Here is a 227754-nt window from a genome sequence, read left to right as displayed (position 1 = left end):
CGCGACAACATCGAGATGATGCTGCACTTCAAGCGCGTCGAGCGGCCGGCCGCCGGCGTCTATGGCGGCCTGTGCGTCGCGCCCTATCACTACCGCCATTTCGACGAGCTGATGGCCGACATCGGCACGAAGAACCAGAAGCGCGGCGGACTTGCCGGCCGCTTCCAGCCGCCGGACGCGGACGCCTATGCCAAATTCCTGGCGACGGCGCCGGATTATCGGGCTGCATAAGAAATCCGGCTGAGCGGGATTTGCGTCTCGCCAGCCCTCACCTCTGTTGCTTACGATCTCCCTGGCCAGCGAATCGACGGGAACCGGCCATGGGATTGAGACGTCTCGCAGTCTTTGCGGCTGTTGCCTTCTTCATCATGGGCCCTGCCCTCGCGCAGAAGGTCGCGCTCACGCCACAGCAATCGGAGGCGGTCGCCGCCTATGACCGGGCGCTCGGCGAGTTCAAATCGATCCTTGCCGAGCGGCGGCGCCAGATCGACGCCAAGGAGCCGCTGCCGAACCTGCCGGGACAGGCGCTGTATCTGGCGCGCGTCGCCGTGATCAGCACCTACAAGGATCTCACTGACGCCGTGCCGTCGCGGATCGGCCGGCCCAACAAGTTCGAGATTCCCCCGGCCTATTTCGATGCCGATATCGAGCCGCTGATCGACGAATATTCGAAATTGTTCGACACCATGGAGGCGCCGCCTGCGGGCGCGCAGAACTCGGCGACGCCATTCAAGGACGTCGTCGACCTCGCCGTTGCGATCGCGCGCGCCAAGGGGCTCGCGCCCGAGCACGCCGACGCCGCGGGACGCATCAGCCTCGGGCTGTTCTTTGCCGAGACCAACGGCAAGCAGAATGTCCGCAATGCGCGCTCAAACACCTACATGGGCAGCTTCCAGACCGGCCCCTCCGAAGACTGCAACGGCCGGCGGAAATGGGAGAAGATCAAGGGCGACGTCGCTGCGATCGACCCGGGCTTGAGCGCGCGCGACGACAGGGAGGAGGCCCGCGCTCGCGGCACCGACCACCGCTTCAACCACTGGACCAACGTGCGCAACGGCCTGATGAACGCGCACGCCGACCTGTTCCGGGAAATCCCGAGCATCGCGAAGACGCTGCCCGACCCGATCGACCAGATGAAGCTGTTTCAACTGATCCAGATCGTTCCCACCCCGACGCGGTCCGCGCTGAGATCGGGCGATCTCCTGAACTACCGGGTGTCCAGCCCCAGGATCATGAGGTACCTGCGCAACAACAGCATTTTCGCGTTCGGACAGGCCGACCGGGCGCGAACTTCGGCAAGTTATCGCGAGATCTTCGCCGCGATGTGGCTGTTCAACCGCAAGTTCGAGAAGGCGATGGCGAAGTATGCGGAGATCAAGGGGCGGTAGGTCGCGCGCGAGCGGTAGCGCTTCTTATTGGGGTGCGTGCGAACTCGAACCAGACGATCATTCTCGCGTGAAAAGGGCGACCGGGTCACCGGTCGCCCTTTTCTTCATCCTTCAAATCGCGGAATCAATGGTGACAATCCGCGGCCGTACCCGGGGGTCCTCAGTAGCGCGTCAAGCCCGGTCCGCCGAAGCGATAGTTGATGCGCGCAGTCACGATATCCACGTCCTGACCGATGCTGTTGGTCGTGGCAACACCTCCAGGCGCAGCCGCAAAGCTCAGCGTCCGACGATCGAGGAAAATGTGATCGTACTCCACGCCGACCGACCAATTGGGAGCGAAGCCGAACTCCACGCCTGCGCCGACGGTAGCTCCCCAACGCGTATCGCTGCTGCTGTTGATCAACGCACTGGTCGCCGTGAAAGTGTGGGTGTAGCGATTATCCACCACGGCCGCACCGCCCTTCGCATAGAGCAGCACGTTGTTCCAGGCCCACCCGACCTGGCCGGTGAAAAGACCGAAGGCGCGCACCTGAGAATTGATGGTGAGGTCACCCGGCACGAACACGAAGGCAGGCGATGACACCCGCGATCCGTTCAAGTCGGCCCAATCCCCTTGCGCCTCCAGTCCGAACACCCAGGACGCCGACTGCCAGCGATATCCGATCTGACCGCCAGCGACGGCACCGTCTGCGTTGTGACATCCCTGGCCCGCCGTAAAGGCTGCGCCTGCGAAGCTCACAAAGTCCCAGCAGTTGCGGGTGGTGCCCCATCCGCCGTTGCCGCCGATGTAGAAGCCGCTCCAATCGTAAACCGACGCCACAGCGGGCGGCGGCGCTTTGACGTACGGCCTTGCCGCCATATCAGCGGCCTGCGCATGGGTACTCAACGCCAGTGCCGCCACTGCGACACCGGCTAACATTGTTTTTTTCATCTGTAGTCCCCTTGGGCTGAAATGCCGTAACAACTAGACACCATTGAGCGGTGCTTCGCTGTAACCGTGAAAACACGGGTATGCTGGACGTTCAGCCAGGAGAGTTCCTCCCGCTTCCGAACGTTCAAGACGAAAAGCCCAAAGAAATCAATGAAAGCACGGCGCCGACGTGCGAACATTGCGGAACTCAACCTGATTAAAGCGGTGCTACCTGTCTTTCCGCACGGAAAAACGGTTCTTTCGCTTTTCGAACGCGAGGTACTTTTCAATCGTGGCCTGAAGTTCACCGGCCAATTCCAACCGCCGCTCAGGCGTGTTGAGGCCGCGCTGAAGTTCGAGCACCCGGCCGGCCATTTCCTGACAGATCTTCGCAAGCGTTTGGTTCATGGACAGCTTCCTCGGTGACACTAACGAGAGGAAGTCGGTCTTGGATCACATCCAATCCGAGCCCAGGAGAATTCGCGCCCGAGCGAAGCGATCCTGCGGATAGCAGTAAAAGGCAAGTCGACCGAGATCAAGCGTCTCACTCCGCCGGCCTATTTCGACGCCGAGATCGAACCGCCGAAAGGCGGTTGCAACTGCTACCGTAAATTGTAGTCTCTCGCGCTCACTAGCGGCACGGACCATGCACATCCTCATCCTCGGTGGCAGCCAGTTTCTCGGCCGGGCGATCGCAAGCCATGCTTGCGCTGCCGGTCACGAGGTGACCTGCGCCGCCCGCGGCGTTGCGGGGCCCATCGCGGCGGGCGCGCGCTTGATCCGGGTCGACCGCGATGTGGCCGACGGTCTCGCGCCGCTCGCGGGCGAGACCTTCGACGCAGTGGTTGATGTCGCGCGTCATCCCGGCCAGGTCCGCCGCGCGGTCGCGGCGCTGAAGCGGCCGGGCGTGCATTGGAGCTTCATCTCCACAATCAGCGTGTATGCGGACAACCGGATACCAGGACAACGCGCGGATACGGCGCCGCTGCGCGAGCCTGCGGCAGGGGATCCGGAGCACAGCACGGATGCCATTTACGGCGCCGCCAAGGTCGCCTGCGAACAGGCGATCGGCAACGATGCCTTCATCTGCCGCGCCGGCCTGATCGCCGGGCCGGAGGATCCGACGGGCCGCTTTGCCTATTGGTCCGCACGGCTTGCGCGCGGCGGCGAGGTGCTGGCGCCGGGATCGCCTGACGATGCCGTCCAGTTCATCGACGTGCGCGATCTCGCGCGATGGATCGTGCATGCCGCGGAAATTCACCTCACCGGCATCTATGACGGGATCGGGCCAATTCGCACGCGCGGCGAACTGCTGGCCGATTGCGGGGCGGCGCTGAACGCGTCCTGCACCTTCACTTGGATCGACCGTGCGTTTCTCGAGGCCCACGACGTGCGACGCTGGGCGGGCCCGCGATCATTGCCGCTGTGGCTGCCCCTGCCCGACTTCGCCGGCTTCATGACGCGCGACACCACGCCGGCCCGCGAGGCCGGCCTGATCTCGCGACCGCCGGGAGACACCGCACGCGATACGCTCCATTGGCTTCGCGACAGCGACGGCCCGGTTGTCGGGCTTACCGCCGATGAAGAACGCGCGGTGCTCTCAGCGTGGCACGCGCGCGAGGCAGCTGCGACCGGGACTTAGCCCAATCGTGGAAAACAGGCTGACGGACGCTACTCCGTCCTGATCGGCGAATCCTTCAGGCCGTTATCATCATAGGCCCTGCGCAGCGTGCCGTTGCTCGTCGCGTCCGTCATGAACGTCGTGACGAACGCCAGCGCCCGGTTGTGGCCGAGCGGCACGGCGACGGCGGTCACGGTCTTCTTGAACGTCTCGTCCAGCACGCGCGTGCCCGGAATCTTCTGCGCCATCTTGTTGAGCTGGTCGCGCGACAATGCGAAGGCGTCGATCTCGCCGCTCCTGAGCAGGCCGAAAATCTCGTCATAGGTCTGATAGCCCGTGACCTTGGCATGCTTCAGATGCGCGATCGCGCCGCGCATGGTCGTGGTGGCGTTGACGGCGGCGACCTTGGTGCCGGGTCGGTCCAGCGTGGCGAAATTGGTGACCGCCGAGCCGGGCTTGATGATGTAGGTGGCGTCCGCGACCTCGTAGACCGGGCCGAACAGCATCCTGGTCTCGCGCTCGGGATCTTTGGGCAGCCAGGTGACGTCCCACGTCCCTGTCGACGCAGCGTCGGTGATCTGCCCGGAATTCTGGTGCACGACATATTCGACGTGGACGCCGAGCTGCGCGGCCATCGCCTTGCCGAGATCGACCGGGACGCCGGCATAGCCGGCTTCGGTCCTGGTCGACCAGAACGCGCCGCCTGCGGGGCTGATGGCGATCGCCACCCGCAGCTTGCCGGTCGGCGCGATCTCGTCCTTCAAGCCGTCTGCTAGCGCGGGCATGTTCATGGTCTCCTCACTCTTTCTTCCCTCCGACCGCTCCGTTTGGCTCGCACGGCCTTTGATACAATTCCGGTCGATCACGCCGCCGATGAAGAGCGGTTTGTCGTGATAAACTTCTCAAAGGCCACATCGCTCGTTGCAGGGCAAGGCCGGTGACTGCCATGGCTATGGTGTTCCACGGCCAATCGTTTATTGCTAGCCTGCCGCACCGACAGACAGCAATCGGGGGCTACCGAATGACCGCGCCGAATCCCGCCACTCCCGCGCGCCGCAATGAAGCGTGGAGGCATATCGGGCGGGTCCTTTCCGCTGCGGCGTCCATGGCCGTGCTCGCCGGCTGCGAGGACAAGAACGCGTATGTCGCCCCGCCGCCGCCCAAGGTGGACGTCGCAACGCCCGTGCAGCGTCCGGTGACGCGCTACATCGAGGCCACCGGCAACACCGCGCCGATCAAGAGCGTCGATCTGGTGGCGCGGGTGCAGGGCTTCTTGCAATCGATCGACTACCAGGACGGCACTTTCGTGAAACAGGGTACCCAGCTGTTCACGATCGAGCCGGAAACCTACAAGCTCAAGCTCGAACAGGCGCAAGCGGCGGAGATCGGCGCGCAGGCTTCGGTGCGGCAGACCGACGCCGACTACAAGCGACAGGCCGAGCTGGTGCAGCGCCAGGCGGTCTCGCAAGCCACGCTCGACAACTCCACGTCCGCGCGCGACAACGCCCAGGCCAATCTGCAGCAGGCGCAGGTCAACACCAGGCTGGCCCAGGTCAACTACGGCTACACCAAGGTGACGGCGCCGTTCGACGGCATCGTCAGCGCCCACATGGTCTCGGTCGGTGAGCTCGTCGGCGTCTCCTCGCCGACCCAGCTCGCGACCATCGTCGCGATGGACCCGATCTATGTGAACTTCACCATCAACGAGCAGGACGTGCTGCGCATCCGCGCAGAAGCGGCCCGCCGGGGATATACCCCCGCCAACCTCAAGCAATTTCCGATCCAGATCGGCCTCCAGACCGAGAGCGGCTATCCCCACGAAGGTCATCTCGACTACGTCTCGCCGACCCTCAATCAATCCACCGGCACGCTGGCGGTGCGCGGCCTCATCGCCAACGACAAGCGCTTGCTGCTGCCCGGCTATTTCGTCCGCGTCCGCGTGCCATTCGAGCAGGAGAAGAGCTCTCTGCTCGTCCCCGACGCCGCGCTGGGCAGCGACCAGGGCGGCCGCTATCTGCTGGTGGTCAACGGCGACAATGTCGTCGAGCAGCGCAAGGTGCAGATCGGGCCGGTCGACAACGGACTGCGCGTGATCGAAAGCGGCCTGAAGCCGGACGATCGCGTGGTGATCGCGGGATTGCTGCGGGTGATCCCGGGCCAGAAGATCGATCCGCAGGTGACGAAGATCGAGCAGCCGCAGGCCTCGAGCAAGTAAGGGGCCAGCCATGATCTCAAAATTCTTCATCGAGCGGCCGGTCCTCTCGAACGTCATCGCGCTGTTGATGATCCTGATCGGCGGCGTCGCGCTGTTCAACCTCGCCGTCGCGCAATATCCCGACGTGGTGCCGCCGACCGTGCAGGTCACCACGCGCTATCCCGGCGCCAGCGCCAAGACCGTGATCGACACCGTGGCGCTGCCGATCGAGCAGCAGGTCAACGGTGTCGAGGACATGCTCTATATGCAGTCCTACAGCGGCTCCGACGGCACCTACACGCTGACGGTGACCTTCAAGATCGGCACCGACCTCAACTTCGCGCAGGTGCTGGTGCAGAACCGCGTCTCCAGCGCGCTGTCGCAATTGCCGCAAGCGGTGCAGAACCAGGGCGTCACCGTGCAGAAGCGGTCGACCTCGATCCTTCTGTTCGTGACGCTGACCTCGCCGGATTCGCGCTACGACAGCCTCTACTTGAGCAACTACGCCACCATCAACATCCGCGACGAGCTCTCCCGCCTGCCCGGCGTCGGCAACGTCACCGTGTTCGGCGCCGGCCAGTATTCGATGCGGGTCTGGCTCGATCCCAACAAGCTGCAGGTCCGTGGCCTCGTGCCGCAGGATGTCATCCAGGCGATCCAGCAGCAGAGCCAGCAGGTCGCCGCCGGCCAGGTCGGCGCGCCGCCGACACCGCCGGGACAGGCGTTCCAGTACACGCTCAACGTCAACGGACGACTCGACGACACCAGCCAGTTCGAGAACATCATCGTCAAATCAGGCTCAAGCGGCGACGTCACGCGCGTGCGCGATGTCGGCTGGGTCGAGTTGGGGGCGCAGACCTACAGCCAGATCTTCTCGCTCAACAAGCAGCCGGCCGTCGGCATCGGCGTGTTTCAGTCGCCCGGCGCCAACGCGCTGCAGGTCGAGAAGGCCGTCGAGAGGAAGATGGCCGAGCTCGCCAAACGGTTTCCGGAAGGCATCAAATACGACACGCCGTTCGACACCACCAAGTTCGTCGAGGCCTCGGTGCACGAGGTCTACATGACCCTGATCGAGGCCGGCCTGCTGGTGCTGGTCGTGATTCTGGTGTTCCTGCAGGACTGGCGCGCGATGCTGGTGCCGGCCACCACCGTGCCTGTCACCATCATCGGCGCCTTCGCCGCGATGGCGGCGCTCGGCTTCACCATCAACATGTCGACGCTGTTTGCGATCGTGCTGGCGATCGGCATCGTGGTCGACGACGCCATCGTCGTGGTCGAAGGCGCCGCGCACAACATCGAGCAGGGCATGAACGGCCACGACGCCGCGATCAAGGCGATGGACCAGCTGTTCGCGCCGATCGTCGGTATCACCCTGGTGCTGATCTCGGTGTTCCTGCCGGCCTCTTTCCTTGCCGGCCTCACCGGACGGATCTATTCGCAATTCGCGCTGGTGATCGCGGCGACCGCGCTGCTGTCCGCCATCAACGCGGCGACCTTGAAGCCGACGCAATGCGCGCTGTGGCTGCGGCCGGCGGTGCCGCCGGAGCGGCGCAATTTCTTCTACCGCGGCTTCAACGCGGTCTATGACCGGGTCGAGCGCGGCTATACCAGGCTGATCACCTTCCTCGTCAAGCACGCCACAATCTCGGTCGCGGTCGCGCTGCTGGTCATCGGCGCCAGCGGCTACGGTCTGTCGCGGGTGCCGACCGGCTTCCTGCCGATCGAAGACCAGGGCTATCTGATCGCCGCCGTCCAGCTACCCGACGGCGCCGCGCTGGAGCGGACGCAGAACGTGCTCGATCGCGCCAGCGAGATCATCAAGGATACGCCCGGCGTGGCGCAGGTCATCACCATCGCCGGCATCTCGGCGCTCGACAACAGCGCCAGCCTCGCCAATGCCGGGGTCGCCTACATCATCCTGAAGGATTGGGACGCCCGCAAAGGGCCCGGCGAGGATCTGCGCTCGCTGGTCTACGGCCTCAACGATAAGCTCGCGACCATCATGGAAGCCCGCACCATCGTGCTGCCGCCGCCCCCGATCCAGGGCATCGGCAACGCCGCCGGCTTCTCGATGCAGGTCGAGCTGCGCGACGGCAACAGCGACTTCGCCAAGCTTCAGGCGATCACCGCCGCGATGGTCAGCAACGGCCAGAGCCAAAGCGCACTGCAGCGCGTGCAGTCCTCGTTCCGCTCCTCGGTGCCGCAGTTCAATGTCGAGATCGACCGGGTCAAGACCCAGACGCTCCATGTCACCACCGATCAGGTGTTCGCGGCGCTGTCGACCTATCTCGGCTCGTCCTATGTCAACCAGTTCAACAAGTTCGGCCGCGTGTTCCAGGTCTACACCCAGGCTGATCCCGCCTTCCGCGTCACCGAGCGCGACATCGCCAACATGATGGTGCGCAACTCCAACGGCGACATGATCCCGATCGGCACCGTCGCCAAGATCACGCCGGCCACCGGCCCGTCGCTGATCAGCCTCTACAACCTCTATCCCTCCTCGACCGTGATCGGCCTGCCGGCACAGGGCTACTCCTCCGGCCAATCGCTGAAGCTGATGGAGGAGATCGCGGACAAGACGCTGCCGCCCGGCACCGGCTACGAATGGACCGCGATGTCGTATCAGGAGAAGGCGGTCAGCAACCAGATCTACTGGGTGTTTGGCCTTGCCATGCTGCTGGTTTATCTGGTGCTCGCCGGCCAGTACGAGAGCTGGTACGCGCCGATCTCGGTGATCCTCGCGGTGCCGCTGTCGCTGCTCGGGCCGATGCTGATCCTCAGCGCCCTGAAGATCGACAACAATCTCTATTGCCAGATCGGCCTGATCCTGCTGATCGCGCTGTCGGCCAAGAACGCGATCCTGATCGTCGAGGTCGGGCTCGAGCTGCACGGCCGCGACGGCAAGCCGGTGCTGGAAGCCGCGATCGAAGCGGCCCGCGCCCGCTTCCGTCCGATTCTGATGACGTCGTTCGCCTTCATCCTCGGCGTGGTGCCGCTGGTGCTCGCCACCGGCGCCGGCGCCAGCGCGCGCAAGTCGATCGGCATCACCGTGTTCTCGGGCATGCTGGCATCGACCTGTCTCGCCGTGCTGTTCGTGCCGGCCTTCTTCGTCGTGGTGCAGCGCTTCGAGAACTGGCGGGCGAGCAGGAAGACGCCGAAAGTGGTGGAAGCGAAGCCGTAGAGGTTGGTTAGATGAGCGGCGCCGCGAGCTCGGTGTAACCTCTCCCGCCTGCGGGAGAGGTCGGCGCATCCGGGCGATGCGAAGCATCGTCCCGCGCGCCGGATGAGGGTTTTCTCCTCTGGGGGAGTGTCCCGATGCGGAGACAGCCCTCTCCCCTGCCCTCGCCCGCAAGCGGGAGAGGGAGCGCACCGACCATCCGTTACGCCTTCTCCACCGGAGCGCGCCGGGCCTCGCCGCTCGACACCAGCAGCACGGAGACCTTCGACTGCCGCAGCACGGCATCGGCGACGCCGCCGAAGGAGAGGTGGTCGGTCTGGATGCGGTCGACGCCCATGACGACGAGATCGACGTCGGTGGTGTCGATCTCGCGCAGGATCGCGACTTCTGGCGCACGGTTCACCCGCAGCGTGGTGGTGAAGTCGACGTCGTAGCGTGCGGCGAGATCGCTGGCCTCCTTGAGGATGCCGGCCTCCTGGCCGAGGCCGCGGGAGGTGCCGCGCTGCGCGCCCTTGTCGCGCGTGGTCGCGACGTAGATCACCCGGAGCGAGCCCGATCCTCCTTGCGCCAGCGCGACCGCGACCTCGGCGCCGCGCTTGGAGATGGCGCTGCCCGAGACCGGAATGAGGATGTTGAGCCCGTCGGGATTCGGCTGCTTCAGGTGCTTGCCCTTGGCCGCGGCGATCGCGAGCGGTCCCTCGAACGTCGCGGCGATGTCCTCGATCTTGCGGTCGAAGCGATCCTTGGTCGCGGCGACCTTGTCTATGCCGACGACGAGCAGATCAAAGCCCTTGCGCGCCTCCTCGGTGATGGTCTCGCCGAGCTCGGCACGCCTTGCGCGGGTGACGACATCGATGCTGCCGGCCTCGTTCTCGCTGCTGGCGGATACGGCCGCCTTCTTCACCACGGCTTCGTGGCTCTTCTCCTCCTCGCGGCCCTTCTCCTGCTCCTTGGCGCTTCGGCCGATATGCAGCACGGTGATCGGCAGGCCGCGCATGCCGGCGATCAGGCCCGCGAGGTGGGCGGCAAAGGTGGCGTTGATGCTTTCGTCCACCGCCAGCAGGGGCCGCTCGAGATTGGCGAGGAAGCCGCGCTTCTCGAACTCCTCCCGCTCCAGCCGTTCCTTCTCCTCCTTGTTCATCGGCAGCCTCGCCAGCGCTGCGCGCAGCATCGGGGGCATCGCCATCGTGGTCACGATCGCCATGGTCACGATCATCGTGAACAGGTTCTGGCTGAGCACGCCGATCGACAGGCCGATGGTGGCGATGATCACCTCGGTCGAGCCGCGCGCGTTCATGCCGCTCGCCAGCGCCAGCGATTCCCGCTTGCTGAGGCCGCCCAATGCGCCGCCGACAAAGGCGCCGCCGAACTTGCCGACGCTGGCGATCAGGACCAGGAGGCCGGTGAGCATCAGCAGACCGGGATCGCGCAGCACCGAGAGATCGGCGGCGAGGCCGGCGAGGCCGAAGAACACCGGCATGAAGAAGCTGGAGATCAGGCCGCGCAGGCGCTCGTCGATCTGCCGCGTCAGGATCGGGGATTCCCCGACCAGGATGCCGGCGACGAAGGCACCCAGCACGGTGTGGACGCCGATGGCATGCGTGATCATCGCCATCACGCACATCAGCAGCAGGATCACCGAGATGACCGCCGCGGCGCTGACGAGGTTGTCGTTGGCCCAGCGGATCAGCTGAAACACCAGGCGGCGGCCGATCGTGAAGCTGACCGCGAGGAACAGCAGCGTCCCCAGCACCGCCTTCGCCACCGAGGCGATGTCCAGCGTGCCGTGCGAAGCCAGGCTGAAGATGACGGCGATGATGATCCAGCCGATGGTGTCGTCGATGACGGCAGTCGCGACGATGATCTGGCCGACATTGCGGCGCATGAAGTTCATCTCGCGCACGACCACGGCGACGATCTTGACCGAGGAGATCGACAGCGCCGTGCCCATGAACAGCGAGGCCACCAGGCGCTGTTCCGGATTGGGCAGCAGCGCATCGGGCAGGAACTCGCCGAGCGCGAAGCCGCAGGCAAAGGGCACGACGATGCCGGCGATCGAGATCGCGACCGCCGCCCTTCCGACCTTCCGGACCAGCTTGAGGTCGGTCTCCATGCCGGTGAGCAGCAAAAGCAGCAGGATGCCCACTTGCGCGATGCCGTCGAGCATCGCCTTCTGCTCGGGCGACTTGGGGAAGAGCGCGGCTTGCGCCTCCGGCCAGATCCAGCCGAACAGCGACGGCCCGAGAATGATGCCGGCGAGCAGTTCGCCGATCACCGAGGGCTGGCCGATCCGCTGCATGATCTCGCCGAGGCCGCGGCCGACCGCGATCAGCAGCACGATCTGCGCCACCAGCAGGAATTCGGACGGGCCGGCCGCTTTGCCCGCTTCAGCGCCGGCCGCAATGGTGGTGAGGACGAGCGCCGCCGGGACAAGGCCGGCCGATCGGAGCAGGCGCGAGAGCATGCAGATGATTTCCCCCTTCACCCCCGGCGTCGGGGCCATGGAGATAGAACCCGCAGCAGGTGGAGCCGGTTCCAGAGGCGTGAGGCGGCCGGCGAGGGCAAAATGTTCGAAAACAACCCCATGCACAGTAGGGATGGGGTTGAAAAGGCTCGGGAAAATTTCGGCCTTGCCGAAGCGGTTTGCGCCGTCGGGCAAAACAGAGGCAGAGTTACATGATCGGCGGCGTGAGTGACGGGCTGCTCCGTTCCCTGTCATTCCGGGGCGTCGCGCAGCGACGAGCCCGGAATCCATTTCTCCGCAGTCGGTGCCGCCCGATGGATTCCGGGTTCGCGCTAACGCGCGCCCCGGAATGACGATGTGGAGACAGTTGCCCGCCTCACAAAGACCTCACACCGCCTGCGGGGTCCGGATCTCGCGCGGCAGGATGATGGCGGCTGCGATCGCGAGCAGGCAGAGGCCGGCGAAGGCGTGCAGCATGGTGACGAAGCCGCCCTGCTCGTAGAGCCAGGCGACGAGGCCGACCGAGGCGCCGGCCGCGGTGAAGCCGATGAAGTAACGCACGGCATAGGCGCGCGAGCGCCATTCCTCGCTGGTGTATTTGCCGACCATGGCGTCGTTGACCGTGACCTGCCCGAACGCCCCCATGACGATGCCGATCGAGACCAGGATCAGCGGCAGGTTCTCCAGGCTCGCGGCCAGATACAGGAACGGCGCCAGCATGAAGGACAGCGGCAATGCCACCGTCTTCAGCGAATAGCGGTCGAGCAGCCGGCCGATCGTGTACTGCGTCATGGCGCCGAACACGTAGACGCAGGCGGCGATGGCCCCGAGCAGCGCCGGGCTCTTGGTCAAGTCCGCGAGGCGCTCGGCGAACAATTTTGGCAGCGCCACGGTGACGGCGTTGAACGTCGTGGAGATCGCGATCACCACGATCAGCAGCGACAGGATCACGCGCCACATGTCCTGCCTGGCGACGCGGGCCTGCGCCGCCGCCTGTTTCGAGCCCTTGCGGTCCTCGTGCACGACCATGATCGCAAAGGCGATGCCGATCAGGATCGTGACCGTGCCGGGAATGATGAAAGCGAAGCGCCAGCCGAGATATTGGCCGATCACGCCGGTGACGAGCGCCGAGGACGCCACGCCGAGATTGCCCCAGACGCCGTTGATGCCCATCTCGCGGCCGAGCCGATCGGCATAGGACACGATCATGGCGGTGCCGACGGGATGATAGATCGAGGCAAAGATGCCGATCGCCAGCAGCGCGGCGCCGAGCTGCGCCGGGGTCTGCACGAAGCCGACTGCGACCATGGACGCCCCGATGCCGACGAAGAAGATCAGCATCATGTGGCGGCGGCTCCAGCGGTCGCCGAGCCAGCCGGTGAGCAGCGAGCCCGCGCCGAACGCCACAAAGCCAGGTGTCGCGTAGGGCAAAAGTTCCGAATAGGCCATGCCGAGCGCCGGGCCCATGATGATGACGGCGGCGGCGAAGATCAGCATCGAATAATGGTCGATGAAATGGCCTGCGTTGACGAAACTGATGACCCGACTGGGGCTGTTCATTCCCGAATCCTCTCCTGCTCCGAAATGAGTTATATGTCCTCCCCATGACGGGATGCCGCCAATGACTGTCTTTGAAACGCCAATTTTGGAAACGCCAGTCCTGCGGGAGGTCCGCAGCAATCATCGGTCCCCCGCGGGCGTGCACCTGGTCGCGCGCGACTATCCCAGGGGCATGCGGATCGATCCGCATTTGCACCGCGAGGCGCAGCTGATCTATGCGGCCAGGGGCACCATGCAGGTGACGACGCCCGGGGGGCGCTGGCTGGTGCCGCCGGACCGGGCGGTGTGGGTCCCGGCCGGGCTCGAGCACGCCATCGACCTGCTCGCCGACATCGAGATGCGCACGCTGTATTTCGACCTCGCCTGGCTGAAGCGCGAGGAGCGCTACGACGGCCTTACCAGGGAATTCGTGGTGCGGGTGTCGCCGCTGCTCAACCAGGCCATCCTGGCGCTGTTCGACGCGCGCAATACCGAGGAACGTACCGAGCTGCTGGTGCGCCTGGTGATGCTGGAATTGCACCAGGCCGAGGATTCCACGACGTTCGTGCCGCTGCCGCGCGAAGTGCGCTGCCGGCGCGCCGCGCTGATCGTGCTCGACGATCCCACCGCCCTGCACGACATCGACACGCTGGCGCGGGCGGTCGGAACCTCGGCGCGGACGCTGTCGCGGCTGTTCTCGACGGAGACGCAGCTCAGCTTCAAGAGCTGGTGCCAGCGCGCGCGGATCGCCGCGGCAATCCAGCGGCTGTCGACCGATGCCAGCGTGTCGGTGAAGCAGCTCGCGACCCAGCTCGGCTATGCCAGCGTGCCGGCATTCTCGGCCGCGTTCCGGCAGGTGACGGGACGGACGCCGACGGAGTTTGCGGGGAAGGCGTGAGGTGGCCACACAACGAGACTCGTAGGGTGGGCAAAGGCGCCCTTGCGCCGTGCCCACCACCTCCCTCGGCAATAGCGAAAGACGTGGGCACGCTTCGCTTTGCCCACCCTACGGCAGCGTCTCGAGTGACATTGTCCGCATTCACTTCATGCCGGCATTCTCCAAACGCACGGCCCGACTAAAGTTGCCGCATTCCTCCGCTTGATTGTGATCGGCTTCCACCCAAATCCCGTGTAAGCTTCCGCAACGCAAAAACCTGATACGAAAGCCCCTATGGCCAATGCCTTCTTCTCCGACCTGCTCGCCACCATCTCCGAGCGCGGCCGCACGCTGCTTCGTCGCGGCGAATCCGCCGACACCGGACGGGATGCCGACGGGTTGCTCGAGCTGTGCGATGCGCTGCTGTCGGGCCGGGGCGAAGCGTCGGGTATCGCCATCGCGCGCGAGGTGCTCGACATCTACCGCGAGCTCGATGCGGCGGGACGGCGCGCCTTCTTCGAAGGCCTGGTGCGCGATTTCGGCCCGGACCGGGAGCGCCTGTCCAGGGCGATCGAGACATGGCGCGCCGCGCCGAGCGACGAAGACGCGAGCTCGCTGCATTTCGCCTCGGAGCCGCGGCGGCAGGAGCTGATCCGAAGGCTCAACCGCGCGCCCGGCGGCACCGGCGACCTCGTCGCCATGCGCGCCGATCTGCTCGACATGATGAACGGGCACACCGATCTCGCCGCGCTCGACCGCGACGTCTCGCATCTTCTTTCTTCGTGGTTCAACAGGGGGTTTCTCGTGCTGCGCAGGATCGACTGGTCGACGCCGGCCAACATCCTCGAAAAGATCATCCGTTACGAAGCCGTGCACGAGATCTCGGACTGGGACGATCTGCGCCGGCGCATCGATCCGGTCGACCGCCGCTGCTACGCCTTCTTCCACCCCGCGATGGTGGACGAGCCCCTGATCTTCGTCGAGGTGGCGCTGACCGAGACGATGCCGGGCGCGATCGCGCCGCTGCTTGCGGTCGACCGCCAGCATCTGCCGATCGAGCGCGCGCGCACCGCCGTGTTCTATTCGATCTCCAATACCCAGCGCGGCCTCGGCGGCATCTCCTTCGGCAGCTTCCTGATCAAGCAGGTGGTGGAGGAGCTGCGGCGCGAGACGCCGAAGCTCGACACCTTCGTGACGCTGTCGCCGGTGCCCGGCTTCATGGCATGGGTGAAGCAGGACAAGGACCTGCCGCTGTCGGACGAGGACCGCGAGGTGCTGAAGCGCCTCGGCGATCCCAAATGGTTCGAGAACCCCGAGACGACGTCGCTGCTCCGCGCCGTGATCGAGCCGCTGGCCGCGCATTATTTCCTCAAGGCGCGCACGCCGAAGGGCAAGCTGATCGATTCCGTCGCCCGCTTCCATCTCGGCAACGGCGCCCGGCTCGAACGCATCAACTGGCTGGGCGACCTCTCACCGAAGGGGCTGCGCGAATCCGCCGGCGTGATGGTCAACTACCTCTACCGCCTCGACGACATCGAGAAGAACCACGAAGCCTACGCCAATGACGGCGAGGTGGTGGCGTCGAGCGCGGTGAAGAAGCTGCTGAAGAGCGAAGGGCGAAGGCTGCTGGACATGCGGTTGTCGTAGGGCCGCATACCCGCTGTCATCGTCCGCGAAGGCGGACGATCCAGTATTCCAGAGACCTAAATCGAAGAGCTCGCTTGCGCCACATCCGCCGCGGCGTACTGGATGCCCCGCCTTCGCGGGGCATGACAGCTGAGGGCTTGGCGGGGTTGTGGCATCACATCCGGTCGTCGTCCCGGACAAGCATAGCGCAGATCCGGGACCCATAGCCACAGGGAGATGTGGTTACGGGGACTCGGAGTGACCAGCTCGCGGCATAACTCCTCCCTGGGGTTATGGGTCCCCGCGTTCGCGGGGACGACACTGAGTGATTGGTGCGAGCTTCATTCCCAAGCGCCGCAGCGCCGCCCCCTACTCCGCCAGCGCCTTCATCTCCTTGTAGAGATCGGATTTGCCTTCGAAGCCGATGCCCGGCAAATCCGGCATGGTGATGTGGCCGTTCTCGACGCGGACGCCGTCCGGGAAGCCGCCATAGGGCTGGAACAGGTCGGGATAGCTCTCGTTGCCGCCGAGGCCCAAGCCTGCGGCGATGTTGAGCGACATCTGGTGGCCGCCGTGGGGGATGCAGCGGCTGGGCGACCAACCGTGGGTGTTCAGGACTTCCAGCGTGCGCTGGTATTCGCACAGGCCATAGGACAGCGCGCAGTCGAATTGCAACCAGTCGCGGTCCGGACGCATGCCGCCGTAGCGGATCAGGTTGCGGGCGTCCTGGTGGCTGAAGAGATTCTCGCCCGTCGCCATCGGGCCGGGATAGAATTCGGCCAGCGCGGCCTGCAGCGCATAGTCGAGGGGATCGCCTGCTTCCTCGTACCAGAACAGCGGATAGTCGCGCAGCATCTTGGCGTAGGCGATGCCGGTCTCCAGGTTGAAGCGGCCGTTGGCGTCGACGGCGAGCTGCGCGTCCTTGCCGATCTCTTCCAGCACGGCCTCGATGCGCTTGCGGTCCTCGCCGATATCGGCACCGCCGATCTTCATCTTCACGACGTTGTAGCCGCGATCGAGATAGCCGCGCATCTCGCCGCGCAGCATCGATAGGCCCTTGCCCGGATAGTAATAGCCGCCGGCGGCGTAGACGAAGACGCGCGGATTGGCAGTGAGGCCGTGGCGTTCGGCGAGCAGGCGGAACAGCGGCTTGCCCGCGATCTTCGCCACCGCGTCCCACACCGCCATGTCGATGGTGCCGACCGCGACCGAGCGCTCGCCATGGCCGCCCGGCTTCTCGTTGGTCATCATCGCGGCCCAGACCCTGTCGGGGTCGAGATTGCCGCCGGCTTCATCGAGCAACGATCTGGGATCGGCCTCCAGGATGCGCGGCGCAAAGCGCTCGCGGATCAGGCCGCCCTGGCCGTAGCGGCCATTGGAGTTGAAGCCGTAGCCGACGACGCGCTTGCCGTCGCGCACCACATCGGTGACGACGGCAACGAGGCTCGTCGTCATCTTGGTGAAGTCGATATAGGCGTTGCGGATCGGGGACGAGATCGGCTTGGTGATCTCGCGGACGTCGACGATGCGGACGGACATGGGATGGCCTTTCACTTTCGTCATTGCGAGGAGCGAAGCGACGAAGCAATCCAGACTGCCTCAACGGCGAGATCCTGGATTGCTTCGCTTCGCTCGCAATGACGTGGAGAGAGCGCGGCGCGCGCTCCGAAACTACTTCTTATCCCTGAAATACGGCTCCACCGGCCCGTGCACCTTGATGGTCAGCGGGTTGCCGTGGCGGTCCTTGGCGTTGCCGGCGGTGACGCGGACCCAGCCTTCGCTGATGCAGTACTCCTCGACATTGGTCTTCTCGATGCCCTTGAAGCGGATGCCGACGTCGCGCGACAGGATGTCCGCGTTGTAATAGGGGCTGTTCGGATCGACCGACAGGCGGTCCGGAAATTCGTCGCTCATGATTGTCTCGCTCACAACAGTGTTTCGATTTGGCTGCGCAATGCTTCGGGCCGGGCGGTCGGCGCGTAGCGCGCGACCACGCGGCCGTCACGGTCCACCAGGAATTTGGTGAAATTCCATTTGATGGATGCCCCCAACAGGCCCGATTGCTGACGTTTCAGGTACGCATACAGAGGGTGCGCATTTGCGCCGTTGACGTCGACCTTCTCGAACAGCGGGAAGGTGACGGCGTAATTGGCCAAGCAGAACGCCTGGATCTCGCTCGCCTGGCCCGGCTCCTGCGCACCGAACTGGTTGCAGGGAAAGCCGAGCACGGAGAAGCCGCGCGGCGAGAGATCGCGGTGCAGATCCTCCAGGCCGCGATATTGCGGCGTGAAGCCGCATTTGCTCGCGGTGTTGACGATCAGCAGCACCTGTCCCGCGAAACGCCTCATGGGCACCTCCTCGCCGGCAAGGGAGTTGGCCTTGAAGTCGTAGATGGCGGACATCGCTAGCCCACGGGGTCGATCGGCGACGGCGGCACGCCGCCGGCCTCGATCGCTTCGCCGGCGAGCAGACAGAGATCCTCGCGATAGCGGCCGGACACGACGTGCACGCCGACCGGCGCCTTGCCGACCAGGCCCGTGGAGACCACGAGGCCCGGCAAGCCCATGAAGGGGATGGCGATCTGCGGCAGCTGCGCTTCCCAGACCCGCTTAAAGGATTCGTCGTCCTTGCGGTCGAGGTGATCCGGGAACGGCAGCTCGCCCGAGACCGGCGTCAGCAGCACGGCATACTTTTCGAAGAACAGCATCCACTCGCGCGTCAGGGTGGCGCGGCGCGTCAGCGCCTTGGCGTAATTGGCTTGGTCCATCGGCGTCACCCTGGCGCGGTTGCCGCGCAGGCACGCCAGCGCGCCGGGGTCGCCCTCGCGCTCGGCCATCTCGAGCTGCGCCTCGTAGCCGTCGCCGAGCCAGAGCTTGATCTGCCACTCCACCGCCTCGCGCATCGGCGGCGTATCCTCGATCACGTCGACGGTCCAACCGGCGCGCTCCAGCCGCTTGCCGGCATCGCTCACCGCCGCCTTCACCTCCGCCGTGGTGGCAAGGCCGCCGGGATTGAGGCAAAGCGCGGCGCGCTTGTCCCGCGCGGGGCCTTGCAGCGGCACCGGCACGAACCAGGGATCGCGGATGTCGCGGGCAGCCATGGCTTCGAGCGAAATCCTGAGGTCGTTGACGGTGCGCGCCAGCGGACCCGACACCGCCATGATCTGCGGCCCGATCGGGCGCTCCGGCAGCGCGGGGTTGAAGGCGGGGATGCGGCCGAGGGTCGGACGCAGGCCGTGCACGCCGCAGGCATAGGCGGGATAGCGGATCGAGCCCGCAATGTCGGTGCCGTGGGCGATGTGGCCGATGCCGGCCGCGACCGCGGAACCGGCGCCGCCGGAGGAGCCGCCCGGCGTCAGCGATGCATCGCGCGGGTTCTTGGTGTCGCCATGAATCAGATTGGTGGTGAACCAGCGATAGGAGAAGGCCGGGCAATTGGTGCGGCCGAGCAGAATGGCGCCGGCCTTGCGGAAATTGGCGACGACGGGATTGTCCTCGCGCGCGATCACATCGCGCTGCAGCTTCAGGCCGTTGGTGGTGGCAAAGCCTTCCTGATCGACATTGGCCTTGATGGTGACGGGCACGCCGGCGAGCACGCCGACGTCCTCGCCTCGCGCGATGGCGGCATCGACGGCGTCGGCCTGCTTGAGCACGTCGTCCGGCCGGTGGTCGATCACCGCGTTGAGCTGGGGATTGACGGCGTCGAGCCGGGCAAGACCGGCCGTGGCCGCCTCCCTGGCGGAGACTTTCCTGGATTTGACGAGGGTGGCGAGGTCGGCGGCCGACAGGCGCCAGAGATCTTGCATGGCTTGCTCCGTGTATCCGGCGTCTTTTAGCGCCGGGAACGCAGCAAAGCCATGCGGATTTCGCAGGGGTAGAGGGCGGCGAGGCTTGGATTGCTGCATCCGTCGTCATTGCGAGCGAAGCGAAGCAATCCAGAATCCCTCCGCGGAGGCAGTCTGGATTGCTTCGTCGCAGGGGCTCCTCGCAATGACGGGGAGAGAGAGGGGCTAATGCCGCGTCGCGGACGGATCCGGCAGGTCCAGCAGCGCCTCGGTGAAGGGAAACTCCAGCACGACCTCGCCGTCGGTGTCGGTCACCTCGATCACCGCCTCGAGCAGGGCCCGCTGGGTGCCTTCCGACTTCACCACCTCCAGGATCATCTGGCGGGCGACCTCCCAGGCGCGGTCGGGGTTGCGCAGATCCTCGCCGTCAGGATCCACGATCAATTCGTCGCCGATACGGGTGTTGAAGAAATATCTGGGCATGCCTGATCCAATGGGGTCGCCTGCAGATGATTGGAAGCCGTTCTTACTCACAACTCGTTTATCCCGACAGGGATCACGACCTATCGGCGGTTTTTGCGAATGTCCATTGCGGATCTTTACGGCGGCAATGCGCTCGCTTTGCAGTGCAGCAATTCGGCAGGCCTACTACCTAGGTCCGGGAAAATTTCACTAGCGAACTTCTCCGCCCGCATTAACTTAGCCAGTGGGCGGATACGTCCGAATTCGCAGAAATGGAGAGCCAAAATGGCATGGAAAGCCCCGAAGATCGTCGAAGTGCCCTGTGGCATGGAAATCAACATGTATGTGAGCGCCACCCGCAAGTAAGCCGGTTGGCGAACTCGCGTTCTGCGGCGGTGGATCTTGTGTCGGCGCTTGCGTCGGCCTGAGATCCACCGCGCGTGTTCCCTTCCAGGAGACGGATCATGCTTCGCGTCGTCGTCCTGGGCGCCGCAGCCGGCGGCGGAGTTCCCCAGTGGAATTGCGGCTGCGAAGGCTGCCGGGCGGCTCGCAAAGGCGGGCCTGAGCTGCACCGGACGCAGGCCTCGGTCGCCTTCAGCGGCGACGGCGAGAACTGGTTCCTGATCAACGCCTCCCCCGACCTGCGCCAGCAATTGAATGCCACGCCGCAACTGCACCCCAAGGCCGGAGCGCTACGCCACAGCCCGATTGCGGGCGTGATCCTGACCAACAGCGAAGTGGATGCGGTGGCGGGCCTGCTCTCGATGCGCGAGAGCTCGCCGTTCACCATCTATGCGCATGACAAAGTGCTGGCGATCCTCGCCAGCAACAGCATCTTCAACGTGCTGAACGAGAAGCACGTGCGGCGCCAGCCGATTTCCATCCGCGAGCCGTTCGAGCCGCGCCTCACGGACGGCGCACGTTCCGGACTGGAAGTGCTGCCCTTCGCGGTCTCGGGCAAGTCGGCCTGGTACCTGGAAGGCAAGGCGCATCCCGGCGGGAGCAGCGGCGACGGCGATACGCTGGGCCTGAAAATCACCGACAAGGCGACCGGGAAATATTTCTACTTCATCGCAGCCTGTGCCGACGTGACCGACGCGCTCAAGGCCGAGATCGACGGCGCCTCACTGGTGTTCTTCGACGGCACGGTCTGGCGGGACGACGAGATGATCAGGGCCGGCCTCGGCCACAAGACCGGCAAGAGCATGGGACATGTCGCCATGTCCGGCGACGACGGCGCGATCGCGCGCCTGGCCGATCTCGATATCGACAGGAAGATATTTCTGCATATCAATAACTCGAACCCGGCGCTGCTGCCTGCCTCGCCCGAGCGCAAGCAAGCTGAAGCGGCGGGCTGGCAGATACCGGCGGATGGAACGGAGATCGTGCTGTGACTACGGCATCAATGACTGGAATGACTGCGCTCTCGATCGGCAGGGATATCAGGCTCAACTCGGCCGAGGAGCTCGAGGCGACGTTGCGCCACATCGGCGCGACCCGCTATCACAGCCTGCATCCGTTCCATAAGCTGCTGCACGGCGGCAAGCTGAACAAGGGCCAGGTGCAGGCCTGGGCGCTCAACCGCTATTATTACCAGAGCACGATCCCGATCAAGGACGCGGTGGTGATCTCGCGCTTCCGCGACCGCGCCACCCGCCTGGAATGGCGCCACCGCATCGAGGACCATGATGGCGATGTCGGCGCCGAAGGCGGCATCGAGCGCTGGATCAAGCTGACCGAGGGTCTCGGCCTCGACACCGCCTACGTGGAATCCACCGAAGGCATCTTGCCGGCGACGCGCTTCGCGGTCGAGGCCTACGTGCATTATTGCCGCGAGAAGAGCCCGCTGGAGGCGATCGCCTCCTCGCTGACCGAGCTGTTCGCGCCGAGCATCCACGAAGAGCGCATCGCCGGCATGCTGCAGCACTACGATTTCGTCAATCCCGACACCATGAGCTACTTCAAGCGCCGCCTGACGCAGGCGCCGCGCGATGCCAATTTCGCGCTCGACTACGTCAAGAGGCACGCCACGACGCCGGAGCAGCGCGCACAGGTGTGCAACGCGCTGATCTTCAAGACCAACGTGCTGTGGGTGCAGCTGGACGCGCTCCAGCACGCCTATGTCGAGGGCCACATTCCGCCGGGCGCGTTCGTGCCCAAAGCGGGCTGAGACGAAGATTGATGGCCGGGCCGCGTCACATCAGCGTCAGCGAGGCAAGCCGCCCCGTGCTGCCGCGGCATGCCAAGCTGAAATATGACGAGACCCGAAAGGTCTGGGTGATCCTGGCCCCGGAACGCGTGCTGGCGCCGGACGAGATCGCGGTCGAGGTGCTGCAGCTCTGCGACGGCAAGCGCAGCGTCGGCGACGTCTCCGACCAGCTGGCGGCGAAATACGCAGCTCCCCGCGAGGCGATCCTGGCCGACGTCATCGTCATGCTGCAGGATCTCGCCGACAAGGGCTTTCTCACCGAGATCAGGGAGAAGACGTCATGAGCGACGTGACCATCCCATCCAGCGACAGCCTGGCGGTGCTGGAGAAGCAGCGCTCGACGGCGGAGACCTTCGGCATCCCGCTCGCGGTGCTGCTCGAGATCACGCATCGCTGCCCGCTGCAATGTCCCTATTGCTCCAATCCGGTCGAGCTGGACCGCTCGGGCAAGGAGCTGACCACCGAGGAATGGAAGAAGGTCTTGAGCGAGCTCGCCGAGATCGGCGTGCTCCAGGTGCACTTCTCCGGCGGCGAGCCGACCGCGCGGAAGGATCTCGTCGAGCTGGTGAAGCACGCCAGCGAGGTCGGGCTCTACACCAATCTGATCACCTCGGCCGTGCTGCTGACGCGCGAGCGTCTGAGCGAGCTTGCCGATGCCGGGCTCTGCCATGTGCAGATCTCCTTCCAGGGCATCGAGGAAGGCCTCGCCGACCGCGTCGCCGGCTACAAGGGCGGCCATCGCAAGAAGCTCGAGGTCGCAAAATGGACGCGCGAGCTCGATTTGCCGCTCACCGTCAACGCGGTGATGCACCGGCAGAATTTGCACCAGCTGCCTGACATCATCCAGATGTCGCTCGATCTCGACGCCGACCGGCTGGAGGTCGCCAATGTGCAATATTACGGCTGGGCGCTGAAGAACCGCGCCGCCTTGATGCCGACCGTGGCGCAGCTGGACGAATGCACTGAAATCGTCGAGGCGGCGCGCGAGCGGCTGAAGGGTCGGCTGACGATCGACTATGTCGTTCCCGATTACTACGCGCTGCGGCCGAAGAAATGCATGGGCGGTTGGGGCCGGCAGTTCTTCAACATCTCGCCCGCCGGCAAGGTGCTGCCCTGCCACGCCGCCGAGAGCATCACCGGGCTCGAGTTCGAGTCGGTGCGCTCCAATCATTCGATCGCCTGGATCTGGCAGAATTCCGAGGCCTTCAACCGCTATCGCGGCACCGGCTGGATGAAGGAGCCGTGCAAGTCCTGCGAGTTCCGCGAGATCGATTTCGGCGGCTGCCGCTGCCAGGCCTTTGCGCTGACCGGGGACGCCGCCAACACCGATCCCGCCTGCGCGCTGTCGCCCCTGCACGAGACCATCTTCAAGCAGGCGGAAGCCGAGGCCGAGGGCGAGACCAGCCGCTTCCTCTATCGCAACTTCGCCGGCGGCACCCTGGAATCCGAGAATGGGACCTGACGCCGACGCAGGCACGGCGGCGCGACGCGCCGATCCCTTTGCGCCGCTGACTTCCGAAATGCTCGACGTCGGCGACGGCCATGAGCTCTACGTCGAGAGCGTCGGCCGCGCCGACGGAATCCCAGCGATCTACCTGCACGGCGGACCCGGCAGCGGCTGCCAGCCGGACCATCGCCGGCTGTTCGACCCTGATCGTTTCTGCGCCGTGCTGTTCGACCAGCGCGGCTGCGGCCGCAGCAGGCCGAAGGGATCGCGCGCGCACAACACCACGGCGCACCTGATCGCGGACATGGAGAGGATCCGCGAGAAATTCGGCATCGCGCGCTGGATGGTCGTCGGCGGCTCCTGGGGCGCCACGCTGGCGCTGGCTTATGCAGAGGCGCATCCCGAGCGCGTCTCCGGCATTGCCCTGCGCGCGACGTTCCTCGGCACGCGGGCCGAGGTCGAGACGGCCTTCACCTTGCGCCTGTCCCAGTTTTATCCTGCGCTCTACGAGGATTTCCTGAGCGTTCTGCCGCCTGACGAGCGCGAGCAACCGGTGGACGCCTATTGGCGCCGCATCCTCGATGCCGATCCGGCCGTGCACGGCCCTGCGGCGCGGGCCTGGCACGACACCGAGCGCGCGCTGTCCGAGCACAAGGCAGCCAAAACGCGGCTCGACCTCGCCTCGCTGAACGTCTGGCGCACGCTGCCGGCAACGCCGTTCATGGAGGCGCATTATTTCGTCAACAATTCCTTCATGAGCGAAGACCAGCTGTTGCGGAACGCGCATCGGCTCACCGGCATTCCCGGCATGATCGTGCAGGGCCGCTACGATCTGCTCTGTCCGCCGCAGACCTCACAGGCCCTTGCGAAAGTATGGCCCGGTTCCGAGCTTCGCATCGTGGAAGAAGCCGGACATTCGCTCTATGATGGCGGCGTGAGGGATGCGGTCATGAAGTCGATCGCGGACCTCGCATCGAAGATCGGGCGATGAGAGGACAAGAAGAATGCCGCTCGCCGGAAAGGGCATGCTGCTGACGTCGATGAACATCGACGCTGCGGACGAGGCCGATTTCAACCGCTGGTACGATCGCGAGCATCTGGAAGAGCGCGTCGCGATCGAGGGTTTCCTGGAAGCGCGGCGCTATGTCGCGCATGCCGCCAACCGCAAATATCTCTCGCTGTACTCGACCGAAACGGTCGGCGTGCTCGACAGCCCCGCCTACCGGGCGCGGCTCGCCGACCAGACCGAATGGTCGCGGCGGTCCATGGCGCACTTCAAGGACATGCTGCGCGTGGTCGCCCGCATCACGATCAGCAAGGGTACCGGCCGCGGCGCGTCGCTCGGCCTGGTGCGGCTGCGACCGACGCCGGACAATGCCGCGGCATGGCGTGATGCGCTGCAAGATAAACTGACGCCGGACAAGCGCGACGGCATCATCTCGATGCATCTGCTCGAAAGCGAGCCCGAACTGTCGGGTGCAAAAGCAGGAATTCCGGCGACAAATAACGAGGGCGCGCGCGACTGGTTCGTGCTGATCGACGGCACGCAAATCGGCGCGGTCTCCGCCGTGATCGCCGAGCGCTTTACCGGCCCGGCGGCGGCGCCCTTCCCGCTTCCCGTTTCGGTCGGCACCTACTGCCTGATGTGGGATCTCGCGAAGAGCGACATTACGCGCGGCTGACGCGCTCGCACGCACCGCAACATGTTGCATCGCACGCATGTTGCACGCGCCGTCAATGCTGTGCGCGCGCAGCTCCCATGAAAGCGTGGGCGCGCGCAAATTTGCCGTTGTACTTCGGAACGGTTCTAATAAGCTAACCTAATGACGTCATTCAGAAACCAGATCGACGCGCGTTAAGCGTTCGCCAAGCTCAAAAAAGGCCGCGGGGTCTTTGAGCCTGCGCGGACAGGGTAGGAATGAAACCGACCGATATTGCGGCCCCCGACTACTTTCACAAAGTGGTCGATTGCCAATGGGCCTGTCCTGCGCACACCCCGGTTCCCGAATATATCCGACTGATCGCCCAGGGCCGTTACAGCGACGCCTACATGATCAATTGGAAATCGAACGTGTTTCCCGGAATCCTGGGACGCACCTGCGATCGTCCATGCGAACCGGCGTGCCGGCGCGGGCGCGTCGAGGAAAATCCGGTCGCGATCTGCCGCCTCAAGCGCGTCGCCGCCGACTTCAAGGACGACATCAGGCAGCGCCTGCCGCGGCCATCGCCGAAGAACGGCAAGCGCGTCGCGCTGGTCGGCGGCGGGCCCGCGTCGCTGACGGTGGCGCGCGATCTGGCGCCGCTCGGCTATCACTGCACCGTGTTCGATGCCGATCCGGAAGCCGGCGGCATGATGCGCACGCAGATCCCGAAATTCCGCCTGCCCAATTCCGTGATCGACGAGGAGACCGGCTACATCCTGGGCCTCGGCGTCGAGTTCAAAGGCGGTCGCCGCATCGAGAGCATGAAGGCGCTGCTCGCGGAGAAGTACGACGCGATCTTCGTCGGCTCCGGGGCGCCGCGCGGCCGCGAGCTCGACATCCCCGGCCGGAAGGAAGCAGCCAGCAACATCCATATCGGCATCGAATGGCTGGCCTCGGTCTCGTTCGGCCATACCGACAAGATCGGCAAGCGCGTGGTCGTGCTCGGCGGCGGTAACACCGCGATGGATTGCTGCCGCACCGCGCGCCGGCTTGGCGGCGAGGACGTCAAGGTGATCGTCCGCTCCGGATTCGAGGAAATGAAGGCCTCGCCCTGGGAGAAGGAGGATGCGCTCCACGAGGACATTCCGATCCTCAATTTCATGGTCCCCGTCGCCTTCATCCATGACAACGGCAAGCTCACCGGCATCACCTTCCAGAAGGTGAAGGCCGAGTACGATGCCAAGGGCCGCCGCAACCTCGTCCCCTCGGGCGAGCCGGACCAGACCATCGCGTGCGACGACGTACTGGTCGCCGTCGGCCAGGAGAACGCCTTCCCCTGGATCGAGCAGGATTGCGGCATCGAGTTCGACAAATGGCACATGCCCAAGGTCGACCCGAAGACCTTCGTCTCGACCAATCCAAGAGTGTTCTTCGGCGGCGACGCCGCGTTCGGGCCGAAGAACATCATCTGGGCGGTCGCGCACGGCCATGACGCCGCGCTGTCGATCCACAAGATGCTCTCGGGCGAGGACATCACCGAGCGTCCGCTGCCCGACGTGCAGGTCTCGTCGCAGAAGATGGGCATCCACGAATGGAGCTATGACAACGACATCTCGGTCGACAAGCGCTACAAGGTGCCGCATCGCGATAAGGTGATCGCGCTGAAGGACATCCGCGCCGAGGTCGAGCTCGGCTACGACGTCAAGCTCGCGCTCGGCGAAGCGCATCGCTGCCTGAACTGCGACGTGCAGACGGTGTTCTCCACCTCGCTCTGCATCGAGTGCGACGCCTGCGTCGACATCTGCCCGATGGATTGCATCACCTTCACGGGTAACGGCGAGGAAAGCGACCTGCGCCAGCGCCTGAAGGCGCCATCACTCCATCCCGACCAGGATCTCTACGTCTCCAGCGACCTCAAGACCGGGCGGGTGATGGTCAAGGACGAGGACGTCTGCCTGCATTGCGGGCTGTGCGCCGAGCGCTGTCCCACCGGAGCCTGGGACATGCAGAAATATTTCATCGAGATGACCCACGCAGGTTCGACATGTCCGACAAAAAGCCGATCAGCAGCGTAAACGACTTCGTCGTCCGCTTCGCCAACGTCAACGGCTCGGGCTCGGCCAGCGCCAACGAGATGTTCGCGCGCGCGATCCTGCGCCACGGCGTTCCGGTCTCGCCCCGCAACATCTTCCCCTCCAACATCCAGGGCCTGCCGACTTGGTACGAGGTGCGGGTGACCGAAGACGGCCATCTCGGCGCCCGCGGCGGCGTCGACATGATGGTGGCGATGAACCCGCAGACCTGGGACAAGGACGTCGCGGGCATCGAGCCCGGCGGCTACCTGTTCTACGATTCCACCAAGCCGATGCCGTCGACCAAGTTCCGCGACGATATCACCGTGATCGGCGTGCCGCTCACCGCGATCACCAACTCGACCTACACCGATCCGCGCCAGCGCCAGCTGTTCAAGAACATCATCTATCTGGGCGCGCTCTCGGCCCTGCTCGACATGGATCCGAAGCTGATCGAGCAGTTGATCGGCGAGCAGTACAAGGGCAAGGAGAAGCTGCTCTCCTCCAACGTCCACGCACTGCATCTCGGTCGCGACTGGGCGCTGCAGAACCTGAAATGCCCGATCGGGCTTCGCGTCAAGAAATCCGACAAGGTCGGCGACCGCATCTTCATCGAAGGCAACAGCGCCGCCGCGCTCGGCGCGGTCTATGGCGGCGCCACCGTGTGCGCCTGGTATCCGATCACGCCGTCCTCGTCGGTGGCCGAGGCCTTTACCGCCCATTGCAAGAAGTACCGCCACGACCCTGAAACGGGCAAGGCGAAATACGCGATCGTGCAGGGCGAGGACGAGCTGGCCTCGATCGGCATCGTGATCGGCGCGTCCTGGAACGGCGCCCGTGCCTTCACCGCGACCTCAGGTCCCGGCATCTCGCTGATGACCGAGTTCATCGGCCTGTCGTATTTTGCCGAGATCCCGGCCGTGATCATGAACATCCAGCGCGCCGGCCCCTCGACAGGCATGCCGACCCGCACCCAGCAATGCGACATCATCGCCTGCGCCTATGCTTCGCACGGTGACACCAAGCACGTGCTGCTGTTCCCGGAAGACCCCGCCGAAGCGTTCGAGTTCGCAGCCGCCGCCTTCGATCTCGCCGAGCGGCTGCAGACCACGATCTTCCTGATGCTCGACCTCGACATCGGCATGAACCACCGGCTCTCTCGCCCGCTGAAGTGGGACGATGCCAAGCAGTATGACCGCGGCAAGGTGATGACCGCGGAGATGCTGGATGAGGGCCGCGACTTCGGCCGCTATCTCGACGTCGACGGCGACGGCATTCCCTATCGCACCTATCCCGGCACGCACCCGACCAAGGGCTCTTATTTCACCCGCGGCACCTCGCGCGACCGCTATGCGCGCTATTCCGAGGAGGGCTCGGTCTACGCCGACAACATGCAGCGCCTGATGCGCAAGTTCGAGACCGCGCAGGACCTGGTGCCGCGGCCGCTGCAGGCCAATGCGGAACGGCCGACCAAATATGGCGTGATCTATTTCGGCTCGACCTCGCCGGCCATGGACGAGGCGATCGGCCTGCTGGAAGCACGCGGACATCAGCTCGACCGGCTGCGCATCCGCGCCTTCCCGTTCCACTCGAGCGTCGCGAGCTTCCTCGCCGAGCACGACTTCGTCTACGTGGTCGAGCAGAACCGCGACAGCCAGCTGCGCCAGCTCATCGTCAACGAGAACGGCATCGATCCCGTTCGCCTCGTGCCGATCGTGCATTACGACGGCACCCCGATCACCGCCCGCTTCATCGCCAAAGCCATCGGCGACCACCAGGATCACCTCAAGGTGACCCCGCTCCGCAAGGCCGTGTCATGACCTACATCGCCAAACCGAAATTCCATCATCCGGGGCTGAAGCCGAACGAGCTCGGCTACACGCGCCGCGATTACGAGGGCAAGATCTCGACGCTGTGCGCCGGCTGCGGCCATGACTCGATCACGGCTTCGATCATCGAGGCCTGCTACGAGCTGTCGATCGAGCCGCACCGGGTGGCGAAAATCTCCGGCATCGGCTGCTCCTCGAAGACGCCGGATTATTTCCTCGGCAATTCGCACGGCTTCAACTCCGTGCACGGCCGCATGCCCTCGGTGCTCACAGGCGCCAACCTCGCCAACCGCGATTTGATCTATCTCGGCGTTTCCGGCGACGGCGATTCCGCCTCGATCGGCTTCGGCCAATTCGCGCATTCGATCCGGCGCGGCGTCAACATGACCTATATCGTCGAGAACAACGGCGTCTACGGCCTGACCAAGGGCCAGTTCTCCGCGACCGCCGATCGCGGCTCGAAGAGCAAGAAGGGCGTCACCAACACCGACAACGCCATCGACCTCGTCGCCATCGCGCTGCAGTTAGGGGCTACCTTCGTCGCGCGTTCCTTCTCCGGCGACAAGACCCAGCTGGTGCCGCTGATCGCGGCCGCGATCCGCCACAAGGGCGCCTCCTTCATCGACGTCATCAGCCCCTGCATCGCCTTCAACAACCACGCCGGCTCGACCAAGAGTTTCGACTATGTCCGCGAGCACAACGACGCGGTGAACCGGCTCGACGTGCTGGTCGGCCGCGACCCGATCGCGGTCGACTACGCGCCCGGGACGGTGCAGGTGGTCGAGCAGCACGACGGCAGCAAGATCGCCCTGCGCAAGATCGACGCGGACTACGATCCGCATGACCGGCTGGGCGCCCAGACCTTCCTCGCGCGGCACGCCGCCAAGGGACAGATCGTCACCGGGCTTCTGTATGTCGACCCCGAGGCGGAAGACCTGCACGAGCACCTCAACACGGTCGAGACCCCGCTCAACGCGCTGGAAGCGGACACGCTGTGCCCGGGCTCAGCGGTGCTGGACAAGATCAACGCCAGCCTGCGGTGATCATTTGCTCCGCGCTGAAGCCGACGGCCTGACGCGGATCGTAATCTTCTCCGACACGATCGGCGGTGCAAACGGATAGTGCTTGGCATCGCCGAGCACCAGCTGGAGCGTGTGCGTGCCCGGCGCAAGCTCAAGCATGGTTTCGGTCTGCCCTGCGCCGAAATGCAGGTGCGACTTGTCTTGCGGGATCGGCTCATTCGGATCGATAGGGTTTTTGACGTCGACCAGCAGATGATGATGGCCGGCGTTCTGGTAGTCGTCGCCAGCATGCGTCACGCCCATGTTACGCAAGCCGAACCGGACCCAGAAGCCACCGCGAACCTTCTGCCCGTCATGCGGCGTGATGAAATAGAGCTTGGCGTCCTTGGGCGCAGCCTTGCCTTGCGAACAGGCCGAGCCCGGTAGCAACGCGATCGCGACTACCAGCGCGACACAGGCAATGATCTTCATCAAACTTACTCCAGCACTTACGGACTGAGTGCGACACGGAATCCATGTGTGGGGTAACGGACATTGGTGTCGTAACCATCGCGGTTTGACGGCCGCACATATCTCGAATCGTTCTTCCAGGAACCCGAGCGGAGAACATGAGAGCTGCAGTCGCCGCTGCTCCATGCCGAGCCGTCACCCGGCGCGCCCTGATAGGTCTTATGCCAGCAGTCCTCGACCCACTGATCGATGCCGCCGCCCATGTCATAGAGCCCGAATGGATTGGGTTTGAAGCTGCCGACCTTGGCCGGCTGCTCGGCCGCAAGATCACCGCAATCCTTGCACCCGGCCATGCCCGGCTGGAGCTTGTCGCCCCACCAGTATCTCGTCTGCGTTCCGCCGCGCGCCGCATATTCCCATTCGGCTTCGCTCGGAAGGCGGTAAGGCTTCTTCGTCGTCTGCGCGAGCCAGGCGGCATATTGTTGCGCGTCGGCCCAGCTCACATTGCTGACGGGAGCATCGTCCTTGCCGGGCGCCGTGAATCCGCACGCCCTGGCGGCGGCGCATTCGTTCCACTCCTGCACCGTCACCGGATATTTCCCGATCGAGAACGGCTTGATCGCGACCTGGTGGACAGGCCGTTCGGTCGGGTCGTCATTGCTCCCCATCGCGAAGCTTCCGCCGCGAATGGCGATCATCTCGGGTTCGCGAGGCGGCGTCGCCGATGGGCTGGGCGCCGGCGACGGCGAGGGAGGGGCAGAAGCCAATGATGGGGAGGGTTGTGGCGTCTGCGTCGCTGCCTCTTGCGGCGACGCGGCCGGGGCAACGGTGGGCGTGGCGGCCTGCTCGTTGATCCTGCCGGGCTGCGCCAGCAAATACCAGAGCACGCCGGTCGCGATAATCAGCAGCGTGATGGCCAAAAGGAAAATAAGGGTATTTTCGCGCCGGCCGCGCGTGCTGCCGACCGCATCTGCATCCGGCAGCACGCGATAGACACGCACCGGGTCGGTGATGTTCTTGACTTTGCGGTCTCCGAGCGACTCATAGCCGCACACCACCTTGTGCTTGATCTGCTCGTAGATCGCGCCTGAGATATAGACCTGACCGGGCTGCGCAATGCCTTCGATACGGCTGGCAATATTGACGCCGTCGCCGTAGATATCGTCCGGCTCTACGATCACGTCGCCGAGATTGACGCCGATCCGGTATTCGAGGCGCGAATGCTTTGGAAGCGAGGCATTGCGGCCGATGAGGTTCTGCTGGATCACGATGCTGCAGCGAACGGCCTCAACAGGGCTATCGAAAATCGCGATGAAGCCATCGCCCGTCGTCTTCACCAGACTTCCATGGTGCTCGATGATGCTGGGCTGGATGATATCGCGCTCGATCCGCTTGACGCGGACATGCGTCCCCTCCTCGTCCGCTTGCATGATGCGGCTGTAGGAAGCGATGTCACCGACAATGATCGCGGCGAGACGGCGAGGCATGGAGCCGTGTGGCGGCGGCTCATCCTGATTGCCGGATCTGAAGTTGCGAATTTCGCCCATGCGGGGGACTCCACAAGCTTACAAGGCAGCCCCAGCTTACGACCGCCAAAGGCGGTCGTCTGTGAAGGCTACCACATTGACGAACCGAGACAATGTCGCCGCCATCGCCGACATCGAGTTCCGGAGAAATCAAGGAGCGCACCAGTTGAACCTTCTTAATCCCATCAATGACTAAGGCCCGGCGTGAGACGACGGCCCCGAGTTCGTGCGGGGATAGTCGCAGGGGTGACCGTGCCGAAGGCTTGAACGCCGTGCGCTGGCGCCGCGACTAATGGCAGGCCTGCGCCGCCCTGCCGCGGCGGGCCATAGCCGCCAGGCGCCCGGTGCGATCATGAAGCTTGCTCTTATCCTTCCGCTTGCCCTTGCCGCATTCATCGGCGCCGCCCAGGCCGAGGAAGGCGACGACATCCGCGAGGCCAGCAAGGCTGAATCCGAGGGCTTCAATGCGCGCATGTATGCGGGCAAGCCGGGCGACAAGGCCTATGCCTGCTTCGTCCGCCGCTACGACACCGACCATCTGGCGCGGCATCCCAAGCAGAAGGTCGCCGCGATGAAGCTGCTGATCTCGGCGGAACTGGACAAGGAGGACAAGGAACTGCACCATTCCTTCCGCCTCGGCTTCGGGTACCGTCACCGCAGCGGCAATTTCGACTCCAGCGGCTCGTGTAACCACGCCGTGTTCACCAGGAATGGCAGCGAGGTGCGCCTCGGCTGCGGCGTCGATTGCGACGGCGGCGGCATCGGCGTTGCGCTCTCCAAGGACGACAAGGCGGCGATCGTGCGGCTCGAGCGGGTACGCGTCTGGCAAAACAACAAGCCGGACGATGAGGCCGAACATGCGCTGGTCGGCGGCGCCGACGACAGGATCTTCCGGCTCGATCGCACCGAGACAAGCGAATGCGCTTCGCTGGTGACCGACCGCAAGGAGCTCGCCGCGCTGCGCCACAAGTGATACTGTCCGGCATCGTCGCTTTCGGGGAGGCCGCCATGAATCGCCGCAACATCTTGTGGAGCGCCGTCTCGGCACTTGGCGCCGCGTTCGGCGCCTCACGTGCGCAAGCGGCCACCGATGCCGGCCCGGGCAACAAGCTCAAGGTGGTCTATCACCTCAGCGACGCCGAGAAGGTGAATTTCGTGCTGGGCAACATCCAGAACCATATCGACGGCGTCGGCGGCCCCGAACATGTCACGATCGCACTGGTGATCCACGGACCGGCGCTGAAGGCGTTTCATTCGGCGCAAGCCAATCCCGACATCAGCAGGCGCGTCAGTGATTTCTCCAAGGACGGCGTCGAGCTCGCCGCCTGCGGCAACACGATGAAGGCGCAGAACGTCACGCTGGCGGATTTGTTGCCCGGCTTCGTCAACCTGGAGAAGGGCGGCGTGGTTCGCATCGCCGAGCTGCAATCGCAGGGCTATTTGTATCTGCGGCCTTAGGAGTGCGCGCGGGACTGAAGTTCCCCGCATTGCGAACGCAGCGACTTGTCCGCCGAAGACTTGGCGAAGGCGGAAGCAATCCAGATTTTTCTCCGCGGAGACAGACTGGATTGCTTCGTCGCAAGGGCTCCTCGCAATGACGCGGAGAGGGCTGCGCCAGCCATCGCCGCAGCCTCCCATCGTACTTGACTACCCATAACTCACCAGTTATAGATCAATCCATAACCTCCCAGTTATGGATCGCCATGTCCCCCGCCCCCGATATCCTGTTCAGGACGCTCGCCGACCCTACGAGGCGGGCGATCTTCGAGCGTCTGTGCCGCGAGGGCGAGCAGACGGTCGGGGCGCTGACGGTGCGATCCGGGGTGTCGCAGCCGGCGGTATCGAAGCATCTCGGCGCGCTGAAGCAGGCTGGCCTCGTGCGCGACCGCCATGAGGGACGCCAGACCCACTACAGCGCGCAGCCCGGCGCGCTCAATCCGCTGATCGACTGGACCAGCCAGATGTCGTCCTTCTGGCAGCGGCGGCTCGACGCGCTCGACGATCTCCTGAAGAGGATGGACCAATGACCGAAGCCTCACGCCAGACGCGCTCAGTGGTGGTCGAGCGCGAATTTGCCTATCCCGCCGAGCGGCTCTGGCGCGCGCTGACGCAGCCGCACCTGATCGAGGAATGGCTGATGAAGAACGACTTCAAGCCTGATGTCGGCCATCGCTTCAACCTGCGCGGCGAATGGGGCGGCGTGCTGGACTGCGAGGTGCTCACCATCGAGCCGCAGAAGACCCTCGCCTATACCTGGAATTTCTCGCATGAGGACGCCGCCTTTGACCTCAAGAGCGTCGTGACCTTCACGCTGACGCCGACCAGCGCGGGCACGCATCTGCGCGTCGAGCAGGCGGGATTCAGCCCGACGCAGAAGCAGGCCTTCGGCGGCGCGCATGCCGGCTGGAAGCAGTTTTTGGCCAAGCTGGACGAGGTGCTGGCGCGCGGGGACTAGCTCGTCCGCCGTGTCCATTTCCAAACATTCGCAAGGGAGGATCCGATGAGCACGCAGATGTGGATTCGGCAAATTCATCGTTGGCTGTCGATGGCTTTCACGCTGGCCGTCGTCGTCAACATCGTCGCGATGGTCATGCAGCTCCAGGCCGTGTGGATCGGGATCCTGGCACTCGTGCCGCTGATTCCGTTGCTCGCGACCGGGCTGTATCTGTTCGCGCTGCCCTATCTCGGCCGCAGCAACGCGTGAGGCGGGAGGATGAAGAAGTCCGTGACTGCTAAGAAGACCGGCGCGACGGAAGCGAACGGGCTTTCGCCCGCCAAGCTGATCGACGGCAGGATCAAGGAGCTGGGCGACTGGCGCGGGGACATGCTGAAGCGGATCCGTGCCCTGATCAAGGAAGCCGACCCTGACGTGGTGGAAGCGTGGAAATGGCGCGGCGTTCCCGTGTGGGAGCACGACGGCATCATCTGCACCGGCGAGACTTACAAGCAAGTGGTGAAGCTGACCTTTGCCAAGGGCGCGGCACTCGACGACCCCTCAGGCCTGTTCAATTCCAGCCTCGACGGCAACGTGCGGCGCGCGATCGACATTCGCGACGGCGAGACAATCAACGAGAAGGCGCTGAAGGCGCTGATCCGCGCGGCGGTGGAGCTGAATGCAGCGAAGAAGAAGCCGGGGAAAATGTCTACCTAGGTGCGATGTATCGGCGTGAGCTCCTGAGCCGCCGCGGGCTCAACCTCTCCCGCTTGCGGGAGAGGTCGGCGCGTAGCGCCGGGAGAGGGTTCTCTCCTCTGGGGGAGTCCCACTGCGGAAATACCCTCTCCCCAGCCCTCCCCCGCACGCGGGGGAGGGGGCGCACCGTCATCGGCGCGCGAGCTGACGCTCAACCCAAGTGAGCGCTTGGCAACAGCGAAGCCGCCGTCACGCCACAGCGGCGGGGATCGGGCGCGGGCTCACGACGTATTCGCGCAGGACCTTGTCGTTGGAATCGACCTCGATCAGCGCGACGTCGTAGGTCCAGAGATCGGCGAGGTGCTGCAGCACGCGCTTGGCATCGGTCTCGTTGAGCTGCGCGCCCTTGATGACGTGGTGATGCAGGATCAGGCGGCGGTCGCCGGAGAGATCGACGTCGACCACCTCGATATTGGCGTCGATGTAGCCGACATCATGCTGCCGTGCCAGCTCGCGGCGGACACGGCGGAAGCCGCGCTCGTCGTGGATGGCGTCGACCCTGATGCCGGCACGCTCCTCGGGATCGTCGTGCAGGTGGAACATGCGGAAGTGCCGCATCAATTTGGGGCTCAGGAACTGAGCGATGAAGCTTTCGTCGCGATAGTTGGCCCAGACGTCGCGCAGCACGCCCATCACGTCGTTCTTGCCGGCGATGTCGGGGAACCATTCGCGGTCCTCGTCCTCCGGCCTGGTGACGATACGCTCGATGTCCTGCATCACGGCGAAGCCCAGCGCGTAAGGGTTGAAGCCGGAGAAGCGCGGATCGTCGAACTCGGGCTGGAACACCACATTGGTGTGCGAGCCCAGGAATTCGAGGAAATTGCCGTCGGTGATGCGGCCCTGCTGGTGCAGCTGGGTCATGATGCGATAGTGGACGTAAGTCGCCGTCCCCTCGTTCATCACCTTGGTCTGGCTCTGCGGATAAAAATATTGCGCGATGTGGCGGACGATGCGCAGCAGCTCGCGCTGCCACGGCGCCAGCCGCGGCGCGCTCTTCTCCAGGAAGTAGAGCAAATTCTCCTGCGGCAAACCGAGCAGCTTGCGGCGGCGCTCGATGCTGAGCGCAGAGCGGGTCTTGCTCTTGCCGGCCGGCACGGTGCGCCAGAGGTCGTTGAAGACCTCTTCCTCGTGCTGACGGCGGCGCCCGGCCCGCTTCTCCTCGGCGCGCAGATCGAGCTTCTTCTTGCCGGGATAGCGGTCGATGCCGTGCGACATCAGCGCGTGCGCGGCGTCCAGGGTGCGTTCGACCTCGATACGGCCGTAACGCTCTTCGCACTGCATGACGTAGTTCTTGGCGAAGTCGAGATAGTCCAGGATGCCGTCGGCGTCGGTCCACTGCTTGAACAGATAATTGTTCTTGAAGAAGTGGTTGTGGCCGAAGGCGGCGTGCGCGATCACCAGGGTCTGCATCGTCGCCGTGTTCTCCTCCATCAGATAGGAGATACAGGGCGAGGAGTTGATCACGATCTCGTAGGCGAGGCCCATCAGACCCTTGCGGTAGGACGCCTCGTGGAAGGCGAAATGCTTGCCGAACGACCAGTGCTTGTAGAACAGGGGCATGCCGACCGACGAATAGGCGTCCAGCATCTGCTCGGCGGTGATGACCTCGATCTGGTTCGGATAGACGTCGAGCCCGAGATCCTTCAGCGCCACCTCCTCGCAGGCATCGGTGATGCGCTGCAAGGTGTGGAAGTCCCAATCGGCGCCTTCGAACAATCGTTCCGTCATGGAGCGGCCTTCTCCCGGGACGTTTCGCGGCGCTGGAACAGATCGTGGAACACCGGAAAGATCTCGCTGCGCTCCGAGACCTTGCGCATCGAAAGCGGCGCGCCGCTGTTGCGCAGGCGCTCATAGAGGCTCCAGAGCGAGGAGTCGGAGAGATCGAAGGCGCTGCCGCCGGACTCCCCGACCTCGAGATAGGCAAAGAACTGGCAGACCGGCAGGATCTTGTCGGTCAGCAGCATGCCGGTGAGCTCGCCGTCGGAATAGGAATTGTCGCCGTCGGAAGCCTGCGCGGCGTAGATATTCCAGTCCGACGGGTTGAAGCGCTCGCGCACGATCTCGTGCATGGCCTGCAGGGCGCTGGAGACCAGCGTGCCGCCGGAGGCCGGGCCGTAGAAGAAGGTCTGCTCGTCGACCTCCTCGGCGCGGTCGGTGTGACGAATGAAGACGATCTCGACGTGCTTGTAGCGGCGCTTCAGGAACACGTAGAGCAGCATGTAGAAGCGCTTGGCGAGATCCTTCATGTGCTCGGACATCGAGCCCGAGACGTCCATCAGGCAGAACATCACCGCCTGGGCCACCGGCCGCGGCACCGTCTCGAAGCGGCGGTAGCGGATGTCGAGCGGGTCGATGAAGGGAATGCGCTTGGATTTCGCCTTGAGCTTTTCGAGCTGCGCGAGCAGCACCTCACGCTCGTCCTCGTCGGTGCAGGCCGCGATCGCAGCTTCCAGCTCTTCGATCTCGTCCTTGCGCGGACGCTTGAGCGCGATGCGGCGCGCCAGCGCGAGCTTCACCGTCCGGCTCACCGAGATGTTGGCGGGCGAGCCCGACGTGGTGTAGCCGGCACGCTGGATGCCCTCGCTCTCGGTCTGTGCGATCTTGCGCTTGGCAAGATCCGGCAGCTCGAGATCGTCCAGGAACAGATCGACGAATTCGTCACGGGACAGCACGAAGCGGAACGCGTCCTCGCTGTCGTCCTCGCCCGGGCCGGAATCCTTGGCGCGGCCCTGGCCGGAGCGCTGGAGATAGTCGCCCTCGATGAACTTCTTGTTGCCGGGCAGCACCATGTCGCGCGTGCCGCCCTCGCGGCGGAAGCGCGGCTCGTGCATGCCGTCGAGGGGGATCGTGACCTCGCCCCCCTCCAGGACGTCCTTGATGTCGCGCTCCTGCGAGGTCTTCTTGACGGCGCCCTGCACCAGCGATTTGGCCCGACGCAAGAACCGCTGGCGGTTCTCAAGACTCTTGCCGCCTGGATTCAGGCGCCTGTCAATAATGTGAATGGGCACTTTACCATTCGCCTCCCATCCGCCTCAACCGGCCTGCTTCACGCGCATGTACCATTCGACGAGCCGGCGAACCTGACGCTCGGTGTAGCCACGCTCCACCATGCGTGCGACGAATTCGCCATGCTTCTTCTCCGTCTCGCCGTCCTTCTTCGACCCGAAGGAGATGACCGGAAGCAGGTCCTCGACTTGGGAGAATATCCTCTTTTCGATCACGTCGCGAATCTTCTCGTAGGAGGTCCAGGTCGGATTCTTGCCGCCGTTCTGGGCCCGCGACCGTAACGAGAATTTGACGACCTCGTTGCGGAAGTCCTTGGGGTTGGCGATGCCCGCCGGCTTCTCGATTTTCGTCAGCTCCTGGTTCAAAAGCTCGCGATCGAGCAGCTGGCCGGTGTCGGGATCCTTGAAGTCCTGGTCCTCGATCCAGGCGTCGGCATAGTCGACGTAGCGATCGAACAGGTTCTGACCGTAATCCGAGTAGGATTCCAGATAGGCCTTCTGGATCTCGTTGCCGATGAACTCGGCATAGCGCGGCGCCAGATCCGCCTTGATGAATTCGAGATAGCGCTTCTCGACCTCCTCCGGCAGTTGCTCCCTGCGGATCGCCTGCTCCAGCGCGTACATCAGATGCACGGCGTCGGCTGCAACCTCCTGCGGGTCGTGGTTGAAGGTCGCAGCGAGGATCTTGAAGGCGAAGCGGGTGGAAACGCCGTCCATGCCCTCGTCGACGCCGGCGGCGTCGCGATATTCCTGAACGCTGCGCGCCTTCGGGTCGGATTCCTTCAGGCTCTCGCCGTCGTAGACCCGCATCTTGCCGAACAGGGTGGAATTCTCGTGCTTGCGCAGGCGCGACATCACCGAGAACCGCGCCAGCGTCTCCAGCGTCGAGGGTGCGCAAGGCGCCGCGGCGAGCTCGGAGCCCTGGATCAGCTTCTCGTAGATCTTCTGCTCTTCGGTGACGCGCAGGCAGTACGGCACCTTGATGACGCAGATGCGGTCGATGAAGGCCTCGTTGTTCTTGTTCGCCTTGAAGCTCGCCCATTCAGCTTCGTTGGAGTGCGCCAGGATCACGCCGGTGAACGGGATCGCGCCGATATTCTCGGTGCCGATGTAATTGCCTTCCTGCGTCGCGGTGAGCAGCGGGTGCAGCATCTTGATCGGCGCCTTGAACATCTCGACGAACTCGAGCACGCCCTGGTTGGCGCGGTTGAGGCCGCCGGAATAGCTGTAGGCGTCGGGATCGTTCTGGGCGTAGGTCTCGAGCTTTCGGATGTCGACCTTGCCGACCAGCGAGGAGATGTCCTGGTTGTTCTCGTCGCCGGGCTCGGTCTTGGCGATCGCGATCTGGCGCAGCCGCGACGGCTGGATCTTGGCGACCCGGAACTGGGAGATGTCGCCGCCGAACGCTTCCAGCCGCTTGTAGCACCACGGGCTCATCAACCCGGTGAGACGCCGGCGCGGAATGCCGTATTTCTCTTCCAGCATCGGGCCGAGCTGATCGGGATCGAACAGGCTGAGCGGGCTCTCGAACACCGGCGAGAGTTCATCGCCGGCCTTGAGCACGTAGATCGGATGCACTTCCATCAGCGACTTCAGCCGCTCGGCGAGCGAAGACTTGCCGCCGCCGACCGGCCCGAGCAAATAGAGGATCTGCTTGCGTTCCTCCAGGCCCTGCGCCGCATGGCGGAAGAAACCAACGATGCGCTCGATGGTTTCTTCCATGCCGTAGAAGCCGGCGAAGGCCGGATAGGTCCGGATTGTGCGGTTCAAAAAAATACGGCCAAGGCGTGGGTCCTTGGCCGTGTCAATCGTTTGAGGTTCACCGATCGCCGCTAGCAATCGTTCGGCCGCGTTCGCGTATTTCATGGGATCGCTTCGACACGATTCCAGATATTCCGCCATCGACATGTCGTGCTGGCTTCTCGCCTCGAACGACCGAGCGAAAGCGTTGAATAGAGAATCGTTGTACATGATCCCTCTCCGCGTGAGTTCCGCTACAAGCTGAAACGAAAGCAGTTACCGGACCGTTCCTCAGGCCGTTTCGAATCAGCGTGAGCACATGACGATCATTGGACACCCGGGTGCCGACACGACGCAACGCACAACGTAGGCACTCGTTGAGTTACGAACAGGCACCTGCCCGTATTTTGTGCGAATCTCCGTCTATATTGGCTCATTTCCAGAAAATGTCACTCGGTCGCAACATCCGGGCCTTACCGGGGATCCGTTCATCCGGCGTTGCAGCATGGCGAGCCGCCAGCGGCGATCTTATGACGCTCGTAGGGCGAAGCCTTGAGCGCAGCTTTGAGAGCCGCGTTCATCTCCTGCTGCAATGCGGTGCACAGCGTGCGCGTCGCCACGCAGCACTGTATCAAGTCGACTGCCAAGTCGTCCAACCGGATGGACGCTCCGATCGTTCTGCGCGGATCAAGTTGAGGATACGGCGGGATGGCCGCTTCAAGTCGAGCGTCGGCGTCAGCGCGATCATCTGGTGCCCGCGGCGCCGTTCAGCAGAAACTTCGGCAAGCGAATTCAGGGCGAACCGACGTTGCTCGACTGGCCTCGGCCGAGCTTTCGGCCGACGACTTTTTACGCAACAGGGCTACTGCCGCCGGGATCGCCATGATCGCGGCGGAGTTACACCGGAGGGTAGGACGCCTGTACCCTTGATTGGTTCCCTCCCGGGAGCATGTAAGCTAGAGGATAGCGCGGCAGGACTGGCGCGGAAACCCCTCGCCCGCAGGCTTGGAGATAAATAAGCATCATGAATCCCGTCAAAGAACTGGAAAAGCACGGACAAGCGGTCTGGCTGGACTTCCTGGCCCGTGGCTTCATCGCCAAGGGCGACCTGAAGCGGCTGATCGACACCGACGGCGTCAAGGGCGTCACCTCCAATCCCTCGATCTTCGAGAAGGCGATCGGCAGCTCGGACGAATACGATGCCCCGATCGGCAAGGCGCTGAAGCGCGGCGACCGGACCGTGGCCGATTTGTTCGAGACTGTGGCGGTCGAGGACATCCAGAACGCCGCCGACGTGCTCCGCCCGGTCTATGACCGCCTCAAGGGAGGCGACGGCTATGTCAGCCTCGAGGTCTCGCCCTATCTCGCCATGGACACATCGGGCACGGTCGCCGAAGCGCGGCGGCTGTGGAAGGACGTCGGCCGCAAGAACCTGATGGTGAAGGTGCCGGCGACGCCCGAGGGCTTGCCGGCGATCGAGACGCTGATCGGCGACGGCATCAGCATCAACATCACGCTGCTGTTCTCCAGGGCGGTCTATCTTCAGGTGGCCGAAGCCTACATCGCCGGCCTCGAAAAATACGTCGCCGGCGGCGGCGACCCTGCGCATGTCGCGAGCGTGGCGAGCTTTTTCGTCAGCCGCATCGATTCCGTGGTCGACAAGCAGCTCGACGACAAGATCGCCCGCGCCAACGACCCGTCCGAGAAGGAGCGGCTCGCAGTGCTGAAGGGCAAGGTCGCGATCGCCAATGCCAAGGTCGCCTACCAGGACTACAAGCGCCTGTTCGCAGGTCCCCGCTGGGACAAGCTCGCCGCCAAGGGCGCCAAGCCGCAGCGCATGCTGTGGGCCTCGACCGGCACCAAGAACAAGGATTACAGCGACGTCCTCTATGTCGAGGAGCTGATCGGCCCGGACACTATCAACACGGTGCCCCCGGCGACGCTGGACGCATTCCGCGACCACGGCAAGCCGCGCGACAGCCTGGAAGAGAACGTCGATGACGCCAGGCGCGTGCTGGAAGAGCTGGAGCGCTCCGGCATCTCGCTCGACGCCATCACCGAGGAGCTGGTCAAGGACGGCGTCAAGCTGTTCGCGGACGCCGCCGACAAGCTCTACGGCGCGGTCGCCCACAAGCGCGCCACCGTGCTCGCCCCCGCGCTCGATCGGCAGCTTCTCTCGCTCGGCGATGGCCTCGGCAAGGCCGTGGCCAAGAGCATGGAAGAATGGCGCGCCTCCGCCAAGATCCGCCGGCTGTGGCAGCGCGACAAGTCGGTCTGGACCGGCACTGATGAGGACAAATGGCTCGGCTGGCTCGACAGCCCTGCCAAGGCCGACGTCGCCGATTACGAGGATTATGCGGGCCGCGTGAAGGGGCAGAAATTCTCCGACGCCGTCGTGCTCGGCATGGGCGGATCGAGCCTCGGCCCCGAGGTGCTGGCCGAGACCTTCGGCAAGAAGCCCGGCTTCCCGAAGCTGCATGTGCTTGACTCCACCGATCCGGCCGAGGTGCGCGCCATGGAGGCGAAGATCGACATCGCCAACACCGTGTTCATCGTCTCGAGCAAGTCCGGCGGCACCACCGAGCCGAACGCGATGAAGGATTATTTCCATCAGCAGGTTGCCAAGGCGGTGGGTGCGAAGGTGAAGACCGGCCATCGCTTCATCGCGGTGACCGATCCCGGCTCGTCGCTGGAGAAGGCGGCGAAGAAGCTGAACTATGCCCGCATCTTTCACGGCGAGCCGTCGATCGGCGGCCGCTATTCGGTGCTGTCGCCGTTCGGCCTGGTGCCGGCGGCAACCGCCGGTATCGACGTCAAGACCTTCGTCAAGCATGCGCTCTCGATGGCCCGCTCCTGCGGGCCGGACGTGCCGCCGAGCGAAAACCCGGGCGTGCAGCTCGGCCTTGCCATGGGCCTGGCCGGCCTCGAGGGTCGCGACAAGGTGACGATCCTGGCCTCGAAGAAGATCGCCGATTTCGGCGCCTGGGCGGAGCAGCTGATCGCGGAATCGACCGGCAAGGAAGGCAAGGGCCTGATCCCGATCGAGGGCGAGCCGCTGGGCGATCCCAGCGTCTACGGCAACGACCGCTTCTTCATCGACATCCGCGTCGAGGGCGAAGCGGACGCCGCACACGATTCCAAGCTCGCCGCCATCGAAGCGGCCGGCCATCCCGTGGTGCGCATCGTCATGAAGTCGATCGACCATCTCGGCCAGGAGTTCTTCCGCTTCGAGATGGCAACGGCTGTGGCGGGCTCGATCCTCGGCATCAACCCGTTCGACCAGCCCGACGTGGAAGCGGCCAAGATCAAGACCCGTGAGCTCACCGCTGCGTTCGAGAAGACCGGCGCGCTGCCGGAAGAGCAGCCGGTGATCAGCACCGATGAGGCCGATCTCTACACCGACGAGGCCAACGCCACGGCGCTGCGCGCCGCCGGCGCCAACGGCGACCTCACCTCCTGGCTGAAGGCGCATCTGTCACGATCCAGCGACGGCGACTATGTCGCGCTGCTCGGCTACATCGCGCGCGACAAGGCGACGATCGACGCGCTGCAGGCGATGCGGCTAGAGGTGCGCGAGAAGCGGCATGTTGCGACCTGCGCCGAATTCGGGCCGCGCTTCCTGCACTCGACCGGACAGGCCTACAAGGGCGGACCCGACAGCGGCGTGTTCCTCCAGATCACGGCCGATGATGCCAAGGATCTCAAGGTGCCCGGCCAGAAGGCAAGCTTCGGCGTGATCAAGGCGGCCCAGGCGCGCGGCGATTTCGACGTGCTGACCGAACGCGGCCGGCGCGCGCTGCGCGTGCACCTGAAGGGCGGACTCACGAAGGGCCTCGCCGCGCTCAATGCGGCGCTCAACGACGCGCTGAACTAAGGAATATTGCCAATGCAACTCGGCATGATCGGCCTCGGCCGAATGGGCGGCAACATCGTTCGCCGCCTGATGCGCCAGGGACATTCGACCGTGGTCTACGACAAGGACGCCAAGGCGGTCGCGGGTCTCGCCGCCGACGGCGCGGTCGGCTCGGCAACGCTCGAAGAGTTCGTTTCGAAACTGGAGCGGCCGCGGACGGCCTGGGTGATGCTGCCTGCGGGGCACATCACCGAGACGACGATCGAGACGATCGCAGGCGTGATGCAGGCAGGCGACGTCATCATCGACGGCGGCAACACCTTCTGGCAGGACGACGTCCGCCGCGGCAAGGCGCTGAAGGAGCGCGGCATCCACTATGTCGATGTCGGCACCTCGGGCGGCGTCTGGGGCCTCGACCGCGGCTATTGCATGATGATCGGCGGCGAGAAGACCGTGGTCGACCGGCTCGATCCGATCTTCGCTGCGCTCGCGCCCGGCGCGGGTGACATTCCGCGCACCGAAGGGCGCGAGGGCCGCGATCCCCGCATCGAGCAGGGCTATATCCATGCCGGCCCCGTCGGCGCCGGCCATTTCGTCAAGATGATCCACAACGGCATCGAATACGGCCTGATGCAGGCCTATGCCGAAGGCTTCGACATCCTCAAGAACGCCAACATCGAGGCCCTGCCGGCGGATCACCGCTACGATTTCGATCTGGCCGACATCGCGGAAGTGTGGCGGCGCGGCAGCGTGATTCCGTCCTGGCTGCTCGATCTCACCGCCACGGCACTCGCCGACAGCCCGCAGCTCTCGGAATATTCCGGCTACGTCGAGGATTCCGGCGAAGGCCGCTGGACCGTGAATGCCGCAATCGACGAGGCGGTGCCGGCCGAAGTCCTGACCGCGGCGCTTTACACACGTTTCCGTTCCCGCCGGGAACACACCTTCGCCGAGAAAATTCTCTCCGCGATGCGCGCGGGGTTCGGCGGCCACAAGGAGCCGAAGCAACCGGGCACCAAGCCGAAATAAGACGTAACAAGCGAAGGCTCATCATTCGTGACAAAAGACCCGCAGCCCAAGCGCAAGCCGGAAAATTGCGCCTTCGTCATCTTTGGCGTGACCGGCGACCTCACCCACCGGCTGGTGATGCCGTCGCTCTACAATCTCGCCGCCGAGAACCTGTTGCCGGAAAAGTTCTGCGTCGTCGGCGTCGGCCGCAAGAATCAGTCCGATGACGAGCTGCGCCACAGCCTGATGAAGGGCTTGCGCGAATTCGCGACGCGACCGGTCGACGACGACGTCGCGACACAGTTGCTGCAATGCGTCACCTTCGTCGAGGCCGATCCGAAGGACCCGCCGTCGTTCGACCGCCTGCGCGAGCATCTGGACTCGCTGGAGTGCTCGCAAGGCACCGGCGGCAACCGCCTGTTCTACCTTGCCACCCCGCCGGCCGCGTTCGCGCCGACCGCGCGCGAGCTCGGTCGCACCGGTCTGACGAAGGAGAACGGCGCCTGGCGGCGGCTGGTGATCGAGAAGCCGTTTGGCACCGACCTCGCTTCGGCGCGCGCGCTCAACGCCGAGCTCCTGAAGATCATGGAGGAGCACCAGATCTACCGGATCGATCATTATCTCGGCAAGGAGACGGTGCAGAACATCCTGGTGCTGCGCTTTGCCAACGGCATGTTCGAGCCGATCTGGAATCGCAACCACATCGACCACATCCAGATCACGGTGGAGGAGAAGCTCGGCGTCGGCCATCGCGGCGGCTTCTACGATTCGACCGGCGCGCTCCGCGACATGGTGCCGAACCATCTTTTCCAGCTGATGTCGCTGGTCGCGATGGAGCCGCCGGCGCGTTTCGATGCGCATTCCGTGCGCTCCGAGAAGGCCGAGGTGCTCACCTCGATTCAGCAGCCGAGCCGGGAAGAAGCCTTGAGGAATTCGGTGCGTGCGCAATACCTCGCAGGGCAGATCGGCGACGAGGAGATTCCGGACTATCGCAAGACCGAAGAGGTCAAGCCCGGCAGCACCACCGAGACCTATGTCGCGCTGAAGCTGATGATCGACAATTGGCGCTGGGCCGGCGTGCCCTTCTATCTGCGCACCGGCAAGGCGCTGGCGCACAAGCGCACGGAAGTTGCGATCAAGTTCAAGCAGGCGCCGCTGTCGATGTTCTCGGGGACGGCGATCGACCGCCTGTCGCAGAATTTCCTCACCATCGGCATCGCGCCGACCGAGACCATCGAGCTGCAGTTCAACGCCAAGATTCCGGGGCCGAGCGTCACCATCGACGGTGTCGAGATGAAGTTTCGCTATGGCGACTATTTCCGGGCCGATCCCTCGACCGGCTATGAGACGCTGATCTACGACTGCATGATCGGCGACAACATCCTGTTCCAGCGCGCCGATGGCATCGAGGCCGGATGGCAGGCCGTGCAGCCGTTCCTGGACGCCTGGAAAAGCGCGGGCACCAACGGCATCGAGACCTATGAAGCCGGCAGCGACGGGCCGAAATGCGCCGACGAGCTGCTGCGGCGCGACGGGCGAAGCTGGCGGAAGTTTTCGTGATGGCGGCGGCGGCCCTGCCGAAGCTGATCGTGGAGGCGGACGCCGAGGCCCTCGCCCGCGCCGCGGCCGAGCGGGTGATGGCACGGATCGCGGCCAATCCCGGCCGCATCGCGATCTGCCTGACCGGCGGCTCCAGCCCGAAGAAGCTCTATCAATTGCTCGGCAGCGAGGCCTGGCGCGGCAAGATCCCGTGGCAGCGCGTGCACTGGTTCATCGGTGACGAGCGCTTCGTCCCCGCGAGCGATCCCCTCAACAACATGGCGGTCGCGCGCGCGACGTTCCTCGATCGCAATGCAGCCTCGAGCCACATTCACCCGATTCCGACCGCGACCGAGACTCCTGAGCAGAGCGCCGAGGCCTATGCGCGCGAGCTGCAAGCCTTCTACGGCTCCGACCGCCTCGATCCCTCGCGCCCGCTGTTCGATTTGGTCCTGATGGGCGCGGGACCGGACGGCCACACCGCTTCGCTGTTTCCCGGCTTCCCCGAAATCGAGGAGACCGAGCGCTGGGTCGTTGGGGTGCCCAGGGCCAATGTCGCGCCTTTCGTGCCGCGGGTCTCGCTCACCCTGCCCGCTTTGGCGTCCTGCCGCGAAATGTTGTTCGAGATTGCCGGGCACGACAAGCAACCGATCTTGACGCGCCTCCTCAATGGCGAGACCTTGCCGGCCTTGCGCGCGCGCTCGGCTGGCGAGACCGTCTGGCTGGTCGACAGGGCCGCGCTTCCGGAGGGCATTCGTGGGCCGCGTTGAAGCACCTTGTGCGTTGATCGTGATGGGCGTGTCGGGGTCGGGCAAGAGCACGATCGCCGAAGCGCTCGGCCAGCGGCTCGGCTGGCGCTTCGAGGACGGCGACAGCTTCCATCCCGCCAGCAATGTCGAGAAGATGCGGGCCGGCCACCCGCTCACCGACGAGGACCGCTGGCCCTGGCTCAATGCCATCGCCGACGAGATCGGGCGGGTCTGCGGACGCGGCGAGCACATCATCATCGCTTGCTCGGCGCTGAAGCACGCCTACCGTGACGTGCTGCTGCGCGGGCGCGACGATGTCCGCTTCGTCTTCCTGAAAGGCACCAGGGAGCTGATCGCCGCACGGCTCGCGCACCGCAAAGGCCACTTCATGCCACCCGGGCTGCTGACGAGCCAATTCGAGACGCTGGAGCCGCCGGAGGCGAGCGAGCACGTCATCACCGTTTCGATCGACGAAACCGTCGAGGCGATCGTGGACGGCATCGTCCGGCAACTGAAACTGGGCGGCACGAACCGCTGAGGCGCGAGCAACGTTAGGTCCTGTCATGACGCAAATCTCACTCGTGGTGTCCGACGTCGACGGCACGCTGCTGACCAAGGACAAGACGCTGACGGACCGCGCGAGGAGCGCGGTGCAGCGGTTGCACAGAGCCGGCATCGGCTTCACCATCACCTCTAGCCGTCCCGCGATCGGCATGCGCTTCCTGATCGAGCCGCTGGCGCTCTGGCTTCCGGTCGGCCCATTCAACGGCTCCTCGATCGTCGATCCCGAGATGCGGCCGGTCGAGCAGCATCTGATCCCGGCCGGCGCCGCCGAGCGCGCCTTGCAGATCCTTCGCGAGTTCGGCGCCGACATCTGGCTGTTCACCACCGACGAATGGCTGATCGACAACCCGAGCGGACAATACGTTGCGCATGAGCGGCACACGATCCGCTCGGACCCGACCATCGTGACGGATTTTTCGCCCTACCTCGCAAGCGCCTGCAAGATCGTCGGCGCCAGCGCCGATGCTGCCCGCCTCGAATCTTGCGAGAAGGCGATGCAGCAGGCGCTCGGCAGCGAAGCCAACGCGGTGCGTTCACAGACCTATTATCTCGACGTCACCCCGCCCGGCTTCGACAAGGGCACGTTCGTCGCGGCGATGGCCAGGCGCCTCGGCATCGCGACCGCTGCCGTCGCCACCATCGGCGACATGCAGAACGATCTTGCGATGTTCGCCGTCAGCGGCACCTCGATCGCGATGGGCAACGCCGCTGACAACGTCAAGGACCAGGCCACGCACGTCACCTCGACCAACGAGCAGGACGGCTTTGCGGAGGCCATGGAGATGATCCTGAAGCGGAACGGGGTGGGCTGAGCCTGAGCCAACGATTGGGAGAGGGCCGATTGGTCCAGCCGCGGGCTCGCTGTAACCTCTCCCGCTTGCGGGAGAGGTCGCCGCGGAGCGGCGGGTGAGGGCTCTCTCCTCTTGGGGGTTCTCGCCCAGCGGAGACACCCCCACCCCAGCTCTCCCCCGCAAGCGGGAGAGGGAGCGCACCTTCGTCGTGGAGGCAATCCGACCCACTCCTGTCACGCGGTCGTCCAAGTCGCTACTTCGACCGCTGCATCGCCGGCTTCTCGCTCTTCTGCCTTGCCGCCGACAGATTTTGCGCGGTGTTGATCAGCGCGATGTGGGTCAGCGCCTGCGGGAAATTTCCGGTCTGGCGCCGGGCGTCTGAATCGTATTCTTCGGCCAAGAGGCCGACGTCGTTGGCGATGCCGGCTACGCGGTCGAGCAAGCTTTGCGCCTTGTCGAGATCGCCCGCCAGCACATGGGCATCGGCCAGCCACAATGTGCAGGCCAGGAATGCGCCTTCCAGCAGCGGCTGCCCCGCAGGCAGCTCGCGCGGATCGTGCCGCAGCACGAAGCCGTCGCGCATCAGGCGTTTCTCGACCGCCGCAATGGTGCCGCGGATGCGCGGATCTTCCGCCGGCAGAAAACCGACACACGGCAGCAGCAGCACGCTCGCATCGAGCAGTTTCGAGCCATAAGATTCGACGAAGGCGTTCTCCTCCGCGTCAAATCCCCTGCTGCAGACGTCGCGATGAATCGCCTCGCGCAAGGTGCGCCAGTGCAGCAGCGGCGCCTTGAAGCCGAAGGTCTCGGCGCTCTTGATGCCGCGATCGAAGGCGACCCAGGTCATCACCTTGGAGAAGACATAGTGCTTGGGCTCGCCGCGACGCTCCCAGATGCCGTGATCCGGCCGGTCCCAGACCTTGGCGAGATGGTTGAGCACGGCGCATTCCAGCGCCCATGTCGTTTCATCGTCGAGCTTGAGCTTGGCCATGCGGGACTGGTGGAAGGCGTCGATCAACTCGCCGTAGACGTCGAGCTGGAGCTGCGCATGCGCGGCGTTGCCGACGCGCACCGGCTTTGCGCCCTCGTAGCCGTCGAGCCAGCCGGCCTCCCATTCCAGGAGCCGACGCTGGCCCCAGATGCCGTACATGATCTGCATGTTCGCCGGCGAGCCGGCGGCGGCGCGCAACAGCCAATTGTGCCAGGCCAGGGCTTCCTCGGTGTAGCCCGAGTTCATCAGCGCCAGCAGGGTGAAGGTGGCATCGCGCAGCCAGCAGAAGCGGTAATCCCAGTTCCTGGTGCCGCCAAGCTTCTCCGGCAACGACGTGGTCGGCGCCGCGACGATGCCGCCGGTCGGGGCGAAGGTCAGCGCCTTGAGCGTGATCAGCGAGCGCATGATGAGATCGCGATACTCGCCGTCGCGGGTGCAATGGCTGCACCAATCCCGCCAGAACGTCTCGGTCTCCTGGAGCGCAATTTCCGGATCGATCGGCGCGGGCGGCGGCAGATGCGAGGGGCCATAGGTCAGCACGAAGGGTACGGTCGCGCCCGCGCTCACCTCGAAGTCGGAGACCGTGGTCAAATCCTCGCCGCGGGTCTCGACCGGCGTGCGCAGCACCGTCATGTCCTGGCCGGCGATGGCCATCAGGGAATGGTCGATCCGCCGCACCCAGGGAATATCGGCGCCGAAGCCGAAACGGATGACGAGCTCCATCCGCATCTTCACCGTGCCCTTGATGCCGCGCACCAGCCGCACGACGTCGGACGCCTTGCCGCGCGGCGGCATGAAGTCGACCAGCGCAATGGTGCCGCTCTTCGTCTCGAAACACGTTTCGAGGATGAGAGTATCGCCGAGATAGCGTCGCGATGTCCTGATGACGTCGCCGCTCGGTGCGATCAGCCAGCGGCCGTTCTTGTGAGTGCCGAGGATGGCGGCAAAGCAGGCGTCGGAATCGAAGGCGGGCCAGCACAGCCAATCGATCGAGCCGTTGCGCCCGACCAGCGCCGCGGTTTCGCAATCGCCGATCAGCGCGTAGTCCTCGATCCTCTGAGACAATGTCGTGCGAGCCTGAGACGCCCCGGCCGATCAACTCCCGCCGTTCAACGAACGTTCCCGCGTTGCCGCTCGCAAGGCCGTGAGGTCGACCTTCGAGGCGATCTTGTCGAGTGCGACGGGAAGGCGCTGTCGCCAGTTCGGGTGCTCGTCGATCGTGCCGGGAATGTTGGGCTGGTCGATCACGCCGAGCAAATCCTCCATCGACACCGCGAGCAGCCGCGACGGCGTGCGCGACAGGAAGGCGAGCACCGAATAGAGGTCGTTGGCCTTGATGCCGTTCTGGCGCAGGATCTCGTCGAGCCTGCCAAGCGCATCCCAGCGCGCCTGGTCGTTCTCGCCGGGATCGAGCCCGAGCGAGCGCTTCATCTTGAGGTCGCCGAAGGAGCGCCAGCCGGCATAGGTCGACAGGTCATGCGTGTTCAGCGTGACGAGCGCATTGGGCCGGTAATGCTCGACGTTGCGGAAGCGGCCGGTCTCGTCGCGCTCGAACATCATGACGAGGTAGGACCAGATTCCGAAATCCTGCATCATCTCGCGGAAACCTTCCGGCACGGTGCCGAGATCCTCGCCGATCACGATGCATTTGTGGGCCGCGCTCTCACTGGCCACGACGCCGAGCAGCGCCTCGAACGGCATCTGCACATAGGCGCCGTTGTCTGGCTTGAAGCCGCGCGGCACGAGATAGAGCCGCTTCAGGCCGAGCACGTGATCGAGCCTGATCGCGCCGGCATGGCGCATCGAGGCCGCCAGCATGTCGGCGAACGGCACGAAGGATTGCGCCTCCAGGCCGCCGGCGTTGAAGCCCGCAAGGCCCCAGTCCTGGCCGATGGTGTTGAGCACGTCGGGCGGGGCGCCGACGGCGAGATGGCGGGAGATCGCCATCTGCTCGTTCCAGGCATCGAAGCCGTTGGACTGCACGCCGACCGCGACGTCGAGATAGAGCCCGACGCGCATGCCGAGCTGGCTGGCGAGCTCCTTGGCGGCATGCAGCTGGCTGTCCGCGGTCCATTGCACGAATTCGACGAATTCGACCTCGCGCTTGTCGGGTCCATCGCGCAGTTCGGCGCACTTGGCCTCGTCCGGTTGCCGCCATTCCGCCGGCCATTCCCACCACGGAGCGGCGAAGCGATGGCGCAACACCTCGAAGCAGGCGAAGCGGGACAGCAACGGCGCGCGGGCGGCGCGGAAGGCGTCGAACGCCTTGCGGCGCGCTTGGCTCGCGCTCGCGACAAAGCTGTTGAACGCGGCGCGCAGGGCGAGCCATTTCAACGCCGCCATGTCGGCGTAAGGCACGCGATCGCCTTGGCGCAGACGAGCAGCGGTCGCCGCCGCGTCGGGCACGAGGTCCGGCGAGAATTCGGGAATGGCCTCGACGTCGATATAGAGCGGATTGAGGAACAGCCGGCTGTTCGGCGAATACGGACTGCAGTCGGACGGCTGGTCGTCGAACAGAACGTGCAGCGGATTGAGCCCGACGCCGTCGGCGCCGAGCTGCTGGGCGAGCCGGACCAGATCGCCGAGGTCGGTGAAGTCGCCGATGCCCCAATTGCGGTCCGAACGGACGCTGTAGAGCTGCACGGCGAGCAGCCAGCCGCGGTCGAAATCGCCGCCGAAGGCCCGCTCGGGCGCCACGATCATCGGCACCTCTTCGGTCACGCCTTCGGCATCGGTCAGCGTCAACCGGTGATAGCCCAGCGGCAGCCCGGCGGGCCAGGCGATCACGGGCTCGCGTGTCTCGCCTTGGGCCGTCGATTTGCCGTTTGCGGCCAATTTCCATTGCAGCGGCGGTGCGCCGATGGCGGCCAATTCCGTGCGCGGATGTCCGAGCGCGCGGACCACGACCGGCCCGTTGACGAAGCGGTAAACCCGCTTTTCCGGCAGGGCGTCGAGGATGGACTTCAGGGCCACGGGGTCGGTGACCCGCAGCTTCCCAAGCGCATCAATGAATTCGGATTGAACGCCCTTGATCCGGGCTTGAGCTAAAAGATCCATACGGCACGCAGCTTGCAGGCCATTCTTCGGCCGGGGGCATCGATTTTAACGAGGCAGCGGAAGACGTTAGTCTGGGTCAACTCACAAACCATGCCTGCCGTTCCCAGGGGGAACTAATGACACACAAGCGGCTTTCTATATAGGGTATCAAGCGTAGGTTCCCGACAAGGGAAACGGGCCCCTGCTCTCTTGTCACCTGCTTTCTTGTCAATGGCATCACCGTGAACAAGACAATTCAAACTGTCGAGAGTGCCGCAGCCGGCAGCGCTTTCCTCATCGAAGACGTCTATCCCGCGATCGATGGCGGCCGCTTCGCCGTGAAGCGGATCGCGGGCGATCGCGTCGAGGTGTGGGCCGATGTCTACCGCGACGGCGACGCCGTGATCGGGGCCGCGCTGCTCTGGCGCCCCGAGCAAGACCGGGATTGGCGGCGCGAGCCGATGATCCAGCACGGCAATGACCGCTGGTCCGGCGCTTTCACACCGGTGGAGCCCGGCCGATATTTCTATGCGATCGAGGCCTGGACCGACGAGTTCGCCACCTGGTCCCACGGGATCGCGCGCAAGCAGCGAACGGGCGCCGATGTCAATCTCGACGCGCTCGAGGGTGCCAGCCTGCTGACCAAGGCCCACGGCGCGCCGCAGGCCGCGGCGGCAATCATCATACGACAATGCGAGGATTATCTTCAGACCGGCGATGTCACCTCGCTGCTGGCGAGCGAGCTCGGCGATGCCATGGCCGAGAGCCAGTCCCGGCCCGACCTGACCCGCTCACAATCCTTCCCGCTCGTCGTCGACCGCGACAGAGCGCGGTTCGGCGCCTGGTATCAGATGATGCCGCGCAGCCAGAGCCGGATTCCCGGCCGGCACGGCACGCTCCGCGACTGCATTGCCCGCGTGCCCGATATCGCGGCGATGGGATTCGACGTGCTCTATTTCACGCCGATCCACCCGATCGGCCGCAGCCGCCGCAAAGGCCGCAACAATGCGCCGGTGGCGCGTGAAGGCGACCCCGGCTCGCCCTATGCGATCGGCGCCGCCGAGGGCGGCCACGACGCGCTGCATCCCGAGCTCGGCACCATCGAGGACTTCCGCGCGCTGGTCGCGACCTGTCTCGAATACGGCCTCGAGCTGGCGCTCGACTTCGCCGTGCAATGCTCGCCGGACCATCCCTGGCTGACGCAGCATCCGGAATGGTTCAAATGGCGGCCGGACCGCTCGGTGCGGACGGCGGAGGGCTCCTATTCGGACATCGTGATTCCCGATTTCGCCTCGGTCGACCGCGTCGGCCTGTGGAACGCCTTTCGCGATGCCATGCTGTTCTGGATCGACCACGGCGTCACCATCTTCGCCATCGACAATCACGACACCGCGCCGCTTGCGTTCTGGGACTGGCTGATCGGTGACATCCGCCGTCGGCATCCCGAGGTCATCCTGTTCTCCAAGACGTTTGCGCGGCCCAAGCTGATGAAGGGACTCGCCAAGCTCGGCTTTGCGCAATCCTTCACCTATTTCCCCTGGCGCACCTCGCGGTGGGAGCTGGAGCAATATCTCGGCGAGCTGACGCGCCATCCCGAGCGCGACTTCTATCGTCCGAACCTGTTCGTCAACACGCCCGACCTGCTGCCCTATCATCTCCAGAGCGGAGAAGCCTGGGCGTTCAAGTCGCGCGTTGCGCTGGCGGCCACGTTGTCGGGCAGCTACGGCGTTTACAGCGGGTTCGAGCTGCTCGAGCACGAAGCGATTCCCGGCCGTGAGGAATATCTGGATTCCGAGAAGTACCAGATCAAGCAGCGCGACTGGGATCAGCCCGGCAACATCAAGTCCTACCTTGCCGACCTCAACCGCGTCCGCAACGACAATTCCGCGCTCCAGCAAACGGCGAATCTGCGTTTTCTGGGCGTCGACGACGGCGAGGCCATCGCCTTCGTCAAGGAGGCGGCCGAGCCCGCCAACACCGTCGTGATCGTGATCGCACTCTCCGGCCGGTCGCGGGAATGCTGGCTGCCGCTCGGCGACGTCACGGTTGACGCCGGCGGGCAGCGTCACCATGTGACGACACTCGAAAACCTCCTCAGCGGCGAACGGTCCCGCATCGAATGGGGCGGGATCAGGTTGCGTATCGATCCTGACCGCGATCCGGCGCTCTTGTTCCGCTGCCTGGCGTAAGGGGCACGCCATGAATGTTCTGTCTTCCGTCGACACCAAGAAAGCCGAGGCTGCCGAGATCGTGGACGAGCTCTGGTACAAGGACGCCATCATCTATCAGCTGCACGTCAAGGCGTTCGCCGACAGCAACAATGACGGCATCGGCGACTTCGCCGGACTGACCGAGAAGCTGCCCTATCTGCAGGAGCTCGGCGTCACCGCGCTGTGGCTGTTGCCGTTCTATCCCTCGCCCGGCCGCGACGACGGCTACGACATCGCCGATTACGGCTCGGTCAATCCCGATTTCGGGACCATGAAGGACTTCAAGCGCTTCATCCAGGAGGCGCAGAAGCGCGGCTTGCGCGTCATCACCGAGCTCGTGGTCAACCACACCTCGGACCAGCACAAATGGTTCAAGCGCGCGCGCCGCAGCCATCCCGGCTCGAGCGCCCGCAACTGGTATGTCTGGAGCGACACCGACCAGAAATACCAGGGCACGCGCATCATCTTCACCGACACCGAGAAGTCGAACTGGACCTGGGACCACGAGGCCGGCGCGTTCTACTGGCACCGCTTCTTCTCGCACCAGCCCGACCTCAATTTCGACAATCCGCGCGTGGTCAGCGCGCTCATCCAGGTGATGAAGCGCTGGCTGGATGCCGGCGTCGACGGCTTCCGGTTGGATGCTATTCCCTACCTCTGCGAACGCGACGGCACCAACAACGAGAACCTCCCCGAGACGCACGCCATCATCAAGCGCCTGCGCCAGGAGCTCGATTCCTACTCCAAGGGCAAGCTGCTGCTGGCCGAGGCCAATCAATGGCCGGAGGACGTGCAGGAATATTTCGGCCGCGGCGACGAATGCCACATGGCCTATCACTTCCCGCTGATGCCGCGCATCTACATGGCGATCGCGCAGGAGGACCGTTTCCCGATCACCGACATCCTGCGCCAGACGCCGGACATTCCGGCGAGCTGCCAATGGGCGCTGTTCCTGCGCAATCATGACGAGCTGACGCTGGAGATGGTGACCGACGTCGAGCGCGACTATCTCTGGACCACCTACGCCAACGATCCCCGCGCCCGCATCAATGTCGGCATCCGCCGGCGCCTCGCGCCGCTGATGGACAACGACCGCCGCAAGATCGAACTTATGAACTCGCTGCTGCTGTCCTTCCCCGGCACGCCGATCATCTATTACGGCGACGAGATCGGGATGGGCGACAACATCTATCTCGGCGACCGCAACGGCGTGCGCACGCCGATGCAGTGGAGCCCGGACCGCAATGGCGGCTTCTCGCGCTGCGACCCGGCACGCCTCTACGCGCCGCTGATCATGGATCCCGTCTACGGCTATGAGTCCGTCAACGTGGAAGCGCAGTCGCGCAGCCTGTCGTCGCTGCTCAGCGCCACCAAGCGGCTGATCTCGGTCCGCAAGTCGACGCTCGCCTTCGGCCGCGGCACCATGACCTTCATCCGCCCGGCCAACCGCGCCGTGCTGGCCTATGTCCGGCAATATCGCGACGAGGTGATCCTCTGCGTCGCCAATTTGTCGCGCGCCGCGCAAGCCACCGAGCTCGACCTGTCGCCGTGGAAGGACCGCATCCCGCAGGAGATGCTCGGCCGCACCCGCTTCCCGGCGATCGGGGAGCTCCCCTACATGATCACGCTGGGACCCTACGGCTTCTACTGGTTCCAGCTTCAGGAGCGCGACAAGTCCGAGCCGGTGACGCCGCGCGCGGTGCCGGAATTCGAGACGCTGGTGGTGCCGGTGAATTCGAACTGGGTGTCGCTGGCCCGCGAGCGCGGGGTGTTCGAGCGCGACGTGCTGCCCGGATTCCTGTCGCGCACGAGGTGGTATCCCGAGCACAATCCCAAGAAGATCAAGACCACGCTGACCTCGGCCGTGCCGTTCTGCGATATCGGCGACAACAGGCCCTGGATCGCGTTCTTCGAGAGGACGGACCAGGACGCCGGCTCGCGCTACGTGCTGCCGATGCAGATCGAATGGGTGCGCTTCGACCGCGAGCGCTTCAACCCGAAGGCGCTGGCCGCCGTGCGCCAGGGCGCGCGCGAAGGCACGCTGCTGGACGTCGCGACCGACCAGATCTTCATCGGCCTGTTCCTGCGCAATCTGTCGCAGAATCTGGTCGTGGAGGAGAACAATCTGCGGCTCGAGTTCAAGGCGACCAGCCGGTTCGCCGACTATACCATCAAGGAGCCCGAGCGCATCCGCGCGATCGAGCAGTCGAACAGCACCGCGCTGGTCGACAACCAATACGTCGCCAAGATCTACCGCCGGCTCGAGGGCGGCGTCAGCCCCGAGATCGAGATCGGGCATTATCTCACCGAGGTCGCGCGCTTCGCCAACACGCCGGCGCTGCTCGGAAGCGTCGAGCTGGTCGAAGGTGACCAGCGCAGCGCGCTCGGCGTGCTGCATGCCTATGTCGAGAACCAGGGCGACGGCTGGACTGTGACCACGGGCTATCTCGATCGCTATATCGACGATCAACGCGTCGTCCCGATAGGCGAGGCGCTGCGCGAGACCCAGGAGCAGGCGCTTTATCTGCACTTCGTCGCGCAGATCGGCCGGCGGCTCGGCGAACTGCATGTCGCCCTGGCCGCAGCAGAGCCGGTCGATCTCGCTCCGGAGCCGATCGACTCCGCTTACGTCAAGCGGCTCGTATCCGACCTCAAGGCGCGCGCCGAGCGGGTCTTCGACAGGCTGGCCGAAAGCCGCGAGGGCCTGCGGGAGGCGGACCGGCCGCTGGTTGATCGGCTTACGGAGGCGCGTACGCTCCTCTCCGACCATCTGAGCGGGCTCTTGCCATCCGAGATCGGTGGGTTGAACATCCGTCATCATGGCGACTTCCGGCTCGGGCAAACTCTGATCGTGAAGGACGATATCTTCATCATCGACTTCGACGGCGATCCGCGCGTGCCCCTGGCTGCCAAGCGGCGCAAGGCGCCTGCCGCCCGCGATGTCGCTGGCCTGATCCATTCGATTCATGTTTCGGTCAATGCCGCCCTCAATCACGCACCGACCGGTGCCTCCGAGGAGCACGACCGGCTCGCGGCCGCGCTCGACGAATGGCGCGAGCGTGCCACTGCAACCTTCCTGTCCGCCTACCGCGAAGCCATGAGCGATCAGCGGCTGTGGCCGGCAGATGCGCAATCCAGCGAGGGACTGCTGCGGTTCTTCCTGCTTGATCAAGCCTTCAATGACGTAGAGTACGAGCTGTCCCACCGGCCTGAGGGGCTGCATGCGCCGCTGACCGGACTGCTTCGCATTCTGTCCAAGACCGAGAGCGAAGCCCATGCCTAAACTTCCTGCCGAGGCCTATGCCATCATCGAGGGCCGCCATTCCGACCCCTTCCACTATCTCGGGCTGCATCCAGAGGGTGGCAAAAGCGTGGTGCGCGCGTTTCTGCCCGAGGCTTCCAACGTCGAGGCGGTCGGCGACCATGGCGAGATCGCGCCGCTCGACCGCGTGCACGATGCCGGGCTGTTCATCGGCGCCCTTCCCAACGGCTCGAAGCACTACCAGTTGCGCGCGAAATTCGGCAACAGCGTCGTCGAATTCGAGGATGCCTACCGCTTTCCTCCGATCCTGACCGATTTCGACCTCTATCTGCTCGGCGAGGGCACCCACCAGCGGCTCTATGACAAGCTCGGCGCCCATCCGATGCGGCTCGAGGGCATCGACGGCATCGGCTTCGTGGTGCTGGCGCCGAATGCACGGCGCGTTTCCGTGGTCGGCGATTTCAATTTCTGGGACGGGCGGCGCCATCCGATGCGGGTGCGCGGCGCCGGCTATTGGGAATTGTTCATCCCGCACGCCAAGGCTGGCGATCACTACAAGTTCGAGATCATCGGGCCGCATGGCCACCTGCTGCCGCTGAAATCCGATCCGATGGCGTTTGCCAGCGAAGTCCGTCCGAAGACGGCCTCCATCGTGTTCGACGAAGCCCATCTGCCGCGGCCGCGGCCGGCACCGGACGGCATCAACGCGCTGTCGGCGCCGATGTCGATCTACGAGGTCCATCTCGGCTCGTGGCGGCGCAAGAACGGCGATGAATGGCTGACCTATCGCGAGCTGGCCGAACAGCTGCCGGCCTACGCCCGCGACATGGGCTTCACCCATCTCGAATTCCTGCCCGTGAGCGAGCATCCGTTCGACGGCTCGTGGGGTTATCAGCCGACCGGCCTCTATGCGCCGACCAGCCGCTTCGGGAGCCCTGAGGATTTCGCCGCCCTGGTCGATGCCTGCCACCGCGAGGGCGTCGGCGTGCTGCTCGACTGGGTGCCGGGTCACTTCCCCGACGATCCGCACGGGCTCGGCAGTTTCGACGGCACCGCGCTGTACGAGCACGCCAACCCGCTCCAGGGCCGCCACCTCGACTGGGGCACGCTGATCTACAATTACGGCCGCACCGAAGTGACCAACTTCCTGGTGTCGAACGCGCTGTTCTGGATGGAGCGCTATGCCATCGACGGGCTGCGTGTCGATGCCGTCGCGTCCATGCTCTATCTCGACTACAGCCGGCCCCCCGGCGCGTGGATCCCGAACCAGTATGGCGGCCGCGAAAATATCGAGGCGATCAACTTCCTGCGCCGCTTCAACACCGAGGTCTTCGCCCGCTTCCCGCAGGCGACCACGGCTGCGGAGGAATCCACCGCCTGGCCGCAGGTCTCGCGTCCGGTCGAATTCGGCGGGCTCGGCTTCGGCTACAAGTGGAACATGGGCTGGATGCACGACACGCTGAACTACATCAGCAAGGATCCGATCCACCGCAAATACCATCACGACGAGATCCTGTTCGGCCTGCACTACGCCTTCTCGGAGAACTTCATCCTGCCGCTCTCACATGACGAGGTCGTGCACGGCAAGCGATCGATCCTCGGCCGCATGCCCGGCGACGAGTGGCAGCGCTTTGCGAATCTGCGCGCCTATTACAGCTTCATGTTCGGCCATCCCGGCAAGAAGCTCCTGTTCATGGGCGCGGAGATCGCGCAGAGCCGCGAATGGAATCACGACCAGTCGCTCGACTGGCACCTGCTCGAATACAAGTACCATTCCGGCACCCAGGCGCTGATCCGCGACCTCAACCGCCTCTATCGCGCGGTGCCGGCGCTACACCAGATGGATTGCGACCAGGCCGGCTTCGAATGGCTGATCACGGATGACGCGAACCGCAACGTGTTCGCCTGGCTGCGCAAGGGGTTTGACGAGCACGCGCGCTGTCTCGTGATCGTCAACTTCTCGCCGAACGTCTATCAGAACTATCGCGTTCGCGTGCCGTTTGCCGGAAAGTGGAAGGAAGTGCTCAACTCGGATTCGGCCCATTATGGCGGCAGCAATGTCGGCAATATCGGCGAAGTCCATGCCGAGGGCGGCGAGCTCCGCCTCACCATTCCGCCGCTCGCCGCGATCTTCCTTGTTCCGGAAAGCTGACACATGCGCCTGACTGCCGGATCGCCCGCACGCCTCGGCGCAAGCTGGGACGGACGCGGCACCAATTTCGCGCTGTTCTCCGCGAACGCGCAGAAGGTCGAGCTCTGCCTGTTCGACACGCAAGGCCGCCGCGAGCTCGAGCGCATCGAACTGCCCGAGAAGACCGAGGACGTCTGGCACGGCTATCTCAACGACGTCTCGCCCGGCCAGCTCTACGGCTATCGCGTGCACGGCCCCTACGAGCCCGAACACGGCCATCGCTTCAATGCCAACAAGCTGCTGCTCGATCCCTATGCCAAGCGGCTCGCCGGACGCCTGGTCTGGAGCGATGCGCATTTTGCCTACCGCACCGGAAGCCCGCGCGAGGACCTCTCCTTCGACCGGCGCGACAATGCGCGCGGCATGCCCAAGGCCGTGGTGGTCGACGAGACCTTCAACTGGGGCCGCCGCGAGATCCGTCCCAACATCCCCTGGGAAGACACGATCATCTACGAGGCCCACGTCAAGGGGCTGACGCAGAAGCGCGACGACGTGCCGCCGAATTTGCGCGGCACCTATGGCGGCCTGTCCTCGCCGGCGATGATCGAGCATCTGAAGAAGCTCGGCGTCACCACGGTCGAGCTGCTGCCGGTGCACAGCTTCGTCGACGACCGCATCCTGGTGGAGAAGAAGCTCGCCAATTACTGGGGCTACAACACGCTGTCCTTCTTCGCGCCCGAGCCGCGCTACGCCCAGGACAATGCACTCGATTCCTTCCGCACCACCGTGGCGCGCCTGCACGATGCCGGCATCGAGGTGATGCTCGACGTGGTCTACAATCACACCGCCGAGGGCAATCACCTCGGCCCGACGCTGTGCTATCGCGGCATCGACAACGCCTCCTATTACTGGCTGAACCGCGAGAACCCGCGCTATTACGACGACTTCACCGGCTGCGGCTCGTCGGTGAACCTGACCCACCCGCGCGTGCTGCAGATGGTGATGGATTCGCTGCGCTACTGGGTCGAAGTCTGCCATGTCGACGGTTTCCGCTTCGACCTCGCCACCACCCTGGCGCGCGGGCCCAACGGCTTCGATCGCGGCATTTCGTTCTTGACCGCAATTCGCCAGGATCCGGTGCTGGCGACCGTCAAGCTCGTCGCCGAGCCCTGGGACCTCGGCCTCGGCGGCTACCAGGTCGGCGCATTCCCGTCACAATGGTCGGAATGGAATGATCGCTATCGCAGCGCCATGCGCCGCTACTGGAGCGGTGAAGGCAGCCTGATCGGCGACATCTCGAGCCGGATGACGGCCTCGTCCGACCTGTTCAACCATGACGGACGGCGGCCGCGCGCCAGCATCAACCACATCACCGTGCACGACGGCTTCACCCTCGCCGACCTCTTCAGCTACAACGAGAAGCACAACGAGGCCAACGGCGAGGACAACCGCGACGGCTCCAACGACAACCACAGCAACAATTGCGGTGTCGAGGGGCCGACCGACGATCCTCAGATTCTCGGCCTGCGCCGCCAGCTTCGCAAGAACGTGCTGGCCTGCCTGATGCTGGCGCAGGGCGTTCCGCTGATCCTCGCCGGCGACGAGGTCGGCAATTCGCAATCGGGCAACAACAACGCCTATTGCCAGGACAACGAGATCGGCTGGGTTGGATGGGACAATCTCGGCAAGGAGGATGACGACATGGTCGATTTCGTCGCCCATCTCGCCGAGATCCGCCGCCGGTTCTCGCAGCTTCGCAGCCACCGCTGGCTCGACGGCCGCCCCGCGGACGGCGTATCCTACGGCGCGTTGTGGCTGACGCCTGCCGGCGACGAGATGACGGAGAGCGACTGGAAATTCCCGGAGGGAAGATTCCTGTCCTACGTCATGGGCCCGATGGAACCGGGTGGAGCCGCGATCTTTATCGTACTGAACGCTGCCCCCGAAGAGATCGCATTCAAATTGCCAAAAATGACCGAATACAAGAGCTGGCAGCAGATCCTGAACACGACCGATGCCAAGCTGAATACGATCGACTTCCCGCCCGGAAGCGACAGCAAGGCGCCGCCGCGTTCCGTGCTCGCCTTCGCGGGGGCGCTATGAGGCCATCCTTCGGGGCGAAGCCGACGAAGGACGGCGTGTCGTTCCGCCTGTGGGCGCCTGCCGCGCGCCGCGTCGATCTCCTGCTCGATCGACGACACGCGATGCAGCGCCGCCAGGAGGGCTGGTACGTGGCCGACATTACCGGCCTCACCGCCGGCACCCCCTACAACTTCAGGATCGACGACGCGGTCGACGTGCCCGATCCGGCGTCGGCTTTCCAGCCCGAAGACGTGTTCGGCCCGAGCGAGGTGATCGACCACGACGCCTTCTCCTGGCGTGCGCGCGATTGGCGCGGCCGTCCCTGGGAAGAGACGGTGCTGATCGAGACCCATGTCGGCACCTTCACCTCCGAAGGCACCTACCGCGCCATGATCGACAAGCTCGACCACCTCGCCGCAACCGGCATCACCGCGCTGGAATTGATGCCGCTGGCGGATTTCGCCGGACGCCGCGGCTGGGGCTATGACGGCGTGCTGTGGTATGCGCCCGACAGCGCCTATGGCCGCCCCGAAGACCTGAAGACGCTGATCGACGAGGCGCATCTGCGCGGCCTGATGGTGTTCCTCGACGTCGTCTACAATCATTTCGGTCCCGAGGGGAATTACCTCGGCCGCTATGCGCCGGCCTTCTTCACCGATGCGCACACGCCGTGGGGCAGCGCGATCGATTATCGCGTGCCGCAGGTGCGCGCCTTCGCGGTCGAGAATGCGCTGTGCTGGCTCAGCGACTACCGTTTCGACGGCCTGAGGCTGGATGCGGCCAATCACATCATGGCGATGCCCGGCGAGCAGTCGATGCTGCAGGATCTCAGCGTCGCCGCCGGCGAGCTCGCCAAGGCGACGGGACGCCACATCCATCTCGTGCTGGAGAACGGCGACAATCGCGCCAGCCTGCTCGACGCCGCACAGGAGCCGCCGAACGGCAAATATCGCGCGCAGTGGAACGACGATTATCACCACGTCTGGCACGTGATGCTGACCGGCGAGCTCGCCGGATATTACGCGGACTATCAGACGCCGCGCCTCGATCTGGCGCGCGCGCTGGCGTCCGGCTTCGTCTACCAGGGCGAGGTCTCCGAGTTCTGGGGCAAGAAGCCGCGCGGCGAGCCGAGCGGTGAGCTGCCGCCGGCGACCTTCGTCAACTTCCTGCAAAACCACGACCAGATCGGCAACCGCCCGCTCGGCGACCGGCTCGAAAGCCTGGCATCGCCGCAGCAGATCGAAGCCGCGCTCGCGGTGACCCTGCTGGCGCCGATGGTGCCGATGCTGTTTCAGGGCGAGGAATGGGGCTCGACGGTGCCCTTCCCGTTCTTCTGCGATTTCCAGGGCGGGCTCGCCGACGCCGTCCGCCAGGGGCGCAAGCGGGAATATGCGTGGGCCTACGAGACATTCGGCGACGAAGTGCCCGACCCGCTCGATCCGGCGACGCTGCAATCGGCGGTGCTCGACTGGACCGACCGCACGCCGCAGCAGGACGCGCGGCTGGCGCTGGTCCGCGAGCTGCTCGCCCTGCGCCGCAAGCAGATCATGCCGCGGCTAAAGGGGGCGAGCTTCGGCGCGGCCGAGGCGGCGGACAACGGCCTGCTCACTGCGCATTGGCGCATGGGCGCCGGCACGACGCTGCGGCTCCTCGCCAATCTCTCGGACAAGGATATCGCGCGTCCTGAAGCTGCCACGGGCACGCCGATCTGGGGAGAGGCAGCGGGCGACCGGCTACCTCCCTGGTCGGTGATCTGGCATCTCGGAGGTTAGCATGCCTCCTGCCATTCCCCTTGCGACCTACCGGCTCCAGCTCACCGCGGATTTCGGCTTCGACAAGGCCGCCGCCATCGTGCCTTACCTCAAGGCACTGGGGATCACCCATCTCTACGCCTCGCCGGTGATGAAGGCGCGCAAGGGCTCGACCCACGGCTACGACACTGTCGATCACGGCCAGTTCAATCCGGAGCTCGGCGGTGAGGCCGGATTCGTGCGACTGAGCGAGGCACTCAGGACGCACGACCTCGGACTCATCATCGACTTCGTGCCGAACCATGTCGGCGTGCATTTCGCCGATAATCCGTGGTGGCTCGACGTGCTGGAATGGGGCCAGGCCTCGCCCCACGCGGTGTCCTTCGACATCGACTGGGACCTGCTGCCCTACCGCGCCCGCGGCGGCGTGCTGCTGCCGATCCTCGGCAAGTCCTACGGCGAAGCGCTGGAAAGCGGAGAGATCGAGCTGCGCTACGATCCGGATCAGGGCGGCTTCTCCGCCTGGTATTTCGAGCATCGCTTGCCGATCGCGCCCGAGCGCTATGGCGAGATGCTGCGTATGATCGTCAAGGACGCAGATGCCGCGGAGACGGAGGCCGGCAAACGCCTGCTCTCGCTCACGGCGCGCTACACCGGGCTGCGCCGCCCCAACCGCAAGGAAGCGCCTGCCTTCAAAGCCGAGCTCAAGGGGATCGCGGGCGCCGCCGAGATCATCGCGCGCGGTCTTGCCGCTTATCGTGCCGCCAAGGATCGCCCCGCGCAGACGCTGGCGCTGCATCACCTGCTGGAGCGCCAGCACTACAAGCTCGGGCACTGGCGGCTCGCCTCCAGCGACATCAATTATCGCCGCTTCTTCGACGTCAACGGACTCGCCGGCCTGCGCGTCGAGGACGCGAGCACATTTGCCGCCACGCACCGGCTGGTGAAGCAGCTGATCGCCGAGGGCAAGCTGCAGGGCATCCGGCTCGACCACATCGACGGCCTGCGCGACCCCGCGCAATATTGCCAGCGGCTGCGCCGCCTGGTGCGCGACGCGCAGGGCAACACCAAACCGTTCTACACGGTGATCGAAAAAATCCTGTGCGAGCACGAACGCCTGCCGCACTTCGCCGGCGTTCAGGGCACCACCGGCTATGAATGGATGAACGTGATTTCCCAGGTCCTGGTCGACACCAAGGGCATGGCGGCGCTGGATGAGACCTGGCGGCAGATCAGCAACCGTTCACCACGGCTTGCGCCTTATGTGAAGGACGCCAAGCGGCGCGTGCTGGAGACGCTGCTCACCAGTGAATTCACCGTGCTGACGCGCCTGCTCGCACGTATCGCCAACGGGCACTACTCCACCCGCGATTTCTCCGCCGACAGCCTGCGGCAGGCGCTGGAGCTCTATGTGCTGCATTTCCCGGTGTACCGCACCTATCTAACCAACAGCGGCCCGACCGCGCCCGACCGCAAGCTGATCGACGACACCATCGCCCGCGCCCGCGCGGAATGGTTCGCCGCGGACGAAGGCATCTTCGATTTCCTGCGCGACGCCCTGACCATGGACCTGCTCAAGCCCGGGCGCCCTCCGCACAGCGCCCCGCGCGTGCGCCGCTTCGCGCTGAAGGTGCAGCAATTCACCGGTCCGATGATGGCGAAATCGCTGGAGGACACCGCGTTCTATCAATTCCACCGGCTGCTCGCGCTCAACGAGGTCGGTGGCGATCCCGCCAGCAACGGTCTTGCGATTTCCGCTTTCCACCAGACCATGCAGGCCCGCGCCAGGGAATGGCCGCTGGGAATGACGGCCACCGCCACGCACGACACCAAGCGCGGCGAGGATGCCCGCACGCGGATCGCGGCGCTCAGCGAAATTCCGGGCGAATGGACCGGTGCGGTTTCGCGCTGGAAGGTGTTGAACGCGCCGCACCTCACGCTCGAGGGCAACTTCCGCGCGCCTTCGGCGACATTCGAGTACATGCTCTACCAGACACTGCTCGGTGCCTGCCCACTCGAAGAGACGATCGACGCCGGCTTCGTCGAGCGCATCCAGGCCTACGCGCTGAAGGCCGCGCGCGAGGGCAAGGAAGAGACCAGCTGGCTCAACCCGCATGAAGCCTATGAGAACGGCATCAAGAGCTTCATCGACAAGATCCTCGACCCCGCATTGTCAGGCGAATTCCTGGAGGCGCTGCAAACGCTGGCCCGCCGGGTCGCACTGCTCGGCATGTTGAATTCGCTGAGCCAGCTCACCCTCAAGGCGACGCTGCCCGGCGTGCCAGACTTCTATCAGGGTACCGAGTTCTGGGACTTGTCACTGGTCGACCCCGACAACCGCCGCCCGGTCGACTTTGGCGCGCGGCACGCGGCGCTGAACGCGCTGGACGAGCCGGATTGGAACGCCCTCATGGCGCGCTGGCCGGACGGCCTGATCAAGCTGGCCTGGACACGGCGTCTTCTCAAGCTGCGCAATGCGCTCGCCGACGTCTTTGCTCAAGGCGATTACCAGCCGCTGGCGGTGCACGGCACGCATGCGGACCATGTCGTCGCCTTCGCCCGTCGTCACGGCCGCAGCGCGGCGATCGTCGTGGTCGGACGTCACTTCGCGCCGCTCACAGAAGCGGGCCGGGACTTGCCAGCGTCGGCGAGCTTTGACGCCACCATCGACCTGACCGGCTACACCGCGCCCGGCCTCGCCGGTAGTGAATTGCCGCTGGCGCAGGCGTTCCAGGACTTTCCCGCGTTCGTCGTCGAAGCCCGCACGGCAAGCGCCGTCAGGCCGGCGCGACCGCGCGGACGCGCCTGAAATTACTTTCCCCCATCCTTGGTCAACAGCAACTGACCACGCTTCTTGATCGTGGCCTGCGCCATCTCGGCAAAGCGCTGCAACAGCCAGGGCAGCACCACCTCGACCCGGACTTGGTCGTCGCCCACGTCGACCTGTCCCGTCGCAATCTGGCCGAGCGCGCGAATGCGGAACGCCATGCTGTCGCCGGCCCAGCGCTCCTCCTCGACCTGCATCACGGGAATGCTGGCTGCGGCGCGGCCGAGCCCGGTCTTGAGCCGGCGCACCGCCTCCTCGCGGCCGAGACGGTGCGGAATTGAAACGACAAGCGGTGCTGACATGGCCCTCCCCCGAATTGACTGAACTCACATAGTCATGCCGACGGCCTGCACAAAGGTTCCATGCAAGTTGATTCGCCCGCCGTGTTTCAATGCGGGAACTTTACAACCTGCGGCAAGTTGCCTTCGCACAACGGGACAGGTTGCAAAGGACCCTTCAAGGAAGGGCTGGAGGAAATTCGCATGTCTATCGGCACGATCATTCTGATCATTCTCATCATCGCCCTGCTCGGCGGCTTCAGCGGCATCGGCGGCGGCCCGTTCTACGGCACCGGCTATTACGGGGGCGGCGGCCTCGGGCTCGTCATCGTCATCCTGCTGATCCTGCTGTTGATGGGCAGAATCTAGCGGCATCCACGATGTCGTAGGGTGGGCAAAGGCGCATGGCGCCGTGCCCACCTCATCGTCGTAGCGAAAACGATCGTGGGCACGCTTCGCATTGCCCACCCTACTTCTTCCCAGCCAACTTCTTGATCGCGGCCTTGATCGACACGGCCGCATCTTCGTAGCCCTCCCACGCCTTCGACCGCGACAGCAGGCCCGGCACGGTCCGCAGCGTATAGCGCTTCGGGTCGAGATCGCTCTTCACCTGCGCCCAGGTCAGCGGCATCGAGACCGTGGCACCAGCGCGCGCCCGCGGCGATAGCGGGGCCACCGCCGTCGACATGCGGTCGTTGCGGAGATAGTCGAGGAAGATCTTTCCCTCGCGCAGCTTCTTCGACATGTTGAGCAGATAGCGCTCGGGGTTGTCGTCGGCCATCCATTGGCAGACGCCCTGCGCAAAGGCCTTCGCTTCCTTCCAGCTTACCTTGTCGCGTGCGCCGTGAAGCAGCGGCACCACCACGTGCAGGCCCTTGCCGCCGGTGGTCTTGCAGAAGCTCTCCATGCCGAGATCGGCGAGCCGCTGCCGCATCTCCTTGGCCGCCTCAACCACGTCGGCGAATTCGACGTCCGGTGCCGGATCGAGATCGAACACGAGCCGGCCCGGCGTGTCATAGGCATAGGGCGCGCAATTCCAGGGATGCAGCTCGACGCCGCCGATCTGCGCAACGGCCGCGAGTCCCTCGATCCGGTCGATCTGCAGATATGGCTTGCGGTCGCCCGAGACGCGCGCGAGCTCCAGAAGGTTGGACGTGCCCTGCATGGCGTGGCGCTGGAAGAAGCATTCGCCCTTGATGCCGTCGGGGGCGCGGATCAGCGAGCAGGGCCGGCCTTTGAGATGCACGATCATCCACGCGCCGACGGCTTCGAGATAGCGCGCGAGATCGAGCTTGGTGACGGGAGCACCCTCGCCGTCGTCAGGCCAGAGCTCCTTGTCCGGCTTGGAGATGATGACGCCCATCACCTCCGCTGTGCCGGCATCCTTGGAGCGCTTGGCCGTCTTTGCGGCTCGCTTGCCGGGTGCAGGTTCGGCAAGCTCCGTATCGACGGGCCTCTCCGCCTCCACCTCCTCGGCCGGCTTGTCCTGCCGCAGGCCCTTGAAAGCGGCCTGGCGGATATTGCCGTCCGCGGTGAAGCCTGCGAACTCGATCTCGGCGACCAGCTCCGGCTTCAGCCAGTGCACCTCGCGCGTCTTCTTGGGGGCATTCTTGCCGCCGAAGGGGCTTTCCTTGGCCGCCATCGCCTTCAACGACGGCATGATGCGCTTGACCTTGTCGGCGCCGAAGCCGGTGCCGACCATGCCGACGAAGGCAAGATGATCGCCGCGCTGCACGCCTGCCATCAGCGAACGGAATTTGCCGTTCGTGGTCTTGTAGCCGCCGATCACCACTTCGTGGCCGGCGCGACATTTCGACTTGACCCAGCTCTCGGTGCGCCCCGAACGATACGGCGCATCCAGCTTCTTCGACACCACGCCTTCGAGCTCGAGCTTGCAAGCCGATTGCAGCACCGCATCGCCGCCGCTCTCGAAATGCTCGACATAGCGGATCTGGTTCGATTTCCGCTTGCGGGCCTCCAGCAGCTGCTTCAGCCGCGCCTTGCGCTCGCCGAGCGGCAGCCGCCGGTAGTCCTGTCCCTCGGCGAACAGCAGGTCGAAGGCAAAGAAGATCAGCTCTTCGGTCTTGCCATCGGACAGCGCAGCCTGCAGCGAGGAGAAATTCGGTGCGCCGTTGTGGTCGAGCGCGACGATCTCGCCATCGATCATCACGTCCGGCAACGCGGCCGCCTCCTTGGCGATGGCGCCGAACTTGCCGGTCCAGTCGAGGCCCTTGCGCGTCTTCAGCGTCGCCTCACTGTCCTCGACCCGGAGCTGCACGCGATAGCCATCGAACTTGATCTCGTGGCACCAGCCCTCTCCGGCCGGCGGCCGCTCGACCAGCGTGCAGAGTTGCGGCGCCACGAAGTCCGGCATCTCAGCGACCTTCTTCGCGCTGCTCGCTGTGGTGGCTTTCTTCTTCGCCGTCCTGGTCTTGGGGGGCTTGGGGGGCTTGCCGGCCTTCAACGCCGTGCGCGGTGCCGGCTTGACGGTGCGGCCCTTCGCATCCTCGGCACGGTTGGACTGCCAGACGGCGTCGGCCTTGCCCTTGGCGCCCTTCGCCAGCATGAACGGCTTTGGCGCGCGACCCTTGCCTTCGGCGATCTGCTCCATCGCGCGGCCGGACGCGACCGACCTGTCCTCGTCGAGAATGTCGTTGTCCTTGCCCTCGCGAACATATTCGTCGCGATGCTTGATCAGAAGCCAGTTGGTGCGCTTCTCGCCCCCGCGGTTGCGCATGCGCACCAGCACCCAGCTGCCGTGCAGCTTGTCGCCATGCAGGGTGAACTTCAGATCGCCCTTCCTAAATCCGGCGTCCGGATCCTCGGCCTCCCAAGTGCCGCGATCCCACAGCATCACCGTGCCGCCGCCGTACTGGCCTTCCGGAATCGTACCTTCGAAATCGCCGTAGTCGAGCGGATGATCCTCCACCTCGACTGCCAGCCGCTTGTCGTGCGGATCGAGCGAGGGGCCCTTCGTTACGGCCCACGACTTGAACACGCCGTCGAATTCGAGCCTGAGGTCGTAGTGCAGCCGGCTCGCATCGTGCTTCTGAATCACGAAACGCCGCTGCTTCGATGGCGCGATCGCGGCCTTGCCCGACGGCTCGGGCGTCTTCTCGAAGTCACGCTTTTGTCGGTAAGTGGAGAGTTTTTGCAGCACGACCGGTCCCGCTTCTCTTTCGGCATCGAGCCTATCACGGCCAAAGTCCCGCCCGGAACCAAAACCCTGTGGGAGGGTTGGGGTTCCAAAACGCCTTGAAAACGCTGGAGAATGGAATGGCCCCGCGCGCCTATTGGAAGGGAACGTTGAAGCTGTCGCTGGTCAGCTGCCCGGTCGTGCTCTATCCCGCGACCACGGCGGCGGAGAAGACGCGGTTTCACCTGATCAACCGCGAGACCGGCAACCGGCTCAAGCAGCAGATGATCGATTCCGAGACTGGCGACGTCGTCGAGAGCGACCAGAAGGGGCGCGGCTACGAGCTGCGCAAGGGCAAATATGTCGAGATCGAGCCGGAGGAGCTCGACGCGGTCCGGATCGAGAGCAACCACACCATCGACATCGAGAGCTTCGTGCCGAGCGAGGAGATCGACCAGCGCTACCTCAATCATCCCTACTACATCGCGCCCGACGGCAAGGCCGCGGTCGACGCCTTCGCGGTGATCCGCGACGCCATGAAGGACCAGGACCGCGTGGCGCTCGCCAAGATCGTGCTCACCAACCGCGAACACGTCATCGCGATCGAGCCGCTCGGCAAGGGCCTGCTCGGCACCACGCTGCGCTTTCCCTACGAGCTGCGCGACGAGGACCAGTTCTTCGACGACATCAAGAGCCCGAAGATCACCAAGGATATGGTCGAGCTCGCCGGCCACATCCTGCACACCAAGGCCGCGCATTTCGATCCCGGCAAGTTCAGGGACGACTACGAGACCGCGCTGAAGGCGCTGGTGAAGCGCAAGGCCAGCGGCAAGAAGATTGAACTGCCCGAGCCCGAGGAGCGGCCGAGCAACGTCGTCAGCCTGATGGACGCGCTGAAGCAGAGCCTGAAGGGACGCGGCGGGAAGAAGACCGCAGCGAAACCTCATGCGCGCCGCGCGACCGGGCGGCAACGCGCGGCGAGAAAGACGCACCGGTCGACGGCGCGGCACAGGAAGGCGGGCTGAGGAGAACCGCTCGCCCAGGGCTCGATATCGTAGGGTGGGCAAAGCGAAGCCTGCCCACCACCTTTGTCGAAATCGAAAGATGGTGGGCACGGCGCTTTGCGCCTTTGCCCACCCTACGGCACTGCGAAAATCAATCCCCCGCCTTGAGCCGGTACCCGATCCCCGTCTCGGTCAGCACGTATTGCGGCCGTTCCGGGTCGGCTTCGATCTTCTGGCGAAGCTGACGGACATAGACGCGCAGATATTGCGCGTCGGTCAGTTCGTCCCACAGCTCTTTCAGCAGGAACCTGTGCGTGAGCACCTTGCCGGCATGCTGCACCAGCACGCGCAACAGATCATACTCCTTCGGCGACAGCTTAACCTCGCGCTCGCCGACCTTGACGATGCGGCGGACCAGATCGACGGAGAGATCGCCGGTGCGGAACACCGGGCGTTCGCCCTTGACCTGGAGCTGGTGGCGCAGCGCGGCGCGCAGGCGCGCCAATAGCTCCTCCATGCCGAACGGCTTGGTCAGATAGTCGTCGGCGCCGAGATCGAGCGCCTGGACCTTGCCGGCTTCGTCGCCCCGGCTCGACAGCACCACGATCGGCACTGCCTCGTTGCGGGTGCGGATGGTGCGCAGCAGTTCGTGTCCCTGAATGTCGGGCAGGCCGAGATCGAGAATGATCAGCGCCGGCGCTTCCTCGAGCTTCTCCAGTGCGACCTTGCCGTTCGACGCCTCCAGGATGTCGTAACCTTGCGTCGTCAGCCCCATCCGCAGCAGTTTACGGATCGGCGGCTCGTCGTCGATGACAAGGACCTTGATCGGCGCAGCGTTCATGCAGCGGTATCCAATGTGCGGCTCTCTGCCGGAACGGGAAGACGGACGGTGAGGACAGCGCCGCGCCGGTCGCTGCGGTTGGCGGCGGAGATCGTGCCGCGCATCGCCTCGACGAAGCCGCGGGAGATGGCGAGGCCGAGCCCGGTGCCGGGGCGGACATGATCGCCCTTCTGCACGCGGTAGAACTTGTCGAACACACTCTCGAGCTCGTCGGGCGGAATCCCGGCCCCCTCGTCCACGATCTCGAGCACGACCTGGGCACCGTCACGCCGGCCGCGGATCGAGATCGTAGTCTCCGGCGGCGAGTATTTGGCGGCGTTGTCGAGCAGGTTGAATAACACCTGCTCGAACAGCACGGCATCGAGCTGGAGCATCGGCAGATCGGCGGCCAGCGCCAGCTCAATCTTGTGGCGGTGGAGAATCTTGCCGGCGCGCCGCAGCGCACTGCCGACGATCTCGCCGAGGTCGTGCAGCGCCGCGTTGGGCACGATGGCGCCGGATTCGAGCTTGGTCATGTCGAGCAGGTTTGCGATGAAGCGGTTGAGCCGCTCGGATTCGTCGATCACGGTGGCCAGCAGGTCGCGCTTCTCGGTGTCGGAGAGGGCACCGGAGAGATCGCGCATGGTGGAGGCCGCCCCCAAAACGGAGGCGAGCGGCGTCTTCAGGTCATGCGAGATCGAGGTCAACAGCGCCGAGCGCAGCCGCTCGGATTCGACGGTGCGCTTGACCCGGTCCATGTCCTCGACCAGCAGCACCCGCTCGATCGCGAGCGCGCCCTGGTCGACCAGCGCATCGAGCAGCCGGCGCTGATCCGGCGTCAAGAGCGGGCCGGTGCGGTCGTTGTCGATGCCGATGACGCCGATCGGACCGCGCCCGGTGCGCATCGGCAGGAACAGCCGCTTTGCACCCGGCAACGTATCGGACCCGCGGCCGGCGGGTCGGTCGTTGCTCCATGCCCAGTTGGCCGCGGCAAGGTCGGCCTGATCGAGCTGGTCTTCCGGCGGATAGCCGGATTTCACCGTGAGCAGCCCGTCCTCCGGCAGCAGCAGCACGACGCGCACCTTCAGCATCAACGCGATCTGATAGGCGCTCGCCCACAAGACATCGTCGAGCGTGGCGGTGCCCGCGAGCTTGCGGCTGAAGGCATAGAGCTGCTCGGTCATCCTGATCCGGCCGATCGCGGCATCGGCCTGCGTGCGCACGCGACCCGCAACGTTCGACACCACGAACGCAATCAGCATGAAAAAGAAGAAGGCTGCGACGTTGGTCGGATCGGTGATGGTGAACGTGTAGACCGGCGGCAGGAAGAAGAAATTGTAGGCCAGCGACCCCGCGACACTCGCGAGCAGTGAGGGCCACAGCCCATAGCGCACGGCCACAGCCACCACTGCGGTGAGGAACATCAGGTCGACGTTCTCGACGCCGACGTACGGCTTGATGCCCATCGCGGCCGCAAGGCCAACCGCCGTGATCCCGAGCGCCTTGACATAGGGGAGCGGATCGAACGGCTCGGATCGCGCCGCGGTCTGCACCGCCGTCTTGGGCGCCGCCTCTCCGGAGAGTTCGTCGCCAGGGATGACGTGAACGCTGATATTGCCGGCACGCCGCACGAGATCATGCACGACGGAACCGCGCGTCATCTCGAACCAGCGCGAACGCGTCGACTTACCGATCACGATCTGGGTGACGTTGTTGCCGTGCGCGAAGTTGATCACGTCGTCGGCGATGCGGCGACCGACGCCAGGGATGGTCAAAGCCTCCCCGCCGAGCGATTCCGCGAGCCGCAGCGTATCGGCAAGCCGGTCGCGCTCCTCGTCGGAAAGCTGGAGCGAGCGCCGCGTCTCGATCGACAGCGCGGTAAACGGCGCATGTAGCCGATCGGCCAGACGCTTGGTGTAGCGCACGAGGCCGGCCGCACGCGGATCGTCGCTGACGCAGACCAGGATGCGCTCCCCCGCGGCCCAGGGCCCGGCAATGGCATTCGCCTGCATGTGGGTGAGCAGCTGCTCGTCGACCCGTTCGGCGGTGCGCCGCAATGCGAGCTCACGGAGCGCCGTGAGGTTGCCCGGCGAGAAATAGTGCTCCAGTGCGCGCTCGGCCTGCTTGGGGACGTAAACCTTGCCCTCCTTCAGCCGCTGGATCAGATCGTCGGGCGTGAGGTCGATCAGCTCGATGGCATCGGCGCGGCCGAAGACCGAGTCCGGCACGGTCTCGCGGACCCGGACATGGGTGATCTGGGCGACGACGTCGTTCAGGCTCTCGATGTGCTGGATGTTGACGGCCGTATAGACGTCGATGCCATGGGACAGCAATTCCTCGACGTCGAGATAGCGCTTGGGATGGCGGCAAAGGGGCGCGTTGGTGTGGGCGAGTTCGTCGACCAGCGCAATCTGCGGCCGGCGCGCGATCACCGCATCGAGATCCATCTCCTCGACGATCTGGCCGCGATAGTCGAGCCGCTTGCGCGGGATCACCTCGAGCCCGCGCACCAGCGCCTCGGTCTCGGCGCGGCCGTGAGTCTCGACGAGGCCGACCACGACGTCGATGCCGGCCTTGCGCCTGGCGTGGGCGCTTTGCAGCATCTCGTAGGTCTTGCCGACGCCGGGCGCGGCGCCGACGAAGATCTTCAGCTTGCCGCCCGCACCCTCCTCCCGGCGCGCAGCTTCCAGCAGCGCCTCGGGAGAGGGACGTTGTTCGGGATCGCGGCGCTCTCTGACCATTTCACCAATATATTCATCTGCGCGCCGCGAGCCTAGACGGCTACTTCGCGGCCATGCGATCGAGCGCGAGATTCAGTGCCAGGACGTTAACCCTGGGTTCGCCGAGCAGGCCGAGCAGACGGCCTTCGGTGTTGGCGGTCACGAGCTGCCTGACCTGATCCTCAGGCATACTCTGCGCCTTGGCCACGTGCGGCACCTGAAATTGCGCCGCTTCCGGCGAGATATCAGGGTCGAGGCCGCTGGCAGAGGTCGTCACCAGGTCGACCGGCACGGCCGCGTTCGGATTCTCGCCCCTGAGCTTGTCCACGTCCTCCCTCAACCTGTCGGCCAGCGCCTTGCTGGTCGGGCCGAGGTTGGAGCCGCCGGAATTGGCGGCATTGTAGGGGGCCGACACCGTCTTGGTCGGATCATTCGGGTCCGGCGCAACCGTCGCCGAGAGGCGGCCGTGGAAATACTTGTCGTCCTTGAACTCCTGCCCGATCAGGGCGGAGCCGATCACCTTGCCGTCCTTCGCGATCAGGCTGCCTTGCGCCTGCACGGGAAACAACGTGCCGGCAATGGCGGTCATCGCGAGCGGATAGGCCAGGCCGGTGATGGCGGTGAGCGCCAGCAAGAGGACGATGGCGGGGCGGATTTCTCTGAACATGTGCTTTCTCCAATTTCTCCCGTCATTGCGAGGAGCGAAGCGACGAAGCAATCCAGGCTGTCAAGCGCGGAGGCACTTCTGGATTGCTTCACTGCGCTCGCAATGACGAATTCAAGCCAGGTGCAATGCGGTCACGACGAGGTCGATCGCCTTGATACCGATGAAGGGGATGACGATGCCGCCAAGCCCGTAGATCAAGAGGTTGCGCCGGAGCAACGCACCGGCGCCGACCGCGCGATAGGCGACGCCCTTCAGCGCGAGCGGGATCAAGCCAATGATGATCAACGCGTTGAAGATGATCGCCGACAGGATGGCGCTCTGCGGGCTCGACAGGTTCATGACGTTGAGCACGCCAAGCTGCGGGTAGAACGCCAGGAACATCGCCGGGATGATCGCGAAATACTTGGCGACGTCGTTGGCGATCGAGAACGTGGTCAGCGCGCCGCGCGTCATCAACAGCTGCTTGCCGATCTCGACCACCTCGATCAGCTTGGTCGGGTTGGAGTCGAGGTCGACCATGTTGCCGGCCTCGCGGGCGGCCTGGGTGCCGGTGTTCATGGCGACGCCGACGTCGGCCTGCGCCAGCGCCGGCGCGTCGTTGGTGCCGTCGCCGCACATCGCGACCAGCTTGCCCTTGGCCTGCTCGTCGCGGATCAGCTTGAGCTTGTCCTCGGGAGTTGCCTGCGCCAGGAAGTCGTCGACGCCGGCTTCCGCGGCGATGGCGGCGGCCGTCATTGGATTGTCGCCGGTGATCATGATGGTGCGGATACCCATGCGGCGCAGCTCGGCGAAGCGCTCGCGAATGCCGCCCTTGACGATGTCCTTGAGCTGGACGATCCCGAGCAGCCTGCCGTCCCTGGCGACGGCCAGCGGCGTGCCGCCGGACTTCGACACGTCATCGGCGATGGCCTGGATCTCGCGGCCGAGCTCGGAAAGCGCGGCAGGCTGCATCGCCCGCGCCATGTTGCCGGAAGCGACCGCGGTCGGAGCGCCGCCGCCGACATAGTTCAGCATGGCATCGACCGCGCCCTTGCGCACCGACGAGCCGCCGGCATCGACGCCGCTCATGCGGGTCTGCGCCGTGAACGGGACGAAGGTGGCACCCAACTCGGCCATGTCGCGGCCGCGGATGCCGCACTTCTCCTTGGCCAGCACGACGATGGAGCGGCCTTCCGGCGTCTCGTCGGCCAGCGAGGCGAGCTGGGCGGCGTCGGCCAGCTCCTGCTCGGTGACACCGCGGACAGGGCGGAAGGCGGTCGCCTGGCGATTGCCGAGCGTGATGGTGCCGGTCTTGTCCAGCAGCAGCGTGTCGACGTCGCCGGCGGCCTCGACCGCGCGGCCCGACATCGCCAGCACGTTGAAGCGGACCAGGCGGTCCATGCCGGCGATGCCGATCGCCGACAGCAGCGCGCCGATCGTGGTCGGAATCAGCGTCACGAACAGCGCGACCAGCACGATCACCGAGATCGAGCCGCCGGCATAGGCGGCATAGCTCGGGATCGTCACGGTGGCGAACACGAAGATGATGGTGAGGCCGGCGAGCAGGATGTTGAGCGCGATCTCGTTCGGCGTCTTCGCCCGCTCGGCGCCCTCCACCAGCTTGATCATGCGGTCGATGAAGGTCGAGCCCTGGGCGGCCGTGATGCGGACGCGGATCCAGTCCGACAGCACCTGCGTGCCGCCGGTCACCGCCGAACGGTCACCGCCGGATTCGCGGATCACGGGTGCCGACTCGCCGGTGATGGCGGCCTCGTTGACGGAGGCGACGCCCTCGATCACCTCGCCGTCCGAGGGGATGGTGTCGCCCGCCTCGACCAGCACGAGATCGCCGACCTTCAGGCTCGTGCCTGATACGAGCTTGTAATCGCGGCCCGCGCCGCTCAGGAGCTTGGCCTGGCTCTCGGTGCGGGTCTTGCGCAGCGCCTCGGCCTGCGCCTTGCCACGGCCTTCGGCCACCGCTTCGGCGAGATTGGCGAACAGCACGGTGAACCACAGCCAGAGGATGATCTGGAAGGTGAATCCGAGATTGTCCCCCCCGGTCAGGAGATCGCGCAGAAAGATCACGGTGGTGAGTGCAGCAACGATCTCGACCACGAACATGACCGGGTTCTTGATCATGGCGCGCGGATCGAGCTTGGCGAAAGCCGCGCCGATCGCCGGCATCACTATCCTGGGATCCAGCATCGCCGACACCGGCATGCGCTTGTTGGGTTTATGGACGGGTTCCATGGAGGTTGCTCCGAAAAAGCTGGATCAGAACAGGTTACCGGCGTTCATCGCGAGGTGCTCGACGATGGGGCCGAGGGCGAGCGCCGGGAAGAACGTCAGGCCGCCCATGATCAGGATGACGCCGACGACGAGACCGACGAACAGGCCTCCGGTGGTCGGGAACGTGCCCATCGACGGCGGGATCGATTTCTTCGCCGCGAGCGATCCTGCGATCGCCATTGCCGGCACGATCATGAAGAAGCGGCCGACGAACATCGCGCTGGCAAGCGTGAGATTGTAGAAGAGGGTGTTGCCGGTGAGGCCCGCGAAAGCCGAGCCGTTGTTGCCCGTCCCCGAGGAGAAGGCGTACAGCACTTCGGTGAAGCCGTGCGGTCCAGCATTCGCCATGGAGGCGACCGCCGCCGGATAGACCACGCCGACGGCGGTCCAACCGAGGATCATCAGCGGCAGGACGAGAATGGCGAGCATCGCCATCTTGACCTCGCGCGCCTCGATCTTCTTGCCGACATATTCCGGCGTGCGGCCGACCATCAGGCCCGCGACGAAGATCGCGAGGACGACGAACAGCAGCATGCCGTACATGCCGGCGCCGACGCCGCCGACAATGATCTCACCGAGCTGCATGTTGATCAGCGGGATCATGCCGCCCAGCGCGGTGAAGCTGTCGTGCATGGCGTTGACGGCACCGCAGGAAGCGGCCGTGGTGATCACGGCAAACAGCGAGGACGCGACGATGCCGAAGCGGACCTCCTTGCCCTCCATGTTGCCGCCGGTCAGGCCCAGCGCGTGCATGGTCGAGGTGCCGTTGGCTTCCGCCCAATAACAGACGCCGACGCCGGCAATGAACAGCACACCCATCACGGCGAGGATCGCCCAGCCCTGGCGCTGGTTGCCGACCATGCGTCCGAATACATTGGTGAGCGCGGCGCCGAGCGCGAAGATCGACAGCATCTGCACGAAATTCGACAGCGCGGTCGGGTTCTCGAAGGGGTGCGCGGCGTTGGCGTTGAAGAAGCCGCCGCCATTGGTGCCCAACATCTTGATCGCGACCTGCGAGGCGACCGGGCCGACCGCGATGGTCTGCTTGGCGCCTTCGAGCGTGGTCGCTTCGACATAGGCCCCGAGCGTCTGCGGCATGCCCTGCGACACCAGGAACAGCGCGTAGACGACGCAGATCGGCAGCAGGATATAAAGGGTGCAACGTGTCACATCGACCCAGAAATTGCCGACGGTGCGCATCGAGGCCCGGGCAAAGCCACGGATCAGCGCGACCGCGAGCACGATGCCGGTCGCCGCCGACAGGAAATTCTGGTGCGTGAGGCCGACCATCTGGGTCAGATAGGACAGCGTGCTCTCGCCGCCGTAGTTCTGCCAGTTGGTGTTGGTGATGAAAGAGATCGCGGTGTTGAACGACAGGTCTTCCGCGACCGCCGACATGTCGGCCGGATTGAACGGCAGCATGGCCTGGAGCCGCATCAGGCCGTAGATGATGAGGAAGCCGCCGACATGAAACAACAGCATGGCGACCGTGTAGGTCAGCCAGTGCTGCTCGCGCTTCTCGTCGACACCGGAAATCCAGTAGATGCCGGCCTCGATCGGGCGCAGCACCGGCGACAGGAACGTCCGCTCGCCGTTGAATACGCGCGTCATGTACCAGCCGAGCGGCTTGGCGAGCGCGACGACGATGACGCAGAAAAGAATGATCTGGAGCCAACCGATCGCAGTCATGGCATTAAACCTTCAGGCTTTGGGTTCGGCGCAACAGTGGCAGGAGCAGCGCGAGCAGCGCCGCGACGAGCACAGCGTCGGCCAGCAGCAATTGAACGAGCAGCAGCACGATTCAGAACCGCTCGGGCCGCAGCAGCGCGTAGGTGAGATAGACCAGGAGGCCGAACGAGACGGCGCCAGCGAGCGCGTAATCGAAGATCATGGTCCGCTCCCTCACAGCCGTTCGCAGGCATAGGTGTAGCCGATCGCGAGGGCGAAGAAGGCGATGGCAAGCGCCAGCATCAGAAGGTCCATCATGGCGATACTCCTCGTTGCGCCTCATGTGCGGCGCAACCGCTTTCCCGGGACTCCGGTGAGCGCAAGGAGGGGTGGGCTTCCACGACCGGCCCGCGCTCTTGACCGTGCTGAGGTGCCACCGCAGGCATAGTTTTTCGAGACGATCGCGACGGCGAAATTATAGGAATCTCATAAAGGCCGGGTGGAGCGATCTGGCGCAATTTCACGGAACCGTGTAGAGCGTTTTCATGAGCACCAGCAACGTCAACGTCGTCGTCCACCCCCTGGTCCAGCACAAGCTCTCCCTGATGCGGGAGAAGGACCGCTCGACCAAGAGCTTTCGCGAGATCCTGAACGAGATCGGGATGCTGCTCGCTTACGAGGTGACGCGCGATTTGCCGCTGGAGCTGGTCGAGATCGAGACGCCGATCGCGCCGATGCGGGCGCCCAAGATCGCCGGCAAGAAGCTCACGCTGGCGCCGATCCTGCGCGCCGGCGTCGGTTTCCTCGACGGCATGCTGGCGCTGATGCCCTCGGCGCGCATCGCCCATATCGGGCTCTACCGCGACCCCGAGACGTTGCAGGCCGTGGAATATTACTTCAAGGCGCCACAGGACCTGTCCGACCGCACCGTGATCCTGATGGACCCGATGCTGGCGACCGGCAACTCCGCCTGCGCCGGCGCCTCCCTGCTCAAGGCCCGCGGCGCCCGCGACATCCGCTTCGTGTGCCTTCTGGCCGCACCCGAGGGCATCGCGCAATTCCAGAGCGAGCATCCCGACGTGCCGATCTGGACCGCCGCGATCGACGAGCGGCTCAACGACCACGGCTACATCGTCCCGGGCCTCGGCGATGCCGGCGACCGGATGTTCGGCACCAAGTAGACAGCTCTACATGATCGCGTTACTCCCGTTGCCATGAGTGCCAATGCGTTTTCGCTGCAATCGCTGATCCGGGCCGAGGCCGCCGCCGATCCCGCCTTCGTATTCGACGGCACGCCGGTCTCGCGCGCGGATTTCGCAAGAAGAGTAGAGCAGACCGCCGCCTGGCTCGCAGCGCAAGGCATCGGCAAGGGGGACGTCGTCGCGGTCTCGCTGGTCAACCGGATCGAATGGATCGCCCTGCTGTTCGCCGCCGCCCGATGCGGTGCGATCGTCGCCGCCGTCAATACGCGCTACCGGAGTGCGGAAGTCGCGCATCTACTTCGCTTGTCCGGCGCCAAGCTGATGGTGGTGGAGGCTGCATTCCGTTCGATCGATTTTGCCGCAATCCTCGCCGGGATCGCCGAACACGAAGTCCCCGCGCTGCAACGACTCGCCGTGGTCGGCGCGGACGCGAACCCGGCGCACTGGCCCTGCGTGCGCTTCGACGCCTTCGAGAGCTTCTATCCGCCCGCGTCGCCGGCCGAGGACGATATTGACCTGCCGGTTCTGCTCTACACCACATCGGGCACCACCAAGGGGCCGAAGCTGGTGGCGCATTCGCAGCGGACGCTGGCGAGCCACGCCGTCTCCGTCGCCAAGGCGCTTCGGCTCGATCCACAGCGTCACGCGCTGCTGGCCATACTGCCGTTCTGCGGCACCTTCGGCATGACCAGCCTGCTCGGCTTCGTCGCGGCCGGTGCAACCATTCATGTGCTCGACGCCTTCGAGGCGGCGCCGGCCTTCGAGATTCTGCGCGAGCAAAGGATCACGCATTCCTTCGGCTCCGACGAGATGTTTCGGCGTATTCTCGCCCTCACCGATGCGCCGCGCCCGTTCCCGCATCTCGAGCTCTGCGGTTTCGCCGCGTTCCAGCCAGGTTGGCGCGAGCTTGCGGCAGAGGCTGAATCCCGTGGCCTGCCGCTGTTCGGCCTCTACGGGTCGAGCGAGGTCCAGGCCCTGTTCGCCATCCCGCAAGCTAGCGATGCCTTCGCCGATCGCATCGAGGGCGGCGGCTGGCCGATGGCACCCGCCGCAAGCGTGCGCGTGCGCGACACCGAGACCGGCGAGCTTGCAGCCAGCGGCATTTCCGGCGAGATCGAGATCAGCGCGCCGTCACGCTTCCTTGGCTATTTCCACAACCCGGACGCAACGCGCGAGGCGATCACCGCGGACGGCTTCTTCCGCACCGGCGACATCGGCCGGCTGCGCGGCGACGGCTCCTTCGTCTACGAGACCCGCGCCGGCGATGCGATGCGGCTCGGCGGCTTCCTGGTCGCCCCCGGCGAGATCGAGGATGAGCTGAAATCCTGCGCCGGCGTGAGTGATGCCCAGGTGGTTGCGGTCGATCTTAAGGGCCAGGCGCGCTGCGTCGCGTTCGTGATTCCGGCAAAGGAGTCGCCGCTGCAAGAGAGGTTGATCGCGCATCTGCGCGAGCGGCTCGCCGGCTACAAGGTCCCGGCGCGGATCTATCTCGTGGACGCCTTTCCGGTCACCGACAGCGCCAATGGCGTGAAGATCCAGCGCGCCAGGCTGCGCGCCATGGCGATGGAGCGAATCGCCGCCGAATAGGCCGCTTGCGCCAAGGCGCGTTCAATACGACTTGGCGAGCCCCAGCACCTTCTCGGCGATGAAGCTGAGCGCGAGCTGCGGGCTGACCGGCGCGATGCGCGGGATCAGGATTTCTCGCAAATATCGCTCGACGTGGAATTCCTTGGCATAGCCGAAGCCGCCATGGGTCATCACGGCCTGCTCGCAGGCCGAGAAACCCGCCTCGCCCGCGAGGTACTTTGCGGCGTTGGCGGCAGCGCCGCACGGCATGCCCTTGTCGTATTGCCAGGCCGCCGACATCACCATCAGCCAGGCCGCCTCGAGCTCGACCCAGTTCACCGCGAGCGGGTGCTGGATGCCCTGGTTCTTGCCAATCGGGCGATTGAACACCACGCGCGTCTTGGCGTACTCGGTCGCACGCGACAGCGCCAGCTTGCCGAGGCCAACCGCCTCCGCCGCGATCAGGATACGCTCCGGGTTCATGCCTTCGAGGATGTACTCGAAGCCTTTGCCTTCCTCGCCGATACGGTCTTCCATCGGGATCTCGAAATCCTCGAAGAACAGCTCGTTGGAATCGACGACCTTGCGGCCCATCTTCTCGATCTCGTGGACCTTGATCCTGCTGCGGTCGAAATCGGTGTAGAACAGGCTGAGGCCGTGGGTCGGCGAGCGCACCTCCTCCAGCGGCGTGGTACGTGCCAGCAGCAGGATCTTGTGTGCGACCTGCGCGGTCGAGATCCACACCTTCTGGCCGTTGACGATGTAGCGGTCGTTCTTGGCCACCGCGCGGGTCTTGAGCTGCGTGGTGTTGAGGCCGGTGTTGGGCTCGGTGACGGCGAAGCAGGCCTTCTCGCGGCCCTCGACCATCGGGGGCAGCATGCGCTTGCGCTGCTCCTCGGTGCCGAACACCACGACGGGATTGAGCCCGAACACGTTGATGTGCACGGCGGATGCCCCGGACATGCCGGCGCCCGATTCCGCAATGGTGCGCATCATGATCGCAGCTTCGGTGATGCCGAGCCCCGAGCCGCCGTAGGCTTCCGGCACGCAGATACCGAGCCAGCCGGCGTCCGCCAAGGCCTTGTGGAAGTCGTGCGGGAAGCCGCCGTCGTGGTCCTTCTTCAGCCAATAGGCATCCGGGAAGCCTTCGCAGATCCTGGCGATGGCATCGCGAATGGCTTCCTGCTGATCGGTAAGCGCGAAATCCATGGGTGTCGGCCTCCTTCTTGGGAGCCGCGACCACGCCATCTCCCCTCTCTTCGCGTTCCCTGCGCAAAGGCCATCGCGACTTGCTGCGCCCCGACGTGCCCTCGCCTGCGTTCTTTAGCTCGAAATCCCGGGTGCAGATACGTGAATTTGTCGATCAACTGTGTCAACCATGCATGGGCTCATGCGGCGTGACGCCAAGAGCGCGCCGTTATTTCGCATGGAGGAAACCGCGATGGCCGGACTTTATTTCGAAGACTTTTCCGTGGGCCAGGAGTTCAGGCATCCGCTGACGCGAACCGTCACGGAGATGGACAACACCATGTTCAGCCTGCTGACGCTCAACCCGCAGCCGCTGCATATCGACGCGCATTTCGCCGAAAAGACCGAGTTCGGCCAGCGCATTTTCAACAGCCTTTACACCCTCGGCATCATGATCGGCATGACGGTCTATGATACGACCATGGGCACAACCGTCGCCAATCTCGGCATGACCGACGTCACGTTTCCAAAACCGGTCTTCCATGGCGACACCCTGCGGGCGACGACGAAGGTGCTTGCGTTGAGGGAATCCAAATCGCGCCCGAGAGCGGGCATCGTCGAGTTCGAGCACCATGCCTTGAACCAGAACGACGAGATCGTCGGCAAATGCCGCCGCATGGCGATGATGCACAAGAGGCCGGTCTGATGCGTTCGATGCTGTTCGTGCCGGGCGATTCCCCGCGCAAATTCGAGAAGGCGAGCGAAGGCAGGGCCGACGCGCTGATCATCGATCTCGAGGATTCCGTCGTCACCGAGAAGAAACCGGAGGCGCGCACCTTGACGCTTGCGATGCTGAAGCGCCGTCCCGGCCCGCACCAGCTCTATGTCCGCGTCAACGCGCTCGACACCGGCATGACGCTGGCCGACCTCGCGGCGGTGCTGCCGGGCAGGCCCGACGGCATCGTGCTGCCGAAATCGCAAGGAGGCGACGACGTGCGCCAGGTCGCGACCTGGCTCGAAGCGCTGGAAGCTGCGGCCGGCACCGCGATCGGCACGACGCGGATCGTCTGCGTCGCGACGGAGACAGCAAGCTCGATCTTCGGCCTCGGCAGCTACAAGGGTTGCTCCCCCCGCCTCGCCGGCCTGATGTGGGGCGCGGAAGACCTCTCGGCGTCGCTCGGCGCCACCGAGAAAGCGTCGGGCGGCGTGTTCCACAGCCCCTATCGCCTCGCGCGGGATCTATGCCTGATGGCGGCGGCCGCGGCCGAGGTCGCCCCGATCGACACCGTCTATACCGACATCGACAACCTCGCCGGCCTCAAGCAGGAGACGCGCGCCGCGCGGCGCGACGGTTTTTCGGCGAAGGCGCTGATCCACCCCAAGCATGTCGACATCGTCAATGCGGCGTTCGCGCCGACGGACGCTGAGCGGACCTGGGCCGAGAAGGTGATCGCGGCGTTTGCCGGCAATCCCAATTCCGGCACGCTGCGGCTCGACGGCCAGATGATCGACAGGCCGCATCTTCGCGCCGCGAAGAAGATCCTCGACCAGCCCTAGGTGTTCAGTCCCGAGGTCAAGTGGATCGGATCGCGACTGAAGCGGCTTGGCTCGCCACCCCATGCTTTACAGATGGCCTCGAATGGTGTGAGGCCGCGAAGGCTTTTGAGCCGCTTGGCGAAGTCGCTGTATCGCAGTTCGGATGGCATGCGTTGTCGTGGCGCTGCCGTGGAGTACCTGTCCCATAATCCCTCCCGGAATACGGGATCAGATTGACTGATTCCCCCACACTCCGGGACTAAACACCTAGGTCGGGGTGCAAGCGGCTGCAACCGAAGGCATCGGCTTGAGAAGACGGTCTCAGTCGAAGCCCTGAACGGGCGGCGTCGAGCTCTGCGCTGGCGCTGCTGGCGCGGCTTGAACCGGCGGCGGGGCCGGATTGGCAGCAGCTCTCATCTGGCCATTGGCATTCATGGCTTGGCGCGTGGGCGGCAGGCTCCTGGTCGCGGCCGCGCGGCGCGGCGGCGGCCGATGTCCTGCCGAGTGCGACCCTCTGATGCCCCAGGAACGGGCGATCGACGGTCCCGCGGTGTAACCGATCAAAGCCCCGGCGACTGCCCCGACCGGTCCCAGCACGACCGCGCCGGATACCGCGCCGAGGGCCGCATCGCCGGCGCGTTCCTGCGCAACCGCGCTCACGGGCACACAGGCCAGCATTGCGACAGCACTGATCAGAGCTTTGGTCATCGGAGCGCCTCCTCACGAGAAACCACTCCTGCTCAAATATGGCCGCACGAGGTTCGATTGCCGGCCAACAGAAGGCAATCGCACGGCGGAACCGGTCGCCGCAGAGCCACCGCCGCCAACCGAAGGTTGTGGCAGCGGCGTGCGAGCTTCGAACATCTTGACAGCGGTTTCGCGCTGAATATTTTTTCGGGCGAGAAAGCACTTTCTCACCCTCGAAAAATCAAAGGATCCAAGGCGACCGTCTGGAGAGACGACGATGCTCGATGAGAATCTGGCCCGCATACGTGCGCACCGCAATAATATTCACCGCTATCGGCGGCTGCTGAAGACGAGGCTGTCGCAGCTGGAGCGCGATTTCATCGAGAGACGCCTGGCAGAAGAGAGGTCGGCGCTCGATGCGCTGACCACGGCGACATTCCCTGTCGGCTTCCGAGCCGCAGGAGTGCCGGCCGAGACGATGGGTGTGGCGCGCTGAATCGGCAGCGGCCGCGGCGGCGTTCACCCCTGCCGCTTGCGGGAGAGGTCGGCGCGTCTGGGCGATGGCAAGCATCGTCCCACGCGCCGGAAGAGGGCTTTCTCCGCTTGGGGATGTCCCATTGAGGAGAGACCCTCTCCCCAGCCCTCTCCCGCAAGCGGGCGAGGGAGTGCACCTCCATCATCGCGGCATCAGCCTCAGCCCATCATGCATTAGCGAACGAGGCGATTGGGGCCTGCAAGCGCACTGCTTGATTGGTTCGCCGGCGCCACGCGCACCGTGGCGGTCAGCGGCGCACCGTTGCGCAGCAGAGTGAGCCTCACCTCCTCCCCGACTCGTGCGAGGCCGATCGTGTTGCGGAGCTGGGCGGCGGTGCGGATCGGGCGCTCGTCGGCTGCGGTGACGATATCGCCCTTGCGCAGGCCGGCCCTTTCCGCGGGCGAGTCCGCAGCGATCTCGGCGACGACGGCGCCTTGATTCAGTCCCTTGTTCATCGACGGATGAATATCCTTCAGCGAGACGCCGATGCGGCCGCGCTCGACGCGGCCGCTGACGATGATCTGCTCCATCACCTTGCGCGCCATGTTGACCGGAATGGCGAAGCCGATGCCGACATTGCCGCCGGCGGGCGAGATGATCGCCGAGTTGATGCCGACCAGCTCGCCGCGCAGGCTCACCAGCGCCCCGCCGGAATTGCCTGGGTTGATCGCAGCATCGGTCTGGATGAAATCCTCATAGCCCTGCTTGCCGAGACCGGTGCGGCCCAGCGCGCTGACGAGGCCGGATGTCACGGTCTGGCCGAGGCCGAAAGGATTGCCGATCGCCAGCACGAAATCGCCGACGTCGAGCCCGTCGCTGTCGCCGAAGGGAAGCGCCTTGAGGCCCGCGGGGCTCTGGATCTGGAGCACGGCAACGTCGGTCGGCGGATCGCGCCCGATCACCTTGGCGGCAAACTGGCGGCCGTCCTTGGTCGTGATCTGGACGGCGGAGGTGCCCTCGACCACGTGATTGTTGGTCAGCACGTAGCCGCGCTCGGCATCGACGATCACGCCGGAGCCGGTCGCGTTGACCTCCTTTTCGACCTGCCGGGGAACGTCGAAGAACTCGCGGAACAGCGGGTCGCGATAGAGCGGGTTGTCCTCGCGGACCCGGCCGTGCACGGAAATATTGACCACGGCGGGTGTCACCCGGCGCACCAGCGGCGCCAGGGTTGGCACCGGGCCGCCGGTTTTCATGTCGGGGATCTGGCCGGCGGCAGGCTGTGACGCCGTCAGCGTCAGCACCAGCATCGCCAGCAAGAGCGGACGCACAGCGTTCATGTTCTTTCCTGCCGCCTTGTATGGAGATCGGAGAGTGGAGTGGCTTCACGCCTCGCGTGAGGCGGCGATCCAGCCTTGCATGGCCAGCAACGGAGCGGCGAAGGCCGCCGAGGCCTGACCGAGCAACACGAGGCCCAGAACGGTCTGCGTGAGCATCATCGGCTTGCCCCCTCTGCGGCGGCCCAGGGCCGCCGCAGCCGCATCGGCACGCCGCCGCCGCGCGGCGGATCGTCATTGTCGTTGTCGCCGTCGAGCTTGCGCAGGGCGGCCAGGATGTCGGCGAGCCGGACCGTATGGCTCATCCCGGGAATCTCGCGCAAGGCGGGACAGGATTCGACCGCGTACATGTCGGACGCCCAGGACGACAGGATGATGCGTTTCTCCGGCGGAGAAAGCTCCGTCGCATTGAGAACGTCGGCAGGCGAATCGTAATGGGCCGCGGGGTGAAACAGCGGATTGAGAGTGCCGGTATTGGTATTGACGTTGGTCATTTCTGGACCTCCCCTCATGCTCCTTTCCAAGGGACGGGCTTGTTGACGATGATGGAGCGGCGGCGATTGCCGCCGCCCCGCCTTCACTTAACGCGTGTTGATCGCGATGCGCTTGACGCCTTCGCGCGCCTTCTCTGATTTTGGCAGCGACACGGTCAGGACGCCGTTCTTGAACGACGCCTCGGCCTTGTCCTCCTCGACGCCGTCGAGCGGGATCTGACGTTCGAAGCTGCCGTAATAGCGCTCGGTGAAGTACTTGCCTTCGCCGTTGCGCTCCGCCTTCTTCTCGCCGCGCAGCGTCAGCACGCCATTGGCGATCTCGACCTGGACGTCCTTCTCGGTGAGGCCGGGAAGCTCGGCCGAGACCGTCAGCGTCTTGTCGGTCTCGCTGAGCTCGACCTTCGGCCAGCCGAAGCGGCCCTCCATCAGCGGCGACAGACTGGTCCCGCCGAAGCCGCGGAAGACGTCGTCGAACAGACGGTTCATCTCGCGATGAAGCGTCAGGAAGGGATCGAAATTGTCGCGCCCGGGCGCAAGCTCCTGTTTGCCTGACCAGGGAATGAGATCACGAAAACCCATGGTTCTCTCCTCCATGCATCGGGGAAGCGCGGCCCACGCATCGCGCGCCGCGCTCCGCCGTCTCGCTTGCTCGAGAGCCTAAGCCGCTTTCTTCTGCTCGATCTGCGAGGCCGCAGGCGCGGCGCCCGAGATCGGAATCCGGCGCGGCTTCATCGCTTCCGGAACCTCGCGGACGAGGTCGATGATCAACAGCCCGTCCTGGAACGAGGCCTTCTTCACCTGGACGTAGTCGGCGAGATTGAACACGCGCCGGAACGGCCGCGCGGCGATGCCCTGGTACAGATATTCCCGCGCAGCGGTCTCGGGCTTCCTGCCCTCGATCGTGAGCGCGTTCTGTTCGGCCGTCACCGTAATGTCGCTGGCGCCGAAGCCCGCCACCGCAAGGCTGATCCGGTAATGGTCCTCACCGGAGCGTTCGATGTTGTAGGGGGGATAATTGTCCTCGGTCGCCTGGCGCAGCGTGCTGTCGACGAGGTCGGCCAGGTGATCGAAGCCGATGGTGGAGCGCCACAGGGGCGCGAAGTCGAAACTGGTCCTCATAACCAAGTCCTCCTGAGAGCAAGATGGATACGAAGGAGCGCAGGACGGGGTTTTCGAACGAGGTCCGAAGACCGGCCCGGCGCCCGCACCGGACCCGATCCGGCATCCGGCACACCGCTCTCGCGGCGAAAAACGACTTAGAAAATCGGACATCCGTTTCAAGGGGCCGATCAGAAAAAAATTCGACCCGGGACGCGTCGCCCCCCCCCCGCATTCCTTCCAAGATTATTCGTTATTGACAAACCAATTCGCTCATATCTAATTTACCTCCAGAACGATCAGCCGCCATGCGGCCAATAAAAGAGAGGAAACAACCATGAGAGGGTATCTCGCCTGCGCCATGCTCGCGGCCATGATTTCGGCTGCCATGACCACAGCGGCGACCGCGCAAGTCTCCGATGACGTGGTGCGGATCGGCGTGCTGACGGATCTGTCGAGCTGGGGCCGCGACAATTCAGGGCCGGGTTCGGTCGAGGCCGCAAAGATGGCCGTGGAGGAATTCGGGTCGACCGTGCTTGGCAAGCCGATCGAGATCATCAGCGCCGACCACCAGATGAAGACCGACGTCGGCGTGCAGATCGCGCGCGGCTGGTTCGACAACGGCAAGGTCGATGCTGTCGTCGACATCCCCAATTCCGGCATCGCGATCGCCGTGCACAACATGGTTCGCGAGCGGGGCAAGGTCGCCCTGCTCTCAGGTCCCGGCGCAAGCTCGCTCACCGACGAGCTGTGCAGCCCCAACACCGTGCACTTCACCTACGACACCTATGCGCTGTCCAAGGTGACGGCCTCTGCCGTGATCAAGGAAGGCGGCAAGTCCTGGTACTTCATCACGGCCGATTATGCCTTCGGCCAGCAGCTCGAGAAGGACGCCACGCGGTTCATCAACGAGATGGGCGGCAAGGTGCTCGGTGGCGTCAAGCATCCGACCAACACCGCAGACTTCTCCTCCTTCGCGCTCCAGGCGCAGAGCTCCAAGTCCGACGTCGTCGCCTTCGCCAATGCCGGCCAGGACACCGACAACGCCATCAAGCAGTCCGGCGAGTTCGGCCTCGTTCAGGGCGGCCAGAAGCTGGTCGGCCTTTTGATGTTCGACACCGACGTGCACGCGATCGGGTTGAAGGCCGCGCAGGGCACCTATATGACCACGGCCTCCTACTGGGCCATGGACGAGGCCACGCGCGCCTGGTCGAAGAAGTTCTACGATCGCACCAAGGTGATGCCGACCATGATCCAGACCGGCGTCTATGGCGCGGTTCTGCATTATCTGAAGGCCATCAAGGCCGCCGGCACCGACGAGTCCGCCAAGGTGATGGCGAAGATGCGCGAGCTGCCGATCGAGGATATCTTCGTCCATGGCGGCAAGTTGCGCGAGGACGGCCGGGTCATCCGGGACATGTATCTCGCCAAGGTGAAGACGCCCGAGCAATCGAAGGAGCCGTGGGACTATCTGGACATCGTCAAGACCGTGAAGGGCGAAGACGCCTTCCGCCCGGTCTCGGAGTCCAAATGTCCGCTGCTGAAGAAGTGAGGTCCAGATGACCGGCAACGAGCCTGACGCAAGCGAAACCTACGAATGCGATGTGCTTGTGGCCGGATCGGGCTGCTCCGGCATGTCGGCCGCGATCACCGCCCGGTCCCGCGGCCTCGACGTGTTGATCGTCGAGAAGGAGCCGCGCTTCGGCGGCACCACCGCCCGCTCCGGCGGCTGGCTCTGGATTCCCGGGACGTCGCTGGCGAAAGCGTACGGCATCGAGGAGACGCCGGAGCAGGCCCGCACCTATCTGCGGCACGAGGCCGGCAACAACTTCGATGCGGCACGCGTCGATGCGTTTCTGGCGGCCGGCCCCGAGGCGGTCGATTTTTTCACCACCAAGACCGCGCTGCGCTTCGACATGCCGCTGGTGTTTCCGGACTATCACGCCGAGGCGCCGGGCGGCGCGCAGGGCGGGCGCTCCATGGTGACGCGTCCGTTCGACGGCCGCGAGCTCGGCGACCTCATCAAGTCGCTGGGCATGCCGCTGCCCGAGCTCACGGTGTTCGGCATGATGCTGGGAAGCGGCAAGGAGATCATCCACTTCATGCGGGTAACGAAGTCGCTGACCTCGGCGCTCTATGTCGCCAAGCGACTGTCGCGGCATCTGATGGACGTGCTGCGCTACGGCCGCGGCATGACCTTGACCAACGGCAATGCGCTCGCCGGGCGCCTCGCCAAATCCGCGCTCGACCTGAAGATCCCGATGTGGCTGTCCTCGCCGGTGCGCGAGCTGACGGTCGAGAACGGCACTGTCACCGGCGCCATCGTGTCGCGCGAGGGACGCGAGGTCCGCGTCCGCGCCCGCCAGGGCGTCGTGCTCGCCTGCGGCGGCTTCCCGCACGATGTGGAGCGGCGCAGAAAGATGTTTCCGCACGCACCGACGGGCAATGAGCATTTTTCGCCGGGGCCCACCGGCAACACCGGCGACGGCTTACGTCTTGCGGAGCGCGCAGGCGGGCATGTCGAGGACCGCCTGCCGAACGCAGCAGCGTGGGTGCCGGTATCGCTGACGACGCGCAAGGACGGCTCGAAGGGCGTGATGCCGCATTTCATCGACCGCGCCAAGCCCGGCGTGATCGCGGTGATGGGCGACGGCAGGCGTTTTGCCAACGAGGGCAATTCCTATCACGACTTCGTCCAGGCCATGGTCAAGGCCGCCAAGCCCGGCGAGGAGATCGCCGCCTTCCTCGTCTGCGATCACAAGACGCTGCGCAAATACGGCCTCGGCTGCGTGCCGCCCTTCCCGATGCCGCTGGGTCATCACCTCAAGACCGGCTACCTGATGCGCGGCGACACGCTGGAGGCGCTGGCGGCCAAGGCCGGCATCGACGCCACATCGTTCGTCGAGACCGTCAGGCAGTTCAACGCCACCGCCCCGCTCGGCCACGATGCCGCCTTCGGCAAGGGCTCGAAAGCCTACAACCGCTACCAGGGCGATGCGCTGCACGGCCCGAATCCCTGCGTCGCACCGATCGAGAACGGGCCGTTCTATGCCATCAAGATGGTGATCGGCGATCTCGGCACCTATGCGGGCATCGTCACCGACGAGAACGCGCGCGCGCTCGACGCCGAAGGCCGGGTCATCCCAGGGCTCTACGCTGCCGGGAACGACATGGCGAGCATCATGGGCGGCAATTATCCCGGGGCCGGCATCACGCTTGGGCCGGCGCTGACCTTCGGCTACATTGCCGGCCGTCATCTCGCCGACAGCGCCGCCAAGCGCGAGGCGGCCTAAGCCAGGCGCACCGGAGGCGCATGAAGAGAGAAAGCCGCGGCATCCAGTCCATCGAGGTCGGCGGAGAGCTGCTCCGCGCGCTCGCAAGGTGCGGCGAGCCGATGATGCTGCGCGATCTCGCGCGCGAGGCCGGCATGGCGCCGGCCAAGGCGCACCCCTATCTCGCCAGCTTCTCGCGCATTGGCCTGATCGAGCAGGACGAGAGCACCGGTCGCTACGAGATCGGCGCGCTGGCGCTGGAGCTCGGCCTGATCAGCCTGCGTCGGCTCTCCGGCGTCCGCATCGCAAGGCCGAGAATCGCCGCGCTCGCCAGCCAGATCGGACATGCCGTCTCTCTCGCCGTCTGGGGCACGCACGGCCCGACCGTGGTCCAACTCGAGGAGCCGGCTCAGCCCGTGCACATCGTGATGCGGGTCGGCTCGGTAATGGCGCTGCTGGAGACCGCGACCGGCCGAGCCTTCGCGGCGTTCCTGCCGGAGCAGACGATCACCGCCGCCCTCGAGAGCGGGCTCGACCGCCACGGCGTCGGCTACAATCCCAAGCGCGCCGTGAAGGGCGCCAAGCTCACCGAGATGCTCGCGGAGGTCCGCAAGCACGGCTTCGCCCGCGCCCTCGGCGATCCCCTGCCCGGCGTCAATGCCTTCTCGGCCCCGGTGTTCGACCATTCCGGTCACGTCGCCCTGGTCATCACCGCGATGGGCCCCGAAGGCACGTTCGATGCGCGCTGGGACAGCCCGATCGCGCATGCGCTGCGCGATTGCGCCGGCGGCATCTCAAAGCGGCTGGGGCACGGGATGACGGTGGCGGCCGAGTGAAGGGCCGACTGGCCGCCTCGCAACGGGTGTCATGCCCCGCCTAGTGCGTAATTGCGCACAGGGGCGGGCATCCAGTACGCCGCGGCCCATCGGTTCTATCACTGCTGTCTCGGAGTACTGGATCGCCCGCCTTCGCGGGCGATGACAGCGAGTGTGGGGCGACTCGTTCCCCTACTTCTCCTTCACCGGCACCGTGTAGTTCAGGACCAGTCTTCCGCCATCCGGATAGATCGTCTGTCCGGTGATGTAGGAGGCATCGTCGCTTGCCAGGAACGCCACCACCGACGCCACCTCGCTCGGCTCGCCGCCGCGGCCGGCTGGCGTGCGCGACATCACGGTCTTGCGGGCGTCATCTGACGTGTAGATCGACGACTTCACCATGTCGGTCAAAATCGTGCCCGGTCCGACCGCGACGACGCGGATGTTGTGCGGGGCGAGTGCAACGGCGGCAACCGACGTCAGCTGCTTCATGCCGCCCTTGGACATCGCATAGGTCGCCAGCGCCGGGATCGCCAGCAGTGCATTCACCGAGGACATGTTGATGATGACGCCGCCACCGCCCTGCGCGATCATTTGCCTCGCCGCGGCCTGTACGCCGAAGAACGCGCCCTTCAAGTTGATGCCAATGATCTCGTCGAATTCCTCTTCGGTGATGTCGAGGATGTCCCGATTGCGGGCGACGCCGGCATTGTTGACCATGATGTCGAGCCGTCCGAACTCCTTCACGGCGGTGGCAACGAGCCGGTCCACATCGGTGCGCTTGGCGACGTTGCCGACCACGGTGCGCAGGGCGTCCGGCCGGCCCAGCTCCGCGGCCGTCGCGGCGAGGCCTTCGGCATCGACGTCGGAGATCACGACCTTGACGCCGTCGTCCAGAAATCTCTTCGCGCAGGCCTTGCCGATGCCGCGCGCCGCGCCGGTGATGGCGGCGACCTTGCCGGATAGTTTCATGGGCTGCTCCAGGACTTGTGACGATCTCGCGGGACGCGGTCACGCAAAGACGCGCGGGCGCAGTCCGGCGTGAAACCAGGTGATCATGGAATAGATGTCGTAGACCGGCAATCCCACCTCGGCCTGAAGCGCTGCGGCGTAAGGCGGCATGTTGGTGCATTCGAGCACGATGGCGCCGACATCGGGATTCTCGGCGACGAGCTGCTTGCCGGCCTCGACCACGTCACGCTCGGCCTGCGCGATGTCCATGTCGTCCTTCTCGGCCTTGATCAGGACGCGAAAGAATTCCTTGCCGTTCTCGGTGCCGACCAGCGGCGTGTCGAGCGGCACGCCGGCGCCTTCGAGATGGGCCGGCGTCAGCGTCGAGCCCGACACGGTGACGAGACCGACGCGCTTGCCCGGCGGCAGGGTCGCCTGCACCCACGGCACCTGCATCAGCGAGGAGGTTGCGACGGGAACGCCAACCGCGGCCGCGATCTCCTTCTGGAACAGCGAGAGGAAGCCGCAATTGGTGGTGATGGCTTCGGCCCCTAACCGCACCAGGTCCTTCGCCGCATCGATGAAGTCGGGCAGCAGGCCGGCCGCACCCTTCAGCACCACCTTCTCGGGCGAAGCCCCGCTCACCACGCGATAAAGCACGGGGAACGGCCAGGTGGTGCCGTTGCCCATGTCGCCGGGAATGCGAGGAAAGCGCGCTTCCAGCATTAAAATGCCGAGCGGCGCGCCGTAGATGGCCTTGCCGCCACGGGCGATGCGGGAGGACGAATGGGCCGTGTTGGTCATGCTGCGACCTCAGAGGAAACGTTCGGGCGCGAAGGGACGAAGCGGAATTTCCGGTTGCTTGCCGCTGAGGAGCTGCGCGACGAGGCGGCCGGTCCGGGCCGAGCCGACCAGGCCGACATGGCCATGACCGAAAGCGTAGACGATATCACGCGAGGCGCGCGCGTAGCCGATGCAGGGTCGCCCATCCGGCATGCTCGGGCGATGGCCGAACCAGGTCTTGATGCGCGAGGCCGGTATATCCCTCGGCAGTTTCGGGAACATGCCGAGAAGATGATCGCGCAAGATCTCGGCGCGCTTCCAGTTCGGCGCGGCCTCGAGGCCGGCGATCTCCACCGTTCCGGCGGCGCGCAAGCCCTTGTTGGTCCAGTTCACCACCATCTTGGCGTCGGACGCCATCATCGAGCTGCGCGGACCCACTTCCGGATTCTCGATCATCACATGATAGCCGCGCTCCGTTTCCAGCGGCAGTGGATCGCCGATCGATGCCGTCAGCTGCTTCGAGCGGGCCCCGGCGGCGACGACGGCAGCATCGCAAGCGATCTCGCCGGTCTCTGTGACGACAGCCACCAGCCTGCCGCCATTCAACTTCAGGCCGGTCGCCTTGGCCCGCGCGTGCTTCGCGCCAATGGCGATCGCATGATTGGCGAGCGCGGCGACATAGGCGCCGGGATCGCGGCAGCGGCCGGCCTCTTCCACCACCACGCCGAAAGTGTAGCGCGGATGCAAATCCGGCTCGCGCTGGCGCATCTCGTCGGCGGAAAGCTCAAGCCATTCGACGCCGACTTTCTTGCGCAGGCGCCAGCCGAGATCGTTGTCGAAATTGCCGCGCGACGGGAACACGTGCATCACGCCGTTGCGCTCGATCAGCTCGGGGACGCCTGCCTCTTCGGCCAGTTTCCGGTGCAGCAGCGGTGCGTCCTTCAAGAGATCGCGCAGCGCGAACGCCGTCGTCTCGACCCGCGCCGCGGTCCAGCCCGAGAGCAGGTATTTGACCAGCCAGGGCAGCGCCTTCGGCAAATAGGACCAGCGGATCGCGAGCGGCCCGAGCGGGTCCATCAGATAGCCCGGCACCTTCCTCCAGATGCCAGGCTCCGCCGGCGGAATCACCGAATGCGACGACAGCCAGCCGGCATTGCCATAGCTCGCGGCCTGTTCGCCGCCGGGCTCGCCCGGATCGATCAGCGTGACGCGGTGCCCCTCGCGCAGCGCCTCGATGGCGCTGACGACCCCGACCGCGCCGGCTCCGATGATCGCGACGTGGCGGCCGGCCGCCATCGCTTTAAGCCTTTACCGCGGGCGTGAAATCCTTGCCGACCGAGATCGCGCGGGGATCGATGATGCAGTGGAGGATCGACGGCTTGCCGGAGGCGAGCGCACGCTCGAACGCCGGCGCGAATTCCTCGGTGCGCTCGACCCGTTCGCCATGGCCGCCGAACGCCTTCGCATACATCGCGAAGTCAGGGTTCTTGAGCTGGGTGCCGACGACGCGGCCGGGATAATCGCGCTCCTGATGCATGCGGATGGTGCCGTATTGCGAATTGTCGACGACGACGACGATCAGGGCTGCGTCATATTGCACGGCGGTCGCGAACTCCTGGCCGTTCATCAGGAAGCAGCCGTCACCGGCAAAGGCGACGACGATTCGATCCGGATATTGCCGCTTGGCGAGCACGCCCGCCGGCACCCCATAGCCCATCGAGCCCGAGGTCGGTGCCAGCTGCGCGGCAAAGCTGTGGAAGCGGTGATGGCGATGGATCCAGCCGGCGTAGTTGCCGGCGCCGTTGCAGACGATGGCGTCCTTCGGCAGCCGGTCGCGCAGCCAGGTCATGACCTGGCCGTACTGGAACGTGCCCGGCAGCTCGCGCGCCTTGTCGGTCCAGGCAAGGTAGTCGGCATGGGCCTTGGCGGCCTCGCCCTTCCAGGCCACTGCGCCCGAGGGCTTCAGCGTCTCGACGGCGGCCGCGAAGGCGGCAGGCGTTGCCTGGATCGCGAGCGCCGGCTGATAGACGCGGCCGAGCTCTTCGGAGCCCGGATGCACATGGACCAGTTTCTGCTTCGGCGATGGAATGTCGAATAGCGTGTAGGACGAGGACGGCATTTCCGACATGCGGCCGCCGATCAGCAGGACGACGTCGGCGTTATCGACACGCGCCTTCAGGCCCGGGCTCGGGCCGATGCCGAGATCGCCGGCATAATGCGAATGATCGGCATCGATCAGTGAGGCCCGGCGGAACGAGGTCGCGACCGGCAGGTCGAAGCGCTCGGCAAAGCGCGCAATGCTCTTGGTCGCTTCATTGGTCCAGCGCGAGCCGCCGAGGATCACCAACGGTGCCTTGGCACCCGCGAGCATGGCGCCGAGCTTTTCGAGATCGGCCGGCGCGGGCCAGCTCACCGCCGGCTCGATGCGCAAGGCATCGGCGACGGCCGCGGTCTCGGTCAGCATGTTCTCCGGCAGCGCGATCACGACGGGACCGGGACGGCCCTGCATGGCGACGCGGAAGGCGCGCGCCACCAGCTCCGGAATGCGGTCGGGACGATCGATCTCGACCGCCCATTTCGCCATGGAGCCGAATACCGCCTTGTAGTCGAGCTCCTGAAACGCCTCGCGCTCGCGCATGCCGGTGTCGACCTGGCCGACGAACAGGATCATCGGTGTCGAATCCTGCATCGCAATGTGCACGCCGTGACTGGCATTGGTGGCGCCGGGGCCGCGGGTGACGAAGCAGATTCCGGGCCGACCCGTGAGCTTGCCATAGGCTTCCGCCATCATGGCCGCGCCGCCCTCGGCCCGGCAGATCACGACGTCGATCGGGCTGTCATGCAGCGCATCGAGCGCCGCCAGATAGCTCTCACCCGGCACGCAGGTGACGCGCTCGACGCCTTGCGCGACGAGCTGATCGATCAGGATCTGCCCGCCGGTGCGGGTGTTGCGGATGGTCATGACGGCTCCCTCAAGGCTCTGGCAATGCGCCATTATTCGGCAACTGCGTAAGACAGGCCGAGAGCGCGCGCAAGGTCGAAAGGCCCTGGTCGCCTGCACAGGCGTCATGCCGATCCGTGCCGTTTGCACGACGGCTCGTTTACGACCTTCGGCCATGCAGGCCCTGCCATCAAGCAACGGCTACCGAGCTTCGACGTCTTCGGTTACGATCCGGCCGAACACATCGTCGAGGACACGGGAATGCAGACCATCGGCCTGATCGGCGGCATGAGCTGGGAGAGCACGGCGCTCTATTACAAGCTGATCAACGAGCGCGTCCGCGATCGCATGGGCAAGCTGCATTCCGCCCCGCTGCTGCTGTATTCCTACGATTTCGAAGAGATCAAGCAGATGCAGTATGCGGGCCGCTGGAGCGAGGCGGCCGCCAGCCTGGCCGAGGTCGCGCGGCGCCTCGAAAGCGCAGGCGCGCGGGCGATCGTGTTGTGCACCAACACGATGCACAAGCTGGCCCCCGAGATCGTCTCCGGCGTGACCATCCCGTTCATCCATCTTGGCGATGCCACGGCGCAGCGGATTCGGGCGAAAGGTTACCGGCGGGTCGGGCTGCTCGGCACCAGGTTCACGATGGAGGAGGACTTCTACATCGACCGGCTGCGCGCGCACGATCTCGACGTGCTGGTTCCTCCCCCCGAGGCGCGCGCCGACGTCAACCGCATCATCTACGACGAGCTGTGCCTCGGAATCGTCGCCGATGCTTCGCGTCGTCGTTATCAGGACGTGATGGCCGCGCTCGTCGCCGCAGGCGCGGAATGCATCATCCTCGGCTGCACCGAGATCACGATGCTGGTCGGCCCCGATGACACGCCGGTCGAGACGTTCGACACCACGGCCATTCATGCCGAGACCGCCGCGGATTTCGCGATCGGATCGTGAACAAGGGCTCGCGACACCTCGTGCAGCCGCGTCCGGCGCGCCGCCAGGGCAACGCCGCCCCTCACCCGTCCTTCTTGCGCGCGCTCGCCAGCAGCACCAGCATGAACGAGGCCGCCGTCATCAGCGTCGAGATCGCGGCGATGGTCGGGTCGATCTCGTCGCGCAGCGCGGTGAACATGCGCTTGGTCAGCGGCTGATACTGGCCGCCCGAGATGAACAGCGCGACGATGGTCTCGTCCATCGCCGAGATGAAGGCGAAGATGCCGCCTGCAACCACGCTGGACTTGATCTGCGGCAGCGTCACCGCAAAGAAGCTGCGGAGGCGGTTCATGCCGAGGCTGCGCGCCACCATCTCCTGCGCCGGATCGAAGCTCTGCAAACCTGCCAGCACCGAGATGACGACGTAAGGCAATCCCAGCATCACATTCGCCAGAACGAGGCCGAGCATGGTCGCGACCAGGCCGACTTTGGCATAGACGAAGAAGATTCCGACCGCGGTGATGATGATCGGCACCACCAGCGGCAGCAGCAGCGCCATGTGGATCACGCGCATGATGCGCAGTTTCGATTGGCTGATGGCGTAGGCGGCGGCGACGCCAAACGGCGTCGCAATCAGGACGGTCAGGGCCGCGACCGTCAGCGTCACCTGCGTCGCCTGCATCCAGGCGGAGCTGGCGAAATATTGCTGGTACCAGCGCAGCGAGAACGACGGCGGCGGAAAGGTCAAAAAGCGCGCGCTGGAGAACGAGATCGGCACGATGATCAGGACGGGGAGGATCAGATAGACCAGCACCAGCGTGCTGAACACGTAGAGGACGATGCGTGCGGGCGAGAGACGGTTCATTTCTGCCCCAACACGCGATCGAGCGAGATGAAGCGGCTGACGAGAACGAAGATCGCGAGCACGCTGAGGAGCAGCACCACCGCAACAGCGCTGGCGGCACCGAACTGGTTGTAGAGCTCGACATTGCGGCTCACCAGCATCGACACCATCACGGTGCGGCCGCCGCCCAGCAATTCCGGCGTGATGTAGAAGCCGAGGCAGAGCACGAACACCATGGTGCAGCCCGCGAGCACGCCCGGCAGCGACAGCGGCAGGAAGACGCGGACGAAGGTCAGCGACGGGCTCGCGCCCAGGCTGGCGCCGGCCTGCATCAGCTCGCTCGGGATCTTTTGCATGGTCGCATAGAGCGGCAGCACCATGAAGGGCAGCAGGATGTGCACCGTCGCGACGACCGTGCCGAAAGTGTTGTGGACCAGCGCGAGCGGCTCGGAGATCCATTCGAGATGGCGCAGGAACTGGTTGATCACGCCGCTGCGCTGAAGCAGCACCAGCCAGGCATAGGCGCGCACCAGCACGCTGGTCCAGAACGGCAGCACGACCAGCGACAGAATGAGGATGCTCCAGCCCTTCGGCAGCGCGTTAGCGAGATAGGCGACGGGATAGCCGAGCAGCAGCGCAATCAGCGTGACCGCGAGGCTGATCTCGAAGGTCAGCGCAAAGCTGCGCCAGTAGATGTCCTCGGTGAAGACGCGGCGATAATTCTCCAGCGTGAAGCCGTCATGGTAGATCGACTGCCAGGCGAGCCAGCCGACCGGCAGCACGATCAGAGCCAGGATCACGAGCAACGCCGGCGACACCAGCGCCAGCATCAGGCCGTGCTCGCGGCGCTGATGCTTCTGCGATGGATCTGAGACTGATGTCGTCAACGTTGCCTCGCCTCACTTCTGCATGAACGACGCCCAGCGCTTCTCGGCGGCTTCGCCGGCGGGCGAGGACCACCAGGCATAGGACATCAGCGCCTGCTTGGCCGCATTGGCCGGCTCGCTCGGCAATTGCGCGGCGCGATCGGGCTTGATCACGCCGGCCTCGAACGCCTTGGGATTGCCCGGGCCGTAATCGATATGAAGCGGCAGATTGGCCTGGTGCACGGGATCGACGGCCTCGTTGAGGAATTTCACCGCGGTGGCAAGATTGGGCGCGCCCTTGAGGATGCAGAGCGAGGTGCTCTGCAGGACGCCCTGGTTGTAGGTGAAGGCGACCTTGGCGCCTTCCTTGGCGACCGCGCTGACACGGCCGTTCCAGGCCATCTCCATGTCGACCTCGCCGTCGTTGAGCAGCTGGGCCGATTGCGCCCCCGAGGTCCACCACACCGTGATGTGCGGCTTGATCTCCTCCAGCTTCTTGAAGGCCCGGTCGACGTCGAGCGGATAGAGCTTGTCGGGCGCGACGCCGTCGGCCATCAGCGCCGCCTCGAGCGTCGCGAACGGATGGTTGCGCAGCGCGCGACGGCCGGGAAACTTCTTCACGTCCCAGAAATCGGCCCAGCTGTTCGGCGTGTCCTTCGGAAATGTCTTCTGGCTGTAGGCCAGCACGCTGGAATAGAACTCGTAAGACACCGAATACGGACTGCGATAGGCCTCCGGCATCGCCGCGCCGTTCGGAATCTTCGAGAAGTCCAGCTTCTCGATCAGCCCCTGCTCGCCGCCGCGCAGGCAGTTGCCGGTGGGGGTGTCGACCACGTCCCAGATCGGCTTGCCGCTGCCGACCTGCGTCTTGATCGCCGGCCAGGCGTCGGGAATCGAATCCTGGTTGATGGTGATGCCGAGCTTCTTGGCGGAGGGATCGAGGATCGCCACCGTCTGCGCCTGCTGATAGGCCCCGCCCTGCGAGACGAAGGTAATCTGCTCGGCCGCACCGGCGGCCGTGCTCAATCCAATTGCGCTCAGCAGCGCGCAGCTCAGTCCAAAACTCTGCTTCATCGTCATCCTCGCCTCCTCCAAAGAGATCTCACCGACCGATCGCATCGAGAAACTGGTACCAGCGGGCGACCATGCGCACCGCGGGTTCGCGCAGCGGGTAGAGCGGAATCGTCTTCATCCGCCGGACGTCGAGCAGGCCGACATCGGGGCTTTCGCCGCGCACGAAAGCGGCGAGATAGCGGCCCATCAGGCTCGACATCGCAACGCCGGCGCCGTTGTAGCCGAGCGAGACCAGCGTGCGATCGTCGAGCCAGCCGATATGAGGCACCGAGTCCAGCGTCATCGCGACCAGGCCCGACCATTGGTAGTCGAGGGGGACGTCGGCGAGATCGGGGAAGATGTCGACCATCGCCTTGCGAAGTGCGTCGAACGCGGCTTGCGAATCCTGCTTGCCGAAGGCGCCGCGGCCGCCGAAAATCACGCGTTGATCGACCATGCGGAACCAGCGCATCATGCGCTTGGTCTCGGTATAGGTGCGTCCCGACGGCATCAGCTTTCCCGCAAGATTGCGCGGCAGCTGCGCGGTCGCGACCATGGCGCTGCGGAACGGGACCAGCGTGCGCTGCAGATGCGCGGTGGCGCCGGTGAGGTCGGAATAGCTGTTGGTGGCGATGATCGCCTGTCTTGCGCGCACGACGCCTTGCGGCGTCTCGGCGACGATGCCGTCCTTCTCACGCCGCAGCCTCACGACGGGCGACTCCTGGAACACCGAGACGCCGCGGCGCGCGACGCCGTCGGCGAGGCCGCGCAGGTAGTTCAGCGGATGGATACCGCCGGAGCCGGGATTGAGCACGCCGCCGACGAAGATGTCCGAGCCGGTCTCCTCGCGCACCCCGTTCTTGTCGAGGATGCGGACCTCGGCAGAGCCCATCTCGCGCGTCATCCAGTTGGCTTCGTCGATCGCGGCCCGGAGCGTCGTCTCGTTATGCGCGGCCTTGACCTGGCCGGTGCGCGTCAGGTTCGCCCTGGTGATGCCGTACTCCGACACCAGCTCCTCGACCATGTCGGTCGATTCATGCGCGATCTCGTACATCCGCTTCGCCATGGCGCGGCCATGCGCAGCGTCGATCTCGCGAAACGACAGGCGGAACTTTGCGGTGATGACCCCGCCATTGCGGCCGCTTGCGCCCCAGCCGGGGCGGTTGGCCTCAAGCACGATTGGCGCGAGGCCGCTCTTGGCCATGTGGTGCGCCGCCGAGAGCCCCGTGTAGCCCGCACCGACGATCACCACATCGGCCTGCTGCTCGCCCGACAGCACGGGAAAATCGCGCGCCGGCGCCGCCGTGGCTTCCCACAGCGAGTTGGCCGACGGCAGCGCGCTCCAGTCCCGTGTCATGCCCGCGCTCACGATGTTACGCCGCAGGCCCAACGGCGGCGTCGGCGAGCGCCTTCAACGTCGGGAAATGGAAGTCCGGCTTGGTCAGCATCTCCACCGCCGGCGTGCCGCCGAAGCCGGCGATGCCCTGGCGACGCTCGATCCAGCACACCTTGTAGCCGAGCTTCCGCGCGATCCCGATGTCGTGGTACTGGCTCTGCGCGACATGCAGGATGTCGGACTGCTTGTAGCCGAACGCGGACTGGCGCCCCCTGTTGTAGGCGAAGAACTCAGGGTTGGGTTTTGCAACGCCGGTGTCGTCGGCACACACGGTGTCGTCGAAGGGATCGCCGAGCGCGTGGGCATAGCAGGACAGCGCGACGCGGTCCGCGTTGGTCATCGCCACCAGCCGGAATTTCGTCCGCAAGCGCTTCAGCGCCTCGACCGAATCCGCGAACGGACCCCAGCGCAGCACGGCAAGCTGGAACATGTCGCAGGCCGCATCGTCGGCGGGCAGTCCGAGCTCGGTGGCGAGATGACGATAGACGTGGAACATCGCCTCGCTGGAGCGCCCATAATGCTTGTCGCGGCCGCGCTTGTAGGGCTCGAAGATCTGGTCGTCGCTGAGCTCGGCCGGCGTCTTGCCCGAGATCCTGCGCACCGCGGAGAGCACGCCGGCCTCGAAATCGATCAAGGTGCCGACGACGTCGAAGGTGAGAACCTTGAAATTGCTGAACGCGGCTTGGGTCGACATGTCAGTTTCTTCTTTCGGTTGTACAAGGCTTGAGGTCAGTCCACCCATTTCAGTCCACTCTCGGCACGACGATGGTGTCCTCGGGGTGAAGGGTGACGGTGAGGCGGCCGCCAAGCGGCGGAATGCGGCTATAGGCCTGGTGATAGCTCGGCTGGCGCAGGCTGAGCGCAACGCCGTTTTCGAGCGCCAGAAAGATGCGCAGGCTCTCGCCCTGATAGACGATGTCGGTGACCGTGCCGGTCAGCCGGTTGCAGGCGGAATCCTGCGCGCCGTCGTCGATCAGGAGCTTTTCGCTGTGCACGGCTAGCATCAGCGCATCGCCATCGGGAATGACGCGGGCGCTGCGCAGCAGCGCATCGCCGAGCGCGACACTGGAGGCATCGACGCGGCGAACCGGGAGCATGGTCGCTTCGCCGATGAAGCTCGCGACGAAGGAATCGGCGGGATGATCGTGCAGGCGCTCGGGCACGTCGATCTGGATCAGCCGGCCGTCCTTCATGACCGCGACGCGGTCGCTCATGGTCAGAGCTTCGCGCTGGTCATGGGTGACATAGATGATGGTGGCCTGGATGCGCCGGTGCAGCGCGCGCAGCTCGATCTGCATGGATTCGCGCAGCTGCTTGTCGAGCGCCGACAGCGGCTCGTCCATCAGGATCAGCCGCGGCTCGAAGATCATGGCGCGCGCCAGCGCCACGCGCTGGCGCTGGCCGCCGGAGAGCTGCGCGATGCCGCGGTCCTCATAGCCGGCGAGCCCGACCATGCCGAGCGCCGCGCGGACCTTGTCGGGCCAGGACGCCTTCGGCAGGCGGCGGGCGCGCAAGGGGAAGGCGACGTTCTCGCCGACGCTCATATGCGGGAACAGCGCGTAGTTCTGGAACACGACGCCGATGTCGCGCTTGTGCGGCGGCATGTAGGTGACGTCGCGGCCGCCGAACAGGATCGTGCCCGCCGACGGCAGGATGAAGCCGCCCAGAATTCCAAGCAGCGTGGTCTTGCCCGAGCCGGAGGGACCGAGCAGCGAGACGAACTCGCCGGCGCCGACATTGAGGGAGACGTCGTCGAGGGCGCGGACGGGGCCATAGGCCTTGCTCGCGGCTCTGATCTCGACGCTTTCCGCTCGTTTATCCAACGATCGACCTCGCCCGTCCCTGCAACGGCGTGCCTCACTGCGCGCCATAAGCCTGCTTTATAGACAGGGAATCCGAGCACTCGGGATCGAAGCGTGCGCCGCACCAAATCCTTGCTCGCCAGCCCCTGTCTTTAGGCTGTGATCGCGATGACAACAGACTTGGCAAAACTCGGCAATTGCCAAATTCTCACGCGGCTCATAACATAGCGTTATGCCTGAGCTTCGCCGCATGCTGCCGTCGAGCAACGCCCTGTTCGTCTTCGACGCCGCGGCGCGCAATGGCAGCTTCACGGCCGCGGCCGCCGAATTGAACGTCACGCAGCCGGCGGTGAGCCGGATGCTCGGCCAGTTCGAGGAGCATCTCGGCGTGCGCCTGTTCGATCGCAAGGCGGGACGCGCGGTGCTCACCGAGGAGGGCGAACTGCTCTATCGCCGCGTGCTCGACGGCTTTCGCAGCATCGAGAGCGGGCTGGTCGAGATCGAGCGGCGCCGCAAGGGCACCGAGACGGTGACGCTGTCGGTCTCGTCGGCCTTCACGACGCATTGGCTGATGCCGCGCATCGACAAGCTGCAGAAGCAGTTTCCGCAAGTCGATCTGCGCTTCCAGCTCATCTCCGGCGCGTTGCGCGGGCCGGTGGAGAATGTCGATCTCGGCATGCGCTTCCGCGATCGCGACGAGCCGCCGTCGGGCGGCACGCTGGTGATGAGGGAAGTCATGCTGCCGATGTGCAGCCCCTCCTATCTCGGCGAAACCGATCCCGCCGAGGGCAACACCATCATCCGCCTTGCCGAGACGCCGGGCGACTGGGCCGCGGATTACGCCTCGCTGCTCACCGGGCGCCGCGGCGCGGCCAAGGCGCTGAGCTTCACCGATTATGCCGTCGTGGTGCAGGCCGCCCTGCTCGGCCAGGGCATCGCGCTCGGCTGGCTGACGGTCGCCTCGCACTGGCTGCTCACCGGCGCGCTGATGCCGGCCTCCGACCGGCTCACCACCACGCGCCGCGTCTGCGAATTCCTGCCGCCGCGCAACCGCCCGATGCGTCCGATCGCAGCCGAGATCCGCGACTGGATCATCGCGCAGATGGCAAGCGAGATCGCCGCGATCGACCGGCTCTATCCGAAGCTGGGGGCAATGGCGGCGTGTTATTAGTGCCCCCTCGCCCCACTTGCGGGGAGAGGCAAAGAAGAACCCGCAGCACCGCTCTACCGATGCTCAATCGCGCGGATGGCGCCGCGCAGCTCGGCGAGACCGCGGAGGCGGCCGATGGCGGTGTAGCCGGGGTTGGTGCGCTTGGTGGCGGCGAGGTCATCGAGCATGCGGTGGCCATGATCGGGACGGAACACGATCCTCTTGTCCGGCGGCCGCCGCGCGTTCTCCTTGAGCAGCGCCTTGAGCACTGCGACCATGTCGACGTCGCCGTCGAGATGATCGGATTCGTAGAACGACAGCCCGTCGGCCTCGCGCTTGGTGGCGCGCAGATGGGCAAAGGCGATGCGCGGACCGAAGCGCTCGGCCATTTCAGGCAGGTTGTTTTCCGCGCGCACGCCGAGCGAGCCGGTGCACAGGCAGATGCCGTTGGCCCTGGACGGCACCGCGTCGAACAACGCCTGATAATCGTCGGCCGAGGAGGCAATGCGCGGCAGGCCGAACAACGGCCGCGGCGGATCGTCCGGATGCAGGGTCAGCGACACCCCGAGCTGCTCGGCGACCGGCGTCACGCGCGCCAGGAACTCGGCAAGATGCTGCCGCAGGATCCTTGGCGTGATGTCGCGATAGCTCTCCAGCCGGTCACGGAATTGCGGGATGGTCATCGGCTCGGTGGTCGAGCCCGGCAGCGCGCTGGCGATCACCATCACGAGATAGTCGATATCGGCCTGGCTCAACTGCTCGAACAGCGCCTTCGCGCGCGCCTGCTGTTCGGGCGAGTACTCCTGCACGGCCGCGGGACGCTTGAGAATATGCAGCTCGAAGGCGGCGAAACGATCCTGGTCGAAGCGCATGGCCCGGGCGCCGTTCGGCAGCTCCCATTCGAGATCGGTGCGGCACCAGTCCACGACAGGCATGAAATTGTAGCAGATGATCTTGATGCCGGCCGCCGCGACGGCCTCGAGGCTCGCGATCCACGCCTCGATGGACCTGGTCGCCTTGGCCCCGAGCCGCTTGACGTCGTCGGGGATCGGAATCGATTCCACCACCGACCAGGTCAGTTGCGATCGCCCGGGCTGGCCGTTCTCGATGAAGTTCTTGCGCTCTTCAACCGCCTTGCGCGTCCAGGCCTCCCCGATCGGCACCTGATGCAGCGCCGAGACGATCTGGCTCGCCCCGGCCTGCCTGACGTCATCGAGCGACACCGGATCATCGGGCCCGTACCAGCGCCATCCCTCCAACATCATCGGTCTCCCCCAATCAGGTCGCGGTCAGCACGACCTTGACGCTCTGCGAGCGGTCGAGCGCCAGCCGCAGCGCATCGGGCGCGGTCGCCAGCGGACGCTCGGCGGTGACCAGCGACAGCACGTCGACGCTGCCGTTTGAGATCAGCTCCACTGCGGTCATGAACTCAAAGCCGAAGCGGAACGAGCCGCGCAGGTCGATCTCCTTGGCCATCACCGCATTCGACGGCGTCGGGATCTGGCCGCCCGGCAGATTGCCGATCTGTACCACGATGCCGCCGCGCCTGACGATGCCGATGGCGCTGGCAAGGCCGGCGGCCGTGCCCGACACCTCGAAGGCGACGTCGTATGGGCGCGAGGCCGCCTGCGCCTTCAGGCCCTCTTCCCCGCCCGAGACATTCTCGACATGCGAAGCGCCAAGCCGGGTTGCAAACGCCAGCGGCGCCGGTGCGATGTCGGCCACCGTGATGTCGGCCATGCCGGCGCGGCGCGCGGCCAGCATGGTCAGAAGCCCGATCGGGCCGGCACCGAAGATGATACCGCGCTTGCCCTCGATCTTGCCGGCGCGCGCGACCGCATGCAGGCAGACTGCGAGCGGCTCGGCCAGCGCGGCCGCCTGGTATGACACGTGGTCCGGGATCTTCACGCACTGCGCGGGGATCGCGTCGAAATAATTGGCAAAGCCGCCCTGCATGTGCGGCGTCTTCGAGGCCGAGCCCATGAAGTAGATGTTCTCGCACAGGTTCGGCCGGCCCTCGCGGCAGGCGACGCAATGGCCGCACCAGCGCGACGGGTTGACGGCGACGCGGTCGCCGACCTTCAGATTGGCGGCAGTGCCTGCGATCTCCACGACCTCGCCCGAGATCTCGTGGCCGAGCACCAGCGGCGACTTCACCACGAAATCGCCGGTCCGGGCATGACGGAAATAGTGCATGTCCGAGCCGCAGATGCCGCCGGCGCCGAAGCGGATGCGCACCATGCCCTCAGTGAGCCTGTCGAGCGGATGCTCGATCATGCGCAGATCTTCCGGACCGAACAGGGTTGCGGCGAGAGCGGTCGAGGTCATTTGGAGAGTCCCATGTATTTTGGCAGCCAGAGGGTCAGTTCGGGAATGAAGGTGATCGCGATCAGCCCCAGCATCAGCGGCACCAGCCAGGGCAGGATCGCCACCGTCGTGCGCTCGACCGAGAGTTTTGCGACACGGGCGAGCACGAACAGCACCATGCCGAGCGGCGGATGCAGCAGGCCGATCATCAGGTTCAGCGTCATGATCAGGCCGAAGTGAATGGGATCGATGCCGAGCTTGAGCACGATCGGCAGCAGGATCGGCACCAGGATGGTGATCGCCGCCGTGGTGTCGATGAAGCAGCCGACGAACAGGATCAGCACGTTGGCGAGCGCCAGGAACACCCATTTGTTCTGGGTGATGCTGAGCATCCAGTCCGACAGCATCTGCGCGGCCTGCGACACCGTGAGCAGCCAGGCGAAGATCGAGGCGGCGGTGACGATGAACAGCACGGAGGCCGTGGTCTCGATCGTGTCGAACGTCGCCTTCGCCACCGTCTGCAGCGTCATGGTGCGGTAGCGGACGAGGCCAAGGAACAGCGACCAGATCACCGCGGCAACGGCAGCCTCCGTCGGCGTGAACCAGCCCAGCGTCATGCCGCCGATCAGGATCACCGGCGCCATCAGCGCCATCACCGCCGAGAAGTCGAAATACCAGTCGATCGCCAGCAGCGTGCCGAGGCCGATGACGACCGCCACGTTGATCGAGAGGCCGGCCATCACCATCAGCCAGATCGCCATCGGGAACGACAGCACGATCAAGATCTCGAGGCCCGCCGAGCCGAGCTGCGGCCAGGAGAACGGCGTGTCGCTGCCCCATTTGTTCTTGTGCGCGAAATAGGTGACGGTGATCATCATGAACAAGGTCAGGACGACGCCCGGAATGACGCCACCGAGAAACAGCGCGCCGATCGAGACGTTCGCCATCATGCCGTAGATCACGAAAGGCAGCGACGGCGGGATGATGGGCCCGAGCGTCGCCGAGGCCGCGGTGACGCCGACCGAGAACTCGGTCGAATAGCCGTGGTCCTTCATCGCCTTGATCTCGATGGTGCCGAGGCCGGCGGCGTCCGCGATCGCGGTCCCGGACATGCCGGAAAAGATCACCGAGCCGATGATGTTGACGTGGCCGAGGCCGCCGCGCATCCACCCCACCAGTGCGACGGCGAACTTGTAGATGCGCCCGGTGACGCCGGCGATGTTCATGAGATTGCCGGCGAGGATGAAGAACGGCACGGCGAGCAGCGGAAAGCTCTCGACGCCGGCGATCATGCGCTGCGCCAGCGTGACGTCGGGCGTCACGCCGCTGACCAGGATGTAGAGCAGCGACGAGGCGGCCATGGCGATCGCCACGGGAACGCCGAGCAGCATCAGAAGGAGAAAGCCTCCGAGCAACAGCAGCATGACGTTATATCTCCGACCCGTCGTAGGCACCGGGGCGTTCGAGGACCGAGTAACCCTGCCGCCAATGTTGCAGCGCCGCCTGCACGGAACGCAGGAACATCAGCACGAAGCCGAGCAGGACGAAGTAATAGACGTAGTTCTTGGGGAAATTGATCGTGGTCATCTGCTCGTCGCCGATGATCTGGATGTAGACCCAGACCAGCTTGATGGCGTAGCCGAAGAAGGCGATCCGGATCAGGTCGATCATCGTCGACAGCGCGCGCCCCACGCGCGGCGGCAGATAGCGGTAGAGAAGGTCGACCTGGATGTGCCGGGACAGCCGCACGCACATCGAAGCGCCGATGAAGACCACACCGATCAGGCAATAAGTCGCGATCTCCTCGGTCCAGGCGTAGCTGTCGTTGAGCACGTAGCGGGTGAAGAACTGGAGGAAGACGGCGAGCGCCATCACCCAGAAGACCGCGAGCGCCACCCAATCCTCGAACGCGTAGATACCGAGATCGACCTTCGGCGTCGCCTCCTCCTCGAAAGTATGGGCGATCTCCTCCGCGGTGATCTGCCGGTGGATTTCGGCGGTGGACATTAGGCTACCTCTCTCCAATCGTCGTTCCAGGGCTCGCGAAGCGAGAACCCGGAACCTCGAGATTCCGGGTTCGGTGCTCGGACCGTGCTCTGCACGGTCCGGCGCGCCGCCCCGGAATGACATCCAGTGCTATTTCACCGCCTGGATCTTTTCCCAATCGGCCTTGCGATAGCCGAAGGTCTCGAACGCGACGTTCTTCAGCACGGTGTCGCGGAACTCGTTCTTGTCGACCTCGGTCACGGTCAGGCCCTTGTCCTTGAAGAAGGCGACCAGCTTGGCCTCGTTCTGCTTGATCTCGCCGGTGGCCTTGGCGGCGGCTTCCTGCGCCACGTCGGTGAAGATCTTCTTGTCTTCGTCGCTGAGCTTCTTCCACAGGGCGCCGGCGACCACGGTGTTGAGGTGATCGACGATGTGGCCGGTCAGCACGATGTGCTTCTGCACCTCGTAGAACTTCTTGGCCTCGATCGTGGTCAGGGGATTCTCCTGCGCCTCGACGGTGCCGTTCTGGAGCGCGAGATAGACTTCGGCGAACGCGATCGGCGCGGTGTTGGCGCCGCAGGCGCGCGGCATCGCCAGATAGGCGGGCACGTCCGGCACACGGATCTTCAGGCCCTTCATGTCGGCGCAGGTCTTGATCGGCTTGTTCGACGAGGTCTGCCGCACCCCGTAATAGGTCACCGCGACGATGTGGTGGCCGCTCTTGTCCTCGTAGCCCTTGACGAGCTCCTTGAAGATATCGCTCTTGGTATAGGCGAGCAGATGATCGGCATCGCGGAACGTGTAGGGATAATAGGTCACGCCGATCGGCGCGAAGCTCTTGGCCGCGAAGCTCGAGCCGGAGATGATGAGGTCGACCGAGCCGAGCGAGAGGCCCTGGTTGATGTCGGTCTCCTTGCCGAGCTGGGAGGCCGGGTAGACGTCGATCTGGTAGCGCCCTTTGGTGCGCTTGCCGATCTCCTGCGCGGCCCAGACCGAGGCGGTGTGGAACGGCTCCGAGGTCTCGTAGACATGGGCCCATTTGAGCTTGGTCTGCGCCATGCTGGCACTGGTCGCAGCCAGCAGCGCAGCGGCGGAAATCATTGCTGCAATCGTCATTTTCTTCAACATCGACTTTTCCTCCATCGTTCAAGTCTGCTTCTTGTTCGCCCGCCCCGGCATGGATGCGGGCCGCACAATCTCATCGCCGCCGCGCGCTGCCGCCCGTGGCGCGCTTTTTCGGTTTTGGTTTTGGCGACTTCGCCGGGGCGCGCGCGCTCCGGTTCTCTCCCGACGACGGCGCGGCCGCGTTCTCGGCACCGAAATTCTGCGCGAAGCGCTCCTGCGATCTCGCCAGGTGGACGCGCATCGCCTCGCGCGCGGCTGGCGGATCATGCGCCGCGATCGCCTCGCGCACGGCGCGATGCTCGTCGAGCGCGGTGCGCCAGGTGCCCGGGTTCTCGAAATAATGCGCAAGCTGCGCGAAATAGGGATTGAGGCGCTGGTCGAACAGCTCGCCGACCACGCGCACCAGCACGGCATTGCCAAGGCTGCCGGCGATCGCGACGTGGAATGCGCGGTCGTGAACCATGGAGGCTTCGCCGGGATGCTCGACCTTCTCCATCGCGAGCAGCGAGGCGTCGATGCGGGCGATGTCGTCCTTCGTCGCTACGCGCGCGGCCTCTTCGGCGATCGCGCTTTCCAGGAATTCGCGGGCGCGCAGCAGCTCGAACGGCCCCTCGATGACCGACGCGGCTGGCGGCGCGGCGATTGCGGCGGGCTCGATCACATAGATGCCGGAGCCGACGCGAATACGCAGCCGCCCCTCGACCTCGAGCGCGATCAGGGCTTCGCGCACCGTGGGCCTGGACACCTTGAGCTGCTCGGCGAGCTCGCGTTCGGTCGGCAAGCGGCTGCCGACCGCGTACTCGCCGCTGTCGATCAGGCTCCGCAATTGATCGGCGACCTGGCGATAGAGCCGTCTCGCCTCCACAGCTTCCAGCGGCACGCTGGTCCTCCCGAAAGGGGTCACGCGGGACTTTCCGCCCGCGGCCCGCCAATTTTGGAAAATTGGCCTTACCAATTGACCAGAGCATTGACCCGGTCCGGGCGCCATGTCAAGCAGCGGCAAAGCTCAAGCAGCGGCAAAGCAAAGGGGAGACGTCCATGCGCCCAGGTTCAGCGCGTCTTGGCGGGGGTCTTGCCAGGGCCAATCTCGACCGGCTGCCGCCGGCCGTCCGCCGCCCGGCCTACGACCTCTCGCGCGTCACGCCCGGCATCGTGCATCTGGGTCTCGGCGCGTTTCATCGCGCGCATCAGGCCGTCGTCATCGACGATTGCCTTGCCACGGGCAGCGCGTCCTGGGGCATTGTCGGGGCGAGCCTGCGCAGCCCGGACACGCGCGACGCCCTCGCCCCGCAGGATCATCTCTACACAATTGCCGTACGCGCCGCGGAGGGCACCGAGCATCGCGTCATCGGCGCGCTGCTCGACAGTGTCGTCGCACGCGAGAAGCCGGCGGCCCTGGTCGAACGGATGGCCGATCCGGCCACGCGCATCGTCTCGCTCACCGTCACCGAGAAGGGCTATTGCCACACGCCGCAGACCGGCGATCTCGACGAGCGGCACCCTGACGTCGTGCATGACCTGAACAATTTGGACGCGCCGCGATCGGCGCCCGGCTTCATCGTCGCGGCGCTGGCGCGGCGGCGCGCGCTCGGAGCCAAGCCCTTCACCGTGCTGTGCTGCGACAATCTCGCCGCCAATGGCCACACCACACAGCGGATCGTGACGCAGTTCGCCGCGCTGCGCTCCAAGGATCTCGGCAAGTGGATCGCGGACAATGCCGCCTTCCCCTCGACCATGGTCGACCGTATCGTTCCTGAAACCACGGCTGCCGACCGGGACGCGGTGTCATCCGCGCTGGGCCTGCGCGACGCCTGGCCCGTCATGACCGAGCCTTTCACGCAATGGGTGGTGGAGGACCGCTTCACGGCCGGCCGGCCCGATCTTGCCGCGGCCGGCGTCGAGCTCGTCAGCGACGTCAAGCCGTTCGAGCTGATGAAGCTGCGGCTGCTCAACGCCAGCCATTCGGCGCTGGCCTATCTCGGCTATCTCGCGGGCTACGAGACCATCGCCGACACCATGCAGGATCCGCATTTCGCGCGTTTGGCCGCGCAGGTGATGGAGCAGGCCGCGGCGACGCTGACGATGCCATCAGGCACGGATCTCGCCGCCTATCGCGCCTCACTGCTGAAGCGCTTCTCCAATCCGGCGCTGCATCACCGCACCTGGCAGATCGCGATGGACGGCTCGCAAAAGCTGCCGCAGCGCCTGCTCGGCACGATGCGTGACCGCCTCGCCAAGAACCTGCCGATCGCAACGCATGCGCTCGCGGTGGCCGGCTGGATGCGCTACGTCAGCGCAACAGACGAGCAGGGCCGCGCCATCGACGTGCGCGATCCGCTTGCCGCCGAGTTCGCACAGCTGGCGCGCGAGGCGGGGCCCGTCGCGGAGCGGCTCGCGCCCGCGCTGCTCGCCGTGGAGAAGGTGTTCGGACCGCTCGGCGCGGAGCCGCGCCTGCGCGAGGCGGTCACCGCGGCCCTCGGCCGTCTCTACCAGGACGGCGCGCGGCGGGCGGTGGAGTCGCTGGTCTCGGCTTGAGCACAAGCGCACAATGCTGCACTGCGGTCCAAATTGAACGCCACGTCGAACGGAAGTCGCGCTTGATTTTTGTCTGTCGTTGCCTCACCCGGGAGTGATGGCAAAAGACAGCAAGATCATCGCCGCCAACGCGGCCTTCTACGCCGCGTTTTCAGCAGGCGATTTCGCCGGCATGGAACGGATGTGGGCGGATGACGACGGCATTTCCTGCATCCATCCCGGCTGGCCCGCCATCGTCGGCCGCGCCACGGTGATCGGAAGCTGGCGCGACATCCTGCAAAATCCAGAGCGGCCGCAGATTGTCTGCGCCGAGCCGCAGGCGATCGTCGACGGCGACAGCGCCCGCGTGCTCTGCATCGAGATCGTCGACGGCACCGCCTTGGCCGCTGCGAACCATTTCCGCCGCGTCGGCGACGATTGGCGCCTGGTGCATCACCAGTCGAGCCCGATCGCGCAGATTGTCGAGCAGGCCGAGGACGATAGGACGAGCCATCGGGTCCACTGAACGGGCAAAAGCGGGCGGGCGCGCTCTAAGTCGCGTGCTCACAGTTCCAGCACGAGTCCCGTTTCACCTTTGACGGTAGACCTCGAAGCGTCGCAGACCGATGACCGCTAAGGGGTCACAAGCGGCGGCCCGGGTCGGCGCGGCACCGCGTCCAGTCTTCTGCCAGCAGCAGGCGTCCAGGTCGGCTTATCAGCTAACCCCGCCGACAACTGAATTATTGGCTTGGCGCCGCGGCAGCAGTCGCCACGTACTTCCCGTAGAATTCGGCGACCCGGCCGCGCCACATGCCGACGAACGCCTCTGACGTCACGTTCTCGACCGATTTCCAGTTGCGCTTGAAGGCGGGGAGGACATTGCCCCAGATCGCGCGTTTGCACCACCGCTCGCCCTTCTCCTTGCCTTCGCTGCTGGCGCACATGGATTTCCAGGCGAGGCGAGCGGGCTTGCTGATGTGCTCAGCGGCACCTTCCCAGCCCTGCTGATGGATCAGGTAAAGATCGCTCATGTCGGGCGTCCGGTGCGTGATCCATCCGAACTGGACGCCTTCAGTCAGGATCTTGTAGGCGGCCGCGACGGCATTATCCCGCGGACTGCGAATCTGCCCGAAGCCGAACTTCCCGAACTCATAGTGGCTGAGCTGAAAAAGCCCGATATAGGACCCGGTGCGTTGATTGGGGTTGAAGCCAGACTCGATCTTGGCGACCGCCATCATGAAATTGAAATCGAGCCCGAACGCGTCGGCGGCGCGCTTGATCTCTTCGGCCGGCGTTCCGACCGGAATGTCCTTGAACGCACGCAAGACGATCTCCGCCGGCTTTTCGGCGGGCGGCAGTTCGGACCAGACATAGTAGACCAGATAACGAAAATCCTGCGTCGATGCCGCTTTCGGAGTCTCAAAGGACGCATCGCGTTCTGGCGGCAGCGGTTGGACGACATCCGGTCCCAACGACGCCAGCTTTGGCGCGGCGGATTCACCGACAAGCTCGGCGTCGGCGCTCAACGGGCTGGAACCTGCTGACGTCTCCGGACCAGGCGCCGCTCTTTCCGACCGAAGCGCCGCCGCAAGTCTGGCGGATGCCTCTGCGTACAAGGCGGGCGTCACCGTGTTCGCAGGCGCCGCCATGCTCGCTGCCGCTTCCGGCATGAGGTCCGGCGCCATCGCGGCCGGTCTGTTACCGGCGGCCAGATAAAGTCCCGCGGATGCGATAACAGCCACGATGCAAAGGGTCTGCGAAGCCTTCATTGCCCGGATGGCTTCTGTACGAAGGCTGTCGGCATGTTCCTGCGGATCTGTGGCTGAGTATTCTTCGTAGAATCTTAAGGTTTAAATGTGGTGAACGAGAGCAGGCTTTCTGCCTCGTGGCTCGATGTATCCCCCTTGCGAGTTCCCGTTTTTTGCCCGGCGACCAGTTCCGACAAATCGTCCAGCACGCACTGCGCCGCGGCAAAATCATCATCCGCAAAGAACATGCTGCGGGTGATGATGACAGGGATATTCGCCCGCGACGCCGCGATCAGCCCGTTGGCGGAATCCTCAACGGCGACGCAGTCGGCCGCGCCCAGCTGCAGCCGCGCCAGCGTTTCGAGATAGACGTCCGGCGCGGGTTTCTTGTGCCTGACGTCGTCGCCGGCGACGATCGCATCGAACTCCGCCGCCCAGCGCGCCCCCAGCGCCTGCGACAGGAGCGCATCGATGTTGCCGTGCGAGGTGGTGGTCGCGATCGCGAGCCGCTGGCGGCGTGCCTTTGAAGCGGCGAGCAGCTCGATCACGCCGGGCCTCAAGCGACAGCAGCCGGTCTCGACCATTTCGGCATAACGCGCCGTCTTGACGCGGTGAAGCGCGGCGATGTCCGCATCCGACAGCGGCGGAGCGGTCGGCAGCCGCGCATGGTAGGCGCGCATGCGCTCCTTACCGCCGGTCACCCGCAGCAGCTCCTTGTAGACGGCGCGGTCCCACTGCCAGTCGAGACCGTGGCGGGCGAAGGCATGGTTGAAGGCCTGCCGATGCAGCTCCTCGGTCTCGGCCAGGGTGCCGTCGACGTCGAAGATCAGCGCGGCCGCGCGCCGGATCAGCTCGCTGGCATTCGCCGGCGCCAAGGCGAGCGCTTCTGCCTGCATGATCGGTGCCTCCCTGTGACAGGCGAACATCGCCCGAGACAGGATGCGAGACAAATCGCAATATCTTTTGCCGGACCCAAAAATCTCTTATGAGCGAAAGGCGCGCGATGGCGCGGACGGGAACTTCGAGCTTTCAGGGAGACCCATGCGCCTCTTCATTCTCGGCCTCGGCTACAGCGCCTTGCATTTCGTCCGCAAGCACGGCGACAACTTCCCGCATCGCGCCGGCACCGTGCGCGATCCGGTGCAGCGGAACGACCTCGCCGGCATCGAGGTCCACGCCTTTTCCGGCAGCCCTCCGTCGCGCGAGACGGTCGAGCAGGTGTGCGACGCCGACGTGCTTCTGGTGTCGATCCCGCCCGGCAGCACCGGCGATCCCGCCATCGCCGCGTTCGGCGACGTGCTGACGGCGGGCCGCCGCAAGATCGTCTATCTCTCGACGATCGGCGTCTATGGCGACCATGGCGGCGGATGGGTCGACGAGAGCACTCCCCCGCAGTCAGCGCTCGACCGTGCGCGCCTGCGGCTTGCCGCCGAGCAGGCCTGGATGGACGTTGCGCACGGCAATGCCGCAATCCTGCGGCTTGCCGGCATCTATGGTCCCGGCCGCAATGCGCTGGCGACGCTGCGCGCGGGAACGGCGCGGTGCATCATCAAGCCCGGACAGGTCTTCAACCGCATCCATGTCGACGATATCGCCAGCGCGATTATGGCCGCCATCCGCCACGAAAGCGGCGGCATCTGGAACGTCTGCGACGACGAGCCTGCGCCGCCGCAGGACGTGGTCGCCTATGCCGCGACGCTGATGGGCGTGGCGCCACCACCGGAAGAGGCGTTCGCGACGGCCGAGATGTCGCCGATGGCCCGCAGCTTCTATGCCAGCAGCGCCCGTGTCTCCAACGCGAAATTGAAGCGCGAGCTCGGCGTCGCGCTGGTCCATCCGACCTATCGGCACGGCCTCGATGCGCTGTGGCGCGCGGGCGAAGCACGATAGGGTTCCGGCATTCCCGGCGCCCCAGTCATGCCCCGCCCGTGCTTGACTTCGCGTCGATGCGGACGTGATCTAGGCCTCGCGTGGGCCACCGCACAACGAGCTCGCCTGGGAGGACGCAATGATCAAGACGATCGCCATGATCGCGACGGCGGCTGCCGTCATCGCCTTCGGCACGGCCAGCGCCGCGCCACTGCCCGAAGCCAATCCCGACGACGTCGGCTTTTCCAAGCCGGGCCTGGCACGCCTCGACAATTTCTTCGCGCGCGAGATCGCCGCCAAGCGCGTGCCCGGCGCCGTCGTCGCCGTCGCGCGGGACGGCAAGCTGGTGCACTACAAGGCCTACGGCCTGCTCGATCCGGACAAGGGCACGCCGATGCCGGTCGATGCGATCTTCGCGCTGGCCTCGATGACCAAGCCGATGGCGGCGGTCGCGGGCCTGACGCTGATGGAGCAGGGACGGCTGCCGCTCCAGGCCAAGCTGTCCAATTACTATCCCGGCTTTGCCGACATGAAGGTCGGCGTGACCGGAGCCGACGGTTCGCTCAAGCTCGAGCCCCAGGCCTCGCCAATCTTCATCCACGATCTCTACCGGCACACGTCGGGCTTGATGTATGGCGGCCGGCCGGACTCGTCGAGCCCGGTGGCGCGGCAATACCCTGACGGCATTGCTCCGGCGATCGAAGGCGACACCCAGGCCTTCATCGACCGCATCACCAAGCTGCCGCTGGCGCAACAGCCCTCGACCGCGTTCGAATACGGCTTTTCGATCGACGTGCTCGGCGCGGTCGTCGAGAAGGTGAGCGAGCAGAAGCTCGGCGACTATCTCGCCGCCAATGTCTGGCAGCCGCTCGGCATGAAGGACGCCACCTTCCACCCGACCGACGCGCAGCGCCCTCGCCTCGCCCGCCCCTTCGCCAACGATCCGCTGACCGGCAAGCCGCAAGCCATCAAGCTGCTGGACACGCCGACCAAGTTCGACTGCGGCGGCGCCTGCGCGTTCGCCACGATCGGCGACTACCTCCGCTTCGGCCAGATGCTGCTCAACGGCGGCGAGCTCGACGGCCAGCGCATCCTTTCCCCGAAGACCGTGCATCACATGACGGCCAACCATCTCGGTCCCGAGATCAAGAACAACGTGGCCAAGGTCGAGCCGCATCGCGCCGGCTTCGGCTTCGGCCTTTCGGTCGCGGTCCGGACCAGCGAGGGGCTGTCAGCGGTCCCCGGCAATCCCGGCGAGTTCACCTGGAACGGAGCCTACGGAACGCAGTTCTTCTGCGATCCCAAGGAGCGTCTCGTCGTTGTGGTCGGAACGGCGGCGCCGGGCGAGCTCCGGAAATACTATCGCGAGCAAGTCCAGGACATCGTCTATGGCGCGATGACGAAGTGAGAGCGAGAAAGCTGCCGGCGACGAAGCCGTAGAGCTCGAACATATTCCCCGCTGCTGCCAATGCCGCACGTGTGCCCAATCACGTGCGAGCCGCCGTCATTTGATTGAAATCTTCAAAGAATTTGAGCTGTGCGATTTACTCGAACTTTCTTTGTGACGTCCTAGTTCCACGGCCGGAAGCTCCAATGGCGAGCTTCTTCCCCACTCGCGTTACGCATCCGGCAACGGACGAACGGCGAAGCGCGACTTCATCTCGTCCACTCAGATTGCGCTCCAATAGGCTCAATTGAATAGAGCTCTATCCGGCTTGGAATTGAAATGAATTTGGCTCGCGAATCGATTGCACTGCTGGAGCAGGCCGCAAGCATCCTGTGGTTCGAAGGCGCCAAGCACGGCCTGCGCGACCGCGAGTGGATGGCGCTGCGGTTCCTCTCCCGCGCCAACCGCTTCTCCCGGACGCCTTCGGCGCTCGCAACTTATGTCGGCACCACGCGCGGCACCGCATCCTTCATCATCGGAGAGCTCGAGCGGCTCGGCTACCTCGAGCGGAAGCGCTCCGCCACCGACAAGCGCTCGGTGATGTTGAGCGTGACGCAGCAGGGCAAGAAACTCCTGGTGCGCGATCCCGTCAACGTTCTGATCGAGGCGATTGCCGGGCTCGACGACGAGGTCAAGATCCGTTTCCGCGACACGTTCCGGCATCTGCTGGACCAGTCGGACACGGCCGAGCAGCGGCACCACACCGACGTCTGCAGGCGATGCATCTTTCTTCGGGAGGACCGCACCGCCTCGGACAGCAAGGCGACGGCCGGGCTCAGCTGCCGCCTGTTCCGCTCGCCGATCGCAGAGGCGGAGGTCGATCTGCTCTGCACCAGCTTCGAGCATCACCGCCAGTAGAAGCCGGCCTCAGCCGGCCTTGTATGCATTATCCCAGTTGCCATCCCCGCGCACTTCGCTTTACATGCCGGCAACTCGCCCGCGGATGACGGCCGGGGCTGAAAAATCGCACAAATTCTCAAAGGGACGGAGCATGGCGCGCAACATATTGATTCTCGGGGCTTCTTACGGCTCCCTGCTGGGCACGAAGCTGCTGATGGCCGGGCACAACGTGACCCTGGTGTGCCGCGCCAAGACCGCGGAGCTCATCAATCGCGAAGGTACCGAGGTGCGCATCAAGTTGCGCGACGAGGCGGTGCACCGGGCAATCTTCTCGCGTGACCTTCCGGGCAAGCTCGACGCGGTGACCCCGCAGAACGTCGATCTCTCCCGCTACGATCTGGTCGGTCTTGCGATGCAGGAGCCGCAATACACCAACCACACCGTGCGCGTCCTCATGGTCAAGATCGCCGCGGCCAAGCTGCCGTGCCTGTCGATCATGAACATGCCGCCGCTGCCCTATCTGAAGCGGATTCCGGCGCTCGCCGACATGGATCTGGAAGAGGCCTATACCAACGCGCAGGTGTGGGAGCGGTTCGAGCCGGGGCTGGTGACGCTGTGCTCGCCCGACCCGCAGGCATTCCGCCCGCCGGAAGAAGCCGCCAACGTGCTGCACGTCGGCCTGCCCACCAACTTCAAGGCGTCGGTCTTTGCCGACGACAAGCACAACAAGGTGCTGCGCGAACTCGAAGCCGACATCGATGCGGTGACGCTCGACGGCCACGACGTTCCGGTGAAGCTGAAAGTATTCGATTCCCTGTTCGTGCCGCTGGCGAAATGGTCGATGCTGCTGACCGGCAATTACCGCTGCATCACGCCGAACGAGCCGCAGTCGATCCGTGACGCCGTGCACGGCGACCTCAAGCGCTCGCAGACGATCTACGAGCATGTCGACGCGATCGCGCGCCGCCTCGGCGCCGATCCGCAGGACCAGGTGCCGTTCGCAAAATATGCCAAGGCCGCCGAGAGCCTGCTCAAGCCGTCATCGGCCGCACGGGCGGTCGCAAGCGGCGCGCCCTTCATCGAACGCGTCGACCTCCTGGTGAAGCTGATCTCGCATCAACTCGGCGTGCCCAACGCCGAGATCGACCGCACGGTCGACACCGTGGACCAGAAGCTGAACGAGAAGATCGTGCAGGGCGGCTCCGGCGCGCAGTAAGCGCGCCTTCGCGAGCGGGGCGTGGCGCTTCAGGCCGTCAGCAAGGATTGAAGCCAAATCAGGCCGGTCACGGCAACCAGCGTGACCGCGCCGATGCGCGTGACCAAATGGGGGTGCCCGAGACGACGGGCGCCACGGCCGAGCGTCGCGCCGAGGGCGATCCACGCGGCGCCGGCGGTGACAATCTGAAGCGCGATCGCGCCGAACCAGGGCAGCAATTCGAGCGGCGCAGCCTCGAGCGGCAGGAGCAGGAAAGCGAACACGAGCGCTTTCGGGTTCAGCAGAGTCGCAAGCAGCACCTGGCCAAACGTCACCGGTGCGCCATCGCGCAGCTCGCGTGTGTTGACCCGCCAGAGCATAAAGGCGAGGCAGAGGATATAGCAGGTCACTGCGACGCGAAGCACGAGCGCCGCGACCGGGATGTCGCCGACGATGGGGCCGAGCGCGAGCCGCAACAGGGCAATCGCGAGCAGATAGCCGCACAACTCCGCAACGAGCAGATGAAGCGAGCGCGCAATGCCGATTCCCGCGCCCGATGTCGCGAGCAGGGTGTTGGTCGGCCCCGGTACGGCGAGCAGGAAATAGGTCGCTACGAGGAAGGTCAGGAAGCTCATGCGCCTGACTACCAGGCTTGCAGTCAGGCTGGTTTGATCTTCATCATCGAATCCGGTCGTCAAAAGCCCGGAATCGGCCCCAAGCTGCCGATATGCCCGCGAACCCTATCGTCCCGCACTTCTACGGCACATCGAATCGGATCGGAACGCCGCCGTGGGCAACGCGAATGATCAAGCCCGTGCCGCTCGACGCGCCGCGATGGGATTGATAAGCCGCTGTCCGCGAATGACGAGGACTTGAGTCGGGGACATGACGGTTGCGATCGAGATGGGGCAGACCACGGCGGGCGCCGTGGCCGCCATGGACCTCGAGGAACTCTTGGCGACCCGCCTCCTCGTGCAGGGCAATTCCGGTTCCGGCAAATCGCATTTGCTGCGGCGGCTGTTGGAACAGAGTGCGCCCTGGGTGCAGCAGGCCATCATCGACCCCGAAGGCGATTTCGTCACGCTGGCCGAGCGCTTCGGCCATCTGGTGATCGAGGCCGAGGATCACACCGAGCGCGGCCTTCAGGTTGCGGGCGAACGCGCGCGGCTGCATCGCGTCTCCACCGTGCTCAATCTCGAAGGTCTCGACGCCGAGAACCAGATGCGGCGCGCCGCCGCGTTTCTCGGCGGCCTGTTCGACGTCGACCGCGACCATTGGTATCCGATGCTCGTGGTCGTGGACGAGGCGCAGCTGTTCGCGCCGGCGGTAGCGGGCGAAGTCTCGGACGAAGCGCGAAAGCTCTCGCTCGGCGCCATGACCAACCTGATGTGCCGAGGCCGCAAGCGTGGGCTCGCCGGCATCATCGCGACGCAACGCTTGGCGAAGCTCGCCAAGAACGTCGCGGCGGAAGCCTCCAATTTCCTGATGGGCCGGACCTTCCTCGACATCGACATGGCGCGCGCCGCCGACCTGCTCGGCATGGAGCGGCGGCAGGCCGAAGCCTTCCGCGATCTCGAGCGCGGACAGTTCATGGCGCTCGGACCTGCACTGTCGCGCCGTCCGCTGCGTCTCAACATCGGCCCGACCGACACCTCTCCACGCAACTCGACGCCGCGCCTGATGCCGCTGCCGGAAGCGACGCTGGAGGATGCGCGCGCCGTGATCCTGGCCGCGCCGCCGCCCGATGCCAGCCGGCCGCAGCGCCGGCCGGCGCCGGATCTGCTGGAGCAGCTTCGTGCCGCGAAGGCCGCCGCCCCGGTGACCCAGCCGGAAGTGGTCGAGGTGCCGGTCAGCGCCGAGGAGCTCGCCGAGCGGCGCGCGCGCGTGGACCGTACGCTGCGGGCCGTGCTCGCCGCGCCCGACGCGGGCTTCCGCGCCATCGGCGTGCTCTACCAGGAGTTCGTGGTCCGCTGCCGCATCGAGGGCCTTGGCTCGGCGGTGCCCGACCTCAACGAGTTTCGCCGCATGCTGACGCATGCACGCGCCGGGCTCGGCGCCGATCTCACCGAGGACGACGCCTGGCAGGACGTGTCGCTGCGCGCGTCGATCTTGCCCGAGGACATGCAGGGCGTGTTCATGATGATCGCACGCGCCGCCAAGGAGGGCTGGCCCTGCCCCGGCGACGCCGCGATCGCGCGGGCCTACGGCTCGCATTCGCTGCGCCGGGCACAGCGGCTGCTCGGCTACATGGAGGAGCAAGGCCTGATCGTGGTCCAGCTCGACGGCGGCGGCCGCCGCATCGTGACGCTGGTGGAGCTGGCCTGGGCCACCGCGCCGGGTGACCCCAACGGCGATGATCTGCCGGTCGAGCCGGTCGCGCGAGCAGCGTCGGCCTGATACGAGATGGTTTGGTGCAACGCGAGCACATCCATTCCGGCTAGACCGCAAGCGCCACTTCGCCCGCCGTCCGGGTCCAGCCCAGGGCCGGCGCGACCTTCTCGGCGACCAGCTCGATCGAGCGCAGGACGTGAGGGTGCGGCGCGTCGACCGAATGCACCTGGAACACGAGATCGGTCACCCGCTCCAGCGTCGCATCGGCCCGCAGCGAGGCGATGACGTGATCGGCATTGCCGACATGAGTGTCGAAGGCCGCGATCATTTCCTCCAGTGTCTCGCCCGGCTTGGCGTGACCGCCCTGCAGGAATTGCGGCAGCGCGCGGCGCAGACCAATGTCGGCGAGCCGCATTGCCTCTCGATGATCGTCGGCGACGAAGACGCTGCGTGAAGCCATGATGCGCGGCTCGGCCCCCTTGGGCAGCGCGTCCAGATAGGCATCGATCACCGGGTTCTGGATCTCGGCGAGGGTCGCGTTTGGCGCCTCCTTGGTTCGCGGCTGGGTGCGCGAGAGCAACAGGCCATCGCCGGCCTTGCCGGCGCGCGCCCCGCCGGCCACCGAGAAGGTCGCCTGCCAGATCCGCTTGTCCAGTTGCGGCCGCTGCGGATAGATCGTGTCGCCGCCCGCGAGCGGTTTGCCGACCAGCGCGGTGCGGACGACCTCGAGATTGCGGGCAAAGATCTCGTTGCGCTGGGCGCTGTCGAGGCCGAAGGCGGCGAACGCCGAGGGATTGCCGCCGGTGCCGACGCCGAGCTCGAAGCGGCCGTTGCAGAGGAGATCGAGCACCGCGGCGTCCTCCGCCACCCGCACCGCATTCTCCAGCGGCAGGGTGACGATGCCGGTGCCGAGGCGGATGCGCGAGGTCTGCGCCGCGACGTAGCCGAGGAAGGTGAAGGGCGACGGCAGACCGCCCTCACGCTCGTGGAAATGATGCTGCGCAATCCACGCGGCATCGAGGCCCGCCTTTTCAGCGTGCACGATCTGCTCGGCCGCGAAGCGATAGCGATCCGCCGGCGGAGCCTCGTCGAGCAGCCGCGTGAAGAATCCCAGGCGTTTCAGGCTTGCAAAGCGTTTCATGCGACCCCTGTCGGACGAGGATGGCCAAGCGCCCGATGATGTCGGTAGCCGCGGCTCGAGACAAGCGGACATTGCGCAAAGCTCAAATGTAAGGCTCATCCGCGAGGCGCATATAGAAGGCAGACCGCCTACCAGCTCGGCAGCACCGCGCCGGGAGTGACCGCGTTAGGGTTGCGGCGCGGCCTTAGGATTTCCCAAGGTTCACATGAGTTCGCACTGGATCGTCGCCTGGTTTCTCAGGTGCCGGTCCAGGTCCCGGCCCTCCACGTCGTCATTTCGTCGCAGGGCAGCCCTGCCGGCATTGCCGCCTCGCGCCCGATGCAACATGATGGTTGCCAGCGACGATTTGTCTTCGAGGTGGAGGGGTCATCTGATGAACGAGAACGAAATCCGGAGTCTGGTCGGACAGGTGCAGCAAGGCACGCTGTCGCGGCGATCGTTCATGCAAAAGGTGGCCGCGCTCGGAATCGCAGCCCCGATCGCGAGCCAGATCCTGGTCTGGCACGACGTCGCGATGGCGGATGCCAGGCTGCCGTACAAGCCGACCAAGGCTGGCGGCGGCGGCCCGCTGAAGCTGCTGTTCTGGCAGGCCCCGACCCTGCTCAATCCGCATTTCGCGATCGGCACCAAGGACCAGATGGCCTCGCGCGTGTTCTTCGAACCGCTCGCCGGCTGGGACAGGGAGGGCAATTTGGTCCCCTGCCTCGCCGCCGAAGTCCCGACCAAGCAGAACGGCGGCCTTGCCGCCGACGGCACGAGCGTGATCTGGAAGCTGAAGCAGGGCGTCAAATGGCATGACGGCAAGCCCTTCACCGCCGACGACGTCGTCTTCACCTGGGTCTATGCCGCCGATCTCGCGACGGCGGCCTACACCACCGGATCCTACAAGGACATCAAGGTCGACAAGATCGACGACCATACGGTCAAGGTGACCTTCAAGGCGCCGACGCCGTTCTGGGCCGACCCGTTCGTCGGCTCGGTCGGCCCGATCCTGCCAAAACATCATTTCGGCGACTATGCCGGCGCAAAGTCGCGCGAGGCGCCGGCCAATCTGAAACCGGTTGGCACCGGCCCCTACAAATTCGTCGAGTTCAAGCCCGGCGACCTGATCCGCGCCGAACGCAATCCCGACTATCACATCAAGAACCAGCCGCATTTCGACACGCTCGAGATCAAGGGCGGCGGCGATGCGGTGTCGGCGGCGCGCGCCGTGCTGCAGACCGGCGAATATGACTTCGCCTGGAACATGCAGGTGGAGGAGGAGGTCCTCAAGCGCATGGAGGCGAGCGGCAAGGGCAAGCTCGACATCACGCCGTCCGGCAACGTCGAGTTCATCATCCTCAACACGACCGACCCGTGGACCGAGGTCGACGGCGAGCGTTCGAACGCCAAGACCAAGCATCCGACGCTGTCCGACCCGGCCGTGCGCCGGGCCATCAACCTGCTGATCGACCGCGATTCGATCCAGAAATACATCTACGGCCGCGGCGGCATCGCCACCGCGAGCTTCGTCAACGCACCCAAGCAGTTCAAGTCGCCCAAGCTGAAATACGAGTTCAGCATCGACAAGGCCAACAAGGTGCTCGACGAGGCCGGCTGGAAAAAAGGCGCGGACGGCATCCGTGAGAAGGACGGCAAGAGGCTCAAATACGTTTTCCAGACCTCGACCAACGCGCCGCGCCAGAAGACTCAGGCCATCATCAAGCAGGCCTGCGACAAGGCCGGCATCGAGATCGAGATCAAGGCGGTCACCGCCTCGGTGTTCTTCTCCTCGGACGTCGGCAACCCCGACACCTACTCGAAATTCTATGCCGACATGGAGATGTACAACACCACGCAGCCGCAGCCCGATCCGGAGCGCTTCCTGAGCCAGTGCGTCTCCTGGGAGATCGCCACCAAGGAGAACAAATGGGCCGGCCGCAACATCTCGCGCTGGTCGGATCCCGAAGCCGACAAGGCCTACAAGGCCGCGCAGAACGAGCTCGATCCGGCCAAGCGCGCCGCGCTGCTGATCAAGGTCGACGAGATCTTCTGCGAGGCGCATGTGTTCCTGCCGCTGCTCTCCCGCAACGTCGTCAACGCCCACGTCAACAACCTCATGATCGACATGTCGGGCTGGGACGTCACGACGTGGAATCTGGCGGCGTGGTATCGGGTGTAGTCCGTTATTCCGGACAAGCTGCAACGCGCATAGCGCGGCGAAGACGCGCGTGAACGCGCTTATGGCGTTGCGGCGCGGTGACATGGGCCCCGGCTCAGCAGCGCGCCGTCGAAATGACGCTGCGCTGCGTCCGGGGCACGAGAGCGGAATGTAGTGCTCGCCGCCCCCACATTGTCATTGCGAAGCAATCCATATTGCCGCCGCTGGCGGCCATCATACTTTTCCCATGGCCATCATACTTTTCCCATTGTGTGCTTCAGGTCACAGGCGAATCATGCGCCGCGGCCTACAAATATCGTGCATGGCCGCAAACAAGGTAACGGCGGTACGCGTAAGGCTGCGGAGGCAATCAACAGCTACGGACTTTTCGAGGCCGCCAGGGCGAGGAGCCCGGCGGCCTTTTCTTCGTTGCAGCGCCGCACTATTGCGACGCAGCACCGAGGACGCAGCACTGAAAATGCGGACACCAGTCAAGTCCGGGCCTGAGGACAAGAGTCCGGTGATCGAGCCCGGATCGGGCTCGCTGCTATCGCTTCGAGGCCGCGTCGGAACCCTTCCGTTCTTCGCGTTCGTCCTCGATCTGCCGTTCCGCTTCGAGCCAGAACTCCAGCTCGCGACCGGCCGGCCGACCAGCCTGCTCCCAAAGCTCGTAGGCGCGCGCGCGCACCTTGCCGCGCCGCATCATGCGCCGGAGCTTTCGCTTCAGCTCCTCGGCAAAGCTTCGGAAGCGCTGCCCGGTGGTTTCGTCCCTGACGAGCGCGGCCGCTCGCGTTGCGAGTTCGATCTGGTGCTCTAGTTTCTTCTGCTCGTCCACCGCCGACACTGCCGTGGGAAAATATTCTGGAGCCCGTGCTGTTCAGACACTGAATGCCCGTCCGGGATGCTCTGTTCCCCGAGCCGCGGGCTCGCATCGCGCGGGAAACGGGCCGCCCCTGTTCAGTGCCACGTCGTGTCCGCTTCGACGATCACCACGCGTATTTCCGGATCTTCGGTCGTGTTGCAGGTGCAGGGCATGCCCTCGCCGCAGCGGCAGCCGCCGAGCTGTTCGCTCCAGGCCCGAAGCGGATGATTTTCGCAGACCCATCCCAGACCCCGGCAGAATGGGCAGATCTTGTCGGTCACAACGTGTCCGGCGTCCGCAACGTATTGGACTTGTCCTCGTTGCGCAGCTCCTGCTCGGCGGCCTGCCAAAACTCGTCGTCGCGGCCTTCAGGCTTGCCGGCCTGCTCCCACAGGCGGTGCGCGCGTTCTCTGATCTCTTGCTCGGTCGGATCGGACATGGTGTCTCCTCTGGTGACGCACGGCCCACCCTGGGGGGCATGGGGGCTTTGGAGGCGGGCCGTGCAGGCCAGCAATCGACGGCGACTCTGGCCCGCCGATTCAAGCGCCGGGCGCGCCCGGAGTTCCTAGTCGCGCCTTGCGGCAAAGACTCCTCGGTTCGATTCTTCAACCGACCGACGGCGCAACATCGGCTTTGATCCAGATTAAACTGGCGCTGCCCTGCCGGGATATCCTGCGAGGCTAATCGAAGGCAGATGAGCGCTCCAGGCTGGCCCATCCTTGCGGGACGATATTCTGACTCCAAGTGGACACAGACAAGCTCATGCCGGACATCGCCACCGTCACGATCAATCCCGCGGTCGATGTGTCGACTTCGGTCGAAAAGATCGTTCCCGTCGCGAAGTTGCGCGGCACCTCGCAGCGGCGCGACCCTGGCGGCGGCGGCATCAATGTCGCGCGCGTGATCAAGCGGCTCGGCGGCCGCGGCGTGCGCGCGATCTATCCGGTGGGCGGCGGGACGGGCGATCTGCTGCGCCGCCTGCTCGACGCGGAGAGCGTTGACAGCCAGACTTTCCCGATCGCGGGGGAGACGCGGGAGGATTTCTTTGTCCACGAGCAGTCAACTGCTTTGCAATACCGCTTCATCCTTCCGGGGCCGACACTCACTGACCGCGAATGGTCGGAGTTCCTGCAGCTGATCGCCTCGCTCGATCCTTTTCCCCGAATTGTGGTCGCGAGCGGCAGCTTGCCGGGCGGAGTGCCCGACGATTTCTATGCGCGCCTGGCGGCGATCACCAAGCGGCGTGGATCCCAGATCATTCTCGATACGTCAGGCGCGGCGCTTGCCGCGGCAGTCGCCGAAGGCGTCGACCTGATCAAGCCAAATTTGCGCGAGATGCGTGAATTGACGGGAACTGAACCTCAGGACGCCGGTGAATGGGTGGCGGCCGCCCGACGCATCGTCGAGACGCGGCAAGCGTCGATCGTCGCGCTGACCATGGGACATCTCGGCGCGGCGCTGGTGACCCGGGACCGCACATGGCAAGCGAAGTCTCTGCCGATCAAGCCGCTGAGCGCCGTCGGGGCCGGTGACAGTTTTCTCGGCGCGCTGGTGCTGCGGCTCGCCTCCGGCACCGATCTGGGCGCCGCCTTCCGCTACGCCATGGCAGCGGGCGCCGCTGCCCTGCTCCATCCCGGCACCGAGCTGTGCCGGACCGCGGATGTCGAACGGCTGGCCGAGCAGGTGGTGATCGAAGAAACCTAGCTGAAGCCGCCATTGATCTTTCGCAACACCGTACACCCCGCCTCCCGCCACATTGCCGGTCAGGATCGCGTCCCGACGGCGCCCTCGACTGCAATGCGGAGCAAAGATATGAGCGGCAACCCCTACGTTCGCTGGTTCGAGGATCTCGGCCTGGACGATGTCGGCATGGTCGGCGGCAAGACCGCCTCGCTCGGCGAGCTCTATTCCATGTTGTCGCGGCGCGGCATCTCGGTGCCGAACGGCTTTGCGCTGACGGCTGCCGCCTATCGCGCCGCCCTCCTGCAGCAAGGCGCCTGGGAAGAGTTGCGCAAGCTGCTTGCGGGTCTCGACAAGCGGCATATCGCTGACCTCGCCCGGCGGGGTGCCGCGGCGCGGGACATCGTGTACGCCGCGACGGACCTCGCCGACCTCAGGCAGAAGGTTGCGGAGGCCTATCGGCAGCTCGAGCAGGAATACGGGCCGAACGTTGCGGTGGCAGTCCGCAGCTCGGCCACCGCCGAGGACCTGCCGAACGCGAGCTTCGCCGGACAGCACGACAGCTTTCTCAACGTCCGCGGCGCGCGCGCGCTGTTCGAGGCCTGCCGCCGCTGCTTTGCCTCGATCTTCACGGACCGCGCGATCTCCTATCGCATCGACAACGGCTTCGATCATTTCAAGGTCGCGCTTTCAGTCGCCGTGATGAAGATGGTCCGGTCGGACCTCGCGTCCAGCGGCGTCATCTTCACGCTCGATACGGAATCCGGGTTTCGCGACGTGGTGTTCGTGACCGGCGCCTACGGGTTGGGCGAGAACATCGTGCAGGGCGCCGTCGAGCCGGACGAGTTCTATGTCCACAAGCCGACCTTCAACGCAGGCTTCCGCGCGGTGCTGTCGCGCCGGATCGGCGCCAAGGACAAGAAGATGATCTATGCGCGGGGTCGCACCACCACGCGCAACGTGCCGACGTCGCGCCGCGAGCGCGAGAGTCTTTGCATTTCGGACGACGATGTCCTCAGCCTTGCCGAGAGCGCGATCGTCATCGAGAATCATTACTCGAACAAGGCGGGACATCCGCGACCGATGGACGTCGAATGGGCCAAGGACGGCACCGACGGCAAGCTCTATATCATCCAGGCCCGGCCCGAGACGGTTGCATCCCGCCGCACGCCCGAGGCGCTGGAGAACTATGTGCTCAAGCCGAATGCCGCGGCGGTGCTCGGCGAAGGCCGCGCCGTCGGCGAGAAGATCGCGGCCGGCAAGGTCCGGCTGATTAGAAAGAAGCAGGATCTGCGCGCCTTCAAGCCGGGCGAGGTCCTGGTCGCGCCGGCCACCAGCCCGGACTGGGAGCCGGTCATGAAGATCGCTGCCGCGATCGTCACCGAGCATGGCGGCCGGACCTGCCATGCCGCCATCGTTGCCCGCGAGCTCGGCGTTCCCGCCGTGGTCGGGATCGAAGGCATCACCAGGAAGGTGAAGACCGGCACCAACGTGACCGTATCCTGTGCCGAGGGCGACATCGGCCATGTCTATGCCGGCCGCCTGCCCTTCGACGTCGAGCGAGTCGCGACCGCGGCACTGAGGAAGCCGCGCACCAAGATCATGGTCAATCTCGGCAATCCAGAGCTCGCCTTCAAGACCGCCATGATGCCGAACGACGGCGTCGGCCTGGCGCGCATGGAATTCATCATCAACCAGCACATCGGCATTCACCCCATGGCGCTGGCAAAGCCGAAGCAGGTGAAATCCGCCAAGGACCGGCGATTGATCGAGCAGATCACCCGGCGCTGGAGGAAGTCCTCGGACTTCTTCGTCGAGCGCCTCTCGGAGGGCGTAGGTACGATCGCGGCCGCGTTCTTCCCGCGTCCGGTCATCGTTCGCCTGTCCGATTTCAAGACCAATGAATATGCCAATCTCACAGCCGGCGCCGATTTCGAGCCGCGGGAGGAGAACCCGATGCTCGGCTTCCGCGGCGCGGCCCGCTACGCCCACCCCGCCTATGCCGCGGGCTTTGCACTGGAATGCGCCGCCTTGCGGCGGGTCCGCAACGACATGGGCCTGACCAACCTGAAGGTCATGATTCCGTTCTGCCGGCGCGTCGAGGAAGCCCGCAATGTCATCCAGACCATGGCCCAGCAGGGGCTGAAGCAGGGCGAGAACGGGCTCGAGATCTACGTGATGTGCGAGATTCCCAACAACGTCATCCTGATCGACCGGTTCGCGGAGCTGTTCGACGGCTTCTCGATCGGCTCGAACGATTTGACCCAGCTCACGCTTGGGGTCGACAGGGATTCCGACATCGTCGCCTTCGACTTCGACGAGCGCGATCCCGGCATGCTGGAAATGCTGAGACTCGCCGTCGACGGCGCCAAGCGCAACCGCCGCCATATCGGCATCTGCGGCGAGGCACCGGCGAACTATCCGGAGATCGCACGGTTTCTGGCCGGGCTTGGGATCGACTCGATCAGCGTCAATCCGTCCAGCATCCTCCGGACCATCGGCGTCGTGTACGAAGCCGAGCAGAATGCCGGCAAAACTGAAGACATGAGCCGAAGCGGCCAGGGAGACGTGCTGGATCACGCGGCTCTCGGACGCTGATGGCTGTGTAGGGAGTTCAGGGATTGGGGCACGACTTCGCAGCCTCGCGACGATTTTCGCCCGAGCTTTGCTTGACCACTTCACCCTCTCGTTCAAGAGGCAAATGCACACGCAGAAGAACCGCACAGCCGTAGGATGGCAAAGGCGCCCTTGCGCCGTGCCCACGATCTGTCCGATGCGGCGATAGGCGCGTGGGCACGCTGCGCTTTGCCCACCCTACGAGATCGCGTTTGTGGCAGATACCTCGACTCATAGACACGCCTTCTCGTTCTCGCGGCTGAATTCGCCCGAGCTTTGCTTCATCTTCGCACCCTTATATCCAAGAGGGCGCAGGGAAGGCCGGGTGCTGACAACGCACCCGCGGTCTGCTGCGCAAAATGCACACGCAGAAGAACCGCACAGCAGCATACAGGTGGTGCCGATCACTCGGCCTTCCCTGCGCGATGGTCGGACGGCTTATGCCGCGCTCTCCCGGGAGCCGAATGTCCTTCTGGCCTCCCTCGCCGTTCGAATTGACGATGCCGTCCGCCCGGTTGGGCTCGCGCACATCTTCGATCCGGCTTGACCGTAGCAACGACGGCCAGGACCACACGGTTTTGCCGTACGCACGGCCCGCCATTTCACCTGCAGTATTCCCAGCCCTGTCGACGAAGCTGCGAAACTTACAGACGAGACGAAGCCTGGCAGCGCCGTTCGTCTACACGCGGCCACGGGCTCACAGGGACTACCCGCCCTGCCCGCACCTCTCATGCCGACGCTGCCGCGTCCACCGCAAGCCCGGCTCGCGATCAAGACGACCTCGAGATCGCCCCTCCTGGTGAGCCGGGATGGCCGACACATACGCCATTTCCGAATTTCGGTAAAGAGGAATATTTTTGCGGCGAGGGGTTGACGGCGTGGCGACACAGGGCATTTGGTGTCGCCCAAAGCACCAACGAAGCATACTCGCCATGTCAGCCTCGCTGGTACGAAATCTGAAATTTTCAGATTTCGTGAAGCTGTCGCAATGATCGCTCCGCGTCAGAAAACGCGCGGGGCACAGCTGGTGCCGTGCCCCGCGTTCAAGGCCACAAGGACGCGCGTTACAGCAATCCGACCTTGTGCATGAGCTGCCGGATCTGAGCTGGATCGGGATCCATCATCATGGGGGCGATTCCATTGGCGACATGGGCCGGACCGCGCGCGACGTGGCTCGAACCGTTCGGCATGGGACCAATGGACTGTGGCGTCATCGCGCCCGCCGGAATCATGCTCGGCGCTTCGACCGGCCGCAATCCAAGCAGGCGACGCAGCGCTGCCAGCGAGGGATCGGTTCCAGACGCAGCGGCGGCAACCGGAGCGATTCCGGTTTCCAGGCCGAGCGCCCGCATCGCGTTCGGCAGTCCCGCGCCGGCACGATTCGGGTCACCGAATTGCAGCGGCGTGGCGGTTTCCTTCAGGATCTGGAACAGCCGCTCGACCCGGCGTGCATCGCGATTCTGGAAGCTGCCTTTGGTGAAGTCCGGATGGTGCGCCAGCACAAGCGCGGCCAGGCCGGTGACATGCGGCGTCGCCATCGAGGTACCGTCCCATGCACCGAAACCATCGGCGGGAAGCGATGAGACGATCGCCACACCCGGCGCACAGACGTCGATCTCCGGCCCGAAGCAGGAGAACTTGGCCGGAAAATATCCATCGCGGCTCTGGAAACCGTCGAGGGCTTGCTGCGAATGGTAGCTATCCTCGGGAAACTCGCCCCACTTGCCCAACGCGGCGACCGCCAGGCAATGCGGCGTCGAAGCCGGAAACTGCACCGGCCCCGAGGAATTCCCCGCAGCAATGATACAGGCCATGCCCCTTTCCTTGGCGCGGACGATTCGTTCCTCGATGATCCGCGAGGGCTCGCCGCCACCGAGGCTCATATTGGCGACGTCGATGCCATGCTCCATGCAATAATCGAGCGCCGAGACGAGATCGCTGAACCGGCCGCCCGGGAAGATGCGGCAGACATGGATTTCCGCCGCGGGAGCGAAGCCGCGGATTCCGCCGCCGGAGCCGATGGGGCCGCCGGCGATGATCCCAGCGCAATGCGAGCCATGGCCGATCGTGTCGACGGTCCAGGCCGCCTTGTCATTGCCGACGATGCTGGTGCCTTCCGTAATGCCGCGCAGGTTGCGATGGGTCGGCGCCAGGCCGGAATCGATGACCGCGATCTTGATACCGGCGCCATCAAAGGACGGCGGAACGCGATCGAGGCCCATGGCGCGCTCACCCCAACCGGTCAATTGCTGGCCGGGGAAGCTTCGCAAGACTGCGCCGAGCGCCCTCACCACGATCCGGTTGACATTGTTGGGAACGAGCTGCGGACGATCGAGCCAGAAGGTCCAGTAGTCGATCTTCGGCTTGACCAGGATCGAGCGGATGGTCTCGGGAGTTTCGCCTTGGAGCGTCACCGTGGCGCGGCCCGTGGCGTCGGTGATGGCCTGTGCCGGCCACATGCTGCCGAACACATAAACCTCGGCGCCGGGCAGCGGGCCGTCCTGGCCCAGGACTTCGATGGTCACAGTGAAGCCGTCGGCCAGCGGCGTCAGCACCCCCGGATTGGGAAGCTGCGGCGTCGTCGGGTCGAGCATGTAGGTCAGCCGCTCGTCACGCTCCACCGCGCAACGCTCTCCCGCCTGGGTCTGCAGCACCCTGGCCTTGTCGGGAGTCATCTTGGCGAGGACCAGCGGACTGAGCGGCACTTGTCCGAGATCTGCGCTCTGAAATCCGAACAGGCGCGGCGCAGGCACCGTCTTCACCACTTCGATGTCGGGGCTGCTGGTGAGCTGCTGGGTCAGAAAATCGATGCTGAAGGTCGCAAGCCCGGGTTGCTGCTGCGGCGCGATCATGAATTGCGCCGGGCGCGGTGCGATCGTTGCGGCCCCCTGCCCGCGTGCCGGTGACGGGCTGTCGCCATGCTCGGGAATCGCGCCGTTGCCGTTTGTCGCCGCTTCGTTCGCACCGTGCTCGCCCTGTGCGGAAGGTCCTGATTTTCCTCTCGTGGCCATCTGCGGCCTCCTTGATGTTTTGCGTGTCCAATGTTTGCCCACAGAAATCAGTCGGCATCGAACGGCTTCAGCGCCGAATCCGGTTCAACCACGAGCGTGGCAAACCTCGATTTCAGGCGGTCGGCCTGTGTCTTCGTCATCGCAAGAATGACGACGTCGGGTGCGACCTGCGCGACTCGCTTCACGTCGGGTTCACGCTGCAAGTGGTCGTTGAGCTCACCGGATTGGACCGGGTCTCCCTGCACGATGAATTGCTGCGACGTGTTTGAATCCGCCATCTGGTTTCCCTTGTCATCTGTGCGTGGAGGGCGGGCGTTCGCCCGCCCTCCGCGCGTTGGGTCTAGTGCATCGTGCCACCGGGCTGGCCGGCGTTGAAGACGCCGAGCTGCCGACCGATATCGAGGCCGGTCTGGGCACCCTGGCCGATCTTCTTCAGCACGCTCCAGAAGCTCTGCAGCTCCATGTCGGAGACCTGCGCCGCAGCCGGCTGCAGGCCGGGCTGGCCGGCGTTGAACACGCCGAGCTGGCGACCGATGTCGAGGCCGGTCTGGGCGCCCTGGCCGATCTTCTTCAGCACGCTCCAGAAGCTCTGCAGCTCCATGTCGGAGACCTGCTCCGGCGCGGGTTGAAATCCGGGCTGGCCGGCGCTGAACACGCCGATCTGCTTGCCGACATCGATGCCGGTCTGCACGCCCTTGCCGATCTTCTTCAGCACGCTCCAGAAGCCCTGCAGCTCCATGTCGGAGACCTGCTCCTGCGCGGGTTGAAGGCCGGGCTGGCCGGCGCTGAACACGCCGATCTGCTTGCCGACATCGAGGCCGGTCTGCACGCCCTTGCCGATCTTCTTCAGCACGCTCCAGAAGCTCTGCAGCTCCATGTCGGAGACCTGCTCCGTTGCGGGTTGAAATCCGGGCTGGCCGGCGTTGAACACGCCGAGCTGCCGACCGATGTCGAGGCCGGTCTGGGCGCCCTTGCCGATCTTCTTCAGCACGCTCCAGAAGCTCTGCAGCTCCATGTCGGAGACCTGCTCCGTCGCGGGTTGCAGGCCAGGCTGGCCGGCGTTGAACACGCCGAGCTGCTTGCCGACATCGAGGCCGGTCTGCACGCCCTGCCCGATCTTCTTCAACACGCTCCAGAAGCTCTGCAACTCGATGTCGGAGACTTGCGCCGCGGCCGGCTGCAGGCCGGGCTGGCCGGCGCTGAACACGCCGAGCTGGTGACCGATATTCACGCCGGTCTGCACGCCCTGGCCGATCTTCTTCAGCACGCTCCAGAAGCTCTGCAGCTCCATGTCGGAGACCTGCACAGAATTTTGCACAGAAGCTTGCGGCGTTTCCGGACCGGCGGAAAACGGCAGGAAACCTCCGCCGATGTTACCTATGGCGCCGCCGATATTCTTTCCCCTCTTGCCGCCGAGCAGATTGCCGATAACGCGTCCGGCCGCACCGCCGAGGATGGAGCCGAATATCCCCTGCGGGTCCAATTGGCCGTAGTCCTCATATCCTTGCTGTGTTCCAGTCATGATCAAAGTCTCCTGATGAAGTGCCTGACCCGCGAGCGACACGCGTTCCCTGAAGGGAGTCGGGATCACTACGCACGATTGTGCGAGCGGCTAAGGCTACGACCAGGATCGTGATGCAGGCGTCACGCCGAGCGTGAAAGTTGCGTCAAAGTTCTTGGCCCGCTGTAATTTGACCGAGGCAGGTCTCAGGGGCGCAGCGTGGAACATGCGGCGGATGTCGCGCTGCAGCTGTTCGGTCTCCTGCTCCGGCACCGCGCGAACGTCCCGCCACAGCACGGAGCGGCAAAGATCGTACTGACGTAGCGCGTCGGTACGGCGACCTTGCTGCGCGTAGCAGCGCATCAAGATGCGATGAACCTGCTCCTGAAGCGGGTCGATCGCGACGATACGCAGCGCGAGCGCGATCGCGATGTCCATGTGCTCGCGCCCGTCCGCGTCCAGCAGGCCCGCAAGCGCCTGCATCGCCTTTGTCCTCAGTCGCTGGCGCTCGGCAGACAGCCAGGCTTCGAACTGGCATGAGGTCGAACTGATGCCCTCGAGAAGGTCTCCCCGATACAGCATCGCCGCGCGAGACAATCGTTCGGGATCTCCATCCGACAGGAGCCGCTCGAATTCCCCGACATCGGTGCTTATGGCGTTCGGGCAGATGCGGATGTCGTCGCGATCGGCCGCGATCACGTCGGAATATTGCGGCAATTCACGCCGCAATGTGAGCAGAGCCTGTCGAAGGCTGGCGCGGGCGCGATCGCCGAACTGACCGTCCCACAACAGGGTCGCGAGCTTGCCGCGAGAAATGGCCCGAGGGGAACTGAGCGCCACATAGCCAAGGAGAGTTGCAGCCTTGCGGCTGGGGATCAACACCGACTCGCCGGAGGCACGCATGACCTCGACACCGCCGAAGAGATTGATCTGGAGCAGCGACATTGTCCTAATCCTTCGGTCATTGTCCTCTGTCCCTCATTCTACTCAGGGGCGAACACTCTTCCTGTGATCATGATCACCAAAGATGCGGACAGCGCCGATTGGCCGCACATCGTCGATCAGGCCGAATGCTCTTATGGCCACCATACAATCTGAGTTAGACAAAGCAACGGAACTCGCTTGGCACCGTGTCAGCAATTTGTGAGACCGCAAAGTTCGGATGTGTGAAGTAGCCCATAGGCAGAATGCGAATTGTAGGGCGGCACATTTGCTCGCATTTGATGTATCGTTCGTGCGGAGCCAGAACGCCGCGAGAGGTCGCATGACGCGACACGCGAATGCCGTGCAATTTGTCCTCACTCGGCGGTCCTCGACGAAGCGAAGTCATCGCGACCGCCTTAGGTCATCCGAACCCAGACGCCGTTGCCCGCAGACGATTTCACCGCGGCATCGATCAACTTCACGCCTGCGAGGCCATCCTCGACCGTCGGAAAGATAACGTCGGGCGGCGGCTCTTCACCGGCCGCGGCCGCGCGGATGGCGCGCGCCGCCTCGGCATAGATCGTCGCGAAGCCCTCGAGGTAGCCCTCGGGGTGCCCCGACGGGATGCGAGTGACCCTCGCCGCCGCGCCCGATGCACCGGCGCCGCCGCGGGTCAGTAGCTGTTTGGGCTTGCCGTAAGGCGTGAACCAGAGCTGGTTCGGATTCTCCTGCGCCCATTCGAGACCGCCCTTGCTGCCGTAGACGCGCAGCTTGAGCCCGTTCTCGTTGCCGACGGCGATTTGGCTCGCCCACAGCATGCCCTTGGCGCCGCCCTTCCACTTGAGGAAGATCTGCACGTCATCGTCGAGCCGCCGGCCCTCGACGAAGGTCGACAATTGGGCGAGCAGCGCGTCGAGCTCGAGCCCGGTGACGAAGCAGGCGAGATTGTAGGCGTGGGTGCCGATGTCGCCGATGCACCCGCCGGCGCCGGACCGGGACGGGTCCGTGCGCCATGCCGCCTGCTTCTGGCCGGTGGCCTCCAATGGCTCGGTCAGCCAATCCTGCAGATACTCGGCCTGGACGAGACGGATCTCGCCGAGATCGCCGTTCGCGACCATGGCGCGGGCCTGCCGGATCATGGGATAGCCGGTGTAATTGTGCGTGACGACGAAGATCCGGCCCGTCTTCCTGACCAGCGCCACCAGTTCCTCGGCCTCGGCAACGGTCGTGGTCAGCGGCTTGTCGCAGATGACGTGGATGCCGGCTCCCAGGAAAGCTTTCGCGACCGGGCTATGCATATGATTGGGCGTCACGATCGCGACCGCCTCGATGCCGTCCGCCCTCGCCGCTTCGGCCTGCGCCATCTCCTCGAACGAGCCATAGGCCCGGCCGTCGGCGATGCCGAGCTCCTTCGCGGAGGTCTTGGCGCGAATTGGATCCGACGACAGCGCGCCGGCCACCAGCTCGAACTGGTCGTCGATGCGCGCGGCAATGCGGTGGACGGCACCGATGAACGCGCCCTGGCCGCCGCCGACCATGCCGAGACGGATGCGGCGATGGCCGCCGGTTTCACCGCTTGCTTCGATCGCCATGTTGCAGCCTTTCGTTCAGGAGATGCCGAGCATCTTGCGGTTGGCGGCCGCATCGGTACCGCTGCCGGCGAAATCGTCGAAGGCCTTCTCCGTCACCTCGATGATGTGGTTGCGGATGAACTCGGCGCCCTCGCGCGCGCCTTGCTCGGGGTGTTTCAGGGCACACTCCCACTCGAGCACCGCCCAGCTGCCGTAATCGTATTGCGTGAGCTTGGAGAAGATTGCGCCGAAATCGACCTGGCCGTCGCCGAGCGAGCGAAAGCGGCCGGCGCGGTCGACCCAGCTCTGGAACCCGCCATAGACGCCCTGGCGGCCGGTCGGATTGAACTCGGCGTCCTTGACGTGAAACGCCTTGATGCGCTGGTGGTAGATGTCGATGTAGTCGAGATAGTCGAGCTGTTGCAGCACGAAGTGCGAGGGATCGTAGAGCAGGTTCGCGCGCGGATGGTTGTTCACCCGTTCGAGGAACATTTCGTAGGAGACACCGTCGTGAAGGTCCTCGCCAGGATGGATCTCGTAGGCGAGATCGACACCCTGCTCGTCGGCATAGTCGAGAATCGGCCGCCAGCGCCTGGCGAGCTCGTCGAAGGCGGTCTCGATCAGGCCGGCGGGACGCTGCGGCCAGGGATAGACGTAGGGCCAGGCCAGCGCGCCGGAGAACGTCGCCTGGGCGCTGAGCCCGAGCCGCCGCGACGCCAGGATGGCGCGCCTGACCTGATCCACCGCCCATTCGGTGCGGGCCTTGGGGTTGCCACGCACCTCCGGCGCGGCGAAGCCGTCGAAGGCCGCATCATAGGCCGGGTGAACGGCGACGAGCTGGCCTTGCAAATGGGTCGACAGCTCGGTGATGGCAAGGCCGTGTCGCGCCGCAATCCCCTTCACCTCGTCGGCATAGCTCTGGGACTCCGAGGCCTTGGTCAGGTCGAACAGCCGCCCGTCCCAGCTCGGAATCTGAATCCCCTTGTAGCCCAGCGAGGCCGCCCATCCGCAGATTGCATCGAGCGAATTGAACGGCGCCGCATCGCCCGCGAACTGAGCGAGAAATATCGCAGGCCCTTTGATCATCCTCATCGCGTGCTTCCTTCCTTGGACATTTTGGGGCGAACGCCTCCACGGTGGGAGCGAGCATCAATTCGGGCGCACTGGGCTGCACGACGATCCGCAACGCCAACATGGCCCACACCTCCCCTCGCGCCGGACCTTCGTCGGGGTCGCTTTTCCGCGCGATTGATCCGAGGATGCCGGCCATCAAGGCAGAGAGCAATAGCGGACTGTGCGACGGGAGCTCCATTCCGCCGCAGCACGGATGATCTTGCGCATCAACAGATGGAGAGCGGCCAGCCCCGCATGAGCGGTAGAGTGAAGCGAAACCCATCGATACCACCCGACGTAAAGCGTGATGGGTTTCGCAAGTGTTCTACCCGTTATCGTGCAGCGCAAGCTCGTTCTATTTCAGCCACGTACGATGTCCAGTCGAACGCGAAGGGGCCGACCGTTGAGATTTTGGCCTCGCTGTCATCTCCGTTCTCGTGCGCAAACTCGGACCAATGCACGACGCCGTCGCTCCGCGACACGAGCGCCGTGATTGCTCCGCACGCGAGATCTCCGCATTCCGGACAAACATACAGAGCTACGCGGTAACTCCCGCCGATCGGAACGGCCGTCAGACGTTGCGCGAGTTCGTCGTTGAAGCGAAGGGAAAGCTCGGGCTCTCGTTGAGGGACCGAAAGACAACCGGCCAAATCGAAGCTGGCAGCACCGGTGACAGCAAAGAGAGATTGCCCGTTGACGACAAAATCGAACGTGTACCGTTCCTTCTTCGCGGGGCTTCCGCCGCCGCTCCGATGAAGCACTGCGAGTTCAAGATGGTCGGACATTTCCAACACGCTGCACCTGATTGCGGATCGATGCAGTGCGAGCGGCGCGGGTCGCCAGCAGCCACGAGAGCGATGCGACGAGCATGATGCAACCGGTCGGCAGGGGGCCGATCGCACTAGATTCTCAGGAATATCAGCTGCTTGGCTGTGCTTGGTAGCGGGGGAGGGACTCGAACCCCCGACCCCAGGATTATGATTCCCGTGCTCTAACCAGCTGAGCTACCCCGCCACAGGGATCGCGGCGGCGAATGAGGCCGATCTCGCGAACGCGCGGCATATAAGGAAGGGGGCGGCGGGAAGTCAAGCAAAGCGGCCGGCTTTTTCAGCCCTCGGCAAGGCTATGACGGGGGAAGCCGCCTTGTGAATACGGCCTCTTTTCAATGAGTTCGTCACGGCCGGGCTCGTCCCGGCCATCCACGCCTTGCTTTGCGTCACCAAGAACGTGGATGCCCGGGACAAGCCCGGGCATGACGGTCGTTAGGGGATGGCAGCGAGGCCTATTTCGGCCGCACGTTCGGGTCGCCGCCCGGGCTGCCCGGAGGCGGGATGACCGGGGTGTTGGCCCCGGTGCTGGGCGCGGGGGCGTGCATGTCGGGATCGACACCCGAGGGCGGGCAGAGCACGCCGTCGGTCTTGGCGAGCTTGTCGCCGAGCGGTTCCCGGGACTGGCCGGTGGTGGTGCCGTCCGGGGTGGTGGCGAGCCGGTCGGATGGGGCACAGCCGGCGGCACGTTGCGGGGATGGCGGCGCGGTCGCTTGCGGCGGCGTCGCCGGGGCGGGCGGAGCCTGCGCGATCGCCGGTGCAGAGGCGGCGATCAGCAGGCTGGCCAGGATGATGTTTGATGTCGTGCGCATGGGGAGGGAACGCGCCGGCCTCGGCGCGTGTTCCCGCGGCATGATCACGATTTGCGGTAGCGGATCAGCGAAAAGTGCCCCATCGGCGGCATGGGGCGGCGCTCGGCCAATGTGATGCCGCCGTGCCTGGCCGCCCAGCCCTCGAGCCGGGCCCACGGGAATTCCGGGCGCCAGCCGAGGCGGCGGGCGATCGGCGCGAAGGCGAGCTCGAACAATTTGCGCGGACCGCTCTCGGCGCCGATGTGGTTGACCAGGATCAGCTCGCCGCCCGGCTTGAGCACCCGCACGAACTCGTCGAGCGTGCCCTCGGGATCGGGCACGGCGGTGATGACGTATTGCGCCACCACCGCGTCGAAGAAGTCTGATGGGAAGGCGAGGTTCTTCGCATCCATCACCGAGAGCACCTCGACGTTGGAGAGCCGAAGCGTGCGCACGCGCGCCTGCGCCTTGCGCAGCATCGGCTCGGAAATGTCGACGCCGCAGATCTTGGTGGTGCGCGAATAATCGGACAGCGACAGCCCGGTGCCAACGCCGACGTCGAGGACGCGGCCGCCGATGCGGTCGGCCTCGGCGATGGTCGACTGCCGTCCGGCGTCGAACACCTTGCCGAACACGAGATCATAGACCGGCGCCCAGCGGCCATAGGCCTTCTCGACCCCGGCCCGCGAGATGTCTGCTGCCATGCCCCCTGCCCTGCCTGATACTCTTAACTACACCGGACGATCATTGGTGAGATCGAAGTCAACCCCGAACTCGGTCTAGTGCCTCTCCCGCTTGCGGGAAAGGTCGACACGCTCGCAAGAGCGTGGCGGGTGAGGGCTTTTTCCGCTCGCGATATATCGCGTGTGGAGAGAGCTCCCTCCCCAACCCTCCCCCGCATCCGCCTTCGCCAAGGCTTCGGCGGACAAGAGCGGGAGAGGGGGCGCACCTTTTCCTTGGCGACAGTCGGGCTCGATCTCATTGCGCTCAGCCGCGCACCGCTTCCGCGAGCGGGCGCGATGTCGCGGTGCCCTGCTTCGCGGCGGCGCTCTGGATGAAGCCGCCGCCGAGCACGCGCGCCTGGCCGCTGGCTGCGTCGTAGAACACGCAGGCCTGGCCGGGCGAGACGCCCTCCTCGCCGGCGACGAGCTCGACCTCGTAATGGCCGCCTGCGCCGCGCAGCCAGGCCGGCTGGGGGCTGCGGGTCGAGCGCACGCGCACGAACAGTTCGAGACCGCCGCCGATGGCGCGGTCGATGTCGCCGTCGCCGATCCAGTTGACGTCGCGAAGTGCGATGCGGTGCATCTTCAGCGCATCGCGCGGGCCGACGACGACGCGGCGGGTCGCGGCCTCCAGCCGCACCACGTACAGCGGCGCGGATGCGGCGATGCCGAGGCCGCGGCGCTGGCCGACGGTGAAATTGGCGATGCCGTTGTGGCGGCCGAGCACGTGTCCATCGAGATCGACGATCTCGCCGGGGTCCATCGCGTTCGGCCGCAGGCGCGTGATGATGTCGGTGTAGCGCCCGGTCGGCACGAAGCAGATGTCCTGGCTGTCGTGCTTGTCGGCGACGCTAAGGCCAAAGCGGCGCGCGAGTTCGCGCGTCTCCGGCTTGGTCATGTCGCCGAGCGGAAAGCGCAGGAAGTCGAGCTGTTCCTGCGTGGTCGCGAACAGGAAATAGCTCTGGTCGCGGTCGGCGTCGGCCGCGCAGACCAGCGCGCGCGAGCCGTCCTCGCGGCGGCGCGAGGCGACATAATGGCCGGTGGCGAGCGCCTGCGCCCCGAGCTCGCGCGCGGTCTTCAGGAGATCGCGGAACTTGACGCTGCGGTTGCACTCGATGCACGGCACCGGCGTCTCGCCGAGCGCGTAGCTATCGGCGAAATTGTCGATGACGGATTCGCGGAAGCGGTCCTCGTAATCGAGCACGTAATGGGGAATGCCGAGCTTGGCGGCGACGTCGCGGGCGTCGTGGATGTCCTGGCCGGCGCAGCAGGCGCCCTTGCGGTGGGTTGCCGCGCCATGGTCGTAGAGCTGCAGCGTGATGCCGACGACGTCGTAGCCTTCCGCCTTCAGAAGCGCAGCCGTCGTCGAGGAATCGACGCCGCCCGACATGGCGACGACGACCCTGGTGTCCTCGGGACGGCCTTCGAGATCCAGACTGTTGAGCATGGGCCTGTTGGGGTTGTGACGGCAGCGCGCGGCGATCCGCGATTTTTTGCCTCTCGCGGGACATCGGCGATCCCCGGGAACTCAAGTTCCCGAAAGGCACGATTGCCCGGTCGAAAGCGGCTGAGAGTAACCTCTTTAATATAGGCGGCATTCCGGTGAAGCAATCACGCGGGCGGCCGGCTTAGGGCAATTCTTGCCGGGGAGGCAGAAATGGCGGGGCTGCGGCGGGTCCGGCAGCAGCGCCTGCAAATCTTTAAGATATTGATTTCATTATATAAATATTCCCGCAGCGGCACTGGCCCGCTCCTTGCTCCCCTGATGCCGCAGATGTTTCCAAGGGGTTGCCTGTGGTCGGTCGTACGTCAGATGTCGCGGCAAGCGTGCAAGTTTCGAGCGCGCAGCAAAAGCCTGCCCGGTCGCAGAGTGCTAAAGAGGCGTCCGCGAACGATTCCTTCGGCTCGCTGGTCGACAGCAACACCCAGGCGGTCAACGCCAACGCGGCCGCGCAGGCCGAGGACAGCGCGCCGCGGCGAAGCGAATCGTCCTCCGCGGACAAGGGCCCGCGCGAGTCCTCATCGACGGATCATCCCTCGCAAACCAAGGCGAGCGACGACACCGATGCGCCGGCGTCCACCAAGGCCGACGAGACGAGCGATACCACCACCGATTCCACCAAGGACGCCGGCAAGATCAAGGACAAGTCCGAGACCTCCGACGCCAAATCGGCCGATGCCTCCGAGGAGACCAAGGGCGACAAGACCGAGGCCGCCGATGGGCTCGCGGCCGCCGTCGATGCCGCGCCGGCCGACGCAGCGCAGGCGGTCCTGCCGGATCCGAACGCGATCGTGGTTGCCGCGCCGGTGGTCCCAACCGATCCGAACGCGGCGGCGAACCAGGCCGCCACCTCCTCGCCGCTGACGATCGCCGCCGCCGGCCTTGCCGCCAGTGCCTCAACCGCGGCGCAGATCGCGGGCAGCACGACCGACACCGCAACGCCGGGCGACAAGAGCGCCAAGACCGCCGGCGCCCAGGTCGATGCCGACACCTCGGCGACGCTGGCCGATGCCGCGACCGGCGCCACTGGCGAGGTTACGGCCGAGGCCAAGCCGAACGGCGGACTGATCCCCGTCCATCCGGGCACGCCGAAGGCCTCGTTCGAGGCCGTCGTCACCGCGCAGGGGCAGTCCGACGTCTCCAATATCGGCCAGGGCACCGGCAACGCCTCCCCGACGCAGGCAACGGGCCCGACGGCCGCCAACGCCGCGCATCCGCAGGACTCGAAGCCGCAGGCAGACGGCGCCGCGACCGAGGCCAAGCCCGGCGCCGCAGACCGGCCGGCCGACGCGATCCCGGCCGCACCGGCCGCCCAGGCCCATGCCAATGCGCACGCCGCCTTCAACACCACTGACGCGAGCGCGCAAGCCGCCTCCGCCATGCAGGCACCGCTGACCAACACGACCTCGACCGCGTCCGCATCGACCGCGACGCTGACCGCGACCGCGGCCAGCTCTGCGGCGGTGCCGATCAACGGCGTGCCGGTCGAGATCGCAGCCGCGATCCGCTCCGGCAAGTCCCGGTTCGACATCAGCCTCGATCCGGCCGAGCTCGGCCGCATCGACGTGCGCATCAATGTCGACCGCGCCGGCAACGTCACCTCGCATCTCACCGTGGAGAAGCCGGAGACGCTGCAGATGCTGCGCCAGGACGCGCCGCAATTGCAGCGCGCGCTCGACGATGCCGGCCTCAAGACCGGCAGCAACGGGCTGTCCTTCAGCCTGCGCGACCAGAATTCGTCGGGCCAGAATTCCGGCCAGAACAACGACAATGGCGGCAATGCCCGCCGGCTGATCATCAGCGAGGACGACACCGCCGCCGCGCCCGTCGGCCGCAGCTATGGCCGCATGTACGGGCCGAGCAGCGGCGTCGATATCAGAGTGTAAGGAGTATTCGACATGACCACCACGACTGGCGCCACGGCCCCCAGCGTCGTCTCCGGGACGACCGAGCTGCCGAAATCCTCCTCGTCGAACACGCTGAGCTCGACCACGGGATCGACGCTCGCCGGCAACTTCCAGACCTTCCTGACGCTGCTGACGACGCAGCTGCAGAACCAGAACCCGCTGGATCCGCTCGACACCAACCAGTTCACCCAGCAGCTGGTGCAGTTCGCCGGCGTCGAGCAGCAGCTCAAGACCAACGATGCACTGGCCCAGCTCGTCGCCCTGCAGCAGACCACGCAGGCAACCCAGGCGCTGGGCTTCGTCGGCAAGACCGCCCTGGTCGACGGCACCACCGCGAGCATGACGAATTCGACGGCCACCTGGCATCTCAACGTGCCGACCGACTCCACGGTCGAGATCTCCATCGCCAATTCGAGCGGCCAGACCGTGTTCAACGGCAAGTACACCGCGGCCGCCGGCAACGACATTCCGTTCACCTGGAACGGCATGGGCAATGACGGCACCCAATGGCCCGACGGCAAGTACACGATCTCGGCCACCGGCAAGGATGTCGCGAACAACAATGTCGGCATCGCCGCGCAGGTGCAGGGCGTGGTGTCGTCGGTCGACCTGACCCAGTCGCCGCCGCTGCTCACCATCGACGGCGCCAGCTACACGCTCAGCCAGGTCAAGAGCATCATCGCGACTGGCAATTAAATGGCGTAGAACGCTCGCCGCCTCACAAGTTGTCATTCCCGCGGACGCGGGGATCCATAACCCCAGGACGAAATTTGGCGAAGATGGGTCGTTAGGAAATCATCTTGGTACTGCGACCCGCGTCTCATCGAGGAATCACGCGGTATGGGTCCCTGCGTTCGCAGGGACGACATCGAGGGGCAGTCTAGCGCCACTGCGCGCCCGCTCATTCGTTAGTAAAGTATTAACAAGACCCCCTCGACCGGCCCGGATGCCACCGTCCCGCCGGCCGACACGGCGTCGTTCCGGCATTTTCAACGAGAATTGTATTGAAGCCTTAGGCTTAGCGGATTTTTAAGCCGCCGGGCGTAGGGTTACGGATGTGAGTTCAGTGGTTGAGAGTTTGTGAGTACGCCATGACAGAACCCCATCGCCCGAGGGTAAAATACGTCATCGGGCCGGACGGCAGTCCGTTGACGATCGCGGATCTGCCTGCACCCGGCACCAAACGCTGGGTCATCCGCCGCAAGGCCGAAGTCGTCGCCGCTGTCCGTGGTGGACTTCTCTCGCTCGAGGAGGCCTGCAGCCGTTATACCCTGACGGTCGACGAATTCCTCTCCTGGCAGTTTTCCATCGACCAGCATGGTCTGGCGGGTCTGCGCACCACCCGTATCCAGCAATATCGCCAGTAGGCAATCCCGGAAATCTGCGGCTTTTGACGAAAATCGGCCTCGCAAAGCGAGGCCGATTTTTTTCATATCGCACTTTGGCGCGACTTTTGTCCGACCTCTTAACCTTCGTTAACCATATCGAAACCATCCCCTAGGCAATAATTGCCCAGTCGGCCCTTCCAGTGAAAGCGGCCGAATCTGTTGGGGCGGTTGCTTGCAAGGTCTTGCGGACTTTCTGAAGAGTATCGGCGCCGCCCGATTCGGGGCGATGATCGCGGTCACCGCCGCGCTCATCGGCTTCTTCGCGTTCGTCATCATGCGCGTCACCACGCCGCAGATGACGACGCTGTTCACCGACCTCAGCGTCGAGGATTCCTCCGGCATCATCAAGGACCTGGAACGCCAGGGCATCCAGTTCGAGATCCGCAACGAGGGCTCCATCATCATGGTGCCCAAGGACAAGGTCACGCGTCTCAGGATGAAGCTCGCCGAAGGCGGCCTGCCCAAGGGCGGCGGCGTCGGCTACGAGGTGTTCGACAAGTCCGACGCGCTCGGCACCACTTCTTTCGTCCAGAACATCAACCACCTTCGCGCGCTGGAAGGCGAGCTCGCCCGCACCATCCGCGCCATCGACCGCATCCAGGCCGCCCGCGTCCACCTGGTGCTGCCGGAGCGCCCGCTGTTCGCACGCGAGGCGCCGGAGCCGTCGGCCTCGATCGTGGTGCGCGTCCGCGGCTCGCTGGAAGCCCAGCAGATCCGCGCCATCCGCCACCTCGTCGCCTCCGCCGTCAACGGCCTGAAGCCGCAGCGGGTCTCGATCGTCGACGAGGCCGGCCAGCTGCTCGCCGACGGCGCGGCGACCGATCCGGAGCAGGCGGTCGGCGACGAGCGCCGCATCAACTTCGAGAAGCGGATGCGCAAGCAGGTCGAGGACATCGTCTCCTCCGTGGTCGGCTCGGGCCGCGCCCGCGTGCAGCTCTCCGCCGATTTCGACTTCAACAAGGTCACCCAGACCTCGGACAAGTACGATCCCGAAGGTCGGGTGCTGCGCTCCAGCCAGACCCGCGAAGAACAGAGCATGACCGCCGACAACAACGGCCAGGTCACCGTCAATAACGAGCTGCCCGGCAACCAGCAGAACAGCGGCCCCACGGCCAAGGACCAGAGCAAGAAGACCGAGGAGACCAACAATTACGAGATCTCCCGCACCACCAAGACCGAGGTGACCGAGGCCGGCCGGGTCAACCGCATCTCGGTCGCGGTGCTGGTCGACGGCATCTATTCCAAGAACGACAAGGGCGAGCTGGCCTATCAGGACCGCAACAAGGAGCAGCTCGACCGCATCGCCGCGCTGGTGCGCTCGGCCATCGGCTTCGACCAGAAGCGCGGCGACCAGGTCGAGGTCGTCAATCTGCGCTTTGCCGATGCGCCCTCCACCGCTCCGATCGGCGAGCCCGGCGGCCTTCTCGGCATGCTGCAGTTCACCAAGGACGACGTCATGTACTTCGTCGAGCTCGGCGTGATGATGCTGCTCGGCCTGGTCGTGCTGTTCCTGGTGATCCGCCCGCTGGTCAAGCGCATCCTCGCCTCCGACGACGTCGCCGCCGCCATCTCCGGCGTCCTCGCTGGTCCCGCGGCTTCGGAAGAGGCGGCACCGGCCAGCGGCCAGGCGATGCTGCCGAGCGGTGCCGCGAGCGCCATCGACGTCGCCACCATCCAGGGCCAGGTCCACGCCCAGTCCGTTCACCGCGTCGGCGAGCTCGCCGAGCGCAACCCCAACGAAACCGTCGCCATCATCCGCCAGTGGCTCACCGAGCCGACCAAGTAACCCACGCCAAGTGCATCAAGAAGTGATCTGACATGGCCGCCAGTTTGCAGAACGCCAACTCCAACGACATCACCAGCGTGATCTCCACGCTCGGCCAGCGTGCCGGCAGCCGCGCCGCCGAAGGCAAGGGCGCGGCACAACTGACCGGCCCCCGCCGCGCCGCGATCCTGATGCTCGCGCTCGGCGAGCAATATGGCGGCAAGATCTGGGGCCTGCTCGACGACGACGAGGTGCGCCAGCTCTCGCTGGAAATGTCGACGCTCGGCACCGTCGAGGTCGACACCGTCGAGGACATGCTGCTCGAATTCGTCTCGCGCATGTCGGCCTCGGGCGCGCTGATGGGCAATTTCGACGCCACCGAGCGCCTGCTGCAGCAATACCTGCCGCCGGAGCGCGTCAACGGCATCATGGACGAGATCCGCGGCCCCGCCGGGCGCAACATGTGGGAGAAGCTCTCCAACGTGCAGGAAGAGGTTCTCGCCAACTATCTCAAGAACGAGTATCCGCAGACCATCGCGGTGGTGCTGTCGAAGCTGAAGCCGGAGCACGCCGCGCGCGTGCTCGGCATCTTCCCCGAGGAGCTCGCGCTCGACGTCGTCAACCGCATGCTGAAGATGGAGGCGGTTCAGAAGGAGGTGATCGAGAGCGTGGAGAAGACGCTGCGCACCGAATTCATGTCCAACCTGTCCCAGACCCGCCGCCGCGACGCCCACGAGGTGATGGCTGAAATCTTCAACAATTTCGATCGCCAGACCGAAACCCGCTTCATCACCTCCCTGGAGGAGGACAACCGGGAATCCGCCGAGCGCATCAAGGCGCTGATGTTCACCTTCGACGACCTCGTCAAGCTCGATTCCGGATCGGCCCAGACCCTGATGCGCAACGTCGACAAGGACAAGCTCGGCGTCGCGCTCAAGAGCGCCAACGAGGACGTCCGCAACTTCTTCTTCGGCAACATGTCCTCGCGCGCGGCCAAGATGCTCCAGGACGACATGGCGGCGATGGGCCCGGTCCGCCTGCGCGACGTCGACGAGGCCCAGGCGCTGCTGGTCAACCTCGCCAAGGACCTCGCCGCCAAGGGCGAGATCATGCTGACCAAGAACCGCGCCGACGACGAACTGGTGTATTGATGGCGGCTCCGGCGAAATTCCTGTTCGATACCGACTTCGCGGCGCCCGAGCGCGCGACGCGCGAGAAGGCTGCGACCGCGGCCGAGATCGCCCAGAAGGTCGCGGAAGCCGAGGCGCGCTCCTATCAGGAAGGCTTCGCCGCCGGCCAGCGCGAAGCCAAGGCCGAGAGCGACCGCCGCGTCGCGCTCGCCATGGAAGAGATCAACATCGGCATTCGCGGCATCGCGGCCGGTATCGGCAACATCGAAACCAAGATGGAGACCGAGGCGGTCGACGTCGCGGTCGCGGTGGCGCGCAAGCTCTGCGCCGACCTCGTCGCCGCCGAGCCGCTCGGCGAGATCGTGGCGCTGGTCAAGGACTGCTTCTCGCATCTGGTCGCGACGCCGCATCTCGTCGTCCGCATCAACGATGCGCTCTACGACGCCGCCCGCGAGAAGATCGAGCGGCTCGCCAAGCAGAGCGGCTTCGAGGGCCGGCTGGTGATCCTGGCCGAGCCGGAGATCGCCACCGGCGACTGCCGGATCGAATGGGCCGATGGCGGCGTCGTGCTGGAGCGCGGCGCCATCGCGGCCAAGATCGACGAAATGGTCGGACGCTATGTCGCGTCCCGCAGGGGGAGTTAACCCATGAGCGACACCGACGGACAGGTCCCGCTGCCCGATCTCAACGGCCCGATGCCGCCCACCGGCACGGACGTCGGCTACAACGAGGACGAATATGCGGCGCGTGCCGCCGCCGACCTCGAGGCCGTGTTCGACGTGCCGGTACAGGTCTCGGCCGTGCTCGGCCGCTCCAAGATGGACGTCAGCGAGCTGTTGAAGCTCGGGCCCGGCACCGTGCTCGAGCTCGACCGCCGCGTCGGCGAAGCCATCGACATCTACGTCAACAACAAGCTGGTCGCCCGCGGCGAAGTCGTCCTGGTCGAGGACAAGCTCGGCGTCACCATGACGGAAATCATCAAGGCCGAACGCGGCTGACACGACACGCAAGGACATGACGCGCGGCAGCGCGACCAGACGGACAGGAGACTGACATGCGGCTTCTCATCGTTGGCACATTGAAGGGCCAGCTCACCACCGCCACCAAGATCGCGATGGAGAACGGCGCCACCGTGACCCATGCCGAGGATCACGAGCAGGCGATGCGGGTGCTGCGCGGCGGCAAGGGCGCCGATCTCCTGCTGGTCGACGTCGCCCTCGACATCCGCGACCTCGTGCTGCGGCTCGAAGCCGAGCACATCCACGCTCCGATCGTCGCCTGCGGCATCACCAACGACGCCCGCGCCGCGGTCGCGGCGATCCATGCCGGCGCCAAGGAATACATCCCGCTGCCGCCCGACCCCGAGCTGATCGCCGCGGTGCTGGCCGCCGTCGCCAACGATTCCCGCGAGCTGGTCTATCGCGACGAGGCGATGGCGAAGGTGATCAAGCTGGCGCAGCAGATCGCGGGCTCCGACGCCTCGGTGATGATCACCGGCGAGTCCGGCACCGGCAAGGAAGTGCTGGCCCGCTACGTCCACACCCGCTCGGCCCGCGCCAAGCGTCCCTTCATCTCGATCAACTGCGCGGCTATTCCCGAGCATCTCCTGGAATCCGAGCTGTTCGGCCACGAGAAGGGCGCCTTCACCGGCGCGATCGCCCGCCGCATCGGCAAGTTCGAGGAGGCCACTGGCGGCACGCTGCTGCTCGACGAAATCTCCGAGATGGACGTCCGCCTGCAATCCAAGCTGCTGCGCGCCATCCAGGAGCGCGTGATCGACCGCGTCGGCGGCACCAAGCCGGTTCCGGTCGACATCCGCATCATCGCGACCTCGAACCGCAACCTCGCGGAAGCGGTGCGCGAAGGCACGTTCCGCGAAGACCTGCTGTTCCGCCTCAACGTCGTGAACCTGAAGATCCCGCCGCTGCGCGAGCGCCCCGCCGACATTCTGGAGCTCGCCCAGCATTTCGTGAAGAAATACGCCGAGGCCAACGGCGTGCCGCTGCGCCCGATCTCGGCGGAAGCCCGCCGCGTGCTCTCGGCCAACCGCTGGCAGGGCAACGTCCGCGAGCTCGAGAACACCATGCACCGCGCGGTACTGATGGCGCAGGGCGACGAGATCGGTGCCGACGCCATCATCACGCCGGACGGCGACCGCCTCGACCTCGCCAAGACGCCCCCCGCCGTGGCCCACGCCACGATGGCCGCCGAGCAAGTGACGCGCGCGCTGGTGGGACGCACCGTGGCCGATGTCGAGCGCGACCTGATCCTGGAGACGCTGAAGCACTGCCTCGGCAACCGGACCCATGCCGCCAACATCCTCGGCATCTCGATCCGCACGCTGCGCAACAAGCTCAACGAATATTCCGACGGCGGCATCCCGATCCCGCCGGCGGGCACCCCCGGCGAATATCCGCGGATGCCGGCGATGGGGGCGTAGGCGGCTTTCTGCGAACATCGAGGATGCGGATGCCCGGGCTTGGTCCCGGGCATTTGTTTCTGCGGCAAGGCCAATATTGGCGCCACACCTTCGGTGTCGTCCCTGCGCACGCAGGGACCCATAACCCCAGGGAGGAGTTTGGCGCGGACTAGTGGTTCGGTACTCCTACCGCCGTTAGCCGATAGATTCCGCGGTATGGGTCCCTGCGTGCGCAGGGACGACGGCGGCGGGCATGGCGGCACCGCGTTCCCCGACTAGGTCCGGCTCGTGCAAAGCACTATAACCCGCCTGAAAAACCACGCGAGGGACCACATGTCTGAAGCTCAAATCACGGACTGGCTGGCGTCGCAGAAGCAGGCGATGATCGATCTGCTTCGCGATGTCGTGAACATCGATTCCGGGTCCTATGACAAGGACGGCGTCGATGCGGTCGGTGCGCGGTTCGAGCGGCATTTTGCCGAGCACGGCATTCCGTGCCGCCGCGAGGCCAACGCCACCTTCGGCGATGCGATCCATGCCGAGGTGGCAAAGCCCGGCAGCAACGAGAAGCCGGTGCTGTTGATGGGGCATCGCGATACCGTGTTCGGCAAGGGCGAGGCCGGGCGCCGTCCCTTCACCATCCGGGATGGCCGCGCCTACGGGCCCGGCGTCGCCGACATGAAATCCGGCCTCGTCATGAACGTGTTCGTCGCAACCGCCTTCCACAAGTTCGGCGGCAACCCGCATCCGATCAAGCTGCTGATCACCTCTGACGAGGAGATCGGCTCGCCCTCGTCGCGGCCCGTGATCGAACGCGAAGGCCGCTCCGCCCGCGCCGTGTTCAATTCCGAGCCGGGCCGCCCCACCGGTAACGTCGTCACGGGACGCAAGGGCGGCATCTTCATGCATCTCGGCATCACCGGCAAGGCTGCGCATTCCGGCGCCAACTTCGCCGCGGGCATCAGCGCGATCGGCGAGCTCGCGCACAAGATCGTGCAGATCCATGCGCTGACCGATCTCGACAAGGGCATCACGCTGAATGTCGGCCTGGTCTCGGGCGGGCAGTCCGTCAACACCACCGCGCCCTACGCCGAAGGTCAGATCGACCTGCGCTATGTCGATCCGGCCGATCGTGCGAAGGTGATGGCAGCGATCGAGCAGATCGTCGCGACCTCCTACGTGCCGGGCACCAGCGCAACGCTGACGATCAAGGGCGAGTTCGTGCCGGTGGTGCAGAGCGCGGAATCCAGGACGCTGTTTGAAAGCTATCAGGCGGCCGCACGGCAGGTCGGCCTCGCCACGCTGCAGGGCGAGTTCTCCGGCGGCTGCGCCGATTCCGGCTTCACCGCCGCGGTCGGCACGCCGACCATCTGCGGCCTCGGCCCGGTCGGCGGCCTCGCGCACACGCCGGAGGAATATCTCGAGGTCGACAGCATCGTGCCGCGCGCGCAGGCGCTCGCGCTGGCGATTTTGCGGGGATGAATGACGGTGCCGTAGGACCTCCTAGCCTTGGTCAAGAGCTTTCGTGCCTTGGTGAACCAGGGTAGCGCGGTGCTCACCGCAGTCCAGGACGCTTCGCGCCGGCTACGCCGGTGCCGATGGCATCCTGGACAGCGGCTGGGGCGCGGGTCCTACGTCGGTGCTCAAGGCACAGGTGGGCAAGGCGGCTCCCGGCGGATCGGCCCGGCCGACCAGCCTACACCAACTGACTGGCCTCCGAACGCCAGAAGGGTACAGGGTGGGCAAAGGCGCACTTGCGCCGTGCCCACCACCGCCCGCGTTGGATGGAAGTCGTGGGCACGCTTCGCTTTGCCCACCCTACGAGACTGGCGATTCTGCAGGAGTGAATGCAGCTGTTGTAGGGTGGGCAAAGCGTAGCGTGCCCACCACCTGTTGCCTTCGAGAAAGATCGTGGGCACGGCGCAAGTGCGCCTTTGCCCACCCTACGAGACCTCGCAGGTGTCACGAATAACTCGGTGCATCCGGCTTGCGGAAGATGTGGATGGGATCGCCGGGGATGATCACGGGCTGGCCCGAGAACATCGCGTAGGCGTAGAGCGCGAGGTAGACGATCGCGAGCGCGCCGACGGCGTAGAAGGCGAAGGTCGCGATGCGCTTCATCGATCCGCTCCATGGCCGGCCCGAAACGGGATGGCTTCTCGCCGCTTCTAGAGCGATGAGACGGAAAAGGCCAGCCCGCGCGCCCGCTTCTGGCGGCGATCAAGCGACGCCGGCCGCGCCTTAATGCAGCCACCTCACCGGCAAGTTCTGCAAGCCCCGGAATGCCCAGCCGCCGATGCGAACGGGCTCGTCGTCGGCGAGCTCCAGCTCCTTTGCCCGCGCGAAAACCGTCGGCAGCGCGACGTCGGCGATCATGGCGCGGGAGGCGAAGGCGCCGGCGCAGAAATGCGGGCCGGCGCCGAACGCGACGCTCTTGGTCACGTCGCGGCGCACGTCGAACTCGTCGGCGCGGTCGAAATGTTTCTCGTCGCGGTTGGCAGAGCCGAACATCAGGAACACGCGCTCGTCGGTTTCGAAGGCGACGTCGCGGATGCTCCAGGGCTTTGCGATGCGGCGCGGCGACATGCCGATCGGAGAGATCCAGCGGGCGTATTCCTCGAACGCCTGTAGCCAGGTCACCTCGCCCTTCAGAACCAGATCGAGCTGCTCGGGATGGGTCAGAAGCGCCCATATCGTGCCCGCGATCGCCTTGCGCGGTTCGTTCTGCCCGCCCGAGATCGCGAGCTTGACGTTGGCGCGCACGCTTTCCATCGGCATGCCCGAGGCAAGGAGAACTCCGAGGATGCTCTGGTCGGGATGCTTGCGCATCACCGGCAGGATGTCGTCGATCGCAGCGTCGATGCCCGACGTCGCGGCATGGCAGCGCGCCTCGACCGCGGGATCGCCGGCATAATTGGCGATGCCCTCGATCATGCCCTGCGACCAGGCGTCCATATCCTCAAAGCCGATATTGGTGAGGCCGGTGATCGACTTCAGGCATTCGCCCGAGTAGGGCAACGCGAAATCGCGCATGAAGTCGACCCGGCCGGGCTCGATCGAAGCGAGGATGCGGTCGGCATGGGCCTGGAACTGCGCGGTCCAGTGCGCCTTGACCGTCTTCGGCGACACCGTCGGGAACATCGCGCGGCGCTCGACCTGGTGCGCTTCGCCGTCCTTTCGCATCATGTTGTGGCCCATCAGCCGGTTCATCAGGCCGGCGGGCTGGTGCGAGGAGAACACGTCGATCTGCTTCTCGGAGATCGAGATGTCGTCGCGGCTGGTGAGCAGCGTCGAGCCGAGCTGCGGCACGAAGGCGATCGGCGCCTCCTTGCGCATCCTTGCCAGCATCGGATAGGGATCGGCCCAGAAGGCGGCAGGATCGATGTCGATGCGTGGCGCCGTGCTCAAGCTTCGCTCCCTTGCTGCATCCCCGACGCTCTGCGCTCACGCCGCGCTTCGGGTCCGGATCAGCTTCTAGCGCGTTCAGGCCCCGCCGTCTGTCCCCAGCGATTGGGACAGGGCGGCGTCACCGGGCGCATCCGTTAGGCAGCCTGTCCGAATGCGACCTTGGCGATCGCATCGCTCAGCACATCGAAGCCGGCCCCGGGCCGGGTGCCCTGCTCGGCGAGATGGCGGCGAAAGGCCCGCGCGCCGGGCACGGCATGAAATGCGCCGACGAAATGCCGGGTGATCGCATGCAGCCGCGTGCCACGCGCGAGCTGCCGCTCGATATAGGGCATCATCGCCTCGAGCGCGGCCTGCATGGACTGATGCGGGGCCGCTTCGCCGAAGATCTCCCGGTCGACGGAGAGCAGCCGCCACGGTTCCTGATAGGCGGCGCGGCCGAGCATCGCGCCATCGACATGCTCGAGATGCGCTTTCGCTTCCTCGATTCCGGGGATGCCGCCGTTGATGATGATGGGCACGTCAGGCATCGCACGCTTGAGCCGATAGACGCGGTCGTAATCGAGCGGCGGGATATCGCGATTCTCCTTCGGCGACAGGCCGTTGAGCCAGGCCTTGCGGGCATGCACGATCAGCGCATCGCAGCCGGAGCCGACCACCGCGCGCGCAAGCGCATCGAGCGCCACTTCGGGATCCTGATCGTCGATCCCGATGCGGCATTTCACCGTGACGGGAATCGCCACCGCACGCTTCATCGCCTCGACGCATCTTGCCACCAGCTCCGGCTCCGCCATCAGGCAGGCGCCGAAGCGGCCGTCCTTCACGCGGTCCGACGGGCAGCCGACGTTGAGGTTGATCTCGTCGTAGCCGAACGCCTCGCCGATCCGCGCAGCCTGCGCCAGCTCGTGCGGATCCGACCCGCCAAGCTGAAGCGCGACCGGATGCTCGACCGCGTCGAACCCAAGCAGCCGCTCGCGGTCGCCATGAATGATGGCGCCGGTCGTCAGCATCTCGGTATAGAGCAGCGCCCGCCGCGTCAGATGGCGGTGGAACACCCGGCAGTGCCGGTCGGTCCAATCCATCATGGGAGCGACGGAGAAACGATAGTCGCTATATTCCAATTACTTACCTGTCATTTCATTAGACTAGAACCGGAACAAAGTGCACACGTGTGCACTTCGAACCAGCCAGAATTGCACACGTTTGTACCGCATTTGATCTCCCGGTGCACACGTAGCTGAGCTCGCCAAGAGGGGGTCCAGCAACGAGGGATTTCGATCAGCTCTTTGTTATGACGGATACGGCTTGACGCGACCACCTGGTCATCATACTGGTCTGACCACAACAAGACCAAACGGGAGCCGTGATGGAGCTCAAGCGGCCCACGGAGGGCGAAAAAGGATTCGAAAAGGTGTTCGCCTTCCTGCGCGAACGCCTGCTCGCGGGCTCGCTCAAGCCGGGCGACCGCCTGATTTCCGAGCGCGAGCTGGCAACCCTGCTCGGCGTCAGCCGCCCGATCGTACGCGAGGCGCTACGCGCCCTCACCGTGCTCGGTATCGTCGAGATCCGGGACCGCATCGGCACCGTGGTGACGCGGCCGGACGTCTCGGTGCTGAACGACTTCTTCACCTTCGCCCTCGCCCAGCAGGCGGACATGCTCGACGACGTCATGCAGGCGCGCGTTGCAATCGAATGTCAGGCAATCCGCCTCGCCTGCGAACGCGCCAACATCGCCGATTTCGAACGGCTGCAGCGCGCCCTCGCCAGGATCGGCGAGACCATCGACGAACCCGACGCCGGAGGCATGGCCGACTTCGAATTCCATCGCACCATCGTGGTCGCCTCCCATTCGGAGACGCTGACAGTCCTGCACGGTTCATTGGCAGGCCTTTTGACGCATTCGCATCGCAGTCGTCGCGAACTGGTGCAGGCCTTCCCGTCGATGAAGAATTATCTGATCGACGACCACCGCCGCATCTTCGAAGCCGTCATCGCGCGTGATCCCGAGCGCGCAGATGCGACGTTGCGCAAGCATTTCGCCATCGGCGACGAATACCGCAGGCGCGCCGTCGTCGGCGACATCGACAAGACCAGCGCCTCACGCTGATCGCTGACGAACAAGAAACTGACCAAGAAGCGGATCGACAACATGGGACGGGACGACAAGGGAAGCGTCGGCTTCATCGGCATCGGCACGATGGGCCGCGAGATGGTGCGCAACCTGCTGAAAGCCGGGCATACGGTGCGCGCCTTCGATCTCGACGAGGCTGCCCTGGCCGACAGCGTCAAGGAAGGCGCGAGGCGTGCCAGCAGCCCTGCGGATGCTGCTGAAGGTGCCGATCTTGTCATCACCATGCTGCCCGACACGCCCCATGTCGAAGCAACCGTTTACGGCGAGGAGGGCCTGCTCAAGTCGCCACCGCCCGGCAAGCTGGTCGTCGATATGAGCACGATCTCGCCGGTGGCGGTCCGCCGCATCCATGCCGACCTAAAGAAGATTGGCGTCGGCTTCGTCGACGCACCGGTCTCGGGCGGGCCGGTCGGCGCCAAGAACGCCGCGCTCTCGATCATGGCTGGCGGCGATGCGGATGCGTTCGCCAAGGCCGAGCCGTTCTTCCGCGCGATGGGCACGACCATCACCCATGTCGGCGCATCCGGCGCCGGACAGACGGTCAAGCTCTGCAATCAGCTGATCTGCGGCATCAACATCCAGGCGATCTGCGAGGCGCTGGCGCTCGGCCGAGCTTCCGGGCTCGACCTCAACCTGCTGCGTCGTGTCCTGCTCGGCGGCTCCGCCGCCTCCTGGATGCTCGACAAGCTCGGCCCTGCGATGATCGCGGGCGATGTCTCCGCCGGCTTCCGGATCGATCTTCAGCTCAAGGACCTCCGCTTGGTGCAGGAGCAAGCCCAGGCGCTGAATGTGCCCCTGCCCGGCACCGCGCTCGTCACCAGCCAATATGTCGACGCGCGCGCCCACGGCGAAGGCAGCAACGGCAACCAGGCGCTGTTCCGCGTCTATGACCGCATGACCAACCAGACCACCGGCTGAAGACACGGCGATGAGCCTGCAACTCGACTTTCCCGCAGTGCTGGAGCGTTGGCCGAGCTTTCTCGCCGGCGCCGTCCTCACGCTGGAGCTTGCGGCGTTCGCGACGGTGCTGGGCGCCCTGCTTGGCATGCTCGCGGCGATCGGGCGCGGCACGCGCAACGCGCTGATTTCAGGCGCCTGCAAGGCCTATGTCGAGACCATCCGCAACACGCCGCTCCTGGTGCAGATCTTTCTGGTCTATTTCGGCCTCGCCAGCCTCGGGCTGAAATTCTCCGCCTTCGCGGTGGCCGTGGCCGCGCTGACGATCAATGTCGGCGCCTACACCGCCGAGATCATGCGCGCCGGCTTCGAGGCGATCCCGCGCGGCCAGATCGAAGCCGCCGAAGGGCTGGCGCTCTCGCGCCTGCAGATCTACTGGCACATCATCCTGCTGCCGGCGATCGAGAAGGTCTATCCCGCGCTGACCAGCCAGTTCGTGCTCTTGATGCTGGCGTCCTCGGTCTGCTCGCAGATCTCGGCCGAGGAGCTCACTGCGGTCGCCAACTACATCCAATCAGACACCTATCGCGCCTTCGAGACCTACATCATCGTTGCCGTGCTCTACGTCATCCTCTCGTTGGTGATGCGCGCCGGCTTCTGGGGCCTCGGCCTCGTGCTGTTCCCGCGCCGGCGCCGGCTCGGCACGCCGCTGTGAGATGACCATGGGCGGACATCTCAACATCAATCATCTCATGTTCCTCGGCCAGGGCGCGCTGTGGACCATTGGCCTGTCGCTGATCGCGCTGGTCGGCGGCGGCATCGTCGGTTTCGTGATCACGCTGGCGCGGATCTCCCCGCTCAAATCGGTCCGGATCGCCAGCGCCATCTATGTCCAGCTCATCCAGGGCACGCCGCTGCTCGTCATCCTGTTCCTCGGCTATTTCGGCCTCGCCGCCATCGGCCTCAAGGTCTCGCCGCTCGTCGCCGCCGGCGCCTCGCTCACGCTCTACGTGGCCGCCTATCTCGGCGAGATCTGGCGCGGCTGCATCGAGTCCGTGCCGAAGCCGCAATGGGAGGCTGCCGAGGGGCTGGCGCTGAGCCGGACCCAGCGCATGATCAAGGTGATCCTGCCGCAGGCGATCCGCATCGCGACGCCGCCGACCGTCGGCTTCACGGTACAGATCATCAAGAACACCTCGCTCGCTTCCGTTGTCGGCTTCGTCGAGCTGATGCGCTCGGGTCAGATCGTCAACAACTCGCTGTTCGAGCCGTTCGCCATCTACGCCATCATCGCCGTCACCTATTTCGCCATGTGCTATCCGCTGTCGCTGCTCAGCCAGAGGCTGGAGCGGCGGATGGGACGCGGCAGGTCCAACCTCGCACCGGCCTGACATGCAGCAGAATGCCCCCTCCTCCGAACCGATCGTGTCGCTCCGCGACGTGCAGAAGAGCTTTGGCGCGCTGCGTGTGCTCGACGGCGTCTCCTTCGCCGTCGCGCGCGGCGAAGTGCTGGCGCTGATCGGCCGCTCCGGCTCCGGCAAGAGCACGGCGCTACGCTGCATCGACCGCTTCGAGAAGGTCGACGGCGGCGAGATCGTCGTTTGCGGGCATCGCGTCGACCGCCCCGACGTGAACTTGCGCGCATTGCGCCAGGACGTCGGCATCGTGTTCCAGAGCTACAACCTGTTTCCCCATCTCACGATCGAGCAGAACATCACGCTCGCGCCTTGCGCGGTTAAGGGCATGGCGACAGCCCAGGCCAGGGACCTCGCACGAAAGGTGCTGGCGCAAGTCGGGCTCGAGGAGAAGTTGCACGCCTATCCCGAGCAGCTCTCGGGCGGCCAACAGCAGCGCGCCGCGATCGCCCGCTCGCTCGCGATGCAGCCCAAGGTGATGCTGTTCGACGAGGTCACCTCCGCGCTCGATCCCGAGCTCACCGGCGAGGTGCTGAAGGTGATCGAGCAGCTCGCGGCGGACGGCATGACCATGGTGATGGTCACCCACGAGATGGGTTTCGCCAAGGGCATCGCCGACCGGATCGTGTTCATGCATCGCGGCAAGGTCCATGAGACCGGACCTGCGTCGATCCTGACGTCGCCGACCACGCCCGAGCTCACGCAATTCGTGGGGACGGGAAACCTAAAATCATAACAGGAGAGGAGAACCAGGGATGACCAACAAGATAGTGCTGGGAACTGCCGCGGCGTTGTGCGGCCTCATCATGATGGCGGCAACGCCGGCATCGGCCGACCTGCTCGACGACATCATGAAGGCGAAGAAGATCCGCATCTCGACGGACCTCGCCATTCCGCCCTCGGGCATGATGGACTCCACCATGAAACCGACAGGCTCCGACGTCGAGGTGGCCCAGCTGCTCGCCAAGGACTGGGGGCTCGAGCTCGAATTCATCCAGACTACCGGTGCAACCCGCATTCCCAACGTCCTGACCGGCAAGGCCGACATCATCATCTCGACCCTGTCGGTGACGCCTGACCGCGCCAAGGTGATCGACTTCACCAAGCGCTATGCGACGCTGCAGTCCGATGTCGGCTGCCTGAAATCCTCGACCGTGAAGGACTGGCCCGACCTGAAGGACAAATCGATCGGCGTCTCACGCGGCACCACGCAGGACACCACCCTGTCCAACATGAAGGATAAGGACCTGAAGATCGCGCGCTATGACGACGACGCCACCATGGTGACGGCAGCGGTCTCGGGCCAAGTCGACTGCGTCGGCTCGTCCGCGACGATCATCAACCAGATCGGCGTGAAGAATCCTTCGCGCGTGTTCGAATCCAGGATTCCGCTGGCGACCTTCGATCTCGCCATCGGCCTGAAGAAGGGCGAGCAGCCCCTGATGGACAAGCTCAACGCCTGGATCACCGAGAACGTCAAGAACGGCAAGCTCAACGCGATCTACAAGAAATTCCACGGGGTCGATCTTCCGGCGGACATGCGTAGCTGAACCACAGGAAAGACATCGTGACAGCCGCACGCGGCTGTCACGATCAATGCAAGATCAAGAAGGACATTACATGCGTCTCGTCATCGGATCCGACCACGCCGGCTGGCCGCTCAAGCAGACGGTCATCGACCACATCCGCAAGCTCGGCCACGAGGTCATCGACGTCGGCTCCTATGACGACAAGCCGGTGGATTTTCCCGATATCGCGCGGGCCGTGGCGGCGAAGGTGACGTCGGGCGAAGCCACGCGCGGCATCATGGTGTGCGGCACCGGCGTCGGCGCCTCGATCGCCGCCAACAAGATGAAGGGCATCCGCGCCGCAGTCTGCCACGACGTCCATTCCGCCCATCAGAGCGTCGAGCATGACGACGTCAACGTCATGTGCATCGGCGCGCAGATCATCGGCGCCTGGCTTGCCGTCGATCTCGTCTCCTCATACCTCTCCGCCGAATTCTCCACCGACGAGGATTTTCGCCGCCGGGTGGAGAAGCTGCGCGTCATGGACGAGCAAGGCTGACGGCTCGCGGGTGCACGGGGCGCACTCGCGGTCACCGCCGATGGCGTCCGCCTGTATGCCCTCGCCCCGCGCATGAGGCTGGCACCGGGAAGCAATTCGGCCCCAGATGCTATTGTTCGTCCTCAGCGCAAATGGCGACACCCTCGACGGCAAGCCGAGCGGAAAAGTCGGCAAAGCCGCCACCCCAGATCCCCCGGATCCTCCCGGTTTGACCGCCCCCTGAGGCGGGCCGAGGACATCCGGGAGTGCTGGACAGCCGAGTCGGTGCGAGCCTATTCTTGGCGGGGGAGGACCTCAAATGCAGATCAGCACGAGGAAGCAGCGCACTTTGTCCGGAGTCATAGGGCTGCTTTCGGCCACGCATGAAACTGGCCGCGAACTGAGAACGGTCATTGGACCGTTGCTGCTGGACCTGCTCGACGCCGATTTCTACGCATCATACGCGTGGAACGCGCAAAAACAGGCCTTCGAGTTGGGCGTCTCCGTCAATCTGGACGCAGCGTGTGTTCAAACGTACGAGCGCTATTTTCAGCACCGCCACAAGGAGCGTCTGCCGCACTGGCTGCTCCGGGGCGTCCATCCCGTCAGCGCGCTCATTTCACACCGCGAGCTGATGCGGACGGAAATCTACAATGAATTCCTTCGCCCCTTCGGGCACTATTACGGCATCAATCTGTTTGCGTTCGATGGTGCCGACAGCATCGGCGATGTCAGAATCTGGCGGCGAAAGGGGCGGCCCGACTTCGGCAATGCGGAGGTCGAACTTCTCAGGTTGATCGAACCCGGGTTCACCCAGGCCTTGAAACGCACCACCCTCTCCGGGACGCCCGCAACACGGGCGAGAGAGCCGGCCAAATTGTCGCCGCGCGAGGCGGCCGTGGCCGAGCTGGCCGCGAAAGGCCTGGCCGACAAACAAATCGCCCAACGTCTCAATGTGAGTTTTGGCACGGTCAGGACCCATCTGGACAACGCCTTTGCAAAGCTGGGGGTTCGCAATCGCACCCAGCTCGCGTCTTTGCTCCACGCCGTGGAGGCATTGCGCCACCCTCGCACGACGCATTGAGGATCTCGCGGTTTCTCCATAGCGCTTTTCGAGCTGCTCGACTTATCGAGGCTGCGTCGCCTCCCCAATCTTGGGGAGATGGTCGGACGACCGCGCCCTGCTATCCTCTCGGCATCTCCGGGAAAAGCAGATGCAGAAACGTAGCGCCCTTTCTAGTCTAGCCAGGACCTCTTTGGCGGCATTGGCCATTCAACTTGCGTTTGCAGGTATTGCAGCAGCGCAAACCAAGATCACTATCGGCGTGCCGCCCGTGCCCGAATTCGTTCTGCCGATGATCGCGGTCGAGAAGGGCTATTTCAAAGACCATGGCATCGACGCGACGATCAGGATCATTCCGGGCGGACAATCGATGCCGGCGGCGCTTCAGTCCGACTCGCTTCAGATCGCGGCGCTGAGCACGGCGTCCCTGATTCAAGTCACCGACAGCGGCCTCGATCTCGTCGTCGTTTCGGGAGGCGCGATCGCTTCGGTCGACGACACCAATTACGGGATCGTCGCTGGTGCAAATTCCGGCATCGAGAAGCCGGAGGATTTCATCGGCAAGAAGATCGGAACTCCGGGCCTGGGGACCTTCTTCCACATCATGGCCCGCGAATGGTTTCGCCGGAAGGGCGTCGACTGGCGCAAGATCACGTTCGTCGAAAGCACGTTTCCGCAACTCGCCGATCTGCTGAAGGCGCGTACGGTGGACGCCGTGCTCTCGACAAATCCCTTCCTGCAGCGCGCCGCTGCGCCCGGGATTGGCGGCAAGGTCTTCCATATCGCCGCCGATCTGCCGGATCGCCTGCCTCCGTTCGTCTATGCCAGCAGCAGAGCCTGGGCCGACGCGCATCGCGAGGCGGCCGCCGGCTTCAAGCTCGCCATGGACAAGGCGGTTGCCTTTGAGCAAGGCGACTTGCCTGCCACCCTCGAGATCTTCGGCAAGTACGTGAAGATGCCGCCGGAGGTGCTGAAGATGCTGACCATCAACAAGCTGGACACGAATGTCACGCCGCAGCAGGTCCAGCTCTGGGCCGACATGATGGAGAAGCAGGACATGCTGCGAAACTTCAAGTCACCTGACGCGCTCTTTCGGAAATGAATCACGTCGGCCCTCTCCTTGCGCCGGCCAAAGCGACCCGCGCAGCCCCTGCCATTGCATTCGACGATATCCGCCTCGATCTCGGCGGCAAGTGCATCATCGAAGGGCTCTCGTTCACGGTCGCGCAGGGCGAATTCGCCTGCGTTGTCGGCTCGTCCGGCTGCGGCAAGACAACGTTGCTGCGACTGGTAACCGGGCTGTTGTCGCCCAGCCGAGGCGAGGTTCGACGCCTCGGCAACGCGGTGCACGGTCCGTCGCGCGAGGTTGCGATCGTGTTTCAGGATTATGGGCGCGCTCTGCTGCCCTGGCGGACGGCGGCCGGAAACGTAGGACTTGCCCTGGAAGCCATGGGCACACCGCGCCAAGAGCGCGCCGAACGCATCGCCACCCTGCTCGACAAGGTCGGCCTCAGCGGTCATGGAGACAAATATCCCGCTCAATTGTCCGGCGGCATGCAGCAACGCGTGCAGATCGCGCGCTGCCTGGCTCAGGAGCCGCGCATTCTTCTGATGGATGAGCCGTTCGGCGCGCTCGACGCACTTACCCGACAGGCCCTCCAGGACGAGATCGCGGGGCTCGTCAACGACAGTGGAGCGACCGCGCTCTTCGTCACGCATGATCTCGACGAGGCGATCTATCTGGGCGATCGCGTGTTTGCGCTCGAAGCCAATCCGGGCCGCCTGGCGGACGTCATCGACGTCGGATTGGCAAGGCCGCGCGATCAGCTGCAGACGCGCGAGCATCCGGAATTCCTTCGGCTTCGTCACGTCCTGTTCGACCATGTCCAGAAGTCGCATTGAGATCCTGCTGCATGCCCTCCCGGCGTGGCTGGTGCCGCTCGGTCTCCTCGGCGGGATCGAGATCGCGATGCGCGCCTCCGGCATTCAGAGCGACGGCCTCGCGTTGCCGACGCAGATTGCAGCCGCTCTGGTCGCCGCCATTGCCGACGGCGAGATCTTCGTCCGCACCGCCGAGACGATCGGCGCGATCGCCATCGGCGTTCCCGCCGGGGGAATGCTGGGTCTGTTACTCGGCGTATGGCTTGGCCTGTCCCCCCGAGCGGCACAGCTCGCTTCATTGTCCATCGAGTTGTTCCGCCCGATCCCGCCGGTTGCCGTCATTCCCCTGATGATGCTGATTTACGGCCTCGGCATCCGGATGGAGGCCGCGATCATTGCCTTTGCATGCTTCTGGCCGATGCTGCTGCTGAGCCGCGACGCGGTGTTGGGCGTCGAGCCGCGCCTGGTCGAAGTGGCCCGGATGCTCGGCATGCCGTATCGCAAACAGATCACGAAGATTGCGCTTCCGGCGGCGCTTCCGAGAATATTCACCGCGGTACGGCTGACGCTGGGCATTGCCCTGATCGTGGCGGTGACAACGGAGATCGCGGCTAACCCGTTCGGGCTCGGCTATGCGATCATTTCGGCCGGGCTGAGCCTGCGTCCCGAGGTGATGTACGCGTTCCTGACTTGGCTTGCTATCCTCGGCTGGTTGCTCAATGCCGGCCTGATCGCGCTGCATCATCGCCTGTTCGGCGCGGCTTACGGAGAGGTTGCATGAGCAACCGGTCTCTGCGAGCCGGCTCGGTTCTCGTGACGTTCTCGATCTTTCTGCTGTGGCAGCTGACGACGGCGAGCGGCCTGGTGCGACCGATCTTCCTGCCTTCGCCCTCATCGACCTTCACCAATCTCTGGCAGGGTCTGACCCGCGGCGATCTCTTTGCTCTCACGGTCTCCACAATGGAGCGGATGATCTATGGCTGGATGCTGGCCTCACTCGGCGGCATCTTGCTCGGCGCCCTGATCGGCTTGTCGCCGCGCGCACGCTACTGGCTGATGCCGACGCTCGAACTGCTGCGTCCGCTCCCGGCTTCAACACTTCTGCCCGTCGGCATCGCCTTGTTCGGGCTTCAACCGGGCATGTTGCTCGGCATCATCGCCTTTGGTGCGGTCTGGCCTGTGCTCTTGCCGACCATTCATGGCTTCAGCGCGATCGATCCGCGCCTGCGCGAGGTCGCCCGGAATCTCGGCATTGGACCGCTCGGCTTCGCCATCAAATTCGGCCTGCCTAACGCGCTACCGGACGCAATCGCGGGAATGCGGCTGTCACTGACCGCGTGCCTGATCATCACGGTAGTCGGCGAAATGATCACGGCACAGGAGGGGCTCGGCGCGACCATCATGATGGCCGCGCGCTCATTTCGCAGCACCGATCTCTATGCCGGGATCATCCTGCTCGGCGTCGTCGGCGCCATCAACAATACCCTGCTCGGCTTCATCGAACGCGCGCTCACGCCCTGGCGCGCCGTTCGCTCATGACATGAGACATCTCCAGGAGGAACCCGCCAATGAACAGGAGCTTTGGCTTCAACCGCGAAACGACAGCCGAAGAGGTCCTTGCCGACATCGACTTGTCCGGCAAGGTCTATCTCGTCACCGGCGCATCGTCGGGTCTCGGCCGGGAAACCGCTCGCGTCCTGGCATCACGCGGCGCAAGCATCATCATGGCGGTGCGCTCACTCGAGAAGGGAGAGGCCGCCGCTGCCGCGATCAAGTCGACCATTCCTGACGCCAAGCTCGATATCCGCCAAGTCGACCTCGCTTCATTGGCGAGCGTGCGGGGGTTTACGGAAGGTGTGGCAGCTGGCTACAGCGGACTCGACGGGATCGTCGCAAATGCAGGTGTGATGGCGATCGACCACGCCCTCACCTCGGACGGATTCGAGATGCAATTCGGGGCCAATCATCTCGGGCATTTCCTGCTCGTCAATCGACTGGCGCCGCTGCTCAAGGCGCGGGCTCCATCGCGGCTGGTCGTCATGACCTCAGGCGCCCATCGGCTGCACAATGTCGACCTCGACGACCCGAACTTCCATCACAAGCCCTACGACCGCTGGGACGCCTACGGTCAATCGAAATCGGCCAATGCTCTGTTCGCCTTGGCCTTCGACGCGCGCCATCGCAACGAAGGCGTTCGTGCGTTCACGGTGGCGCCTGGGATCATCACCGACACCAACCTTCACCACCATCTGACCCAGGACGATTTCGCGCCGCTACGTGCCCGCCAGCCGGAGGTTTCCAACCTTCCGCGCAAAAGTCTGGCCGCCGGAGCCGCGACGATGGTCTGGGCGCTGGTTCATCCCGAGCTGGACGGGCAAGGCGGCCGCTTTCTGGAAGATTGCGGGTTCTCCGAGGTGAACCCGGATCCGCGTCTGCCGAACGGGATCATGCCGTGGGCCCTCGATCACGTCCACGCCGAGGCCGTTTGGGCCTTGTCGGAGCGTCTCGTCGGCGAAAGCTTTCCGGTCGACGCCGCGGCCGGCGGGCGCCCGGCATCCGGTGCTCCGCCGTCCTCCAATGCTGTTGCGAGCGGGCTCTCGGTCAATCGCCAGGCAAGCACGGATCGCCTGGTGGGGCAGGCCCTGGAAATATCGCTCGAAGCCGACGGGAAGGCAGCGCTCGAATTCCTGTCCGATGGAGCGTTGCGGTGGAGCGGGCTACCCGGCCTTGCGCTGGGTCGGAGCGGCCTGTGTCCTGTCGATGTGGTCGAGGCCGCGCCAGACGTGCTTCTCATCGTGGCGATGCTGCCGCCGCGCACCCGTGAGACGATGGCCATCATCCTGGACCTGAGCACTCATCATGCGGTCTTCATTGCATCGCAACTCGCCGACGATCGGCAGCCCTTCGCGAGAAAGACCCGCGTGACCCAGCGGTTCACGAAGGGACGGCTTGGCGGCTCCCCGTCGCGCCCGCAACTCCCTGCCCCCGAGCCGACGCGCGATCTGATCGGAACACGAGCGATCTACCGCTACAGCGAGGACACGGTTTACGAGCACATCTACCTGAACACGCGCTGGTACTCCTATCAGTGCCTGAAGGGCATGCGCAGGGGCGATTGCGGGACGGACGAGGCAAGCTATTGGAAGATTCGCGACGACGTCTATGTCGTCACCTGGCGGGAGATCCTGATCGATCTCGCCGCCGCCTTCGTGTACGACATGAAAGCATGTCGGAGCACCGGCTGCGCCTGGGGAACACCAGGGGGATTGCCGGAGCCCCGGCATATCCTGACCGGAGCCTTCTTTGAGAAGCTGAGTGATGCCGGCTATCCCGGCGACATCGAGCTCGTCTGAGAACGGGCGGCAGGCCGATCAGGAATCCGGCGGGCTTGTTGATACGGCAGGCACAGGCAGGGTCAGCCGGCGAAGAAATCTACCGGATGCGCTGCCGTGTCCTTGCGCCAAGCGCAATCGGCCGCACCGGCGTTGGCGCCGAACGCCGACATCTCCTGTCGCATCAGCGCGAGGAGCGTGGGCGGCCGGTCCGTTGCACCCTCACCGCTCGCCAGGCGCCCAACCCAAGTGTCCGCGTTGACGCCAGGGTACGACGGAACAGCGGCGTCTGCTCTATCACGCGTTGCGTCCGGCTTGCTCGTCGATGCCGGCTCTGCCATGGCATCCATCGCGCGCCGGAACTGTTCGTCGATCGAGAGCGCTTGACTCGCGGACAGGATCTCCAGAGCCGAGGCCAGAGTTGCGGACGAAGTGACGGCGTCAGGGAAGTTGGCGGCGAGCGGTTGCGGCGCCGTCGCCCGCGTCAATGCGGCATCGACATAGTCCAACGTGCGCTCATCTCGGCACGCCGCTGCCACGGAGCACTACCATAGATTACGTCGGCAATCCGGCGCGACCTCATATGCAACTATCGTCGCATCTGGATCGGAACAACCTGACAACGGATTGCACGATCGGTTGCACCTAACGTTGTTTGATGGGGCAAGCGCTCGCCTACGAAATGGACGCAGCCGTTCACGAAGGGCGCCCGCATCAGGCAACCGGAGTGGGCCGTTCTGGCTGCCGATGACGCCGAAGCGGCGACCCGAGTCCAAGCCGGATCTTCGCCACGGCGAGGGCCTGCACGACATGATCGCGAGGGCCGGCCCGTTCTCGACGGCAGCCTCAGTTCAGGCTGCGCGTGAGCAGCCGCAGCACGATCGCAAACAGCTCGCTCTGCGAGGAGATGCCGAGCCGCTGATAGGCGCGCTTGCGATAGGTCAGCGTCGAATGCAGGCTGATGCCGAGCGCCTGCGAGATCGCTTCCGAGCTGAAGCCTGCGAGGATGCGCCGGCAGACCTCCTGCTCGCGCGGCGTGAGACCGGCGAGCGGCGCGCGGGTCGCAAACAGTTCGGCGAGAGACCGCTCGGGCGTCGCCTTCTCCTGAAAATGGCGGGCGACGCTCGCGCTGATCGCCGGTGCGATCGCCTCAAGCCGTTCGCGCTGCGCACCGTTGAAGCGGCCCTGGGCGGCGATGCGATAGAAATTGACGTAGAAGCAGGTGTCGCCGGCCCAGATCGCGGTGGCGCATTTGTCGACGATGCCGGAATCGTGGAAGAAGATCTTGCGGTAGCGCGTACCGTACATGCGCGGCGCGAACGCGGGCAACATGATCGGCCCGCCGCCCTCGCCTTCGAACAGCGCATCGCGATTGGGGTCGGATTCGTGGAATTGACCGGCATAGGCCGCGCCGAGATCGCCGCCGATCGGGATGTTGCCGGCATCGAGCAGGCAGGTCGCGGCGCCAGCGCGATTCAGCGCGAACACCATGCAATGGCCGACACCGGCGTGGCAACGTAGCGTGTCGATCAGAATGTCCGGGAAATCCGGGCGACCGATGGCGAGCACCGCAGGCGTGACATCGCCAGTCGCTTGATTCACGGGCCTCCCGTTGGGCCGCATCGCTTCCTCCGTCAGACGCTGTTTTGCGGAAGGATAGCAGCAACGATGATGCGCCGAAAGCCGGCGGCGCTTCTAGGTCCCGGCTCGGCGCAGCAACGCTTTGCGCGTTGTTGCTGGTCCGGGACATGAGAGCGGGTGTGTTGATCGGCCGTCTCGTGCCTCGGACGCAGCGCAACACCCTAGTGATGCGCTGCCGAGCCGGGGCCCATGTCAGATGCGGAGCTCCCTACCCCACCGCCTTCACCGGAGCGACGTTAATCGCGAGCTTGCCGTAGCGGTCGGTGAAGGCTTGCGTGTCAATCTCTTCCAGCTCGATCTCGCCGCTCATCACGCCCCGTTTCCATTCGGCCTGCGCCGGATCGTTCTGGAACTCCGGCATCACCTCGCGGCCGAACAACTCGAGCGATTCGCAGATGTGCTCATGGCCGTTCTTGCCGGCCTGGTTGAGCAGGATGACCTGGTCGATGTGCGAGGACTGGAAGCGCCTCAGTTTCCTGCGGATCGTCTCCGGCGAGCCGATCAGGCCGCCGCGCAGCGCCGCCTCCTGCGCCTCGGGATTGTCGCGCTTCCACTTGTTGTACTCGTCCCACATGTTGACGGTGTAGGGCGCGGGCCGCTGGCGATTCTGCGAGGCGCCGTAGAAGCGCAGCGCGAATTGGAAGAAGGTGGCGCCGTCGGCGCGCGCCCGCGCCTCCTCGTCGGTCTTGGCACACATGAAGAACGAGACCAGCGCCATGTTCGGGTTGATCTCGTAGTCGGCAAGCTTGTGCAGCCGCTTGGTCATGGCGTTGTAATAGGCGTGCACCCAGGCGTGCGCGGCATCGGCGCTGACGAACTGAAAGCCGAGCGCGCCGAAGCCGTGGCGGCCGGCGCGCTCGATGGTCGGCAGCTGCGAGCATGCCATCCACAGCGGCGGGTGCGGCTTCTGCACCGGCTTGGGCACGACGTTGCGCAAGGGAATGTCGAAGTACTTGCCGTGGTGCTCGCTGCCGGCGTCCTTGAACATCGGAAAGATCGCGGCAACGGCCTCCTCGAACACCTCCTTCTTGGTCTCCATGTCGCGGCCGAACGGCGTCAGCTCGGTGATGGACGCGCTCTCGCCCATGCCGAACTCGCAGCGGCCGCTCGAGAGCAGATCGAGCACGGCAACGCGCTCGGCGATGCGCGCCGGATGGTTGGTGGTGAGCTGGAGGATGCCGTGGCCGAGCCGGATGTTCCTGGTGCGCTGGCTCGCCGCGGCGAGAAAGGATTCCGGCGAGGGCGAGTGCGAATATTCCTCGAGGAAGTGATGCTCGACCACCCAGGCATGGTGGTAACCGAGCCTGTCGGCGAGCTCCATCTGCGTCAGCGCGTTCTGATAGAGGGCGAGCTCATCACCGGCCACCCAGGGCCGCGGCAATTGCAGCTCATAGAAGATGCCGAACTTCATGGCGTCGCTCTCCCGCTACTGTCTTGTTGTTGCGGGCATTGTATTGAGCGAGGCGATCCTGTCCACCATGGCCGTCAATTCCGCGGCGTGGAAGGACAGGGATCGCGCGCCGGAGCGCGGCCTCAGATCAGGTGCAGATGCTCGGTGCCGACCCTGGGCTGGCCAAGCAGGACCGCAAGCGCCGCGATCGCATCCTGGTGCGGCTCCGGCGTTGCCGCGACCGTCCTGAAGTATTCGCCGCAGAAATCGGTCCAGGCCTCGAGGTTGCTGCGGGGAACGCCGATCACGAGGCTCTTGCCGGACTCGATGCAATGGGCAATCAGATCGCGCAGGCCGCCGCCTTCCGCCTCGGCCTTGCCGAACTTGTTGAGAAAGACGATCTCGGCGTCGGCGAGTTGGGCTTCGACCAATTGCGCCGCTTCGAGCAGGCGCGGCGTGGAGAGGCGGCAGGAGGTCGCGCCCGCGCCGAGATCCTCCGAGATCGAGATCGACCGGCCGGTGGCGAGCTCGTGCAGAACCATGTCGCAGCGTGTGCGACCCGGCCGGGGCACGTCCTCCTGGATCAGCCCGGCCAGGCTCTTGCCAGAGCGGCGAAGCTCGGCGACGAGACCTGTGAACCAACGGTTCACGGCGGGACCCGAGTCATAGACCAGGGCTACGCTGAGGGCGGCGGAAGGCCTTGCCGCGCTGTCCGCCGTATCGCGGGTTTGCTGAAGCATGTCCATCACCTCGCCGCCTTCGCCTTGGCGACGTCGGCATCCTGGAGGAAGTCGATCATCCGCTGCATGGGGCTGACCTCGTCGATATGGTCGAGCATGTCGCGATATCCTTCCTGCGCCTTGGGCGGCAGCTTATGCGCGATGCCCTGATGGCAATCGATGCAGGTCTTGCCTTGCGCGAACGCGGTCTGGTGCAGCTTGGAGGCGCGCGGCTCCTGCACTGCATATTCCATGTGGTCGAACTTGTGGCAGTTGCGGCACTCGCGCGAGTCGGTGGTCTTCATGGCGCGCCAGACGTTCTTGGCGAGGTCGATACGGTGCGCGTTGAACTTCTCAGGCGTGTCGATGGTGCCGAGGATCTTGTGCAGCACCTCGTTCGAGGCCTGGATCTTGCGGACCACCTTGTGTCCCCATTCCTTCGGCACGTGGCAATCCGGACAGCTGGCGCGGACACCGGTGCGGTTGGAATAGTGCACGGTGTTGCGGTACTCGAGATAGACGTTCTCCTTCATCTCGTGGCAGGAGATGCAGAACTGCTCGGTGTTCGTCATCTCCATCGCCCAATTGAAGCCGCCCCAGAACAGCACGCCGGCGCCGAATCCGACGACGACGATCAGTCCCCAGGCATAGCGCGCGGTCGGCGAGAAGAACCATCGCCATAGCCGCTTCAGGCGACCCGGCCGCTCGGCTGCCATGGCGGCAGAAGTGCTGGTGTCCTGCATGTCCCCCTCACTTCGCCTGTGTCGCGTTCTTGAAGATGTTGCCGACCAGCGGCTTCGCATCGGCCTGCGGCACGTGGCATTGCTGGCAGAAATAGCGCGTGCCGGCGACCTTATCGAGCCGCACGCCCTGGCGGTCGACGTAGTGCGTCTCGGAGATCTTCGGCGCGTTTATTCGCGTGTTGCCGGGCCAGTCGTGGCAGCCCATGCACGCGTTGTTCTCCGTGGTGATCTGGTAGCCGTCGACCTTGTGAGGAATCAGCGGCGGCTGCTGGCGATAGGCGCGCTCGAAGCCGCTTGCCGGCACCGATTGCTTGGTCACCTCGGGCGGTGGCGACATCTCGGTCAACGGCGCCTCGCGCAGCGCCTTGTGCTGCTTGGCCTCCTGCGCGAGCGGCCCCGACGCCGCGAACGGAATGACAAGCGCGACGGCCACGGCTGCCGCCGCGATCAACGGAATCAGTCGAACAAACGTCATGGGAGGTCCCTTTCAAGGACGGCCGGCTGGGAAGAGACGACGCGCGCCATTGGCGATGGCGCGGTCATGGAGGGGGCAGGACGCACCGCATTGCGGCCGCGCAAACCGAGATGGAAGACCTGCTTGGAGCAGACATCGATGCAGGCGCCGCAGACCGTGCAATCGCCCGCGGTGATGACAGGCGTGGCGCCGCTCCGCTCGCCCCTGAGCGCGGGGCTGATGACGTGCGGCTCCGGACAGACCGCGAAGCAGTCCATGCAGTCGTTGCAGGCGGCGCGGTTATCGGCGGTGACGCGCAGCAGCGCGACCCTGCCGATCTGGCCGTAGAACGCGCCGACCGGGCAGAGATGACCGCACCAGCCGTGCCTGGCGACCAGGAGGTCGAACACGAAGATCGCCGCGGTGCCGCCGGCACCGAACCAGAGGCCGAACACCAGCGCGCGATGCAGCGCCGTCACCGGGTTGATCAGCTCCCAGGCGATCGAGCCCGACAGCACTGATGCCGCGAGCACCGCGCCGACGAAATAGAGCCTGAGCTCCGGGCGGATCTTGGCGGTGAAGGTGATGTTGAGCCGCCGCCGCAGCCAGGCGGCGAGATCGGTCGCCGGATTGATCGGGCAGACCCACGAGCAATAGGTCCGGCCGCCGAACAGGAGATAGGCGGCAAGCACGATGACCGCGCCGATCAGCGACAGACCCTCGGGCCAATGGCGCGCCGCGAGCGACTGCAGCAGGACGAACGGATCGGTCAGCGGCAGCACGCCGAGCATCATGGACGAAGCCAGCGTACCCTTGGCGATCCAGACGCCCAGAAGCGGCCCCGACAGGAACAGCGCGAGGAAGAGCAGCTGGCTGGTCCGGCGCAGCACCAGAAACCGCGAGGCGGCCCACAGCCCCTTCTGCGCCCGCGCTTCGACATAGGGCCTTGTGTTGGCCGTCATGGCGCGCCTCCCTCGGGTCTGCGCACCGGCAGCTTGAGCGGCGCATCGACCAGGGCTCCGCCGGCCCTGGTCTTCTCTTCCCAGCCGCGCTTGTAATGCTCGTCCTGCTTCAGCGCTGCGACCTCGATCGGCAGCACCTTGATCGCGGACTCCGTCAGCACGCAGGACTTCTCGCACTTGCCGCAACCGGTGCAGTGCTCGGCGTGGACGACGGGCTCGAAGATCGCATGCTTGGTCGTGCGCGCATTGTGCGAGACTTCGAGCGTGATCGCCTTGTCGATGACCGGACAGACCCGATAGCAGACGTCGCAACGCAGCCCCTGCAGATTGAGGCAGGTCTCGCGGCTGGTGATCACCGCGACGCCCATCTTGGCCTTGGCGATGTCCGTCAGCGCATGTTGGAGGGCGCCGGTCGGGCAGGCCTTGACGCAGGGGATGGTGTCGCACATTTCGCAAGGAATATTGCGCGCCTGGAAGAACGGCGTGCCCAAGGCGGGGCCGTCGGCCCAGTCCGCAAGCTTGAGGGTGTCGTAGGGGCAGTCGCGGACGCATAGGCCGCAACGGACGCAGGCCGCCAGGAAATCCTTCTCGGGCAACGCTCCCGGAGGCCGCAGCGCCTGTGCGGGCTTGGCCCGCGAGGACACCCCGAACGCCGTCAGCATCGTCGCGGCGACGGCTGCGCCGCCGCCGAAACGCGTCATATCCTGCAGCGCCTTGCGGCGGCGCGGATCGCGCGGAATGCCTGAGCTGGAATCCGACATGGCTCGTCCATCGAGGGTTTAGGCCGACGTCACGCGGCAGGCGCACTTTTTGAAGTCGGTCTCCTTCGAGATCGGACAGGTCGCATCGAGCGTGAGCTGGTTGGCGAGCTGGCTTTCGTCGAAGAACGGGAAGTAGACGAGGCCGCGCGGCGGCTTGTTGCGGCCCTTGGTCTCGACCCGCGTCACCACCTCGCCGCGGCGCGTCTGGATCTTCACCGGCTGTCCGCGCAGCAGCTTGCGCTCGGCGGCGTCATCGGGATGCATGAACAATGTCGCGGCCGGCACCGCGCGGTGCAGCTCCGGCACGCGGCGCGTCATCGAGCCGGAATGCCAGTGCTCCAGCACGCGGCCTGTGCACAGCCACAGATCGAACTCCTTGTCTGGCGTTTCGGCCGCCGGCTCGAACGGACAGAAGATGATGCGCGCCTTCTTGTCCGGCTTGCCGTAGAACGACACGCCTTCGCCCGGCTTGACGTAGGGATCGTAGCCCTCGCGGAAGCGCCAGAGCGTCTCCTTGTTGTTGACGACCGGCCAGCGCAGGCCGCGCGCCTGGTGATACTGCTCGAAGTCCGCCAGATCGTGGCCATGGCCGCGACCGAACTTGGCATACTCCTCGAACAGACCCTTCTGCACATAGAAGCCGAACGCCGCGCTCTCGGAATTCTCAAAGCCCTTCTGACATTCGGTGATCGGGAACTTGTTGACCTCGCCGTTGCCGTAGAGCACGTCGAACAGGGTCTTGCCGCGAACCTCCGGCTTCTTGGCAATCAGGTCTTCCGGCCAGACCTCCTCGATCTTGAAGTATTTCGAGAACTCCATCATCTGCCAGAGATCGGAACGCGCCTCGCCCGGCGCCTTCACCTGCTGACGCCAGAACTGCGTACGCCGCTCGGCATTGCCATAGGCGCCTTCCTTCTCCATCCACATCGCCGTCGGCAGGATGAGGTCCGCGGCCAAGGTGGTCACGGTCGGATAGGGATCGGAGACGACGACGAAGGCGGCCGGATTGCGATAACCGGGATAGCCCTCCTCGTTCATGTTCGGGGCCGTCTGCATGTTGTTGTTGCACTGGACCCAATAGGCGTTCAGCTTGCCGTCCTTCAGCATCCGGTTCTGCAGCACGGCGTGGTAGCCGATGTTGGCGGGGATGGTGCCTTCCGGCACCTGCCACAGCTTCTCGGTCGCTTCGCGATGCTTCGGATTGGTGACGACCATGTCGGCCGGCAGGCGGTGCGAGAATGTGCCGACCTCGCGGGCGGTGCCGCAGGCCGAGGGCTGGCCGGTCAGCGAGAACGGGCCGTTGCCCGGCTCGGAGATCTTGCCCGTCAAGAGGTGCACGTTGTAGATCATGTTGTTGACCCACGTGCCGCGCGCGTGCTGGTTGAAGCCCATCGTCCAGTAGGAGATGATCTTCTTCTTGGGATCGGCATAGAGCTTGGCGAGACGCTCGAGATTCTCCTTCGGCACGCCCGAGGCCTTGTGGGCATAGTCGAGCGTGTAGGGCTCGAGCAGCTTCTTGTATTCCTCGAAGCCGATCTTGTCCTTGAAGCCGGCCGGATCGAGCGCGCCGTCCTTGCCGGCCTTGTGCGAGGCGTTGACCGCCTTCACCTCGAGCGCGTGGGTCGGGCGCAGGCCGTAGCCGATGTCGGTCACGGTCGATGCGAACTCGACGTGCTTCTCGACGAAATCCTTGTTCATCGCCCCGGAATTGACGATGTAGTTCTGGATGTAGTTCAGGATCGCCATGTCGCTCTGCGGCGTGAACACCAGCGGATTGTCGGCGAGCTCGAACGAGCGGTGCTCGAAGGTCGAAAGCACGTGCACCTCGCAACCCTCATGCGTCAGCCGGCGATCGGTGATGCGCGACCACAGGATCGGGTGCATCTCCGCCATGTTCGAGCCCCAGAGCACGAAGGCGTCGGTCTGCTCGATATCGTCGTAGCAGCCCATCGGCTCGTCGATGCCGAAGGTGCGCATGAAGCCCGCGACCGCCGATGCCATGCAGTGACGCGCGTTCGGATCGAGATTGTTGGTGCGGAAGCCGGCCTTGTAGAGCTTGGCGGCGGCGTAGCCTTCCCAGATGGTCCATTGGCCCGACCCGAACATGCCGACGGTCGACGGACCACCCGCCTTCAGCGCCGCCTTCCATTTCTCGGCCATGAGCTTGAAGGCATCGTCCCAGGAGATCGGCGCGAACTCGCCGTTCTTGTCGAACTTGCCGTTTTTCATGCGCAGCATCGGCTGGGTCAGCCGGTCCTCGCCGTACATGATCTTGGACAGAAAGTAGCCCTTGATGCAGTTGAGGCCGCGATTGACCGGCGCATCGGGATCGCCCTGAGTCGCCACGACCTTGCCGTTCTTGGTGCCGACGATCACACCGCAGCCGGTGCCGCAGAAGCGGCACACGCCCTTGTCCCAGCGGATGCCGTCGGTCTTGCCAGGCTGCGCGCTCGCCGTTTGCGGCAGCGTCACGCCGATGGTCGAGGCCGCAGCAACCGCTGCCGCCGCCTTCAGCGCATCGCGGCGCGTCGCACTGGCTTCGTTCCCGTTCGTCAATTTCGTAACCATCGTCGGTCTCTCCGGCTCAACGAATCTCAAATTGCGGAAGCGCGCACATGCGCGCCGGAATTCTGGCAGGCGCCGCCGCAGCACGAAGCTGCTTCGGTCCCGACGGCGCTCTCGTCGTCAGGCGTGTCGAATGCGTGAAAGATCAGCGAGGCGCTGACCACGCCGGGCAGGCGATGCATGGCGGCGATCTGGTCGATCGCCAGCGAGGCCGGCGTATCGATGACGGTCAGCGCGAGCCTGTTGTCGCCGGAGGCGGCTTCCAGCTCGACGCCGGGCAGAGCCAAGATCCGGTCGGTCAGGTCGCGCTCCGCATCCGGTGCCAGATAGACGGCAACGCCGCAGATGTTGGTGGCTTCAGCCATTGTGCACGACCAGGTTTGCAAGTTCGGATACGAGCGAGATGCGATCCCGCGGCGCGAGTGCGATGGCTTCGACCGGGCAGACCGGGACGCAATCGCCGCAGCCGGTGCAGGCCGCAGCATCGATCACGGCGCCCAGCTTCTCGCGCCCGAGGATGCGGATGGCGGAATGCTCACAAGCCTCGACGCAACGGCGACAGACCACGCCATGCCGTTCGACGCAGGCGTTCACGCTGGAGACGGTCGCCACCTGTTCGGGACGCGTCTCGTCCAGGCGCGGCGCATGCGCGTCGCGGCCGGATGCGAAAGGCAGAACGGCAGAGAATAGTGAGCGTCGTGACATTGGTCTCGGCATGTCCGAATCCCTACGGGCAGACCCGTGTTCAGGAATTGTCCAGGAGAATGCGCCCCATCGGGCACACCTCGGTCGACGCCGTTGTCACCGCTGCGGACCATAGGTTCCGGCGGTCCAGATCGCATTGCGCTAGATCAAGGCCGCTGCCTCATGACGCGCAACGACCGATTAACCCGCGCGTCCATCGCGGCGTGAAATTGCGGCGATCGGTCAAGGCGTTTACCCCGCCTTCATGGTTGAGCCGACGAGGCCGGCTGACGCGCGCGCAAGGGCACGACCAGAAGTCGTTGCCGGCCTCGATCTGGTTGCCGCATCCGGCTTGAAAGGGCGGGTCGAATGGTTACGTTGGAGAGCGGCGAATCGCCGCGCGTCGCCCTTTCTCAAGACAGCAATGCCAACTTTCACCCCGCATCAGGATGCCGCGCTCAAAGCCGTCGGCGACTGGCTCAAAGCAAAACCCGGCCGTAGCGGCACCCCGCAGGTATTCCGCCTGTTCGGCTTCGCTGGGACCGGCAAGACGACGCTGGCCCGGCACATCGCCGACGGCGTCGACGGCGATGTGAAATTCGCCGCGTTCACCGGCAAGGCCGCCCTCGTCATGCGCAACAAGGGTTGCGACGACGCCTCCACCATCCACTCGCTGATCTACCGCGCCCGCGAATCTGGCGAAGAGCAGCCGAGCTTCGAATTGTGGGACGACGCGCCCGCCTCGAAGGCGAAGCTGATCGTGATCGACGAATGCTCGATGGTCGACGCAGAATTGGGGCGCGACCTGATGTCGTTCGATTGCCCGCTGCTGGTGCTGGGCGATCCCGCGCAGCTGCCGCCGATCCAGGGCGGCGGCTTTTTCACCAATTCAGAGCCGGACGCGATGCTGACCGAGGTGCACCGCCAGGCCCAGGACGATCCGATCGTGCGGATGTCGATGGACGTCCGCGAAGGCCGCGAGCTCGACATCGGCCGCTATGGCGAGAGCGAGGTGGTCTCGCGCAAGGAGCTGGACCCCGACAGGGTCATGGGCGCCGATCAGGTGCTGGTCGGCCGCAACAACACCCGCCGCGCGTACAACATGCGAGTGCGTCAGCGCCAGAACATCGAGGACGTCTTTCCAGTCGCCGGCGACAAGCTGGTATGCTTGCGCAACAACCGCAAGAAGGGCCTGTTCAACGGCGGCCTGTGGCGGGTGAAGTCGCGCAACACCTCGCGCTCGAAGTCCCGCATTCTCAGCATGCGGTTGTCGCCGGACGAGGATTTCGGCCACAAGGTGACGAAGGTCTCGGTGCGCGCCGATTGCTTCGAGGGCGGCGTCGAGCAGATCGCCTGGGAGCAGCGCAAGCCCTATGACGAGTTCGACTACGGCTATGTGCTCACCGTGCACAAGTCGCAGGGCTCGCAATGGGACGACGTCGTGCTGTTCGACGAGAGCTTTGCTTTTCAGGAGAGCCGCGCCAGGTGGCTGTACACCGGAATCACGCGGGCGGCGAAAAGATTGAGTATCGTGGTGTAAGGCTGCCGTAGGGTGGGCCAAGGCGCAAAGCGCCGTGCCCACCGTCTCTCTCCGCAACAAGAGTTCGTGGGCACGCTTCGCTTTCTCACCCTACGGCACCGAGCGCCATGATGTGATGCCGTTGTCCGGACCGCTCCGGCGCATTCACCAAGCGCTAGGCATTGCGATGTATGACTGCCGTCGGCAGGAGGACTCGCATGGCTGAACGCAGACCCGATTACCTCGATACGCGTGATGATACCTCTAGCGCGAGTCGTCGCGGGTTTCTGAAGTCGGCGGGCATTGCGGCCGGCACGCTCGCCGCATCGATCGCCGCGCCGGGACTTGCGCATTCCGCTCCGCTGCGTGACGTGCCTGCGCGACAGGACAGGCCGGTGCGAGTCTCGAAGCAACGCCTCAACGCGCTGGCGGCGCAATTCTATGCCGTGTTCAACGAGCACGACGTCCTGCCCAAGGATTTCTCCGGGAAGCACGAAGCGCGCTACGACGTCGAGCTGCGGCGCATCACCACCGTGACGCGCGTGCCCGAGACGGGAGAGCGCGTGAAGGTGTCTGCGCTCGTTGCGGTCCCTGCCGGCGTGCACGGGGCATTGCCCGTGTTGTCCTGGCAACATGGCACGATCCTGTCGTTCGATCAGGTTCCTTCGAACCTGCTGCGACTTGCCGACGAAGGCTACCAGCTTCGCGACAACGTCGATTCGCTGGAGACGCTGTTCAACATCCAGCGCTTCGCCGGTAACGGCTATGCCGTCATCGCCGCCGACTACATCGGCAAAGGCCCTCTTCGCAACGGCCGCGGCGAGGCCTATGCGGTGAAAGGCGCCACGGTGCAATGCTGCCTCGACGTGCTCGATGCCGGCCTCATCGAGTTGAAGAGGCTCGGCCTCCGCCAATCCGCGCTGTTTCTGAACGGCTGGTCGCAAGGCGCGCTGAACACGCAATGGCTCAAGCAGGAGATGCAACGCCGCGGCATGAAGGTGACGGCAAGTGCGACCCAGAGCCCGTTCAACAATCTCGCCGAGAGCTTCCACTACTGGGTCAACCCGACGTCCTATATTCCGTCCGCAGAGACGTCCTACCCGATGCCGCCGGCCTGGATCACGCCCTGCCTGGTGGTGCTGCTCGGAAGCTATCGCCAGTATTATGGGCTGAGCGATCTGTTCAAGACCGCCATCAAGCCGCAACACCAGGCGTTCGCGGAGAAATACTGGGCCGACTACAGCCTTGCAGGCGACACGGCCAAGGCCGTGCCGCCGGCTGCAGATTTCCTGGTGGAGGGGTTTTTCGACCGCTTCACCCATGACACCAACAGCAGGTTGCTGCGCCAGCTCGGTCGCAACGGCGCGACTTTCTGGGACTACGATTCCCCGATCCGGTTTTATTACGGATTGGCCGACGAGGCGCTGCATCCGCGACTGGTCAAGCCCGCGATTGCCGCGGGTGGGCGTTTCGCGGCCGGCGTACCGGTGGCCGGCGCAAGCCATCGCGTCACGTTTCTGGCAAGTCTCTATGGCGACGGCACCGTCCTGAACGGGCAATCGACCGCATTCGACTGGTTCAATTCGCTGATGTGAAAGCGGCGCCGCGACGCCGGCTCTCACTTGCCCGCGACGAAGTAAAAATCCTCCCGTCCTGGCGGCGAGCCGTAGGTGAACGGCTGCTGCCCGTGCTTGGTCGCGGCCCAGACATCGTCGCGGATAATGTCAAACAGTTTCCTGATCTCGACGCGAGGCTGCTTGATCTCGCGGGCCAGCGCGGTCGCAAACGGGCTGTTGGCGCTGCCGTCGCCATCCAGCGCGGTCTCGCCGTGCTTGGCGGCGTAAACCACCATGAAGCCGGCACCGGGCTCGATATTGGAAAAGCCCTTGTCGACCAGCTTCAGCGACAATGTGCGCTGCATGGCCGGCGCGAACGGATTGTCGCGGCAGGCATCGAGCACCACGAGACGCATTTTCCGCGCGGCACCGACCGCCGCGATCACCTGCTCGAGGGCGACCGCCTGCGTCTCGGCGTCCTTGTCGGCGGCCAGCTTGGCGTCGACGGGAACGAGATAGTTCACCCCGCCGATCTCGAAGCCGTGGCCGGCGTAATAGACCACGGCCCAGTCGGCCTTCTCCGCCTCGTTGGCGAAGGCCTGCAACGCCTCGAAGAACTTGTCGCGGGTGAGGTCGCTGACCGAGATCACGGTCTGGAAGCCGACCTCGCGCAGCACGCTTGCGATCAGCTTGGAATCGCGCGGCGGATTGGGCAAGGCATGGACGTTCTTGTAGGCACCGTTGCCGATCACCAGCGCCACGCGGCGGCCGGTCGCCGCGGCCGGCGCCTGCAGCGTCAGCGCGGCGAGCCGCTCCTGCGCGATGGCGCGGGCGCGGGCGACGTCGGGCTCGTCGAACTTCGTCAGCGAATAGGCGGCGGCGCGGTAATCAGCGCGCGCCTGCGCGAGATCCTTCTTCCGCTCGTAGATCTGGCCGCGGCCGGAATGCGCGCGGATATTGTTGGGGTTGATCTGGATTGCCATGTTGTAATCCTTCAGCGCGGCATCGAGATCGCCCTTCATCATGCTGACATCGGCGCGGTTGTTGATCGCGTACACGTTTTTCGGCTGCCGCTCGATCAGGCCATTGCAGTCGGCGAAGGCCTGGTTGAACCTGCCCATCATGCCATAGGTGATGCAGCGGTTGCTTGCGATCTGCGGCGCGGACGGGTCGATCTTCTCGGCCTCCGCGAAATCGGCGAGCGCGCCGTCGAAATCCTTCAGCAGCGTGCGCGCGCGGGCGCGATTGGTCCAGGCCAGCAGGAATTTCGGCGTGTACTTGATCGACAGGGTGAAATCGTCGATCGCGCTTTGCAGCGCGCCGCGGCGGGCGTGAATGACGCCCCGGTTGTTGTAAGGCACGCCATAGGCCGGTCGCTTCTGGAGCGCGAGGTTGTAGTCCGCCATAGCGAGGTCGTCCTGGCCCTTGCGCTCATAGGCGAGGCCGCGCAGGTTGAGGGCAACGACGTAGTCGGGATCGAGATCGATCGCGATCGACAGGGTCTCGATCGCGCGGTCGTAATCGCGCTTGTTGATCAGCGTGTTGCCGCGCACGGAGAGCGCGATCGCCTTGTCCTTGCCGCCGAGCCGGTCGGCCTTCAGCAGATTGTCGCAGGCGCTCGCGCGGGCCTGGGCCTCGGCCTGGCGGTCACGGCAGATGGCGAGCTCGTCGGCTTGCGGATCGGCCGCCGCGTTCGACACGCCGGCGGCCAGGATGACGAGGGTCAGGGAAAAGACGCGCCACATGTTGTCAGGCCTGCTCCAGCTCGCGCTTTGGGTTGTCGTTTACGCATGATTTTTGGGAGAACCGCTGCGCACTTTTCCGGAACATGCTTTAGCGCGGAGTTCCCGATCCCGCCAAGGCGGGCGCTCGCCCGGCCCTCCCGTGCGGCTCATTTCACGGACTCGTGTCCGTCCCGTCGTAACAATCGGCGGCGGTGTCCGTACCTCGGATGATGCGGAAAGGCCGCCGGACAATTGTTCGTTCGGTCCCCATCGTCCTAGACTGTCAGACCTTCCGAAGAGGAGCCGCCATGCGCCGACCTGCCATCGCTTCCCTGCTCGCCGCAACTGCCGCCCTGACGCTGGCCTTTGCCATGCCGTCCCGGGCAGCAGAGGATGCGGTCGTGATCCCGGCCCCCGCCATGGATACGGCGCCCGCGAGCGGGATCCAGACCGCCGTTGTCGCCGGCGGCTGCTTCTGGGGGGTCCAGGGCGTCTTCCAGCACACCGCCGGCGTCGTCAACGCGGTCTCCGGCTATGCCGGCGGCACCAAGGCGACAGCCGACTACCAGGCCGTCTCGAGCGGCCGGACCAGCCACGCCGAGTCCGTCGAGATCAAGTACGATCCGAAGAAGATCTCCTACGGCAAGATCCTCCAGATCTTCTTCTCGGTGGTGCACGACCCGACCCAGCTCAACCGCCAGGGCCCTGACGTTGGCCCGCAATATCGCTCGGCGATCTTCACCACCTCGGAGGAGCAGAAGAAGGTGGCGGAGGCCTATATCGCCCAGCTCAACAGCGCCAAGGTGTTCAGGAAGCCGATCGTGACCAAGATCGGCGCGCTGGAGGCGTTCTACCCGGCGGAGGCCTACCACCAGGACTATCTGACCCTGCACCCCAACCAGCCCTATATCGCCTATAACGACCTGCCCAAGGTCGAGAACCTGAAAAAGCTGTTTGCGGATAACTACATTGAAAAGCCGACGCTGGTGAGTGCCAGCAAGGCCACCAACTGATCGCAACATCGTCTCAAGAACGGGAGAGCCATGCCCGACACCAGAACGAAGACCACCGACGACAAGGTCATCAAGAGCGAAGAGCAGTGGCGGCGCGAATTGTCGCCGATGCAGTATGCGGTGCTGCGCGAGAAGGCGACCGAGCGTCCCTTCTCGGGCGAATATGAGCACGACCACCGCGCCGGCACTTACGTCTGCGCCGGCTGCGGCAACGTGCTGTTCGAGTCGGACGCCAAGTTCGATTCTGGCTGCGGCTGGCCGAGCTTCACCCAGCCCGCGGTCGAGAGCCATATCGACGAGGAGCGGGACGTCAGCCACGGCATGATCCGCACCGAGGTGCTCTGCTCGAAATGCAGCGGCCATCTCGGCCACGTCTTCCCCGACGGCCCCGGGCCGACCGGCTTGCGCTATTGCATCAACTCGGCGGCGCTGAAGCTGGAGCCCAAATAATCGGCCTGCGCGCCCGGGTTCCTTCATGGAACCCGACCGCACGATGTGCTTTTCTTCTCTGGCGGTGCGGCCGATCATCGCATTTTGGCGGCCGCCAGGGAGGAAGCCATGTCACTCGGGACCGTTCTGATCATCCTGGTGATCATTTATCTGCTCGGGGGGCTGTCCGGCCGCCTGGGCGGTTACGGCTACGGCCTCGGCCATTCCGGCATGGGGATCGGCGGCGTCGTGCTGGTGGTGCTGGTCGTCCTGCTGCTTCTCGGCAAGCTGTAAGCCATTTAAGACATTGTATTTATTAGCTTTATTCCGGCTGCGGACCTGCCATGCGCGGATTCATCATCTCCTATCGCAGGGGTCGCATTTTTGTCAGATCGGCTTATATTAGGGGACGAAAATGGCATGTGCGGCGGGCTTGCTCGATTGCGGCCCCTGCCCTCCCAAACCCCACGCGCTTAAAGCCCCAGAGAAGATCACGAGGTCTTTGACCATGCGTCCATTGCGTCCGTTCAACTTCAACACCTCCGCCGAACTCTTCCCCGCCGCGATCCGCAAGAAGAAGCGTGCGGGCTTCACCTATCGCCGCTTCGGCACCGCGGCCGAAGCCGTGCAGTTCGCGATGGAGCAGTTGCCGACGGATTCGCTGAACGGCGCCTATCTCCAGGTCGAGGAAGCGCGCTTCGACCAGAACGGCATTCGCTCGCTCTATGAGAGCGAGGCCTTCCCGCTGCCCCGCCGCCCCAAGCCGGCGCCGGCCGCCGAGGCCGACGCCGACGCGGCGTAAGCTTTCGCTGAGCCTTACGATCTGCGCGAAAAGCGCGATGACCTGGAGGTCGTCGCGCTTTTTGCGTTTTGGGCTCTGTCCCTCACTGCCTCGCTTGCGGGGAGGCGAAGGAAAAGGTTCGCCTTACATCCGCGGCTGCTTGTCGAGCCAGCGGCGGAGCAGGCGCACATTGCGCATGTTGGCGCGGAACATGACGTCGAAAGCGTCGCCCGCGAACGGCACCAGGCCGACAACGCCATCGAGCGCGACATTGCCGAGCATGCGCGCGGTGATGTGCCAGGGCGCGCCCAACGCGCGGGCCTCGCGCACCAGCCACAGCGAGATCGCAGTGGTGATGATGTCGCCGACCACGGGAATCAGACCGATCAGCCCGTCGATGCCGTAGCGGATGTTGGTGCCGGGCAGGATGAAGGCGATGTCGAGCAGCTTTGCGATCGCCTCCAGCCGCGCGATCCGCTGCTCGCGCGTCAGATTGCCGAACGGGCTCCCCGAGAACGGATTATCCTTGCCAAACTCGACACGGAACTCGCGAAATCCCTGCTCCAGCGTTTCGGGGCGGATTTCCCGGCCGTCCTGGTCGATGATCGGCCCGCGCCCCTCTGGGCCCGAAAAGGGCGCGCGCGGACCGCTCCCCGAACGGGGCCTGCGCGGCGCGAGAATATCGTCGTCGGACATGGTCATGGTCTCGAAGGAACGCGCCGGCGCGGCGGAAGTTGCTGCGCCGCGCCCGAACGTCGCGCACTCAGGTCGGCGCCGCCACAGCCTGCGGCTCCTTGACGTATCTATGCACGAGCCAGGACGAAATCGCCGCCGGCACGAAGCCGACGAGGCCGTACAGGATGAACTGCACCGCGCCGGAATCCGGCCCGCGCGAGCTGTAGGTCAGCGAGGCCAGCACGAAGGCGAACAGGCCGACCAGCAGCATGCGCAAGACCGGGCCGATCCGCCTGATGTGGACCAGGATGTCGTCCACCGCGCCGATCATCAGCGAGGGCAGCAGGCCGAACAGATAGCTGTATTGCAGGGTCTTGAAGAACACCGCGAACAGCTTGCCGACCTCGCCGAGACTGGTCTGGGTCCAATAGCCGGACTGATAGGTCGTCGTCAGCAGCAGCAGAAACCCGCCGACGAACGGGCCAACCAGCGCAAACACCAGATAGCGTTTCATCAAACACCCTCACACTTCCCGGGCGATTATAGCAGTGCCGCGGGAACCTTGAACAGCGGGGCGCAGGCCTCATCGGGGGAACAAGTGGCAGGGCGACGAGTTCAGACAGGACCTGAATTTGACCCTGACAGATTGGAGTGCCGATGGCCCGCAAAGTTCTCCTGGCGACGATCGCGCTGGCAGCGTTGAACCTGTCCGACGGGCCCGCTTTCGCTCAAGGTCATATGGGTACGCCCCAGGAGCAGAAGGCCTGCTCGCGCGACGCCTCCCGCTTCTGCCGCAAGGATCTCGGCAACGACATGGCGGTCCAAGGCTGCCTGCAAGCCAACCGGGCCAAGCTGTCGAAGTCGTGCAGCAAGGTGTTTCAGAGCCACGGCATGTGAGGACGAACACCATCCCCAGCGAATGGAGAGTGAAGCCATGTTGCACGACGAAGAACTCTCAATCCTGCGGGACATCAGCCAGTCCGTTGCCTTCGCCGACGACCGGCAAGGCAAGATGGGGCAATTGATCGCCGACGGCTACGTGATGAAGGACGGTGACCTGTTCGAGCTCACCGCCAAAGGCGTCACCGCCGTCGAGGAACACGCCGCCGCGCTCGGCGCGAGCGACGTGGAACAAGCGAGCGCATCCTCCGATCGGCTGATCTGATCGCGCGCGACGTGACTCGCGTGCAACAATTGCGAATTCCTTTGCGCTGACCATTGCAGGCTGGTGGCAATGGCGCATACTTCGCTCGGGCGGCGCAGCACTTTTCGATTCGAGCAATCAAGAAATCGAGCGACCACATGCGGGAGCGAGCTCCCGGCGTGAAGGCTGTGACATGCGGCAAATCAAGTCGCGTGCGGCGCCCCAAAACCAAGTGGCTCAAGCCTAAGGATTCGGGGATCCATTCTGCATGACACGCAATCAGACCATCGCTTCGCTGTTTAAGACCACCGCTTCGCTGTTGGCCGTCGCAACCGCCGCCATCGCGCTCCAGACCTCGCCCAGCCTCGCCTTCTCGTCCGAAGCGCAGCAGCTGTGCACGGGCGATGCGATGCGGCTGTGCTCCAGTGAAATCCCGGACATCCCGCGGGTCAGGGCCTGCATGGTGCGGAACAAGGCGCAGGTCAGCTCCGGCTGCCGCGCCGTGATGGACCGCGAGGCGGTCGCCTCGCGCAAACGGGAAGCGGCGGCGCAGTAGCTGCACTCGTCATTCCGGGGCGACGCGTCAGCGTCGAGCCCGGAATCCATCGTGCTGCGCGGCATGCTGGGAAATGGATTCCGGGTTCGCGCTGCGCGCGCCCCGGAATGACGGAAGAGGGATTGGCTCGACCTAATCGCCCCACTGGGCGAAGGCGTCGTTGAAGGCGCGCTCGCCCGGGGCGCCCTTCTCGATGGCGATGATGGCGCGGCGCTGGTTGGCGTAGACCAGCGGCACGTCGAACCACGAACGCTCCTTCAGGAGCTGGACGTTGCGGGCGCGGTCGGCGTCGACGTTGGACAGGCCGACCAGGAAGAAGCCTTCGGTGACCTTGACCGCAAGCCCGGCGAGCGGCGTGCCGCGCGCCTGCTCGTTCGACTTCATCAGGATGCCCGGCACGTTGGAGACGCTGCCGCCCGGAAAGTCCGGCGGCAGGATGAAGGTCAGCTCGGCCGTGTGGCTCGCCGGCAGCGAGGAGTCGGTGTTGCGGCGGAACGACATCGTCATCTTGAACTTGCGGTCGGGGATCTCGATGTCGGCGCGCACGGCGACGTCGGCCTTCTGGTTGCCGGAGGCCTTGATCGGCTCCAGCCGCCACACCACCGAGCCGACATATTGCTTGCCCTTCGGATCGGACGGATCCTCGTCATAGAGCACGACCTTCTGCGCCACCGGCGCGACCGGCTGGTCGCTCGCCGAGGGCTGGCCGACGCGATCGGGAATCTTCGGCTTGGTCTGCGGCTGCGAGGCAGTGCTCGGCGTCTCCACCACCTGGGTCGGCGAGGACTTGAACAGGTTGGTCGCGATCTGGAGCAGCGGCTTGCCCCAGAGGATGCCGGCTCCGACCAGAATCAGCACGATGCCGACGGCGATCGCGCTCTTGAACGGGAAGGCGGAGCCGGTGCGGACGCGCTTCTTGGCGTCGCGCTCGGGCGCGATGCGCGGACGCGGCGAAGGCGGCTGCGGCGCGTAGCGCTCGGCCTCCTCGATCGACTCATCGTAGGAATAGGGCGCGTCCTGCTCGCCGGCGCGGTTTTCCAGGCTCGGCTCGAGCCGGTCGAATTCCGGCGAGGGCGAGGGCACGTTGGCGTAGGTGCGGCGCGCGGCGCGGCTGGCCTGCGCGGCCGCACCGCCGAGATCATTGGCATCGGCCGTGATGTCGCGGAATCCGCGCACGCCCGGGGCGGGCGGCGGCGACGCCGGCGCTCCGAGATCGGGCGGACGGCGGGGACCGGCGCGATCGCGTCCAGCCGCCGGCGGCTCCGGCATCGCTGGCGGCGCGGCCGGTCCGGCTTGGCGCGAGGCGTCGAAACGCGGAGCGCGCGGCGGGCGCTGGGCATCGCCCTGGTCGTCGACATTGGCGGACGGACGGTCGGCCCGCGGCGGCGGAGCCGGGCGCGTCCGCGGCGGAGAGGGCGAGCCCGCAGCCGCGTTGCCTTCAGCGGCTCTCGTGCTGGCGCGGCGAAAGGCGTCCCCACTGCCGCCGCTGCGCCCGCCGCCACCGGGGCGCGAAGCCTCGCGGGCGCGCTGGGCCGCCTCCGATTCGACCTTGCGGACGGCCTCCTCCAGCGACAACCTTTCGCGGGTGATCTCGGATTCGGAGAGCGGCGGCTGCACACTGCGCAGCTGCGCGATCAGCGCCGTGCGCGCCCGCTCATAGAGCGCGCGACGGCTTTCGCCGGGAGCATTGGGGTCCAGGGCGGCAATAGCGCGGGCGATCAGCGGATAGTAATCAGCCATTTCTACTCAACTATACGCGCGTCCTGGTAAGAGATCGTTAAGCCTCAAACGGGTTTTGCACGAGAATAGTATCTTCGCGTTCGGGGCTGGTGGAAAGCAGTGCGACCGGGCACCCCACCAATTCCTCGATCCGCCGGACGTATTTGATGGCCTGGGCCGGCAGATCGGCCCAGGACCGCGCACTCGCGGTCGGCTCCTTCCAGCCTTCGATGGTCTCGTAGATCGGCTCGACCCGGGCCTGGGCACCCTCGCCGGCCGGGAAATGGTCGATCTCCTTGCCGTCGAGTCTGTAGCCGGTGCAGACCTCGATGGTGTCGAAGCCGTCGAGGATGTCGAGCTTGGTCAGCGCGAGGCCGTTGATGCCGCAGGTCCGGACCGCCTGGCGGACCAGCACGGCGTCGAACCAGCCGCAGCGGCGCGGACGGCCGGTATTGGTGCCGAACTCGCGGCCGCGCTCGCCGATCTTTCGGCCGGTCTCGTTGTCCTGCTCGGTCGGGAACGGGCCCTGGCCGACGCGGGTCGTATAGGCCTTGCACAGGCCGAGCACGTAGCCGACCGCGCCCGGCCCGAGGCCGGCACCGGTCGCGGCCTGCGCCGCCACCGTGTTGGACGAGGTGACGTAAGGGTAGGTGCCGTGGTCGACGTCGAGCAGCGCGCCTTGCGCGCCCTCGAACAGCATGCGCTTGCCTTCGCGGCGCCTGATGTCGAGCAGCCGCCACACCGTCTCGGCGTAGGGCAGCAATTGCGGCGCCAGCGCGCTCAATTCCTTCAGGATCTGCTTGCCGTCGAACTCCGGCAGATTGAGGCCGCGGCGGAGCGCATTGTGGTGGGCCAGCAGCCGGTCGATCTTGTGCGGGAGCGTGTCGAGGTCGGCGAGGTCCATCAGGCGGATGGCGCGACGGCCGACCTTGTCCTCATAGGCCGGGCCGATGCCGCGGCGGGTGGTGCCGATCGCGGTCGCCGCATTGGCGGATTCGCGATGCGCGTCGAGCTCGCGGTGCAGCGGCAGGATCAGGGTGACGTTCTCGGCCACCCGCAGGTTGTCCGGAGAGACCGCGACGCCCTGCGAGCGCAGCTTGGTGACCTCGTCGAGGAAGGCAGAGGGGTCGAACACCACGCCATTGCCGATCACCGACAGCTTGCCCTCGCGCAGCACGCCCGAGGGCAGGAGCGCGAGCTTGTAGGTCTTGCCGTTGATGACCAGCGTGTGGCCGGCGTTATGGCCGCCCTGGAAGCGGACGACGATGTCCGCCTGCTCAGACAACCAGTCGACGATCTTGCCCTTCCCTTCGTCGCCCCACTGGGCGCCGACGACGACAACATTGGCCATTCGCGGGTAATCCCTGTTCAATCTGTCTCTAGGAGGCATGATCCTCGCGGAAAACCGGTGCCCACTCTTCCGGGATCATGCCTGCGCCCAGCCCTCTCGGCGGCCGCAGCCGCCCGCACGCAAGGCAGCCCACCGGATAAAGGAAGCAGCTCCTCTAGGCAAGCAAGAACGAGGCTTTTTCGCGACCCGACGCCCGCCCCAAGCCTTTGATATCCCCGAAAAATCCGCCCTGCCGGGACCTCAGGCCCGAATGCGGCCGTCGATCACTTCGATGATCCGGTCGCAGCGCCGCGCCAAGTCCATATTGTGGGTCACCAGAAGGAAACTCGTACCGCTGTCGCGATTGACCTGCCGCATCAGCCTGAACACGGCTTCGGCCGAGCTCGTGTCGAGATTTCCGGTCGGCTCGTCGGCCAGCACGAGATCGGGGTTCATGGCGAGCGCACGAGCCACCGCGACGCGCTGCTGCTGGCCGCCGGACATGTTGTTGGCGAGATTGCCGGCCAACTTCTCCAGCCCGACCTGAGCCAGCAGCTGGTTGGCTCGCGCCTCGACGTCCGCAGACGGGAAGCCGCGGTCCACCAGCATCGGCATCATGACGTTTTCCCGCGCCGTGAACGCCGAGATCAGCAGATGATACTGAAAGACGAAGCCGATCGTCCGCCCGCGCAGGCGGGTGATCTCGGCATCGTCGAGAGCTGCGGTGTCTTGGCTCTTGATCAGCAGGCGGCCCGAGGTCGGCCGGTCGAGCAGCCCGACGATGTTGAGCAGCGTACTCTTGCCCGAACCGGACGGACCTATGAGGGCGAGGAACTCGCCGTGATCGAGCTCGAGGTCGATGTCGTGCAGCACCTCGGTTTCGGTCGGCAGCCCGACATTGTAGCTCTTGCACACGCGCTCGAGACGGAGGATCTGGTCAGCCACGGATCGCCACCACCGGATCGAGTTTGGCGGCCCGTACCGCCGGCGCCATTGCGGCGAGAAGACCGGTGGCGGTGGCCAGCAGCGTCGCATAAACGAACAGGCTGCGCTCCAGGACCAGGGGAAACAGCTCGCTACCGTCGGCCTGACGCGCGACCGAGTGCCAATAGACCAGCGCGAACGCGCCCATCGCCGCCCCGAGCAGCGAACCGACGAAGCCGAGCAGCCCGCCCTGAACCAGGAAGACCCGCAAGATCTGTCCGCGCGTCGTGCCCATCGCACGCAAGATGCCGATATCCTTCGAGCGTTGGATCACCGACACGATCAGCACGGCCGCGATGCCGAATGCGACGGAGAGACCGACGAAGAGGCGAATGAGCGTGTTGGAGTTCTGCTGGGCCTGCACGGCGGCGAAGAACTGCGCATTGGTCTTGATCCAGCTGTCGGCCTCGACCACGTTGGCCGCCTGGATGCGCTGGGCGATTTGCTCAGCCGCATAGATGTCACTGACCGTCAGATCGATGGTGGTGACACCGCCGATCATCCCCAGCAACGATTGTGCGGTCCGCAGGGCGACGTAACATACCCGCTGGTTGACGCCCTTGTTGCCGAGATCGACGAGGCCGGAGATCGTCAGGACGCGGGTTGCTCCGGAGGCGGCGCGGATGTTGAGCTTGTCGCCAACGGTGGCGCCCAGCTCCTTTGCGAGCTCGATGCCGATGATGACGTCCTCGCTGGTGAGTCGCGGCTCGCCGGCGACGATATAGTCCGGCACCTTGACGATCTTGAAATAGGAGTCTGGTTCGACGCCCGACAGGCTGACCGAGCGGCTGGCATCGCCCCGGACCGCAAGCACCGAGCCGAGGATGGTCGGCGCGGCCGTGACGACCTCGGGCATCGCCTGCATCTGGGCTCTGATCTTCGGCCATTGATCGATCGAGAGCACCCGCTGGCTCGGACGCTGCACCACTGCGTCCTCGATCTCGCCTGCTCCGTTACGCAGAGGGCGCGCGATCTGATCGGGCGCGAGCAGCTGGATCTGGGGCTGTGAGGTCAGTACGCGCTTGATGAAATTCGCCTGAAGTCCGGCAAGCATCGCCGACATGAATACGATGACGCCGACGCCGATCGATATGCCGCCAACGATGAAGATGGTCTGGAGCCGGCCCTCGCGCAGGAACCGGACCGCCATGGTCCATTCGATCGGCAGCCAATGGTTCATTGCAGAACGGGCCGGAGACGCTGGCCGGCCAGAACGCCGGAGCTCTGAGGAATCACGACATCGCCGGCGGCGACACCTGCGGTAATCTCGACATGGCTGTTGCCACGCAGCCCGAGCCTGACCGCCCGCTGACTGGCGCGACCGTCCTTGATTCCGAGCACCCAGGGCTTGCTGGACAGCGCGTCATGCACCGAACGCAAGGGCAGGATCAGCGCATCGTCCCGGGCGGCAATCTCGATGTCGACCGAGACCGTCATGTCCTGGCGCAAATAGTCCGGAGGGTCGGCGACGGTCAGCTTCACCTCGACCGAGGCGCGCGAAATGTCGATGCCGGGATTGATATAGCTGATGGTGGAGGCAAACCTCCGGTCCGGATAGGCGTCGGCCGAGGCGAGCGCGTTCTGCCCGAGAGCGATCTTGCCGAGATTGCGCTCATCGATCTGCAGCACGAGCTGCACGTCCCCGTCCGGTGCCAGCACCAGCAGGGTCTTGCCGGGCTGCACCACCGTGCCGCGCTCGACATTGCGCGTGATCAGGACGCCGTCGCGCGGTGCGGTAATCGTTGCATAGCCGAGCCGGGACTCGGCCGTATCGAGATTGGCGCGCGCCTGGTTGGCTTGCGTCTGCGCCATCACGTAATCGCTGCCGCCCGGGCTCGCGGTGTAGACCTGGAATTGCGCGGCACGCATTGCGGCGCGTGCAACGTCCAGCGTCTTCTGGGCATCATCGAGTGCGGCGCGGGTCGCATAGCCGTTGCGTTCGAGCTGGGCGGTGCGGTCATAAGTCTGCTGGGCATTGAGCAGCGTGGCCTGCGCCTGGGCCAATGCCTCCTTGGCGGAGGGCAGCGTCAGTTCCTCGAGTTGTCTGATGCGCGCCTCGGCCTGCGCCACCGCGCCTTCCGACTGGACGACGGCCGCCTTCAATTCGCGCGCCTCCAGCGAGATCAACGGCTGGCCCTTGCTGACCCGTTCGCCTGCCCGAACCAGCACCTCCCGCACGGTGGCGGTGATCTGGCTGCCGATCTCGACCCGGTAAGGCGTTTCGACATGGCCGCTCGCCACCACCGTCTCAACCAGCCGGCCCTGCCTGACCTGATCGACAACGATCGTTGGCCCCAGGAGCATGCGGACGCTCTGCCAGACGCCAAGGCCGAGCAGCACAATCGCGAGGAGGATGAACCATTTGTGAGCGAGGAATCCCGGCCACAGCGCCGCTATGGAGGGCCGGCCCTTCTGCTGCCGCAGGATGATTGTTTGCTCGACCATACCACTGCCATGCGGCTCGCGCGAAAGCCACGCGACCGACGTCTCGCTTCGATTGCTGGCCATGAGAATCCGGCCGATACCGAGACGCTAGCGGGGCGCCGGAAGTCGAGGTTGTTCTAGGTCAAGAGGTTACGCCGAATTTAGGGGCGCGCGTGGGTTCGGCTCCCCGTCGGGCCGGCGGACCAGGTTCCCCGCAATGGAGTGCATGGGCGCGATGCACCAGCCCCATTGATATTCGGGGCATTTCCGTGTCTTTGAGACTGGCCGGGCGACGAAGCGGCCCGCCACCGGGCCGGGCCCCGGTGCATGATTCGGGGGCCATACCCATCACAATGTCCGCCACCGGTCAGACCACGAGCGCGGAAAAGTCCGGTCACAGCTGGATCGCCAACCAGCCTTACCTGCTGCTCAGCATCACCGCCTTGTGCTGGGCCGGCAATGCCATCGTCGGGCGGCTCGCCGCCGGCCACATCCCGCCGGTCACGCTGTCGTTCCTGCGCTGGTTCTTCGCCTTCCTGCTGGTGCTGCCGTTCGCCTGGAAGCACCTGGCCCAGGACTGGCCGGCGATCCGCGGCAAGCTCGGCCTGATGGTCACGCTCTCGATCACCGGCATCGGCGCCTTCAACACCCTGCAATATTGGGCGCTGGAGCACACCCAGGCCCTCAACACTCTGCTGCTGCAGTCGGCCGCGCCGCTGGTCGTGGCGCTGTGGTCGCTGGTCATCCTCGGCATCCGCCTCACCGCGGCGCAGGCGTTCGGCGTGCTGCTGTCGATGTGCGGCGTGCTCACGATCCTGCTGCACGGCGATTTCACCACGCTGTCGAACATCGATTTCAACAAGGGCGACCTCATCTTCATCGTCGCGCTCGTCATCTTCGCGCTGTATTCGGTGCTGACGCTGAAGCGACCGCCGATGCACGGCCTGTCGTTCCTGGCCTTCACCTTCGGGGTCGGCGCCGCCTGCCTCGTTCCGCTGGAGATCTGGGAATTGTCCGCACGGCCCGTGATGAAGCTCGACGGGCCGAACCTGCTGACGCTGTTCTACGTCGCGGTGTTCCCCTCGACGCTCGCCTATCTCTGCTTCAACCGCGGCGTGCGCCTGATCGGCGCCAACCGCGCCGCACCGTTCTTCCACGTCGTGCCGGTATTCGGCTCGATCATGGCGATGGCGTTCCTCGGCGAGCACCCGCAGGCATTCCATTTCATCGGCTTTGCGCTGGTGCTGTCGGGCGTGTTCGTGGCGTCAAGGAAACAGGCGGGGTAGGCGTCGGACTATTTCATCTTGAACTTGCTGTAGGCTTCGCTGGTCGCGATGATGACGTGCTCGGCGCAGCCGTTGACGCGATGCGGATCGGCCTCGCGCTCGTAGGCCTCCGACGTCATCATGTCCAGGAAAGCCGCGACGGTCGGATAATAGACCAGTGCGACGAAATCCCAGCCGTTGCCGGCGTGCGGACCGAGTGCGATCGCCTTGGCCTCGCCCGTCCAGAGCAGCGTGCCGCCGCGCGCCTTGATCATCGGCACCGTGATGGCGCTGTAGCGCAAATAAGCGTCCCAGCCGGACCCGTCGCCGTCGCGCGAGCGCGCGTGGAAACGCATCAGGTTCAGCATCACCACCGGCGCCTGCGGATCGAGCCGCTCCAAGCCTTCGATGTTCAACATGTTGACCGCCAAGGGCACCTCCCCGACCATGCCTGCATTGTAGCATTGCGACCCCGTGACTTGTGCCACGACGCCGATCCGGCGCAAGCTCCTATGCAACGCCAATGACGATCGCTTCGCCCGCGCCAAAGGCCTCCAATCCGGCCGGTTGGCTCAACAACCAGCCTTATCTGCTGCTCAGCCTGAGCTCGCTGTTCTGGGCCGGCAACATCGTGCTCGCGCGTCATGTCGGCGCGCATGTGCCTCCGCTGACGGTGACCACGATCCGCTGGTTCGGCGTGTTCCTGATCCTGCTGCCGTTCGCCTGGCCGCATCTGAAGCGGGACTGGCCTGCCTTGCGCAGCAGCCTGCCCTTGATGCTGTTCCTGTCGCTGGTGGGCTTTGCCTACAACAACGCGATCTCGTACTGGGCGATGCAATATACGGAGGCGCTGAACGCCCTGCTGATCCAGTCGGCAGGTCCGCTGTTCGTGGCGCTGTGGTCGCTGGTGCTGTTCGGCGTGCGGCTGACGGGTGCGCAATTCGCCGGCATCGCGATTTCGCTCGTTGGCGTACTGATCATCATCCTGCGCGGCGATCTCGCTGCGCTGGCCGGCATCAGCTTCAACAGGGGCGACATCATGTTCGCCTCCTCGCTGGTGGCGTTCGGGATCTACTCCGCCTTCATCCCGCGGCGGCCAAAGATCCATCAGCTGTCCTTCCTGTCTTTCACCACCTGCTGCGGGGCGACGATGCTGCTGCCGACGGCGATCTGGGAGGCGGCAAGCGGCCGCGTCCTGCAACTCGACGGGATAACGCTGGCGACGCTGGGCTACGTCCTGATCTTTCCCTCGGCGCTGGCCTATCTGTTCTTCAACCGCGGCGTGGCGCTGATCGGGCCGAACCGGGCTGCGCCGTTCTTCCATCTGGTACCGGTATTCGGCTCGGCGATGGCGATCCTGCTGCTCGGCGAAAAACTGCAGCCGTTCCACCTGATCGGCTACGCCCTGGTGCTCGCCGGCGTCGTGATCGCCTCACGGCAAGGGTCGGCCGTGAAGTAATTCCGCACGGCGGACGAACGACCGAGTGAATTCGCGTCTTTTGATTTTTGCATGAACACGCTAGGTTCCCCATCAACCAAAAAGAGGGAACGTCTCAAGATGATTTCAGGGCTGATTCGAAACTTGCGTGCCGTGGCTGCGGCCGCATTGTGCTTCGCCACAGCATCCACGGCCCAGGCCGACAATTATCCGAGCCGCAACATCACGCTGGTGCTGCCGTTCGCGGCCGGCAGCGGCACGGACACCACGACACGACTGATCTCGCAGCATCTGTCGCAGGCGCTCGGCGTCGGCATCGTGATCGAGAACAAGGCGGGCGCCAACGGCATGCTCGCGGCGACCTATGTCGCGAAGGCCGCCCCCGACGGCTACACGCTGCTGGTGACCACCAACACCACGCATTCGGCCAATCCCTATCTGCTCAAGAGCCTCACCTACGATCCCGTCAAGGACTTCACGCCGATCGCGCGCACCGGCGATCTGCCCTTCATGCTGGTGGTCAATCCGGAGGTGCCGGCCAAGACGGTCGCCGAGCTCGTTGCCTATGGCAAGGCCAACCCGGGCAAGCTGAGCTACGCCTCGGGATCGTCCTCGGCGATCGTCTCGGGCGCGACCTTTGCGCACAATGCCGGGCTCGACCTCCTGCACGTGCCCTACAAGAGCTCGCCGCCGGCGCTCAACGACGTCATGGGCGGGCGCGTCTCGATGATGTTCGTCGACATCCTGACCGGCCTGCCGCACGTCAACGGCAACGCGCTGCGTGCGCTCGCCGTCACCACCAAGGACCGTTCGCCGCTGGTGCCGCATCTGCCCTCGATGCAGGAGGCCGGCGTGCCGGACTTCGACATCTCGTCCTGGCAGGGTTATTTCGGACCGGCCGGCCTGCCCAAGGAGATCGTGACGCGGCTCAACGCGGAAATCAGGAAGATCATCGAGAATCCGGAGATCAAGGCCAAGCTCGCCACGCTCGGCATGGACGCCTTCTCCGGCACGCCGGAACAGCTCGCCTCGTTCGTGAAGGATCAGCTCGTGCTGTGGGACAAGCTGATCACGAACGCGAAGATCGAGAAGCAGTAGGCCGGTCTCGTAGGGTGGGCAAAGCGAAGCGTGCCCACCGAGAGTCGCACCGAACTCAAAAAGAAAAGGTGGGCACGACGCTTCGCGTCTTTGCCCACCCTACGAATTCAGCGCAAGAATTTACGCCGCGCGCACCTTGGCGAGGAAGCCGTCCACCGCGCTGCGTAGCGCGCCGGACTGGGTGTCCAGCTCGCGGGCGTTGGTGAGCACATCGCCTGCCGCCGCGCCGGTCGCTTCCGCGGCCGAGGTGACGCTGCCGATATGCGCGTTGATCTCGCCCGATCCGGCCGCGACCGACTGGATGTTGCGGGCGATCTCGCGGGTGGCCTCGCCCTGCTGCTCGATCGAGGCGGAGATGCCCGCGGTGATCTCGCTCATTTCCGCGATCGTCTGCGTGATGCCGCCGATCGCGACCACCGCATCGCTGGTCGAGGTCTGCATCGCCGCAACCTGGGCCGAGATCTCCTCGGTGGCCTTGGCGGTCTGATTGGCGAGCGCCTTGACCTCGGAGGCGACCACGGCGAAGCCGCGGCCGGACTCGCCGGCGCGTGCCGCCTCGATGGTGGCGTTGAGCGCGAGCAGGTTGGTCTGCGCCGCGATCGAGTGAATGAGCTTGACCACCTCGCCGATTTTCTCGGCGCCGGTGGAGAGCTCCTGCACCGTGGCGTTGGTGCGCTCGGCGTCGCTGACGGCGCGGCTCGCAACTTCGGTCGAGCGCGTCACCTGGCGCGAGATCTCCGCCACCGAGCTTGAGAGCTCCTCGGCGGCGGCCGCGACCGTGCCGACATTGCCGGAGGCCTTCTGCGAGGCAGCGCCGACCGTCGCCGCACGCGAGGAGGCGTCGCTGGCGGTCGCGGTCATCGACTGCGCCGTCGTCTGCATGCCGGCCGCGGCCGAGGAGACCGAGCGGACGATGCCGTTGACGCTGCGTTCGAAGTCGTCGGCCAGCTCTTCCATCGCATGGCGACGTTCCGCCGCGGCGCGCTGCTGCGCGGCCGCCTCGGTCTGCTCGAGCTCGCGAATCTTCTCCGCATTAGTCTTGAAGATCTGGACGGTCGCGGCCATTGCGCCGACCTCGTCGCCGCGACCGACGCCGGGAATGTCGCCTTCGAGCTTGCCGTCGGCGAGGTCCTTCATGCGGGCGCCGAGGACGCTCAGCGGACGGCTGATACTGCGACCGATCAGCCAAGCGACGCCACCAGCCACGACCATGATGCCGAGCAGGGAGAGGCCGAGCAGCCAGGCCACCGGCGCTAGCTTGGCATCGAGGTCGTCGAGATACACTCCGGTGCCGACAAACATATTCCAGCCTGGAATCGCCACAGCGTAGGACAGCTTGCGGGTGACTTGCTTCTCGCCGGGCCGATAATATTCATAGCGCAGCGTGACGTCGCCCTTGGCGGCGATGCCGTCACGCAGCTCGCGCGTCAGCTTGCGGCCGTTGGTCTCGATATCGAGCCGGTTGGAGCCGAACTGCTTCGGGTCGGGCGTCAGGACGGCGACGCCATCCATCGTATAGGCAAATATGTAGCCCGATCCCTTGTCATAGGTCATCGAGGCGCCGCGGCGAACGAACTCCGCGACGGCGGCTTCCTTGGTCAGCTGCCCGGCATCGACCTGCTTCTGCAGACCCAGCGCCATGTTGCGCGACATTTCGACCATGGCCTTGGTCTGCTCGAAACGGGCCTCGAGCAGTTGCTGCTGCATCAAATAGCCCGCCAATGCCCCCGCGACGCACAGGCCGAGCATGGCCACGGCGACGAGGATGCCCAGCTTCGATGCGATCTTCAGATTGCTCAACTTCACCATAGGGCCCCTCGGATGGCGCGGACACACCGCAAATCTCTTGGATTTGAATCAACCTTTAGTAGGACACCCCTTAGCAAGTTACTTACGTGCCTCCGTAGAAGCCCGGACGCGGCCACGAAATCCGGCAACTTATCTCCAAACCAGCAACCGGGGATTGTACGCACACGCTCCGATTTCGCGTAAAAGACGCAAAGGCCGGCCGCGGAGGCGGGTCACAACAAGAACCGACAAACCAAATCGGGAGCAAGAAAATGCCGAAATACAGGGTGGTGACGCCGAAGGGCGCCAGCTTCACGGTCGCCGGCAGCGATTATTCCTACGAGCGCGAGGCGCTCGATCCGATCGATGCCGAGATCGTCGAGGCGCCCGCCGACGAGGCCGGATTCATCGCCGCCGCGAAGAATGCCGACGCGATCTATGCCAAGGGCATCCCCATCACCAAGTCGATCATCGACGCCCTGGACACTTGCAAGGTCATCACGCTCGGCTCGGTCGGCGTCGACAGCGTCGACGTCAAGGCCGCCACCGCCCGCGGAATCCCGGTGACCAACATTCCCGACACCTTCATCGAGGAGGTCGCCGACCACGCCATGATGCTGCTGCTTGCCGGCTTCCGCCGCCTGGTCGAGCAGGACCGCATGGTGCGCGACGGCCGCTGGGCCGAAGGCCGGCCGGCGCTGCTCAAGGTCCCGCGCCTGATGGGTCAGACGCTCGGTTTCGTCTCGTTCGGGCGCGTCGCGCGTGCCGTCGCCAAGCGCGCAGCGCCGTTCGGCCTGCGCATGATGGCCTACGATCCCTTCATCCAGGAAACGCTGATGTACGACCATGGCGTGATCCCCGCGACGCTGAACGAGGTGCTGTCGCAATCCGACTTCGTCTCGATGCATGCTCCGGCAAGGCCCGAGGTGCATCACATGCTGACCGAGAAGCACTTCCGGCAGATGAAGAAGGGCTCGATCTTCATCAACACCGGGCGCGGCGCCACCGTGGACGAGGAGAGCCTGATCAAGGCGCTGCAGGAGGGCTGGATCGCGCACGCCGCGCTCGACGTGCTGGAGAAGGAACCGCCGTCGCACAACAATCCCCTGCTCGGCATGGAGAACGTGACCCTGACCGCCCACGTCGCCTCGGCCTCGGCACGGTTTGACGAGGCGCGCAAGCGCCGGGTGGGCTACGAATTGTCACTGGTGTTGCAGGGCATGTGGCCGGTAAGCTGCGTCAATCCGTCGGTGCTGCAGAATACCACGCTCCGCCGCTGGCAACCCGTCAGCATGGATCGCGGGCCGAACAGCTAGGCGGCCGGCGCAAAGGCGCCAAAGGACCGAAACGACCCTTCACCGGCGGTCAACGCCGGGAAGGGAAACATATAGGGAGGTACTGATGAGGAACGACATCACCCGTCGTGATGCCTTGGCGCTGGGCCTATCCGCTGCAACCTTCGCCGCCACCGGTGCTGCAGCGCAAACATCCACTATCAAGGCTGCCGACGTTCCGACACCCAAGCGCGAGATCGAGAAGGGTGCAACCCTGCGCATGCTGCGCCCGGTGCGCTTCGTCCAGGCCGACGAGGACGTGTTCCGCGCCAATGCGGCGAAGTTCACCAAGGAGACCGGGGTCGAGGTCAAGGTCGACTTCGTCGGCTGGGAGGACATCAACCAGCAGACCGCGGTCACCTCGAACTCCGGCGCCGGCCCCGACATCATCATCGGCTTCTCCGACGCCCCCCACATCTACATCGACAAGCTGGTCGAGCTGACCGACGTCGCCGACTACCTCGGCAAGCGCTATGGCGGCTGGCTGCCGCTGGCGCAGCGCTACGGCAAGAAGAACAAGAGCGACGCCTGGATTGGGTTGCCGTTCGGCGCCACCGCCGGGCCCCTGATCTACCGCAAGTCGATCCTGCAATCGGTCGGCTTCGACAAGGTGCCGGAAGACCACGCCGGGATCCTCGACCTCTGCCAGAAGCTGCACAAGGCCGGCAAGCCGGCCGGCTTCGCGCTGGGCAATGCCAAGGGCGACGGCAACGGCTTTGCGAACTGGGCGCTGTGGTCGCACAATGCCTCCCTGCTCGACGAGGAGGGCAACGTCATTATCAACAGCAAGGAGACGATCGCCGCCCTGAACTGGGTCAAGCAGATCTACCCGACCTTCATCGCCGGCACGACGTCGTGGAACGACGTCAGCAACAACCGCGCCTATTCCTCACAGGAAATTTCCCTGACCGCGAACGGCGTCTCGCTGTATTTCTCGCTGAAGAACGATCCGGCGACCAAGGCAATCGCCGACGACAGCGAGCACCAGCTGCTGCCGAAGGGCCTCGCCAAGGTCTCGCCGATGGCGGGCCTGACACTGAACGCGATGCTGTTCAAGCACAGCCAGTACCCCAATGCGGCGAAGGCCTTCCTGCAATTCATGCTGGAGAAAGACCAATACGAGCCCTGGCTCAATGCCAATTCCGGTTATTGGTCGCAGCCACTGGCCGCCTATGCCGAGGCCGCCGTCTGGAAGGGCGATCCGAAGGTCTCGATCTTCAAGGATACGATGAACAGCACCTATTACGACGGCTACAAGGGGCCGATCTCCACGGCCACGGGCGCGGTGAGTGCCGACTACGTGCTGATTCAGATGTGCTCTGCCGTTGCGACCGGCGCGGCCACGCCGGAGGCCGCGGCCGCGGAAGCCGAGCAGCGCTGCAAGCGGTACTTCCGGCGGCAGAGGTAGCGCGACGACCGAGCCCTCGTCATTGCGCGGAGCACTTGCGACGAAGCAATCCAGACGATCACTCCGAGACAGACTGGATTGCTTCGCTTCGCTCGCAATGACCGATTAGCGACAGCCTAGAACAGGACGCCGACACCGATGTCCGTGACGACACTTTCCTCCTCCGCCCTGGCGCATCGTCAACCCTCCTGGCTGGTGCGGCTGTTCGACTACAAGCCGTTCCTGATCGTGATGTGCCTTGCTCCCGCGATCGGGCTGCTCACGGTGTTCTTGACCTATCCGCTCGGTCTCGGCATCTGGCTCGCCTTCACCGACACCACGATCGGCCGACGCGGCGTCTATGTCGGCCTCGAAAACTTCCAGTATCTGCTCACCGATCCGCTGTGGTGGAATGCCGTGTTCTACAGCGTGGTCTATACCGGGATCGCGACGTTCGGGAAGTTCGCGCTCGGCTTCTGGCTCGCGCTGCTGCTCAACAACCATTTTCCGTTCAAGAGCCTGTTGCGTGCGATCATCCTGCTGCCCTGGATCGTGCCGACCGTGCTGTCGGCGCTGGCGTTCTGGTGGATCTACGATCCGCAATTCTCGATCATCTCCTACCTGCTCGTCGACGTACTGCACTGGCGGTCGAGCAATATCGACTTCCTCGGTTCGCCCTGGCCGGCGCGCTTCTCGCTGATCGCCGCCAACATCTGGCGCGGCATCCCCTTCGTCGCGATCTCGCTGCTGGCGGGCCTGCAGACCATCTCGCCTTCGCTCTACGAGGCCGCGATGCTCGACGGCGCCAGCGCCTGGCAGCGCTTCCGCTACATCACCTTCCCGATGATGATGCCGATCCTCGCCATCGTCATGACCTTCTCCATCATCTTCACCTTCACCGACTTCCAGCTGGTCTACGCCATCACCCGCGGCGGGCCCGGCAACTCCACGCATCTGCTGGCGACGCTGGCCTTCCAGCGCGGCATCGCCGGCGGCGAGCTCGGCGAAGGTGCGGCGATCGCGGTGTCGATGATCCCGTTCCTGGTGTTCGCGACGCTGTTTTCCTATTTCGGCCTGGCGCGCCGCAAATGGCAGCAGGGAGAGGACAATGACTGATACCGTCGCGCAAAACGGCACCGCCGACGCCAAAGCCGCGCCCGACACCATGGCCTGGGATTCCGGCCTGCGGCGGCTGATGATGATCTATCTGCCGCTCGGCTGCTTCGTGCTAATCCTGCTGTTCCCGTTCTACTGGATGGCGATCACCTCGTTCAAGCCGAACGCGGAGCTGATGAACTACAAGGCGCACAATCCGTTCTGGATCTCCTCGCCGACGCTCGCCCACATCAAGCATCTTCTGTTCGACACGGCCTATCCGCACTGGTTGAAGACGACGATGCTGGTCGCGATCGGCTCGACCACGCTGTCCCTGGTCGCATCGACGCTCGCCGCTTATGCCATCGAGCGCCTGCGCTTCCGCGGCAGCCCCTATGTCGGGCTCGGGATCTACCTTGCCTATCTCGTGCCGCCGTCGATCCTGTTCATTCCGCTGGCCACCGTCGTGGTGCAATTCGGCCTGTTCGACAGCCCTCTCGCGTTGATCCTGGTCTATCCGACCTTCCTGGTGCCGTTCTGCACCTGGCTCCTGATCGGCTATTTCAAGTCGATCCCCTATGAGCTCGAGGAGTGCGCGCTGGTCGACGGCGCGACGCGGCTGCAGATCCTGCGCCGGATCACGCTGCCGCTGGCGGTGCCCGGGCTGATCTCGGCCGGCATCTTCTCCTTCACGCTGTCATGGAACGAGTTCATCTATGCGCTCGCCTTCATCCAGAGCGGCGCCAACAAGACCGTGCCGGTTGCCATCCTCACCGAGCTCGTCACCGGCGACGTCTACCAATGGGGCGCGCTGATGGCGGGCTCGCTGCTCGGCTCGTTGCCGGTTGCGATCTTTTACTCGTTGTTCGTGGATTACTACGTGTCGTCGCTGACCGGGGCGGTGAAGGAGTAGCCTCGATCTCTCGTCCCCTCTCCTCATTTTGATGGGGAGAGGCGAAGCAAGCTGCGGCGTTTGGCCCGGCTTCACAAAACTGCAACGTGCCGTCCGCATAAGGCGTGCGTCCGCCAACAGGAGACGCACATGCGCGCGACTTTTCTCAGCACCGTCGCAACGATCATTCTCACCGCGAGCTCCGCGCTCGCCCAGAGCGAAGGCGAATTCCCGGCCAAGCTCGCCGGCCACGTGGTGATGCCGGCCGAATCGTTCGTCGACGCGCCGGCTGATGCACCCGCCGACCTCAAATCCGCAGGCAAATACACCACCGGCAAGCGCGTCGAGGCGCTCGGCTCCGTCATGGGCAAATCCTATGAGCGGGCGACCGGCGTGTCGCTGCCGTTCAAGGGCCAGCCGCTCCAGGGGCATTCGGGCATCAAGACCATGCCCGACGGCAGCTTCTGGGTCATCACCGACAACGGCATGGGCGCCCGCGCCAACTCGCCGGACTCGATGCTGTACCTCAACCGCTACAAGATGGATTGGGCTAGCGGCAAGATCGAGCGGCTGGAGACCATTTTCCTACACGATCCCGACAAGAAGGTGCCCTTCCGGATCGTGCATGAGGATAGCCAGAAGCGCTATCTCACCGGCTCCGATTTCGACACCGAAGGTTTCCAGATCATCGGCGACACGTTCTGGATCGGCGACGAGTTCGGCCCCTACATTCTGAAGGCCGACAAGTCGGGCAAGGTCCTCGGTATGTTCGACACATTTGCCGACGGCAAGCCGGTGCGCTCGCCGGACAATTGGGCGGTGGGGACGCCGGCCGCGCCGGGCGCGACCTACACCAACGTCAACCTCCGCCGCTCCAAGGGTTATGAGGGCGTTGCCGCGTCGAAGGACGGCAAGTTCCTCTATGGCCTGCTCGAAGGACCGCTGTGGGATGCCGAGAAAAAGGACTGGGAGAAGGTCGACGGCAAGGAAGCCGCCCGCATCCTCGAATTCGACGTCGCCGCCGAGAAATTCACAGGTCGCCATTGGCGATATGTGTTCGAGCAGAACGGCAACGCCATCGGTGACTTCAACATGATCGATCAGGCCTCGGGCCTGATCATCGAACGCGACAACGGCGAAGGCACCGCCGACAAGGCCTGCCCGCAAGGCCAGCGCGGCGAGAGCTGCTTTCCTGACCTCGCCAAGTTCAAGCGCATCTACAAGATCGAGCTGACCGACGCCAATGTCGGCAAGCCCGTGCGCAAGGTCGGCTATATCGACCTGATGAAAATCAGGGATCCCGACAAGAAGGCGCGCAAGCCACTCAACGACGGCGTCTACACCTTCCCGTTCTTCACCATCGAGAACGTCGATCGCGTCGACGACACCCACATCATCGTCGGCAACGACAACAACCTGCCGTTCTCGTCCAGCCGCGACCCCAACAAGGCCGACGACAACGAGTTCATGCTGCTCGAAGTCGCCGATTTCCTCAAGGCGAAGTAGCGCATCTAGCCTTCTCAGCCGCCACAAGCTCCGCCGTCGTCCCTGCGAAAGCAGGGACCTATAACCACAGGGAGGAGTTGTGGCACGAGATGGTGGTGACGGTCTTCGTCAAACTTGACCCTGTGGCTATGGGTCCCGGATCAGCGCTTTGCTTCGCTGCGCTTGTCCGGGACGACGACTGAGTTCGTGGTAACGGCTCCCTACCTCACCGTAAACTGAACCGGGATCGTGAAGCTCATCGACCCGTTCTTGATCTCGTCGGGGATCGGCGGAAATGGCGAGGCCTGGCGGACCATCGACATGGCCTGGGCGTCGAAGGCAGCGACGCCGGACGAGCCGGCAAGGCGGCTAGACGTAACCTGTCCGCTGCGGCTGACGGTGAAGCTCAGCCTTGCCACGCCGCGCTGGCCGCCCCCGGCGGACGGGTATGAGTGGAAGCGCATCAAGTGGGCGCGGACCCGCTGATTGTAGGACGCAATGGCTGAGGCCACCGCGCCGGCGCTCTGTGCCGATGCCATCGGCGCCTCACGCGCGGCGCGTGGCGGAGCGCTGGTTCGCGGTGCAGGCATCGCCTCCGACGGCTTCTTCGCCTCGCGGCGGACAACTTTCGGTTTTTCAAGTGCTGGTTTTTCGACGGGCACGATCTTTGCCGGTTCAGGCTTTGCTGGGGTCGGCTCCAGCTTCTGCTCCGGAGGCGCGGTCACCTCCGGCTTCTCCTGCGGCGGTGTCGGCGCGATGGTCTCCTCGACGGCCTGCTGCTGCACTGGCTCCGGCGGCGAGGCGTCGGCTTCCTGCATCACCGGCCCCGGTGCGACGTCATCCTGCGTCGATTGCGGCGCCGAGGTCAGCGGCGCCATATCGACCATGATCGCCGGCAGGCTGACGCCCTGCTCCGGTTGCGACCTCTGCCAATTCATCGCAAGCAGCGCGGCAGCCACATGCAACGTCACGATTGCCGCCGCCGAGAGACCCCAGCGCGCCGCTTCACGCTCGTCGAGCGGCTCGTGCAGGGCAAAGGCGTTCGCGGCCATCAGCTGCGTCCGTCGAGGCCGACCAGCGCGACCTTGAGATAGCCTGCATTGCGCAAGCTGTTCATCACCTCCATCAGGTCACCGTAGGAGACGACCTTGTCGGCGCGCAGATAGATGCGCTCGTCCTTGCGGCCTTTGGTGGCAGCGTCGAGCGAGGTGCTGAGCGCCTCGCGGGCGACGACATCTTCTCCGACCGCGACGGTCAGGTCCGGCTTGACGGTGACGAAGACCGGCTTGTCCGGCCGTGGCGCCGGCTCGGCCGCGGTGGCCGGCAGATCGACGCCGATGTCGACGGTGGCGAGCGGAGCGGCCACCATGAAGATGATGAGGAGCACCAGCATCACGTCGATGAACGGCGTGACGTTGATCTCATGAGTGACGTCGAGATCGTCAAGGTCGCCGCGCCTGCGCGGCGATCCGGAGTGCGTACCGAGCTTGGCGGCCATGGCTCTACTCCGCCGCCCGCGCCAATCGGAACTCTCTGTGGTCGCGTTGGCGGCTGACCAGCAGCATGAGCTGAGCCGAGGCGTCGCCGAGCAGGGCGCGGTAATTGGCGATGCCGCGCACGAGGTGGTTGTAGATCACGACCGCCGGGATCGCCGCGACGAGACCGAGTGCGGTGGCGAGCAGCGCCTCGGCGATGCCGGGCGCGACCACGGCGAGGCTCGTGGTGTGGCTCTCGGAAATGCCGATGAAAGAGTTCATGATACCCCAGACCGTGCCGAACAGGCCGACGAACGGCGCGATGGCACCGATGGTCGCCAGCAGGCCGGTGCCGCGCGCGATCTGCCTGGACATCGCCGCCTCTACCCGCTCGAGCCGCAGCGCGACGCGTTCCTGAAGGCCGTCGTCGAGCACGCCGCCGGAGAGTTCGGCCTCCCTGGCGCAGGACTGGATCAGCTGGGCGACGGCGTCGCTTGCGTCACCGGCCCGTGCGGATGCCTCGGCGAGAGTCATGTTGCCCTCGAGCGCGCGCGTCCGCCGCATGGCAAGAGCGCTCTTGCGGCGGAGCTCGATGGTCTTGGCAAGCCATACCGTCCATGTCGCCAGCGAGGCGATAGCGAGCCCGACCATCACGATCTTCACGATGATGTCGGCGCCGACGAACATGCCCCACGGTGACAGATTGCGCGGCAACAGCGCTTGGTCGATCGCGAAGGCGGGTGCCGGCGCGATCGTCAGCGCGATTGTGAGGATCACGTGCCGAAGCCTGGAAATGCCCTGCATCCTGATCTCCCGACAGATGGAAGTTACGCCGAAGGCTTCGCCGCGATACGGTCAGCAAGTCCCCGGAACCGCGCCAGCTGATCCGCGCGCAACGCCCGGGTCTCGTCGCGGCCGACGAAGACCTTGAACATGATGCCGCCGTCGGCGTTGACGAACGCGACGAAGGCCGAGGACTTGCCCATGAAGGGCCGTTCGACAAAGGCGATGCCTGCGCAGCGCTCGTGGCGGAGATGGCCGTGCAGGCCCTTCGGCTGCATCAGGTTGAAATAGCCGCGGCCAATCTCGCCCCTGGGAACGGACCCGGTGAACTCGAAGATCGCATCATCGGTGTGGACGATCAGGGTGACCTCGCCCCATTCCGCGATGTCCTGCATGGCGGCGGCAAAATGCTCGCCACTCCCCATGCGAACCATGGACGGCGGCAGCGCCTCGATCACCGCGCGCGGCGTGACGCTGCGCTCGCGCGCAACGTCCTCGATCACCGCGCCGGGATTGTCCGCCATATGCGCCCTGAGATCGGCAAGATCTGTGCTTAGCATGTCCGGCCTCATCAACCAGCCGCCTCAAGCCGCCGCGCTCGCCTTGCGCTCGGTCATGATGACCTCGAACCCTTCGAACTTGGGGTGGCCGAGATAGAGGCTTTCGCCGGTCTTGTTGTCGGCGCGCGCATGAGCACGGCGGAATTCCTCGGAGCGCGTCCAGGCCTCGAAAGCCGCCTTGTCGACCCACACGGTATGCGAGGAGTACAGCGTGTGGTCCTCGGCGACGGGTCCCTTGAGCAGATGGAATTCGACGAACCCCGCCATGCTGCCGAGATAGGACTCCCGGGTGCGCCAGACGGTCTCGAAAGCGGCTTCCGAGCCGGGCTTCACCTGAAAACGATTCATCGCAATGAACATTCGACTTTTCTCCTGTGTCTTTTGAATCGGCAATCGCCGATCGGATATTTCAGAACGGACCGAAGCCACGCTGACGCATCAGCGTGGCTCCGGAGATGGCTAGGGCATCCCGGCAGAGCTCAGGTGGCGCCAAAGTGGTATTTGAGGCCTCCCTTGATCACGAGCCCGGCACCGGCGCTCGCCCACTTCACGTCGTTCTGCGTGTCACCCGTGCTCCCCACCGGAATGGCGTACGGCCGGTAATAGCGGTTGAAGAGGTTCTCGACAGAGAAGTTGAGGGTGAGATCGGGCGTCGGGTGATACTGCGCGTAAAGATTGACGAGATCGTACGACGTCGCCGGCGTGTAGGTCCTGGGGATGTCGTAGTTGGCGAGTGCAGACGTCCACATCATCGAGAGGATGAGGGTGCGGTCGAGCAGACGCACGCCGGCCGTCGTCGTGATCTTCTGCGGCGGAATGCTGTAGAGGCCGAACCCGGTCTGGAGATTCTTTCCGGTCTGATAGGTCCCGGAGAGGCCGAAGAACCACAGGTTGGCGTCATACATCGCCTCGGCCTCGAAGCCTTGAATGCGCGCGGAGGCCACGTTCTGATATTGCAGGAACGGAAGCACCGTAATGGACGGTGCGGGCGGCGGCCCGGTCGGGACCACGAGCGGGTTTCCATAAGCGACCTGATCGATGAAGTCGCTGATGTCGTTACGGAACACGTTGATCTTGCCGCGCAGCGTGTCGCCCGCCGTGAACAGATCGTTCTTCTTGATGTTGAAGCCGATCTCTTTGTTCTTGCCGACCTCGGGGCGCAGGTTCGGGTTCGGTACGAAGCAGAAGGTCGAATCCGCCCCCGGTCCCGACGTGCCCGACGGACAGCGGAAGAACGAGTCGTTGACCGTCGCGCCGGCATGTGGCCCGCTCACCAGCGTCTCCGTGATCGAGGGCGCCCGATAACCTTCCGCATAGCTGGCATAGGGAGTCACGAACGCGGTCGGAACGAGAGCAACGGTGATCTTCGGCGAGAGGCGATCCCCGCCCGACGACGAGGACGCCGAGGAAAGCTGATAATTGTCGTAACGGAGCGCGCCGATCACCTCGAGCATCGAGGTGTAGTTCGCCTTCCACTGCACGAAGCCGCCCGATACTGTGCGCTGACCGCCGGGCGTCGTGACCTCGGATGTACCGGTCCTGTCACGAGACGACACCTTGTCCTGGAACGCATCCAGGCCGTAAGTCACCGCGTGACGCCAGCTTCCCGTTTCGAACCGCGTCGTGTTGTGCACATCGATACCGATTGTATCGAGCAGATATCCGCGATTGCTGCCGATACAGCCGGACACGGCATTGCCGGGCACGCCGCCACAATAGACCGACGGCGTCGCGCTGGTATGCGCGGTCTTGATCTGGTCGTTCTCGGTGCGATTCCAGTAGATCTTGGCATCCCAGTCGAACCACTGATCGTCGGGCTGGGAATATTTCCATCCCAGCGTGGTTGTGTAGTTCTTAACGTTGGAAGCGTAGACCGACGTGCCGTTCAGGTTATTGGTGCCGTTCGCATTGGTGGAATTGGGATCGCCCGCGCGCCGCGGCGGCTGGCCCACACTGAAGATATCCTCCTGGAAGATGGTCCCGAGCTTGACTTCGTGGCCGTCGGCCGGACGAACCGTCAGCTTGGCGATGCCGCTGCTCAGGCGGTTGCCTGTGTTTGCGACTTCGTAGCCGGTGCCGTCCTTGTAGCTCTCCTGAGTCGAATAGGTGCCGCCTGCGAATATGTCGACATTGGGGTTGACGCGAACACCGCCAAAGGCGGATCCGAGTGCACGTCCGTAATTGCTGCCAAGGATGGTCTTTACGTCGACGCCCCAGCGCTCTCCCGCGCGGACCACGTCCTCGATGTCCTTGGTGCGGAACGAGGCCACGCCGCCGATCGCACCTGAGCCGTAGATGTTTGCGGTCGGGCCGCGCACGATGTCGATGCCGCTGATCAGTTCCGGATTGAGGAAGAACGAGCCATTGGCGAAATGACCGGTGCGCTGGTAGTTCTGCCGCGCGCCGTCGACCACGACGGCAACACGGCCGAAATCCTGGAGGCCGCGGATGTTGATCGAGGTGGCCGGATCATCGCCGCGATTCTGAACCCAGACGCCGGGCAAGTTATAGATGAGATCGCCGACGGTGCTGGCCTGGCGGGTTTGGATCTGCTCGGACGTGACGACACTGACGGGCGCCAGTGCGTCGACGGCTCGCTCTTCCGTCTTGGTCGCCGCAGCCGTGATGGTGTCGAGCACCTGAACGGGTGCCGTCCCGCCGGCCTGGGCGCGGGCATTGAGGGTGTCAGGCGTTGCCTCTGCGACCTGCGGCTTCCCCGGCTTGCGCTTCGACTGCTTCGCTCGTTCGGAGGACGCGTTTTCGGCCTGCGACGATGCAGTCTGCGCGAGACCGCTCTCCGTCATCACTGCCGCGATTGAAACCACCGACGCGCCCAAAATCAGGGCGCGCGAATACCTAGCCCCGTCAGCCATATCAGCCCCAGCCTGCACTTCACTTCAAAAATTTTGAATCTTCTGGCTGGCTGGCGTGCGTTCGCAACGCGAACGGCTGGCTGGCTGACTTGCTCAAGTCGCGGACAGGTTCCCCCGCCCGTCATAAATGGTTACGTGGCAAGACCCGGGCGGTCAATGACATCAAGTTACAGTTTATATCGATTGTAAATCGCAGCCGTTGGAATGCGCTCAGTGCCGCCTGTACAAACAGGCAGCACTCCAAGGTTTCGAAGGCGCATCACACTTCATATGTCAGCAACGTCCGCAAGAAACAACGGCGACGCCGCGGGGACAGCAGAAGGCTCTTCTGCGACGACAAGAACCCTGACCATGCGTGGAAGCCAGATCGACAGCCGCGAGTTGTTCGCGGCCGCCCGCGAGATCATCATTGCGCATGGCGAAGACAGCTATCGGCTTCGCCTGACAGCGCAGAACAAGCTGATCCTGACGAAGTAATCCGCAATGGCATTTTGTCGCACCATCGCCAGCCTCCTGCTCTGCAGCGGAATCTCGCTCGCGCCGGCCGCGCACGCCGCCGGCATCACCGTGCATGACGCGCGCAATCGCGAGATCGCCGTGACCGATTTCGCGCGCACGGTCTCGATCGGCGGCGCAATCACCGAGATCCTCTATGCGCTGGGGCTTGAGGACCGGCTGGTCGGCGTCGACACCACGAGCCTTTATCCGGCGGCGGCGCTGCACGACAAGCCCAATGTCGGCTACATGCGCCAGATCTCCGCCGAAGGCGTGCTGGGCCTCAATCCCACCCTGATCCTGGCGATCCAGGGCTCGGGTCCGCGCGAGACCATGGACGTCCTGGAAACCGCGAAAGTGCCGTTGGTGCTGGTGCCCGACACCTTCACCGAGGCTGGCTTGATCGAGAAGATCAGGCTGGTCGGTCACGCCATGGGCGTCGACGCGCGCGCCGCGTGCCTGAGCGCGGCGGTCAGCGCCGATTTTGCGCAGCTCCGCGCCCTGCGTGCCAAGGTGACCAAACCGGTGCGCGTGATGTTCGTGATGTCGCTGCAGAACGGCAGAGCGCTGGTGGCGGGCCGCAAGACCGCGGCCGAGGAGATCATTAAGCTCGCCGGCGCCGCCAATGCCATCGACGACTTCGACGGCTACAAGATCATCAGCGACGAGGCGATCGCGGCGGCAAGGCCCGACGTCGTGCTGTCGATCAAACGCGGCAAGGACCAGGTCCAGGCCGAGGCGATCTATGCCCATCCCGGCTTTGCGCTGACGCCGGTCGCGGCCAACAAGAGCTTCATCGCCATGGACGGGCTCTATTTGCTCGGCTTCGGACCCCGGACGGCGGCAGCAGCGCGCGATCTTTCCGCAAGACTCTATCCGGCACTGGCCGAGCGGGGCGACGGATTCACGTCGGCGCTGTCGGCGGCGAACTGCCGGCAATGAGCGTTGCGATCGGGACTGGAGCGCGCACCCCGGAACGACGCGCCAGGGCCGGACGACGGTCCGCGTCCTTGGCGATCGTCGTCCTGATCGCAGTGCTCACGGTCACCGCGATCGTCGCGCTGACGCTGGGCGCCGCCGGCATCCCCCTCTCCCGCCTGCCTGCCGCACTCGGACTGTCGGGCGAAAGCACGGCCATGACCGCCCGCGACCAGCTCGTGCTGTGGTCGATCCGCGTCCCCAGGATCGCGGCGGCCGCGATGATCGGCGGCCTGCTCGCCGCGGCCGGCGCGATCATGCAAGGATTGTTTCGTAACCCGCTGGCCGATCCCGCCCTGGTCGGCGTCTCCAGTGGCGGCGCGCTCGCAGCCGCAAGCGCGATCGTCTTCACTGATTCGCGCTTCGGCGAGACGCTGCGTTTCCTCCAGACCGAGCTGCTGCCGCTCGCAGCATTCGCGGGATCGTTGGCCACCACCGCGCTCCTCTACGGCATCTCGAGCCGTTCGGGGCGCACTTCGATCGCGATCTTCCTGCTTGCCGGCGTCGCCATCACCGCGATCGCCAATGCGGGCATCGGCCTTTTGGTGTTCATCGCCGACGACCGCCAGCTGCGCGACATCACGTTCTGGATGCTGGGCTCGATGAGCGGCGTGACCTGGGCCAAAGCTGCCGTGCTCGCACCGGTCCTCGTCGTCGGGCTCGGCGCCTGCACGTTCATCGCGCGCGGCCTCGATCTCCTGGTGCTCGGCGAGGCCGACGCCTTTCACGGTGGGGTCGATGTCGAGCGCCTCAAGCGGATCTCGATCGTCATGGTCTCCGCCATGACCGGCGTCGCCGTATCGATCAGCGGCGTCATCGGCTTCGTCGGCATCGTCGTGCCGCATCTGCTCCGCCTCATCATCGGGCCCGCGCATCGGCTGTTGCTGCCGGCCTCGGTCCTGCTTGGCGCGATCCTGATGGTCGGCGCCGATACGCTGGCGCGCACGATCGTCGCGCCGGCGGAGATGCCGATCGGCATCCTGACCGCGGCGGTCGGCGCGCCGGTCTTCCTCTTCATCTTGCTGCGGCAGCGCGGGCTCGCCTCACTATGAGTGCCGTGATCGAGGCCCGCGCCTTGAGCAAGCGCGCCGGCCGCGCACAGCTGCTCGATGGCGTCGGCCTGACGGTCAAGGCCGGCGAGCTGGTCGCCGTGATCGGCCCGAACGGCGCAGGCAAATCGACGTTGCTGCGGCTGCTCTCCGGCGATCTCCGGCCTAGCGCAGGCGAGGTGCGCCTGAACCAGCGCAACATCGGCAGCTTCACGCCGCGCGGGCTCGCTGCGCGCCGCGCCATGCTGTCCCAGCACATCAGCGTCTCCTTCCCCTTCACCGTCGAGGAGATCGTGCAGATGGGCGCGGGCGAGCGCAGCTGGCGTGACGCGCGCCCGCTGGTTGATGCCGCCCTCGAGGAGGTCGGGCTTGCGCATTTCCGCGAACGGCAATTGCCGACGCTCTCGGGCGGCGAGCAGCAGCGCGCCCATTTCGCCCGTGTGCTGGTGCAGCTCGCCTGCGGCGAGGCCGAGCATGGCCCGGGACTTCTGTTGCTGGACGAGCCGACCTCGAGCCTCGATCTGCGTCACCAGATCGACCTCGTCGAGGCGGCGCGCCGCCGCGCCGGCAGCGGCACGGCGGTGATCGCGATTCTGCACGACCTCAATCTCGCCATCCGCTTCGCCGACCGGCTGATCGTGCTGGCTGGCGGCAAGCTCGTCGCGGACGGCTCACGCGCCGATGTCGTCACGCGGGAGAGGATCCGGGATATCTTCGAGATCGACGCGGTCGTGCATCAGGCAGACGGCGTGCCCTATGTGCTGCCGCAGTCGATACGGGCTGTTGCGACCGGAATTTAGCCAATCCTGTTTCTGCAAAGGAGGCGCGACCGAGCCTACCCCGCCGGAACGATCACCATGCTCTTGTCCTTCGGCCAGCGGATGCGCCAGGCGAAGTTGATGTCCCGGACTTCGCCGGGCTTGGCCTCGAACGACCATTCCAGCACGCCGCGCTTGTCGCGGATGTTGTTCGCGGTCGGCGGGGTGCTCGACGGCAGCATCTCGACGACGATGTCCTCGCTCTCGCTGACCGGCAACTGATCCTCGATCGCAATCTTGATCGGGAAGTCGTGGCCGTTGCGGATCGTGGTCTTGAACGCACGTTCGTCCGTCTTGGACGTCGTGACCAGCAGGCCTGCCGAACCCTCATTGCGCTTGAGCACGGCGCGCTCGATCCTGACCTTGTCGTCCGCGCCGAAGCCGAGCCGAACGACGTCGTCCTTGGCCGACGCCGAGATCTTGCCGCGACCGACAAAGACGCCGTCGCGATAGATCGCAACCTTGCCAGGCAGCAGGGTCGTGTCGTCGGTCTGCTTGAAGCTGGCTTCGAGGAAGGCGGTCGGGTCCAGCACGGGCGCGGCGCGGACGGCGAGGTCGGCGGGGACGGTCATGGCCGCGATGCGCATACTCTTGGCTCCCTCCTGGGCGCCGAGGCTGACGCGGCCGGGAATCTTGAACGTGGCCTGGAAGCCGCCGATCTCGGCCAAAGCCTGCTGCTCATCGGCGCGTTCGCGCGACTCGGACGCCTCCGCGATCTTGGCCATCGCCGGCGAATGTGCCTGGCGCGTCATGGGTGCAGGCCGCGCCAGGTCCGAGGCCGTGCCGAGGGCCAGCGGCTTGGGCGGCTGCGGATATTGCGCCACCAGCGAGCCGAGCTCCGGCGCGCTACCGCCACGGCCGATACGCACCGTGGAGACACCGAGCGCGACATTCGACCAGTCTTCTCCGGTCGACTGCGTGATCTCGGCGCGACGAACAAGCTCAAGCTGCGGCTTGCGATCCTTGGCGCCGGTGTCGAGCCTGGCGTCGTAGAGCGGCACCCAGCGCGCGTTGCGCACGGCGTAGGTCACCCGCAACGTCGCCTTGGTCGCAGCGGCGGAGGCGACATCGATCCGCACCTCCAGCTTGCTCGGCGGCTTGGCCGAGCGCTCGGCCTCGAGCTGTGCGATCTGGCGGTCGATCTCGCGCTGCTTTCGCGTGGCGTCACGGATCGTGGTATCGGCGGTCGCGGTCTCCTCGGCGACCGCGGCAAAGGCTGCGCGCCATTCGGTAATCGGCCGGGCCTCGCCCTTGTCGCCGAGGCCTGCGGGCGAGGCTTCGGCAAAGCGCTGGGCAAAGCTGCGCCTTGCGTTTGCCGAGTCGATCGCACCTTGCAGGTCGGCGCGCTGATCCCTCAGCGCTTCGATGCGCTTGTCGAGTTCGGAGAGGTTGACGGGCGGCGCGGCCCGCGGCGGCCGGGCATCGATCGTGCCGATGGTGAGCTTGGCGCCCGCCTCGCCTTCGACGCGAAGCGAGGACGGATCGAGCGAGAGCGGAAAATCCCTGGCGACCAGCGTCGAGTCACCGGAGGCGAGGTCCAGCGCGATGATGCGGGTGACGGTGGCGCCATCGGGATAGACGGTCACGGCGTCGATCGCCGACTTGGCGTCCAATTCGGCGGCCCATGACGGCACCGCGAGGGCCGCGGTCACCAGGACCAGGCTCGTTGCCAGACATTTTGCGGTGATGCGCATGAAATTCCCTCCCTGCCGATATCGACGCGTCACCACCCGGACGCGCGAAAAGATGCCTTGCCAAGATGGTTGGACGCGGCAGGGAAGGAACCGGTTCGATTGGGGTTTCCGTTGGGCACCGCTGCGGCGGCACCAAGGCTGCGGACGGCTGGCGATCCCGCGGGTGCTAAGCCTGGGTCGGCGAGCCCTGGCCAAAGATGCGTCGAAGCAGATCGGTCACGTTCTTGGCCCCGGCCTTCTTCAAGATGCCGGCGCGGTAACCTTCGACCGTACGCGCACTGAGATGCATGCGGCGGGCGATCTCCTTGTTGGTCAGGCCGGCGGCAAGGTGCTCGAGCACGTCGGCTTCGCGCGCGGTCAGCGGCTCGCAGCCTGCCAGCCAGCCCTGTCGGCTCGTGCGGGGCTGTGCGAATTCATCGATGGCGGCGTGGATCCGGCCGACGATGTCATGGGTGCGGAACGGCTTTTCGATGAAGTCCGCCGCGCCGCTCTTGATGGCGTCGACCGCCAGGGCGATGCTACCGTTCGCCGAGGTCACCAGCACCGGCGCCATGCAGTTTTCCTGGCGCAGCCGCCTGAGCATGTCGAGGCCGGAGCGATCGGGCGGCAGCTCCATCAGCACGCAGGCCGGCATCCGCGCCTTTGCCTCGGACAACAGAGACGCACTGTCAGCGAAGCAGATCACGTCATAGGCGCTCTGTTGGAGCGCGGCTGAAAGTTGTTCGCGGGAGGCCGCATCGGTCTCGATGACGAATACCTCACCCTTGGAAAGCGTGTTTCCCGGCATATCCCGATCCAGCAATGTCTTGGTCAAATGGTCCGAGACGGAAGGCAGGCCCCATCGCCGCGCCGCGCCGTCATGAGCACGGCATTCACGCCAGTGCCTCGGTTTCCCCTATGTATGTCCCGCCCGGTTCCCGGATTTGACGGACCGAGACAGAAACTTTACATTTCGGGACATCTGCGGGAATGGCTGGCAGGAACGGTTCGCATGACCGACCTCGTTCGCAGCGCAGGCTTGAGCTATTACCCGGAAATCGCCCGGTCGGTGGGTCTCGATCCCAAACAGATGATGCGCAAGGCCAGGCTGCCGCTGGCCTGTCTCGACAAGCCCGACACTCCCATCGCCGTCGCCGGCCTGCGCCGTCTGCTCGAATTGTCGGCAGCGGCGTCCGGCGCCGAAGATTTCGGCTTGCGTCTCGCCGAGCGCGGCGGCCTGACCAATTTCGGCGCCGTCGGCCTGATCGTGCGCGAGCAGGCGACCGTGGGCGAGGCGATCGAAGCGTTCTCGCGCTTCATCCATATCCATCATGACGGCATGCGGCTGGATGTGACGCGCGGCAGGCAGAGCGTGACCGTCAGGCTGCATCTGCGCGGCCGGCAGCCGAGCGCGCCGCGGCAGTCGATCGACATGGCCCTCGGCAGCGTCCACCGCATCATCCAATCGCTATTCGGCCATGACTGGCGACCGCAGGAAGTGCATCTGCATTATCCGCCGCCTAAGGACCGCAAGCGCTATCGCGACTTCTTCGGTTGCCGCGTGACTTTCAACGCCGAGGACGATGCGATCTTGCTGTCGGCGCACGACATGGAGCGCCGGATCCCGGGCGCGCACCCCTTGGTCGCGACTTATCTGCGCAAGCGCATCGAGGCCATCGAGACCCGGCCGGCAAGTTGGGAGGGGAAGGTCGACGAAGTCGTGCGGACCCTGCTCGCTACCGGTGACTGCACCGTCGAGCGCGTCGCCGAGCATCTTGCCTGCACCCGCCGCACCATCCACCGCCATCTCGCCGCAGCAGGCACCAGCTTCTCGGCCATCCTGGATGCGCAACGCGCCGATCTCGTCACTCAGCTGATCGACGACCCCGGGCGGCCGCTGGGTGACATCGCGCTGCAGCTTGGCTTCTCCGCGCAGAGCGCCATGGCGCGCTGGTTCCGCGGCCGCTTCGGCTGCACCATCACCGACTGGCGCAAGGGCGTGAGACCACCGGCGGCCGATGCGCCTTCGGCAAGCGCGGCTTGAGTTCAGCGCGCCGGGGCCGGCACGCCCATGATGGCGAGGGCCCGCCGCCGGCTGCCGGCGAGCAGCGGCCCGAACGCGACGGCAAATCCGAGGAACGCGACCAGCCAGCCACACGCAGCGAGGTGCAACAACACATAATCATGCGCGGGAAATACCACCGCAGCAATCCGGGCCAGAGCCGCGATGATGATTGCGGCATAGATACCCTGGATCGCGGGCGAAGCCGTCAAGGCCTGTCCGGTATGACCGAGGCTGGCGCGGGTCATCACCGCGAGCGTCATCGTCCCCGCCGCACCGGTCATCCAGGCGTGGATGCCGGCGCTCGGCGGCAGCGCTCCGAACACCGCAATGGCGTGCAGGATGAACCCGAACGGCACGAACACGTAACCGACATGCAGGATCACGAGCAGCCGCTCGCGCAAGGTGCGATCACCGGCCCAGCGCGCAAGCCGCACCAGATGCAGCCCGCCGGCAAGCGCCATCAGCACACCGGTGACGGCATTCAGCGGCGCCACGACCCACGAGACGAGCGCGAGCGCGCTGCATCCGATCACTGCGCCGTCGAAACGTCCGAACGGCACCGGCAGTCGGCCGGGATTGAACTTGACCAGCCAGTTGCGGGTGAAGCTCGGAATGATGCGGCCACCGATCAGCGCGATCAGCAGCACGACCACGCCGACGCCCACGCGGATGCTGACATCGGCCGCGCCCTGGTAATGCGCCTCGAGATGAAAAGCGACGTTGCCGGCGAGCAGAACGGACACCAGCCCCACCACCGGCAGGTTGCGCCAGTTGCTGCCAGCGATGATCTCGCGCGCCGCGGCGGCGACGACCAGCGCCAGGAAGGCGGCGTCGATGGCCAACGCGAACACCCAGCCGGTATCGGCCGACAGCGTTACCGCGACGCGTCCGGCAAGCCAGACCGTCACCAGGGCTCCGAGCGAGGTGCCCTGGATCGGCAGCCGGCCGGTCCAATTCGGAATGGCCGTGAACAGGAACCCGGTGATCACGGCGGGGAGGAAGCCGTAGAGCATCTCATGGACGTGCCAGTCGCGCGCCGCGAATGCGGAACTCACCGACAATTCGCCATAGAACATCGGCAGCCAGGCCAGGATCGACAATCCGGCCTGGATCGCGGCGAGCAGGAAAAAAGGCCGAAAACTGTTCGCAAACAGCGGCCAGCCCTGATAATTGCGGGATCGGGCGCCAGCCATGGGGTCAACTCCAATGAATTTCAGTCCGTTATTTGGAAAAATACTGCCAGCCGACCGTTCCGTTTTGCGCTATCGCAAACTATCGGACGATTGCAGGTGCCATCACACTCCTTGACGCCAAGGAGGCAGAATGGCCAAGGTCGACACATCGCTGGTTGCGCATTTGCCGCTGTTTGCCGGGGTCACGCCAGAAGCTCTGGACGAGATCCTGCGTGAGGCCCGTTCGGCGCGATATCCCAAGAACAGTGCCATCTTCGAGCAGGGTGCGGACGCACAGTCGTTTTTCCTGCTGCTGCACGGCCACGTCCGCGCGGCCAAGACAACGCCGACCGGCGAGCAGATCGTGGTGCGCTATGTCGCGCCCGGCGAAACGTTCGGGCTCGCCATGGCGATAGGCGCCTCGCGATACCCGGCGACCGCGACCGCAGTCGACGATAGCGTGGTGCTGATCTGGCCGACCTCGGCCTGGCCGCGGCTGATCGAGCGATTTCCCTCGCTTGCCGCCAACACGCTTCAGACCGTCGGCACCCGCCTCCAAGAGAGCCACACCCGCATCCTGGAAATGTCGACTCAGCAGGTCGAGCAGCGCGTCGCGCATGCGCTGCTGCGCCTCGCCAAGCAGTCCGGCAAGAAACTCGACCGCGGCATCGAGATCGACTTCCCGATCAGCCGTCAGGACATCGCCCAGATGACCGGCACCACGCTGCACACCGTCAGCCGCATCCTGAGCGGCTGGGAAAGCCAGGGCCTCGTCGAAAGCGGCCGTCAGCGCATCATCCTGCGCGATCCGCACGGGATCGTCGTGCTGGCGGAGCGGAGCGCAGACAGCGGGGCGGCGTGACGGCGCACCAAGGCGTCTGCGGCCAAGAGTGAGATAGGAGTGAGGCGCCTCCGCTTACGGCGAAAGCCGCCCCTCACCCGAGAATCCGCGCGCGCCCGCGCGAATTCCAGACCGTTTCACGCCGGCACGCAATCGACCAGTGCGGCAAGGAATTTTTCGCGGTCTATGCCATGCTCGCGGCAGGCATCATCCACCGTGTGGAAGGTTGCGATCGGGCAACCGACACAAGCCAATTTGAAGGCTAGAAACACGCGGATCGTGTGCGGCGCCGTACGCATGATGTCATCGACCAGATCGTCGGATCCAAAGGACATGGACAACTCCGTTCAGAGACGACGATAACGGAGGAGCGCGGAGTTTCTTTGTGGAAGCGCAAGCAGTTGCCGTTTCCCGCAGCTCGTCATGCCGGGGCGCGCCGTTTGGCGCGAACTTCGATGCGCAATTGCGCATCTGAGAATCGATCGGGCGGCGGATGACGTACAGAAATGGCTTCCGGGCTCGCGCTGCGCGCGCCCCGGAATGACCAATTACACGGCCCGGCTGTGCAGCTGCTTTGCCGGGTTGAGATGCGCGTCGAACGCGGCGGCGACGCTGCGGACCAGGAAGCGCGAGTCTTTTGCGACTGCGAGGCGATTGCCCTCCAGCCTCACGACGCCGTCGGAGATCAGCGGGCTCAGACGCGCCGCGGAGCGCAGCATCGTCGCGGCCTCGGCGCCATGGCGCGCGCAGATGTCGCCGAGATCGGCACTGAACTCGCACATGATGCGTTCGATGATGTCGGCGCGCAGCCGGTCGTCTTCGGTGAGCATATAGCCCTTCGCGGTCGCGGGACGGCCGGCGACGATGCTCTGCGCATAGGCGCCGATCTGCACCTCGTTCTGGACGTAACCCTGCGGCAAATGGCCGATCGCGCTGGCGCCGAAACCCAGCAGGACTTCACTCTTGTCGGTGGTGTAACCCTGAAAATTGCGCCGCAGCGTCCCTTCCTCGAAGGCCACCGCCATGGCGTCGCCGGGCCGGGCGAAATGATCGAGCCCGATCTGCACGTAACCGGCCTCCTTCAGCGCATTGGCGATCGCGCAAGCCTGGTCGTGGCGCGCGAGGCCGTCAGGCAGCACGGCTTCGTTGATCATGCGCTGGTGCTTCTTGAACTGGGGCACATGGGCGTAGCCGAACACGGAGAGGCGGTCGGGCGCGAGGGCGAGGCTGCGCCGAACCGTATCCAGGCACGATGCGACGGTCTGGTGCGGCAACCCGTAGATCAGGTCGAAATTGATTCCCGCGATGCCGGCGCGCCTGAGCATGTCGACCACGGACGCCGTCTGCTCGAAGCTCTGCACGCGATTGATCGCCCGCTGCACCACGGGATCGAAGCTCTGCACGCCGAGGCTCGCGCGGTTGACGCCGGAGAGCCGCATCGCCTCGACCATATCGGCGGTCAAGGTGCGGGGATCGATCTCGACCGCGATCTCGGCCGAGGGCAGCACGAAGAACTTCTGGCGCATCGTCGCCATCAGCTCGACGAAAGCCTCCGGCGCCATGATCGTCGGCGTGCCGCCGCCGAAATGGATGTGCTCCACCTTGATGCGGCGGCCGATGGTCTCGGCGATCTGCGCGATCTCGTTGCGCAGGGTCCGCTGATAGCCGGCGATGAGCTCGTCCCGGCGGGCGATCTGGGTGTGGCAGCCGCAATACCAGCACATCTCGCGGCAGAACGGCACGTGGAGATAGAGCGACGCGCTGGCACCCGCCGGCAGCTCCGCCAGCCACCGGGCATAGGTGTCCGGGCCGATCGCCGTCGAGAAATGGGGTGCGGTCGGGTAGCTCGTGTAGCGCGGCAATCGCTCTTCGCCGTAGCTTGCCGCAAGATCAGATCTCATGTCTTACCCATTCGTAAATCTAGGCCGTGTGCAGACATCACGGCAAATCACGGAATGACTTCAATTAACCCGGATGCGCCGAGGCGACTTTGCGCTCGCGCAAAGCCGGGCGACCGGTTCCCGGCAATGATGAGAACATTCGCGCGGCCATCCGGAGCGTTTGCCATGAGGCTTCTCGCACTCGAACTGATCCTTTCCCTGCTCGACGTCCGCGGCCATATCCCGCGCTTCGACGACTTCCGGCCGACCCCGGTCGCACCGGCTCCGGCCGGCACCGCGCGCGCTCTGGCCGCCATCATCGCTGTCTTCGCCGTGCTGTCGTTGGCGGTCTGGGCAACTGTCTGGCTTGCCGTGCAGCTCATCTAGTTGCGATCCGACGATCGATCGCATGAACCGCGCAGCGCGACGGTCGCGGGTCGTATCGGCCGCCCCTGCGAAAGGTGACGGCTACGTCACCGGTTGAATAATTATCCCACTTGAAGATGCGAACGAGTCGCCGCTGAGCACAGACGCGGTGCTCACGCTCAGCAATTCTGCGCACCGCACGACATCGATAACTGCGACGCCTGACGCGTCGGCGGCGATCAGTCGCGTGTCACAGTATCGACACCGCTGTCCGGCGTCTGTTCGCTGAGCCTCGACGTCCGCCATGACGACGTCGGAATCGATCAACGCGGTATCGACGATACTACTTCACGAGGACGCCTAAGTACCATTGCGGAGGTGAATCACGGCGAAAGCTTGTTGCAGCGCAAATACGCTTGCCGCGATCGGCGCACACTGCATTCGTTATCAGATCTATTCACATGAAGGATGCTTCCGATGTTCACCCGCAGAGCCGCATTGATCAGCGCCGCCGCGACTGCCTTGATGCTGGCGGCCCCGGCTTTCGCCGCCAGCGATCTCAAGCTGCCGCGTCAGAAGGTGGAGCTGGTCGCTCCGCCCTTCGTGCACGCGCACGAGCAGGCCACGACGCAGGCTCCCAAGATCGTCGAATTCACGATGACCGTCGAGGAGAAGAAGGTCGTCATCGACGACAAGGGCACCACCTTCCAGGCCATGACGTTCAACGGCTCGATGCCGGGACCGCTCATGGTCGTGCACGAGGGTGACTACGTCGAGCTGACGCTGGTCAATCCCGTGACCAACACCATGCCGCACAACATCGACTTCCACTCCGCGACCGGCGCGCTCGGTGGCGGCGAGCTGACGCTGATCAATCCCGGCGAGCAGGTCGTGCTGCGCTGGAAGGCGACCAAGACCGGCGTGTTCGTCTATCATTGCGCACCGGGAGGCCCGATGATCCCCTGGCACGTCGTCTCCGGCATGAACGGCGCCGTGATGGTGCTGCCGCGCGAGGGACTGAACGACGGCAAGGGCCACGCCCTGAAGTACGACAAGGTCTACTACATCGGCGAGCAGGACATGTACGTGCCGCGCGACGAGAAGGGCAATTTCAAGTCCTACGAATCGCCGGGCGAGGCCTACACCGAAACCGAAGAGGTGATGAGGAAGCTGATTCCGACCCATGTCGTGTTCAACGGCAAGGCCGGCGCGCTCACCGGCAAGAACGCGCTCACCGCCAAGGTCGGGGAGAACGTGCTGATCGTGCATTCGCAGGCCAATCGCGACAGCCGTCCGCATCTGATCGGCGGGCATGGCGATTATGTCTGGGAGACCGGAAAGTTCGGCAATGCACCGGAGGTCGGGCTCGAGACCTGGTTCATCCGCGGCGGCTCGGCAGGAGCTGCGCTGTACAAATTCCAGCAGCCCGGCATTTACGCCTATGTCACGCACAATCTGATCGAGGCGGCCAATCTCGGCGCGACCGCGCACTTCAAGGTCGAAGGCAAGTGGAACGACGATCTGATGACCCAGGTGAAGGCACCTGCCGAAATCCCGGCGCCCAAGACCCACTAGACGCGACAAGGGGGCCGGTCATCACCGGCCCCTTCTTCCTTTCGAGGAACGACCATGCTGATCGCATTCAAGCTCAAACTGGCACTCGCCTGCGCCGCCGGGCTCGCAGGTCCGATCGCGATGGCGCCGCTGGTCTCGACCATGACGGTCCGCGGCACGGCGACGGAGCCCGCCATCGTCAGGGTCGCACCGGGCAGCCTGTCCTATCGCGAGGCCGGCGATTTCACGCGCGGCGGGCAGCAGGCGGAAGCGCCGCTGCGCACGATGCGCGTCGACCGGCCGCTGCACATCATGCGAAACCAGGTCTCGTCGTCCGACTATCAGCTTTGCGTCCAGGACGGCGCCTGCCGCGCCCTCGATCGCGATGTCGCGATCGCCCCCGATCGCCCTGCGGTGCAGGTGAGCTGGCACGACGCCGAGGCCTATGCGGGCTGGCTGTCGCGCAAGACCGGCCATCATTACCGGCTGCCGAGCGATGAGGAATGGGCCTTTGCCGCCGGCTCCAGATTCAAGGACGACGGTCTCGCGGTCGATGCGAATGATCCTTCAAAGCGCTGGATCAGCCGCTATGAGCGCGAATCCGAACGCGACCTCTCCGACACCAAGGCCTATCCGTTCGGCAAGTTCGGCCCGAACGAGCACGGCATCGAAGATCTCGCCGGCAATGTCTGGGAGTGGACGTCGACCTGCTTCGTGCGCTCGCGCTTCGACGCTTCAGGCAATGCCGGCCGCCCGACCGTGAACTGCGGCGTGCGCGTCGCCGAGGGCGCGCACCGCGCCTATGTCACCGATTTCATCCGCGACGCCCGCGCCGGCGGCTGCGCCCAGGGCGTGCCGCCCGCCAATCTCGGCTTCCGCCTGGTGCGCGAGGAGACGTCGTGGGTGGCGAGCGTGTCGGCGCGCTGGAGCAAGGTGTGGGCGGCAAGATCATGATCGTCGCGGCGCACCTACGTTTTCCCGTCAACGTCTCCATTGATTAGAATCGATCTAAATTAAGAAATATTGGAATCGCTCTAAGTCACGCTCTTCGCGACATCGCGTCGCTGACTTTGCCGCATCGCCTGCGCTACTCAATCCGGCGTCAATCGCCCGCCTGGAGCAGCCCTTATGATCAATCTTCGCGTCCTTGCCGCCTCCGCGGCGGTGTTGAGCCTGACCCTATCCTTTGCCTCGAAAGCAGCCGCCAATGGCGAGGTCAACGTCTATACCTATCGCGAGACCAAGCTGATCCAGCCGCTGTTCGACGCCTTCAGCAAGGATACGGGCATCAAGGTCAATGTCGTCTCCGCAAGCTCAGGTCTGGAGCAGCGTATGAAGGCGGAAGGCGCCAACAGTCCGGCCGACGTGCTGCTGACAGTGGATATCGGCCGCATCGACGAGGCCGTGCAGGCCGGCGTCACCCAGCCGATCAAGTCGGAGGTGGTCGACAAGGTCGTGCCGGCGCAGTATCGCGATCCGGACGGATACTGGGCCGGCATCTCCATGCGCGCGCGCGTGATCTATGCCTCGAAGGATCGCGTCAAGCAGGACAAGATTACCTATGAGGAGCTCGCCGATCCCAAGTGGAAGGGCAAGATCTGCATTCGCTCGGGCCAGCACATCTACAACAACGCCCTGTTCGCGGCCTACACGGCCAAGCACGGCGAGGCCAAGGCCGAGGAATGGCTGCGCGGCGTGAAGGCCAATCTCGCGCAGAAGCCGTCGGGCGGCGATCGCGAAGCCGCGCGTGACGTGGCCGCCGGCAAGTGCGACATTGGCATCGGCAACACCTATTACTGGGCGCTGATGATGAACAACGATCCCGAGAAGAAGCCGTGGGCGGAGGCGACCCGCGTCATCCTGCCGACCTTCGAGGGCGGCGGCACCCACGTCAACCTCTCCGGCGTGCTGCTCGCCAAGCACGCGCCCAACAAGGCCAACGGCATCAAGCTGATCGAGTGGCTCGTCAGCGAGCAGGCGCAGCAGATGTATGCCGACCAGAACTACGAATATCCGGTTCGGAGCGGCGTCCCCATCGACTCCACCATCGCGGGCTACGGCAAGCTCGCCCCAGATCCGTTGCCGATCGCAAAGATCGCCGCCAACCGCAAGGCTGCGGCCTCGCTGGTGGACAAGGTCGGCTTTGACAACTGATCTCTGGCGGTCCTCGTCCCTCGAACTGGCAGAACCTTCGGGCGCACGGCCTCGCTTGAGAGGCCGCGCCGCCCACGCCGGGCGCGCCGCGACCGCGATCGCGATCGCAACCGCGATCCTGGTCGCGGCCCCCGTGATCTCGATCGTTTCGCTGGCTTTGCAGCCGGCGACCGATGTGTGGCACGACCTGATCAACTACGTGCTGCCCGCCGCGCTCCTGGACACCGCCCTTCTGCTCGTCGGGGTCGGCGCGCTGACACTTCTGGTCGGCGCCGGCACTGCATGGGTGATATCGCGCCACGATTTTCCCGGCCGGGGCATGCTCCTGTGGCTGATGCCGCTGCCGCTGGCGATCCCGACATATCTTGCGGCCTACGTCTATGCCGACCTGTTCGAACCGCTCGGCCTGGTGCATCGCACCCTGGCGATCTGGCTGCCGCTACGCGATGCCCTCGGCCATCTGCCCAACCTGCGCTCGCTGCCGGGCGCCATCTTCGTGATCGGGCTCGTGCTGTATCCTTACGTCTATCTGTCGGCGCGCGCGACGTTTCAGGTTCAGTCTGCCGAATTCGCCGAGGCGGCTACGACGCTGGGGGCCGGCCGATGGACCGTTTTCTGGCGCGTTTCACTGCCGATGGCGCGGCCCGCGCTCGCGGTCGGCGTGGCGCTGGTCGCGCTGGAAACGCTCAACGACATCGGTGCCAGCGAGTATCTCGGCATCCGCACGCTGACGGTCTCGATCTTCACCACCTGGCTCAACCGCGGCAGCCTTGCCGGTGCGGCGCAACTCGCATGCCTGATGCTTGCGATCGTCGCCGGCCTGATCGCGATGGAGCGTTACGGCCGCCGCAACGCCAACGCCGAGTTCTCGGCCGAAAGCCCGCATGTGAGGCAGCGAACCCCGCTTTCGGGCGCAAGGGCGTGGATCGCGTTCGCGGTCTGCGCGCTGCCGGTGCTGATCGGCTTCGTCGTGCCGCTGTTCTATCTGGCGCATCAGGCTCT

At 65.2% G+C, this 227754-nt stretch carries 206 protein-coding genes, 1 tRNA gene and 1 pseudogene (2 of these 208 cut by a window edge); 107 read left to right on the top strand and 101 right to left on the bottom strand.

Annotated features, from left to right (window positions below):
- Window positions 1–231, top strand: the 3' end of a protein-coding gene (locus DCM79_RS25950) for an NAD(P)/FAD-dependent oxidoreductase (RefSeq protein WP_257176954.1). It extends 1260 nt beyond the left edge of the window; 231 of the gene's 1491 nt are visible here — the last part of the coding sequence; its start codon lies off the left edge, out of view; it ends in the stop codon at window positions 229–231.
- A gap of 89 nt (window positions 232–320) precedes the next feature.
- Entirely contained in the window at window positions 321–1388 is a 1068-nt protein-coding gene (locus tag DCM79_RS25945) for a hypothetical protein (protein WP_257176953.1), read from the top strand.
- Window positions 1389–1548: 160 nt separating this feature from the next.
- On the opposite strand, the gene DCM79_RS25940 is transcribed toward DCM79_RS25945, so the two are convergent.
- Both DCM79_RS25940 and DCM79_RS25935 read right to left on the bottom strand, forming a co-directional pair.
- A complete protein-coding gene (locus DCM79_RS25940; RefSeq protein WP_257176952.1) occupies window positions 1549–2319 on the bottom strand; it encodes an outer membrane protein in 771 nt (256 codons plus the stop codon).
- A 207-nt stretch (window positions 2320–2526) separates the two neighbouring features.
- Complete coding sequence (locus DCM79_RS25935) at window positions 2527–2706, bottom strand: hypothetical protein (protein WP_257176951.1); 180 nt, start codon at window positions 2704–2706, stop codon at window positions 2527–2529.
- 238 nt (window positions 2707–2944) lie between these two features.
- Between DCM79_RS25935 and DCM79_RS25930 the strand changes: the two genes are divergently transcribed.
- Window positions 2945–3940 (top strand): NAD-dependent epimerase/dehydratase family protein, encoded by a 996-nt coding sequence (locus tag DCM79_RS25930; protein ID WP_257176950.1) that lies wholly within the window; start codon window positions 2945–2947, stop codon window positions 3938–3940.
- A 29-nt stretch (window positions 3941–3969) separates the two neighbouring features.
- On the opposite strand, the gene DCM79_RS25925 is transcribed toward DCM79_RS25930, so the two are convergent.
- A complete protein-coding gene (locus tag DCM79_RS25925; protein ID WP_373568115.1) occupies window positions 3970–4710 on the bottom strand; it encodes a transporter substrate-binding domain-containing protein in 741 nt (246 codons plus the stop codon).
- Window positions 4711–4940: 230 nt separating this feature from the next.
- On the opposite strand from DCM79_RS25925, the gene DCM79_RS25920 reads away from it, so the two are divergent.
- Window positions 4941–6134 (top strand): efflux RND transporter periplasmic adaptor subunit, encoded by a 1194-nt coding sequence (locus tag DCM79_RS25920; protein ID WP_257176948.1) that lies wholly within the window; start codon window positions 4941–4943, stop codon window positions 6132–6134.
- 10 nt (window positions 6135–6144) lie between these two features.
- Entirely contained in the window at window positions 6145–9294 is a 3150-nt protein-coding gene (locus tag DCM79_RS25915) for an efflux RND transporter permease subunit (RefSeq protein WP_257176947.1), read from the top strand.
- A 199-nt stretch (window positions 9295–9493) separates the two neighbouring features.
- Here DCM79_RS25915 and DCM79_RS25910 read toward each other — a convergent pair whose 3' ends face one another.
- On the bottom strand, window positions 9494–11755 hold the full coding sequence (locus DCM79_RS25910) for a cation:proton antiporter (RefSeq protein ID WP_257176946.1): 2262 nt from the start codon (window positions 11753–11755) through the stop codon (window positions 9494–9496).
- A 387-nt stretch (window positions 11756–12142) separates the two neighbouring features.
- Window positions 12143–13315: an MFS transporter gene (locus DCM79_RS25905; RefSeq protein WP_257176945.1), complete on the bottom strand. Its 1173-nt coding sequence runs from the start codon at window positions 13313–13315 to the stop codon at window positions 12143–12145.
- Window positions 13316–13367: 52 nt separating this feature from the next.
- Between DCM79_RS25905 and DCM79_RS25900 the strand changes: the two genes are divergently transcribed.
- A complete protein-coding gene (locus DCM79_RS25900; protein ID WP_257176944.1) occupies window positions 13368–14192 on the top strand; it encodes a helix-turn-helix transcriptional regulator in 825 nt (274 codons plus the stop codon).
- A 273-nt stretch (window positions 14193–14465) separates the two neighbouring features.
- Window positions 14466–15818: a malonyl-CoA decarboxylase gene (locus tag DCM79_RS25895; RefSeq protein WP_257176943.1), complete on the top strand. Its 1353-nt coding sequence runs from the start codon at window positions 14466–14468 to the stop codon at window positions 15816–15818.
- Between the two features lie 348 nt (window positions 15819–16166).
- Here the strand turns inward: DCM79_RS25895 and tarD are convergent, their stop codons facing one another.
- The 5 genes from tarD to DCM79_RS25870 form a co-directional block, all read right to left on the bottom strand.
- Window positions 16167–17336, bottom strand: coding sequence for a D(-)-tartrate dehydratase (gene tarD / locus DCM79_RS25890; protein ID WP_257176942.1), 1170 nt, complete (start codon window positions 17334–17336; stop codon window positions 16167–16169).
- Window positions 17337–17468: 132 nt separating this feature from the next.
- Window positions 17469–17711: a DUF3297 family protein gene (locus DCM79_RS25885; RefSeq protein ID WP_008559805.1), complete on the bottom strand. Its 243-nt coding sequence runs from the start codon at window positions 17709–17711 to the stop codon at window positions 17469–17471.
- An 11-nt stretch (window positions 17712–17722) separates the two neighbouring features.
- Window positions 17723–18199, bottom strand: a complete 477-nt coding sequence (locus DCM79_RS25880) for a glutathione peroxidase (RefSeq protein WP_257176941.1) — start codon at window positions 18197–18199, stop codon at window positions 17723–17725.
- A 2-nt stretch (window positions 18200–18201) separates the two neighbouring features.
- Window positions 18202–19602, bottom strand: coding sequence for an amidase family protein (locus DCM79_RS25875; RefSeq protein WP_257176940.1), 1401 nt, complete (start codon window positions 19600–19602; stop codon window positions 18202–18204).
- 204 nt (window positions 19603–19806) lie between these two features.
- Window positions 19807–20064: a hypothetical protein gene (locus tag DCM79_RS25870; RefSeq protein WP_257176939.1), complete on the bottom strand. Its 258-nt coding sequence runs from the start codon at window positions 20062–20064 to the stop codon at window positions 19807–19809.
- 264 nt (window positions 20065–20328) lie between these two features.
- On the opposite strand from DCM79_RS25870, the gene pqqA reads away from it, so the two are divergent.
- From pqqA to DCM79_RS25820, 10 genes are all read left to right on the top strand, one after another.
- Window positions 20329–20409, top strand: coding sequence for a pyrroloquinoline quinone precursor peptide PqqA (gene pqqA / locus DCM79_RS25865; protein ID WP_007595659.1), 81 nt, complete (start codon window positions 20329–20331; stop codon window positions 20407–20409).
- Between the two features lie 98 nt (window positions 20410–20507).
- Window positions 20508–21437, top strand: a complete 930-nt coding sequence (gene pqqB / locus DCM79_RS25860) for a pyrroloquinoline quinone biosynthesis protein PqqB (RefSeq protein WP_257176938.1) — start codon at window positions 20508–20510, stop codon at window positions 21435–21437.
- A gap of 20 nt (window positions 21438–21457) precedes the next feature.
- A complete protein-coding gene (gene pqqC, locus DCM79_RS25855; protein WP_373568114.1) occupies window positions 21458–22213 on the top strand; it encodes a pyrroloquinoline-quinone synthase PqqC in 756 nt (251 codons plus the stop codon).
- 11 nt (window positions 22214–22224) lie between these two features.
- Entirely contained in the window at window positions 22225–22536 is a 312-nt protein-coding gene (gene pqqD, locus DCM79_RS25850) for a pyrroloquinoline quinone biosynthesis peptide chaperone PqqD (RefSeq protein WP_135162725.1), read from the top strand.
- Window positions 22533–23714, top strand: coding sequence for a pyrroloquinoline quinone biosynthesis protein PqqE (gene pqqE / locus DCM79_RS25845; protein ID WP_257176936.1), 1182 nt, complete (start codon window positions 22533–22535; stop codon window positions 23712–23714). The genes pqqD and pqqE overlap by 4 nt, the downstream gene beginning before the upstream one ends.
- Window positions 23704–24690 (top strand): prolyl aminopeptidase, encoded by a 987-nt coding sequence (pip, locus tag DCM79_RS25840; RefSeq protein WP_257176935.1) that lies wholly within the window; start codon window positions 23704–23706, stop codon window positions 24688–24690. Before pqqE ends, pip begins: the two co-directional genes overlap by 11 nt.
- Window positions 24691–24703: 13 nt before the next feature.
- Window positions 24704–25381, top strand: a complete 678-nt coding sequence (locus tag DCM79_RS25835) for a DUF4286 family protein (RefSeq protein WP_257176934.1) — start codon at window positions 24704–24706, stop codon at window positions 25379–25381.
- Window positions 25382–25617: 236 nt separating this feature from the next.
- Window positions 25618–27417 carry an FAD-dependent oxidoreductase gene (locus DCM79_RS25830; protein ID WP_257176933.1) on the top strand — a complete coding sequence of 600 codons (1800 nt, stop codon included), beginning with the start codon at window positions 25618–25620 and terminating at the stop codon, window positions 27415–27417.
- On the top strand, window positions 27387–29234 hold the full coding sequence (locus DCM79_RS25825; protein WP_257176932.1) for a 2-oxoacid:acceptor oxidoreductase subunit alpha: 1848 nt from the start codon (window positions 27387–27389) through the stop codon (window positions 29232–29234). Before DCM79_RS25830 ends, DCM79_RS25825 begins: the two co-directional genes overlap by 31 nt.
- Entirely contained in the window at window positions 29231–30286 is a 1056-nt protein-coding gene (locus DCM79_RS25820; RefSeq protein ID WP_257176931.1) for a 2-oxoacid:ferredoxin oxidoreductase subunit beta, read from the top strand. The genes DCM79_RS25825 and DCM79_RS25820 overlap by 4 nt, the downstream gene beginning before the upstream one ends.
- Here the strand turns inward: DCM79_RS25820 and DCM79_RS25815 are convergent, their stop codons facing one another.
- Both DCM79_RS25815 and DCM79_RS25810 read right to left on the bottom strand, forming a co-directional pair.
- Window positions 30287–30736 (bottom strand): DUF4399 domain-containing protein, encoded by a 450-nt coding sequence (locus DCM79_RS25815; protein WP_257176930.1) that lies wholly within the window; start codon window positions 30734–30736, stop codon window positions 30287–30289. It abuts the gene before it with no gap.
- A 17-nt stretch (window positions 30737–30753) separates the two neighbouring features.
- Window positions 30754–32262 carry an SUMF1/EgtB/PvdO family nonheme iron enzyme gene (locus tag DCM79_RS25810; RefSeq protein WP_257176929.1) on the bottom strand — a complete coding sequence of 503 codons (1509 nt, stop codon included), beginning with the start codon at window positions 32260–32262 and terminating at the stop codon, window positions 30754–30756.
- 331 nt (window positions 32263–32593) lie between these two features.
- Between DCM79_RS25810 and DCM79_RS25805 the strand changes: the two genes are divergently transcribed.
- The 6 genes from DCM79_RS25805 (at window position 32594) to DCM79_RS25780 (ending at window position 35392) form a co-directional block, all read left to right on the top strand.
- Window positions 32594–33214 carry a hypothetical protein gene (locus DCM79_RS25805; protein WP_257176928.1) on the top strand — a complete coding sequence of 207 codons (621 nt, stop codon included), beginning with the start codon at window positions 32594–32596 and terminating at the stop codon, window positions 33212–33214.
- A gap of 35 nt (window positions 33215–33249) precedes the next feature.
- Window positions 33250–33699: a DsrE family protein gene (locus DCM79_RS25800; RefSeq protein WP_257176927.1), complete on the top strand. Its 450-nt coding sequence runs from the start codon at window positions 33250–33252 to the stop codon at window positions 33697–33699.
- A 245-nt stretch (window positions 33700–33944) separates the two neighbouring features.
- Complete coding sequence (locus tag DCM79_RS25795; protein WP_126255144.1) at window positions 33945–34268, top strand: helix-turn-helix transcriptional regulator; 324 nt, start codon at window positions 33945–33947, stop codon at window positions 34266–34268.
- Window positions 34265–34696, top strand: coding sequence for an SRPBCC domain-containing protein (locus DCM79_RS25790; protein ID WP_257176926.1), 432 nt, complete (start codon window positions 34265–34267; stop codon window positions 34694–34696). The genes DCM79_RS25795 and DCM79_RS25790 overlap by 4 nt, the downstream gene beginning before the upstream one ends.
- A 45-nt stretch (window positions 34697–34741) precedes the next feature.
- Complete coding sequence (locus DCM79_RS25785; protein WP_257176925.1) at window positions 34742–34945, top strand: hypothetical protein; 204 nt, start codon at window positions 34742–34744, stop codon at window positions 34943–34945.
- 9 nt (window positions 34946–34954) lie between these two features.
- Entirely contained in the window at window positions 34955–35392 is a 438-nt protein-coding gene (locus DCM79_RS25780; protein WP_257176924.1) for a DUF1801 domain-containing protein, read from the top strand.
- Window positions 35393–35620: 228 nt separating this feature from the next.
- Here DCM79_RS25780 and DCM79_RS25775 read toward each other — a convergent pair whose 3' ends face one another.
- From DCM79_RS25775 to DCM79_RS25765, 3 genes are read right to left on the bottom strand one after another with little or no spacing between them, the layout of a single operon-like run.
- Window positions 35621–37159, bottom strand: a complete 1539-nt coding sequence (locus tag DCM79_RS25775) for a SpoVR family protein (protein WP_257176923.1) — start codon at window positions 37157–37159, stop codon at window positions 35621–35623.
- Complete coding sequence (locus DCM79_RS25770; protein ID WP_257180847.1) at window positions 37156–38433, bottom strand: YeaH/YhbH family protein; 1278 nt, start codon at window positions 38431–38433, stop codon at window positions 37156–37158. The genes DCM79_RS25775 and DCM79_RS25770 overlap by 4 nt, the downstream gene beginning before the upstream one ends.
- A gap of 30 nt (window positions 38434–38463) precedes the next feature.
- A complete protein-coding gene (locus tag DCM79_RS25765; protein ID WP_257176922.1) occupies window positions 38464–40407 on the bottom strand; it encodes a PrkA family serine protein kinase in 1944 nt (647 codons plus the stop codon).
- A gap of 793 nt (window positions 40408–41200) precedes the next feature.
- Here DCM79_RS25765 and DCM79_RS25760 point away from each other — a divergent pair.
- Genes DCM79_RS25760 through DCM79_RS25735 form a run of 6 tightly spaced genes read left to right on the top strand, consistent with a single transcriptional unit; the run spans window position 41201 to window position 48701 of the window.
- Entirely contained in the window at window positions 41201–44050 is a 2850-nt protein-coding gene (locus DCM79_RS25760; RefSeq protein WP_257176921.1) for a bifunctional transaldolase/phosoglucose isomerase, read from the top strand.
- 12 nt (window positions 44051–44062) lie between these two features.
- Window positions 44063–45058: a phosphogluconate dehydrogenase (NAD(+)-dependent, decarboxylating) gene (gene gnd / locus DCM79_RS25755; protein WP_257176920.1), complete on the top strand. Its 996-nt coding sequence runs from the start codon at window positions 44063–44065 to the stop codon at window positions 45056–45058.
- A gap of 27 nt (window positions 45059–45085) precedes the next feature.
- Window positions 45086–46597 carry a glucose-6-phosphate dehydrogenase gene (gene zwf, locus DCM79_RS25750; protein WP_257176919.1) on the top strand — a complete coding sequence of 504 codons (1512 nt, stop codon included), beginning with the start codon at window positions 45086–45088 and terminating at the stop codon, window positions 46595–46597.
- Entirely contained in the window at window positions 46597–47346 is a 750-nt protein-coding gene (pgl, locus tag DCM79_RS25745) for a 6-phosphogluconolactonase (protein WP_257176918.1), read from the top strand. The genes zwf and pgl overlap by 1 nt, the downstream gene beginning before the upstream one ends.
- Entirely contained in the window at window positions 47333–47863 is a 531-nt protein-coding gene (locus DCM79_RS25740) for a gluconokinase (protein WP_257176917.1), read from the top strand. The genes pgl and DCM79_RS25740 overlap by 14 nt, the downstream gene beginning before the upstream one ends.
- Before the next feature lie 25 nt (window positions 47864–47888).
- Window positions 47889–48701 carry an HAD family hydrolase gene (locus tag DCM79_RS25735; RefSeq protein ID WP_257176916.1) on the top strand — a complete coding sequence of 271 codons (813 nt, stop codon included), beginning with the start codon at window positions 47889–47891 and terminating at the stop codon, window positions 48699–48701.
- Window positions 48702–48933: 232 nt separating this feature from the next.
- Here DCM79_RS25735 and DCM79_RS25730 read toward each other — a convergent pair whose 3' ends face one another.
- Window positions 48934–50736: a glycoside hydrolase family 15 protein gene (locus DCM79_RS25730; RefSeq protein ID WP_257176915.1), complete on the bottom strand. Its 1803-nt coding sequence runs from the start codon at window positions 50734–50736 to the stop codon at window positions 48934–48936.
- Window positions 50737–50766: 30 nt separating this feature from the next.
- Window positions 50767–52728, bottom strand: coding sequence for a 4-alpha-glucanotransferase (gene malQ / locus DCM79_RS25725; RefSeq protein ID WP_257176914.1), 1962 nt, complete (start codon window positions 52726–52728; stop codon window positions 50767–50769).
- A gap of 221 nt (window positions 52729–52949) precedes the next feature.
- Here malQ and DCM79_RS25720 point away from each other — a divergent pair, with 221 nt between their 5' ends.
- Genes DCM79_RS25720 through treY form a run of 6 tightly spaced genes read left to right on the top strand, consistent with a single transcriptional unit; the run spans window position 52950 to window position 66952 of the window.
- Entirely contained in the window at window positions 52950–54896 is a 1947-nt protein-coding gene (locus tag DCM79_RS25720) for a maltotransferase domain-containing protein (RefSeq protein ID WP_257176913.1), read from the top strand.
- A gap of 10 nt (window positions 54897–54906) precedes the next feature.
- Window positions 54907–58200 carry a maltose alpha-D-glucosyltransferase gene (gene treS, locus DCM79_RS25715; protein WP_257176912.1) on the top strand — a complete coding sequence of 1098 codons (3294 nt, stop codon included), beginning with the start codon at window positions 54907–54909 and terminating at the stop codon, window positions 58198–58200.
- Entirely contained in the window at window positions 58193–60331 is a 2139-nt protein-coding gene (gene glgB, locus DCM79_RS25710; RefSeq protein ID WP_257176911.1) for a 1,4-alpha-glucan branching protein GlgB, read from the top strand. Before treS ends, glgB begins: the two co-directional genes overlap by 8 nt.
- Before the next feature lie 3 nt (window positions 60332–60334).
- Entirely contained in the window at window positions 60335–62413 is a 2079-nt protein-coding gene (glgX, locus tag DCM79_RS25705; RefSeq protein WP_257176910.1) for a glycogen debranching protein GlgX, read from the top strand.
- On the top strand, window positions 62410–64164 hold the full coding sequence (treZ, locus tag DCM79_RS25700; RefSeq protein WP_257176909.1) for a malto-oligosyltrehalose trehalohydrolase: 1755 nt from the start codon (window positions 62410–62412) through the stop codon (window positions 64162–64164). The genes glgX and treZ overlap by 4 nt, the downstream gene beginning before the upstream one ends.
- 1 nt (window position 64165) lies before the next feature.
- Window positions 64166–66952: a malto-oligosyltrehalose synthase gene (treY, locus tag DCM79_RS25695; protein ID WP_257176908.1), complete on the top strand. Its 2787-nt coding sequence runs from the start codon at window positions 64166–64168 to the stop codon at window positions 66950–66952.
- Between the two features lie 2 nt (window positions 66953–66954).
- Here the strand turns inward: treY and DCM79_RS25690 are convergent, their stop codons facing one another.
- Window positions 66955–67272, bottom strand: coding sequence for a polyhydroxyalkanoic acid system family protein (locus DCM79_RS25690; protein WP_257176907.1), 318 nt, complete (start codon window positions 67270–67272; stop codon window positions 66955–66957).
- 180 nt (window positions 67273–67452) lie between these two features.
- On the opposite strand from DCM79_RS25690, the gene DCM79_RS25685 reads away from it, so the two are divergent.
- Complete coding sequence (locus DCM79_RS25685; RefSeq protein ID WP_008560028.1) at window positions 67453–67617, top strand: DUF3309 family protein; 165 nt, start codon at window positions 67453–67455, stop codon at window positions 67615–67617.
- A gap of 100 nt (window positions 67618–67717) precedes the next feature.
- On the opposite strand, the gene ligD is transcribed toward DCM79_RS25685, so the two are convergent.
- Entirely contained in the window at window positions 67718–70408 is a 2691-nt protein-coding gene (gene ligD, locus DCM79_RS25680; protein WP_257176906.1) for a DNA ligase D, read from the bottom strand.
- Between the two features lie 116 nt (window positions 70409–70524).
- On the opposite strand from ligD, the gene DCM79_RS25675 reads away from it, so the two are divergent.
- Window positions 70525–71409: a Ku protein gene (locus tag DCM79_RS25675; protein ID WP_257176905.1), complete on the top strand. Its 885-nt coding sequence runs from the start codon at window positions 70525–70527 to the stop codon at window positions 71407–71409.
- Window positions 71410–71539: 130 nt separating this feature from the next.
- Here the strand turns inward: DCM79_RS25675 and DCM79_RS25670 are convergent, their stop codons facing one another.
- The 6 genes from DCM79_RS25670 to DCM79_RS25645 form a co-directional block, all read right to left on the bottom strand.
- Complete coding sequence (locus DCM79_RS25670; protein ID WP_257176904.1) at window positions 71540–72229, bottom strand: response regulator; 690 nt, start codon at window positions 72227–72229, stop codon at window positions 71540–71542.
- A complete protein-coding gene (locus DCM79_RS25665) occupies window positions 72226–74949 on the bottom strand; it encodes a sensor histidine kinase KdpD (RefSeq protein ID WP_257176903.1) in 2724 nt (907 codons plus the stop codon). Before DCM79_RS25665 ends, DCM79_RS25670 begins: the two co-directional genes overlap by 4 nt.
- A 40-nt stretch (window positions 74950–74989) precedes the next feature.
- Window positions 74990–75595, bottom strand: coding sequence for a K(+)-transporting ATPase subunit C (locus DCM79_RS25660; RefSeq protein WP_257176902.1), 606 nt, complete (start codon window positions 75593–75595; stop codon window positions 74990–74992).
- 111 nt (window positions 75596–75706) lie between these two features.
- Entirely contained in the window at window positions 75707–77824 is a 2118-nt protein-coding gene (gene kdpB, locus DCM79_RS25655; protein WP_257176901.1) for a potassium-transporting ATPase subunit KdpB, read from the bottom strand.
- A 24-nt stretch (window positions 77825–77848) separates the two neighbouring features.
- Window positions 77849–79552: a potassium-transporting ATPase subunit KdpA gene (kdpA, locus tag DCM79_RS25650; protein ID WP_257176900.1), complete on the bottom strand. Its 1704-nt coding sequence runs from the start codon at window positions 79550–79552 to the stop codon at window positions 77849–77851.
- A 112-nt stretch (window positions 79553–79664) separates the two neighbouring features.
- Entirely contained in the window at window positions 79665–79754 is a 90-nt protein-coding gene (locus DCM79_RS25645) for a K(+)-transporting ATPase subunit F (protein WP_018641117.1), read from the bottom strand.
- 322 nt (window positions 79755–80076) lie between these two features.
- Here DCM79_RS25645 and upp point away from each other — a divergent pair, with 322 nt between their 5' ends.
- Together upp and DCM79_RS25635 are read left to right on the top strand one after the other, a co-directional pair.
- The gene (upp, locus tag DCM79_RS25640; protein WP_257176899.1) at window positions 80077–80712 is read left to right on the top strand and encodes a uracil phosphoribosyltransferase; all 636 of its coding nucleotides are present in this window, start codon (window positions 80077–80079) and stop codon (window positions 80710–80712) included.
- Window positions 80713–80745: 33 nt separating this feature from the next.
- Window positions 80746–82320 (top strand): AMP-binding protein, encoded by a 1575-nt coding sequence (locus DCM79_RS25635; protein WP_257176898.1) that lies wholly within the window; start codon window positions 80746–80748, stop codon window positions 82318–82320.
- A gap of 21 nt (window positions 82321–82341) precedes the next feature.
- Here DCM79_RS25635 and DCM79_RS25630 read toward each other — a convergent pair whose 3' ends face one another.
- Complete coding sequence (locus tag DCM79_RS25630) at window positions 82342–83508, bottom strand: acyl-CoA dehydrogenase family protein (protein WP_257176897.1); 1167 nt, start codon at window positions 83506–83508, stop codon at window positions 82342–82344.
- Window positions 83509–83740: 232 nt separating this feature from the next.
- Between DCM79_RS25630 and DCM79_RS25625 the strand changes: the two genes are divergently transcribed.
- Window positions 83741–84193 carry a MaoC family dehydratase gene (locus tag DCM79_RS25625; RefSeq protein WP_028138231.1) on the top strand — a complete coding sequence of 151 codons (453 nt, stop codon included), beginning with the start codon at window positions 83741–83743 and terminating at the stop codon, window positions 84191–84193.
- Window positions 84193–85044, top strand: a complete 852-nt coding sequence (locus tag DCM79_RS25620; RefSeq protein ID WP_257176896.1) for a CoA ester lyase — start codon at window positions 84193–84195, stop codon at window positions 85042–85044. The genes DCM79_RS25625 and DCM79_RS25620 overlap by 1 nt, the downstream gene beginning before the upstream one ends.
- Here the strand turns inward: DCM79_RS25620 and DCM79_RS25615 are convergent.
- Window positions 85041–85160, bottom strand: a pseudogene (locus DCM79_RS25615) (IS481 family transposase); the annotation flags it as partial. The gene DCM79_RS25620 and the pseudogene DCM79_RS25615 overlap by 4 nt on opposite strands.
- Window positions 85161–85344: 184 nt before the next feature.
- Window positions 85345–85731, bottom strand: coding sequence for a hypothetical protein (locus tag DCM79_RS25610; protein ID WP_257176895.1), 387 nt, complete (start codon window positions 85729–85731; stop codon window positions 85345–85347).
- A 256-nt stretch (window positions 85732–85987) separates the two neighbouring features.
- Here DCM79_RS25610 and DCM79_RS25605 point away from each other — a divergent pair, with 256 nt between their 5' ends.
- Window positions 85988–86206, top strand: a complete 219-nt coding sequence (locus DCM79_RS25605; protein WP_257176894.1) for a hypothetical protein — start codon at window positions 85988–85990, stop codon at window positions 86204–86206.
- 212 nt (window positions 86207–86418) lie between these two features.
- On the opposite strand, the gene DCM79_RS25600 is transcribed toward DCM79_RS25605, so the two are convergent.
- The 4 genes from DCM79_RS25600 to DCM79_RS25585 form a co-directional block, all read right to left on the bottom strand.
- Window positions 86419–87525: a trypsin-like peptidase domain-containing protein gene (locus DCM79_RS25600; RefSeq protein WP_257176893.1), complete on the bottom strand. Its 1107-nt coding sequence runs from the start codon at window positions 87523–87525 to the stop codon at window positions 86419–86421.
- 155 nt (window positions 87526–87680) lie between these two features.
- Window positions 87681–88016: a hypothetical protein gene (locus DCM79_RS25595; RefSeq protein ID WP_257176892.1), complete on the bottom strand. Its 336-nt coding sequence runs from the start codon at window positions 88014–88016 to the stop codon at window positions 87681–87683.
- 87 nt (window positions 88017–88103) lie between these two features.
- The gene (locus tag DCM79_RS25590; protein ID WP_257176891.1) at window positions 88104–88595 is read right to left on the bottom strand and encodes an Hsp20/alpha crystallin family protein; all 492 of its coding nucleotides are present in this window, start codon (window positions 88593–88595) and stop codon (window positions 88104–88106) included.
- Between the two features lie 78 nt (window positions 88596–88673).
- On the bottom strand, window positions 88674–89135 hold the full coding sequence (locus DCM79_RS25585) for an Hsp20 family protein (protein WP_257176890.1): 462 nt from the start codon (window positions 89133–89135) through the stop codon (window positions 88674–88676).
- Window positions 89136–89451: 316 nt separating this feature from the next.
- On the opposite strand from DCM79_RS25585, the gene DCM79_RS25580 reads away from it, so the two are divergent.
- From DCM79_RS25580 to DCM79_RS25570, 3 genes are read left to right on the top strand one after another with little or no spacing between them, the layout of a single operon-like run.
- The gene (locus tag DCM79_RS25580; RefSeq protein ID WP_257176889.1) at window positions 89452–90666 is read left to right on the top strand and encodes an ABC transporter substrate-binding protein; all 1215 of its coding nucleotides are present in this window, start codon (window positions 89452–89454) and stop codon (window positions 90664–90666) included.
- 7 nt (window positions 90667–90673) lie between these two features.
- Window positions 90674–92407 carry an FAD-dependent oxidoreductase gene (locus DCM79_RS25575; RefSeq protein ID WP_257176888.1) on the top strand — a complete coding sequence of 578 codons (1734 nt, stop codon included), beginning with the start codon at window positions 90674–90676 and terminating at the stop codon, window positions 92405–92407.
- A 20-nt stretch (window positions 92408–92427) separates the two neighbouring features.
- Complete coding sequence (locus DCM79_RS25570) at window positions 92428–93222, top strand: IclR family transcriptional regulator (RefSeq protein WP_257176887.1); 795 nt, start codon at window positions 92428–92430, stop codon at window positions 93220–93222.
- 171 nt (window positions 93223–93393) lie between these two features.
- Here DCM79_RS25570 and DCM79_RS25565 read toward each other — a convergent pair whose 3' ends face one another.
- Genes DCM79_RS25565 through DCM79_RS25550 form a run of 4 tightly spaced genes read right to left on the bottom strand, consistent with a single transcriptional unit; the run spans window position 93394 to window position 97897 of the window.
- The gene (locus DCM79_RS25565) at window positions 93394–94173 is read right to left on the bottom strand and encodes an SDR family NAD(P)-dependent oxidoreductase (RefSeq protein WP_257176886.1); all 780 of its coding nucleotides are present in this window, start codon (window positions 94171–94173) and stop codon (window positions 93394–93396) included.
- A 39-nt stretch (window positions 94174–94212) separates the two neighbouring features.
- Complete coding sequence (locus DCM79_RS25560) at window positions 94213–94956, bottom strand: aspartate/glutamate racemase family protein (protein ID WP_257176885.1); 744 nt, start codon at window positions 94954–94956, stop codon at window positions 94213–94215.
- 9 nt (window positions 94957–94965) lie between these two features.
- Window positions 94966–96231: an FAD-binding oxidoreductase gene (locus DCM79_RS25555; protein WP_257176884.1), complete on the bottom strand. Its 1266-nt coding sequence runs from the start codon at window positions 96229–96231 to the stop codon at window positions 94966–94968.
- A 4-nt stretch (window positions 96232–96235) separates the two neighbouring features.
- A complete protein-coding gene (locus DCM79_RS25550; protein ID WP_257176883.1) occupies window positions 96236–97897 on the bottom strand; it encodes a thiamine pyrophosphate-binding protein in 1662 nt (553 codons plus the stop codon).
- A 240-nt stretch (window positions 97898–98137) separates the two neighbouring features.
- Here DCM79_RS25550 and DCM79_RS25545 point away from each other — a divergent pair, with 240 nt between their 5' ends.
- Window positions 98138–98830: an aspartate/glutamate racemase family protein gene (locus DCM79_RS25545; RefSeq protein ID WP_257180846.1), complete on the top strand. Its 693-nt coding sequence runs from the start codon at window positions 98138–98140 to the stop codon at window positions 98828–98830.
- 61 nt (window positions 98831–98891) lie between these two features.
- Here DCM79_RS25545 and DCM79_RS25540 read toward each other — a convergent pair whose 3' ends face one another.
- The 6 genes from DCM79_RS25540 to DCM79_RS25515 form a co-directional block, all read right to left on the bottom strand.
- Window positions 98892–99674, bottom strand: coding sequence for an ABC transporter permease (locus DCM79_RS25540; RefSeq protein ID WP_257176882.1), 783 nt, complete (start codon window positions 99672–99674; stop codon window positions 98892–98894).
- Complete coding sequence (locus DCM79_RS25535; RefSeq protein WP_257180845.1) at window positions 99671–100483, bottom strand: ABC transporter permease; 813 nt, start codon at window positions 100481–100483, stop codon at window positions 99671–99673. The genes DCM79_RS25540 and DCM79_RS25535 overlap by 4 nt, the downstream gene beginning before the upstream one ends.
- Before the next feature lie 69 nt (window positions 100484–100552).
- Window positions 100553–101599 carry an ABC transporter substrate-binding protein gene (locus DCM79_RS25530; RefSeq protein ID WP_257176881.1) on the bottom strand — a complete coding sequence of 349 codons (1047 nt, stop codon included), beginning with the start codon at window positions 101597–101599 and terminating at the stop codon, window positions 100553–100555.
- Between the two features lie 22 nt (window positions 101600–101621).
- Window positions 101622–102929 (bottom strand): FAD-binding oxidoreductase, encoded by a 1308-nt coding sequence (locus DCM79_RS25525; protein WP_257176880.1) that lies wholly within the window; start codon window positions 102927–102929, stop codon window positions 101622–101624.
- Between the two features lie 16 nt (window positions 102930–102945).
- Window positions 102946–103662 carry an HAD family hydrolase gene (locus DCM79_RS25520; protein WP_257176879.1) on the bottom strand — a complete coding sequence of 239 codons (717 nt, stop codon included), beginning with the start codon at window positions 103660–103662 and terminating at the stop codon, window positions 102946–102948.
- 49 nt (window positions 103663–103711) lie between these two features.
- Entirely contained in the window at window positions 103712–104791 is a 1080-nt protein-coding gene (locus DCM79_RS25515) for an ABC transporter ATP-binding protein (protein WP_257176878.1), read from the bottom strand.
- A gap of 211 nt (window positions 104792–105002) precedes the next feature.
- On the opposite strand from DCM79_RS25515, the gene DCM79_RS25510 reads away from it, so the two are divergent.
- Entirely contained in the window at window positions 105003–105941 is a 939-nt protein-coding gene (locus tag DCM79_RS25510; RefSeq protein WP_257176877.1) for a LysR family transcriptional regulator, read from the top strand.
- Window positions 105942–105994: 53 nt separating this feature from the next.
- Here DCM79_RS25510 and uxuA read toward each other — a convergent pair whose 3' ends face one another.
- From uxuA to DCM79_RS25480, 6 genes are all read right to left on the bottom strand, one after another.
- Window positions 105995–107185 (bottom strand): mannonate dehydratase, encoded by a 1191-nt coding sequence (gene uxuA / locus DCM79_RS25505; RefSeq protein WP_257176876.1) that lies wholly within the window; start codon window positions 107183–107185, stop codon window positions 105995–105997.
- A gap of 13 nt (window positions 107186–107198) precedes the next feature.
- Window positions 107199–108248, bottom strand: coding sequence for an L-idonate 5-dehydrogenase (locus DCM79_RS25500; RefSeq protein WP_257176875.1), 1050 nt, complete (start codon window positions 108246–108248; stop codon window positions 107199–107201).
- Window positions 108245–109651, bottom strand: coding sequence for a TRAP transporter large permease (locus DCM79_RS25495; protein ID WP_257176874.1), 1407 nt, complete (start codon window positions 109649–109651; stop codon window positions 108245–108247). Before DCM79_RS25495 ends, DCM79_RS25500 begins: the two co-directional genes overlap by 4 nt.
- A gap of 4 nt (window positions 109652–109655) precedes the next feature.
- The gene (locus tag DCM79_RS25490; RefSeq protein WP_257176873.1) at window positions 109656–110234 is read right to left on the bottom strand and encodes a TRAP transporter small permease; all 579 of its coding nucleotides are present in this window, start codon (window positions 110232–110234) and stop codon (window positions 109656–109658) included.
- Between the two features lie 129 nt (window positions 110235–110363).
- Window positions 110364–111341 (bottom strand): sialic acid TRAP transporter substrate-binding protein SiaP, encoded by a 978-nt coding sequence (locus tag DCM79_RS25485; protein ID WP_257176872.1) that lies wholly within the window; start codon window positions 111339–111341, stop codon window positions 110364–110366.
- Between the two features lie 70 nt (window positions 111342–111411).
- Window positions 111412–112218: a FadR/GntR family transcriptional regulator gene (locus DCM79_RS25480; RefSeq protein ID WP_257180844.1), complete on the bottom strand. Its 807-nt coding sequence runs from the start codon at window positions 112216–112218 to the stop codon at window positions 111412–111414.
- A gap of 158 nt (window positions 112219–112376) precedes the next feature.
- On the opposite strand from DCM79_RS25480, the gene DCM79_RS25475 reads away from it, so the two are divergent.
- Both DCM79_RS25475 and DCM79_RS25470 read left to right on the top strand, forming a co-directional pair.
- Window positions 112377–113873: a mannitol dehydrogenase family protein gene (locus DCM79_RS25475; RefSeq protein WP_257176871.1), complete on the top strand. Its 1497-nt coding sequence runs from the start codon at window positions 112377–112379 to the stop codon at window positions 113871–113873.
- 97 nt (window positions 113874–113970) lie between these two features.
- Window positions 113971–114378, top strand: a complete 408-nt coding sequence (locus DCM79_RS25470; RefSeq protein ID WP_257176870.1) for a nuclear transport factor 2 family protein — start codon at window positions 113971–113973, stop codon at window positions 114376–114378.
- A gap of 214 nt (window positions 114379–114592) precedes the next feature.
- On the opposite strand, the gene DCM79_RS25465 is transcribed toward DCM79_RS25470, so the two are convergent.
- Both DCM79_RS25465 and DCM79_RS25460 read right to left on the bottom strand, forming a co-directional pair.
- On the bottom strand, window positions 114593–115621 hold the full coding sequence (locus DCM79_RS25465; protein WP_257176869.1) for a lytic transglycosylase domain-containing protein: 1029 nt from the start codon (window positions 115619–115621) through the stop codon (window positions 114593–114595).
- 74 nt (window positions 115622–115695) lie between these two features.
- Window positions 115696–116496: an HAD family hydrolase gene (locus DCM79_RS25460; RefSeq protein WP_257176868.1), complete on the bottom strand. Its 801-nt coding sequence runs from the start codon at window positions 116494–116496 to the stop codon at window positions 115696–115698.
- A gap of 145 nt (window positions 116497–116641) precedes the next feature.
- Between DCM79_RS25460 and DCM79_RS25455 the strand changes: the two genes are divergently transcribed.
- The 4 genes from DCM79_RS25455 to DCM79_RS25440 all read left to right on the top strand — a co-directional run bounded on the left by DCM79_RS25455 (window position 116642) and on the right by DCM79_RS25440 (window position 120972).
- On the top strand, window positions 116642–117490 hold the full coding sequence (locus DCM79_RS25455) for an SDR family oxidoreductase (protein ID WP_257176867.1): 849 nt from the start codon (window positions 116642–116644) through the stop codon (window positions 117488–117490).
- A 118-nt stretch (window positions 117491–117608) separates the two neighbouring features.
- Window positions 117609–118877: a serine hydrolase gene (locus DCM79_RS25450; protein WP_257176866.1), complete on the top strand. Its 1269-nt coding sequence runs from the start codon at window positions 117609–117611 to the stop codon at window positions 118875–118877.
- 318 nt (window positions 118878–119195) lie between these two features.
- A complete protein-coding gene (locus DCM79_RS25445) occupies window positions 119196–119774 on the top strand; it encodes a MarR family winged helix-turn-helix transcriptional regulator (RefSeq protein ID WP_257176865.1) in 579 nt (192 codons plus the stop codon).
- Window positions 119775–119907: 133 nt separating this feature from the next.
- The gene (locus tag DCM79_RS25440) at window positions 119908–120972 is read left to right on the top strand and encodes a ketopantoate reductase family protein (RefSeq protein WP_028138265.1); all 1065 of its coding nucleotides are present in this window, start codon (window positions 119908–119910) and stop codon (window positions 120970–120972) included.
- 29 nt (window positions 120973–121001) lie between these two features.
- Here DCM79_RS25440 and DCM79_RS25435 read toward each other — a convergent pair whose 3' ends face one another.
- Window positions 121002–121586: a LysE family translocator gene (locus tag DCM79_RS25435; RefSeq protein ID WP_257176864.1), complete on the bottom strand. Its 585-nt coding sequence runs from the start codon at window positions 121584–121586 to the stop codon at window positions 121002–121004.
- Between the two features lie 250 nt (window positions 121587–121836).
- On the opposite strand from DCM79_RS25435, the gene DCM79_RS25430 reads away from it, so the two are divergent.
- The gene (locus tag DCM79_RS25430) at window positions 121837–123348 is read left to right on the top strand and encodes an ATP-binding protein (protein WP_257176863.1); all 1512 of its coding nucleotides are present in this window, start codon (window positions 121837–121839) and stop codon (window positions 123346–123348) included.
- 40 nt (window positions 123349–123388) lie between these two features.
- On the opposite strand, the gene DCM79_RS25425 is transcribed toward DCM79_RS25430, so the two are convergent.
- Window positions 123389–124423, bottom strand: a complete 1035-nt coding sequence (locus tag DCM79_RS25425) for a putative FMN-dependent luciferase-like monooxygenase (RefSeq protein ID WP_257176862.1) — start codon at window positions 124421–124423, stop codon at window positions 123389–123391.
- Between the two features lie 373 nt (window positions 124424–124796).
- Between DCM79_RS25425 and DCM79_RS25420 the strand changes: the two genes are divergently transcribed.
- Window positions 124797–126584, top strand: a complete 1788-nt coding sequence (locus DCM79_RS25420) for a peptide ABC transporter substrate-binding protein (RefSeq protein WP_257176861.1) — start codon at window positions 124797–124799, stop codon at window positions 126582–126584.
- A 526-nt stretch (window positions 126585–127110) separates the two neighbouring features.
- Here the strand turns inward: DCM79_RS25420 and DCM79_RS25415 are convergent.
- The 3 genes from DCM79_RS25415 to DCM79_RS25405 all read right to left on the bottom strand — a co-directional run bounded on the left by DCM79_RS25415 (window position 127111) and on the right by DCM79_RS25405 (window position 127864).
- Entirely contained in the window at window positions 127111–127398 is a 288-nt protein-coding gene (locus DCM79_RS25415) for a DUF2934 domain-containing protein (RefSeq protein WP_257176860.1), read from the bottom strand.
- 122 nt (window positions 127399–127520) lie between these two features.
- Entirely contained in the window at window positions 127521–127706 is a 186-nt protein-coding gene (locus tag DCM79_RS25410; protein WP_257176859.1) for a hypothetical protein, read from the bottom strand.
- Window positions 127703–127864: a DUF2934 domain-containing protein gene (locus DCM79_RS25405; RefSeq protein WP_257176858.1), complete on the bottom strand. Its 162-nt coding sequence runs from the start codon at window positions 127862–127864 to the stop codon at window positions 127703–127705. Before DCM79_RS25405 ends, DCM79_RS25410 begins: the two co-directional genes overlap by 4 nt.
- 323 nt (window positions 127865–128187) lie before the next feature.
- Between DCM79_RS25405 and DCM79_RS25400 the strand changes: the two genes are divergently transcribed.
- Together DCM79_RS25400 and ppsA are read left to right on the top strand one after the other, a co-directional pair.
- Window positions 128188–129129 carry a 1-phosphofructokinase family hexose kinase gene (locus tag DCM79_RS25400; RefSeq protein ID WP_257176857.1) on the top strand — a complete coding sequence of 314 codons (942 nt, stop codon included), beginning with the start codon at window positions 128188–128190 and terminating at the stop codon, window positions 129127–129129.
- 108 nt (window positions 129130–129237) lie between these two features.
- On the top strand, window positions 129238–131703 hold the full coding sequence (ppsA, locus tag DCM79_RS25395; protein ID WP_257176856.1) for a phosphoenolpyruvate synthase: 2466 nt from the start codon (window positions 129238–129240) through the stop codon (window positions 131701–131703).
- Window positions 131704–132785: 1082 nt separating this feature from the next.
- Here the strand turns inward: ppsA and DCM79_RS25390 are convergent.
- The 11 genes from DCM79_RS25390 to mnmA form a co-directional block, all read right to left on the bottom strand.
- On the bottom strand, window positions 132786–134732 hold the full coding sequence (locus DCM79_RS25390) for a S8 family serine peptidase (RefSeq protein ID WP_257176855.1): 1947 nt from the start codon (window positions 134730–134732) through the stop codon (window positions 132786–132788).
- A gap of 47 nt (window positions 134733–134779) precedes the next feature.
- Window positions 134780–135010: a hypothetical protein gene (locus tag DCM79_RS25385; protein WP_257176854.1), complete on the bottom strand. Its 231-nt coding sequence runs from the start codon at window positions 135008–135010 to the stop codon at window positions 134780–134782.
- A 62-nt stretch (window positions 135011–135072) separates the two neighbouring features.
- Window positions 135073–136254 carry a hypothetical protein gene (locus DCM79_RS25380; protein WP_257176853.1) on the bottom strand — a complete coding sequence of 394 codons (1182 nt, stop codon included), beginning with the start codon at window positions 136252–136254 and terminating at the stop codon, window positions 135073–135075.
- A gap of 96 nt (window positions 136255–136350) precedes the next feature.
- Entirely contained in the window at window positions 136351–137178 is an 828-nt protein-coding gene (locus tag DCM79_RS25375) for a BTAD domain-containing putative transcriptional regulator (protein WP_257176852.1), read from the bottom strand.
- Window positions 137179–137573: 395 nt separating this feature from the next.
- Window positions 137574–138749, bottom strand: a complete 1176-nt coding sequence (locus DCM79_RS25370; protein WP_257176851.1) for a Gfo/Idh/MocA family protein — start codon at window positions 138747–138749, stop codon at window positions 137574–137576.
- 15 nt (window positions 138750–138764) lie between these two features.
- The gene (locus DCM79_RS25365) at window positions 138765–139820 is read right to left on the bottom strand and encodes a sugar phosphate isomerase/epimerase (protein WP_257176850.1); all 1056 of its coding nucleotides are present in this window, start codon (window positions 139818–139820) and stop codon (window positions 138765–138767) included.
- Between the two features lie 353 nt (window positions 139821–140173).
- Window positions 140174–140626, bottom strand: coding sequence for a hypothetical protein (locus DCM79_RS25360; protein ID WP_257176849.1), 453 nt, complete (start codon window positions 140624–140626; stop codon window positions 140174–140176).
- Window positions 140627–140778: 152 nt separating this feature from the next.
- Window positions 140779–140855: transfer RNA gene (locus DCM79_RS25355), tRNA-Met, on the bottom strand.
- Between the two features lie 268 nt (window positions 140856–141123).
- Window positions 141124–141480: a hypothetical protein gene (locus tag DCM79_RS25350; protein WP_257176848.1), complete on the bottom strand. Its 357-nt coding sequence runs from the start codon at window positions 141478–141480 to the stop codon at window positions 141124–141126.
- Window positions 141481–141524: 44 nt separating this feature from the next.
- On the bottom strand, window positions 141525–142163 hold the full coding sequence (locus DCM79_RS25345; RefSeq protein ID WP_257176847.1) for a class I SAM-dependent methyltransferase: 639 nt from the start codon (window positions 142161–142163) through the stop codon (window positions 141525–141527).
- A 283-nt stretch (window positions 142164–142446) separates the two neighbouring features.
- The gene (gene mnmA / locus DCM79_RS25340; RefSeq protein WP_257176846.1) at window positions 142447–143628 is read right to left on the bottom strand and encodes a tRNA 2-thiouridine(34) synthase MnmA; all 1182 of its coding nucleotides are present in this window, start codon (window positions 143626–143628) and stop codon (window positions 142447–142449) included.
- Window positions 143629–143975: 347 nt separating this feature from the next.
- Here mnmA and DCM79_RS25335 point away from each other — a divergent pair, with 347 nt between their 5' ends.
- The 9 genes from DCM79_RS25335 to DCM79_RS25295 all read left to right on the top strand — a co-directional run bounded on the left by DCM79_RS25335 (window position 143976) and on the right by DCM79_RS25295 (window position 153773).
- Window positions 143976–145568 (top strand): flagellar hook-length control protein FliK, encoded by a 1593-nt coding sequence (locus tag DCM79_RS25335; protein ID WP_257176845.1) that lies wholly within the window; start codon window positions 143976–143978, stop codon window positions 145566–145568.
- Window positions 145569–145580: 12 nt separating this feature from the next.
- On the top strand, window positions 145581–146285 hold the full coding sequence (locus DCM79_RS25330) for a flagellar hook assembly protein FlgD (RefSeq protein WP_257176844.1): 705 nt from the start codon (window positions 145581–145583) through the stop codon (window positions 146283–146285).
- 395 nt (window positions 146286–146680) lie between these two features.
- Window positions 146681–146956, top strand: a complete 276-nt coding sequence (locus DCM79_RS25325) for a DUF1153 domain-containing protein (protein WP_002714638.1) — start codon at window positions 146681–146683, stop codon at window positions 146954–146956.
- A 193-nt stretch (window positions 146957–147149) separates the two neighbouring features.
- The gene (gene fliF / locus DCM79_RS25320; RefSeq protein ID WP_257176843.1) at window positions 147150–148763 is read left to right on the top strand and encodes a flagellar basal-body MS-ring/collar protein FliF; all 1614 of its coding nucleotides are present in this window, start codon (window positions 147150–147152) and stop codon (window positions 148761–148763) included.
- Window positions 148764–148795: 32 nt separating this feature from the next.
- The gene (fliG, locus tag DCM79_RS25315) at window positions 148796–149893 is read left to right on the top strand and encodes a flagellar motor switch protein FliG (RefSeq protein WP_028138286.1); all 1098 of its coding nucleotides are present in this window, start codon (window positions 148796–148798) and stop codon (window positions 149891–149893) included.
- Window positions 149893–150516 carry a FliH/SctL family protein gene (locus DCM79_RS25310; protein ID WP_257176842.1) on the top strand — a complete coding sequence of 208 codons (624 nt, stop codon included), beginning with the start codon at window positions 149893–149895 and terminating at the stop codon, window positions 150514–150516. Before fliG ends, DCM79_RS25310 begins: the two co-directional genes overlap by 1 nt.
- Window positions 150517–150519: 3 nt before the next feature.
- Entirely contained in the window at window positions 150520–150870 is a 351-nt protein-coding gene (fliN, locus tag DCM79_RS25305) for a flagellar motor switch protein FliN (protein WP_028138288.1), read from the top strand.
- 56 nt (window positions 150871–150926) lie between these two features.
- Window positions 150927–152312, top strand: coding sequence for a sigma-54-dependent Fis family transcriptional regulator (locus DCM79_RS25300; RefSeq protein ID WP_028138289.1), 1386 nt, complete (start codon window positions 150927–150929; stop codon window positions 152310–152312).
- Window positions 152313–152624: 312 nt separating this feature from the next.
- Window positions 152625–153773, top strand: coding sequence for a M20 family metallopeptidase (locus tag DCM79_RS25295; RefSeq protein WP_257176841.1), 1149 nt, complete (start codon window positions 152625–152627; stop codon window positions 153771–153773).
- A 480-nt stretch (window positions 153774–154253) separates the two neighbouring features.
- Here the strand turns inward: DCM79_RS25295 and DCM79_RS25290 are convergent, their stop codons facing one another.
- The 3 genes from DCM79_RS25290 to dusA form a co-directional block, all read right to left on the bottom strand.
- Complete coding sequence (locus tag DCM79_RS25290; RefSeq protein WP_257176840.1) at window positions 154254–154412, bottom strand: hypothetical protein; 159 nt, start codon at window positions 154410–154412, stop codon at window positions 154254–154256.
- Between the two features lie 120 nt (window positions 154413–154532).
- On the bottom strand, window positions 154533–155699 hold the full coding sequence (locus DCM79_RS25285) for a cytochrome P450 (RefSeq protein ID WP_257176839.1): 1167 nt from the start codon (window positions 155697–155699) through the stop codon (window positions 154533–154535).
- Between the two features lie 134 nt (window positions 155700–155833).
- Window positions 155834–156817: a tRNA dihydrouridine(20/20a) synthase DusA gene (gene dusA / locus DCM79_RS25280; RefSeq protein ID WP_257176838.1), complete on the bottom strand. Its 984-nt coding sequence runs from the start codon at window positions 156815–156817 to the stop codon at window positions 155834–155836.
- Between the two features lie 245 nt (window positions 156818–157062).
- Here dusA and DCM79_RS25275 point away from each other — a divergent pair, with 245 nt between their 5' ends.
- The 13 genes from DCM79_RS25275 to DCM79_RS25215 all read left to right on the top strand — a co-directional run bounded on the left by DCM79_RS25275 (window position 157063) and on the right by DCM79_RS25215 (window position 168482).
- A complete protein-coding gene (locus DCM79_RS25275) occupies window positions 157063–157803 on the top strand; it encodes a FadR/GntR family transcriptional regulator (RefSeq protein ID WP_257176837.1) in 741 nt (246 codons plus the stop codon).
- A 42-nt stretch (window positions 157804–157845) separates the two neighbouring features.
- Window positions 157846–158745, top strand: a complete 900-nt coding sequence (locus tag DCM79_RS25270; protein ID WP_257176836.1) for an NAD(P)-dependent oxidoreductase — start codon at window positions 157846–157848, stop codon at window positions 158743–158745.
- Window positions 158746–158755: 10 nt separating this feature from the next.
- A complete protein-coding gene (locus tag DCM79_RS25265; RefSeq protein WP_257176835.1) occupies window positions 158756–159439 on the top strand; it encodes an amino acid ABC transporter permease in 684 nt (227 codons plus the stop codon).
- Between the two features lie 7 nt (window positions 159440–159446).
- On the top strand, window positions 159447–160115 hold the full coding sequence (locus tag DCM79_RS25260; RefSeq protein ID WP_257176834.1) for an amino acid ABC transporter permease: 669 nt from the start codon (window positions 159447–159449) through the stop codon (window positions 160113–160115).
- A 1-nt stretch (window position 160116) separates the two neighbouring features.
- Complete coding sequence (locus DCM79_RS25255; RefSeq protein WP_257176833.1) at window positions 160117–160875, top strand: amino acid ABC transporter ATP-binding protein; 759 nt, start codon at window positions 160117–160119, stop codon at window positions 160873–160875.
- Between the two features lie 19 nt (window positions 160876–160894).
- Window positions 160895–161689 (top strand): transporter substrate-binding domain-containing protein, encoded by a 795-nt coding sequence (locus DCM79_RS25250; RefSeq protein ID WP_257176832.1) that lies wholly within the window; start codon window positions 160895–160897, stop codon window positions 161687–161689.
- 70 nt (window positions 161690–161759) lie between these two features.
- Window positions 161760–162206, top strand: a complete 447-nt coding sequence (gene rpiB, locus DCM79_RS25245; protein WP_257176831.1) for a ribose 5-phosphate isomerase B — start codon at window positions 161760–161762, stop codon at window positions 162204–162206.
- 298 nt (window positions 162207–162504) lie between these two features.
- Complete coding sequence (locus DCM79_RS25240) at window positions 162505–163269, top strand: LuxR C-terminal-related transcriptional regulator (RefSeq protein WP_257176830.1); 765 nt, start codon at window positions 162505–162507, stop codon at window positions 163267–163269.
- A 130-nt stretch (window positions 163270–163399) separates the two neighbouring features.
- Complete coding sequence (locus DCM79_RS25235) at window positions 163400–164350, top strand: ABC transporter substrate-binding protein (RefSeq protein ID WP_257176829.1); 951 nt, start codon at window positions 163400–163402, stop codon at window positions 164348–164350.
- A complete protein-coding gene (locus DCM79_RS25230) occupies window positions 164347–165150 on the top strand; it encodes an ABC transporter ATP-binding protein (protein ID WP_257176828.1) in 804 nt (267 codons plus the stop codon). The genes DCM79_RS25235 and DCM79_RS25230 overlap by 4 nt, the downstream gene beginning before the upstream one ends.
- Window positions 165131–165910, top strand: coding sequence for an ABC transporter permease (locus tag DCM79_RS25225; protein ID WP_257176827.1), 780 nt, complete (start codon window positions 165131–165133; stop codon window positions 165908–165910). The genes DCM79_RS25230 and DCM79_RS25225 overlap by 20 nt, the downstream gene beginning before the upstream one ends.
- The gene (locus DCM79_RS25220; protein WP_257176826.1) at window positions 165907–166668 is read left to right on the top strand and encodes an ABC transporter permease; all 762 of its coding nucleotides are present in this window, start codon (window positions 165907–165909) and stop codon (window positions 166666–166668) included. Before DCM79_RS25225 ends, DCM79_RS25220 begins: the two co-directional genes overlap by 4 nt.
- Before the next feature lie 29 nt (window positions 166669–166697).
- Window positions 166698–168482, top strand: a complete 1785-nt coding sequence (locus DCM79_RS25215; protein ID WP_257176825.1) for an SDR family NAD(P)-dependent oxidoreductase — start codon at window positions 166698–166700, stop codon at window positions 168480–168482.
- Window positions 168483–168544: 62 nt separating this feature from the next.
- Here DCM79_RS25215 and DCM79_RS25210 read toward each other — a convergent pair whose 3' ends face one another.
- From DCM79_RS25210 to DCM79_RS25160, 11 genes are all read right to left on the bottom strand, one after another.
- Window positions 168545–168970 (bottom strand): hypothetical protein, encoded by a 426-nt coding sequence (locus DCM79_RS25210; protein ID WP_257176824.1) that lies wholly within the window; start codon window positions 168968–168970, stop codon window positions 168545–168547.
- 337 nt (window positions 168971–169307) lie between these two features.
- Window positions 169308–170084, bottom strand: coding sequence for a LuxR C-terminal-related transcriptional regulator (locus DCM79_RS25205; RefSeq protein ID WP_257176823.1), 777 nt, complete (start codon window positions 170082–170084; stop codon window positions 169308–169310).
- Between the two features lie 226 nt (window positions 170085–170310).
- Window positions 170311–171513 carry an LLM class flavin-dependent oxidoreductase gene (locus DCM79_RS25200; protein WP_257176822.1) on the bottom strand — a complete coding sequence of 401 codons (1203 nt, stop codon included), beginning with the start codon at window positions 171511–171513 and terminating at the stop codon, window positions 170311–170313.
- Window positions 171514–171635: 122 nt separating this feature from the next.
- On the bottom strand, window positions 171636–172232 hold the full coding sequence (locus DCM79_RS25195; RefSeq protein ID WP_257176821.1) for a DUF2478 domain-containing protein: 597 nt from the start codon (window positions 172230–172232) through the stop codon (window positions 171636–171638).
- A 5-nt stretch (window positions 172233–172237) separates the two neighbouring features.
- Complete coding sequence (locus DCM79_RS25190) at window positions 172238–172954, bottom strand: NapC/NirT family cytochrome c (RefSeq protein ID WP_063831455.1); 717 nt, start codon at window positions 172952–172954, stop codon at window positions 172238–172240.
- Window positions 172955–172961: 7 nt separating this feature from the next.
- On the bottom strand, window positions 172962–173429 hold the full coding sequence (locus tag DCM79_RS25185) for a nitrate reductase cytochrome c-type subunit (RefSeq protein ID WP_257176820.1): 468 nt from the start codon (window positions 173427–173429) through the stop codon (window positions 172962–172964).
- The gene (gene napH, locus DCM79_RS25180) at window positions 173426–174370 is read right to left on the bottom strand and encodes a quinol dehydrogenase ferredoxin subunit NapH (protein WP_257176819.1); all 945 of its coding nucleotides are present in this window, start codon (window positions 174368–174370) and stop codon (window positions 173426–173428) included. The genes DCM79_RS25185 and napH overlap by 4 nt, the downstream gene beginning before the upstream one ends.
- The gene (gene napG / locus DCM79_RS25175; RefSeq protein ID WP_257176818.1) at window positions 174367–175131 is read right to left on the bottom strand and encodes a ferredoxin-type protein NapG; all 765 of its coding nucleotides are present in this window, start codon (window positions 175129–175131) and stop codon (window positions 174367–174369) included. Before napG ends, napH begins: the two co-directional genes overlap by 4 nt.
- Window positions 175132–175149: 18 nt before the next feature.
- A complete protein-coding gene (gene napA, locus DCM79_RS25170) occupies window positions 175150–177699 on the bottom strand; it encodes a nitrate reductase catalytic subunit NapA (RefSeq protein WP_257176817.1) in 2550 nt (849 codons plus the stop codon).
- Between the two features lie 26 nt (window positions 177700–177725).
- Window positions 177726–178061 (bottom strand): chaperone NapD, encoded by a 336-nt coding sequence (locus DCM79_RS25165; protein ID WP_257176816.1) that lies wholly within the window; start codon window positions 178059–178061, stop codon window positions 177726–177728.
- Window positions 178054–178413 (bottom strand): 4Fe-4S dicluster domain-containing protein, encoded by a 360-nt coding sequence (locus DCM79_RS25160; protein WP_257176815.1) that lies wholly within the window; start codon window positions 178411–178413, stop codon window positions 178054–178056. Before DCM79_RS25160 ends, DCM79_RS25165 begins: the two co-directional genes overlap by 8 nt.
- Before the next feature lie 391 nt (window positions 178414–178804).
- On the opposite strand from DCM79_RS25160, the gene DCM79_RS25155 reads away from it, so the two are divergent.
- Both DCM79_RS25155 and DCM79_RS25150 read left to right on the top strand, forming a co-directional pair.
- The gene (locus DCM79_RS25155; RefSeq protein ID WP_257176814.1) at window positions 178805–179920 is read left to right on the top strand and encodes an ATP-dependent RecD-like DNA helicase; all 1116 of its coding nucleotides are present in this window, start codon (window positions 178805–178807) and stop codon (window positions 179918–179920) included.
- A gap of 197 nt (window positions 179921–180117) precedes the next feature.
- Entirely contained in the window at window positions 180118–181494 is a 1377-nt protein-coding gene (locus tag DCM79_RS25150) for a twin-arginine translocation signal domain-containing protein (RefSeq protein ID WP_257176813.1), read from the top strand.
- 23 nt (window positions 181495–181517) lie between these two features.
- Here DCM79_RS25150 and DCM79_RS25145 read toward each other — a convergent pair whose 3' ends face one another.
- Window positions 181518–183200 carry a tetratricopeptide repeat protein gene (locus DCM79_RS25145; protein ID WP_257176812.1) on the bottom strand — a complete coding sequence of 561 codons (1683 nt, stop codon included), beginning with the start codon at window positions 183198–183200 and terminating at the stop codon, window positions 181518–181520.
- 287 nt (window positions 183201–183487) lie between these two features.
- On the opposite strand from DCM79_RS25145, the gene msrA reads away from it, so the two are divergent.
- From msrA to DCM79_RS25125, 4 genes are all read left to right on the top strand, one after another.
- Entirely contained in the window at window positions 183488–184192 is a 705-nt protein-coding gene (gene msrA / locus DCM79_RS25140; RefSeq protein WP_257176811.1) for a peptide-methionine (S)-S-oxide reductase MsrA, read from the top strand.
- 30 nt (window positions 184193–184222) lie between these two features.
- Entirely contained in the window at window positions 184223–184642 is a 420-nt protein-coding gene (gene msrB / locus DCM79_RS25135) for a peptide-methionine (R)-S-oxide reductase MsrB (RefSeq protein WP_257176810.1), read from the top strand.
- 108 nt (window positions 184643–184750) lie between these two features.
- Complete coding sequence (locus DCM79_RS25130; protein WP_257176809.1) at window positions 184751–184915, top strand: DUF3309 family protein; 165 nt, start codon at window positions 184751–184753, stop codon at window positions 184913–184915.
- Window positions 184916–185129: 214 nt separating this feature from the next.
- Window positions 185130–185423 (top strand): hypothetical protein, encoded by a 294-nt coding sequence (locus tag DCM79_RS25125; protein ID WP_128964291.1) that lies wholly within the window; start codon window positions 185130–185132, stop codon window positions 185421–185423.
- Window positions 185424–185546: 123 nt separating this feature from the next.
- Here the strand turns inward: DCM79_RS25125 and DCM79_RS25120 are convergent, their stop codons facing one another.
- Together DCM79_RS25120 and DCM79_RS25115 are read right to left on the bottom strand one after the other, a co-directional pair.
- On the bottom strand, window positions 185547–186104 hold the full coding sequence (locus DCM79_RS25120) for a DUF4112 domain-containing protein (protein ID WP_257176808.1): 558 nt from the start codon (window positions 186102–186104) through the stop codon (window positions 185547–185549).
- A gap of 61 nt (window positions 186105–186165) precedes the next feature.
- Complete coding sequence (locus tag DCM79_RS25115; RefSeq protein WP_257176807.1) at window positions 186166–186591, bottom strand: DUF5413 family protein; 426 nt, start codon at window positions 186589–186591, stop codon at window positions 186166–186168.
- Window positions 186592–186734: 143 nt separating this feature from the next.
- Here DCM79_RS25115 and DCM79_RS25110 point away from each other — a divergent pair, with 143 nt between their 5' ends.
- From DCM79_RS25110 to DCM79_RS25100, 3 genes are all read left to right on the top strand, one after another.
- Window positions 186735–186974, top strand: coding sequence for a hypothetical protein (locus DCM79_RS25110; RefSeq protein WP_257176806.1), 240 nt, complete (start codon window positions 186735–186737; stop codon window positions 186972–186974).
- Between the two features lie 37 nt (window positions 186975–187011).
- Window positions 187012–187242, top strand: a complete 231-nt coding sequence (locus DCM79_RS25105) for a hypothetical protein (RefSeq protein ID WP_257176805.1) — start codon at window positions 187012–187014, stop codon at window positions 187240–187242.
- A gap of 247 nt (window positions 187243–187489) precedes the next feature.
- Window positions 187490–187777: a hypothetical protein gene (locus DCM79_RS25100; protein WP_257176804.1), complete on the top strand. Its 288-nt coding sequence runs from the start codon at window positions 187490–187492 to the stop codon at window positions 187775–187777.
- 132 nt (window positions 187778–187909) lie between these two features.
- On the opposite strand, the gene DCM79_RS25095 is transcribed toward DCM79_RS25100, so the two are convergent.
- The 5 genes from DCM79_RS25095 to DCM79_RS25075 all read right to left on the bottom strand — a co-directional run bounded on the left by DCM79_RS25095 (window position 187910) and on the right by DCM79_RS25075 (window position 194255).
- Window positions 187910–189517 (bottom strand): hypothetical protein, encoded by a 1608-nt coding sequence (locus DCM79_RS25095; RefSeq protein ID WP_257176803.1) that lies wholly within the window; start codon window positions 189515–189517, stop codon window positions 187910–187912.
- A 37-nt stretch (window positions 189518–189554) separates the two neighbouring features.
- On the bottom strand, window positions 189555–190847 hold the full coding sequence (locus tag DCM79_RS25090) for an adenylosuccinate synthase (RefSeq protein WP_028138314.1): 1293 nt from the start codon (window positions 190845–190847) through the stop codon (window positions 189555–189557).
- Window positions 190848–191087: 240 nt separating this feature from the next.
- On the bottom strand, window positions 191088–191771 hold the full coding sequence (locus DCM79_RS25085) for an ABC transporter ATP-binding protein (protein WP_028138315.1): 684 nt from the start codon (window positions 191769–191771) through the stop codon (window positions 191088–191090).
- Complete coding sequence (locus DCM79_RS25080; RefSeq protein WP_257176802.1) at window positions 191764–192990, bottom strand: ABC transporter permease; 1227 nt, start codon at window positions 192988–192990, stop codon at window positions 191764–191766. The genes DCM79_RS25085 and DCM79_RS25080 overlap by 8 nt, the downstream gene beginning before the upstream one ends.
- Complete coding sequence (locus DCM79_RS25075) at window positions 192987–194255, bottom strand: efflux RND transporter periplasmic adaptor subunit (RefSeq protein ID WP_257176801.1); 1269 nt, start codon at window positions 194253–194255, stop codon at window positions 192987–192989. The genes DCM79_RS25080 and DCM79_RS25075 overlap by 4 nt, the downstream gene beginning before the upstream one ends.
- 332 nt (window positions 194256–194587) lie before the next feature.
- On the opposite strand from DCM79_RS25075, the gene DCM79_RS25070 reads away from it, so the two are divergent.
- On the top strand, window positions 194588–195520 hold the full coding sequence (locus DCM79_RS25070; protein WP_257176800.1) for a DMT family transporter: 933 nt from the start codon (window positions 194588–194590) through the stop codon (window positions 195518–195520).
- An 8-nt stretch (window positions 195521–195528) separates the two neighbouring features.
- On the opposite strand, the gene DCM79_RS25065 is transcribed toward DCM79_RS25070, so the two are convergent.
- A complete protein-coding gene (locus DCM79_RS25065; protein ID WP_257176799.1) occupies window positions 195529–195918 on the bottom strand; it encodes a DUF1330 domain-containing protein in 390 nt (129 codons plus the stop codon).
- 104 nt (window positions 195919–196022) lie between these two features.
- Here DCM79_RS25065 and DCM79_RS25060 point away from each other — a divergent pair, with 104 nt between their 5' ends.
- The gene (locus DCM79_RS25060; RefSeq protein WP_257176798.1) at window positions 196023–196958 is read left to right on the top strand and encodes a DMT family transporter; all 936 of its coding nucleotides are present in this window, start codon (window positions 196023–196025) and stop codon (window positions 196956–196958) included.
- A gap of 99 nt (window positions 196959–197057) precedes the next feature.
- Window positions 197058–198035 carry a tripartite tricarboxylate transporter substrate binding protein gene (locus DCM79_RS25055; protein WP_257176797.1) on the top strand — a complete coding sequence of 326 codons (978 nt, stop codon included), beginning with the start codon at window positions 197058–197060 and terminating at the stop codon, window positions 198033–198035.
- 120 nt (window positions 198036–198155) lie between these two features.
- Here the strand turns inward: DCM79_RS25055 and DCM79_RS25050 are convergent, their stop codons facing one another.
- Window positions 198156–199841: a methyl-accepting chemotaxis protein gene (locus DCM79_RS25050; RefSeq protein WP_257180842.1), complete on the bottom strand. Its 1686-nt coding sequence runs from the start codon at window positions 199839–199841 to the stop codon at window positions 198156–198158.
- A 254-nt stretch (window positions 199842–200095) separates the two neighbouring features.
- Here DCM79_RS25050 and DCM79_RS25045 point away from each other — a divergent pair, with 254 nt between their 5' ends.
- From DCM79_RS25045 to DCM79_RS25025, 5 genes are all read left to right on the top strand, one after another.
- The gene (locus DCM79_RS25045) at window positions 200096–201139 is read left to right on the top strand and encodes a C-terminal binding protein (RefSeq protein ID WP_028138323.1); all 1044 of its coding nucleotides are present in this window, start codon (window positions 200096–200098) and stop codon (window positions 201137–201139) included.
- Between the two features lie 85 nt (window positions 201140–201224).
- Window positions 201225–202565: an ABC transporter substrate-binding protein gene (locus DCM79_RS25040; protein ID WP_257176796.1), complete on the top strand. Its 1341-nt coding sequence runs from the start codon at window positions 201225–201227 to the stop codon at window positions 202563–202565.
- Window positions 202566–202703: 138 nt separating this feature from the next.
- Window positions 202704–203660 (top strand): carbohydrate ABC transporter permease, encoded by a 957-nt coding sequence (locus tag DCM79_RS25035; protein WP_257176795.1) that lies wholly within the window; start codon window positions 202704–202706, stop codon window positions 203658–203660.
- On the top strand, window positions 203653–204552 hold the full coding sequence (locus DCM79_RS25030) for a carbohydrate ABC transporter permease (protein ID WP_373568113.1): 900 nt from the start codon (window positions 203653–203655) through the stop codon (window positions 204550–204552). The genes DCM79_RS25035 and DCM79_RS25030 overlap by 8 nt, the downstream gene beginning before the upstream one ends.
- A gap of 129 nt (window positions 204553–204681) precedes the next feature.
- Window positions 204682–206037, top strand: coding sequence for an esterase-like activity of phytase family protein (locus DCM79_RS25025; RefSeq protein WP_257176794.1), 1356 nt, complete (start codon window positions 204682–204684; stop codon window positions 206035–206037).
- Between the two features lie 200 nt (window positions 206038–206237).
- On the opposite strand, the gene DCM79_RS25020 is transcribed toward DCM79_RS25025, so the two are convergent.
- From DCM79_RS25020 to DCM79_RS24995, 6 genes are all read right to left on the bottom strand, one after another.
- Window positions 206238–207068 (bottom strand): energy transducer TonB, encoded by an 831-nt coding sequence (locus DCM79_RS25020; RefSeq protein ID WP_257176793.1) that lies wholly within the window; start codon window positions 207066–207068, stop codon window positions 206238–206240.
- Window positions 207068–207514, bottom strand: a complete 447-nt coding sequence (exbD, locus tag DCM79_RS25015) for a TonB system transport protein ExbD (protein WP_257176792.1) — start codon at window positions 207512–207514, stop codon at window positions 207068–207070. The genes DCM79_RS25020 and exbD overlap by 1 nt, the downstream gene beginning before the upstream one ends.
- A gap of 4 nt (window positions 207515–207518) precedes the next feature.
- Window positions 207519–208295, bottom strand: a complete 777-nt coding sequence (gene exbB / locus DCM79_RS25010; protein ID WP_257176791.1) for a tonB-system energizer ExbB — start codon at window positions 208293–208295, stop codon at window positions 207519–207521.
- Between the two features lie 23 nt (window positions 208296–208318).
- Window positions 208319–208834: a heme utilization cystosolic carrier protein HutX gene (hutX, locus tag DCM79_RS25005; protein WP_257176790.1), complete on the bottom strand. Its 516-nt coding sequence runs from the start codon at window positions 208832–208834 to the stop codon at window positions 208319–208321.
- Between the two features lie 24 nt (window positions 208835–208858).
- Window positions 208859–209194 carry an antibiotic biosynthesis monooxygenase gene (locus tag DCM79_RS25000; RefSeq protein WP_035998838.1) on the bottom strand — a complete coding sequence of 112 codons (336 nt, stop codon included), beginning with the start codon at window positions 209192–209194 and terminating at the stop codon, window positions 208859–208861.
- A gap of 119 nt (window positions 209195–209313) precedes the next feature.
- Entirely contained in the window at window positions 209314–211707 is a 2394-nt protein-coding gene (locus DCM79_RS24995) for a TonB-dependent hemoglobin/transferrin/lactoferrin family receptor (RefSeq protein WP_257176789.1), read from the bottom strand.
- Between the two features lie 270 nt (window positions 211708–211977).
- Here DCM79_RS24995 and DCM79_RS24990 point away from each other — a divergent pair, with 270 nt between their 5' ends.
- The 4 genes from DCM79_RS24990 to DCM79_RS24975 are packed head-to-tail and all read left to right on the top strand — an operon-like array spanning window position 211978 to window position 215029.
- Complete coding sequence (locus tag DCM79_RS24990) at window positions 211978–212184, top strand: hemin uptake protein HemP (protein ID WP_257180841.1); 207 nt, start codon at window positions 211978–211980, stop codon at window positions 212182–212184.
- A gap of 6 nt (window positions 212185–212190) precedes the next feature.
- Entirely contained in the window at window positions 212191–213144 is a 954-nt protein-coding gene (locus tag DCM79_RS24985; RefSeq protein ID WP_257176788.1) for a hemin ABC transporter substrate-binding protein, read from the top strand.
- Window positions 213141–214232 carry an iron ABC transporter permease gene (locus DCM79_RS24980; RefSeq protein WP_257176787.1) on the top strand — a complete coding sequence of 364 codons (1092 nt, stop codon included), beginning with the start codon at window positions 213141–213143 and terminating at the stop codon, window positions 214230–214232. The genes DCM79_RS24985 and DCM79_RS24980 overlap by 4 nt, the downstream gene beginning before the upstream one ends.
- Complete coding sequence (locus DCM79_RS24975; RefSeq protein ID WP_257176786.1) at window positions 214229–215029, top strand: heme ABC transporter ATP-binding protein; 801 nt, start codon at window positions 214229–214231, stop codon at window positions 215027–215029. Before DCM79_RS24980 ends, DCM79_RS24975 begins: the two co-directional genes overlap by 4 nt.
- A gap of 35 nt (window positions 215030–215064) precedes the next feature.
- On the opposite strand, the gene DCM79_RS24970 is transcribed toward DCM79_RS24975, so the two are convergent.
- Window positions 215065–216741 carry a mucoidy inhibitor MuiA family protein gene (locus DCM79_RS24970; RefSeq protein ID WP_257176785.1) on the bottom strand — a complete coding sequence of 559 codons (1677 nt, stop codon included), beginning with the start codon at window positions 216739–216741 and terminating at the stop codon, window positions 215065–215067.
- Window positions 216742–216907: 166 nt separating this feature from the next.
- Entirely contained in the window at window positions 216908–217528 is a 621-nt protein-coding gene (locus tag DCM79_RS24965; RefSeq protein ID WP_257176784.1) for a response regulator transcription factor, read from the bottom strand.
- A 204-nt stretch (window positions 217529–217732) separates the two neighbouring features.
- On the opposite strand from DCM79_RS24965, the gene DCM79_RS24960 reads away from it, so the two are divergent.
- Window positions 217733–218764: an AraC family transcriptional regulator gene (locus DCM79_RS24960; RefSeq protein ID WP_274069713.1), complete on the top strand. Its 1032-nt coding sequence runs from the start codon at window positions 217733–217735 to the stop codon at window positions 218762–218764.
- A 2-nt stretch (window positions 218765–218766) separates the two neighbouring features.
- On the opposite strand, the gene DCM79_RS24955 is transcribed toward DCM79_RS24960, so the two are convergent.
- Complete coding sequence (locus DCM79_RS24955; protein ID WP_257176782.1) at window positions 218767–219978, bottom strand: NnrS family protein; 1212 nt, start codon at window positions 219976–219978, stop codon at window positions 218767–218769.
- 130 nt (window positions 219979–220108) lie between these two features.
- On the opposite strand from DCM79_RS24955, the gene DCM79_RS24950 reads away from it, so the two are divergent.
- Complete coding sequence (locus DCM79_RS24950) at window positions 220109–220819, top strand: Crp/Fnr family transcriptional regulator (protein WP_257176781.1); 711 nt, start codon at window positions 220109–220111, stop codon at window positions 220817–220819.
- A gap of 116 nt (window positions 220820–220935) precedes the next feature.
- Here DCM79_RS24950 and DCM79_RS24945 read toward each other — a convergent pair whose 3' ends face one another.
- Window positions 220936–221133, bottom strand: coding sequence for a DUF1858 domain-containing protein (locus DCM79_RS24945; RefSeq protein ID WP_028138343.1), 198 nt, complete (start codon window positions 221131–221133; stop codon window positions 220936–220938).
- A gap of 213 nt (window positions 221134–221346) precedes the next feature.
- Complete coding sequence (gene hemN, locus DCM79_RS24940; RefSeq protein ID WP_257176780.1) at window positions 221347–222699, bottom strand: oxygen-independent coproporphyrinogen III oxidase; 1353 nt, start codon at window positions 222697–222699, stop codon at window positions 221347–221349.
- A 165-nt stretch (window positions 222700–222864) separates the two neighbouring features.
- Here hemN and DCM79_RS24935 point away from each other — a divergent pair, with 165 nt between their 5' ends.
- The 5 genes from DCM79_RS24935 to DCM79_RS24915 all read left to right on the top strand — a co-directional run.
- A complete protein-coding gene (locus DCM79_RS24935; RefSeq protein WP_257176779.1) occupies window positions 222865–223065 on the top strand; it encodes a hypothetical protein in 201 nt (66 codons plus the stop codon).
- 456 nt (window positions 223066–223521) lie between these two features.
- Entirely contained in the window at window positions 223522–224619 is a 1098-nt protein-coding gene (gene nirK / locus DCM79_RS24930; protein ID WP_257176778.1) for a copper-containing nitrite reductase, read from the top strand.
- Between the two features lie 54 nt (window positions 224620–224673).
- Window positions 224674–225552, top strand: a complete 879-nt coding sequence (locus tag DCM79_RS24925; protein ID WP_257176777.1) for a formylglycine-generating enzyme family protein — start codon at window positions 224674–224676, stop codon at window positions 225550–225552.
- A gap of 174 nt (window positions 225553–225726) precedes the next feature.
- Window positions 225727–226752, top strand: a complete 1026-nt coding sequence (locus tag DCM79_RS24920) for a Fe(3+) ABC transporter substrate-binding protein (RefSeq protein ID WP_257176776.1) — start codon at window positions 225727–225729, stop codon at window positions 226750–226752.
- Window positions 226753–226807: 55 nt separating this feature from the next.
- Window positions 226808–227754, top strand: partial view of an iron ABC transporter permease gene (locus tag DCM79_RS24915; protein WP_257176775.1) — the 5' portion only. The gene runs 703 nt beyond the window's last position; the window shows 947 of its 1650 coding nt (coding positions 1–947); the start codon lies at window positions 226808–226810; its stop codon lies beyond the right edge, outside the window.

The organism is Bradyrhizobium sp. WBOS07 (assembly GCF_024585165.1).
Taxonomy (GTDB): domain Bacteria; phylum Pseudomonadota; class Alphaproteobacteria; order Rhizobiales; family Xanthobacteraceae; genus Bradyrhizobium; species Bradyrhizobium japonicum_B.
Note: the sequence above shows the minus strand (reverse complement) of the source record. Positions and strands in the feature narration are given on the sequence as shown.

What these genes read in the sequence shown, in the direction of transcription:
- DCM79_RS25440 (WP_028138265.1), top strand. Translation starts at nt 119,908, where the DNA reads ATGGCGCGCAACATATTGATTCTCGGGGCTTCTTACGGCTCCCTGCTG.
- ppsA (WP_257176856.1), top strand. Translation starts at nt 129,238, where the DNA reads ATGAGCGGCAACCCCTACGTTCGCTGGTTCGAGGATCTCGGCCTGGAC.
- DCM79_RS25565 (WP_257176886.1), bottom strand. Translation starts at nt 94,173, where the DNA reads ATGAAACTATCCGGCAAGGTCGCCGCCATCACCGGCGCGGCGCGCGGC.
- DCM79_RS25485 (WP_257176872.1), bottom strand. Translation starts at nt 111,341, where the DNA reads ATGTTGAAGAAAATGACGATTGCAGCAATGATTTCCGCCGCTGCGCTG.
- DCM79_RS25060 (WP_257176798.1), top strand. Translation starts at nt 196,023, where the DNA reads ATGACGATCGCTTCGCCCGCGCCAAAGGCCTCCAATCCGGCCGGTTGG.
- DCM79_RS25400 (WP_257176857.1), top strand. Translation starts at nt 128,188, where the DNA reads ATGCCGGACATCGCCACCGTCACGATCAATCCCGCGGTCGATGTGTCG.
- DCM79_RS25240 (WP_257176830.1), top strand. Translation starts at nt 162,505, where the DNA reads ATGCAGATCAGCACGAGGAAGCAGCGCACTTTGTCCGGAGTCATAGGG.
- DCM79_RS25330 (WP_257176844.1), top strand. Translation starts at nt 145,581, where the DNA reads ATGACCACCACGACTGGCGCCACGGCCCCCAGCGTCGTCTCCGGGACG.
- DCM79_RS25465 (WP_257176869.1), bottom strand. Translation starts at nt 115,621, where the DNA reads ATGAAGGCTTCGCAGACCCTTTGCATCGTGGCTGTTATCGCATCCGCG.
- DCM79_RS25670 (WP_257176904.1), bottom strand. Translation starts at nt 72,229, where the DNA reads ATGAACGCTGCGCCGATCAAGGTCCTTGTCATCGACGACGAGCCGCCG.
- DCM79_RS25595 (WP_257176892.1), bottom strand. Translation starts at nt 88,016, where the DNA reads ATGACCAACGTCAATACCAATACCGGCACTCTCAATCCGCTGTTTCAC.
- hemN (WP_257176780.1), bottom strand. Translation starts at nt 222,699, where the DNA reads ATGAGATCTGATCTTGCGGCAAGCTACGGCGAAGAGCGATTGCCGCGC.
- DCM79_RS25425 (WP_257176862.1), bottom strand. Translation starts at nt 124,423, where the DNA reads ATGAAACGCTTTGCAAGCCTGAAACGCCTGGGATTCTTCACGCGGCTG.
- DCM79_RS25760 (WP_257176921.1), top strand. Translation starts at nt 41,201, where the DNA reads ATGAATCCCGTCAAAGAACTGGAAAAGCACGGACAAGCGGTCTGGCTG.
- DCM79_RS25450 (WP_257176866.1), top strand. Translation starts at nt 117,609, where the DNA reads ATGATCAAGACGATCGCCATGATCGCGACGGCGGCTGCCGTCATCGCC.
- DCM79_RS25040 (WP_257176796.1), top strand. Translation starts at nt 201,225, where the DNA reads ATGAGGAACGACATCACCCGTCGTGATGCCTTGGCGCTGGGCCTATCC.
- DCM79_RS25900 (WP_257176944.1), top strand. Translation starts at nt 13,368, where the DNA reads ATGCCGCCAATGACTGTCTTTGAAACGCCAATTTTGGAAACGCCAGTC.
- DCM79_RS25550 (WP_257176883.1), bottom strand. Translation starts at nt 97,897, where the DNA reads ATGACCATCCGCAACACCCGCACCGGCGGGCAGATCCTGATCGATCAG.
- napG (WP_257176818.1), bottom strand. Translation starts at nt 175,131, where the DNA reads ATGTCGGATTCCAGCTCAGGCATTCCGCGCGATCCGCGCCGCCGCAAG.
- DCM79_RS25660 (WP_257176902.1), bottom strand. Translation starts at nt 75,595, where the DNA reads ATGTTCAGAGAAATCCGCCCCGCCATCGTCCTCTTGCTGGCGCTCACC.
- DCM79_RS25580 (WP_257176889.1), top strand. Translation starts at nt 89,452, where the DNA reads ATGAGAGGGTATCTCGCCTGCGCCATGCTCGCGGCCATGATTTCGGCT.
- DCM79_RS25940 (WP_257176952.1), bottom strand. Translation starts at nt 2,319, where the DNA reads ATGAAAAAAACAATGTTAGCCGGTGTCGCAGTGGCGGCACTGGCGTTG.
- DCM79_RS25500 (WP_257176875.1), bottom strand. Translation starts at nt 108,248, where the DNA reads ATGACCTCGACCGCTCTCGCCGCAACCCTGTTCGGTCCGGAAGATCTG.
- DCM79_RS25560 (WP_257176885.1), bottom strand. Translation starts at nt 94,956, where the DNA reads ATGACCAACACGGCCCATTCGTCCTCCCGCATCGCCCGTGGCGGCAAG.
- DCM79_RS25350 (WP_257176848.1), bottom strand. Translation starts at nt 141,480, where the DNA reads ATGCGCACGACATCAAACATCATCCTGGCCAGCCTGCTGATCGCCGCC.
- DCM79_RS25645 (WP_018641117.1), bottom strand. Translation starts at nt 79,754, where the DNA reads ATGATCTTCGATTACGCGCTCGCTGGCGCCGTCTCGTTCGGCCTCCTG.
- pqqD (WP_135162725.1), top strand. Translation starts at nt 22,225, where the DNA reads ATGGCCGGGCCGCGTCACATCAGCGTCAGCGAGGCAAGCCGCCCCGTG.
- treY (WP_257176908.1), top strand. Translation starts at nt 64,166, where the DNA reads ATGCCTCCTGCCATTCCCCTTGCGACCTACCGGCTCCAGCTCACCGCG.
- DCM79_RS25635 (WP_257176898.1), top strand. Translation starts at nt 80,746, where the DNA reads ATGAGTGCCAATGCGTTTTCGCTGCAATCGCTGATCCGGGCCGAGGCC.
- DCM79_RS25290 (WP_257176840.1), bottom strand. Translation starts at nt 154,412, where the DNA reads ATGAAGCGCATCGCGACCTTCGCCTTCTACGCCGTCGGCGCGCTCGCG.
- upp (WP_257176899.1), top strand. Translation starts at nt 80,077, where the DNA reads ATGAGCACCAGCAACGTCAACGTCGTCGTCCACCCCCTGGTCCAGCAC.
- DCM79_RS24920 (WP_257176776.1), top strand. Translation starts at nt 225,727, where the DNA reads ATGATCAATCTTCGCGTCCTTGCCGCCTCCGCGGCGGTGTTGAGCCTG.
- DCM79_RS25885 (WP_008559805.1), bottom strand. Translation starts at nt 17,711, where the DNA reads ATGAGCGACGAATTTCCGGACCGCCTGTCGGTCGATCCGAACAGCCCC.
- DCM79_RS25820 (WP_257176931.1), top strand. Translation starts at nt 29,231, where the DNA reads ATGACCTACATCGCCAAACCGAAATTCCATCATCCGGGGCTGAAGCCG.
- DCM79_RS25775 (WP_257176923.1), bottom strand. Translation starts at nt 37,159, where the DNA reads ATGACGGAACGATTGTTCGAAGGCGCCGATTGGGACTTCCACACCTTG.
- DCM79_RS25555 (WP_257176884.1), bottom strand. Translation starts at nt 96,231, where the DNA reads ATGGCGGCCGGCCGCCACGTCGCGATCATCGGAGCCGGCGCGGTCGGG.
- pqqE (WP_257176936.1), top strand. Translation starts at nt 22,533, where the DNA reads ATGAGCGACGTGACCATCCCATCCAGCGACAGCCTGGCGGTGCTGGAG.
- msrB (WP_257176810.1), top strand. Translation starts at nt 184,223, where the DNA reads ATGCCCGACACCAGAACGAAGACCACCGACGACAAGGTCATCAAGAGC.
- exbD (WP_257176792.1), bottom strand. Translation starts at nt 207,514, where the DNA reads ATGGCCGCCAAGCTCGGTACGCACTCCGGATCGCCGCGCAGGCGCGGC.
- DCM79_RS25385 (WP_257176854.1), bottom strand. Translation starts at nt 135,010, where the DNA reads ATGGCGGATTCAAACACGTCGCAGCAATTCATCGTGCAGGGAGACCCG.
- DCM79_RS25185 (WP_257176820.1), bottom strand. Translation starts at nt 173,429, where the DNA reads ATGACGTTTGTTCGACTGATTCCGTTGATCGCGGCGGCAGCCGTGGCC.
- DCM79_RS25600 (WP_257176893.1), bottom strand. Translation starts at nt 87,525, where the DNA reads ATGAACGCTGTGCGTCCGCTCTTGCTGGCGATGCTGGTGCTGACGCTG.
- DCM79_RS25080 (WP_257176802.1), bottom strand. Translation starts at nt 192,990, where the DNA reads ATGAACCATTGGCTGCCGATCGAATGGACCATGGCGGTCCGGTTCCTG.
- DCM79_RS25250 (WP_257176832.1), top strand. Translation starts at nt 160,895, where the DNA reads ATGACCAACAAGATAGTGCTGGGAACTGCCGCGGCGTTGTGCGGCCTC.
- DCM79_RS25200 (WP_257176822.1), bottom strand. Translation starts at nt 171,513, where the DNA reads ATGAAGTTCGGCATCTTCTATGAGCTGCAATTGCCGCGGCCCTGGGTG.
- DCM79_RS24975 (WP_257176786.1), top strand. Translation starts at nt 214,229, where the DNA reads ATGAGTGCCGTGATCGAGGCCCGCGCCTTGAGCAAGCGCGCCGGCCGC.
- DCM79_RS25445 (WP_257176865.1), top strand. Translation starts at nt 119,196, where the DNA reads ATGAATTTGGCTCGCGAATCGATTGCACTGCTGGAGCAGGCCGCAAGC.
- DCM79_RS25035 (WP_257176795.1), top strand. Translation starts at nt 202,704, where the DNA reads ATGTCCGTGACGACACTTTCCTCCTCCGCCCTGGCGCATCGTCAACCC.
- DCM79_RS25375 (WP_257176852.1), bottom strand. Translation starts at nt 137,178, where the DNA reads ATGTCGCTGCTCCAGATCAATCTCTTCGGCGGTGTCGAGGTCATGCGT.
- DCM79_RS25365 (WP_257176850.1), bottom strand. Translation starts at nt 139,820, where the DNA reads ATGAGGATGATCAAAGGGCCTGCGATATTTCTCGCTCAGTTCGCGGGC.
- DCM79_RS25575 (WP_257176888.1), top strand. Translation starts at nt 90,674, where the DNA reads ATGACCGGCAACGAGCCTGACGCAAGCGAAACCTACGAATGCGATGTG.
- DCM79_RS25000 (WP_035998838.1), bottom strand. Translation starts at nt 209,194, where the DNA reads ATGTTCATTGCGATGAATCGTTTTCAGGTGAAGCCCGGCTCGGAAGCC.
- DCM79_RS25895 (WP_257176943.1), top strand. Translation starts at nt 14,466, where the DNA reads ATGGCCAATGCCTTCTTCTCCGACCTGCTCGCCACCATCTCCGAGCGC.
- kdpB (WP_257176901.1), bottom strand. Translation starts at nt 77,824, where the DNA reads ATGGAACCCGTCCATAAACCCAACAAGCGCATGCCGGTGTCGGCGATG.
- napH (WP_257176819.1), bottom strand. Translation starts at nt 174,370, where the DNA reads ATGACGGCCAACACAAGGCCCTATGTCGAAGCGCGGGCGCAGAAGGGG.
- DCM79_RS25230 (WP_257176828.1), top strand. Translation starts at nt 164,347, where the DNA reads ATGAATCACGTCGGCCCTCTCCTTGCGCCGGCCAAAGCGACCCGCGCA.
- fliG (WP_028138286.1), top strand. Translation starts at nt 148,796, where the DNA reads ATGGCCGCCAGTTTGCAGAACGCCAACTCCAACGACATCACCAGCGTG.
- DCM79_RS25370 (WP_257176851.1), bottom strand. Translation starts at nt 138,749, where the DNA reads ATGGCGATCGAAGCAAGCGGTGAAACCGGCGGCCATCGCCGCATCCGT.
- DCM79_RS25430 (WP_257176863.1), top strand. Translation starts at nt 121,837, where the DNA reads ATGACGGTTGCGATCGAGATGGGGCAGACCACGGCGGGCGCCGTGGCC.
- glgX (WP_257176910.1), top strand. Translation starts at nt 60,335, where the DNA reads ATGCGCCTGACTGCCGGATCGCCCGCACGCCTCGGCGCAAGCTGGGAC.
- kdpA (WP_257176900.1), bottom strand. Translation starts at nt 79,552, where the DNA reads ATGACTGCGATCGGTTGGCTCCAGATCATTCTTTTCTGCGTCATCGTC.
- tarD (WP_257176942.1), bottom strand. Translation starts at nt 17,336, where the DNA reads ATGTCCGTCCGCATCGTCGACGTCCGCGAGATCACCAAGCCGATCTCG.
- DCM79_RS25025 (WP_257176794.1), top strand. Translation starts at nt 204,682, where the DNA reads ATGCGCGCGACTTTTCTCAGCACCGTCGCAACGATCATTCTCACCGCG.
- DCM79_RS25510 (WP_257176877.1), top strand. Translation starts at nt 105,003, where the DNA reads ATGCCTGAGCTTCGCCGCATGCTGCCGTCGAGCAACGCCCTGTTCGTC.
- DCM79_RS25215 (WP_257176825.1), top strand. Translation starts at nt 166,698, where the DNA reads ATGAACAGGAGCTTTGGCTTCAACCGCGAAACGACAGCCGAAGAGGTC.
- DCM79_RS24980 (WP_257176787.1), top strand. Translation starts at nt 213,141, where the DNA reads ATGAGCGTTGCGATCGGGACTGGAGCGCGCACCCCGGAACGACGCGCC.
- DCM79_RS25460 (WP_257176868.1), bottom strand. Translation starts at nt 116,496, where the DNA reads ATGCAGGCAGAAGCGCTCGCCTTGGCGCCGGCGAATGCCAGCGAGCTG.
- DCM79_RS25935 (WP_257176951.1), bottom strand. Translation starts at nt 2,706, where the DNA reads ATGAACCAAACGCTTGCGAAGATCTGTCAGGAAATGGCCGGCCGGGTG.
- DCM79_RS25945 (WP_257176953.1), top strand. Translation starts at nt 321, where the DNA reads ATGGGATTGAGACGTCTCGCAGTCTTTGCGGCTGTTGCCTTCTTCATC.
- DCM79_RS25765 (WP_257176922.1), bottom strand. Translation starts at nt 40,407, where the DNA reads ATGTACAACGATTCTCTATTCAACGCTTTCGCTCGGTCGTTCGAGGCG.
- DCM79_RS25100 (WP_257176804.1), top strand. Translation starts at nt 187,490, where the DNA reads ATGACACGCAATCAGACCATCGCTTCGCTGTTTAAGACCACCGCTTCG.
- DCM79_RS24965 (WP_257176784.1), bottom strand. Translation starts at nt 217,528, where the DNA reads ATGCCGGGAAACACGCTTTCCAAGGGTGAGGTATTCGTCATCGAGACC.
- DCM79_RS24960 (WP_274069713.1), top strand. Translation starts at nt 217,733, where the DNA reads ATGACCGACCTCGTTCGCAGCGCAGGCTTGAGCTATTACCCGGAAATC.
- DCM79_RS25055 (WP_257176797.1), top strand. Translation starts at nt 197,058, where the DNA reads ATGATTTCAGGGCTGATTCGAAACTTGCGTGCCGTGGCTGCGGCCGCA.
- DCM79_RS25110 (WP_257176806.1), top strand. Translation starts at nt 186,735, where the DNA reads ATGGCCCGCAAAGTTCTCCTGGCGACGATCGCGCTGGCAGCGTTGAAC.
- treS (WP_257176912.1), top strand. Translation starts at nt 54,907, where the DNA reads ATGAATGTTCTGTCTTCCGTCGACACCAAGAAAGCCGAGGCTGCCGAG.
- DCM79_RS25800 (WP_257176927.1), top strand. Translation starts at nt 33,250, where the DNA reads ATGAATCGCCGCAACATCTTGTGGAGCGCCGTCTCGGCACTTGGCGCC.
- DCM79_RS25075 (WP_257176801.1), bottom strand. Translation starts at nt 194,255, where the DNA reads ATGGTCGAGCAAACAATCATCCTGCGGCAGCAGAAGGGCCGGCCCTCC.
- DCM79_RS25345 (WP_257176847.1), bottom strand. Translation starts at nt 142,163, where the DNA reads ATGGCAGCAGACATCTCGCGGGCCGGGGTCGAGAAGGCCTATGGCCGC.
- DCM79_RS25435 (WP_257176864.1), bottom strand. Translation starts at nt 121,586, where the DNA reads ATGAGCTTCCTGACCTTCCTCGTAGCGACCTATTTCCTGCTCGCCGTA.
- DCM79_RS25805 (WP_257176928.1), top strand. Translation starts at nt 32,594, where the DNA reads ATGAAGCTTGCTCTTATCCTTCCGCTTGCCCTTGCCGCATTCATCGGC.
- DCM79_RS25540 (WP_257176882.1), bottom strand. Translation starts at nt 99,674, where the DNA reads ATGAACCGTCTCTCGCCCGCACGCATCGTCCTCTACGTGTTCAGCACG.
- DCM79_RS25255 (WP_257176833.1), top strand. Translation starts at nt 160,117, where the DNA reads ATGCAGCAGAATGCCCCCTCCTCCGAACCGATCGTGTCGCTCCGCGAC.
- DCM79_RS25830 (WP_257176933.1), top strand. Translation starts at nt 25,618, where the DNA reads ATGAAACCGACCGATATTGCGGCCCCCGACTACTTTCACAAAGTGGTC.
- DCM79_RS25790 (WP_257176926.1), top strand. Translation starts at nt 34,265, where the DNA reads ATGACCGAAGCCTCACGCCAGACGCGCTCAGTGGTGGTCGAGCGCGAA.
- gnd (WP_257176920.1), top strand. Translation starts at nt 44,063, where the DNA reads ATGCAACTCGGCATGATCGGCCTCGGCCGAATGGGCGGCAACATCGTT.
- DCM79_RS25120 (WP_257176808.1), bottom strand. Translation starts at nt 186,104, where the DNA reads ATGACCATGTCCGACGACGATATTCTCGCGCCGCGCAGGCCCCGTTCG.
- DCM79_RS25905 (WP_257176945.1), bottom strand. Translation starts at nt 13,315, where the DNA reads ATGAACAGCCCCAGTCGGGTCATCAGTTTCGTCAACGCAGGCCATTTC.
- DCM79_RS25490 (WP_257176873.1), bottom strand. Translation starts at nt 110,234, where the DNA reads ATGTCCACCGCCGAAATCCACCGGCAGATCACCGCGGAGGAGATCGCC.
- pqqA (WP_007595659.1), top strand. Translation starts at nt 20,329, where the DNA reads ATGGCATGGAAAGCCCCGAAGATCGTCGAAGTGCCCTGTGGCATGGAA.
- DCM79_RS25810 (WP_257176929.1), bottom strand. Translation starts at nt 32,262, where the DNA reads ATGGGCGAAATTCGCAACTTCAGATCCGGCAATCAGGATGAGCCGCCG.
- DCM79_RS24990 (WP_257180841.1), top strand. Translation starts at nt 211,978, where the DNA reads ATGTCAGCAACGTCCGCAAGAAACAACGGCGACGCCGCGGGGACAGCA.
- DCM79_RS25105 (WP_257176805.1), top strand. Translation starts at nt 187,012, where the DNA reads ATGTTGCACGACGAAGAACTCTCAATCCTGCGGGACATCAGCCAGTCC.
- DCM79_RS25665 (WP_257176903.1), bottom strand. Translation starts at nt 74,949, where the DNA reads ATGGTCAGAGAGCGCCGCGATCCCGAACAACGTCCCTCTCCCGAGGCG.
- DCM79_RS25570 (WP_257176887.1), top strand. Translation starts at nt 92,428, where the DNA reads ATGAAGAGAGAAAGCCGCGGCATCCAGTCCATCGAGGTCGGCGGAGAG.
- DCM79_RS25325 (WP_002714638.1), top strand. Translation starts at nt 146,681, where the DNA reads ATGACAGAACCCCATCGCCCGAGGGTAAAATACGTCATCGGGCCGGAC.
- DCM79_RS25780 (WP_257176924.1), top strand. Translation starts at nt 34,955, where the DNA reads ATGAAGAAGTCCGTGACTGCTAAGAAGACCGGCGCGACGGAAGCGAAC.
- DCM79_RS25870 (WP_257176939.1), bottom strand. Translation starts at nt 20,064, where the DNA reads ATGCCCAGATATTTCTTCAACACCCGTATCGGCGACGAATTGATCGTG.
- DCM79_RS25310 (WP_257176842.1), top strand. Translation starts at nt 149,893, where the DNA reads ATGGCGGCTCCGGCGAAATTCCTGTTCGATACCGACTTCGCGGCGCCC.
- DCM79_RS25045 (WP_028138323.1), top strand. Translation starts at nt 200,096, where the DNA reads ATGCCGAAATACAGGGTGGTGACGCCGAAGGGCGCCAGCTTCACGGTC.
- napA (WP_257176817.1), bottom strand. Translation starts at nt 177,699, where the DNA reads ATGGTTACGAAATTGACGAACGGGAACGAAGCCAGTGCGACGCGCCGC.
- DCM79_RS25020 (WP_257176793.1), bottom strand. Translation starts at nt 207,068, where the DNA reads ATGGCCGCGAACGCCTTTGCCCTGCACGAGCCGCTCGACGAGCGTGAA.
- DCM79_RS25585 (WP_257176890.1), bottom strand. Translation starts at nt 89,135, where the DNA reads ATGAGGACCAGTTTCGACTTCGCGCCCCTGTGGCGCTCCACCATCGGC.
- DCM79_RS25545 (WP_257180846.1), top strand. Translation starts at nt 98,138, where the DNA reads ATGCAGACCATCGGCCTGATCGGCGGCATGAGCTGGGAGAGCACGGCG.
- DCM79_RS25835 (WP_257176934.1), top strand. Translation starts at nt 24,704, where the DNA reads ATGCCGCTCGCCGGAAAGGGCATGCTGCTGACGTCGATGAACATCGAC.
- DCM79_RS25920 (WP_257176948.1), top strand. Translation starts at nt 4,941, where the DNA reads ATGACCGCGCCGAATCCCGCCACTCCCGCGCGCCGCAATGAAGCGTGG.
- DCM79_RS24935 (WP_257176779.1), top strand. Translation starts at nt 222,865, where the DNA reads ATGAGGCTTCTCGCACTCGAACTGATCCTTTCCCTGCTCGACGTCCGC.
- DCM79_RS25455 (WP_257176867.1), top strand. Translation starts at nt 116,642, where the DNA reads ATGCGCCTCTTCATTCTCGGCCTCGGCTACAGCGCCTTGCATTTCGTC.
- nirK (WP_257176778.1), top strand. Translation starts at nt 223,522, where the DNA reads ATGTTCACCCGCAGAGCCGCATTGATCAGCGCCGCCGCGACTGCCTTG.
- DCM79_RS25910 (WP_257176946.1), bottom strand. Translation starts at nt 11,755, where the DNA reads ATGCTCTCGCGCCTGCTCCGATCGGCCGGCCTTGTCCCGGCGGCGCTC.
- DCM79_RS25235 (WP_257176829.1), top strand. Translation starts at nt 163,400, where the DNA reads ATGCAGAAACGTAGCGCCCTTTCTAGTCTAGCCAGGACCTCTTTGGCG.
- DCM79_RS24925 (WP_257176777.1), top strand. Translation starts at nt 224,674, where the DNA reads ATGCTGATCGCATTCAAGCTCAAACTGGCACTCGCCTGCGCCGCCGGG.
- exbB (WP_257176791.1), bottom strand. Translation starts at nt 208,295, where the DNA reads ATGCAGGGCATTTCCAGGCTTCGGCACGTGATCCTCACAATCGCGCTG.
- malQ (WP_257176914.1), bottom strand. Translation starts at nt 52,728, where the DNA reads ATGGATCTTTTAGCTCAAGCCCGGATCAAGGGCGTTCAATCCGAATTC.
- DCM79_RS25380 (WP_257176853.1), bottom strand. Translation starts at nt 136,254, where the DNA reads ATGACTGGAACACAGCAAGGATATGAGGACTACGGCCAATTGGACCCG.
- DCM79_RS25530 (WP_257176881.1), bottom strand. Translation starts at nt 101,599, where the DNA reads ATGACGATGAAGCAGAGTTTTGGACTGAGCTGCGCGCTGCTGAGCGCA.
- hutX (WP_257176790.1), bottom strand. Translation starts at nt 208,834, where the DNA reads ATGCTAAGCACAGATCTTGCCGATCTCAGGGCGCATATGGCGGACAAT.
- DCM79_RS25675 (WP_257176905.1), top strand. Translation starts at nt 70,525, where the DNA reads ATGGCCCCGCGCGCCTATTGGAAGGGAACGTTGAAGCTGTCGCTGGTC.
- DCM79_RS25880 (WP_257176941.1), bottom strand. Translation starts at nt 18,199, where the DNA reads ATGTCCGCCATCTACGACTTCAAGGCCAACTCCCTTGCCGGCGAGGAG.
- pqqB (WP_257176938.1), top strand. Translation starts at nt 20,508, where the DNA reads ATGCTTCGCGTCGTCGTCCTGGGCGCCGCAGCCGGCGGCGGAGTTCCC.
- DCM79_RS25155 (WP_257176814.1), top strand. Translation starts at nt 178,805, where the DNA reads ATGCCAACTTTCACCCCGCATCAGGATGCCGCGCTCAAAGCCGTCGGC.
- DCM79_RS25925 (WP_373568115.1), bottom strand. Translation starts at nt 4,710, where the DNA reads ATGAACATGCCCGCGCTAGCAGACGGCTTGAAGGACGAGATCGCGCCG.
- DCM79_RS25915 (WP_257176947.1), top strand. Translation starts at nt 6,145, where the DNA reads ATGATCTCAAAATTCTTCATCGAGCGGCCGGTCCTCTCGAACGTCATC.
- DCM79_RS25690 (WP_257176907.1), bottom strand. Translation starts at nt 67,272, where the DNA reads ATGTCAGCACCGCTTGTCGTTTCAATTCCGCACCGTCTCGGCCGCGAG.
- glgB (WP_257176911.1), top strand. Translation starts at nt 58,193, where the DNA reads ATGCCTAAACTTCCTGCCGAGGCCTATGCCATCATCGAGGGCCGCCAT.
- DCM79_RS25115 (WP_257176807.1), bottom strand. Translation starts at nt 186,591, where the DNA reads ATGAAACGCTATCTGGTGTTTGCGCTGGTTGGCCCGTTCGTCGGCGGG.
- DCM79_RS25265 (WP_257176835.1), top strand. Translation starts at nt 158,756, where the DNA reads ATGAGCCTGCAACTCGACTTTCCCGCAGTGCTGGAGCGTTGGCCGAGC.
- DCM79_RS25225 (WP_257176827.1), top strand. Translation starts at nt 165,131, where the DNA reads ATGTCCAGAAGTCGCATTGAGATCCTGCTGCATGCCCTCCCGGCGTGG.
- DCM79_RS24995 (WP_257176789.1), bottom strand. Translation starts at nt 211,707, where the DNA reads ATGGCTGACGGGGCTAGGTATTCGCGCGCCCTGATTTTGGGCGCGTCG.
- DCM79_RS25470 (WP_257176870.1), top strand. Translation starts at nt 113,971, where the DNA reads ATGGCAAAAGACAGCAAGATCATCGCCGCCAACGCGGCCTTCTACGCC.
- DCM79_RS25360 (WP_257176849.1), bottom strand. Translation starts at nt 140,626, where the DNA reads ATGTCCGACCATCTTGAACTCGCAGTGCTTCATCGGAGCGGCGGCGGA.
- DCM79_RS25095 (WP_257176803.1), bottom strand. Translation starts at nt 189,517, where the DNA reads ATGGCTGATTACTATCCGCTGATCGCCCGCGCTATTGCCGCCCTGGAC.
- DCM79_RS25685 (WP_008560028.1), top strand. Translation starts at nt 67,453, where the DNA reads ATGTCTATCGGCACGATCATTCTGATCATTCTCATCATCGCCCTGCTC.
- DCM79_RS25590 (WP_257176891.1), bottom strand. Translation starts at nt 88,595, where the DNA reads ATGGGTTTTCGTGATCTCATTCCCTGGTCAGGCAAACAGGAGCTTGCG.
- uxuA (WP_257176876.1), bottom strand. Translation starts at nt 107,185, where the DNA reads ATGATGTTGGAGGGATGGCGCTGGTACGGGCCCGATGATCCGGTGTCG.
- DCM79_RS25630 (WP_257176897.1), bottom strand. Translation starts at nt 83,508, where the DNA reads ATGGATTTCGCGCTTACCGATCAGCAGGAAGCCATTCGCGATGCCATC.
- DCM79_RS25875 (WP_257176940.1), bottom strand. Translation starts at nt 19,602, where the DNA reads ATGCAAGATCTCTGGCGCCTGTCGGCCGCCGACCTCGCCACCCTCGTC.
- DCM79_RS25815 (WP_257176930.1), bottom strand. Translation starts at nt 30,736, where the DNA reads ATGAAGATCATTGCCTGTGTCGCGCTGGTAGTCGCGATCGCGTTGCTA.
- DCM79_RS24950 (WP_257176781.1), top strand. Translation starts at nt 220,109, where the DNA reads ATGGCCAAGGTCGACACATCGCTGGTTGCGCATTTGCCGCTGTTTGCC.
- DCM79_RS25030 (WP_373568113.1), top strand. Translation starts at nt 203,653, where the DNA reads ATGACTGATACCGTCGCGCAAAACGGCACCGCCGACGCCAAAGCCGCG.
- DCM79_RS24945 (WP_028138343.1), bottom strand. Translation starts at nt 221,133, where the DNA reads ATGTCCTTTGGATCCGACGATCTGGTCGATGACATCATGCGTACGGCG.
- DCM79_RS25535 (WP_257180845.1), bottom strand. Translation starts at nt 100,483, where the DNA reads ATGCTGGCGCTGGTGTCGCCGGCGTTGCTCGTGATCCTGGCTCTGATC.
- DCM79_RS25825 (WP_257176932.1), top strand. Translation starts at nt 27,387, where the DNA reads ATGTCCGACAAAAAGCCGATCAGCAGCGTAAACGACTTCGTCGTCCGC.
- DCM79_RS25300 (WP_028138289.1), top strand. Translation starts at nt 150,927, where the DNA reads ATGCGGCTTCTCATCGTTGGCACATTGAAGGGCCAGCTCACCACCGCC.
- DCM79_RS25150 (WP_257176813.1), top strand. Translation starts at nt 180,118, where the DNA reads ATGGCTGAACGCAGACCCGATTACCTCGATACGCGTGATGATACCTCT.
- DCM79_RS24970 (WP_257176785.1), bottom strand. Translation starts at nt 216,741, where the DNA reads ATGCGCATCACCGCAAAATGTCTGGCAACGAGCCTGGTCCTGGTGACC.
- DCM79_RS25495 (WP_257176874.1), bottom strand. Translation starts at nt 109,651, where the DNA reads ATGCTGCTGTTGCTCGGAGGCTTTCTCCTTCTGATGCTGCTCGGCGTT.
- DCM79_RS25735 (WP_257176916.1), top strand. Translation starts at nt 47,889, where the DNA reads ATGACGCAAATCTCACTCGTGGTGTCCGACGTCGACGGCACGCTGCTG.
- DCM79_RS25620 (WP_257176896.1), top strand. Translation starts at nt 84,193, where the DNA reads ATGCGTTCGATGCTGTTCGTGCCGGGCGATTCCCCGCGCAAATTCGAG.
- DCM79_RS25420 (WP_257176861.1), top strand. Translation starts at nt 124,797, where the DNA reads ATGAACGAGAACGAAATCCGGAGTCTGGTCGGACAGGTGCAGCAAGGC.
- DCM79_RS25390 (WP_257176855.1), bottom strand. Translation starts at nt 134,732, where the DNA reads ATGGCCACGAGAGGAAAATCAGGACCTTCCGCACAGGGCGAGCACGGT.
- DCM79_RS24985 (WP_257176788.1), top strand. Translation starts at nt 212,191, where the DNA reads ATGGCATTTTGTCGCACCATCGCCAGCCTCCTGCTCTGCAGCGGAATC.
- DCM79_RS25065 (WP_257176799.1), bottom strand. Translation starts at nt 195,918, where the DNA reads ATGTTGAACATCGAAGGCTTGGAGCGGCTCGATCCGCAGGCGCCGGTG.
- DCM79_RS25785 (WP_257176925.1), top strand. Translation starts at nt 34,742, where the DNA reads ATGAGCACGCAGATGTGGATTCGGCAAATTCATCGTTGGCTGTCGATG.
- mnmA (WP_257176846.1), bottom strand. Translation starts at nt 143,628, where the DNA reads ATGCTCAACAGTCTGGATCTCGAAGGCCGTCCCGAGGACACCAGGGTC.
- DCM79_RS25090 (WP_028138314.1), bottom strand. Translation starts at nt 190,847, where the DNA reads ATGGCCAATGTTGTCGTCGTCGGCGCCCAGTGGGGCGACGAAGGGAAG.
- DCM79_RS25295 (WP_257176841.1), top strand. Translation starts at nt 152,625, where the DNA reads ATGTCTGAAGCTCAAATCACGGACTGGCTGGCGTCGCAGAAGCAGGCG.
- DCM79_RS25525 (WP_257176880.1), bottom strand. Translation starts at nt 102,929, where the DNA reads ATGACACGGGACTGGAGCGCGCTGCCGTCGGCCAACTCGCTGTGGGAA.
- DCM79_RS25625 (WP_028138231.1), top strand. Translation starts at nt 83,741, where the DNA reads ATGGCCGGACTTTATTTCGAAGACTTTTCCGTGGGCCAGGAGTTCAGG.
- DCM79_RS25190 (WP_063831455.1), bottom strand. Translation starts at nt 172,954, where the DNA reads ATGCAGGACACCAGCACTTCTGCCGCCATGGCAGCCGAGCGGCCGGGT.
- DCM79_RS25930 (WP_257176950.1), top strand. Translation starts at nt 2,945, where the DNA reads ATGCACATCCTCATCCTCGGTGGCAGCCAGTTTCTCGGCCGGGCGATC.
- pqqC (WP_373568114.1), top strand. Translation starts at nt 21,458, where the DNA reads ATGACTGCGCTCTCGATCGGCAGGGATATCAGGCTCAACTCGGCCGAG.
- rpiB (WP_257176831.1), top strand. Translation starts at nt 161,760, where the DNA reads ATGCGTCTCGTCATCGGATCCGACCACGCCGGCTGGCCGCTCAAGCAG.
- DCM79_RS25195 (WP_257176821.1), bottom strand. Translation starts at nt 172,232, where the DNA reads ATGCTTCAGCAAACCCGCGATACGGCGGACAGCGCGGCAAGGCCTTCC.
- fliN (WP_028138288.1), top strand. Translation starts at nt 150,520, where the DNA reads ATGAGCGACACCGACGGACAGGTCCCGCTGCCCGATCTCAACGGCCCG.
- DCM79_RS24955 (WP_257176782.1), bottom strand. Translation starts at nt 219,978, where the DNA reads ATGGCTGGCGCCCGATCCCGCAATTATCAGGGCTGGCCGCTGTTTGCG.
- DCM79_RS25520 (WP_257176879.1), bottom strand. Translation starts at nt 103,662, where the DNA reads ATGTCGACCCAAGCCGCGTTCAGCAATTTCAAGGTTCTCACCTTCGAC.
- DCM79_RS25260 (WP_257176834.1), top strand. Translation starts at nt 159,447, where the DNA reads ATGGGCGGACATCTCAACATCAATCATCTCATGTTCCTCGGCCAGGGC.
- pip (WP_257176935.1), top strand. Translation starts at nt 23,704, where the DNA reads ATGGGACCTGACGCCGACGCAGGCACGGCGGCGCGACGCGCCGATCCC.
- DCM79_RS25270 (WP_257176836.1), top strand. Translation starts at nt 157,846, where the DNA reads ATGGGACGGGACGACAAGGGAAGCGTCGGCTTCATCGGCATCGGCACG.
- DCM79_RS25275 (WP_257176837.1), top strand. Translation starts at nt 157,063, where the DNA reads ATGGAGCTCAAGCGGCCCACGGAGGGCGAAAAAGGATTCGAAAAGGTG.
- DCM79_RS25160 (WP_257176815.1), bottom strand. Translation starts at nt 178,413, where the DNA reads ATGCCGAGACCAATGTCACGACGCTCACTATTCTCTGCCGTTCTGCCT.
- treZ (WP_257176909.1), top strand. Translation starts at nt 62,410, where the DNA reads ATGAGGCCATCCTTCGGGGCGAAGCCGACGAAGGACGGCGTGTCGTTC.
- DCM79_RS25165 (WP_257176816.1), bottom strand. Translation starts at nt 178,061, where the DNA reads ATGGCTGAAGCCACCAACATCTGCGGCGTTGCCGTCTATCTGGCACCG.
- DCM79_RS25795 (WP_126255144.1), top strand. Translation starts at nt 33,945, where the DNA reads ATGTCCCCCGCCCCCGATATCCTGTTCAGGACGCTCGCCGACCCTACG.
- DCM79_RS25405 (WP_257176858.1), bottom strand. Translation starts at nt 127,864, where the DNA reads ATGTCCGATCCGACCGAGCAAGAGATCAGAGAACGCGCGCACCGCCTG.
- pgl (WP_257176918.1), top strand. Translation starts at nt 46,597, where the DNA reads ATGGCGGCGGCGGCCCTGCCGAAGCTGATCGTGGAGGCGGACGCCGAG.
- msrA (WP_257176811.1), top strand. Translation starts at nt 183,488, where the DNA reads ATGCGCCGACCTGCCATCGCTTCCCTGCTCGCCGCAACTGCCGCCCTG.
- DCM79_RS25070 (WP_257176800.1), top strand. Translation starts at nt 194,588, where the DNA reads ATGTCCGCCACCGGTCAGACCACGAGCGCGGAAAAGTCCGGTCACAGC.
- DCM79_RS25125 (WP_128964291.1), top strand. Translation starts at nt 185,130, where the DNA reads ATGCGTCCATTGCGTCCGTTCAACTTCAACACCTCCGCCGAACTCTTC.
- DCM79_RS25605 (WP_257176894.1), top strand. Translation starts at nt 85,988, where the DNA reads ATGCTCGATGAGAATCTGGCCCGCATACGTGCGCACCGCAATAATATT.
- DCM79_RS25205 (WP_257176823.1), bottom strand. Translation starts at nt 170,084, where the DNA reads ATGCGGCCCAACGGGAGGCCCGTGAATCAAGCGACTGGCGATGTCACG.
- DCM79_RS25145 (WP_257176812.1), bottom strand. Translation starts at nt 183,200, where the DNA reads ATGTGGCGCGTCTTTTCCCTGACCCTCGTCATCCTGGCCGCCGGCGTG.
- DCM79_RS25475 (WP_257176871.1), top strand. Translation starts at nt 112,377, where the DNA reads ATGCGCCCAGGTTCAGCGCGTCTTGGCGGGGGTCTTGCCAGGGCCAAT.
- DCM79_RS25130 (WP_257176809.1), top strand. Translation starts at nt 184,751, where the DNA reads ATGTCACTCGGGACCGTTCTGATCATCCTGGTGATCATTTATCTGCTC.
- DCM79_RS25220 (WP_257176826.1), top strand. Translation starts at nt 165,907, where the DNA reads ATGAGCAACCGGTCTCTGCGAGCCGGCTCGGTTCTCGTGACGTTCTCG.
- DCM79_RS25610 (WP_257176895.1), bottom strand. Translation starts at nt 85,731, where the DNA reads ATGACCAAAGCTCTGATCAGTGCTGTCGCAATGCTGGCCTGTGTGCCC.